This is a genomic window from Enterobacter sp. E14S (assembly GCF_055666685.1).
The window spans coordinates 395,453-626,138 of the sequence record NZ_JBVODQ010000001.1 but is presented as its reverse complement, the minus strand read 5'-3'; the positions used below and the strand labels follow the sequence as shown (position 1 = coordinate 626,138).

197 protein-coding genes and 7 pseudogenes (2 of these 204 cut by a window edge) are annotated in these 230,686 nt (G+C 57.0%); 91 read left to right on the top strand and 113 right to left on the bottom strand.

Annotation, left to right across the window (positions count from 1 at the left end):
* Positions 1–61, top strand: the end of a protein-coding gene (locus tag ACZ6J2_RS02970; RefSeq protein ID WP_471724748.1) for a SmvA family efflux MFS transporter. It extends 1,427 nt beyond the left edge of the window; only the last 61 of its 1,488 coding nucleotides appear in the window; its start codon lies off the left edge, out of view; the stop codon is at positions 59–61.
* 77 nt (positions 62–138) lie between these two features.
* Positions 139–2,022, top strand: a complete 1,884-nt coding sequence (locus ACZ6J2_RS02965) for a potassium transporter Kup (RefSeq protein WP_471724747.1) — start codon at positions 139–141, stop codon at positions 2,020–2,022.
* 39 nt (positions 2,023–2,061) lie between these two features.
* On the opposite strand, the gene ACZ6J2_RS02960 is transcribed toward ACZ6J2_RS02965, so the two are convergent.
* The 7 genes from ACZ6J2_RS02960 to ACZ6J2_RS02930 are packed head-to-tail and all read right to left on the bottom strand — an operon-like array spanning position 2,062 to position 8,512.
* Positions 2,062–3,288 carry a Zn-dependent hydrolase gene (locus ACZ6J2_RS02960; protein ID WP_471724746.1) on the bottom strand — a complete coding sequence of 409 codons (1,227 nt, stop codon included), beginning with the start codon at positions 3,286–3,288 and terminating at the stop codon, positions 2,062–2,064.
* The gene (locus ACZ6J2_RS02955) at positions 3,285–3,767 is read right to left on the bottom strand and encodes an L-2-amino-thiazoline-4-carboxylic acid hydrolase (RefSeq protein ID WP_471724745.1); all 483 of its coding nucleotides are present in this window, start codon (positions 3,765–3,767) and stop codon (positions 3,285–3,287) included. The genes ACZ6J2_RS02960 and ACZ6J2_RS02955 overlap by 4 nt, the downstream gene beginning before the upstream one ends.
* Positions 3,768–3,785: 18 nt before the next feature.
* Positions 3,786–4,943 (bottom strand): branched-chain amino acid ABC transporter substrate-binding protein, encoded by a 1,158-nt coding sequence (locus ACZ6J2_RS02950; RefSeq protein WP_246946248.1) that lies wholly within the window; start codon positions 4,941–4,943, stop codon positions 3,786–3,788.
* A gap of 27 nt (positions 4,944–4,970) precedes the next feature.
* Positions 4,971–5,690, bottom strand: a complete 720-nt coding sequence (locus tag ACZ6J2_RS02945; RefSeq protein WP_471724744.1) for an ABC transporter ATP-binding protein — start codon at positions 5,688–5,690, stop codon at positions 4,971–4,973.
* Entirely contained in the window at positions 5,683–6,450 is a 768-nt protein-coding gene (locus tag ACZ6J2_RS02940) for an ABC transporter ATP-binding protein (protein ID WP_471724743.1), read from the bottom strand. Before ACZ6J2_RS02940 ends, ACZ6J2_RS02945 begins: the two co-directional genes overlap by 8 nt.
* Positions 6,447–7,553: a branched-chain amino acid ABC transporter permease gene (locus ACZ6J2_RS02935; RefSeq protein WP_471724742.1), complete on the bottom strand. Its 1,107-nt coding sequence runs from the start codon at positions 7,551–7,553 to the stop codon at positions 6,447–6,449. Before ACZ6J2_RS02935 ends, ACZ6J2_RS02940 begins: the two co-directional genes overlap by 4 nt.
* Before the next feature lie 8 nt (positions 7,554–7,561).
* Positions 7,562–8,512 (bottom strand): branched-chain amino acid ABC transporter permease, encoded by a 951-nt coding sequence (locus ACZ6J2_RS02930; protein ID WP_471724741.1) that lies wholly within the window; start codon positions 8,510–8,512, stop codon positions 7,562–7,564.
* 170 nt (positions 8,513–8,682) lie between these two features.
* Here ACZ6J2_RS02930 and ACZ6J2_RS02925 point away from each other — a divergent pair, with 170 nt between their 5' ends.
* Complete coding sequence (locus tag ACZ6J2_RS02925) at positions 8,683–9,627, top strand: LysR substrate-binding domain-containing protein (protein ID WP_471724740.1); 945 nt, start codon at positions 8,683–8,685, stop codon at positions 9,625–9,627.
* A gap of 55 nt (positions 9,628–9,682) precedes the next feature.
* On the opposite strand, the gene ACZ6J2_RS02920 is transcribed toward ACZ6J2_RS02925, so the two are convergent.
* Together ACZ6J2_RS02920 and yddG are read right to left on the bottom strand one after the other, a co-directional pair.
* On the bottom strand, positions 9,683–10,792 hold the full coding sequence (locus ACZ6J2_RS02920; RefSeq protein ID WP_033145646.1) for a porin OmpC: 1,110 nt from the start codon (positions 10,790–10,792) through the stop codon (positions 9,683–9,685).
* 629 nt (positions 10,793–11,421) lie between these two features.
* Positions 11,422–12,300, bottom strand: coding sequence for an aromatic amino acid DMT transporter YddG (gene yddG, locus ACZ6J2_RS02915; RefSeq protein ID WP_181595055.1), 879 nt, complete (start codon positions 12,298–12,300; stop codon positions 11,422–11,424).
* Between the two features lie 221 nt (positions 12,301–12,521).
* Here yddG and fdnG point away from each other — a divergent pair, with 221 nt between their 5' ends.
* The 3 genes from fdnG to fdnI are packed head-to-tail and all read left to right on the top strand — an operon-like array spanning position 12,522 to position 17,114.
* A complete protein-coding gene (gene fdnG, locus ACZ6J2_RS02910) occupies positions 12,522–15,569 on the top strand; it encodes a formate dehydrogenase-N subunit alpha (protein ID WP_471725060.1) in 3,048 nt (1,015 codons plus the stop codon).
* An 11-nt stretch (positions 15,570–15,580) separates the two neighbouring features.
* Positions 15,581–16,465, top strand: a complete 885-nt coding sequence (gene fdxH, locus ACZ6J2_RS02905) for a formate dehydrogenase subunit beta (RefSeq protein ID WP_045888248.1) — start codon at positions 15,581–15,583, stop codon at positions 16,463–16,465.
* Positions 16,458–17,114 (top strand): formate dehydrogenase-N subunit gamma, encoded by a 657-nt coding sequence (gene fdnI / locus ACZ6J2_RS02900; RefSeq protein WP_471724738.1) that lies wholly within the window; start codon positions 16,458–16,460, stop codon positions 17,112–17,114. The genes fdxH and fdnI overlap by 8 nt, the downstream gene beginning before the upstream one ends.
* Before the next feature lie 71 nt (positions 17,115–17,185).
* On the opposite strand, the gene ACZ6J2_RS02895 is transcribed toward fdnI, so the two are convergent.
* The 3 genes from ACZ6J2_RS02895 to ppk2 all read right to left on the bottom strand — a co-directional run bounded on the left by ACZ6J2_RS02895 (position 17,186) and on the right by ppk2 (position 18,617).
* On the bottom strand, positions 17,186–17,509 hold the full coding sequence (locus ACZ6J2_RS02895) for a CcdB family protein (RefSeq protein WP_471724737.1): 324 nt from the start codon (positions 17,507–17,509) through the stop codon (positions 17,186–17,188).
* Positions 17,509–17,697: a hypothetical protein gene (locus tag ACZ6J2_RS02890; RefSeq protein WP_471724736.1), complete on the bottom strand. Its 189-nt coding sequence runs from the start codon at positions 17,695–17,697 to the stop codon at positions 17,509–17,511. Before ACZ6J2_RS02890 ends, ACZ6J2_RS02895 begins: the two co-directional genes overlap by 1 nt.
* Before the next feature lie 101 nt (positions 17,698–17,798).
* Entirely contained in the window at positions 17,799–18,617 is an 819-nt protein-coding gene (gene ppk2, locus ACZ6J2_RS02885) for a polyphosphate kinase 2 (RefSeq protein WP_033145639.1), read from the bottom strand.
* Between the two features lie 261 nt (positions 18,618–18,878).
* Between ppk2 and ACZ6J2_RS02880 the strand changes: the two genes are divergently transcribed.
* The gene (locus tag ACZ6J2_RS02880; protein WP_072210780.1) at positions 18,879–19,247 is read left to right on the top strand and encodes a hypothetical protein; all 369 of its coding nucleotides are present in this window, start codon (positions 18,879–18,881) and stop codon (positions 19,245–19,247) included.
* The gene (locus tag ACZ6J2_RS02875) at positions 19,247–19,744 is read left to right on the top strand and encodes a YqhG/Tai3 family protein (protein ID WP_058840966.1); all 498 of its coding nucleotides are present in this window, start codon (positions 19,247–19,249) and stop codon (positions 19,742–19,744) included. Before ACZ6J2_RS02880 ends, ACZ6J2_RS02875 begins: the two co-directional genes overlap by 1 nt.
* Positions 19,745–19,981: 237 nt before the next feature.
* Here ACZ6J2_RS02875 and ACZ6J2_RS02870 read toward each other — a convergent pair whose 3' ends face one another.
* Positions 19,982–20,188: a hypothetical protein gene (locus tag ACZ6J2_RS02870; RefSeq protein WP_048981268.1), complete on the bottom strand. Its 207-nt coding sequence runs from the start codon at positions 20,186–20,188 to the stop codon at positions 19,982–19,984.
* Positions 20,189–20,657: 469 nt separating this feature from the next.
* On the opposite strand from ACZ6J2_RS02870, the gene araJ reads away from it, so the two are divergent.
* On the top strand, positions 20,658–21,833 hold the full coding sequence (araJ, locus tag ACZ6J2_RS02865; RefSeq protein WP_087822639.1) for an MFS transporter AraJ: 1,176 nt from the start codon (positions 20,658–20,660) through the stop codon (positions 21,831–21,833).
* Positions 21,834–21,839: 6 nt separating this feature from the next.
* On the opposite strand, the gene ACZ6J2_RS02860 is transcribed toward araJ, so the two are convergent.
* From ACZ6J2_RS02860 to ACZ6J2_RS02795, 14 genes are all read right to left on the bottom strand, one after another.
* Positions 21,840–22,931 carry an alkylhydroperoxidase domain protein gene (locus tag ACZ6J2_RS02860; RefSeq protein ID WP_471724735.1) on the bottom strand — a complete coding sequence of 364 codons (1,092 nt, stop codon included), beginning with the start codon at positions 22,929–22,931 and terminating at the stop codon, positions 21,840–21,842.
* Between the two features lie 10 nt (positions 22,932–22,941).
* Complete coding sequence (locus ACZ6J2_RS02855) at positions 22,942–23,931, bottom strand: putative FMN-dependent luciferase-like monooxygenase (RefSeq protein WP_471724734.1); 990 nt, start codon at positions 23,929–23,931, stop codon at positions 22,942–22,944.
* The gene (locus ACZ6J2_RS02850; RefSeq protein ID WP_471724733.1) at positions 23,928–25,535 is read right to left on the bottom strand and encodes a dipeptide ABC transporter ATP-binding protein; all 1,608 of its coding nucleotides are present in this window, start codon (positions 25,533–25,535) and stop codon (positions 23,928–23,930) included. Before ACZ6J2_RS02850 ends, ACZ6J2_RS02855 begins: the two co-directional genes overlap by 4 nt.
* Entirely contained in the window at positions 25,535–26,383 is an 849-nt protein-coding gene (locus tag ACZ6J2_RS02845) for an ABC transporter permease (protein WP_471724732.1), read from the bottom strand. The genes ACZ6J2_RS02850 and ACZ6J2_RS02845 overlap by 1 nt, the downstream gene beginning before the upstream one ends.
* Entirely contained in the window at positions 26,380–27,324 is a 945-nt protein-coding gene (locus ACZ6J2_RS02840; protein WP_024909556.1) for an ABC transporter permease, read from the bottom strand. The genes ACZ6J2_RS02845 and ACZ6J2_RS02840 overlap by 4 nt, the downstream gene beginning before the upstream one ends.
* A 10-nt stretch (positions 27,325–27,334) precedes the next feature.
* The gene (locus ACZ6J2_RS02835; RefSeq protein WP_471724731.1) at positions 27,335–28,954 is read right to left on the bottom strand and encodes a TIGR04028 family ABC transporter substrate-binding protein; all 1,620 of its coding nucleotides are present in this window, start codon (positions 28,952–28,954) and stop codon (positions 27,335–27,337) included.
* Positions 28,955–29,104: 150 nt separating this feature from the next.
* Positions 29,105–30,115, bottom strand: a complete 1,011-nt coding sequence (adhP, locus tag ACZ6J2_RS02830; RefSeq protein ID WP_471724730.1) for an alcohol dehydrogenase AdhP — start codon at positions 30,113–30,115, stop codon at positions 29,105–29,107.
* Between the two features lie 196 nt (positions 30,116–30,311).
* Positions 30,312–32,024 carry an ABC-F family ATP-binding cassette domain-containing protein gene (locus tag ACZ6J2_RS02825; RefSeq protein ID WP_471724729.1) on the bottom strand — a complete coding sequence of 571 codons (1,713 nt, stop codon included), beginning with the start codon at positions 32,022–32,024 and terminating at the stop codon, positions 30,312–30,314.
* 523 nt (positions 32,025–32,547) lie between these two features.
* The gene (locus tag ACZ6J2_RS02820; RefSeq protein ID WP_471724728.1) at positions 32,548–33,030 is read right to left on the bottom strand and encodes a DUF2778 domain-containing protein; all 483 of its coding nucleotides are present in this window, start codon (positions 33,028–33,030) and stop codon (positions 32,548–32,550) included.
* On the bottom strand, positions 33,027–33,512 hold the full coding sequence (locus ACZ6J2_RS02815; protein WP_471724727.1) for an Hcp family type VI secretion system effector: 486 nt from the start codon (positions 33,510–33,512) through the stop codon (positions 33,027–33,029). The genes ACZ6J2_RS02820 and ACZ6J2_RS02815 overlap by 4 nt, the downstream gene beginning before the upstream one ends.
* A gap of 248 nt (positions 33,513–33,760) precedes the next feature.
* The gene (locus ACZ6J2_RS02810; protein WP_471724726.1) at positions 33,761–35,458 is read right to left on the bottom strand and encodes an NAD-dependent malic enzyme; all 1,698 of its coding nucleotides are present in this window, start codon (positions 35,456–35,458) and stop codon (positions 33,761–33,763) included.
* A gap of 176 nt (positions 35,459–35,634) precedes the next feature.
* Complete coding sequence (gene sra / locus ACZ6J2_RS02805; RefSeq protein WP_008501714.1) at positions 35,635–35,772, bottom strand: stationary-phase-induced ribosome-associated protein; 138 nt, start codon at positions 35,770–35,772, stop codon at positions 35,635–35,637.
* Between the two features lie 95 nt (positions 35,773–35,867).
* The gene (gene bdm / locus ACZ6J2_RS02800) at positions 35,868–36,083 is read right to left on the bottom strand and encodes a biofilm-dependent modulation protein (protein WP_013096534.1); all 216 of its coding nucleotides are present in this window, start codon (positions 36,081–36,083) and stop codon (positions 35,868–35,870) included.
* Between the two features lie 232 nt (positions 36,084–36,315).
* A complete protein-coding gene (locus tag ACZ6J2_RS02795; protein ID WP_471724724.1) occupies positions 36,316–37,167 on the bottom strand; it encodes a Vmh family MBL fold metallo-hydrolase in 852 nt (283 codons plus the stop codon).
* Positions 37,168–37,277: 110 nt separating this feature from the next.
* On the opposite strand from ACZ6J2_RS02795, the gene ACZ6J2_RS02790 reads away from it, so the two are divergent.
* The gene (locus ACZ6J2_RS02790) at positions 37,278–38,153 is read left to right on the top strand and encodes a LysR family transcriptional regulator (RefSeq protein ID WP_471724723.1); all 876 of its coding nucleotides are present in this window, start codon (positions 37,278–37,280) and stop codon (positions 38,151–38,153) included.
* 7 nt (positions 38,154–38,160) lie between these two features.
* Here the strand turns inward: ACZ6J2_RS02790 and ACZ6J2_RS02785 are convergent, their stop codons facing one another.
* On the bottom strand, positions 38,161–39,120 hold the full coding sequence (locus tag ACZ6J2_RS02785; protein ID WP_447753479.1) for a hypothetical protein: 960 nt from the start codon (positions 39,118–39,120) through the stop codon (positions 38,161–38,163).
* 115 nt (positions 39,121–39,235) lie between these two features.
* Between ACZ6J2_RS02785 and ACZ6J2_RS02780 the strand changes: the two genes are divergently transcribed.
* The gene (locus ACZ6J2_RS02780; protein WP_023311893.1) at positions 39,236–39,664 is read left to right on the top strand and encodes an OsmC family protein; all 429 of its coding nucleotides are present in this window, start codon (positions 39,236–39,238) and stop codon (positions 39,662–39,664) included.
* Positions 39,665–39,687: 23 nt separating this feature from the next.
* Here the strand turns inward: ACZ6J2_RS02780 and ACZ6J2_RS02775 are convergent, their stop codons facing one another.
* Positions 39,688–40,593, bottom strand: a complete 906-nt coding sequence (locus ACZ6J2_RS02775; protein WP_471724722.1) for a LysR family transcriptional regulator — start codon at positions 40,591–40,593, stop codon at positions 39,688–39,690.
* 133 nt (positions 40,594–40,726) lie between these two features.
* Here ACZ6J2_RS02775 and ACZ6J2_RS02770 point away from each other — a divergent pair, with 133 nt between their 5' ends.
* Positions 40,727–41,476: an SDR family NAD(P)-dependent oxidoreductase gene (locus tag ACZ6J2_RS02770; RefSeq protein WP_047647659.1), complete on the top strand. Its 750-nt coding sequence runs from the start codon at positions 40,727–40,729 to the stop codon at positions 41,474–41,476.
* Here the strand turns inward: ACZ6J2_RS02770 and ACZ6J2_RS02765 are convergent.
* The 7 genes from ACZ6J2_RS02765 to ACZ6J2_RS02735 are packed head-to-tail and all read right to left on the bottom strand — an operon-like array spanning position 41,473 to position 48,307.
* On the bottom strand, positions 41,473–42,402 hold the full coding sequence (locus tag ACZ6J2_RS02765) for an oligopeptide/dipeptide ABC transporter ATP-binding protein (protein ID WP_471724721.1): 930 nt from the start codon (positions 42,400–42,402) through the stop codon (positions 41,473–41,475). The genes ACZ6J2_RS02770 and ACZ6J2_RS02765 overlap by 4 nt on opposite strands.
* Entirely contained in the window at positions 42,395–43,381 is a 987-nt protein-coding gene (locus ACZ6J2_RS02760) for an ABC transporter ATP-binding protein (protein ID WP_471724720.1), read from the bottom strand. The genes ACZ6J2_RS02765 and ACZ6J2_RS02760 overlap by 8 nt, the downstream gene beginning before the upstream one ends.
* Complete coding sequence (gene ddpC / locus ACZ6J2_RS02755; protein WP_262769880.1) at positions 43,381–44,274, bottom strand: D,D-dipeptide ABC transporter permease; 894 nt, start codon at positions 44,272–44,274, stop codon at positions 43,381–43,383. Before ddpC ends, ACZ6J2_RS02760 begins: the two co-directional genes overlap by 1 nt.
* Positions 44,271–45,293 carry an ABC transporter permease gene (locus ACZ6J2_RS02750; RefSeq protein ID WP_471724719.1) on the bottom strand — a complete coding sequence of 341 codons (1,023 nt, stop codon included), beginning with the start codon at positions 45,291–45,293 and terminating at the stop codon, positions 44,271–44,273. Before ACZ6J2_RS02750 ends, ddpC begins: the two co-directional genes overlap by 4 nt.
* 23 nt (positions 45,294–45,316) lie before the next feature.
* Complete coding sequence (locus ACZ6J2_RS02745; RefSeq protein WP_471724718.1) at positions 45,317–46,849, bottom strand: ABC transporter substrate-binding protein; 1,533 nt, start codon at positions 46,847–46,849, stop codon at positions 45,317–45,319.
* Between the two features lie 15 nt (positions 46,850–46,864).
* Complete coding sequence (ddpX, locus tag ACZ6J2_RS02740; RefSeq protein WP_471724717.1) at positions 46,865–47,440, bottom strand: D-alanyl-D-alanine dipeptidase; 576 nt, start codon at positions 47,438–47,440, stop codon at positions 46,865–46,867.
* Positions 47,441–47,452: 12 nt separating this feature from the next.
* Entirely contained in the window at positions 47,453–48,307 is an 855-nt protein-coding gene (locus tag ACZ6J2_RS02735) for a MurR/RpiR family transcriptional regulator (protein ID WP_029740906.1), read from the bottom strand.
* Positions 48,308–48,573: 266 nt separating this feature from the next.
* On the opposite strand from ACZ6J2_RS02735, the pseudogene ACZ6J2_RS02730 reads away from it, so the two are divergent.
* The 15 genes and pseudogenes from ACZ6J2_RS02730 to dsbG all read left to right on the top strand — a co-directional run bounded on the left by ACZ6J2_RS02730 (position 48,574) and on the right by dsbG (position 66,416).
* Positions 48,574–50,054 (top strand): annotated as a pseudogene (locus ACZ6J2_RS02730) (alpha/beta hydrolase).
* Between the two features lie 96 nt (positions 50,055–50,150).
* A complete protein-coding gene (locus ACZ6J2_RS02725; RefSeq protein WP_471724716.1) occupies positions 50,151–51,362 on the top strand; it encodes a diguanylate phosphodiesterase in 1,212 nt (403 codons plus the stop codon).
* Between the two features lie 88 nt (positions 51,363–51,450).
* Positions 51,451–52,341 carry an aminoimidazole riboside kinase gene (locus tag ACZ6J2_RS02720; RefSeq protein WP_471724715.1) on the top strand — a complete coding sequence of 297 codons (891 nt, stop codon included), beginning with the start codon at positions 51,451–51,453 and terminating at the stop codon, positions 52,339–52,341.
* 173 nt (positions 52,342–52,514) lie between these two features.
* The gene (locus ACZ6J2_RS02715) at positions 52,515–54,032 is read left to right on the top strand and encodes a carbohydrate porin (protein ID WP_471724714.1); all 1,518 of its coding nucleotides are present in this window, start codon (positions 52,515–52,517) and stop codon (positions 54,030–54,032) included.
* 66 nt (positions 54,033–54,098) lie between these two features.
* The gene (locus ACZ6J2_RS02710; protein ID WP_048974816.1) at positions 54,099–55,469 is read left to right on the top strand and encodes a sucrose-specific PTS transporter subunit IIBC; all 1,371 of its coding nucleotides are present in this window, start codon (positions 54,099–54,101) and stop codon (positions 55,467–55,469) included.
* The gene (locus tag ACZ6J2_RS02705) at positions 55,469–56,875 is read left to right on the top strand and encodes a sucrose-6-phosphate hydrolase (RefSeq protein ID WP_471724713.1); all 1,407 of its coding nucleotides are present in this window, start codon (positions 55,469–55,471) and stop codon (positions 56,873–56,875) included. Before ACZ6J2_RS02710 ends, ACZ6J2_RS02705 begins: the two co-directional genes overlap by 1 nt.
* Before the next feature lie 28 nt (positions 56,876–56,903).
* On the top strand, positions 56,904–57,920 hold the full coding sequence (locus ACZ6J2_RS02700; protein WP_193139316.1) for a LacI family DNA-binding transcriptional regulator: 1,017 nt from the start codon (positions 56,904–56,906) through the stop codon (positions 57,918–57,920).
* A gap of 89 nt (positions 57,921–58,009) precedes the next feature.
* Entirely contained in the window at positions 58,010–59,560 is a 1,551-nt protein-coding gene (locus ACZ6J2_RS02695; protein ID WP_471724712.1) for a methyl-accepting chemotaxis protein, read from the top strand.
* Positions 59,561–60,070: 510 nt separating this feature from the next.
* Positions 60,071–60,811 carry a toll/interleukin-1 receptor domain-containing protein gene (locus ACZ6J2_RS02690; protein WP_471724711.1) on the top strand — a complete coding sequence of 247 codons (741 nt, stop codon included), beginning with the start codon at positions 60,071–60,073 and terminating at the stop codon, positions 60,809–60,811.
* A gap of 669 nt (positions 60,812–61,480) precedes the next feature.
* Positions 61,481–61,900, top strand: coding sequence for a hypothetical protein (locus ACZ6J2_RS02685; protein WP_048223304.1), 420 nt, complete (start codon positions 61,481–61,483; stop codon positions 61,898–61,900).
* 5 nt (positions 61,901–61,905) lie between these two features.
* Positions 61,906–62,466: an RNA polymerase sigma factor gene (locus tag ACZ6J2_RS02680; protein ID WP_471725059.1), complete on the top strand. Its 561-nt coding sequence runs from the start codon at positions 61,906–61,908 to the stop codon at positions 62,464–62,466.
* Positions 62,467–62,553: 87 nt separating this feature from the next.
* Positions 62,554–62,925, top strand: a complete 372-nt coding sequence (locus ACZ6J2_RS02675; protein ID WP_471724710.1) for a hypothetical protein — start codon at positions 62,554–62,556, stop codon at positions 62,923–62,925.
* Positions 62,926–62,972: 47 nt separating this feature from the next.
* A complete protein-coding gene (locus tag ACZ6J2_RS02670; protein ID WP_471724709.1) occupies positions 62,973–64,997 on the top strand; it encodes a protein-disulfide reductase DsbD family protein in 2,025 nt (674 codons plus the stop codon).
* Positions 64,998–65,004: 7 nt separating this feature from the next.
* Positions 65,005–65,616: a DsbA family protein gene (locus ACZ6J2_RS02665; RefSeq protein WP_033145606.1), complete on the top strand. Its 612-nt coding sequence runs from the start codon at positions 65,005–65,007 to the stop codon at positions 65,614–65,616.
* 41 nt (positions 65,617–65,657) lie between these two features.
* A complete protein-coding gene (gene dsbG / locus ACZ6J2_RS02660) occupies positions 65,658–66,416 on the top strand; it encodes a thiol:disulfide interchange protein DsbG (protein ID WP_047060912.1) in 759 nt (252 codons plus the stop codon).
* Positions 66,417–66,454: 38 nt separating this feature from the next.
* Here dsbG and ACZ6J2_RS02655 read toward each other — a convergent pair whose 3' ends face one another.
* From ACZ6J2_RS02655 to ACZ6J2_RS02615, 9 genes are all read right to left on the bottom strand, one after another.
* A complete protein-coding gene (locus tag ACZ6J2_RS02655) occupies positions 66,455–67,747 on the bottom strand; it encodes a glycoside hydrolase family 10-like protein (protein WP_471724708.1) in 1,293 nt (430 codons plus the stop codon).
* Between the two features lie 7 nt (positions 67,748–67,754).
* On the bottom strand, positions 67,755–68,042 hold the full coding sequence (locus ACZ6J2_RS02650; RefSeq protein WP_471724707.1) for a VF530 family protein: 288 nt from the start codon (positions 68,040–68,042) through the stop codon (positions 67,755–67,757).
* A gap of 93 nt (positions 68,043–68,135) precedes the next feature.
* A complete protein-coding gene (locus ACZ6J2_RS02645; RefSeq protein ID WP_471724706.1) occupies positions 68,136–70,307 on the bottom strand; it encodes a glycoside hydrolase family 2 protein in 2,172 nt (723 codons plus the stop codon).
* A complete protein-coding gene (locus tag ACZ6J2_RS02640) occupies positions 70,304–72,970 on the bottom strand; it encodes a hybrid sensor histidine kinase/response regulator (protein ID WP_471724704.1) in 2,667 nt (888 codons plus the stop codon). Before ACZ6J2_RS02640 ends, ACZ6J2_RS02645 begins: the two co-directional genes overlap by 4 nt.
* An 11-nt stretch (positions 72,971–72,981) precedes the next feature.
* Positions 72,982–73,407 carry a globin family protein gene (locus ACZ6J2_RS02635; protein WP_048701779.1) on the bottom strand — a complete coding sequence of 142 codons (426 nt, stop codon included), beginning with the start codon at positions 73,405–73,407 and terminating at the stop codon, positions 72,982–72,984.
* Positions 73,404–74,798, bottom strand: a complete 1,395-nt coding sequence (locus tag ACZ6J2_RS02630) for a DUF3131 domain-containing protein (protein ID WP_471724702.1) — start codon at positions 74,796–74,798, stop codon at positions 73,404–73,406. Before ACZ6J2_RS02630 ends, ACZ6J2_RS02635 begins: the two co-directional genes overlap by 4 nt.
* Positions 74,783–76,330 (bottom strand): DUF3131 domain-containing protein, encoded by a 1,548-nt coding sequence (locus ACZ6J2_RS02625; protein ID WP_471724701.1) that lies wholly within the window; start codon positions 76,328–76,330, stop codon positions 74,783–74,785. The genes ACZ6J2_RS02630 and ACZ6J2_RS02625 overlap by 16 nt, the downstream gene beginning before the upstream one ends.
* On the bottom strand, positions 76,327–77,658 hold the full coding sequence (locus ACZ6J2_RS02620) for a DUF3131 domain-containing protein (RefSeq protein ID WP_471724700.1): 1,332 nt from the start codon (positions 77,656–77,658) through the stop codon (positions 76,327–76,329). The genes ACZ6J2_RS02625 and ACZ6J2_RS02620 overlap by 4 nt, the downstream gene beginning before the upstream one ends.
* Complete coding sequence (locus ACZ6J2_RS02615) at positions 77,655–79,472, bottom strand: glycosyltransferase family 2 protein (protein ID WP_063439426.1); 1,818 nt, start codon at positions 79,470–79,472, stop codon at positions 77,655–77,657. The genes ACZ6J2_RS02620 and ACZ6J2_RS02615 overlap by 4 nt, the downstream gene beginning before the upstream one ends.
* 280 nt (positions 79,473–79,752) lie before the next feature.
* Between ACZ6J2_RS02615 and opgC the strand changes: the two genes are divergently transcribed.
* From opgC to ACZ6J2_RS02590, 5 genes are read left to right on the top strand one after another with little or no spacing between them, the layout of a single operon-like run.
* The gene (gene opgC / locus ACZ6J2_RS02610; protein WP_471724699.1) at positions 79,753–80,970 is read left to right on the top strand and encodes an OpgC domain-containing protein; all 1,218 of its coding nucleotides are present in this window, start codon (positions 79,753–79,755) and stop codon (positions 80,968–80,970) included.
* An 11-nt stretch (positions 80,971–80,981) separates the two neighbouring features.
* Complete coding sequence (locus tag ACZ6J2_RS02605) at positions 80,982–81,881, top strand: hypothetical protein (protein ID WP_471724698.1); 900 nt, start codon at positions 80,982–80,984, stop codon at positions 81,879–81,881.
* Between the two features lie 9 nt (positions 81,882–81,890).
* Positions 81,891–83,105, top strand: coding sequence for a PP2C family protein-serine/threonine phosphatase (locus tag ACZ6J2_RS02600; protein WP_471724697.1), 1,215 nt, complete (start codon positions 81,891–81,893; stop codon positions 83,103–83,105).
* Positions 83,095–83,433, top strand: a complete 339-nt coding sequence (locus ACZ6J2_RS02595) for an STAS domain-containing protein (RefSeq protein ID WP_048974795.1) — start codon at positions 83,095–83,097, stop codon at positions 83,431–83,433. Before ACZ6J2_RS02600 ends, ACZ6J2_RS02595 begins: the two co-directional genes overlap by 11 nt.
* Complete coding sequence (locus ACZ6J2_RS02590) at positions 83,434–83,859, top strand: ATP-binding protein (RefSeq protein ID WP_471724696.1); 426 nt, start codon at positions 83,434–83,436, stop codon at positions 83,857–83,859.
* Positions 83,860–83,885: 26 nt separating this feature from the next.
* On the opposite strand, the gene ACZ6J2_RS02585 is transcribed toward ACZ6J2_RS02590, so the two are convergent.
* Positions 83,886–85,373, bottom strand: coding sequence for a UbiD family decarboxylase (locus tag ACZ6J2_RS02585; protein ID WP_471724695.1), 1,488 nt, complete (start codon positions 85,371–85,373; stop codon positions 83,886–83,888).
* Between the two features lie 110 nt (positions 85,374–85,483).
* Between ACZ6J2_RS02585 and ACZ6J2_RS02580 the strand changes: the two genes are divergently transcribed.
* The gene (locus ACZ6J2_RS02580) at positions 85,484–86,368 is read left to right on the top strand and encodes a LysR substrate-binding domain-containing protein (RefSeq protein WP_033145589.1); all 885 of its coding nucleotides are present in this window, start codon (positions 85,484–85,486) and stop codon (positions 86,366–86,368) included.
* Here ACZ6J2_RS02580 and ACZ6J2_RS02575 read toward each other — a convergent pair.
* From ACZ6J2_RS02575 to ACZ6J2_RS02560, 4 genes are all read right to left on the bottom strand, one after another.
* Positions 86,359–87,270 (bottom strand): LysR family transcriptional regulator, encoded by a 912-nt coding sequence (locus ACZ6J2_RS02575; protein WP_471724694.1) that lies wholly within the window; start codon positions 87,268–87,270, stop codon positions 86,359–86,361. The two genes, ACZ6J2_RS02580 and ACZ6J2_RS02575, sit on opposite strands and share 10 nt — an antisense overlap.
* 1 nt (position 87,271) lies before the next feature.
* Positions 87,272–88,258 carry an MBL fold metallo-hydrolase gene (locus ACZ6J2_RS02570; protein ID WP_085841724.1) on the bottom strand — a complete coding sequence of 329 codons (987 nt, stop codon included), beginning with the start codon at positions 88,256–88,258 and terminating at the stop codon, positions 87,272–87,274.
* Positions 88,259–88,399: 141 nt separating this feature from the next.
* Positions 88,400–89,149, bottom strand: coding sequence for a 5'-nucleotidase, lipoprotein e(P4) family (locus tag ACZ6J2_RS02565; protein ID WP_471725058.1), 750 nt, complete (start codon positions 89,147–89,149; stop codon positions 88,400–88,402).
* A gap of 86 nt (positions 89,150–89,235) precedes the next feature.
* On the bottom strand, positions 89,236–89,763 hold the full coding sequence (locus tag ACZ6J2_RS02560) for a GNAT family N-acetyltransferase (protein WP_471724693.1): 528 nt from the start codon (positions 89,761–89,763) through the stop codon (positions 89,236–89,238).
* A 132-nt stretch (positions 89,764–89,895) separates the two neighbouring features.
* On the opposite strand from ACZ6J2_RS02560, the gene treZ reads away from it, so the two are divergent.
* Genes treZ through glgX form a run of 3 tightly spaced genes read left to right on the top strand, consistent with a single transcriptional unit; the run spans position 89,896 to position 96,239 of the window.
* Entirely contained in the window at positions 89,896–91,683 is a 1,788-nt protein-coding gene (treZ, locus tag ACZ6J2_RS02555) for a malto-oligosyltrehalose trehalohydrolase (RefSeq protein WP_471724692.1), read from the top strand.
* Positions 91,680–94,148, top strand: coding sequence for a malto-oligosyltrehalose synthase (treY, locus tag ACZ6J2_RS02550; RefSeq protein WP_471724691.1), 2,469 nt, complete (start codon positions 91,680–91,682; stop codon positions 94,146–94,148). The genes treZ and treY overlap by 4 nt, the downstream gene beginning before the upstream one ends.
* A gap of 15 nt (positions 94,149–94,163) precedes the next feature.
* Positions 94,164–96,239 (top strand): glycogen debranching protein GlgX, encoded by a 2,076-nt coding sequence (glgX, locus tag ACZ6J2_RS02545; protein ID WP_471724690.1) that lies wholly within the window; start codon positions 94,164–94,166, stop codon positions 96,237–96,239.
* 2 nt (positions 96,240–96,241) lie between these two features.
* Here glgX and ACZ6J2_RS02540 read toward each other — a convergent pair whose 3' ends face one another.
* Entirely contained in the window at positions 96,242–96,787 is a 546-nt protein-coding gene (locus tag ACZ6J2_RS02540) for a winged helix DNA-binding protein (RefSeq protein ID WP_039262429.1), read from the bottom strand.
* A 199-nt stretch (positions 96,788–96,986) separates the two neighbouring features.
* On the opposite strand from ACZ6J2_RS02540, the gene ACZ6J2_RS02535 reads away from it, so the two are divergent.
* Genes ACZ6J2_RS02535 through ACZ6J2_RS02525 form a run of 3 tightly spaced genes read left to right on the top strand, consistent with a single transcriptional unit; the run spans position 96,987 to position 99,697 of the window.
* Entirely contained in the window at positions 96,987–97,709 is a 723-nt protein-coding gene (locus ACZ6J2_RS02535) for a DUF969 domain-containing protein (RefSeq protein ID WP_033145580.1), read from the top strand.
* Positions 97,706–98,692, top strand: a complete 987-nt coding sequence (locus ACZ6J2_RS02530; RefSeq protein WP_471724689.1) for a DUF979 domain-containing protein — start codon at positions 97,706–97,708, stop codon at positions 98,690–98,692. The genes ACZ6J2_RS02535 and ACZ6J2_RS02530 overlap by 4 nt, the downstream gene beginning before the upstream one ends.
* Positions 98,693–98,701: 9 nt before the next feature.
* Complete coding sequence (locus ACZ6J2_RS02525) at positions 98,702–99,697, top strand: DUF2891 domain-containing protein (protein ID WP_471724688.1); 996 nt, start codon at positions 98,702–98,704, stop codon at positions 99,695–99,697.
* A 100-nt stretch (positions 99,698–99,797) separates the two neighbouring features.
* On the opposite strand, the gene ACZ6J2_RS02520 is transcribed toward ACZ6J2_RS02525, so the two are convergent.
* Both ACZ6J2_RS02520 and ACZ6J2_RS02515 read right to left on the bottom strand, forming a co-directional pair.
* A complete protein-coding gene (locus ACZ6J2_RS02520; protein ID WP_471724687.1) occupies positions 99,798–103,211 on the bottom strand; it encodes an inverse autotransporter beta domain-containing protein in 3,414 nt (1,137 codons plus the stop codon).
* 299 nt (positions 103,212–103,510) lie between these two features.
* Positions 103,511–103,930, bottom strand: a pseudogene (locus ACZ6J2_RS02515) (LysR family transcriptional regulator); the annotation flags it as partial.
* A gap of 265 nt (positions 103,931–104,195) precedes the next feature.
* Here ACZ6J2_RS02515 and ACZ6J2_RS02510 point away from each other — a divergent pair.
* Entirely contained in the window at positions 104,196–104,639 is a 444-nt protein-coding gene (locus ACZ6J2_RS02510; protein WP_047653315.1) for a PACE efflux transporter, read from the top strand.
* A gap of 224 nt (positions 104,640–104,863) precedes the next feature.
* Entirely contained in the window at positions 104,864–105,235 is a 372-nt protein-coding gene (locus ACZ6J2_RS02505) for a VOC family protein (protein ID WP_409244772.1), read from the top strand.
* 12 nt (positions 105,236–105,247) lie between these two features.
* Here ACZ6J2_RS02505 and ACZ6J2_RS02500 read toward each other — a convergent pair whose 3' ends face one another.
* Positions 105,248–106,015: a DeoR/GlpR family DNA-binding transcription regulator gene (locus ACZ6J2_RS02500; RefSeq protein WP_471725057.1), complete on the bottom strand. Its 768-nt coding sequence runs from the start codon at positions 106,013–106,015 to the stop codon at positions 105,248–105,250.
* 86 nt (positions 106,016–106,101) lie between these two features.
* On the opposite strand from ACZ6J2_RS02500, the gene ACZ6J2_RS02495 reads away from it, so the two are divergent.
* Complete coding sequence (locus ACZ6J2_RS02495) at positions 106,102–106,686, top strand: GDP-mannose pyrophosphatase (protein ID WP_471724686.1); 585 nt, start codon at positions 106,102–106,104, stop codon at positions 106,684–106,686.
* 302 nt (positions 106,687–106,988) lie between these two features.
* Entirely contained in the window at positions 106,989–107,681 is a 693-nt protein-coding gene (locus ACZ6J2_RS02490) for a helix-turn-helix transcriptional regulator (RefSeq protein ID WP_023311808.1), read from the top strand.
* 14 nt (positions 107,682–107,695) lie between these two features.
* Here ACZ6J2_RS02490 and ACZ6J2_RS02485 read toward each other — a convergent pair whose 3' ends face one another.
* Positions 107,696–108,334, bottom strand: coding sequence for an acyl-homoserine-lactone synthase (locus tag ACZ6J2_RS02485; RefSeq protein WP_048974759.1), 639 nt, complete (start codon positions 108,332–108,334; stop codon positions 107,696–107,698).
* Between the two features lie 383 nt (positions 108,335–108,717).
* Between ACZ6J2_RS02485 and tam the strand changes: the two genes are divergently transcribed.
* Positions 108,718–109,476 carry a trans-aconitate 2-methyltransferase gene (gene tam, locus ACZ6J2_RS02480; RefSeq protein ID WP_471724684.1) on the top strand — a complete coding sequence of 253 codons (759 nt, stop codon included), beginning with the start codon at positions 108,718–108,720 and terminating at the stop codon, positions 109,474–109,476.
* Positions 109,477–109,480: 4 nt separating this feature from the next.
* Here the strand turns inward: tam and ACZ6J2_RS02475 are convergent, their stop codons facing one another.
* The 6 genes from ACZ6J2_RS02475 to ACZ6J2_RS02450 all read right to left on the bottom strand — a co-directional run bounded on the left by ACZ6J2_RS02475 (position 109,481) and on the right by ACZ6J2_RS02450 (position 114,951).
* Entirely contained in the window at positions 109,481–110,671 is a 1,191-nt protein-coding gene (locus ACZ6J2_RS02475) for a cytochrome c biogenesis protein/redoxin (RefSeq protein WP_471724683.1), read from the bottom strand.
* A gap of 135 nt (positions 110,672–110,806) precedes the next feature.
* Positions 110,807–112,105 (bottom strand): ATP-binding protein, encoded by a 1,299-nt coding sequence (locus tag ACZ6J2_RS02470; RefSeq protein WP_471724681.1) that lies wholly within the window; start codon positions 112,103–112,105, stop codon positions 110,807–110,809.
* Positions 112,102–112,842: a response regulator gene (locus ACZ6J2_RS02465; protein ID WP_033145553.1), complete on the bottom strand. Its 741-nt coding sequence runs from the start codon at positions 112,840–112,842 to the stop codon at positions 112,102–112,104. The genes ACZ6J2_RS02470 and ACZ6J2_RS02465 overlap by 4 nt, the downstream gene beginning before the upstream one ends.
* A gap of 44 nt (positions 112,843–112,886) precedes the next feature.
* Positions 112,887–113,882, bottom strand: a complete 996-nt coding sequence (locus ACZ6J2_RS02460; protein ID WP_219939641.1) for an alpha/beta fold hydrolase — start codon at positions 113,880–113,882, stop codon at positions 112,887–112,889.
* 145 nt (positions 113,883–114,027) lie between these two features.
* Positions 114,028–114,468, bottom strand: a complete 441-nt coding sequence (locus tag ACZ6J2_RS02455) for a GNAT family N-acetyltransferase (protein ID WP_096151538.1) — start codon at positions 114,466–114,468, stop codon at positions 114,028–114,030.
* A gap of 12 nt (positions 114,469–114,480) precedes the next feature.
* The gene (locus tag ACZ6J2_RS02450) at positions 114,481–114,951 is read right to left on the bottom strand and encodes a GNAT family N-acetyltransferase (protein ID WP_471724680.1); all 471 of its coding nucleotides are present in this window, start codon (positions 114,949–114,951) and stop codon (positions 114,481–114,483) included.
* Between the two features lie 117 nt (positions 114,952–115,068).
* Between ACZ6J2_RS02450 and ACZ6J2_RS02445 the strand changes: the two genes are divergently transcribed.
* On the top strand, positions 115,069–115,617 hold the full coding sequence (locus ACZ6J2_RS02445) for a GNAT family N-acetyltransferase (protein ID WP_471724678.1): 549 nt from the start codon (positions 115,069–115,071) through the stop codon (positions 115,615–115,617).
* On the opposite strand, the gene ACZ6J2_RS02440 is transcribed toward ACZ6J2_RS02445, so the two are convergent.
* The 9 genes from ACZ6J2_RS02440 to sad form a co-directional block, all read right to left on the bottom strand.
* On the bottom strand, positions 115,605–116,519 hold the full coding sequence (locus ACZ6J2_RS02440) for a bestrophin family protein (protein ID WP_368525270.1): 915 nt from the start codon (positions 116,517–116,519) through the stop codon (positions 115,605–115,607). The two genes, ACZ6J2_RS02445 and ACZ6J2_RS02440, sit on opposite strands and share 13 nt — an antisense overlap.
* Before the next feature lie 200 nt (positions 116,520–116,719).
* On the bottom strand, positions 116,720–118,171 hold the full coding sequence (locus tag ACZ6J2_RS02435) for a tagaturonate reductase (protein ID WP_471724677.1): 1,452 nt from the start codon (positions 118,169–118,171) through the stop codon (positions 116,720–116,722).
* Between the two features lie 117 nt (positions 118,172–118,288).
* On the bottom strand, positions 118,289–118,816 hold the full coding sequence (locus tag ACZ6J2_RS02430) for a GNAT family N-acetyltransferase (RefSeq protein ID WP_471724676.1): 528 nt from the start codon (positions 118,814–118,816) through the stop codon (positions 118,289–118,291).
* Positions 118,817–118,898: 82 nt separating this feature from the next.
* Positions 118,899–119,864: a sensor domain-containing diguanylate cyclase gene (locus ACZ6J2_RS02425; protein WP_023311795.1), complete on the bottom strand. Its 966-nt coding sequence runs from the start codon at positions 119,862–119,864 to the stop codon at positions 118,899–118,901.
* A 119-nt stretch (positions 119,865–119,983) separates the two neighbouring features.
* Positions 119,984–121,423 carry a sensor domain-containing diguanylate cyclase gene (locus tag ACZ6J2_RS02420; RefSeq protein ID WP_471724675.1) on the bottom strand — a complete coding sequence of 480 codons (1,440 nt, stop codon included), beginning with the start codon at positions 121,421–121,423 and terminating at the stop codon, positions 119,984–119,986.
* 113 nt (positions 121,424–121,536) lie between these two features.
* Complete coding sequence (locus tag ACZ6J2_RS02415; RefSeq protein WP_471724674.1) at positions 121,537–121,893, bottom strand: DUF4186 domain-containing protein; 357 nt, start codon at positions 121,891–121,893, stop codon at positions 121,537–121,539.
* The gene (gene glsB, locus ACZ6J2_RS02410; protein WP_471724673.1) at positions 121,893–122,819 is read right to left on the bottom strand and encodes a glutaminase B; all 927 of its coding nucleotides are present in this window, start codon (positions 122,817–122,819) and stop codon (positions 121,893–121,895) included. Before glsB ends, ACZ6J2_RS02415 begins: the two co-directional genes overlap by 1 nt.
* A gap of 62 nt (positions 122,820–122,881) precedes the next feature.
* On the bottom strand, positions 122,882–124,471 hold the full coding sequence (locus tag ACZ6J2_RS02405) for a methyl-accepting chemotaxis protein (RefSeq protein WP_471724672.1): 1,590 nt from the start codon (positions 124,469–124,471) through the stop codon (positions 122,882–122,884).
* A 122-nt stretch (positions 124,472–124,593) separates the two neighbouring features.
* Complete coding sequence (gene sad, locus ACZ6J2_RS02400; RefSeq protein WP_471724671.1) at positions 124,594–125,982, bottom strand: succinate-semialdehyde dehydrogenase; 1,389 nt, start codon at positions 125,980–125,982, stop codon at positions 124,594–124,596.
* A 98-nt stretch (positions 125,983–126,080) separates the two neighbouring features.
* Between sad and ptrR the strand changes: the two genes are divergently transcribed.
* Positions 126,081–126,959 carry a putrescine utilization regulator PtrR gene (gene ptrR / locus ACZ6J2_RS02395; RefSeq protein ID WP_048974740.1) on the top strand — a complete coding sequence of 293 codons (879 nt, stop codon included), beginning with the start codon at positions 126,081–126,083 and terminating at the stop codon, positions 126,957–126,959.
* Here ptrR and ACZ6J2_RS02390 read toward each other — a convergent pair.
* The 3 genes from ACZ6J2_RS02390 to ACZ6J2_RS02380 form a co-directional block, all read right to left on the bottom strand.
* Positions 126,913–127,395 carry a GNAT family N-acetyltransferase gene (locus ACZ6J2_RS02390; protein WP_471724670.1) on the bottom strand — a complete coding sequence of 161 codons (483 nt, stop codon included), beginning with the start codon at positions 127,393–127,395 and terminating at the stop codon, positions 126,913–126,915. The genes ptrR and ACZ6J2_RS02390 overlap by 47 nt on opposite strands.
* A gap of 84 nt (positions 127,396–127,479) precedes the next feature.
* Positions 127,480–128,271, bottom strand: coding sequence for a PhzF family phenazine biosynthesis protein (locus ACZ6J2_RS02385; protein WP_168979449.1), 792 nt, complete (start codon positions 128,269–128,271; stop codon positions 127,480–127,482).
* A gap of 27 nt (positions 128,272–128,298) precedes the next feature.
* Positions 128,299–129,087 (bottom strand): PhzF family phenazine biosynthesis protein, encoded by a 789-nt coding sequence (locus tag ACZ6J2_RS02380; protein ID WP_471724669.1) that lies wholly within the window; start codon positions 129,085–129,087, stop codon positions 128,299–128,301.
* A 177-nt stretch (positions 129,088–129,264) separates the two neighbouring features.
* Here ACZ6J2_RS02380 and ACZ6J2_RS02375 point away from each other — a divergent pair, with 177 nt between their 5' ends.
* Positions 129,265–130,461, top strand: coding sequence for a sugar transporter (locus ACZ6J2_RS02375; protein WP_471724668.1), 1,197 nt, complete (start codon positions 129,265–129,267; stop codon positions 130,459–130,461).
* Positions 130,462–130,504: 43 nt separating this feature from the next.
* Here the strand turns inward: ACZ6J2_RS02375 and ACZ6J2_RS02370 are convergent, their stop codons facing one another.
* Positions 130,505–131,170, bottom strand: a complete 666-nt coding sequence (locus tag ACZ6J2_RS02370; protein WP_109844177.1) for a MarC family NAAT transporter — start codon at positions 131,168–131,170, stop codon at positions 130,505–130,507.
* Positions 131,171–131,425: 255 nt separating this feature from the next.
* On the opposite strand from ACZ6J2_RS02370, the gene marR reads away from it, so the two are divergent.
* From marR to marB, 3 genes are read left to right on the top strand one after another with little or no spacing between them, the layout of a single operon-like run.
* Positions 131,426–131,860 (top strand): multiple antibiotic resistance transcriptional regulator MarR, encoded by a 435-nt coding sequence (gene marR, locus ACZ6J2_RS02365; protein ID WP_008502236.1) that lies wholly within the window; start codon positions 131,426–131,428, stop codon positions 131,858–131,860.
* Positions 131,861–131,882: 22 nt separating this feature from the next.
* Positions 131,883–132,263, top strand: a complete 381-nt coding sequence (gene marA, locus ACZ6J2_RS02360; RefSeq protein ID WP_008502237.1) for an MDR efflux pump AcrAB transcriptional activator MarA — start codon at positions 131,883–131,885, stop codon at positions 132,261–132,263.
* 33 nt (positions 132,264–132,296) lie between these two features.
* Positions 132,297–132,515: a multiple antibiotic resistance protein MarB gene (gene marB, locus ACZ6J2_RS02355; RefSeq protein WP_029741246.1), complete on the top strand. Its 219-nt coding sequence runs from the start codon at positions 132,297–132,299 to the stop codon at positions 132,513–132,515.
* Between the two features lie 32 nt (positions 132,516–132,547).
* Here the strand turns inward: marB and eamA are convergent, their stop codons facing one another.
* Entirely contained in the window at positions 132,548–133,453 is a 906-nt protein-coding gene (gene eamA, locus ACZ6J2_RS02350) for an O-acetylserine/cysteine exporter (protein ID WP_167819203.1), read from the bottom strand.
* Positions 133,454–133,646: 193 nt separating this feature from the next.
* On the opposite strand from eamA, the gene ydeE reads away from it, so the two are divergent.
* Positions 133,647–134,840, top strand: coding sequence for an efflux MFS transporter YdeE (ydeE, locus tag ACZ6J2_RS02345; RefSeq protein WP_045888380.1), 1,194 nt, complete (start codon positions 133,647–133,649; stop codon positions 134,838–134,840).
* A 46-nt stretch (positions 134,841–134,886) separates the two neighbouring features.
* Here ydeE and zinT read toward each other — a convergent pair whose 3' ends face one another.
* From zinT to ACZ6J2_RS02305, 8 genes and pseudogenes are all read right to left on the bottom strand, one after another.
* Positions 134,887–135,528: a metal-binding protein ZinT gene (gene zinT / locus ACZ6J2_RS02340; RefSeq protein WP_045888408.1), complete on the bottom strand. Its 642-nt coding sequence runs from the start codon at positions 135,526–135,528 to the stop codon at positions 134,887–134,889.
* Between the two features lie 52 nt (positions 135,529–135,580).
* On the bottom strand, positions 135,581–136,279 hold the full coding sequence (gene urtE / locus ACZ6J2_RS02335) for an urea ABC transporter ATP-binding subunit UrtE (protein WP_471725055.1): 699 nt from the start codon (positions 136,277–136,279) through the stop codon (positions 135,581–135,583).
* Positions 136,280–136,288: 9 nt separating this feature from the next.
* Positions 136,289–137,086: an urea ABC transporter ATP-binding protein UrtD gene (gene urtD / locus ACZ6J2_RS02330; protein WP_023311769.1), complete on the bottom strand. Its 798-nt coding sequence runs from the start codon at positions 137,084–137,086 to the stop codon at positions 136,289–136,291.
* Positions 137,086–138,158 (bottom strand): annotated as a pseudogene (gene urtC, locus ACZ6J2_RS02325) (urea ABC transporter permease subunit UrtC). Before urtC ends, urtD begins: the two are co-directional and overlap by 1 nt.
* Positions 138,158–139,732, bottom strand: a complete 1,575-nt coding sequence (urtB, locus tag ACZ6J2_RS02320; RefSeq protein WP_471724667.1) for an urea ABC transporter permease subunit UrtB — start codon at positions 139,730–139,732, stop codon at positions 138,158–138,160. The pseudogene urtC and the gene urtB overlap by 1 nt, the downstream one beginning before the upstream one ends.
* Before the next feature lie 22 nt (positions 139,733–139,754).
* A complete protein-coding gene (gene urtA, locus ACZ6J2_RS02315; RefSeq protein WP_014883816.1) occupies positions 139,755–141,026 on the bottom strand; it encodes an urea ABC transporter substrate-binding protein in 1,272 nt (423 codons plus the stop codon).
* A gap of 203 nt (positions 141,027–141,229) precedes the next feature.
* Positions 141,230–142,333 carry a cobalamin-independent methionine synthase II family protein gene (locus ACZ6J2_RS02310; RefSeq protein ID WP_471724666.1) on the bottom strand — a complete coding sequence of 368 codons (1,104 nt, stop codon included), beginning with the start codon at positions 142,331–142,333 and terminating at the stop codon, positions 141,230–141,232.
* Between the two features lie 156 nt (positions 142,334–142,489).
* Complete coding sequence (locus ACZ6J2_RS02305) at positions 142,490–142,903, bottom strand: rhodanese-like domain-containing protein (RefSeq protein ID WP_471724665.1); 414 nt, start codon at positions 142,901–142,903, stop codon at positions 142,490–142,492.
* A 73-nt stretch (positions 142,904–142,976) separates the two neighbouring features.
* Here ACZ6J2_RS02305 and ftrA point away from each other — a divergent pair, with 73 nt between their 5' ends.
* A complete protein-coding gene (gene ftrA, locus ACZ6J2_RS02300; protein WP_167819207.1) occupies positions 142,977–143,984 on the top strand; it encodes a transcriptional regulator FtrA in 1,008 nt (335 codons plus the stop codon).
* Positions 143,985–144,024: 40 nt separating this feature from the next.
* On the top strand, positions 144,025–144,561 hold the full coding sequence (locus tag ACZ6J2_RS02295; RefSeq protein WP_471724664.1) for a dihydrofolate reductase family protein: 537 nt from the start codon (positions 144,025–144,027) through the stop codon (positions 144,559–144,561).
* Positions 144,562–144,725: 164 nt separating this feature from the next.
* Here the strand turns inward: ACZ6J2_RS02295 and ACZ6J2_RS02290 are convergent, their stop codons facing one another.
* Positions 144,726–145,046 (bottom strand): hypothetical protein, encoded by a 321-nt coding sequence (locus tag ACZ6J2_RS02290; protein ID WP_252055225.1) that lies wholly within the window; start codon positions 145,044–145,046, stop codon positions 144,726–144,728.
* Between the two features lie 285 nt (positions 145,047–145,331).
* Between ACZ6J2_RS02290 and ACZ6J2_RS02285 the strand changes: the two genes are divergently transcribed.
* Positions 145,332–145,562: a DUF2554 family protein gene (locus ACZ6J2_RS02285; RefSeq protein WP_039262502.1), complete on the top strand. Its 231-nt coding sequence runs from the start codon at positions 145,332–145,334 to the stop codon at positions 145,560–145,562.
* Here the strand turns inward: ACZ6J2_RS02285 and ACZ6J2_RS02280 are convergent, their stop codons facing one another.
* Together ACZ6J2_RS02280 and ACZ6J2_RS02275 are read right to left on the bottom strand one after the other, a co-directional pair.
* On the bottom strand, positions 145,563–147,527 hold the full coding sequence (locus ACZ6J2_RS02280; protein ID WP_471724663.1) for a peptidase U32 family protein: 1,965 nt from the start codon (positions 147,525–147,527) through the stop codon (positions 145,563–145,565).
* 80 nt (positions 147,528–147,607) lie between these two features.
* Positions 147,608–148,135, bottom strand: a complete 528-nt coding sequence (locus ACZ6J2_RS02275; RefSeq protein ID WP_471724661.1) for a helix-turn-helix domain-containing protein — start codon at positions 148,133–148,135, stop codon at positions 147,608–147,610.
* A gap of 92 nt (positions 148,136–148,227) precedes the next feature.
* Between ACZ6J2_RS02275 and ACZ6J2_RS02270 the strand changes: the two genes are divergently transcribed.
* Positions 148,228–149,394 carry a benzoate/H(+) symporter BenE family transporter gene (locus ACZ6J2_RS02270; RefSeq protein WP_471724660.1) on the top strand — a complete coding sequence of 389 codons (1,167 nt, stop codon included), beginning with the start codon at positions 148,228–148,230 and terminating at the stop codon, positions 149,392–149,394.
* Here the strand turns inward: ACZ6J2_RS02270 and ACZ6J2_RS02265 are convergent.
* Positions 149,374–150,246, bottom strand: a complete 873-nt coding sequence (locus ACZ6J2_RS02265) for a helix-turn-helix transcriptional regulator (RefSeq protein WP_032657103.1) — start codon at positions 150,244–150,246, stop codon at positions 149,374–149,376. The two genes, ACZ6J2_RS02270 and ACZ6J2_RS02265, sit on opposite strands and share 21 nt — an antisense overlap.
* 173 nt (positions 150,247–150,419) lie before the next feature.
* Between ACZ6J2_RS02265 and ACZ6J2_RS02260 the strand changes: the two genes are divergently transcribed.
* Positions 150,420–151,316, top strand: a complete 897-nt coding sequence (locus ACZ6J2_RS02260; RefSeq protein WP_471724659.1) for a DMT family transporter — start codon at positions 150,420–150,422, stop codon at positions 151,314–151,316.
* A 34-nt stretch (positions 151,317–151,350) separates the two neighbouring features.
* Here ACZ6J2_RS02260 and ACZ6J2_RS02255 read toward each other — a convergent pair whose 3' ends face one another.
* On the bottom strand, positions 151,351–152,025 hold the full coding sequence (locus ACZ6J2_RS02255) for a DUF3313 domain-containing protein (RefSeq protein ID WP_033145514.1): 675 nt from the start codon (positions 152,023–152,025) through the stop codon (positions 151,351–151,353).
* A 135-nt stretch (positions 152,026–152,160) separates the two neighbouring features.
* Entirely contained in the window at positions 152,161–153,756 is a 1,596-nt protein-coding gene (locus ACZ6J2_RS02250) for an ABC transporter substrate-binding protein (protein ID WP_471725053.1), read from the bottom strand.
* A 111-nt stretch (positions 153,757–153,867) separates the two neighbouring features.
* On the opposite strand from ACZ6J2_RS02250, the gene pepT reads away from it, so the two are divergent.
* Positions 153,868–155,097 carry a peptidase T gene (pepT, locus tag ACZ6J2_RS02245; RefSeq protein ID WP_249576073.1) on the top strand — a complete coding sequence of 410 codons (1,230 nt, stop codon included), beginning with the start codon at positions 153,868–153,870 and terminating at the stop codon, positions 155,095–155,097.
* Here pepT and tehB read toward each other — a convergent pair.
* Positions 155,094–155,687: a tellurite resistance methyltransferase TehB gene (tehB, locus tag ACZ6J2_RS02240; protein ID WP_127730828.1), complete on the bottom strand. Its 594-nt coding sequence runs from the start codon at positions 155,685–155,687 to the stop codon at positions 155,094–155,096. The two genes, pepT and tehB, sit on opposite strands and share 4 nt — an antisense overlap.
* A 133-nt stretch (positions 155,688–155,820) precedes the next feature.
* Here tehB and ydcK point away from each other — a divergent pair, with 133 nt between their 5' ends.
* Complete coding sequence (gene ydcK, locus ACZ6J2_RS02235) at positions 155,821–156,801, top strand: YdcK family protein (RefSeq protein WP_471724658.1); 981 nt, start codon at positions 155,821–155,823, stop codon at positions 156,799–156,801.
* Here ydcK and rimL read toward each other — a convergent pair.
* The 4 genes and pseudogenes from rimL to ACZ6J2_RS02215 all read right to left on the bottom strand — a co-directional run bounded on the left by rimL (position 156,796) and on the right by ACZ6J2_RS02215 (position 161,354).
* The gene (gene rimL / locus ACZ6J2_RS02230) at positions 156,796–157,344 is read right to left on the bottom strand and encodes a 50S ribosomal protein L7/L12-serine acetyltransferase (RefSeq protein WP_471724657.1); all 549 of its coding nucleotides are present in this window, start codon (positions 157,342–157,344) and stop codon (positions 156,796–156,798) included. The two genes, ydcK and rimL, sit on opposite strands and share 6 nt — an antisense overlap.
* 45 nt (positions 157,345–157,389) lie before the next feature.
* A complete protein-coding gene (locus ACZ6J2_RS02225) occupies positions 157,390–159,045 on the bottom strand; it encodes a glucan biosynthesis protein (RefSeq protein ID WP_471724656.1) in 1,656 nt (551 codons plus the stop codon).
* A 356-nt stretch (positions 159,046–159,401) separates the two neighbouring features.
* Entirely contained in the window at positions 159,402–160,175 is a 774-nt protein-coding gene (locus tag ACZ6J2_RS02220) for a transporter substrate-binding domain-containing protein (RefSeq protein WP_025756391.1), read from the bottom strand.
* Positions 160,176–160,185: 10 nt separating this feature from the next.
* Positions 160,186–161,354 (bottom strand): annotated as a pseudogene (locus tag ACZ6J2_RS02215) (methionine aminotransferase).
* A gap of 115 nt (positions 161,355–161,469) precedes the next feature.
* On the opposite strand from ACZ6J2_RS02215, the gene ACZ6J2_RS02210 reads away from it, so the two are divergent.
* Positions 161,470–162,312, top strand: a complete 843-nt coding sequence (locus ACZ6J2_RS02210; protein ID WP_033145505.1) for a LysR family transcriptional regulator — start codon at positions 161,470–161,472, stop codon at positions 162,310–162,312.
* Here ACZ6J2_RS02210 and ACZ6J2_RS02205 read toward each other — a convergent pair.
* Together ACZ6J2_RS02205 and hglS are read right to left on the bottom strand one after the other, a co-directional pair.
* Positions 162,299–163,804, bottom strand: a complete 1,506-nt coding sequence (locus ACZ6J2_RS02205; RefSeq protein ID WP_471724655.1) for a carboxylesterase/lipase family protein — start codon at positions 163,802–163,804, stop codon at positions 162,299–162,301. The genes ACZ6J2_RS02210 and ACZ6J2_RS02205 overlap by 14 nt on opposite strands.
* A 43-nt stretch (positions 163,805–163,847) precedes the next feature.
* The gene (hglS, locus tag ACZ6J2_RS02200) at positions 163,848–165,191 is read right to left on the bottom strand and encodes a 2-oxoadipate dioxygenase/decarboxylase HglS (RefSeq protein WP_033145503.1); all 1,344 of its coding nucleotides are present in this window, start codon (positions 165,189–165,191) and stop codon (positions 163,848–163,850) included.
* Between the two features lie 529 nt (positions 165,192–165,720).
* On the opposite strand from hglS, the gene ACZ6J2_RS02195 reads away from it, so the two are divergent.
* The 8 genes from ACZ6J2_RS02195 (at position 165,721) to ACZ6J2_RS02160 (ending at position 172,258) form a co-directional block, all read left to right on the top strand.
* A complete protein-coding gene (locus ACZ6J2_RS02195) occupies positions 165,721–165,906 on the top strand; it encodes a con-10 family general stress protein (RefSeq protein WP_004150795.1) in 186 nt (61 codons plus the stop codon).
* Positions 165,907–166,000: 94 nt separating this feature from the next.
* The gene (locus ACZ6J2_RS02190; RefSeq protein ID WP_008502272.1) at positions 166,001–166,495 is read left to right on the top strand and encodes a YciE/YciF ferroxidase family protein; all 495 of its coding nucleotides are present in this window, start codon (positions 166,001–166,003) and stop codon (positions 166,493–166,495) included.
* Between the two features lie 23 nt (positions 166,496–166,518).
* Positions 166,519–166,722, top strand: coding sequence for a hypothetical protein (locus ACZ6J2_RS02185; RefSeq protein ID WP_008502273.1), 204 nt, complete (start codon positions 166,519–166,521; stop codon positions 166,720–166,722).
* Between the two features lie 25 nt (positions 166,723–166,747).
* Positions 166,748–167,254, top strand: coding sequence for a ferritin-like domain-containing protein (locus tag ACZ6J2_RS02180; protein WP_014831871.1), 507 nt, complete (start codon positions 166,748–166,750; stop codon positions 167,252–167,254).
* Between the two features lie 15 nt (positions 167,255–167,269).
* Positions 167,270–168,142, top strand: a complete 873-nt coding sequence (locus ACZ6J2_RS02175) for a manganese catalase family protein (protein ID WP_008502274.1) — start codon at positions 167,270–167,272, stop codon at positions 168,140–168,142.
* A 68-nt stretch (positions 168,143–168,210) separates the two neighbouring features.
* The gene (locus tag ACZ6J2_RS02170) at positions 168,211–169,614 is read left to right on the top strand and encodes a cytochrome ubiquinol oxidase subunit I (RefSeq protein WP_471724654.1); all 1,404 of its coding nucleotides are present in this window, start codon (positions 168,211–168,213) and stop codon (positions 169,612–169,614) included.
* Positions 169,614–170,624, top strand: coding sequence for a cytochrome d ubiquinol oxidase subunit II (gene cydB / locus ACZ6J2_RS02165; RefSeq protein WP_471724653.1), 1,011 nt, complete (start codon positions 169,614–169,616; stop codon positions 170,622–170,624). Before ACZ6J2_RS02170 ends, cydB begins: the two co-directional genes overlap by 1 nt.
* A gap of 8 nt (positions 170,625–170,632) precedes the next feature.
* Complete coding sequence (locus ACZ6J2_RS02160; protein ID WP_471724652.1) at positions 170,633–172,258, top strand: alpha-amylase family protein; 1,626 nt, start codon at positions 170,633–170,635, stop codon at positions 172,256–172,258.
* Here ACZ6J2_RS02160 and ACZ6J2_RS02155 read toward each other — a convergent pair whose 3' ends face one another.
* Genes ACZ6J2_RS02155 through ACZ6J2_RS02140 form a run of 4 tightly spaced genes read right to left on the bottom strand, consistent with a single transcriptional unit; the run spans position 172,259 to position 174,752 of the window.
* On the bottom strand, positions 172,259–173,245 hold the full coding sequence (locus tag ACZ6J2_RS02155) for an SDR family oxidoreductase (RefSeq protein WP_023311673.1): 987 nt from the start codon (positions 173,243–173,245) through the stop codon (positions 172,259–172,261).
* Between the two features lie 17 nt (positions 173,246–173,262).
* The gene (locus ACZ6J2_RS02150; protein WP_471724651.1) at positions 173,263–173,781 is read right to left on the bottom strand and encodes a 2-oxo-tetronate isomerase; all 519 of its coding nucleotides are present in this window, start codon (positions 173,779–173,781) and stop codon (positions 173,263–173,265) included.
* 11 nt (positions 173,782–173,792) lie between these two features.
* Positions 173,793–174,239 carry a DUF421 domain-containing protein gene (locus ACZ6J2_RS02145; protein WP_059445522.1) on the bottom strand — a complete coding sequence of 149 codons (447 nt, stop codon included), beginning with the start codon at positions 174,237–174,239 and terminating at the stop codon, positions 173,793–173,795.
* Between the two features lie 9 nt (positions 174,240–174,248).
* Positions 174,249–174,752, bottom strand: coding sequence for a hypothetical protein (locus ACZ6J2_RS02140; RefSeq protein WP_471724650.1), 504 nt, complete (start codon positions 174,750–174,752; stop codon positions 174,249–174,251).
* Between the two features lie 138 nt (positions 174,753–174,890).
* Between ACZ6J2_RS02140 and ACZ6J2_RS02135 the strand changes: the two genes are divergently transcribed.
* From ACZ6J2_RS02135 to ACZ6J2_RS02120, 4 genes are all read left to right on the top strand, one after another.
* Complete coding sequence (locus ACZ6J2_RS02135; RefSeq protein WP_471724649.1) at positions 174,891–175,280, top strand: YdeI family stress tolerance OB fold protein; 390 nt, start codon at positions 174,891–174,893, stop codon at positions 175,278–175,280.
* A 64-nt stretch (positions 175,281–175,344) separates the two neighbouring features.
* Complete coding sequence (locus ACZ6J2_RS02130; protein ID WP_471724648.1) at positions 175,345–176,229, top strand: SDR family oxidoreductase; 885 nt, start codon at positions 175,345–175,347, stop codon at positions 176,227–176,229.
* 181 nt (positions 176,230–176,410) lie between these two features.
* On the top strand, positions 176,411–177,334 hold the full coding sequence (locus tag ACZ6J2_RS02125) for a LysR substrate-binding domain-containing protein (RefSeq protein ID WP_471724647.1): 924 nt from the start codon (positions 176,411–176,413) through the stop codon (positions 177,332–177,334).
* Positions 177,335–178,045: 711 nt separating this feature from the next.
* Positions 178,046–180,427 (top strand): glucose/quinate/shikimate family membrane-bound PQQ-dependent dehydrogenase, encoded by a 2,382-nt coding sequence (locus ACZ6J2_RS02120; protein ID WP_471724646.1) that lies wholly within the window; start codon positions 178,046–178,048, stop codon positions 180,425–180,427.
* 47 nt (positions 180,428–180,474) lie between these two features.
* Here ACZ6J2_RS02120 and ACZ6J2_RS02115 read toward each other — a convergent pair whose 3' ends face one another.
* The 3 genes from ACZ6J2_RS02115 to ACZ6J2_RS02105 all read right to left on the bottom strand — a co-directional run bounded on the left by ACZ6J2_RS02115 (position 180,475) and on the right by ACZ6J2_RS02105 (position 183,752).
* Positions 180,475–182,166 carry a methyl-accepting chemotaxis protein gene (locus ACZ6J2_RS02115; RefSeq protein ID WP_471724645.1) on the bottom strand — a complete coding sequence of 564 codons (1,692 nt, stop codon included), beginning with the start codon at positions 182,164–182,166 and terminating at the stop codon, positions 180,475–180,477.
* A 160-nt stretch (positions 182,167–182,326) separates the two neighbouring features.
* Positions 182,327–183,445, bottom strand: a complete 1,119-nt coding sequence (locus ACZ6J2_RS02110; protein WP_033146534.1) for an S-(hydroxymethyl)glutathione dehydrogenase/class III alcohol dehydrogenase — start codon at positions 183,443–183,445, stop codon at positions 182,327–182,329.
* A gap of 31 nt (positions 183,446–183,476) precedes the next feature.
* Complete coding sequence (locus ACZ6J2_RS02105) at positions 183,477–183,752, bottom strand: metal/formaldehyde-sensitive transcriptional repressor (protein WP_003857256.1); 276 nt, start codon at positions 183,750–183,752, stop codon at positions 183,477–183,479.
* Between the two features lie 229 nt (positions 183,753–183,981).
* On the opposite strand from ACZ6J2_RS02105, the pseudogene ACZ6J2_RS02100 reads away from it, so the two are divergent.
* The 3 genes and pseudogenes from ACZ6J2_RS02100 to ACZ6J2_RS02090 all read left to right on the top strand — a co-directional run bounded on the left by ACZ6J2_RS02100 (position 183,982) and on the right by ACZ6J2_RS02090 (position 185,606).
* Positions 183,982–184,265, top strand: a pseudogene (locus tag ACZ6J2_RS02100) (hypothetical protein).
* The gene (locus tag ACZ6J2_RS02095) at positions 184,265–184,768 is read left to right on the top strand and encodes a YqhG/Tai3 family protein (RefSeq protein WP_047061850.1); all 504 of its coding nucleotides are present in this window, start codon (positions 184,265–184,267) and stop codon (positions 184,766–184,768) included. Before ACZ6J2_RS02100 ends, ACZ6J2_RS02095 begins: the two are co-directional and overlap by 1 nt.
* Before the next feature lie 247 nt (positions 184,769–185,015).
* Positions 185,016–185,606 (top strand): LysE family translocator, encoded by a 591-nt coding sequence (locus ACZ6J2_RS02090; protein ID WP_471724644.1) that lies wholly within the window; start codon positions 185,016–185,018, stop codon positions 185,604–185,606.
* Positions 185,607–185,611: 5 nt separating this feature from the next.
* On the opposite strand, the gene ACZ6J2_RS02085 is transcribed toward ACZ6J2_RS02090, so the two are convergent.
* Entirely contained in the window at positions 185,612–186,505 is an 894-nt protein-coding gene (locus ACZ6J2_RS02085; RefSeq protein ID WP_039262538.1) for a LysR family transcriptional regulator, read from the bottom strand.
* Positions 186,506–186,720: 215 nt separating this feature from the next.
* Here ACZ6J2_RS02085 and ACZ6J2_RS02080 point away from each other — a divergent pair, with 215 nt between their 5' ends.
* The 5 genes from ACZ6J2_RS02080 to ACZ6J2_RS02060 are packed head-to-tail and all read left to right on the top strand — an operon-like array spanning position 186,721 to position 189,764.
* The gene (locus tag ACZ6J2_RS02080; protein WP_471724643.1) at positions 186,721–187,527 is read left to right on the top strand and encodes a MipA/OmpV family protein; all 807 of its coding nucleotides are present in this window, start codon (positions 186,721–186,723) and stop codon (positions 187,525–187,527) included.
* Between the two features lie 10 nt (positions 187,528–187,537).
* Positions 187,538–188,653 carry a serine hydrolase domain-containing protein gene (locus tag ACZ6J2_RS02075; protein WP_471724642.1) on the top strand — a complete coding sequence of 372 codons (1,116 nt, stop codon included), beginning with the start codon at positions 187,538–187,540 and terminating at the stop codon, positions 188,651–188,653.
* The gene (locus tag ACZ6J2_RS02070) at positions 188,640–188,987 is read left to right on the top strand and encodes a hypothetical protein (RefSeq protein WP_471724641.1); all 348 of its coding nucleotides are present in this window, start codon (positions 188,640–188,642) and stop codon (positions 188,985–188,987) included. The genes ACZ6J2_RS02075 and ACZ6J2_RS02070 overlap by 14 nt, the downstream gene beginning before the upstream one ends.
* Before the next feature lie 25 nt (positions 188,988–189,012).
* Positions 189,013–189,546, top strand: coding sequence for a DUF2975 domain-containing protein (locus tag ACZ6J2_RS02065; RefSeq protein WP_471724640.1), 534 nt, complete (start codon positions 189,013–189,015; stop codon positions 189,544–189,546).
* Between the two features lie 2 nt (positions 189,547–189,548).
* On the top strand, positions 189,549–189,764 hold the full coding sequence (locus tag ACZ6J2_RS02060) for a helix-turn-helix domain-containing protein (RefSeq protein WP_024908393.1): 216 nt from the start codon (positions 189,549–189,551) through the stop codon (positions 189,762–189,764).
* Here ACZ6J2_RS02060 and ACZ6J2_RS02055 read toward each other — a convergent pair.
* Positions 189,719–190,681 (bottom strand): LysR family transcriptional regulator, encoded by a 963-nt coding sequence (locus ACZ6J2_RS02055; protein WP_471724639.1) that lies wholly within the window; start codon positions 190,679–190,681, stop codon positions 189,719–189,721. The genes ACZ6J2_RS02060 and ACZ6J2_RS02055 overlap by 46 nt on opposite strands.
* Positions 190,682–190,759: 78 nt before the next feature.
* Here ACZ6J2_RS02055 and ACZ6J2_RS02050 point away from each other — a divergent pair, with 78 nt between their 5' ends.
* From ACZ6J2_RS02050 to ACZ6J2_RS02040, 3 genes are all read left to right on the top strand, one after another.
* The gene (locus ACZ6J2_RS02050; protein ID WP_471724638.1) at positions 190,760–191,236 is read left to right on the top strand and encodes a GNAT family N-acetyltransferase; all 477 of its coding nucleotides are present in this window, start codon (positions 190,760–190,762) and stop codon (positions 191,234–191,236) included.
* A gap of 124 nt (positions 191,237–191,360) precedes the next feature.
* Entirely contained in the window at positions 191,361–192,029 is a 669-nt protein-coding gene (locus ACZ6J2_RS02045; protein WP_045142955.1) for an epoxyqueuosine reductase QueH, read from the top strand.
* 119 nt (positions 192,030–192,148) lie between these two features.
* Positions 192,149–192,421 (top strand): ElaB/YgaM/YqjD family protein, encoded by a 273-nt coding sequence (locus ACZ6J2_RS02040; protein WP_048977815.1) that lies wholly within the window; start codon positions 192,149–192,151, stop codon positions 192,419–192,421.
* 29 nt (positions 192,422–192,450) lie between these two features.
* Here the strand turns inward: ACZ6J2_RS02040 and ACZ6J2_RS02035 are convergent, their stop codons facing one another.
* Positions 192,451–193,914, bottom strand: a complete 1,464-nt coding sequence (locus tag ACZ6J2_RS02035) for an EAL domain-containing protein (RefSeq protein ID WP_471724637.1) — start codon at positions 193,912–193,914, stop codon at positions 192,451–192,453.
* 276 nt (positions 193,915–194,190) lie between these two features.
* Between ACZ6J2_RS02035 and ACZ6J2_RS02030 the strand changes: the two genes are divergently transcribed.
* Entirely contained in the window at positions 194,191–195,075 is an 885-nt protein-coding gene (locus tag ACZ6J2_RS02030; protein ID WP_121931470.1) for a helix-turn-helix domain-containing protein, read from the top strand.
* Between the two features lie 35 nt (positions 195,076–195,110).
* Here the strand turns inward: ACZ6J2_RS02030 and ACZ6J2_RS02025 are convergent, their stop codons facing one another.
* The 4 genes from ACZ6J2_RS02025 to ACZ6J2_RS02010 all read right to left on the bottom strand — a co-directional run bounded on the left by ACZ6J2_RS02025 (position 195,111) and on the right by ACZ6J2_RS02010 (position 218,104).
* On the bottom strand, positions 195,111–196,286 hold the full coding sequence (locus ACZ6J2_RS02025; protein ID WP_126787146.1) for an HlyD family type I secretion periplasmic adaptor subunit: 1,176 nt from the start codon (positions 196,284–196,286) through the stop codon (positions 195,111–195,113).
* Complete coding sequence (locus tag ACZ6J2_RS02020; protein WP_471724636.1) at positions 196,283–198,463, bottom strand: type I secretion system permease/ATPase; 2,181 nt, start codon at positions 198,461–198,463, stop codon at positions 196,283–196,285. The genes ACZ6J2_RS02025 and ACZ6J2_RS02020 overlap by 4 nt, the downstream gene beginning before the upstream one ends.
* A gap of 176 nt (positions 198,464–198,639) precedes the next feature.
* Positions 198,640–216,636 carry an Ig-like domain-containing protein gene (locus ACZ6J2_RS02015; protein WP_471725051.1) on the bottom strand — a complete coding sequence of 5,999 codons (17,997 nt, stop codon included), beginning with the start codon at positions 216,634–216,636 and terminating at the stop codon, positions 198,640–198,642.
* Between the two features lie 130 nt (positions 216,637–216,766).
* Entirely contained in the window at positions 216,767–218,104 is a 1,338-nt protein-coding gene (locus ACZ6J2_RS02010) for a TolC family outer membrane protein (RefSeq protein ID WP_193139224.1), read from the bottom strand.
* A 739-nt stretch (positions 218,105–218,843) separates the two neighbouring features.
* Between ACZ6J2_RS02010 and ACZ6J2_RS02005 the strand changes: the two genes are divergently transcribed.
* A complete protein-coding gene (locus ACZ6J2_RS02005) occupies positions 218,844–219,587 on the top strand; it encodes a DeoR/GlpR family DNA-binding transcription regulator (RefSeq protein WP_033145477.1) in 744 nt (247 codons plus the stop codon).
* A 13-nt stretch (positions 219,588–219,600) separates the two neighbouring features.
* A complete protein-coding gene (locus ACZ6J2_RS02000) occupies positions 219,601–220,668 on the top strand; it encodes an oxidoreductase (protein WP_471724635.1) in 1,068 nt (355 codons plus the stop codon).
* A gap of 44 nt (positions 220,669–220,712) precedes the next feature.
* Here the strand turns inward: ACZ6J2_RS02000 and cybB are convergent, their stop codons facing one another.
* A complete protein-coding gene (cybB, locus tag ACZ6J2_RS01995) occupies positions 220,713–221,243 on the bottom strand; it encodes a cytochrome b561 (RefSeq protein ID WP_023311642.1) in 531 nt (176 codons plus the stop codon).
* A 189-nt stretch (positions 221,244–221,432) separates the two neighbouring features.
* Here cybB and gap point away from each other — a divergent pair.
* A pseudogene (gene gap / locus ACZ6J2_RS01990) lies at positions 221,433–222,434 on the top strand (type I glyceraldehyde-3-phosphate dehydrogenase).
* Between the two features lie 409 nt (positions 222,435–222,843).
* Here the strand turns inward: gap and ACZ6J2_RS01985 are convergent.
* Positions 222,844–223,644 (bottom strand): YdcF family protein, encoded by an 801-nt coding sequence (locus ACZ6J2_RS01985; protein ID WP_471724634.1) that lies wholly within the window; start codon positions 223,642–223,644, stop codon positions 222,844–222,846.
* A 202-nt stretch (positions 223,645–223,846) separates the two neighbouring features.
* Here ACZ6J2_RS01985 and ACZ6J2_RS01980 point away from each other — a divergent pair, with 202 nt between their 5' ends.
* The 5 genes and pseudogenes from ACZ6J2_RS01980 to ACZ6J2_RS01960 all read left to right on the top strand — a co-directional run.
* Positions 223,847–225,499: an MFS transporter gene (locus ACZ6J2_RS01980; protein ID WP_039262556.1), complete on the top strand. Its 1,653-nt coding sequence runs from the start codon at positions 223,847–223,849 to the stop codon at positions 225,497–225,499.
* A 22-nt stretch (positions 225,500–225,521) separates the two neighbouring features.
* Positions 225,522–226,604: an HlyD family secretion protein gene (locus ACZ6J2_RS01975; protein WP_471724633.1), complete on the top strand. Its 1,083-nt coding sequence runs from the start codon at positions 225,522–225,524 to the stop codon at positions 226,602–226,604.
* Positions 226,601–227,980, top strand: a complete 1,380-nt coding sequence (locus ACZ6J2_RS01970) for an efflux transporter outer membrane subunit (protein WP_471724632.1) — start codon at positions 226,601–226,603, stop codon at positions 227,978–227,980. Before ACZ6J2_RS01975 ends, ACZ6J2_RS01970 begins: the two co-directional genes overlap by 4 nt.
* 1,180 nt (positions 227,981–229,160) lie before the next feature.
* A complete protein-coding gene (locus ACZ6J2_RS01965) occupies positions 229,161–229,553 on the top strand; it encodes a fimbrial protein (RefSeq protein ID WP_471724631.1) in 393 nt (130 codons plus the stop codon).
* Positions 229,554–230,343: 790 nt separating this feature from the next.
* Positions 230,344–230,571 (top strand): annotated as a pseudogene (locus tag ACZ6J2_RS01960) (O-methyltransferase); the annotation flags it as partial.
* A 63-nt stretch (positions 230,572–230,634) separates the two neighbouring features.
* Here ACZ6J2_RS01960 and hrpA read toward each other — a convergent pair.
* Positions 230,635–230,686, bottom strand: the final stretch of a protein-coding gene (gene hrpA, locus ACZ6J2_RS01955; RefSeq protein ID WP_471724630.1) for an ATP-dependent RNA helicase HrpA. It continues 3,851 nt past the right edge of the window; only the last 52 of its 3,903 coding nucleotides appear in the window; its start codon lies off the right edge, out of view; it ends in the stop codon at positions 230,635–230,637.

Genomic DNA, 230,686 nt, shown 5'->3' with positions numbered 1-230,686 from the left:
AATGCTGCTGTTGCTGGCAGTGGGGATCTGGTTCAGCCTGGCGAAGGTCGAGCCGCAGTAATACAGGGCGCGCGGTTGGCGCGGGTGGGGCAGATGGGCTATGTTTTTTAAAGGATTATCTGACTCTCGCTGGAAAATATGCTCCCTCGCCACAGCAGTGAACCGTCCCAACCGCTCTCCCGGTTAACCCTGCTTGCAGGGGGCGCGCTGGGCGTCGTTTTTGGTGATATCGGCACCAGTCCGCTTTATACCTTCCGCACGGTGCTGTCGCTCTCTGAGCATGACCCTACGCCCGGCGTCATACTGGGCCTGCTCTCCCTGATTACCTGGACACTCATCCTGGTAACGTCCATAAAATATGCCGCCTTCGCCATGCGAATTGATAATCATGGCGAGGGGGGCATCATGGCCTTAATGTCGCTTCTGGTGGAGAAAGGCAAAGGCGCGCGCTGGGTTATTTTTTCCGCCCTGATCGGTGCCGCTTTAATTTACGGTGACGGCGCGATAACCCCGGCAATCTCCGTGCTTTCCGCTCTGGAAGGGCTGGAGATGGTCATTCCGGAGTCTCAGCCGTACATATTACCCCTGACGGTGGCGGTGTTGCTGGCGCTGTTCCTGATCCAGCCTTTTGGTACCGCCCGCATAGGGAAGATTTTTGGCCCGGTGATGGCGCTGTGGTTTCTGGCGATTGCGGCCCTGGGCGTGCGGGGGATCGTTCAGCACCCCTCGGTATTGCTGGCCCTCAATCCTGCGTACGGCATCGCGTTTTTGTTTTCGAACGGGTACACCAGTTTCCTGGTCCTGGGCGGCGTATTTCTCTGCGTGACGGGGGCCGAGGCGCTGTATGCCGACATGGGGCATTTTGGTAAAAAGTCCATCTGGCTTGCCTGGTACGGCATCGTCTTTCCTTCGCTGCTGCTCAACTATGCTGGCCAGTCAGCGCTGATTCTGGCCGGTGCCGACAGCAAACAAAACCTTTTCTATACGCTCTGTCCGCCGGTGCTGCAGGTTCCGCTCATCATTCTTGCCGCGCTGGCGACGATCATCGCCAGTCAGGCGATTATCACCGGCGCTTTTTCCATGACGCGCCAGGCCATTCAGCTTGGCTGGTTACCCCGATTGCGCATCAAGCAGACGGCGGCGGAAAGCTACGGCCAGATTTATATCGGGATAATCAACTGGCTGCTGATGGGGGTGACCATCGGGCTGGTGGTGTTCTTTAAATCCTCCGATAAGCTCGCCGCCGCGTACGGCATTGCCGTGTCGTTAACCATGCTGATGACCACGGGGCTGCTGTTTGTGGCGATGCGTGAAGTGTGGCGCTGGAGCCTGGCCAGCAGCGCGGTGATTGCCCTCTGTTTCCTGGTGATTGATGCCACCTTCTTGTTTGCCAATCTGATTAAGGTCCTGGAGGGCGGCTATATTCCGCTGCTGATGGCCGCCGCTATTTGTACGGTGATGCTGATCTGGCACCGCGGCGTTAAGGCGGTATCCGCATCGGTGGGCGAGAAGGGCGTCAGCGTTGATGCGTTCTTTGCCCAGCTTCAGCAAAAGACGGTGCCCAGAGTCGCGGGCTCCGCCGTCTTTTTGACCCGGACACAGAACAATATTCCGCCGGTCATGCGCTGGCACGTCGCGCGAAACCGGGCGCTACAGCAGGATGTGTTGTCGCTTACCATTGATATTCTGAATGTGCCCTACGTGGGGGAAGAACAACGCATCAGGGTAGTGCAGCGCGCGCCGGGCTACTGGCACGGCGTGGCGCAGTATGGCTTTATGGAACACCCGGACATCCCGCGTTTGCTGCAGGGTGTCAGCGAGATTAACGCGCTTTTCGCCACGGATGACGCCACCTGGTATGTCGGACATGAAACCATTGTGGCAGGCGAAGGTGGGGCAGGAATGGCGGCCTGGCAACGGCACATCTTTGCGTTCATGAAGCGCAACTGCACGCACGTCATCAACCACTATCACCTTCCCAGCGATCGGGTTGTCGAAATCAGCCGACGCGTTGCCGTGTAGATTCTGGCGAAAGCAGAGGTCCTCTGCTTTCGCACAGTTTTATCTCTCAAGGGACGCGGACAGGACGCTATGCAATAACACATTCGCCCCTTTCGCCGCCCATTCTGGCAGGATCCTTTCCGCTTCGTTATGGCTGATGCCTTTCACGCAGGGGATAAAGATCATGCTGGCGGGCGCAATTTTGCTGACATAGCAGGCGTCGTGTCCCGCCCCGGAGACCATCGGTTTCGACGAATAGCCCAGTTCCGCCACGGCCTTCTCCGAACGCGCCAGGCATTCGGCATCAAACGCGATGGGCGCGTAGTCAAAAATGCGCTCTACGGCAGCCGCGACGCCGCGCAGGCTGAGGCTTTCAGCCACCTTATGCAGCGCCGCTTCCATGGCTTCCAGCGCCTGCTGCATAGGATGGCGAAACTCAACACTGCATTCCACGCGGGACGGCACAACGTTGCGCGAGTTTGGCGTAACCTTCGCCATACCGATCGTCGCGCGTCCGTCAGGCGCATGCCGGTAGCCAATCTCTTCCACCTTCAGCGCCAGCTCGGCGAAGGCGGTCAGCGCGTCGCGGCGGCTGTGCATCGGCGTCGTGCCCGCGTGGGCGGCGAATCCGTCCAGCGTCAGGGTAAACCAGCGCTGGCCCATTGCCGCGCGGACTAACCCGATCTCGATGGCTTCATCTTCCAGGATCGGGCCCTGTTCGATGTGCAGTTCGTAGCAGGCGTGAACGGGAAAGGCGCGGGTAGGGGCTTCACCCCGGTAGCCAATGCTCTCCAGCGCTTCGCCCACGGTGATGCCATCGTTATCCGCGCGGGCATGCGCGTACGCTTCGCTAAACTGTCCCGTCCAGACCCCTGAAGAGAGCATGGCTGGCGCAAAGCGCGCGCCTTCTTCGTTGGTCCAGTTCACCAGCACAATATCGCGCTCCGTCTCAACGCGATGGTCATTGAGAGTGCGCAGCAGCTCCAGCCCGGCCAGCACGCCGTAAACCCCGTCGTAATTACCGCCCAGCGGCTGGGTATCCACATGTGAACCCGTCATGACCGGGGCAAGCTGCGGGTTTTTCCCCGCGCGACGGATAAACATATTGCCCATGCTGTCGACGTCGCAGGTGAAACCCGCATCCAGCGCCCAGTCGCGCAGCAGGTTACGCGCAATACGATCTTCCTCGCTCAGCGCCAGACGGGTCACGCCGCCGGCGGGCGTGCCGCCGATCTGCGCCATCATCTCAAGCGTTGACCACAGCCGTTCGGCGTTGATGCGGATCATGTCTTGTCCTTACTGCTGCGGTAGCGAAAATCACAGCACGAATCGCCCTGCATGATGGTAGTCGTGCGGGTCAGCTTCACGTCAGGCGCATAGCCAACGATGAATTTTTCATCGCGCGCGCAGGAGAGCAGATGACCAATCTCGCCCAGCCCCATTTCGTGATACATCTCCGCGTAGCGGCAGCGGGTCACGTTGTAGTTGTACTGCTGGTCGTCAGCGTCGATCACCTTCACGTCCAGGGCGTTATCTTTCTCCCACAGATACTGCAGGGCGATGAAGCTCTTGACGTCCGCGCCGTTGGGTTCTTTGCTGGCAAACGCTTTGCCAGCGTCAATCGCGGCCTGCTCAATGGCCTCGCCAATCACCGCCTGGGCGCGGGTTTTCCCTATCTCGCGCACCAGGATTTCATAAATTGGCTTTATAATTTCTGCTTCAATTTTGCGGCGGGCGAGAATGCCCAGCTCGTTATTATCACTCATCACATTGCCCTCGCTGCGTTACTTCGCTTTTGCGCCACCCAGCACGGTCTGCGGCTGCCATTTGCCGTCGACAACTTTGTAAACGGTGAAGGACGGCGATTTCAGGTTACCTTCTTTATCAAACGCGATCTGTCCGGTGACGCCGGAGTAGCTGATGGCGCGCAGGGCGGGCAGATAGTCGGACGGCTCAACGGAGTCTGCTTTTTCCATAGCCGCAACCAGCACGCGGGTGGCGTCATAGGCGAACGGGGCGTGCAGTTCGATATGGGTGTGGTAGCGCGACTGATAAGCCTGCTCGAACGCTTTACCGCCCGGCATCTGGTCAACGGGCAGACCCGGCTCCAGCGCGACCACGCCTTCGCCTTCTTTCTGCGCCAGCTGCAGGAACGTCTGGCTGACAAATCCGCCTGCGCCCATCAGGGTGGCGTTCATGCCCAGCTGTTTGATACGACGCGCCAGCGGTGCGGCCTGGCTGTCGACGCCGCCGAAGAAGATCAGATCGGCGTTTTTACTGCGGATGGCGGTCAGCACGGCGCTGAAATCCACCGTTTTGTCATCAACGTACTGACGATCGACAACCTTCACGCCCTGCGCTTCAAGCGATTTAATAAACTGGTCCGCCAGACCCTGACCAAAGGCGGTGCGGTCGTCGATCACCGCAATGCGTTTGGCTTTCAGCGTATTAACCGCGTACTGGCCGGCTAGCTGACCGCCGTCGTCGTCGTGGCCCATCACGCGGAAGCTGGTATCAAAACCCTGTTTGGTATAGGCGTGACCGGTCGCGACCGGTGCCACCTGTGCGATGCCCGCGTCGTGATAAACGCGTGCGGCAGGAATGCTGGTACCGGTGTTCCAGTGGCCGACGACGCCCGCCACGCCGCTATCCACCAGACGCTGCGCCACGGCCACGGCGGTACGCGGGTCGGACTGATCGTCTTCGGACTGCAGTTTGAAGGTCACCGCTTTGCCGCCGATGGTCGGGTGCTGCTTGTTAATGTCGTCAATGGCCAGCTGCGCGCCGTTCTCCAGATCCTTACCGATACGGGCAGACGGGCCGGTGAGCGGGCCTGCCAGACCGATAACCACGGTTTCACCGTCGGCGGCCCAGGCTCCGGTAGAGGCAAAGCTGCCGAGGAGGATAGCGGCGCTGAGCGCACTGATTTTTACTGTTTTCATTGTTTTCCCTGATGTTGGCTGGTGTTGTTAAACGGGCATTTCGCCCAAATAAATCTGCGCAATCTGGTCGTCATTGAGCAGGGCTTTCGACTCGCCATGATGGACGATGCTGCCGCTGTCCATCACCCACGCGCTGTCGGTGACTTCCAGCGCGAGACGGGCGTTTTGTTCGATGAGCAGCAGGGCAACGCCGCGCTCGCGCAGGCCAGCAATGACGGCAAAAATGTTTTCTACCATCTTCGGGGCGAGGCCCATCGAGGGTTCGTCGAGGATCAGCAGGCGCGGGCGGCTGAGCAGGGCGCGGTTAAGGGCCAGCAGCTGTTGTTCTCCGCCGGACAGCAGGCCAGCGAGCTGATGCTGGCGTTCTCCCAGGCGCGGGAAGCGCTCGAAGATCTCGTTCATCTCGCGCTTAACGGTGACAGTGTCACGCCTGAGCCAGGCGCCCATCTGCAGGTTTTCCAGCACCGTCATTCGGGAGAAGATCCCCCGGCCTTCCGGGACCATCACCAGTCCGTCACGGAGCAGGGTTTCGGACCTGTGCTTACGCACCGCTTTACCGTTGAATTCAATACGGCCGCTAAAGCTTTCCAGCCCGGTAATGGCGCGCACGGTGGAGCTTTTCCCCGCGCCGTTAGCGCCGATCAGCGTAGCCTGTTCGCCCTCGTGCAGGGTAAAAGAGACATCGCGTACGGCCTGAATGCCACCGTAATGCACGTCCACACGTTCCACCTTCAGTAATTCAGACATGGGCGTTGCCTCCAAGCCAGGCGGCGATCACTGCCGGGTCGCGACGCACGCTCTCCGGCGTGCCGCTGGCGAGCGTTTTGCCGTAATCAAGCACCGTCAGGCGATCGCAGATGCCCATCACCAGCTTGACGTCATGTTCAATCATCAGCAGGGTTTTGCCGTCGTCGCGAAGGCGGATAAGCAGCTCGCCGAGCGCCACTTTTTCCGCTGCGTTCATTCCGGCGGCGGGTTCGTCCAGCGCCAGCAGCAGCGGATCCGTTGCCAGCGCGCGGGCAATCTCCAGACGGCGCTGATGGCCATACGCCAGATCGCAGGCGCGGTAGTGGGCGAACTTCGCAATGCCGGTGTACTCCAGCCAGTGCCAGGCCAGCTCCCGGGTCTGTTTCTCTTCTTCGCGAGCGCGTTTGTGGCGGCTCAGCGCGGCCCACAGGCCGTTGCGGGTGCGCACGTGGCGGCCCACCATCACGTTTTCCAGCACCGACATGTCGTTAAAGAGGCGCACGTTCTGGAAGGTGCGCGCGATCCCGGCGGCGGTGACTTTCTCAATGTGCTTTGGGAAATAGGGCTTATCTGCAATGGAAAATTCACCGCTGTCCGCCGGATAAAGCCCGGTGATCAGGTTAAAACAGGTGGTTTTTCCCGCCCCGTTAGGACCAATCAGGCCGTAGATCTCGCCCTTGTTCACGCCGATCGAAACGTCATCCACGGCGGTAAGCCCGCCGAAGCGTTTGGACATGTTGCGTACGGTTAACAGACTCATGTATTCACCTCCTTGTGGCGTACCGGCCAGATCCCGGCAGGACGCACCAGCATGACCAGCACCAGCGCCAGGCCGTAGAACAGCTGACGCAGCACTTCCGGGTCAATCAGTACCGTACCGAACAGCGCCTGCTGAACCGGGGCTGCCTGACTGCGCAGCAGTTCCGGCAGGGCGGTAAGCAGTATCGCGCCGAGGATCACGCCCGGAATGTGTCCCATCCCGCCCAGCACCACCATCGCCAGCACGGCAATGGATTCCTGTAACGTGAAGGATTCCGGGGAGACAAAGCCCTGGAACGCGCCGAACAGGGCACCCGCCACGCCGCCAAAAGAGGCGCCCATCGCAAAGGCCACCAGCTTATAGTTACGCACGTTGATGCCCATCGCGCGGGCCACATCCTCATCTTCACGGATGGCGTGCCAGGCGCGGCCAATACGGGAATGCTGCAGGCGCAGGCAGACAAAAATAATCGCCACAATCACCAGCATCAGCAGGTAGTACCACAGCCACAGGGCGGGCACTTTGAAACCAAACCAGTGGTATACGCCGCTGAACTTCAGGCCGAACAGATTCAGCGTATCCACCCCGCTAATGCCCTTTGCACCGTTGGTGATGTTCACCGGACGGTCGAGGTTGCGCATCAGGATGCGGATGATTTCGCCAAAGCCGAGGGTCACTATCGCCAGATAGTCCCCGCGCAGCTTCAGCGTGGGAGCACCCAGTAAAATGCCGCAGACCGCAGCGACGAGCGCCGCCAGCGGAATAATCAGCAGATATGAGGTGTGCAGCCCGTCCGGGAACCAGACGTTGAGGATCGGGAAAACCTCCAGCAGGTGTGGGGAGGCCATCAGCGCGGCGAGATAGGCCCCGACCGCGTAAAAGGCGATAAACCCCATATCCAGCAGGCCGGTATAGCCCACCACAATGTTAAGCCCCAGCGCCAGCATGATGTAGAGCAGGGCGAAGTCGATAACGCGCACCCAGTAGTTGCCGCCAAGCTGCGTGGCCACCACGGGAGCAACCAGCAGCGCGAGGCAGAACAGGACCATGCCTGACCAGAATTTGCGCGTCGCCGCCGGGGTTTGTAGTTGAAGCGTTGTCATTGTTTCCCTCACGCCCTGTGCGCTACGCGCTCGCCCAGCAGGCCTGCCGGACGGAAGACCAGCACCAGAATCAGAACCATGAAGGCAAAAACGTCCTGATAGTTGCTGCCAAAGACGCCGTGGGTCAGTTCACCCAGGTAACCTGCGCCCAGCGCTTCGATAATGCCGAGCAGGATCCCGCCAATCATGGCGCCACGAATGTTGCCAATGCCCCCCAGCACGGCGGCGGTAAAGGCTTTGATGCCGGGCAAAAAGCCCATCGAGAAGCTGGCGTTGCCGTAGTTGCTGGCCATCATGACGCCTGACAGCGCGGCAAATACGCCGCCAACGGCGAACGTCAGGGTAATAATGGCATTGGGGTTCACCCCCATCAGCGTGGCAACGCGCGGGTTTTCCGCCACGGCACGCATGCCGCGGCCCAGGCGGGTGTATTCCACCAGCAGCCACAGCCCGGTCATCACCGCAAGCGCCAGCGCCACGGTAACAATGCCGGTGACGGTCACAATGGCCGGGGGATGCAGTTCGCTTCCGGACGTCACGGCGATCGGCTCCATGGGCAGGATCTGCGGGAACATCAGCGGGTTGCGCGTCCAGATAATCATCGCCACGGTTTGCAGCAGGACCGAGACGCCGATACCTGAGATCAGCGGCGCCAGGCGCGGGGCGTTGCGCAGTCGGCGGTAGGCAAAGCGCTCCACGGCCATTGCCAGCAGGGCGCAAACGGCCATGGCAATCACCAGGGCAACGCCAAGCTGCAACAGCAGCGGCATGTGCGGAAAGGTGGCGTTCAGGGCGTTAATGGCGGAAAGCGTGGTGAGCGCGCCGACCATCAGAATATCGCCGTGAGCAAAGTTAATAATGCGCAAGATGCCATACACCATGGTATAGCCCAGCGCGATCAGCGCGTAAATGCTTCCCAGCATCACACCGTTGATCAGTTGTTGTATGAGTGTATCCAACGTTTGTACCCGCAAAGTGCTCTTTCTGCGGCTACCATCCGATAAATGAATTAAATTGTAAAATACACATATATTATTTCTTATGATAAACCGCTATTGCTTTATCTTCATGATTTGTATAAAGATAATGTAATCTCGCTTCCGGTTAAAAAGCCTAAAGAAATCAACATATGAATAAAACAGAACAGTCGGCGGGTTTGTCCGCGTATGCAGACAGTCGCCTGGCAAACGATCCGCCGCTTCGGGCAGTCCGTGCCTTTGAGGCCATCGCCCGGCTGGGCAGCGTCACGCTGGCCGCGCAGGAGCTGGATATCTCCCCGTCGGCAGTCAGTCATCAGCTCAAGGTGCTCGAAGGGTATCTGCAAATGCCGCTGACGGAGCGACAGGGGCGCAGGCTGGTGCTGAGCCAGCACGGACGGGAATATTACCGCTCGATCCGTGCGGCGTTTAACGTGCTGCGCCAGGCAACGGAGCATCTGGCCGGGCAGGCGCAAACGCGTCAGGTCACCATCAGCCTGATCCCGCTTTTCGGCATGGGGTGGTTTATCCCGCGTCTGCCTGATTTTATGCGTGCTAATCCGCAGACCGAGATCAACGTAGTGTATGCCAACCACCGTAACTATCTGAGCGATGCGTCGGATATGTCGATTCGTTTTGGTAACGGCCAGTGGGCGGGCTATCAGAGCGAAAAGCTGATTTCCGGACAGATGGTGCCGGTGTGCAGCCGCGCGTTTTTGCGCATTCATGGCCATATCGACACGCCTGAGCAACTGCTGCAAATGCCGCTGCTGCATGATGAAGAGCGCACCACGTGGCCGCAGTGGTTTCTGCTGCAGGGGGTAAAACGAGCTCTGCGGCGCAGCGGCCCCCTGTTTGAAGACGGGCTGTTAACGCTGGCGGGCGTGCAGGCCGGGCTGGGCTGTGCGCTGATGCGCGAGCCGCTGATCGCGCCTTATCTTGAGAGCGGCGAGCTGGTGAAGATATTTGACTTACCCATCGATGACGGGCGCGACTATCACCTCTGCGTGCGTTCGGATTCGGAGATGACCGAGGACGGTAAGTTGCTGCAAAACTGGCTGCGTCGGGCGGCGAGCGGGGAGCCGTCAGCCGGGTAAAAGTGACGGATAAAAAAAAGCCAGCTTATTCAGCTGGCTTTTGTACAGACAAGATTTAGAACTGGTAGGTCAGACCCAGCGCAACGATGTTGTCGGTACCGATGCCTGCCTGGCGAGTGAACTGGTTGTCGTCGAGCAGGTTGATTTTGTAATCCACGTAGGTGGACATGTTTTTGTTAAAATAGTAGGTCGTGCCAACATCGATGTATTTAACCAGATCCTGGTCACCGAAGTTTTCGATGTCTTTACCTTTGGACTGCAGGTAAGCGATGGATGGGCGCAGGCCAAAGTCGAACTGATACTGAGCCACAACTTCGAAGTTTTGCGCCTTGTTTGCAAAACCGTAGATGTCGCTGCGATTACCGTTAGAGGTACCGAAGCGGGTTGCGTTATAGGTCTGAGAGTACTGTGCAGCAAGGTAAATGTTGTTCGCGTCGTATTTCACGCCACCGCTGTACACTTCAGCGCGGTCGCCTTCACCGTATACGCCAGCCGCATTCTGGTCAGCGGTACGACGTGAAGAGGACATTGCGCCACCCACGCTGAAGCCTTCACCCAGATCGTAAGTCAGGGACGCGCCGTAACCGTCGCCGTTCTGGTTCAGAAGGCTGCGACCGCTGGTGTTTTCACCGCTTACGCTGCCGTTTTTACCCTGGTACTGCAGAGCAAAGTTCAGGCCGTCAACCAGACCAAAGAAGTCCTGGTTACGGTAGGTCGCAACGCCGTTTGCACGAGACTGCAGGAAGTTGTCGGCACCGTATGTGTCGCCGCCGAATTCTGGCAGAACGTCGGTCCAGGAGGTCACGTCGTAAATTACGCCGTAGTTACGACCGTAATCAAAGGAGCCTGCTTCAGCAAACTTCAGACCTGCAAACGCCACACGGGTCCAGGACTGGTTGTCGCCTTCGTCTTTATTACCCTGAATCTGGTATTCCCACTGGCCGTAGCCGGACAGCTGGTCGTTAACCTGGGTTTCGCCCTTGAAGCCGATACGCATGTAGGTTTTATCGCCATCTGCGCCAGCGTCATCAGAGAAATAGTGCAGACCTGTTACTTTACCGTACAGATCCAGCTTGTTACCGTCTTTGTTGTAAATTTCGGCAGCGTTAACAACGCCTGCTGCCAGCATGGAAGTGACTGCCACTGCAACTAATTTAAGTTTCATCTTAAATGTTCCTTATAATTTTTTTGAGTATTTCCTGAACCACTGTGAACGATTTCTAAACGAGGCTGCTCGTCAATGGCATGCTATTTTTAAAAATCTCGTAGTCTTATTTCAATAATAAGTTTCAAAATATTAGAGATAATTTCAATTAGTGTGATCTCGATCGTGCAAAAAGGCGATTATTCAAACAATGCGATCGAGTTTCATACGATTAATAATTATGTGTTCTGCGGGACTATTGCTATCGCTATAATTTCTGCGTGTTTTAGTCTATTACGTTAGATTTCGGTATTATCGATGCTTTGAGGGGGTTGTTATTACTGTTTTGACTTAATAACAGTAGGTTAGGGGTAGATCACGACGTATATTGCGAATATTGCCATGAACACGTCAGAAATGAATTATTGCACTTAATGCTATCCATGACGTTAATATTCGCAGTTAATTAATTCCATAGTGTTGTCAGTTTTTGTCAATTATCTTTTCTGCCGTTTACAGAAGGCGGCAAATATAAACCGAATTTAAACGGAAATGCGATAATTATGATAAATATTCTGAGGAGCGATCACACTTTAAATTTATGTTAATTATGTTGCCGGACTGAAATTCGCCCGGCCGTTAGAGAAGCATTATTTTCTTGTTGCGTACCAGCAGAGCAACGACCCGGCGCAGACCATCAGCGCGCCTTGCCAGAACGAGAATGAGAGGGGCGAACTCAGCACTGCGGCGGCAAGCGCGGCGGAGAGGACAGGGGTAAAATAGGATACGGCAGCGAGTACCGTGACGTTACCGTGAAGGATGCCAATATTCCATGCGGCGTAACCAAACCCAAGCGCAATACCGCACATGACGAGTTTCACTACCACCGGAATCGTGAACACCATCTCGGGCTGATCGCTCAGGAAATATTTCACCCACAGGCTCAGCGCGGTCAGCAAAACAAACAGGGTAATGCCGTTTTGTCCTTTCGCAAATTTGCTGGTGACCGTGCAGTAGGCGGCCCAGATAAATGCCCCGGCAAACGCCAGCGCGTAGCTCAGCGGGCTGGAAACGATATTGCGGGTTATTTCATCGAGATGTAAACCCTGTTCACCGCCCAATACCCAGCATACGCCCAGCAATGAGACGGCTAAGCCGGGGATCACCCACAGGGTCGATTTCTGCCCGTTGAACAAGATGGCAAACACAATGGTCAGGCTCGGCCAAAGGTAATTGACCATGCCCACTTCAATAGCCTGCGATCGCGTTGCGGCATAGCCCAGCGACAGCGCCAGGCATATTTCGTAGCTGACAAATAAAACGCTGCCGGCAATAAGATAGCGGGGTGAAAACCGCCTGATATCGGGAAATCCTACCGTCACCAGACACAGTAATCCGCTGAGGGTGTAAATCATCGCCGCACCGCCTACCGGGCCCAGCCCCTCACTCACGCTGCGAATAAGGCCGACCATGGTGCTCCACAACAGTATTGCCGCCAGCCCAATAAGCGTTGCTCTCTTTCTGTCCATTACGTAGCCATTGCAATAAAAATCAGAGGAAAAATGTATCGCATTCAACCTGACGCTGTCGCCAATTATTCTCTTAAACCGTTAATCAAAAAGGAGTATTTAAAGGTTCCGGGGGTGACTATTAAGGGGGTGAAGGGAGATGACCTTGATTTGACGCAAAAAAAACAGGGGCTTTGCTGTTAGTTTGCGGCGCGAAGTCTTATATGAAAACGAGGACAACAATGGACGTCAGCCGCAGACAATTTTTTAAAATCTGCGCGGGCGGTATGGCCGGAACAACGGCAGCCATGCTGGGATTTGCTCCCAAAATGGCGCTGGCTCAGGCACGCAACTATAAGCTGCTGCGCGCAAAAGAGATCCGTAACACCTGCACATACTGCTCCGTAGGTTGTGGGCTTTTGATGTATAGCCTGGGCGATGGCGCGAAGAACGCCAGAGAAGCGATTTACCATATTGAAGGGGATCCGGATCATCCGGTGAGCCGCGGGGCGCTTTGCCCGAAAGGGGCGGGGCTGCTGGACTACGTTCACAGCGAAAACCGCCTGCGCTACCCGGAATACCGCGCGCCGGGTTCCGACAAGTGGCAGCGTATCTCCTGGGATGAGGCCTTCTCCCGTATTGCCAAATTAATGAAAGCCGACCGCGACGCCAACTTTATTGAAAAGAACGCCCAGGGCGTAACGGTTAACCGCTGGCTTTCCACCGGGATGCTGTGCGCGTCTGCGGCGAGTAATGAAACCGGCATGCTGACGCAAAAATTTGTGCGCTCTCTCGGCATGCTGGCGGTAGACAACCAGGCGCGCGTCTGACACGGACCAACGGTAGCAAGTCTTGCTCCAACATTTGGTCGCGGTGCGATGACCAACCACTGGGTTGATATCAAAAACGCTAACGTCGTGGTGGTGATGGGCGGTAACGCCGCGGAAGCCCATCCGGTGGGGTTCCGCTGGGCGATGGAAGCGAAAGATAACAACGATGCGACGCTTATCGTCGTTGATCCGCGCTTTACGCGTACGGCATCGGTGGCCGATATCTATGCGCCGATCCGCTCCGGTACGGACATTACGTTCCTGTCCGGCGTGCTGCTGTACCTGATCGAAAACAACAAAATTAACGCGGAATACGTTAAGCACTACACCAACGCGAACCTGCTGGTGCGGGATGATTTTGCCTTCGATGACGGGCTGTTTAGCGGCTATGACGCCGAAAAACGCCAGTACGATAAAACGTCCTGGAACTATCAGTTCGATGAAAACGGCTATGCGCTGCGTGATGAAACCCTGACGCACCCGCGCTGCGTGTGGAACCTGCTGAAGCAGCACGTTTCTCGCTATACGCCGGAGGTGGTGGAAAACATCTGCGGCACGCCGAAAGCGGACTTCCTGAAGGTGTGTGAAGTGCTGGCCTCCACCAGCGCCGCCGACAGAACCACGACGTTCCTGTACGCGCTGGGCTGGACGCAGCACACCGTCGGCGCGCAGAACATCCGCACCATGGCGATGATCCAGCTGCTGCTCGGCAACATGGGCATGGCGGGGGGCGGCGTAAACGCGCTGCGCGGGCACTCTAACATTCAGGGCTTAACCGATCTCGGTCTGCTCTCCACCAGCCTGCCGGGCTACCTGACGCTGCCGTCGGAAAAGCAGGCGGATCTGCAAACGTATCTTGAGGCCAATACGCCGAAAGCGACGCTGCCGGACCAGGTGAACTACTGGAGCAACTATCCGAAGTTCTACGTCAGCCTGATGAAATCCTTCTACGGCGACGCGGCGCAGAAGGAGAACGACTGGGGCTTTGAGTGGTTGCCGAAGTGGGACCAGGCGTACGACGTCATCAAGTATTTCAACATGATGGATAAGGGCGACGTCACGGGGTATATCTGCCAGGGCTTTAACCCGGTGGCCTCTTTCCCGGACAAAAATAAAGTCGTTCGCAGCCTGAGCAAGCTGAAGTACATGGTGGTTATCGATCCGCTGGTGACCGAAACGTCCACCTTCTGGCAGAACCACGGGGAATCGAACGATGTCGATCCGGCGTCGATTCAGACCGAAGTGTTCCGCCTGCCGTCCACCTGCTTTGCGGAAGAGGACGGTTCGATTGCCAACTCCGGCCGCTGGCTGCAGTGGCACTGGAAAGGCCAGGATGCGCCGGGCGAAGCGCGTAACGACGGCGAGATCCTGGCCGGGATTTACCATCGCCTGCGCGAAATGTACCGCACCGAAGGCGGCAAGGGCGCTGAGCCGCTGCTGAAGATGGGCTGGAGCTACAAGCAGCCTGACCATCCTGAGTCAGAGGAAGTCGCCAAAGAGAACAACGGCGTGGCGCTGGCGGATCTCTATGACGCCAGCGGCAACCTGGTGGCGAAGAAAGGCCAGCTGCTGAACAGCTTCGCGCTGCTGCGCGATGACGGCACGACGGCATCGTCCTGCTGGATCTACACCGGCAGCTGGACGGAGCAGGGCAACCAGATGGCCAACCGCGATAACGCCGACCCGTCGGGCCTTGGCAATACGCTGGGCTGGGCATGGGCGTGGCCGCTGAACCGTCGCGTGCTGTACAACCGCGCGTCTGCGGACGTAAACGGCAAGCCGTGGGATCCGAAACGCATGCTGATCCAGTGGAACGGGGCGAAGTGGGCGGGGAACGATATCCCGGACTACAACACCGCCGCGCCGGGCAGCAACACCGGGCCATTCATCATGCAGCCGGAAGGGCTGGGACGCCTGTTTGCCCTCAACAAGCTGGCGGAAGGGCCGTTCCCGGAACACTACGAGCCGATGGAAACGCCGCTGGGCACCAACCCGCTGCATCCGAACGTGGTCTCCAGCCCGGTGGTGCGTATCTACGAAGACGACGTCCTGCGCTTAGGTAAAAAGGACAAGTTCCCGTACGTAGGGACGACCTATCGCCTGACCGAGCATTTCCACACCTGGACCAAGCACGCGCGGCTTAACGCCATCGCGCAGCCGGAACAGTTTGTGGAGATCAGCGAGACGCTGGCGAAGGCGAAAGGCATCGCCAACGGCGACCGCGTGAAGGTGAGCAGCAAGCGCGGCTTTATTCGCGCGGTGGCGGTGGTGACCCGTCGTCTCCAAAGCCTGAACGTGCACGGACAGCAGGTAGAAACCGTCGGGATCCCGCTGCACTGGGGCTTTGAGGGCGTGGCGCAGAAAGGCTACATCGCCAACACCCTGACGCCAAACGTCGGCGATTCCAACTCGCAAACGCCGGAGTACAAGGCGTTTCTGGTCAACATCGAGAAAGCGTAAGGAGCGATTCAATGGCGATGGAAACACAAGACGTTATCAAACGCTCCGCGACAAACCCGATTACCCCCGCGCCCCGCGCGCGGGACTACAAGGCAGAGGTCGCCAAGCTTATCGACGTCTCCTCCTGCGTGGGCTGTAAGGCCTGCCAGGTGGCCTGCTCGGAGTGGAACGATATCCGCGACGAGGTGGGGCACTGCGTGGGGGTCTACGACAATCCGGCGGATCTGAGCGCCAAATCCTGGACGGTAATGCGCTTTAGCGAAACCGACCAGAACGGCAGGCTGGAATGGCTCATCCGTAAAGACGGCTGTATGCACTGTGAAGATCCGGGCTGCCTGAAGGCGTGCCCGTCTGCCGGCGCAATTATCCAGTACGCCAACGGTATCGTCGACTTCCAGCAGGACAACTGCATCGGCTGCGGGTACTGCATCGCGGGCTGTCCGTTTAATATCCCGCGCCTCAATAAAGAGGATAACCGGGTATACAAATGCACCCTGTGCGTGGACCGCGTCAGCGTCGGGCAGGAGCCTGCGTGCGTGAAAACCTGTCCGACAGGGGCGATCCACTTCGGCACCAAAAAAGAGATGCTGGACGTGGCGCAACAGCGCGTGGATAAGCTGAAAGCGCGCGGCTACGAGAATGCGGGCATTTATAACCCGCAGGGCGTGGGCGGTACGCACGTGATGTATGTGCTGCACCATAACGACCAGCCGGAGCTGTACCACAACCTGCCGAAGGATCCGGCGATCGATACCTCCATCAACCTCTGGAAAGGGGCGCTTAAGCCGCTCTCGGCGGCGGGCTTTATCGCCACCTTTGCCGGGCTGATTTATCACTACATCGGTATCGGGCCAAACAAAGAGGTGGATGAGGACGAGGAGGAGCATCATGAGTAAGTCGAAAACGATCGTGCGCACGAAGTTTGTTGACCGCGCCTGTCACTGGACGGTGGTGATCTGCTTCTTCCTGGTGGCGGTATCGGGGATTTCGTTCTTCTTCCCGACGCTGCAGTGGCTGACCGAAACCTTCGGCACGCCGCAGATGGGGCGCATTTTGCATCCGTTCTTCGGCGTGCTGATTTTCGTGGTGCTGATGTTTATGTTCGTGCGCTTTGTCCATCACAACATCCCGGACAAGCAGGATATCCCGTGGGTGAAAGGGATCGTCGAAGTCCTGAAGGGCAACGAACATAAGGTCGCGAAGGTGGGGAAATACAACGCCGGGCAGAAGATGATGTTCTGGACCATCATGAGCATGATTTTTGTGCTGCTGGTGACCGGCGTGATTATCTGGCGTCCGTATTTTGCGCACTATTTCCCGATTCAGGTGATTCGCTACGCGCTGCTGCTCCACGCCACCTCGGCCATCATTCTCATCCACGCCATCCTGATCCATATGTATATGGCGTTCTGGGTAAAGGGATCGATTAAAGGGATGATTGAAGGGAAGGTGAGCCGCCGCTGGGCGCAGAAACACCACCCGCGCTGGTATCGTGATGTGGAACGACTGGAAGCGAAACGGGAAAGCACGCAAGGAATGAAGTAAGACCTGCGCCGTCGGCTTTGCCCGGCGGCGCTGCGCTTGTGCAGACAGGGCAAATGCCTGACCGGCTGGCGTCATGTGTTAGTCAATAAACGATCAACTGCCGCTATAACGTCATGACGTGCGTTGCGTAAATTACAAACAAAGTCTTTAGGATTTATTTTGTTATTGTTAAGGTTGGTTATCATTGGCGAATGAATCAGAAATGTTTCAAAATCGATATTTACGCCTGGAGCCAGATGGCTCTGCCATAACGGTGATTTATTATTTCTCGCGAGCGGCACAATGACGCGCGTGGCAAGATCATCATAACAATCATCCTGAATAAGCATATAATAGGGAAGCTTATCCCGGGTGGGCGCAGATGTATTTCGGAAAACATTAAATTGTCTCAGCATTAAAGCACCCTGAAAAACTCATCATCAGTAATGGTTCCATGTTTTTCGACAAACTCATTCATTGAGCGAATAAATGAACGATCCGCTTCTGATGGCTGACGCGGGTCAGCGGAGTCTGGTGCGGTGTTGCTCGACGGTTTTGTCGATTTGGTGCGTTGGGAGGGGGTGTGCTCTGCTGGGTATGTCATAGTATCTCCTTTGTTGGTGCGGTCATTATCAACCGCAGCCAACAAAAAACAATACCGTATCCCCTGGTAATCTACATTCTGCGAGGCGTATTCCAGTAATTTCAGAACCGCTCCTCCACATACCGGAACGGATATTTTGTGGGTTTGACTTTGCCGATTTTACGTTTCGGTAAATCCACTTTTTCGACGTGAATTTCTTTATAGGGAATTTGGGTGAGCAGGTGCGAAATAATATTCAGGCGCACGCGTTTTTTATCTTCTGAACGCGCTACAAACCACGGCGCCCAGGCGGTATCTGTCGCTTCAAACATGGCGTCGCGCGCGAGGGTATACTCGTCCCACAGGTTAAAGGATTTAATATCCATCGGCGACAGCTTCCAGATCTTACGCCCATCGTTAATACGGTCGCGCAGGCGGCGCTCCTGCTCTTTAGGCGTGACCTCCAGCCAGTACTTCAGCAGGATAATCCCGGCATCCACCATCGCTTTTTCCATCACCGGCGCACCATCAAGAAACTTCTCAACCTGCTCGGGGGTGCAGAATCCCATTACCCGCTCGACACCCGCGCGGTTGTACCAGCTTCGGTCGAAAATGACGATCTCCCCGGCGGCAGGCAGATGGGGAACATAACGCTGAAAATAGAGCTGGGTTTTCTCTTTCTCGGTGGGTGCAGGGAGGGCAACAACGCGAAACACGCGAGGGCTGACGCGCTCGGTGATCGCTTTAATGGTGCCGCCTTTACCCGCTCCGTCGCGTCCTTCAAAAACAATACACACTTTTAGCCCTTTGGCGACGACCCACTGCTGGAGCTTAACCAGTTCAACGTGGAGGCGACGTAGCTCTTGTTCATACTCTTTGGTCTTTAACGGAGCATTCTTTACGACATCAACAGCGACACTGGTTTTCTTTTTGCTTCCCATGATGGTCATCCTCAGATTGTCCGGCGCGGAAAAAAGCGAGGCCGCACTATGAAGTGTAATCCACCTGATATTATACGTATTGTTTTTAGGTAATTAATTTAGCAACACTTTTTCAAGCAGTTACTTAGGTATTAACGAAGGTGCTTAGCACCCGTTCCCCTTTTAGAACGTCACGGATGCGAAAAATCAGCACGTTTAATCCCACACGCTAAATGTGGTTAGCGTGATAATTTCGTTCTTATTTACTTAAAGGAACTAAGAATGAGTTGGAATAAAGAAGCTGCTGTTTCACACCTCCGATCACGCGCTCTCGGTCGTTCACATAACGAATGTGCAACGTTTACCAGGGAAGCAATAAAAGCAGGTGGCGTCAGGCTGGAGAGAACGCTAAACGCAAAAGATTACGGGCCATCATTACTGCGAGCGGGATTTCATGAAGTTCCGCCGGGTTCTACATTATTAAGTGGCGATGTTGCTGTCATTCAACCCTATCAGGGCGGAAACTCAAGCGGACATATGACAATGTATGACGGCACACAGTGGATTTCCGATTTCCGACAACACGGCATGTACCCTGGACCGGGGTATCGCGCGGCTCAACCGTCTTTCAAAATTTACAGGAAGAATTGATGCGAGCTGCAATGGTGTTGTTTGCGTGTCTGCTTTCCGCATGTACTGTTAAGCCCGATATCAGCGCTTCAGACCGCGTCCGAGCTTTCTACGCAGCATATCTACCGACCCTTACCAGTAGTGACAGAGAATTCCCACTATCGGAAATGAGCGAATATGTCTCTGCAGACACGCTCAAGAGACTGGACGATATAGAGTCGATACCCGAACAAGATTTACTTGGCTCTGATTACTTCGCTTACGCGCAGGATTATGACCCGTCGTGGATATCGGCGCTCACTGTCGGTACCTCGAAACCCCTTTTGGGTGGTGAGGTAATGCCAGTTTGGATTGGTAAGGAAAACGGCGGGAAGTTAGAACTGGAAGTTTTCGTTCGGCGTGAGGCTGATAAATGGAAGATATACAGGGTTCGTGATGTAAGCGATAACTATGAACATCCAATATTTAACTCGGGTGCAATAACTCGCGTGAAGTCTGCTGCTGAAAGCGGCCTGTAAAGAATAAACCTCACAAGCCCTGGCAGCTGCCGGGGCTTTTTATTGCGCGCGTACCAGGTGTACGGAGCGCGCCCGGTCGTGCTTTCGGCACATCCAGTTAAGGCCCACCATTAGCAATTTAAACAAGCAGATAGAGAGATGTCTCATGTAATAAAATAGCGGTGTATTAAATGTAAAAGGACGAGTTTTTCTTACGAATCCCCTCGTCCCTTTGCTTCAATTAAGCTTTACTTTGCTTCACTTGGGAAAAAACTGCTCCAACATTTTCGCTAGATCTGGCTTTCCTAACGAATTTAACTCGCTAAGTAAGTTATCGCGGCAATCTTGGGTGAGTTTTGTAGCAATCAAGCCAATAAGTAATTTGATTGCAGTAATTTCTCCGTTAACGTCGTCAAAGGTTTTAGTGCTTGTGTTTAGCTTAATATTCACATCATGATGCGGCATAAAAAAAATTCCTTATCAAGAGGTTATCAGCCATTCCTCTTTGCTGATTGCACCCATGTTGCTGCATGGGTGAGCTGAGGCTTGATGGTAACTAAGCACGCTAATAATAACCTTGATCATAATGCGGATTTTCAATGTAAGTGACCTTATAGTGCGTCCTACGGGACGCATTCATTAAGACCGCTGACAGGTTTTTTGCTTAACGAACAATCACGAGCAACCAATTTTCAATGCTGGCGCTATTACACGCGTTAAATCGGCGGCAGAAAGCGAACTGTAAAAGCTCAACCATAAATCCTTTGAAGCCCTGACACCAGTCGGGGCTTTTTGTTTGCCATTCCCGCCGCGTAGCAATGGGAGAAAACTCGTGAATTAATGGATTAACCTGCCAGCCATCGGATTTGAACTGGCTCACCATACAGGATTATTCAATAATGTCCGTCGCGTGTGATTAACCCGTGGTTGAAGTATGAAAAAGACAATTTTTTCGTTGGCGCTTGGCACATTTGGCCTGGGAATGGCCGAATTTGGCATTATGGGCGTGTTAACCGAGCTGGCACATGACACCGGTATTTCGATTCCCTCCGCCGGGAATATGATCTCGTTTTATGCGTTCGGCGTGGTGATTGGCGCCCCGATTGTGGCGCTGTTCTCAGGCAAGTTTTCGTTAAAGACCACGCTGCTGTTTCTGGTGGCGATGTCCGCTGTCGGCAATGCCCTGTTCACGTTTTCCACGTCCTATTTCTGGCTGGCGGTGGGGCGGCTGATTTCCGGCTTTCCGCACGGGGCTATTTTTGGCGTCGGGGCGATTATCCTGTCTAAAATTGCGCCTCCGGGTAAGGTGACGGTCGCGGTGGCTGGGATGATCGCCGGCATGACCGTGGCCAACCTGATGGGCGTTCCGCTGGGGACCTGGCTCGGTCATCAGTTCAGCTGGCGTTATACCTTTTTTCTGATTGCCGTGTTCGATGCGCTGGTGATCCTTTCGGTTCTGCTCTGGGTGCCGGACATCCGCGACACATCAGAAATCAAATTGACCGAGCAGTTCCACTTTCTGAAAAAACCAGAACCCTGGCTGATCTTTGCCGCCACCATGTTTGGCAACGCCGGGGTGTTCGCGTGGTTCAGCTTCGTTAAGCCGTTTATGGTCAACGTCTCCGGTTATTCAGAAGGGATGATGACGGCCATCATGATGCTGATGGGGCTTGGCATGGTGTTGGGCAATTTGTTGAGCGGTAAACTCTCGGGGCGTTTTAGCCCGCTGCGCATTGCGGCTACCACCGACATGGTGATTGTCGCCTCGCTGCTGCTGCTTTTCGCCTTTGGTGAACTGAAAACGGCCTCGCTGGTCATGGGCTTTATCTGCTGTGCCGGGCTGTTCGCGCTCTCTGCGCCGCTACAAATTCTGCTTCTGCAAAATGCGAAGGGCGGTGAGATGCTGGGGGCGGCAGGGGGACAGATGGCGTTTAATCTCGGCAGTGCGATTGGCGCGTACTTTGGCGGAATGACGATCGTCCTCGGCTTTAGCTGGCGTTACGTCACGCTGCCGGCGGCAATACTCTCTTTCTCGGCCATGAGTGCACTGCTGATCTACGGCCACCTGCGGGCCAGACGGGCTCAGGCTAACGCTCGCGCGCTAGCCTGACAGGTTTCAGGCAAGCCAGGGCTCACCCAGGGTTAGCATCAGGCGGTTGGCCCAGGCGAAGAACGCGGCGGACTGCACCAGATCGAGCTGCGCTAAGGTATCCAGCCCCTCTTTTTCCAGCGCGGCAAGGTGCAGCGGCGTGGCGGCAGGCGGCGTGACCGACAGCGCCGCCGCAAAATCGATTTCCGCCTGCCAGCGTGCGGATTGCCCCTCGCTCAGGGACCGCCCCGGCCGCACGGCCAGCAGGGCCTCTACCGCCGCGTCATCCTTTGACAGCTGGCTGGCTTTACGCGCATGGACAGATGCGCAGTAAATGCAGCCGTTGATTTTACTGGCGACCGTTGCGGCCAGCTCGCGCTCGGCGCGCGGTAATCCCCCCGATGTATAAAAAATGCCTTTATCCGTTAACGTGCGCTGTTCAAGCACCGGCAGGTTGCGCGCCAGCAGGCGGAAGTACTCGGAATCGGTATGGCCAAATTTCGCCAGGATGGCAACCTCATCGTCACTGAAATCCGCCAGCGGTTTGGCCGCTATCCACGGTTCCCATCCCAGCTCCTGCTGGGTGAACGCGACGGGGGCCGCCTTTCCGGTGACCGTTGTTGCGGTCGTGTGCCAGACGCCTGCCGCCACCGGCGCATCGCTTTTGGCGACGGGCCTGTCATTCAGCAGCCGCAGCCCGGTGATGAGTCGGCTCTGGAAGCTCACAAACGCAATAAGCTGCGCCAGGGTAACAATGCCTTCCTTGCTCCATCCCGCCTGGGTCAGCGCCCTTAACGCTGCGGGCGTCGCTTCGACGGGGGAGAACGTCAGCAGCCGCGCGAAATTCAGCGCCGGCGTCAGGCGTTCTGAGGTGGGATCGGCCAGGCCAAACCCCGCATAGTGCGCGGCCAGCGCCTCCGCGCTGTGCCATCTGGCGACTTTTGCCGCCACGGCGAAGCGCTCGTCGAGTGCAAAATCAGCATTCTGCTGGCTAAAGAGAATTTCGTAGCTGCCCTGCGCGTGGCGCGTGGCGGCATCACGCGTGGCGCGCGCCTCTGCCAGAGGGGAACCGGGTTTAATTTCCGCCAGCTCGGCGAGAATGTCGTGACTTAATGACATAGGTGTCTCCTCAAAGGATGTGGGGGGCAATATGTTCGGCGATCAGTTCGATAGAGCGCAGCGTGTCGCGATGGATGGGCTCGACCGAATGGACCTGGAATGAGATGTCCGTGGCGCGCCGGAGAACGGAATCGGCCTGCAGCGAACGCAGCACCGTCTCGGGCGAACCGATGTGGGCGTCGAACTGGCGACGAAAATCTGTGACGGTGTCACCTTTAACCGCGTGTCCGGCAGCGCGATGCTGCTGTGCCTGTTTCGTGAGGCCCGGCGTCGCAACCTTCAGCGCATAGTCATCGCTGTCGGCGACGAACGCGGTACGTGAGGCAAGAATGCGCGGTGCGATGCCCGCAGGCAGCGCCTCAAGGTAGGCATCCACAATCGGGTTCTGGATCTCGTCGAGCGTTAAATCCAGCCGGTCTGCCGGGCGCGGCTGCGTGCGGGAGAGCATTAAACCGTGTCCGGCCCGGGCGGCGCGAACGGCTCCGTCAACAGAGAAGGTGGCAATCCAGATACGGTCGGCAAGCTGTGGCGCAGGCGGGTAAAGGTGGTTATCCGGATGGGTAAGCGAATCCCCGCGCCAGGCGCTCTGGATCACATGCAAATGGTCAGCAAAGGCCGCGCCGCGCTCCTCGAACGTCAGGCCGAACGGCAGAAATGAGGTCGGTGTGCCGCCCGAACCAAAACCGACCTCAAGACGGCCATCGGCGAGTAAATCGAGCACGGCGGCATCTTCCGCGACGCGCAGCGGGTTTTCCATCGGCAGGGTGATGATGGCCGTGCCCAGACGGATGGTTTCGGTATGCGCGGCTACGTGCGCCAGAAACAATAGCGGCGACGGCAGGCCGCCTTCACTTTCGTGGAAGTGGTGCTGGGCAATCCAGGCGCTGTCAAAACCGTGGCGTTCGGCGTGGCGGATCTGTTCAGTTGCCAGACGATAGCGCTCCTTCGGCGCAGCGTCGTCAAGCAGGCGGGTGAAAAATCCCAGGCGTTTTCGCGTCATGCGAACTCCTCCGTAGCGGGTGAAAAATGGGGAATGGCGTCAATCAGCTCGCGGGTATAGTCGTTCTGCGGCGACGCGAATAAGGTTCCGACGTCGCCCTGTTCGACCACCTGCCCGCCGCGCAGCACCGTGACGCTGTGGGCGATCCGGCGGACGGTTGACAGATCGTGCGTGATAAAGAGGTAGGTCAGTCCCAGCTGCTGCTGCAGCTGCTGAAGCAGAGCCAGGATCTGCGCCTGCACGGTGACGTCCAGCGCGGAGGTGGCTTCGTCCAGCACAAGAATGGTCGGCTCCAGGATCAGCGCCCGGGCGATGGCAACGCGCTGGCGCTGTCCGCCCGAAAGCTCCCGGGCGGTGCGGGTCAGGAGTTCGACGGGCAGGGCAACCCGCTGCGCCACGGTCTCCACCCGGAGCTTTCGCTCCGCCTTACCGAGGCGAGAAAAGTTCTTCAGGGGCTCTTCGATGATGTCAAACAGCGTCTGACGCGGATCGAGAGAGGCAAACGGGTTCTGGTAGACAAACTGGATCTTCTGGCGCAGCTGACGGCGGGCCTCGCGGCTGAGTGCGGTGGCATCAATATCATCAATGATGACCTGTCCGCTGTCGGCCTGTTCAAAACCCAGCAAAATACGGGCGAGGGTGGTTTTCCCGGAGCCGGATTCACCGACCAGCGCATGCGTGCTGCCGCGCCTGACGTCAAACGTCACCCGATCCAGCGCCTGAAGCTGATGACCTTTGCCCAGGGAGAATTGCTTGCTGATGGCGTGGGCGCGAATGGCCGGGGACGCGAGCGGGCGACCGGCTACCGGGGCGATGGTCAGGCGCTGGCCCTGGAGATCGCTCAACAGCTGGCGGGTATAGGCGTGCTGCGGCGTGCGGACGATATCGCCGGTGTTCCCCTGTTCCTGAACCTCGCCATCGCGAAACACCAGCAGCCTGTCCGCGCGCTGTGCGGCCAGCGCCAGATCGTGGGTGACAAACAGAACGGCGGTACCCGATTCCTGGCGCAGGATATCCAGCAGATCGAGAATACGTTTTTGCACCGTCACGTCCAGCGCGCTGGTGGGCTCATCGGCAATGATGACGTCCGGACGCAGCGCTATCGCGATGGCAATCAACACGCGCTGTTTCATTCCGCCGGAGAGCTGGTGCGGATACTGCTTCATGCGCTGTTCGGGGTGGCTCAGGCCGACCTTTGTCAGCAGGGCAAGCACCAGCTCGTCGCGTTGGGCGCGAGTTACCTTCTGGTGCAGCTGAATAATTTCCCCGACCTGACCACCGATCGTCTTCACCGGGTTGAGCGAATTGCCCGGATCCTGCGGTACCAGGCTAATTCGCGCGCCGCGAAGGGTATCGAGACGCTTCGCGGACCATCGGCTAATCTCCTCGCCGTTGAGCGAGATTTTTCCCGCATCGCGCCGGGCGTTATCGGCCAGCAGGCCAATGATCGCCTGCGCCGTGGTCGTCTTGCCGGATCCGGATTCGCCGACGAACGCCAGCATTTCCCCTCGTCCGAGCGTGAAGCTGACGTTATGCACCACCTCTCGCCACTGGCGAGCGGTACGGTAGCTAATCGTCAAATTTTCCACTGAGAGAACGGTCATTAGCGACCTCCGCTGAACTGTTGGCTGATACGGTTGGTGGCCAGCACCACGGCGATGACGACGACGCCGGGGAAGGTGGTGAGCCACCAGGCGGTAGAGAGATAGTTACGGCCTTCGGCAATCAGTAAGCCCCATTCCGGCACCGGCGGCGGGGTGCCGTAGCCGAGAAAGCTCAGCGTGGAGAGCGCCAGGATGGCCTGACCAAACTGCAGCGTGGCAAAGGCGAGGACGGCGGTTAACGCGTTGGGCAGGATGTGTCGCCACAGCACGGCGAAAAACGTCCCGCCGCTGCCAAACGCCGCTTCGACGTAATCCGTATGGCGGATGCGCACCACTTCACCGCGCGCGAGGCGGGCGAAGCTGGCAATGGAGGCCACGCCGACGGCAATGGCGGCGTTAACGGTGCCAAACCCGAGCAGAATAATAACCGTCAGCGAGAGCAGCAGAGACGGAATGGACAACAGCACGTCGACGAATCGCATCAGGAAAGACTCGACGCGTCCGGCGAACGCTCCGGCGATGACCCCCAGACCTGTGCCGACCACCAGCCCCATTGTGACGGCAGCCAGCGCCGCGCTCAGGGAGTGTGACGCGCCATAAACGATACGCGTATAAACATCGCGGCCAAGCTGATCTGTTCCAAGCCAGTGACCCGCCTGCGGTGCCAGGCGCTGTGCCCCGGCGATGCCCTCAATCGGGCTGTAGTGGGTTAACAGGCCGGGCGCTACGGCGGCAAAAGCGGCGAGAATAATCACCCCCCATGCCAGCCACAGTCCCGGCTGCCATTCCACTCCCTGCCAGGCAGGAACGCGTTTTCGCGCGGCGGCCGCGTAATCGACCAGGCTCATGAAGCACCTCCGGTAACGGTTTGCAGACGGGGATCCAGCAGCGGCATCAGCAGATCCACCAGCAGATTGATCAGGACAAAACCGAGGGCGGAAATCATGACCACCGCCTGAAGCACGGCGATATCCTGATTATTCACCGCCTGCTGGGTCAGCTGCCCGAGCCCGCTGCGGCCAAAAACGGTTTCGGTGATCAGCGCCCCGGCAATCAGCTCGCCCAGCAGCAGCCCGGCAATGTTCAGGACAGGCAGCAGGGCGTTGCCGGTCACGTGACGCCACAGGACGGCGGTTTCACTCAGCCCTTTGGCACGGGCGACGGCGACAAACGGCTGCGTCGCCACCTGGTCCAGACTGCGCATCAGAATTTGCGCCAACGGGGCGGAGATCGGGATCGCAACGGTCACGATCGGCAGGATCAGCCCCTGCAGCGGCGTCGGGTTAATCACCGGGATCAGCCGCAGCTGAAAAGAAAAAAGCTGGATGAGGGCAATCCCCAGCCAGAACGTCGGTAAGGAGATAAACAGGACCGGCAGAGACTGAAGGGTATTGCTCAACCAGCGCAGACCCGGCAGACGCGATGCAAAGGCCAGCGCAAAGGCCAGCAGGACCGCGAGTACAAACGCGGGCAGGGCGAGGCTCAGGGTATCCGGCAGATTGCTGGCAATCAGCTCGCTGACCGGCACGCCGGCCTGTAGCGAATAGCCGAAATCCCCGCGCAGCATCGCCAGCAGCGTGTGGCCGTATTGCTGCCACAGCGGGCTGTCCGCGCCGTAGGCCACGCGCATCTCCTCGATTTGCGCCGGGCTTAAGCCCAGGTCCGGGTTCTGAAATTTAATCAGCACCGCGTCGCCCGGCAGCACCTGGAGCAACACGAACGAGAGGGTAAAGGCGGCCCACAGTACCAGCAGCCCGTGCCCAAAGCGTTGAAGAAGTGCGTGGCGCATCGTCAGCTCCTCAGTGTTTCTCAATCCACGCGCCGTAGAACGACGGGCGGCCTACCGCTTCAAAATTGACGCCTTTCAGCCACGGCGCACCGGCAAAGACCTGCGGCTCCTCGAAAATCGGAATGACGTAGGCGTTATCCAGAAGGTAGCGCTGCGCGTCTCCCGTCAGCTGCAGGCGTTTTTGCGGGTCGACCTCAGCCGAAATGTTCACCAGCAGTTCATTCAGCCTGTCGTCACGGAAGTTTTTGACCTTGTCGCTGGATCCGCCTTTTTGCAGCAGCGCGTCGCGGTTAGCCGGGTAGAACATGCTTTTCACCACGTCAGGATCGGCGCGGCCTACTTCGGAGACGGTTAACGGGGTTTTCAGCGGGTCAAGGTTATCCAGCGTGCGGCTGCCTGCGTCACCGGCTTTGACGCTCAGCGCCACGCCCACCTGGCGCCACTGCTGGGCAACCAGCTGCAGCACCTCTTTATTTTGCGGCTGCGGCAGGGATTCATACACCGTCAGCGCCAGCCGCTGGCCGTCTTTGGCGCGGATCCCGTCGCTGCCCGCTTTCCAGCCCGCCTCGTCCAGCAGCCGGTTGGCTTTAGCCGGGTCAAAGGTCAATTTGTCGCTGAGATCGACAAAGCCGGCGGCGGAATCGGCAATCACCGACTTCGCCTGCGGATAGTTGGCCGAGAAGAGCGTCTCGACCACCTGTTTTGCATTGGTGGCATGCAGCAGCGCCTGGCGGACGCGAATATCAGAGACCAGCGGGTTATCCGGGCGGAAGCTAATACTGTCGTTCACCCCGCGGGTCGGGGCGGCGTAGATTTTATAGCCCCGATCGGTCGCCTGCTTTTCGTCATACGCCTGTACCTGGCGAATAAAGTCGGCCTGACCCGCCAGCAGAGCGCCGACGCGCACGCTGTCTTCCTGGGTCACGATAAACTTGATGCCGTCCAGATTGGCCGGCCCCTGCTGCGCCAGGTTTTTCGGCCCCCACTGGTAGTCTTTACGCGCTTCCAGCGTCACTTCGCGACCCAGCTTCTCGTCTTTCACCACAAACGGGCCCGAGCCAATGATATGCCGGGCGTCACCCAGCTCTTCAAAGTTGCGCTTCAGCGTGCTGAGCGAAACCAGGCCCGAGCCAATCGTGGCGGTGCCCTGCAGGAACCCCGGCGACGGTTTTTTGAAGTAGAACTTCACGGTCAGCGGGTCGATGACTTCGCTGCGATCGTAGTTATTGATCACTTCTGACACCGGAAGACGCTGCGCTTTGTTGCCTAAGCCGTAGGTATCAAAGTTCTTCGCTACGGCGTTGGCGTCCAGCGGCGTGCCGTCGGAGAAGGTGATGCCGGGACGCAGCTTAAAGGTGTATTCGGTTTTATCGGCGTTGGTGGTCCAGCTTTCGGCTACCCAGGGCTCCACCTGTAACGTTTTCGGGTTCTGCCACGTCAGTTTGTCGGTGATCTGGTTCAGAATGCCGCCGTTCGGGTAGAAGCCGCCGGCAGGCGGGTAAAGGTTGGTATGCGCCTGTTGCTCCAGATAAATCAGCGTTCCGCCTTTGACGGGCGCATCTGCTGCCCACGCTGCGGTGGTCGTCAGAATCAGCGCCGTCAGCAGCGGCAGACGAAATGGGGTTTGCATGGTGAATTCCTTTGTTATCTTCTTGTTAGCGTCGGATTCATCATCGGGCGCGGGGGAAAACAAGGGAACAAAGGAATTAAGATAAGGATTGCCGGAAAATGGCTATAAAAAAACCGCCCCTGTCAGGAGCGGTAATTGAACGGTGGGTGATTATGAACGCAGGTCAATCACCATACGGCCACGGATCTGGCCCTGTTCCATCTCTTTAAAGATGGCGTTGATGTCCTCGATAGGACGCATCGTGACTTTCGGCACGACCTTGCCTTCAGCGGCGAACTGGAACGCTTCCTGCAGATCCTGACGGGTGCCAACCAGCGAACCCACCACCTGAATACCGTCCAGCACCAGGCGCGGAATATCCAGGCTCATCGCTTCCGGCGGCAGGCCAACCGCGACCACGCGGCCACCGGCACGTACGGCATCTACCGCCGAGTTGAAGGCGGCTTTTGCGACGGCAGTGACGACTGCAGCATGCGCGCCGCCGGTTTTCTCCTGCACAATTTTAGCGGCATCTTCGCTGCGGGAGTTGATGGTGAGATCCGCACCCATGCTGGCCGCCAGCTTCAGCTGTTCGTCGTTAACGTCAAGGGCGATGACTTTGGCGTTAAAGACGTTTTTGGCGTACTGCAGCGCGAGGTTGCCCAGACCGCCCAGACCGTAAATCGCAATCCACTGGCCTGGTTTGATTTCGGACACCTTCACCGCTTTGTAGGTGGTGACCCCGGCGCAGGTGATGCTGCTGGCCGCCGCCGAATCCAGACCGTCTGGCACTTTTACCGCGTAATCCGCGGTGACGATGCACTCTTCCGCCATGCCGCCGTCAACGGAGTAACCGGCGTTTTTCACGTCACGGCACAGGGTTTCGTTGCCGGTATTACAGTATTCACAGTGGCCACAGCCTTCAAAAAACCAGGCCACGCTTGCGCGGTCGCCGACTTTCAGCGACTTCACGCCGGGGCCGACTTCTTTTACGATACCAATCCCTTCGTGGCCCAGGATAACCCCGGTTTTATCGCCAAAATCACCGTTCTTTACGTGGAGGTCGGTATGGCATACGCCACAGCACTCCATCTTCAGCAGGGCTTCTCCGTGCTTTAGCGGGCGTAAGGTTTTTTCGGTGATATTGACCTGATGATCCTGAGTGACAACAGCAGCCTTCATGTGTATCTCCTTGTTCATGATGAGTATCTGCATAGCAGGTGTAATACCCCTCAAGGATTAGTGGTTTGGCGCTGTAATGCAAGGCAACGGCAACATAATGTCATTATTTAATCCATTTTCAGAATAAGAATACGGCGTTCCTCTAATAATTTAGGGGGAAAATACTGGCCCGACGAGAGACTCGCCGGGCGCAGACTTACAGTTGTGCCTCTATCTCCTCAATCTCTTTACGCCATTGCGCCTGCAGCTGCGGCTTTTGATGCTTCGGCTTACGCGCCAGATCGTCTTCCAGCAGCGCTTCCAGCGCGACCAGCCGTTCGAGCAGATCGTCATACGGCGAGGGTTGAACCGTCGCCGCGTCGATGGCGGGCGCGGTGGATGTCGCCAGCCCCGCGCTTTCACGCAGGCGCTCAAACACCGCTTCTGCATCGTGCCACTCGCTCAGCTTTCCCTCTTCAATCAGCCAGAAACGGTTGCAGCTTTGGCTAATTAACTGACGGTCGTGGCTGACCAGCAGAACGCCGCCTTCAAACTGCTGGAGGGTTTGCGCCAGCGCCTCTTTGCCTTCCATGTCGAGGTGGTTGGTCGGCTCATCCAGCATCAGCAGGCTATAGCGGGCAAGCGTCAGGCCAACGAACAGCAGGCGCGAGCGTTCGCCGCCGCTGAGCGTGCTGACCGTTTGCCCGTGACGTGCCCACGGGAAACCCGCGCTTATCAGCGCCATTTTGCGGTTCTGCGGATCCGGTGCGAAAGGCTCCAGCGCGTCGAGCAGCGTGGCGTCATCCGGCAGCTGATTCAGCGTTTGATCGTAATAGCCTGGCGAGACGCGCGGATGGATTTTCAACCCGCTGTCTGCGGACTCATCAGCAAACTGTTGCCAGATAAGCCTCATCAGCGACGATTTGCCGCAGCCGTTACGACCGACAATCGCCACGCGATCGCCGCTTTTTAGCCGCGCCATTTCGATGTTAAACAGCGGCGGTAGCCCGGGCGCAGGCGGGACGCTGAGGTTTTCCATCTCCAGCAAACGGTCGGCCCGCAGCGCGTCGCCGCGCAGGGTTAACGTCCACGGGCTGCCTGCCGTGAGCGCCGTCTGGCTCTCCTTCAGCCGTTCGACCTGTTTTTCCATCTGTTTGGCTTTGCGGGCAAGATCTTCGTTGTCGTAAACCTTGCCCCAGGTCGCCAGCCGCTTCGCGCTGGCGGTTACGCGGTCGATCTCCTTTTGCTCCGCCTTGTGGCGCTGCGCGTCGCTTTCATCCTTTGCTTCTAGCGCCTTGCGGGCGTCCGTGCAGGGAAGGGCGAAGTAGTGCAGCGTTTTATCGCGCAGGATCCAGCTGCCGTTAGTGACGGCATCCAGCAGCTGTCGGTCGTGCGAGACCAGCACGAAGCTGCCTGACCAGTTCTGCAGAAAGTGTTCCAGCCAGAGCATGGTCGGCAAATCAAGGTGGTTGCTGGGTTCATCGAGCAGGAGCAGATCCGGCTCATGAATCAGCGCCCGCGCCAGCAGCAGGCGGGTGTGCTGCCCGCCGCTCAGCGTGGCGGATTGCAGCGCCATATCCTGCGGCGTGAAGCCCATGCCTGCCAGCAGCGTTTCGGCTTTCCAGCGCAGGCTATCGCGCTCGGCTAAAGGCAGCTGTGCGAGTACGGCATCCAGCATGGTAAGCGGGAAAATGGCGTCCGGGAGATGTTGCTCCACGCGCGCCATCAGGCAGTGCCCGGCCAGCGCGACCGTTCCGGCGGCGGGGGAGTCAGTGCCGTCCAGCACCTTCAGCAGCGTGCTTTTGCCGCAGCCGTTGTCGCCCAGCAGGCCAATGCGGTCGCCTTTTTTCAGCGTAAAGGAGAGTGAGTCGAAGAGCGTGCCAAACGCCGTATCAACGCGTAAAGATTGTGCAGTGAGTAAAGTGCTCATTGTTGCTTACCCAAGAGTTACAGGCATGTTTATGCCTCGTCAAACATCGCTGACGATAACTCAGTAAGCCCGAGAGAAGGGATTTCAGGGGTTGGTGTCTTCGCTCAAGCAGAAGTTATCGCAGCACGATACCGATAACGCTTGAGCTGGTGCGATCACCAAATGTATGTGAAACATTGAAAATTTCACGATACAGCATAATTGGCCTCCTTATATGTTATGAGTTTGTAGGTGACTATCACTATACAACGTTTTCCTGCATATACCAAACAGAGGGGCAGCAGTGCTGCCCAGAATTATTTTTTCCGTATAAGAACATACAGGGCTAGTGTGAGAACTGACGCAATGAATGCGGAAACACCTAAAAAAAGGTACAGAACGAAATCCATGATCAATTCGTCGCCATATATTTTAAAATGCTCCGCAAAAGAGTACTGCGCTTCCGGTGGAATAACTTTATATAGTGTGAGTAGTGAAAGAAACACTGCCGTACACCATAGCAGTGCCAGTAGTATCACCTTCATTAATAAACCTGCACAACGCCATGAGCAATCATATAGTTTCCCAGTTGTTGCCCTCCCGTTCGTAGCAAGGCTGATGCCAGAACCTTAAAATCGCCCTGACTGTAAAGCGTGATACATCCCTTACTTAATCCAGATGGTCCGATAGGGTGCAATCTGAATTCTCCTCGCCTTATACCGTTCACAAAAGTCTCATCATTTATCAATCCGTCATCGCGATATAAAGCAAACCACTCGCTCCGATTGGAACCCGTGAAAAATGCATTTACACTGTCCTTTGTTTGAGTATACCAACCACCTAATCCACGTAATAGTATGTAATATCGGCCCGGAGGGAGAGGGCCTATGTCGGGTAGAGACGCGCTTTCGGGACGATTTGTTGCATTGCCATTCCCCGAAAATGCTGGGAAAAAACCCACTCCGGGCACAGACAGTGTTGCGTACTTACCGCCGTTGAGGTGGAAATAGCATTGCAGGAGATTCATGAACGGTCATTCCATGAATCAGCGAAGATGATGTTACCGTCACAATGCCGCCACGTGATTTTCTCATAACGTAGGGAAATATTTTCAAGATGGTTATGTTTTTCCATCGCTGGATTTTTTACGTCATGCATTACCGGGCATATTGAGACAACTTTAACGTTCTCCAGGTACATGTTGAAGTATTCGACTTCCTGACCCGCGTCGTCGATCTTGTACCACTTAAACTCGGCACTTTTCAGCGTTTGGCCTTTTGCCACGGCCTTGTATAAGTAAGGGCTAGAACTGTCAAACTCCTTTTCAAATACCAGCGCACTATGAACGCGCGTACCCGTTATTTTTCCTGTCATGTTATCTGTTGGCAGATGCAGCCCATGACCGAACCCTAATATCTCGATACTTCCCTCGCGATCTTGTACATCAACAGCGCCTTTGATATCTGCGCCGCCGTCATCTTTAAGCCAAAGGTAAGCCGGAATTGCCATTTCAAAACTCCTTTTTCAATTAATGAATTTAGTGATGCGGAACGTTACTCAACCTTTAAAAGAAACTGTTTATTAGGCAAAAAATGTTATGCAAAATATTTATATTTCAATGAGATATGAATTATTGTCGGAGTATTGATTTTTTAAATAAAGGTCAGGGGAATACTGTAGAAGCGGCAAAGAGAATAAAGGGAGGAGGGTGTTGACATTCCCTCTCCCTTTTGAGGAGAGGAAACGGTCGTAGCGGATTAAATCGAGGTACGACGATAGCTGCGGTATTCAGGCTTCCAGAAGTTGTCGTCGATGGCCTGCTGCAGCGCGTCGGCAGAGGTTTTCACCGCCACGCCCTGCTGCTGCGCCATTTTACCTACCGCAAACGCGATAGCGCGCGACACCTTGTGAATGTCTTTCAGCTCCGGCAGCACCAGCCCTTCACCGTTGGTGACCAGCGGCGAGTAGCCCGCGAGGGTTTCGCTCGCCGACATCAGCATCTCATCGGTAATGCGGGACGCGCCGGAAGCGATCACGCCCAGCCCAATACCCGGGAAGATGTATGAGTTGTTGCACTGGGCGATCGGATAGGTTTTATCCTTCCACACCACCGGGTCGAACGGGCTGCCGGTCGCGACCAGCGCGTTACCTTCGGTCCAGGCGATGATGTCCTGCGGCGTCGCTTCCACGCGGGAGGTCGGGTTGGAAAGCGGCATCACGATAGGGCGCTCGCAGTGCTTGTGCATCTCGCGAATGATCTCTTCGGTGAAGAGGCCGGTTTGCCCGGAAACGCCGATCAGAATATCTGGCTTCACGTTGCGCACCACGTCCAGCAGGGAAAGGACTTCGTTGTCGGTATCCCAGTTTTTCAGGTTATCGCGCTTCTGCACCAGCTTGTTCTGGAACGGCAGCAGGTTCGGCATAGCGTCGGTCAGCAGGCCGAAACGGTCAACCATAAAGACGCGGGAGCGGGCCAGCTCTTCGCTTAAGCCTTCGCGCTGCGTCTGGGCGATGATCTGCTCGGCGATGCCACAGCCCGCAGAGCCTGCGCCCAGGAAGACGATTTTCTGGTAGCTCAGCTGGCTGCCGGCTGCGCGGCTGGCGGCGATAAGCGTACCTACGGTCACGGCTGCGGTGCCCTGGATGTCGTCGTTAAAGGAGCAGATTTCATCGCGATAGCGGTTCAGCAGCGGCATCGCGTTTTTCTGCGCGAAGTCTTCAAACTGCAGCAGAACGTCCGGCCAGCGGTGTTTCACGGCCTGGATGAAGTCGTCGACAAACTGATAATACTCGTCGTCGGTAATGCGCGGATGGCGCCAGCCCATATAGAGCGGATCGTTGAGCAACTGCTGGTTGTTGGTCCCGACGTCCAGCACCACCGGCAGGGTATACGCCGGGCTGATGCCGCCGCAGGCGGTGTAGAGAGAGAGTTTACCGATTGGGATCCCCATCCCGCCAATGCCCTGGTCGCCGAGGCCGAGAATACGTTCGCCGTCGGTCACCACAATCACTTTGATATTGTGGTTCGGCACGTTCTGCAGAATATCGTCCATGTTGTGGCGGTTCTGATAGGAGATGAATACCCCGCGTGAACGACGGTAGATCTCTGAGAAACGCTCGCAGGCCGCACCCACCGTCGGGGTGTAGATCACCGGCATCATCTCTTCGAGATGGTTCTGCACCAGGCGATAGAAGAGGGTTTCATTGGTGTCCTGAATGTTGCGCAGGTAGATGTGCTTGTCGATTTCGGTTTTGAAACCCTGATACTGGATCCACGCGCGCTCCGCCTGTTCTTCAATGGTTTCAACCACTTCGGGCAGTAAACCCAGCAGGTTAAAGCTGCTGCGCTCTTCCATGCTGAAGGCGCTGCCTTTGTTGAGCAGGGGGAATTCGAGTAAAACCGGTCCGGCGTATGGGATGTATAAGGAACGATGTTTTTTCAGTTTGTTGTCCATGTCACTCACTCTTTTTATGAAGATCCGTCCCTGACACTGCTGTTTGTCATCTTTCTGGCCTGTGCGATGGGGTGCGGTCAGGCGGTATTATAAAGGAGCTAAATATTAATTACCGCAACACATAAACAAAAACACCATCGGGATTACCGATGGTGTTCTGGATCTCAGTCTGGAACTTACTTGCCGGCGTGGCGTTTTCTGCCGGTGGCGTGCGTGACCTGCGTTTCGTGGTCGCCTTCAATCACCACTTTACGCTGATTTGAAAGCTTGTAGTTCAGTCCCAGAATATGGCGTGCCTGACGGTTCGATTTCATGTTAACTCCTCAATCCTGTTGATAGTTTTAAGGACCAGTTTGCTTACGCAAACGAAATGTAACCCCTTAGGTTGCAGATCCAGCTTAGCAGGTTTTTACAAGGGTGCGTTTTGCCCGCTGACGACGTAGTTAATAGTCTGCTGGTAGATGTCACTGAGGATGTCATTATCCGTGGATTCCACCCATTTGGTCAGTTCCATCAAAATGTCATCTTCAGTCACAGCACCGTGCTCGGCGTGAAGACCCTGCGCAATCGCGTTAACGAGTTCAGGTTGTGCTGCTGCGGTATTAGCCGGGTAATAAGTAAACATGCTGCCTCCGTGTCGTTGTCTGTTTAATGGTACGGCTCGCAAAAAATTTAATTCATAAACAGAATGGCAAATATTTTCCCGGTTGTGGTTCAGATTCATCTTAGAAATAAAAATGACATAAGTGCATGCTTTTATGCACTTTTAAAAGGTGTGGCTATATCGACGGGTAACGGCGGGGATATTTTGGCGGGGCTCCTGCTATCGCGGAAATATAGCAGGAGCCGTTTTTAAATTACCACTTCATTTCGCCAGTATTCACTTTGGCGCTTAATTCCAGCGAGCTTTCATCCGCCAGGCCCGGATACTGTTTTTTCAGGGTATTGATAACGCCTGCGGAATCTTTATGCGCGGCTAAAGCCTTTTCAAAGCGCTGCAGATAGTCGCGGGTAAACTCAATCGCGCCAGTGCCCGCTGGTGGGGTGCCCAGATAGTGGCCCGGGATTACGCGCTCAGGTTTATGCGCGGCCATATTCTCCAGCGTTTCCTGCCACTGCTTGCGGCTTTCCGGCGTCTGGGTGTCTGCCGTCCAGACGTGAATACCCCAGGCTACCCCGGTGCCGCCGAGGATCGTTTTTGCTGACGGGATCCACACATAGGCCGCGTAGCTGTCTGGCTGCTCGATATCGACCTTTTCCCCGTCAACCATGAACGTGGTGGAGGCAAGCACCTGCGGGACAACCAGCTCCGTTGGTGCGCCGTCCTTCATCTGCGGCCCCCAGAAGGCGAGCTTGGCATCTTTGGTGGCTTTAATATGGTCAACCACATGCTGCGTGGCCACCACTTTGGCATTCGGGAAGGCTTTGACCAGCGGCTGCAGGCCAAAATAGAAATCCGGATCGCCGGAGGTGATCACAATCTTATTCAGGGTTTTACCGCTGCGGCGGATTTTTTCTACCAGCGCTTCGCCATCCTTCACGCTGAACTGCGCGTCAAACAGCACCGCCTCTTTCGGGCCGGAAACCAGCGTGGAGGAGACCGGGAAAATGCCTTTTTCCTGCGGGTTATAGGTATCAATGGTTAACGGCGCGGCAAAAATCGCCGGCGTGAAAAGGGTGGAAAGCAGGGCAAGGTGAGTGAATTTCATGCTGTTGTCTCAGTTGTTCAGGAATGTGTCTATTGTACGGATATTCGCATTTGCCAGAATTCCTGAAACAAGACATGCTTAGTTTCATAAATCGAGCAAATGGAGCTTTTATGGATCGCGTTATCGCCGCTCAGGTCTACAACCGGATATGCGAGCTGGGCAGTTTGAGCGCGGCGGCCCGCGCGTTGGGCATTTCCCGACCGATGGTGAGCCGCTATCTTGAACAAATGGAGAAGTGGGCGGGAACGCGGCTGGTAAACCGCTCCACGCGCAAGCTGACGCTGACCGCGGCAGGGGAAAAGGTGCTGCAAAAAACGCGGACGCTCTCGCAGATTTCGCAGGAAATCGAGGGCCAGTCGGAGAAAGATCTGCCGTCCGGAACGCTGCGGGTGGCCTGCGCCCATTTTACCGCCATGCACCTGATTGCGCCGGTCCTGCCCGGTCTGCTCTTGCGCTACCCGCAGCTGCGCATCGAGCTGGACGTGAATAACCACCCGGTCAGCCTGGTGGGAGAGCGCATTGACGTCGCCGTGCGCATTACCGACAACCCCGAACCCGGCATGATTGCCCGCCGGCTGGGGGAGTGTCGCTCGGTGCTTTGCGCCTCGCCGGAGTACCTGGCACAGCACGGTATCCCCGTCAGCCCTGAAGAATTAGCGCAGCATAACTGTCTGCACTACAGCTTTTTCGCCGGGCAGTCCTGGCACTTTCTGACGCCGGAAGGGGAAAGCCTGAGCGTGGCCGTCAGCGGCAACCTGAGCGCCAGCATCTCTTCGCTGTTGATGGACGCAGCGATCAAGCACTGCGGTATCGCCATGCTGCCGGAGCGCGAAGCGTCTGCCGCGCTGGAACAGGGATTGCTGGTGCCGGTGCTGGAGGCGCTTGAGCCGAAAGCGCTTGCTATCCATGGCATTTATCAGTCCCGGGAATACCAGCCTGCCGCGCTGCGCGTGTTCCTTGACGAACTGTCGCGCTACCTGGCATAAGAAGGGATTACTTCGCCTTTAGCCAGGGAGACGTCGTGCTCCAGAAAATAATATCGGCACCGAGATAACTTTCGCCGAAGCGGACAAATTCCGCTTTGGTGAACGGTTTTCCGGTCTGAGGATCCTTATAGGTCAGGGTCGGCTCCTGAACCGCCATGGCGATGAGCGGCAGCGTCTGTTTATTTTTATGGAAGAAGGGATAGGCATTCTTCATGTGTGCCTTGCGGTTGGGAACAATGTCCGGCCCACCCAGGCCGATGTTGTTGGCGCTGGCATACGCAAACAGACGCCCCATGTAGTTGTGGTCGTTATCCCATTCGCACGGCCAGAAGTTCACGTACTGCACCACGTGTGATTTCTGAAAAGCCTTTCGCGCAAAGGCCAGGTTTTCCATTTCACCCGCGAAATAGCCGTCGCAGGTAAACCCGACGGGCGGATTTTTTTCGTCGAGATCAATGGCGGTTTCAGGCAGGTTTACCCCATACACCTCGCCATCAAAGCGTTTCGCGAGGGCGGCCAGCAGTGCCTGGTAGCGCTGGCGCACGGCGGGATCCCACTGACGTGCCACCCATCCTGAACCGACCGGCTTGCCTTCGCCGGGATTATCGAACTGCGGCGCAATCCCGCCACCGTACTGCGTGTCGTGCATCAGATAGTCCGGAACGTAGCGGGCGTCCGGCTCAAAGAAACGATCCTGGATTTGAATAAAGAGTTTTTTTCCGGCGGCCTTAACGCGCGCCAGATCCTGCTCAATCCGCGAGAAGTCATAGCTGTCCTTCTCGGGTTCCAGCAGGCGCCAGTTGTAAACGATCTGCACGCCGCCGATATCGCTTCGCGCAACGAGCGGAAACGCCGCGTCGAGATCGCCGGAGCTGGTATAGATAAAATTCTCCGGCGTTTTTGCCAGTGAAGAGAGCGACAGAGCCAGCGTGGTGACGGCAACGGCCATCCTGATTTTTAGCGCCATAGTATTATCCTTTTTGTCGGTACAGCAGGCGAAAGTCCTGGAATTGTCTGTGTTCCAGGGAGGGGCAGATGCGTAGTCTATACTTAACCCTTTGTAAGCCAAAAGGAGAGCAAGAATGACTATTCATAAGCACGGTTCGGCACACTGGTCTGGCGACATTAAGCGCGGAAAAGGAACGGTTTCCACCGAGAGCGGCGTTCTCAATCAGCAGCCTTATGGTTTCAATACCCGCTTTGAGGGTGAAAAGGGGACTAACCCCGAAGAGCTGATTGGCGCGGCACATGCGGCCTGCTTCTCAATGGCGCTGTCGCTGATGCTCGGGGAAGCGGGCTATACCGCCGATTCCATTGATACCACCGCGGACGTCTCTCTGGATAAAACCGACGGCGGCTTTGCCATCACTAAGGTTGCCCTGAAAAGCAAGGTGACCGTTCCCGGCATCGCCCCACAGCAGTTCGACGGCATTATTCAGAAAGCAAAAGCGGGCTGTCCGGTCTCGCAGCTCCTGAAAGCTGAGATTACGCTGGACTATAAGCTTAACTAAGCCCCAGCCGGGTTCGCGCCCGGCTACCCCTTCAGCGCGGCGGGGAACACCTCCGCCAGCCAGGCGATAAAAACCTTCAGCCTGTGCGTCAAATGCCGGTTCTGCGGGTAAACCACATGAAACGGATAGGCGGCAGGGCGCCAGTCGCCCAGGATCGCCGCCAGCGTTCCCGCCTGCAAATACGCCTTTGCCGAATACTCAAAGGTTTGAACGATCCCCAGCCCCGCCGCGGCAGCCGCCAGATGGGCATTACTTTCATTGACGCCGAGATAGTGCGGAATGTTGATTTCCAGCGCCTCGCCGTTCTGCCGGAAGCGAAACGGAAACGGCCGTCCGGTGACGGGCGAGAGATAGCTAATCAGCTTGTGGCCGTTGCGCAGCTCCTGCGGATAGGCCGGAACGCCGTGATTTTTCAGATAACCCGGCGTCGCGCAGGTGACCATTTCGGCGTTACCGAGATGACGGGCGATGAGGGTCGAGTCGTCCAGCGGCCCGCCGCGGATCACGCAGTCTACGTTACCGCTGATGAGATCGACCGGCCGGTCGGCCACGCCAAGGTCGATGCGGATCTCCGGGTAGCGCTGCATAAATTCCGGAAGCAGGGGGATGAGCACGTCCCGGGCGGTGGATCCTCCCACGTCAACCCGCAAATGCCCTTTTGGCGTCGCGCGGGAAACGCGAAACGAGGTGTCGATATCTTCGATATCTATCAAGACCCTGAGCGCTTTTTCATAGTATTCCGTCCCTTCAGGCGTCGCGACCACCCGGCGAGTGGTGCGGTGCAGAAGGCGTATCTCCAGGTGCGACTCTAGCGATTTAACCAGCTTGCTCAGCGTGGCGATCGGCATATTCAGCGAGTCCGCCGCGCGGGTAAAGCTGCCGGATTCCACGACCCGCGTAAAGGCGCGCATCGCCATGAGCTGGTCCATGATGACCTCTGATTATTTCTGTATGTGAATAGTCATTTTCATTTTTGCCCATTTTTCACTAATGCCGCAAGGGCTAAAGTTTGTTCAACGCGAGCGAAAGCGCGCACCGCAAACCCAACAAAAGGTAAATGACATGAACACGACTCTCTCAGGAAAAATCGCACTGGTCACCGGCGGCAGCACCGGTATTGGTCTTGCCACGGCGCAGGAGCTGGCGGCGCAGGGCGCGAAGGTGTACATCACCGGGCGTCGTCAGGCCGAACTGGACGCCGCGGTAGCAGAGATTGCTTCTGACGCCGTGGGTATTCGCGCTGACGTCTCAAAGCTTGCCGATCTGGATGAGGTTTATGCCCGGATAGCCAAAGATGAAGGCCGTCTTGATATCCTGTTCGCCAATGCCGGTGGCGGCGATATGCTGCCGCTGGGCGCGATCACCGAAGAGCAGTTTGACCGTATTTTCGGCACCAACGTCCGCGGGGTGCTGTTTACGGTGCAGAAGGCGCTGCCGCTGCTCTCCGCCGGATCGTCGATTATTCTGACCGGCTCGACGGTGTCCATTAAAGGGACGGCCAACTTCAGCGTCTACAGCGCCAGCAAGGCCGCCGTGCGCAACTTTGCCCGCTCCTGGGCGCTGGATTTGCAGGGCCGCGGGATCCGCGTCAACGTGGTGAGCCCGGGCCCGATCAAAACGCCAGGTCTCGGCGATCTGGTGCCGGAAGAACACCGTCAGGGGCTGTACGACGCGCTGGCCGCGCAGGTACCGCTGGGGCGCTTAGGCGCGCCGGGCGAGGTGGGTAAAGCGGTGGCGTTTCTGGCCTCCGACGCGGCCAGCTTTATTAACGCCATCGAGCTGTTTGTGGACGGCGGGATGGCCCAAATCTAATCCAGACTGCGCCAGCATCGGACGTTATGGCCCTCGCGTGAGGGCTGTAACGGTTGGGGACGCTCACACCCCTGCGTTGCCATCGGACAACGGTCGCGGAAAAAACAGCCTTCGGGCAGATGACGGTTGCCGGGAAGCTCCGTTTTGCGTAAGGCCAGATTTTCATCCAGCGGTTCACCGGTGCGGGGAACCGAGTCGAGCAACAGACGGGTATAGGGATGGCGCGGCTCGCCAAGCACCTGCGCGGCGCCGCCCAGCTCCACAATCTGCCCGAGGTACATCACCGCCACCCGGTCGCTCATGTGTCTGACTACCGAAACGTTATGCGAAATTAACACGTAGGTCAGATTACGCTGCTGCTGCAGGTTCACCAGCAGGTTGAGGATTTGCGCCTGCACGGAGATATCCAGCGCGCTGGTGGGTTCATCAAGCACGATAATATCGGGATCGGACGAGAGCGCCCGGGCGATGGCGATGCGCTGGCGCTGGCCGCCGGAGAAGGCGTGCGGAAGCCTGTCGAGGTATTCCGGGCGAATGCCCACCTGCAGCACCAGATCCTCCGCCAGCTGACGGCGCTCGCGCTCGCTGCTGCGTTTTTGCACCCACACCGGCTCGGTGATGATGCGCCAGACCGGCAATCGCGGATCGAGCGAGGAGAGCGGATCCTGAAACACCATCTGCATGCCGCCCGCGTGGTGCGCCCGCTGGCACGCGCCTGTGCTGGGCTTAAGCATGCCCATCAGCAGCTGGGCCAGCGTGCTTTTCCCGCAGCCGGATTCCCCGACGATACCCAGCGTTTCTCCCCGACGGATCTGCAGATCGAGCCCGTTGAGGGCATGGACCTGTTCCGTTACGCGCCCCAGCCAGTTTTTGCGCGCCGCAAAGTTCACGTGCACGCTATCCAGTTCCAGCAGTACATCAGACATGGTGTTTCTCCCGTTGTGGATACCAGCAGGCAGCCTGTTGGCCTTCTGCGCCATTGGGCTGTAAGCGCGGCGTTTCGCTGCATTTCGCTCCGACGGCAAAGCAGCGCTCGCGGAAGGCGCAACCCTGCGGAAGCTGGCTGAGGTTGGGCACCGTGCCGGGGATGGCGGGAAGCAGGTCGCGCGGCTGGCCGTTTTCCGGCGCGCACCGCAGAAGGCCGATGGAGTAGGGATGCACGGGTCGGTGGATCAGCGTTTGCGTGGCACCGCTCTCGATCACGCTCCCGGCATACATCACGTACATTCTGTCGCAGAGCTGCGACACCACGGCCATATCGTGGCTGATAAACAGCACCGAGGTACCGCTGGCCCGCGCCTTATGCTTCAGCAATCGCAGCACCTGGAGCTGGACGGTAACGTCCAGCGCGGTGGTCGGTTCGTCGGCGATGATCAGCTCCGGCTCGCAGGAGAAGGCAAGGGCGATCATCACCCGCTGACGCATGCCGCCGGAGAGTTCAAACGGATAACGCTCCATGACCTGCTTCGCGTCCGGGATTTGCATCTCTTCCAGCAGGGTAATCGCCTTCTGCTGCGCCTCGCGCCGCGAAAGCGGCTGATGCTGGCGGATCACCTCCACCATCTGTTTGCCAATCCGCCGCGTCGGGTTGAGGGCGGTCATGGGCTCCTGAAAAATCATCGCCACTCGTGCACCGCGCCACTGGCGAAGCTGCTTCTCGGACGCCGTCAGGACGTTTTCACCGAGTAACTTCACCTGACCGTGATGAATGCGGTAGCTTCCTTCCGGCAGCAGCCGCATGGCGAGCATGGCGGTCACGGATTTGCCCGACCCCGACTCGCCCACCACGCCGACAATTTCGCCCCTGCCGATCTCCAGCGAGACGTGGTTCAGCGCGTGGACCTCTCCGCGAAAAATCGGGAAGCTCAGGTGCAGGTCCTCAATACGTAATACCGGTTCGGTCATTACTGTTTTCCTCCCGATTTCGGATCCAGCAGATCGCGGATACCGTCGCCAAACAGGTTAAAGCCCACGGCGGTAATCAAAATCGCCGCACCGGGAAAGGCGCAGTACCACCACTGGTCCAGCACGTAGTTACGGCCAACGGCCACCATCGCCCCCCATTCGGCGGTGGGCTGCTGCGCGCCCAGGCCGATAAACCCCAGCGTGGCGGCCATCAGAATGGCGCTGCCGATGTCCAGCGAAGCCTGCACAATCAGCGGCGGCAGGGCGTTGCGCAGGATATGCCAGCGGATCAAATGCCAGCGGGACGCGCCAAACGTGCGGGCGGCCTGAACGTAGGTAAACTGGCGCACCACCAGGGTTTGCCCGCGCGCCAGGCGGACGTAAAACGGGATGCGGACAATCGCAATCGCCAGCATGGCGTTGAACAGGCTCGGACCGAGCGCGGCGGCCAGCGCCATGGTCAGCACCAGGGAGGGAATGGAGAGCATGATGTCCATCACCCGCATGATGATGGCGTCGCCGCGCCCGCCCAGTACGCCGGACAAACAGCCCAGCAGTGAGCCTATGCCGCCCGCAATCGCCACCACCGCCAGCCCGGCGGTAATCGACTGCTGGCTGCCCGTCAGCACGCGGCTGAACAGGTCGCGTCCCACCTCATCGGTACCAAACCAGTGTTGCGCAGAAGGCGCCTGCAGGCGGGCGGTCAGATCCAGCGCGTTCGGTTCATGCGGCACAATCCACGGTGAGGCCACCATCAGAAAGAGCATCGCAATCATAATGACGCCGCCAACGATCGTGAGCGGGCTTTGACGCAGCATCCAGAACAGCTTTGCCCAGTTGATGCGTTGTCCGGCGGTTTTAGCCGGGACGGGCGTTTCCTGCGTTAACATCATTCGGCACCTCCGCGCCCGATTCGCGGGTCAATCCACAGGTAAAGCAGATCGACCACCAGATTAACCAGCACGTAGGCCAGCGAAACGACGACGGCAAAGCCCATCACGGCAGGGAAATCGAGCGCCTGAATGGACGTCACCACCCAGGCGCCCATGCCCGGCCAGGCAAAGACGGTTTCGGTCAGCACGGCGCCGTAAAGCAGATCGCCCAGCGCCAGCCCGAGCACGGTAATGGACGGGATCATCGCATTCGGCAGGGCGTAGCGCAGGACGATGTACCAGCCGGGCAGGCCGCTGGCGCGCGCGGTGCGGATGTAGTCCTCGCTGAGCTGCTCCAGCATCGCCGAACGAACCTGGCGCGCCACGATCCCCAGGTGAACAAACGCCAGCGTCAGCGAGGGTAAAATCAGGTGCTGAAGCGCGTTGAAAAAGACCTCACCGTTGCCCTCCAGCAGCGCGTCCAGCAGATAAAACCCGGTGACGTGCGTCGGCGGATCGAGCCAGTCGTCCAGCCTGCCGCCGCCCGGGAGGATCTGCAGGTGCCCGTAGAACAGCACGATGACGCCCAGCCCAAGCCAGAAGGCCGGCGTGGAGATCCCGGTCATCGCCATTAAACGCACCAGGTGATCCAGCCAGCGGTTGCGGTACACCGCCGATAAAATCCCCAGCGGCACGCCGATGACCAGCGCCAGCAGCAGAGAACAAAAGGCCAGCTCCAGCGTGGCGGGGAAAAAGGCCTTCAGGTCTTCCGCGACCGGGCGTCCGGTGCGGATGGACGTGCCTAAATCACCGTGCGCCAGAGCGTCCACGTAGCGGCCAAACTGCACATACAGGGGCTGGTCCAGCCCTAACTGCAGGCGGATGTTCTGCACGATTTCGTCGCTGGCGCGGTCGCCGGCCAGCAGACGAGCCGGATCGCCGGGGATCAGGTGTGAAATAATAAAGGTGATAATACAGACACCGGCCACCACCAGGATTAACCCCCAGCAGCGCTGGCGCACTATGCTCCAGAACGTCATACGCTTTCCCCCGGCGAGAACCGTTATTTGCTCATGGTGGCGATGTTGAACACCTGCTCGAGCATCGGATTAAAGGTGAAGCCTTTGACCTCTTTGTTCATCGCCAGCTGGTAGTTTTTCTGGAACAGATAAACGTAGGCCGCCTCGTCGATAACCACCTTTTGCGCCTGCTGGTAATCTTTGGTGCGTTCCGCCTGGTCGGTGGTTTTCAGCGCGGCCTGCAGCAGCGAATCAACCTCTTTGTTCTCATAGAACGAGCGGTTGCCCGGCAGCCCTTTTTTGTCCGATTCGAACCAGTAGTTCATGAACATGTACGGGTCGGCAAAGTCCGGGCTCCAGTTGCCGATGGCAATGTCGTAATCGCCTTTTCCGACGCGGTCGCGCATGGTGGCGTTGGCCAGTTTTTCCAGCTTGACGCTAATGCCGATCTTGCCGAGGCTGGCCTGAGTGGAGAGGGCGATAGGCTCCCAGTTCGGATCGTTGTCCGAGTAGAGGAAGGTCAGGCTGGCGGGTTTGTCTTTTACCTTCTCCAGCGCCGCTTTGGCTTTGGCCTCGTCGAAGCTGTACTGCATTGCCGTGGCGTCAAAGCCCCACATGCCTTCCGGGATCGGGCCGCGCATCTGCTTGCCGTTGCCGCTCAGAATGCCTTTCACCATCCCCTGGTAATCCGTCGCCCAGGAGATGGCCCGGCGTAAATCCACCTGATTGAGCGGCGCTTTGCTGTTGTTGAGATAGAGGTAAGTCACGCGCAGGGACGGGTATTCCGCGACGGCGACTTTACCTTCCTGCTTCAGGGCCGCAAGCTGATCGACCGGCAGGGAGTCGGCAATGTCCAGATCGCCGCGGGAAAGCTGCAGTCGGCGCGAGGCGCTCTCACCGATAATTTTCACCGATACGCGCTTAAAGTGCGGCTTTTCACCCTGCCAGTGGGGGTTAGGCACCAGGATCAGCTGCTGGCCTTTCTGCCAGCTTTTCAGCATAAACGGCCCGGAACCGGCGGTGTTTTGCGCCAGAAAACCGCGCGCATCGTCCGCCGCGTTGGCCTTCAGCACCGCCGGGTTAATGATGGACGCCCCGTCGTTTGCCAGCGTGTAGAGGAAAGGCGCGAAGGGCTGGCTGAGGGTGAACTTCACCGTATGGTCATCGACGGCATCAACTTTCAGATCTTTCGGGAAGGCTTCAGACGGCCCCTGGCCGAGCTTCAGCAGGCGCTCAAAGGAGAGCTTTACCGCCTCGGCGGTGACCGGCGTGCCGTCGGAGAATTTCGCGTTATCCGCCAGGGTAAAGGTCCACTCTTTCTGGTCTTCAGACGCCTTCCAGCCCGTCGACAGATCGCCTTCCACCTCGGTAGAGCCTGGCTTGTACTTGACCAGACGCTGGTAGGACGGATAGGTGACGGTCCAGTCGTTGTTATCAATGGTGATGGCAGGATCGAGCGTTTGCGGGTCGGCGGCTTTACCGATCGCCAGCATATCTTTCGGGACGGCAGCCAGCGCCAGCGGTGCGCTCAGGGCCAGCGTGGCGGCGATCAGCGTCGAGAGAAGCGATGTTTTCATGGCAGTGCTCCAGGTTTAGAGAGAAGTGTGCGTCAGGGGAAAACAGGCAAAACGGTCGTCAAGCAGCGGGTAGCTGGCGGCGTTCGGCAGTTCGAAGTGCCACCATTCGCTGCTGATACCCACAAAACCACCGCCGAACATGATGGCGTTCAACAGCAGACGGTTGCGCTGGGCGTGCGGCGGCACGGAGGGGTGATACGGATGCGAGCGGTCGTGCATTTCGTCAAAACCGGCCCCCATATCCAGCACGGCGTTATATTCATCCATCAGGGTGACGTCGATGGCCGTACCGCGGCTGTGATTGGAGCCAATCGCCACGTCGACCACGTATTCCGGGTTAGGGCAGGCATCCCACAGCTGAGCCTGCGCCTGCTGCGGCCGATAGGCGTCGTACACCACCAGCTTCAGCCCGGCCAGCGAGGCAATGCTGATGGCTTTTGCCAGCGCGGTGGCCGCGTCGGTATGCAGCAGGCACAGCGACTCCTGATAGATCGGGCGGCCGGTGATGTTGTCGGCGGTGGCGTACTTCAGATCGATATGCAGCGTGGGAAACGTCTTCGCCACATCAATCAGTTCACTCTCTTCGGGCATAGCTCCGCTCCTTTAGCGTTCGAATTGACCAAACTCTTGTTGTAATTGCCGGTTTACCGCCAGACGCGCCGGGAGCGCATCACCCAGCGCTTCCACCACGCCCGACAGCAGCAGGTTGAACAGACAGCTCACGGGGGCAAGTGAATCCCAGAAGTGACCGGTATCGGTTTTCACCTGCAGTAAATCCATCGGGTAATCCCGCGCCCACGGGCACCAGATGTCGGTGATTAAGGCCAGCGGAATGCCTTTCTCGCTGGCGACGCGGCAGTACTGACGGGCCATCGCAGAGTAGGTGCGCGTGTCGGTCAGCACGACGTACGGGTGCGAAAACCCCGAGTTGAGGGATTCCACCCAGCTGCCGGAAGCGCCCTCCGAATAGCTCACGCGCGGGCGGAGGTACTCGAGGTGGCTGAAGAAGGCGTTGGCAATCCCGCGCGTGGACTGGATCCCCAGCACAAACACCGCGTCGGCGTGGGCGAGGTTGTGCACCACCTGACGGAAGGCGTCCGTTTGCGCCAGCTGGTACACCTGCGTGATGGCATCCACTTCCAGCGACAGGGCATGCTGAAGGCGGCTGGACAGGGGGCGCTGCTGCTGCCACGAGTCCAGCCGCTCGTTCATGCCCCAGGGCTGATACGGATCGCGCAGGCTCTTTTTGGCATCTTCCAGGTTGCGATACCCCAGCTTGCGCAGGAAGCGTCCGACGGTAATTCCGCTGGTCCCGCTTGCCTGACCGATGCTCTCCGCCGTTTCAAACGGGATTTGCGCGGCGTGCGCCAGCAGCCAGCTTCCGACCCGCTTTTCGCTGGGCGTGAGCTGGCTGAACGTTGCTTCGATACGGCTCAACATCTCAGGTTTCGTCGTCATACCGCCTCGCTGTTAACAGGCTGTCAAAGGCCGAATTTTTGTTACCGGGTTAACAATGCATGACGCGTGCCATGTTCACAGGACGGGTGTAACCCGCTGTGCAGTAAACTTCATGCAATATTTGCTTAACCAATGATCAACATTTGTGCATCGTAGTTCACTTTTGGTGCACTGTCTGACGCGGCAGGTATGAATTTGGTGAATACGTCAGTCCGTTCACATTTTTGATAAGATAGATGTACTGTGAATATAAAAGGGATCCCGGCATGGCAAATCTGCCCTGGCGAGTCAGCGTGCGCCTGATGGCGCTTGCAAAGAAAATAGGGATGGTCGTCGGGATCGTACTGGTCGTCCTGCTGGCGGTGCGGGTCTATCTCTCGCAGCAGGGACCGGAACTGCACCTCTGGCATACCTGGCGGGCCGATGAGATGTCAGTGCGCGAGATGGATAACGCCGATTTTGCCCGGTATATCGCCCGAGAAAACGCCATTTTCGCCGATCTTGAAAATGCGGTGACGGCGAAAACAGAGGGCGAGGAACGCACGCCGTTAAACCGCTATTATCGCCAGAGCCTGGTATGGCCGGGACAGTTTACGCCCGATGCCAACCGCTCCTTTGTGCTGATGCCTGCCGGAAAGCCGCGCGCGCGGTGGTGCTGCTGCACGGTCTGACGGACTCGCCCTACAGCGTCCGACGCCTTGCCGTGAACTATCAACAGCACGGCTTTGTGGCCGTGGTCCCGCGCCTGCCCGGGCACGGCACCGCGCCCGGCGCGCTGACGGACGTTGACTGGGAGATGTGGCTCGCGGCGACGCGTCTTGCGGTGCGGGAAGCCACGCGTCTGGCGGGCGAGGCTGCGCCTCTGCATCTGGTGGGCTACTCCAACGGCGGGGCGCTGGCGATGAAATATGCCCTCGATGCGCTGGACGCGCCTTCGCTGCGTAAACCGCAGCAGGTGATACTGCTCTCACCGATGATCGGCGTGACGGCCTTTGCGCGCTTTGCCGGTTTCGCCGGGTTACCGGCGCTGCTGCCGGCGTTTGCCAAAGCGGCGTGGCTGAATATCTCTCCGGAATATAACCCGTACAAATATAACTCGTTCCCGGTGAACGCCGCCCGCCAGTCATGGCTTCTGACGAAGGCCCTGCAGGAGCAAATCGGCCGCGAGGCGCGGGAGAACAGGCTGGCGAATTTGCCGCCGATCCTGGGGTTCCAGTCGGTCATGGATTCCACGGTCAGCACCCGCGCGGTGGTGACCGGCCTGTTTGACCAGCTTCCGGCAAACGGCAGCGAGCTGGTGGTGTTTGATATCAATCAGGCAGCCAGCTTCCGTCCGCTGTTCAAACCGTCGTCGTGGACGGCAACTTCGGCGCTGCTGCCGGTTGCGCAGAGGCGTTACGGTGTCACGATTATTACCAATGCCAGCGAGCACAGCGTCTCGACGGTGGCGAAAATCACTCCGGCAGGCAGCACCCGGGAGACGGTCGTGCCGCTTGCGCAGGCCTGGCCGCAGGATGTCTATTCCCTGTCGCATATTGCGGTGCCGTTCCCGCCGGATGACGATCTCTATGGCCGTGAGCCTGGGGTGAAAAACCGCTACGGCATCAGCCTGGGGACCATTGCGCTCTGGGGCGAAACCTCCGTGTTGAGTGTCGGGAAAGAGGCGCTGATGCGGGTCACCTCGAACCCGTTTTACGACTATATGCAGGAGAGGATTGACAGCCGAATTGGCAACGGGGAAAAGTAACGTTCCCCCTGTGGTGTGAATATGTTAGGTCGCATTGATTAAGTATGTTAAATAGTAGCTTCAAGGCACCTCTCTTTCTCATCGGAACCCATTTTTGTGCTGACGACTCTGATCTACCAAAGCCAGTTGAATTTATCCTGTCAGCCCTCCGCGCTGAGGGAGCTGGTGGAGCGCGCCCGGATCCGCAATGCCAATCTGAATATCACCGGGGTTCTGCTTGCAAAAGGCAGTGACGTGCTGCAAATACTCGAAGGGTCGGAAGAGAGCGTGCTTAAGCTGTTCCATAAAATCCGTGACGACAAGCGGCACAGTGGAGTGGTAGAGCTGATGCGGGACTATGGCCCGCGCAGACGCTTTGAAAACGTCGGTATGCTGCTGTTCGATCTGCAGACGCAGTCACCGAAAGAGGTGCTGCAGTCGGTTCTGAATTACAGCAAGCTGGACAGCTATCTCACATCCGATGACCGGGTGTTCAAATTTATCCAGACGTTTATCACGGGCAAACGTCCGGCCCTGTCGGGTACACGCTACGTACCTGAAAAATGGACGCTTTCACCCGAGGCGTTGCCCTTTGGCGAACACCTGGGTCTGATGGCCAACCAAACCTGTCAGTTTGCGCTCCAGCCCATCGTTGAGCCCTCGGAAGGGAAGATCAGTTCGCTTGAAGCCCTTATTCGCGGCAACGAAGGCGGCAGCCCGGAGCATTTCTTCAGCGCCCTCGACCCGGACAAAATCTACGAAGTCGATCTCCAGACGAAAGCGTATGCCTTCGCGCTGGCCGAAAAGCTGGGGATTGGCAGCCATAAGATTGCGGTAAACCTGCTGCCGATGTCGCTGGTGAATGTCCCCAACGCCGTGGAATTTCTGGTCAGCGAGATAAAAAAACATGGCCTTCAGCCGGAGCAGGTAGTCATTGAAGTGACGGAAAACGAGATGATCTCCGGCTTCAACCAGTTTAATAGCGCCATTAAGCAGCTTCGCGGTGAGGGGATTGGCCTGGCGATCGATGATTTCGGTTCCGGCTATGCCGGTCTTTCGCTGCTGACTCGCTTCCAGCCGGACAAAATTAAGATCGACCGGGAGATAGTCAGCGATATCCACCTCAGCGGCCCGAAGCAGGCGATTGTGCGCTCCATCGTCAGCTGTTGCTCCGATCTCGAAATTACCCTTGTGGCCGAAGGGATCGAGAAGATAGAGGAGTGGTGCTGGCTCGAGTCTGCCGGGATCCGGCGTTTCCAGGGCTTTCTGTTTGCCCGCCCGCAGCTTAATGGCGTCGGTAATATTCACTGGCCGCATCTGGTGCGTTAGCCAATTTTCCTCCCGCGTTATTTCCCCTTCATCCTGCCTGTGCTTAAATAGCTAAAACGGTTTAACATGGTTTAGCTAAGAGGATCACATGAAAAAAATCTGGGTACTTGGCGATGCGGTGGTGGATTTGCTGCCCGATGGAGAAGGCAGATTGCTGCAGTGTCCCGGCGGCGCACCGGCAAACGTTGCGGTCGGTATTGCCCGGCTGGGCGGCCAGAGCGCCTTTATCGGCAGGGTTGGCGACGATCCCTTCGGGCGCTTTATGGCGAAAACTCTTGCTGACGAAAAGGTCGACGTGAAGTTTTTGCGCCTTGACCCGGCGCACCGCACCTCAACGGTGGTGGTCGATCTGGATCACCATGGCGAACGCTCGTTTACCTTTATGGTGCGCCCGAGCGCCGATCTGTTTCTCGAATCCGCCGATCTGCCGACGTTCAGCGCCGGAGAGTGGCTTCACGTCTGTTCCATCGCATTAAGCGCAGAGCCGAGCCGTTCTGCGACGTTTGAGGCGATGGCCGCCATTCGCGAGGCGGGCGGTTACGTCAGCTTCGACCCCAATATTCGCCCGGATCTCTGGCCGGATGAGAACGAGCTGCGTCGCTGCCTGGAACAGGCCCTGCAGAGCGCCGACGTGGTGAAACTCTCCGTCGAAGAGCTGGCGTTTTTAACCGGAAATGTAGAGGTTAACGTCGGTCTGAACGCGCTGATGGCGCGCTGTCCGGCGCGTCTGGTGCTGGTCACCCAGGGAAAAGAGGGGGTGATCGCCTGGCATGACGGCGCCTTGGAGCACTATCCGGCAACGCCCGTTGAGTGCGTCGATACCACCGGCGCGGGCGATGCCTTCGTCGCCGGACTGCTCTACGGGCTGGCCGCCGGGCAGGATCTGACGCCGGTCATCGCCTTAGCCCAGCGCTGCGGCGCTTTAGCCACCACGGCCAAAGGGGCAATGACCGCATTGCCTTGGCAGCACGATCTGTAATTCCTTCCTTCACTGGCCGCCATTCGGCGGCCTGAATTGTCGCCTCGATCACACTTACTAAAACGGTTTAGCAAAAAAGATTGCCGATCCAAAATTCAGAGGTTTAGTATCAGCAACCTAAACCGGTTTAGCAATTTAGCACGTTTAATGACTTCTTTTAGGGATGCGACAAAATGTATAAAAAACGCAGACTTGCCGTGATGATAGGCATGCTGGCCGGAAGTACCTCTGTTTTTGCCCAGACGGATATGGCAAGTATCGAAGCGCGTCTTGCCGCGATGGAGCAGCGCCTCCAGGCTGCGGAAACGCGTGCGCAGGTGGCTGAAAAACGCGCCACCGATGCGGAACAAAAAACGCAGCAGCTGGTTGCCGCGCAGCAGCAGACGCAAACGACAGCCCAGGCGGTGGCGCAGCGCACTACCGCGCTGGAGAAGAAGGCGGATCAAAGCAGCGGGTTTGAGTTCCACGGCTACGCCCGTTCGGGCCTTCTGATGAACGATGCGGCCTCCAGCAGCAAAAGCGGTCCTTATCTGACCCCGGCCGGTGAAACCGGCGGCGCGGTAGGGCGTCTGGGTAACGAAGCCGACACCTACGTCGAGCTGAACCTGGAGCACAAGCAAACTCTGGATAACGGGGCCACCACGCGCTTCAAAGCGATGCTGGCCGACGGTCAGAGAACCTATAACGACTGGTCAGCCGATACCAGCGATCTCAATATTCGCCAGGCCTTCGCGGAGCTGGGCAACCTGCCTGATTTTACCGGCGCGCTGAAGGGCAGCACCTTCTGGGCGGGTAAACGCTTCGACCGCGACAACTTTGATATTCACTGGCTGGACTCCGACGTGGTGTTCCTGGCCGGTACCGGCGGCGGCGTCTACGACGTGAAATGGAACGATTCGCTGCGCAGCAACTTCTCCATTTACGGCCGCAACTTCGGCAGCGTGGAGCAGACCGACAATAACGTTCAGAACTATATTCTCAGCATGAACCACTTCGCCGGACCGTTCCAGCTGATGGTGAGCGGCCTGCGTGCGAAGGATAACGACGACCGTAAAGACACCAACGGCGATCTCATCAAAACCGACGCCGCCAATACCGGCGTTCATGCACTGGTCGGGTTGCACAACGAGAGCTTCTACGGCCTGCGGGAAGGGACAGCCAAAACGGCGCTGCTGTACGGTCACGGGCTGGGTGCGGAAGTGAAAAGCATCGGTTCCGACGGCGCGCTGCTGTCTGAGGCGGATACCTGGCGCTTCGCAAGTTACGGTGTCACGCCGATCGGCGGCGGCTGGAGCGTTGCTCCCGCCGTACTGGCGCAGAGCAGTAAAGATCGCTACGTCAAGGGCGATAGCTATGAGTGGGTGACGCTTAACACCCGCCTGATTAAAGAGGTGACGCAGAACTTCGCCCTGGCGTTTGAGGGAAGCTATCAGTACATGGATTTAAATCCGGAAGGCTATAAGGATCGCAACGCCGTCAACGGCAGTTTCTACAAGCTGACCTTTGCGCCGACGTTAAAAGCGAGCAAAATCGGCGATTTCTTCAGCCGTCCGGAGCTGCGCCTGTTTGCCACCTGGATGGACTGGAGCAGCAAACTGGATCATTACGCCAGCGATGATGCCTTTGGCAGCAGCGGCTTCAACGCCGGCGGGGAATGGAACTTTGGGGTCCAGATGGAAACCTGGTTTTAACCCATCACGCTCCCGCCCGGCGGGAGCGTTTCGCACATCATAAAAAGAAGTCAGGCAGAGGTATCTATGGATTTTAATCAAATCGCCCGCGAGCTTATTCCGCTGCTCGGTGGCAAGGAAAATATCGCCAGCGCGGCGCACTGCGCAACGCGTCTTCGTCTGGTGCTGGTCGATGACGCGCTTGCCGATCAGCAGGCGATCGGCAAGGTCGACGGCGTAAAAGGCTGTTTTCGTAACGCCGGACAGATGCAGGTGATTTTTGGCACGGGCGTGGTCAATAAGGTCTACGCCGCGTTTATTCAGGCGGCGGGGATTAGCGAATCCAGTAAATCGGAGGCCGCGGACCTGGCGGCGCGCAAGCTGAACCCGTTCCAGCGCATTGCCCGTTTGCTTTCCAACATCTTTGTCCCGATCATTCCCGCGATTGTGGCATCCGGCCTGCTGATGGGCCTGCTCGGCATGGTGAAAACCTACGGCTGGGTCAATGCGGATAACGCCATCTACATCATGCTGGACATGTGCAGCTCCGCGGCGTTTATCATTCTGCCTATTCTGATCGGCTTTACCGCCGCGCGGGAATTTGGCGGTAACCCGTATCTCGGCGCGACGCTGGGCGGCATTCTGACCCACCCGGCGCTGACCAACGCCTGGGGCGTGGCGTCCGGCTTCCACACCATGAACTTCTTCGGCCTTGAGATTGCGATGATTGGCTATCAGGGCACGGTGTTCCCGGTGCTGCTGGCCGTCTGGTTTATGAGCATCGTGGAGAAAAACCTGCGCCGCGCGATCCCGGACGCGTTAGATCTGATCCTGACGCCGTTCCTCACCGTCGTTATCTCCGGCTTTATCGCCTTGCTGATTATCGGCCCGGCGGGGCGCGCGCTGGGCGACGGCATCTCCTTTATCCTGAGCACGTTAATTGAACACGCGGGCTGGCTGGCCGGGCTGCTGTTCGGCGGGCTTTACTCGGTGATTGTGATCACCGGTATTCACCACAGCTTCCACGCGATCGAAGCCGGGCTGCTGGGCAACCCGTCGATTGGCGTTAACTTCCTGCTGCCGATTTGGGCCATGGCGAACGTGGCGCAGGGCGGCGCCTGTCTGGCGGTTTGGTTCAAAACCAAAGATGCCAAAATCAAAGCCATTACCTTACCGTCTGCGTTCTCTGCGATGCTGGGCATCACCGAAGCGGCCATTTTTGGTATTAACCTGCGCTTTGTTAAGCCGTTTATCGCCGCGCTGATCGGCGGCGCGGTGGGCGGGGCCTGGGTGGTGTCTGTTCATGTTTATATGACCGCCGTTGGGTTGACCGCTATTCCGGGCATGGCCATCGTGCAGGCCAGCTCGCTGCTCAACTATATTATCGGTATGGTGATTGCCTTCGGCGTGGCGTTTACCGTCTCACTGCTGCTGAAATATAAAACGGACTCTGAATAATGACGTTACCTTCCCGCTGGCCTGCGATCCTGCAGGCCGTTATGAAAGGTCAGCCGCGGGCGCTGGCGGATAGCCACTATCCGCAGTGGCACCCCGCGCCGGTGACGGGGCTGATGAACGATCCCAACGGGTTTATCTGGTTTGCCGGCCGCTACCACCTGTTCTATCAGTGGAACCCGCTGGACTGCGAGCATCGGTTTAAATGCTGGGGGCACTGGAGCTCAGCGGACCTGGTGCACTGGCAGCACGAGCCGCTGGCGCTGATGCCGGATGAAGCGTATGACCGCAACGGCTGCTACTCCGGTAGCGCCGTGGATAACGATGGCGTTTTAACCCTGTGCTATACCGGCAACGTCAAGTTCGATGACGGCAGCCGCACGGCCTGGCAGTGCCTCGCCGTGGAACAGCCGGACGGAACCTTTAAGAAGCTGGGGCCGGTGCTGGCGCTGCCGGAAGGCTACACCGGCCACGTGCGCGACCCGAAGGTGTGGCAGCACGACGGGGAGTGGTACATGGTGCTCGGCGCGCAGGATCTGCAAAAGCGGGGCAAGGTACTGCTGTTTAAGTCAGCCGATTTGCACGCCTGGGCGTCCTGCGGGGAAATCGCCGGTCACGGGGTTAACGGCCTGACGGATGCGGGGTATATGTGGGAGTGTCCGGACCTGTTCGCCCTCGACGGAACGCACATCCTGATTAGCTGTCCGCAGGGGCTGGCGCGCGAGCCGCATCGCTATCTCAACACCTATCCGGCGACCTGGATGAGCGGGGCGTTTGACTATGCAAACGCCGCGTTCGATCACGGCGATCTGCACGAGCTGGACGCGGGCTTTGAGTTTTACGCTCCGCAAACGACGCTGGCGGAAGACGGTCGACGCATTCTGATCGGCTGGATGGGCGTACCTGACGGGGAAGAGATGCTTCAGCCAACCCGGGCGCACGGCTGGATGCATCAGATGACCTGTCCGCGCGAATTACGCTATCGCGACGGCAGGCTCTGGCAGACCCCGGCGCGCGAGCTGGCGGCGCTGCGTGAAGATGAGCAGCGCTGGCAGGGGCGCGCCAGCGAGGCGCCGGACCTGGACGCGACGCGCCTGGAGTTTGAGCTGGGCGCATCGCAGGTGAATGTCGATTTTGGCGGCGCGCTGCGTCTCAGGGTCAATGAGCAGGGCATACGTCTTGAACGCGCGAGCCTGAAAACCGGTGAAACGCTGACCCGCTACTGGCAGGGCGACGTCACTCATTTACGCGTTCTCTGCGACCGCTCCAGCGTTGAAATCTTCATCAATCACGGTGAAGGGGTGATGAGCAGCCGCTATTTTCCTGACCATCCGGCCCGGCTGCGATTCGAAGGTGCGTCCGATATCACATTACGCTACTGGTCGCTGCGCGCCTGCATGATAGAATGAGGGTTTTGGCAGCCGGATCTAAGTCGTTGTGAGAAAAACAAAACGCGTCACCATTAAAGACATCGCGGAGCTGGCGGGTGTGTCAAAAGCTACCGCCAGCCTGGTCCTGAACGGGCGCAGCAAAGAGCTTCGCGTGGCGGAAGAGACGCGCGAGCGCGTGCTGGCAATTGCAAAAGAGCACCACTATCAGCCCAGCATTCACGCCCGGTCGCTGCGCGATAACCGCAGCCACACCGTTGGTCTGGTGGTTCCGGAGATCACCAACTACGGTTTTGCCGTGTTTTCTCACGAGCTGGAAACGCTGTGCCGCGAGGCGGGGGTTCAGCTGCTGATCTCCTGCAGCGATGAAAACCCGGGGCAGGAGACGGTGGTGGTGAACAACATGGTGGCGCGTCAGGTGGACGGGCTGATTGTGGCCTCCAGCATGCTTAACGATGCGGACTACCACAAGCTGAGCGAGCAGCTGCCCGTTGTCCTGTTTGACCGCCACATCAACGACAGCGCGCTGCCGCTGGTGATCACCGACTCCATTACCCCGACGGCGGAACTGGTGGCCGACATTGCGCGCCAGCATCCTGATGAATTCTATTTTCTCGGCGGCCAGCCGCGCCTTTCTCCGACGCGCGATCGTCTGGAAGGGTTTAAGCAAGGTCTGCGAGAGGCCGGCGTGGAGCTGCGTCCCGAGTGGATCATTCACGGCAACTATCACCCGAGCTCCGGTTACGAGATGTTTGCTGAACTCTGCGCCCGTCTGGGGCGTCCGCCGAAAGCGCTGTTCGCCGCCGCCTGCGGGCTGCTGGAAGGGGTGCTGCGCTATATGGGCCAGCACAACCTGTTGCAAAGTGATATCAGGTTAGCCAGTTTTGACGATCATTATCTCTACGATTCGCTGACGATCCCGGTGGATACCATTCGTCAGGATAACCGCCAGCTGGCGTGGCATTGCTTTGATTTGATTAGCAAATTGATCGAAGGGGAGACGCCGCAGCCGTTGCAGCGCAAGCTCAATGCCACCCTGCAGCGACGCTATAAGTCAGCGAAATAGCCCGGTTCGATACTTCAATAACTTTAATTAATTTAAGTTTTGGAATGGCCGATAACCATAAGGAATAATTCTCCTTGAGGTATTGGTTTATGTCGTTGAAAAAGTCGTCCCTGATCGTCCTGTTCTCGCTGCTTTTCTTCTTTGTTGTCAGCACCGTCACCAGCGTTGGCCTCATCATAAAAAGTAATAATTCGCTGGATAACGTCAACAAAGAGATCCAGGTTGTGCTGTCCATTATTGACCCCATCAACCACAGCCGTACGCTGCGCGTGCGGGTGATGGAGTATGTGAAGATGGTGGAAGCGGGCAACTCGGCGGACGGGGCTGCAAAGCTAACCGCCGTGAAGGAGGCGCTGACCAAAGCGGACCACGCCTTTGCGGCCTTTATGGCTTCGCCGCGTCTGACGGATGAAGCACCGCTGGTCACTGCCTATCAGGACGCCTGGCAAAATTACCGCAACCAGGGGCTGGCGCCGCTGATCGATGCCGCCGAGGCGCACGATGTGACCAAATTTAACGCGCTGATCCCGGAAGTCTCCCGTCTTGACCGTCAGTACGAGATCGTTCTCGACCAGGTCCTTTCCGTCCACCAGAAATACGCCAAAAGCCTGAATGAAGATGCGAGCAGCAATTTCGTCTCTGGCCTGGCGATCATTGCCGCTATCGCCAGCCTGTTTGTGGTGGTGATTGTCGCCGTCAGCCTGCTGATGAAGCGCTTTGTCTTTGCGCCAGTTAACCTGGCGCGCGAGCACTGCAGCCAGATTGCGGCAGGCAAGCTGGACGTTCCTGTGCCGGTGAAGGGGAGTTCAGGCAACGAAATCGACCATCTGATGGGCTCGATGGAGCAGATGCGTCAGGCTCTGCTGGCGACCATCGCCCAGGTGCGCGATGCGAGCCATACCGTAACGCACGCGGCGCAGGAGATTGCCTCCGGGAATATCGACCTGGCGTCACGCACCGAGCAGCAGGCTTCCGCCTTAACCCAGACGGCGGCCAGCATGGAAGAGCTGAGCGCGACGGTGGCGAACAATACCGATAACGTTTACCAGGCCGGAAAACTGGTGCAGGACGCGGTGAAAAATGCCCACACCGGTGAAGCGGTGACCCGTGAAGTCATCGACACGATGAATACCATCGCGGCGAACTCAAAGCGCATCGAAGACATTACCAGCGTGATTAACAGCATCGCCTTCCAGACCAACATTCTGGCGCTGAACGCGGCGGTTGAAGCGGCGCGCGCCGGCACGCAGGGACGCGGCTTTGCGGTGGTGGCCAGCGAAGTGCGCACCCTGGCGCAGAAAAGCGCCGTGGCGGCTAAGGACATCGAAAGCCTGATTGCGCAGTCGGTCTCCAGCGTGAAAAACGGTGCGGAGCTGGTCAGCCGCTCGGGGGAGGTGATTGACTCGATTATTTCATCGGTGAATAAAGTGAATACGCTGATGGAGCAGATCTCCGTCGCCTCCGAAGAGCAGAGCCGCGGGATCAGCCAGGTCGGCCAGGCGGTGACCGAGATGGATGGCGTGACCCAGCAGAACGCCGCGCTGGTGCAGCAGTCCGCCGCGGCAGCGGCATCCCTGGAAGAGCAGGCGCAGCAGCTTTCGCGGAGTATTTCGAGTTTTAGGTTGCCGGTGCAGGCTTGATAGATGGTGGGAGGCTCCCTAGGGGGCCTTTTTGTAACTGGTATATCTAGAAAGCTGCGCTGGATCACATTGCATGTTTTTATTCTGCCGCATCGACATTTGAACGAAGCGAATCATTACTATTCTTTGACAACAACAAAGAGTAGTCATAGTGCACAAACATTAATAGCAGTGGCGTGTTTGTCGCTACCGAAGTTCTTGCGTTGTTCTTCCTATAGCAAGGTTCGGTTGCACAAGCATCACAACACACAACACACAACACACAACAACATTAGGTTAACAATAAGTGCAGCGGTTCAGATAAATTGCAATTTCTGTATGGGGTCGTAATATTTACTTTAATTATCAATGACTAATATTATTTTATTCATCTTGTTGCATAATCTTGTGTTTAGGTTTTACAATCATTAGATTGATAAAAATTTATAAGTCTTTAAATACATATTTTTCTTAGGTGTCAGACTGTGATATTAGTCTGATAGAATGTTGGAAAATGCAAAAGGAAAAGCAATGTCGTCGCCCAAAGTATTCGTTTCTTATTCGCACGATACACAAGAACATAAAAAATGGGTTCTGGATCTAGCTACTCGACTTCGAAATAATGGAGTTGATGCTATTCTTGATCAGTGGGATTTAAAACCTGGAGGTGATCTTACCCATTTTATGGAGAGAGGTTTACGTTCCGCTGACCGTATCCTTATGGTTTGCACTGATAAATATGTTGAAAAAGCAAATTCGGGTGCTGGAGGGGTGGGATACGAAAAAATGATCGTCACTGCTGATTTATTGAAGGCGATAGACTCAGAAAAAGTCATTCCACTAATAAGGCAAAGTGGAAGTCACGATGTTCCAACTTTTTTAAGGACAAAAATATTCTTAGATTTTTCGCTTCCAGACCAATATGAATTTTCTTTTGATGAACTTATCAGGACATTACATAATGCCCCTTTATATGAAAAGCCTCCAATATCAAACAATCCCTTTGCACCTGTTTCGATGACTACCCCTAACCGTACAGGTGATGGGGTTCTTGAAATAATGAAACAAATTATTCCAATGTATGAGGGGCATACCCAAGATTATATTAGATATGATCTTTTGGTCACACACTCGACTATTTCTCGCATTATGTTGGATGTATATATCGAAGAAGCGAAGTCATTAGGGCTACTTACTCAAGATTCTGACAATGATGTTAGACTTACAGCGAAAGGAAAGCATTATGCAGTAATTAATAAACTCGTGGGCTAAATTGTTGAATGCTTAAAGGTAAAACATTTTTCTCGGCTTTACATTCAGTTGTTTAATTGAATTGGCCCTGCAACTGCGGGGCTTTGTAGTTTACATTATTAATATATGGGTTTAAAATAACCGTATTCATCCAGTTGACTTTTTATAAAATTATATGCGTGATCTTTCTTCGTGTTTATATGCTGTTTTATTTAACCTTGAATATCATTTTTATTATCATTGATCATGTTTGAGAAAGGGGCAACATCGAAAATGGGAAAGCGCAAGAGTGCTCTGGTTTATGTCCTGACCGTCATTATATTTTTGCTTATTATTCCTGAGATCATTTTGCGTGTATGCACGTCCGAGCAACTTGGCCGTATCAGCGACTTCACCAGTTTAGGTGGCTTGTTAAATCCACTATTGTCCTTGCTCATCTTCCTGGCAGTGTTGTCAATCATACTGGCAGTGTTGTCAATCATACTGGCCGTAATTGCTATCGCACTGGTTAAGCGAATTCTTCGTACGAGATGATTTGCCTGCAAGCGACTCATAGCGCCCGCCAGCCGTTATCGCTATGAGTCCAAAATCGTCAGCCCAAAAATTTTTATTACCCCAGCAATATTTCCCTCCCTCATCCGTCTACCTCATCACAAGCCATAATCAGTTACTGTAAACGAGGTAAACACCATGAGAGATTTTGAACTGCACGGCAGAGGTCACGGGCGCGGATTCGGTCGCCACCGTATGGGCAAGGGCTTAGTCATCGGCGCGGTAATTTTCATCGTGCTTGGCCTGCTGGTGATGACCCTGTGGAACGCCTTGCTCCCGGCCATCCTCGGCGTTAAGGCCATTGGATTCTGGCAGGCGCTGGGCATTCTGGTGCTGAGCCGCATTCTGTTTGGCGGGTTAGGTTTCCGTCCGGGGATGTTTGGCGCGCACCGCCGCATGCACGAGCGCTGGATGAACATGACGCCCGAGCAGCGTGAGGCGTTTATTCAGCAGCGCCGTGAAGGGTTTGGTCGCCACGGTCGCGGCCACTGCGGCTGGCACGGCCATCGTGACGATAAGCGCGACGACGCCACGCCAAAAGCGCCGGACGCAGAGTGAGCGAGATGAAAGCCGGGGAGGCGGGCGGATCCATGCTGGTGTCGGCGCTCAACGCCTGCCGCGCCCGGCTGACAGCCTTCATTCGCGGGCGGACATCCGTTCGCGATGATGCCGACGACATTTTGCAGGAAGTGACCTATCAGCTGATGAAAGTGGAGCAGCCGGTCGAAAACGTCGCCGCCTGGCTGTTCCGCGCGGCGCGTAACGAGATGACCGACCGGGCGCGTAAAAAGCGCGAGGTGTCGCTCTCCGGCTATTTTACGGGCGAAGACGAAGAGGGGTTCCCGGAGGACGAGCTGGCCGAAACCCTGTTTGGCGTGCCGCACACGCCGGAAGAGGAGTACCTCAAAACGCTGCTGTGGGAAGAGCTGGGGCAGGCGCTGTCTGAACTTCCGCCGCCGCAGCGCGAGGCGTTTGAAAAGACCGAACTCCACGGCTACAGCATTAAAATGCTGGCAGAGGAGACCGGCGCCAGCGAACAGGCGCTGTTATCCCGCAAGCACAAGGCGGTGCTGTTTCTGCGCACGCGGCTGCGGGACGTCTACGACGCGCTGACGGGCGAATAGCGGTGACAGACAAAACCTTACACTTCCGGCACTTGTAGATTCATCACTATCGTTTATGATCGGGGCGTCTTGTTACTCTGGAACGTTATGCGCAACCGTCAGCTCCTCGGAAAATGGCTTTTGATCGTCACCTGTCTCGCGATGGCGCTTTGCCTCGTGCAGCGCGCGGTGTACCTCAACCATTTTTTACAGGGACTGGATCCGCAGATTTCATTGAGTGCAGATGCCCCGGCTCAAAGCAGCACCACTGAACAGCCCGGCCCGTCGCCCTGTCAGCTGGGCGCACACTCGCTGCTTTGCGCCCAGCCGCTGTTCTTCGACGGCGCGCTGCCGGCCATTATCATCTTCTTCGCGCTGCTGCAGCTGCTTACGCAGGGGCGGGTATTGGCTCCCGCGGAACAGCCCGTTCAGGCGCCGCCTCCCCGAATACACCTTAAAAACTGCGTTTTCCGTGAATGAAAATCATCGTCCTCACACGATAATTTTCACTGTTCACGGAGTAAAACATGGTTAACCTCTTCAGGGGATTCGTCTTCCTGTGGCTGTCCTGCATCGGCATTGTCCATGCGGCAGACACCGGCTGGCTGGTTTCCCCACAAAACGATCACGCCCGCATCCGCTTTCAGGCGGAGAGGGAACAAACGCACGTTAAAGGCCTGCTCACCGTTGAGCTAAAGCCCGGCTGGAAGACCTACTGGCGATCGCCGGGCGAGGGCGGCGTCGCGCCAAAAATCAGCTGGCCGGAAGGCGTGACGGATAGCTGGTCCTGGCCGGTCCCGTCGCGCTTCGATATCTCCGGCATGACCACGCAGGGCTATCACGACAAGGTCACTATCCCGATTACGCTCGAGGGGGTGAAGGGCGACACGCTCGACGGGACGCTCACGCTCTCGACGTGCAGTAACGTCTGTCTGCTGACGGACTACCCGCTGCACCTCGATTTTACCCAGCCGGTAGATGAGGGCTTCAGCAGCGAGTTCGAGCAGGCGATGCGCGCCGTGCCCGGTACGTCAGGCGTATCCACGGATCTTGCCGCCTGGCTCGCTGGCGACAGGCTGGTGATTACCGTCACGACGGACGGGAGGTGGGATAATCCGGGGATCTACTTTGACCCGCTGGAGGGTGACATTCTTCCCGGCGAGCCGGTCATCAAACACGACGGCAATACCCTTCGGGTGACGGTACCCGTGACCGACGAATGGGGAGACAAGCCCGCCTCGCTGGAAGGCAAGAGGCTGTCGTTTGTGCTGACCAGTGGCGGTCACGCGCAGCAAACCACCATGACCGTTGGCGCGACGCCCGCAGCGTCCTCCGCGCCTGAAGGGACGGGTAAAATGGTGCTCTTTGCGCTGCTGGGCGGGCTGATCCTCAACCTGATGCCCTGCGTGCTGCCGGTCATGGGGATGAAGCTTAACAGCATCCTGCAGGCGGGTTCGGACAGGCGCGCGATCAGGCTGCGCTTTCTGGCCACCAGCGCCGGGATCCTCACCTCCTTTATGCTGCTGGCGGGGATGGTGACCGCGCTTAAGCTGGCCGGGGCGTCGCTGGGGTGGGGCATTCAGTTCCAGAACCCATGGTTTATTGGCCTGATGGTCGCCGTCACCTTCCTGTTTGCGCTGAACCTGTTTGGCGCGTTTGAGATGCTGCTGCCTTCCGCCGCCACGGGACGGCTGGCGACGGCAGGAGGATCCGGGATTGGCGGCAGCTTTTGCGAAGGGATGTTCGCCACGCTGCTTGCCACGCCGTGCTCCGCGCCGTTCCTCGGTACGGCGGTCGCCTTTGCCCTTGGCGCGCCGCTGCACTCCCTGTGGCTGATCTTCCTGATGCTCGGCGTGGGCATGAGCCTGCCGTGGCTGTTTGTCGCCCTGGTGCCGAAAACGGCCATGCTGCTGCCGAAACCCGGCCGCTGGATGAACACGCTAAAAGTCGTTCTGGGCCTGATGATGCTCGCCTCCAGCCTCTGGCTGGCAACATTGTTGAGCGTGCATCTGGGCGAGGCGGTCAGCCAGATTGTGATGCTGGTGCTTATCGCCGTCGCGCTGGCGCTGTTCGCGCTGAAGGGGCAAAAATCCTCACCGCTGTTCTGGCTCGTGGTGATCGCGCTGTCGGCGTTTGGTGGGTATCAGGCGCGCGGGCTGCTTAACGCGCCGCCTGCCGCTCCGGCACAAAATGCTGCTCAGACCATCCCGTGGCAACCGCTCAGCGAGGAGGCCATCCAGCAGGCGCTGGCGCAGGGAAAACGCGTGTTCGTGGATATCTCGGCGGACTGGTGCGTGACCTGCAAAGTTAACGAGCATCGGGTGCTGAATCAGCCGGACGTTATTGCCGCGCTGCGCCAGCCGGACGTGGTGGCCCTGCGCGGAGACTGGAGCCAGCCGTCCGCGTTTATCGCCGATTTTCTGGCGAAGCGAAACCGTTACGCCATTCCGTTTAACGCAGCGTATGGCCCCGGTCTGCCTGAGGGCGAAATCCTCTCGCCGCTGCTGGACAAGCGCACTCTGATCGCCACCCTGAATAACGCAAAAGGCTAAACGCATTATGAAAAAACTCCTTATTACGCTTCTGCTCCTGCTGGCGCCGGTTCAGGTGTTCGCTGCCCAGCCGCTGACGCCGGACCAGGAGCAGCGTGCGCAGAAGATGGTGTATGATTTTCTGTTTAACGATCCAAACTCCCCGCGCATCGGTGCGAAAAACCCAAAGCTCACCCTGGTGGTGTTTACCGACTACAACTGTCCGTACTGTAAAAAATTCGATCCGTACCTGGAGAAGATCGTCGAAAAACACCCGGACGTGGCGGTAGTCTTTAAGTTTTTACCTTTCCGCTCGGAAAGTTCGCTGACCGCCGCGCGCGATGCGTTAACGCTCTGGCGTCAGGAGCCCGGGCAGTTTATGAAGCTTAACCACACTCTGATGGCGAAGAAGGGCTACCACGATGACGCCAGCATTCAGGAGGCGCAGAAGCGGGCGGGCGTGAGCGTCGCGACGCCGGACGAGGAGAGCCTGATGACGATCAAGCGCAGCCTGATCGTCGCGGAAAAAATGGGGATCCAGGGCACGCCCGCCACGCTCATCGGCGAGGGATTGCTGCCCGGCTGGGTGCCGTTTGAACAGTTCGACGAAATGGTCAGTGACGCACTGAAAAACCGCTAACCTGAAGGGGGCGGAATGCCCCCGACAAACCGGAGAGGGAAATGAAAAAATTACTGTTACTTTCAGCGCTGACGGCGTCAGGGCTGGCGCAGGCGGCTGAAGCCATACCGGACGTGGTGAAGCACTTCAGCGAGCAGCAGAACATTAAAATTATCAAGAAGCTGGATGCGCCCGGCGGCGCACCGGCCTGGCTGGGGCAGTATCAGGACATGGGCGTGACGCTCTTTTTAACGCCGGACGGCAAGCACGTCATCTCAGGCTATCTGTACGATGACAAAGGAAAAAACCTCAGCGAGGGCTATTTCCAGAAAGAGATCTACGCCCCGATGGGCCGTGAGATGTGGAAGAACCTCAACGCGGCGCATCCCCTGAAGGAAGGGGCGGATAACGCCCCGCGTAAGGTCTTTGTCTTCGCCGATCCGTTCTGTCCGTACTGCAAGCAGTTCTGGGCCGAAGCGCAGCCGTGGGTGAAGGCGGGCAAGGTGCAGCTCAACACGCTGCTGGTGGCGTTTCTCAACCCCAACAGCGGACGTAACGCCTCGGCGATTCTGAATGCGAAAGATCCGGTTTCGGCCTGGCGCGAATACGAGCTTTCAGGTGGCAAAAAATTACCGAAGCCAGAGGGCGAGGCTTCCCGCGAAACGGTAGCGATCCTGCAGAAGCACCAGACGCTGATGGACAGCCTGGGCGCTAACGCCACGCCGGCCATTTACTATCTGAATGCGGAAAATGAGCTGCAGCAGGTGGTCGGTATGCCGGATGCGCAGCAGCTTGAGGCGATGTTCGGGCCGAAGCCGTAAAAAAACAGGCAGAAACGGGGCGTTTCTGCTGATGGCATTTAGCTTCCCCAGCGTCCTTTCAGGTAGTTCACCGCCTGCTGGGTCTGCGGCTGGTTCAGGTAATCTTCCCGGAACAGGATGGTGCCGTTGACGTTGGGCAGCGAATCGTTGAGATCGAGCTGCTTTTTCAGCTCCGGCACGCCGCCCTGAACCGTCCAGTCCGGCTCGTTTCTCGACGGCTCGCCCACCTTGTAGAACGCAATGCCGATATACAGGCGAGTGTGGGTCGGCTTCACGACGTCGGCCCACCATTTGGTCAGCACGTCGTAGCGCGCGGCGTCCCGGGAGAAGGGCCAGTAAATCTGCGGAGCGATATAGTCCAGCAGGCCCTGCTGAACCCACTGACGCGTATCGGCGTAGGATTCATCGTAGGCCGCGGCGCCGCGGGTGTCCGAGCCTGCCGGGTCAAACGAACGGTTACGCCACACGCCCGCCGGGCTGACGCCAAACTCAACGTCGGGCCTGGTCTGCTTAATCGCGCGGGAAACCTGGACGATCAGCTGATGCGTGTTGTGTCTACGCCAGTCAGCCTTTGAGGCAAATCCCTGCCCGTACTGCCGCCAGGTCTGCGAGTCATTGAGCGCTGATCCTGGTGATTCGGCGTAAAAGTAATCATCGAACTGCACGCCGTCTACCGCGTAGTTTGCCACCACTTCGGTCACCACTTTGGTTATCCAGTCGCGCACTTCCGGAATACCGGGGTCGAGCACAAAACGGTCGCCCGAGATGCGCACCCACTCAGGGTGCTGGACATAGACGCTGGACGGGGTCTGATAGGCGGTCCGGTTCAGGGCGGCGATGGTGGACGGTTTGGTGTTGGTCGACACGCGGTAGGGGTTGAACCAGGCATGCACCTTCATGCCGCGCTTGTGCGCTTCATCCAGCATAAACTGCAGCGGATCGTATCCCGGATACTCGCCGATGTTGCCCGTCAGCATATCCGACCACGGCAAAATTTTTGATGACCAGAGGGCCGTGCTGTCCGGCTTCACCTGGAAAAACACCGTGTTAATGCCGAGGCGCTTGAGGTTGTCGAGCTTGCTTGTCAGCGCCTGCTTTTGCATCGCGATGCGCTGGTCCGCGCTGCGGCCGTTCACCGAGGCTACCGGCGGCCAGTCGAGACGAGAGACGGTTGCCAGCCAGATCCCGCGCATCGGCTCGTTTGCCTGCTGCGTCGGTTTGCTCGCGGTGGGAAGAGGGGTAACCAGTGATTTCGGCGGTTTGGAGGAGCAGCTCACAAGTAAAAGCGCGCAGGCAGCCAGCGCACCAATCCGTTTTACGTGTCGCGTCATTTGCGTATTAGCTCTTGATAATCCGACTGTTGGCCCAGGGATTAAAGGCGGGCGCCGCCTGTTCTGTGCTTACCTCATCGTGGAGGGAGTCCAGATACAGGGCTTCGACTTCCGCGCGCGCCCACGGGGTGCGGCGCAGAAATTTCAGGCTCGATTTAACGCTGGGATCTTTTCTGAAACAGTTAATTTTGATTCGGTCGCCCAGCTCGCTCCAGCCGTATTTTGCCACCAGGGCATTGACCATCATCTCCAGCGTTACGCCATGCAAAGGATCTTTGGAAATATGTGCAGTCATAGGTGTCCGGATGTCTCAATGTTTGTGGGGGCAGGGTTTCCGGTGAAAGGGTACAAGAAAGCAGGGGAAGCGGCAATTTTCCTTTTCCCTCGCTCATTTTATGACGGACTCCGTGCGCTGATTTTCACCAACTCTTTTTCCCGCCTTGTTTTCAATCGTAAACCCGATCGATACCTCATCCTGACCCACGGGCGTGGCCGTCAGCGTTTTGACCATCGTTCCCGAATCTGCGGGGATCGTCATCGTCATCATGCCCTTTGCCAGCACCTTATCGCGCTGGGTGATACGCCATGACAGACGGCACTCGCTGCACGGTTTCCAGGCGTCGTTGATGGCCCAGAGACGCACGGTCGCCGCCGTGCCGGATTTCCACTGCGGGGTGACCGGTTCAATAGAAGGCAGAACCGGCTGGTATGCGCGTTTTAACGCGTAAAAACCGGCTTTAGGCTTACGGAGATAGTCCACCACGCCCCAGTTGATGGAGGGCCAGGTCTCGACAAACATAAAGTGGAAAAGGGCCGTCACCGGCTGGTAGCGCTGTCGGCGGTAGCTCTCGGCAGCCGTGGCGACGAGCCGCGCCTGATACGCCTGGGTATTGCGGATCATTTCCTGAATGTTGTTTCCGCGCGGGATACCGGCAAATTTAAACGTCTGAAAGGGCTGGAAGTTATGATATTTCCAGACGCTCCAGCCGGGATCGTCAGCAGCGGTGGTTTTTGGCCAGAGATGCGCAGCCGGGATGATGGTTTTTAGCGTGGACAAGCGGGGCAGCGCCTGCGCACCAAACTCGGTGATGATCCCCGTTTTGGCCGGCGTCAGCAGGTCACGTACGCTACCGAAATACCAGCCCGCCCAGTAGTGCTCCTCAACGGCGGAAAAGCGATGCACGATGCGGGAGGTATCTTCGGCAAGCGTATCCGCTACCCGCTGCGTGAGCTCGCGGTTGAGGTTTTTGTTCCAGTCCGGGAAGCGTTTTTCCATCCACGGCGAATTCCAGGGCGGTTCGTTATGGCCTCCCCAGACGATGATGGCAGGTGAGTTGCCAAACTGTTCGATCATCTCCCGCGTCTGTCGTACCGCATTTTTGGTAAAGGCGTCGCTGCTGTCGTAGCCCCACTGCAGCGGAACATCCTGCCAGATCATCATGCCCATTTCATCGGCAACGTCATACAGCGCGCGCCCGGCAACGTGTCCGTGCACGCGAATGGCGTTCGCATTCATGGCTTCTGCCAGACGAAGATCGCGACGATATTTTTCTCGCGTCATGGTGCCGAGCCAGGGAGAACCGATGTAATTGCTGCCCTTAACAAAAAGGCGCCTGTCGTTAATGAGCCAGCCTTTGTTGTCTGGCTGCTCAACGATCTTGCGCAGTCCGGTGCGGGTGACCGCCGTATCCATTAACCCTTTTTCATCCCGTAATGAGACGCGAACCGTGTACAGATAGGGTTTCCCGGTGCCGACCGGCCACCACAGTTTTGCCGCAGGCATGGGCAGCGTAACACGCGCGGAATGGGCGCCGTTTTTCAGGGTAACCGGAAAGTCTGCCTGGAATCGCTTGCCGCTGAAATTGGCGGGTGTGGCGGTGAGCCGCGCGGTTGCCGGGCCCTGACCGAGCGCGCGATAGCGAATCTCAGCCTTCAGTGCAGGGCTTTTCAGCCCCTGCGACCAGTCAGGCCGAAGGATGATTTCATCCAGGGTGGCGCCCCGGCTCAGATGCAGCCTGACCGGTGCCCAAATGCCGCCAGAGTTGGCGTCCTGTCCTTCCGGCGACCAGGCGCCGCCGGGGCGCGTGTCATGCTGATTAAGAATCCCCTTCATGACCGTTTTATGCAGCGGCCAGACCTTGTGCGGATCTTCGTAGGGGCTATCCACCCGAACCACTAATTGGTTGTGACGTTGTAACGCGGCGCTGGCGTCCAGCGAAAAGCGCTGAAAATAGCCCTCGTGCTTGCCCAGCGGCTGGCCGTTTAGCGTCACCTCGGCAAGGTAATCGACGCCGTCAAACACCAGGGTGCTCATCACGTCGGGCGGTTGAAGGGGCAGCGTAAATGCGTGCTTATACCACAGCGCGCCCTGACGATCGTACCCCGCGCTGTACCAGTTGGCAGGGACCTTCAGCCCGCGCCAGCCTGACGCGGGAGGAGGCGTGCCGTCGTTGGCATCCTGAACCCGCCAGGTGCCAGCAAGTGACCAGCTGACCGGCATCGGGTTCGCCGCCAGCGGTGGAATAAACAGCGCAAAGAGCAGCGCGCAGCTACGGGTCATGGTTCGTTTACCCCTCGCGCGTTGAGCCACGCCATCAGGCGCTGCGATTCCATTTGAAGACGCTCGTTTAGCGTCGCAAGCTGTTGCCTGTCCTGCGCGTGCGCCTCGTTCTCCAGCGCCTGCAGCTGACGGGCGAGCAGCCCGAAATCCAGCGTGACGGCTTCTCCGCGAAGCTTGTGGGCCGCGCGGCGCAGCGCTTCGCGGTCATCGTCGTCGATAGCCCGGGCGATCGCTCTTATGGCCTCCTCCAGCCCTTCGCCAAACAGGGCCAGCAGCTCCTGAACCAGGGCAGGGTCGTCAGCGCACTGTTTCAGCAGGCGCGCTTCGTCAGGAAAAACGGGGGAATCATCATGATGCTCGAGCACGCGAGCTATCTCCTCAGCGAGACGCTCCTGGCTGATGGGCTTGGCAATGTAGCCGTCGAAGCCCATGTTAAGACAGCGCTCCTTATCCCCCTGCATGGCGTGTGCGGTCATGGCGACGGCGGGCTGAGCCGGTCCAGGCCGGGAGCGTTCCTCCTCGCGAAGCAGGCGAATGGCGGTCTCCCCGTCCATCTCGGGCATCTGAAGATCGATCAGCAAAACGTCCCACACGCCCGTGCGCCAGCGTTCAAGCAGCGCGACGCCGTTGTCGACGATCTGACAGGTATGACCGAGGCGCTCCAGCAGGCGCGCGGCGACCTTCTGATTGACCAGATTATCTTCAGCCAGCAGGATCCGCAGCCCCGTAGCGCCCGGGGCGGCGACGGGGGCGGGCGCGGTTTCCCCCACGGTCTTCGGCGCACGTTCAAACGCCGCGGCAATCGCCTGATGCAGCTCGTCCTGAGCAATAGGCTTATGCAGATAGTTTTTGATGCCGATCCGCTTCAGCATATTGATATCAAAATGTCGGCTCATGGAGCTCAGCATGATGATATGGCTTTCAGAAATCTGCGGCAGAACCGAAAGCTCAAGGGCCAGAGACACGCCGTCCATATCCGGCATCTGCGCATCCAGCAGGATCAGCGGCCAGGCACTCGCTTTAACCCGGTTGATGGCCTCGCTGGCGTTGTTGACGCAGGTGGGTTTTAGCCCCATCTGGCTCAGCATGGCGGCCAGCAGACGAAGGTTGGTTTCGTTGTCATCCACCACCAGCACGGGTTCCCCGTTAAAGCGCTGGCTGCGCGGGCGTTCCTCAGGGATAAGACACTGTGTTGAAAGCGGCAGAACGAACGAAAATTCGCTGCCTTTCCCCGGCTCGCTGGTGACCGTCAACTCGCCGCCCATCGCCGCAACCAGTCGCGAAGAGATGGTTAGCCCGAGCCCCGTGCCGCCGTAGCGGCGGGTGGTTGAGTTATCCGCCTGGCTGAAGGCTTCAAAAATGGCCTTTTGCTTATCAGCCGGGATACCAATACCGCTGTCGCGCACCCGAAAACGCCAGTGATTCGGGTCATCTCCGGATTCAACAATCAGGATAACTTCTCCCTGGTGCGTAAATTTCAGCGCATTACCCAACAGATTGGTCAGAACTTGACGCAGCCGGGCACCATCGACCAGCAGCACGTCGGGAACGTCGGGTGCAATATCAACCAGAAGCTCGATGCCTTTTTCGCTTGCGCCCGGCATATGCGGGCGAATAAGCGACTGGATGAAGGGGCGGACAGGGACAGGTTCCGCCTCCAGCTCCACTTTGCCAGCTTCAATACGGGAAAAGTCGAGAATATCGTTGATGATATGCAGCAAAGACTGGGCAGAACTCATCACCAGCGTCAGGTAATCGCGCTGATCGGCGTTGAGAGTTGTGTCAAGGCACAGCTGGGTCATGCCAATAATGCCGTTCATCGGGGTGCGGATTTCATGACTCATGTTCGCCAGGAACGCGCTTTTCGCCTCATTGGCTTTTTGTGCCTCAAGGGCCGAGGCGAACGCCTGAATTTCAGCCTCTTTGCGCCGCGTAATATCCTGCAGCGTGCCAATAACGCGCTCGGCGTTTCCCTCAATGGAGAGTGTGACCACCTGGCCTGACAGCAGCATCCAGCGCAGTCCTTCGGTAGGATGATGTACGCGAATTTCACATTCAAAGACCGGACGATGATCCTGCTTCGAAGCGTGCAGCGCCTTGCGCAGCGCTGCACGATCGTCCACGTGGACCTGATTGAGCAGAAAACGAACCGGATATCGCCACTGTGTGCGCGACTGACCCAGCATGGCAAGCAGCGTGTCGTTAACCTGTAACGCGTCGCCGGAAACCTGCCAGTCCCAGATCCCAATATGAATGGATTCCGCCGTCAGCAGAAAATCGTCATGCAGCTGGTGACGCGCGCGCTGCGCCTCATCCAGCTCCGTAATATCGCTGTGCAGGCTGACAATTCCGCCGTCCGCCAGGCGCTGATGCTGGACGAAGATCCGCCGCTGGCCAACTTGCCGCACCTCACAGTGTTTATCCTGCCGACAGTTGCGCACGACCGACTCGCGCAGCGTCTGGCGCAGGCCGGGGTCGACGTTGTAAACAGCATCGATAAAGCGTTCCGCGAGCGCTTCAAGCGTTGTGCCCGCCTTCAGCCACGGGGTGATGACCGGATAAAAAAGGGCCACGTTGTGATTCCAGGCCTGCAGGCGCTCATCGCAGTCATAAATCATGACGGCGGCCGGCAGCGCGTTAAGATCGTACGTGAACGAACTCATCGTGATCCTCCCTACTCGCGGTAGTGCAGTTCTGCCTGTCGGCGCAGGTATTCCAGCCCGGGCGCGATAGCCATCGCCCAGGCCGTCAGGATCTCATCGTCGCACTGCGGGTCGCGCTCGCTCACCGCGTTCAACATCGCTTCGCGCCAGAGCGCGAAAAATCGTGGGGGAAGGTGCAGTCCGTCGTCGTTTTGCTCCCGCGCCAGACGCTCGAGAAAATCAGGGACGATCAGGGCGCCGTCGACCGCAAGCATGGCGAAGAAACTTTTAAACAGGGTTTGCTGACCCTCTCGATCCGGCAGGCGAGAAAAATGCTGCTCCGTCTCGGGTGACATATGGACGAAGGCGTCATAGAACGTCTGAAAAAACGCTGTTTTGTCATTATCCGGAAAGACGCGGTTCAGACTGGATTCAAACAGATCGCGGTAAAACTTCACGGCGTCCTCCTTACGGCGTTTTCGCCCGGCAGACAGTGCCCGACTGGCGTATATTCCTCTGCCACACGGCGCGTAAAGTAGCTCTCTTTCTTAGACCGGCGGGCGTCAAACAACGGCCCGGCGTTGTGCTTAAAGAAAAGGGCTTCCAGAACCGTGGCATTGGTAGAAAGGGTCAGGGAGGCGTTGGTATCGCCCGTGGCTTCAAGGCGGCCTTCGTACCAGCCTTTCTGCGGGTCGTTAAGGTGCTCGGTGACCGACATCAGCACGTCGGTGTAAGGGGTGTCCCACAAGGCCCACAGCGCAAAGACCGCTTTTGTCGACACCTGCGCGAAGCGGGTGTAATCCCGGCCATCATCGCCAACAGAGTTCCAGGCATAGCCATTTCCCCAGACCGTATCCTGTATATGCCAGGGTGCCTGAGGGAGTGAAAAATCCGCTCTGGCCGTCAGGATCTTATCGGTCTCCCAGCGGGTCTTCTGGCTTAGCCAGACGTTTTCCGCCTGCTTGCGCAGGCGCTTTTGCAGATCGGCCGCAACGCCTTCCGGCTCCCAGCCAAACTCCAGGCCCGGCAGCATATAGGGAAGGGTGGTTATCAGGGAGGGCTGCCACGTGGTGCGCGGATCGCGGGCGTCCACGGCAAGGCGCCGCTTGGCGATGATGACGTGGTGCGTCGGTGGCGTAAACGCTTTATCCGGGGAAAATCCCCACAGATGAAACGCCGTCGCGGCATATTCGCTTTCGCCCAGACGCAGTTCTTCCCGGACCACCGGCTGGCCGTTTTGGAGGGAAGAGGACCACAGTTCGCCTGCACCATCGATGACCGGGCAGAAGTTCCAGCGCAGAATGATTTTATCCAGATACTCGCTGTACTGCGGCTCCCGCACAGCGGTGAGGCGCAGGGCGAGCATCAGGCGAGCCATGTCTCGTGCGGACCAGCCATTTTTAGCGGGCTTGCCGCTAAAGTCGATCGGCGCCGCCGTCTGGCTGGAATAGAGCCGTCCTGGCGTTCGGGTCTCGGTCAGCATCAGGCGGTTGAGAGTGCCCATCAGCCGCGTCAGGCGGGCGTCATACTCGGCCTCATCAATCAGTCCCAGCTCTTTTGCCGCCAGCAGGGCGATAAGCGTATCGCCCATTTGCCAGAGCGTGACGCGGGGCTGTTTGTCGCTCCCGTTGACCAGTCCGGTTTGCGGCTGGGTATTGTTGACGAAATAGCGCCAGGCGATCGCCGCCCATTTCTGTTCCTCCGGCGTCAGGGCAGCGATACGCGCGCTGGAGTGCCAGCCGCCATTGATGAGCCAGCGCCAGCCAGCCCCCTGATGGCCAAACAGCGTAAAGATGACCACACCTGCGAGGAGTAATCCCGCGAGCCCTCTGGCTATGGTTTTAAGCATTGCGCAGTCACCGGAGGCAGTTTAACCGGCTCGTCCGCGCTGCATGACGCGCACTGACAGGCCTGGCAGGCGGGTTTGGTGCGCTGCGTGACGCCGGTCCGGTCGCACCAGCTTTTTACGGCCGGCGTGCTGGCAAGGAACGGGCGGCTGCGCAGGGCGTTGTTCTCTTCAAACTGATCGAGCAGCTTTTGATCCCACAGCGACGGCGCAAAATCCTTGCTTTTCGGGTTGTCGGTGTTGAAGGCCAGCAGTTTTCCCTCTTTTTTGAACAGCAGGGCCTCCAGCATGATGCCGTTATTGTTCGCGGTGAACTCCTTGATCGGCCCGTCGCCGTTTTCATACAGCCCTTCGTAGTAGCCTTTTCCCTCTTCGTTGGCATTCTCAATGGTGTTCAGCAGGCGGTCGGTATAAGGCGAATTCCACAGGACCCACATTCCCAGCGCCGCCTTCAGTGAAATGGCGGCAGCGTTAGGGACGAACTGGCCCTTGTCGGTGATGGTGTTCCAGTTGTATCCGTCGCTGAAGACGGTGTCATAGACGAAGTATGGCGCTTTATCGAGCTGGTGCTCAGAGCGCGCGGTGAGGACGCCGGTGATGGTATAGCGGTTCTCCTGAGCCTGATAAACGCGATCGGCAAAGTTTTTCATCCACGTCAGGGAGTAGTCGCGCGGGGCGTTATCCCGGTCGGTCGGCTTATCGAAGCCGAACTCCAGACCGTAGAGCAGGTAGGATTCCGTCACCACGTAGTTATGCTGAGACGTGTTGCGCGGATCGCGTGAATCATACGGAACCAGCACGCAGTAAATCTCGGCCAGCTCGTACGGCTGCGGACGGCTGGCTTTACAGGTATTGAACCCCCACAGCTGAAAACCTGCCGCGCCGTACTCTTCATAGCCCAGGCGGCCTTCCTGAACATACTTCGGCTGGCCGTTCTCCAGATAGGCTCCGTACAGCGTGCCGCAGGGGTCGATCGCGTGGCTGAAATCCCAGCCGAGCACCACGTTATCAATGCTGTTGCCGTATTCCGGGTAACGCTCTTTGATGATTTTCAGCCAGACCAGCATTCGCCCGATATCCAGGGCCGAGAAGCCAATTTCGCCGGGCTTGTTGGTGTAGTCCACCTTCTGGCCGCTGATGGTGTTATAGGCTTTGTTGGGCAGCTCGTTGCGGAACAGCACCAGGGTGTTAAGCGTGGCGAGAAATTTCAGCATCCGGCGATCGAACTCTGCTTTATCTATGATCCCCAGCTCGCGGGCTGCCGTCATGGCGGCGATATAGGAGGCGCTGTCCCACATGGTGGTGGAAGGATATTTGTTGACCGCATTCACCAGGCCCGTCGTGGGCTGATAGTTGGAGACGAAATACTGCCAGGCGTTTTTCGCAATGGTCATCTCTCGGGCCGTCAGCTCGCCGCTGCGCGGGGCGTAGCCTGACGCAGGCAGCCCGGTTTCCGCGCGCGCGGTCGAGAGCGCCAGCCAGCAGATCGTTATTCCCGTAAGCAGGTGGAAAAGGATCGGGGATCTTGGCTTCATGGCGTTGCTCCTGCGGGAGTGGATGAATGAGTGGCTGTGGAGAAGCAGGCCAGACAAAGCATCTGGCCGTGCGCGATATACGACAGACTTTCCAGCACGATGGCGTTGGTGTCGGCGTCCACGACGCTATTAACGCTGTTATTAAGATTGAAGCCGCGTTGCCAGCCTTTACCCGGCACCAGAAGCGGCAGAACCTGCTGGCGCAGCGCCTCGCTCCAGCCATTGCGGAACAGGGCATACCAGGCAAACGCGGTGCGGGTAGAGGCGATCGCCACCTTCTCCGGCACCTCTTCGCGCAGAGCGCGCGCCTGAACTGGCTGCCTGTTTGGCAGATCGGTAACGTAATCCGGTGCCGGTTCAGCATAATCCGTGCTGATGGGAGGTTTTGGTGAACGCAGGCCGTGGCGCCGCTGCTGGATCTGCATAATCCGCCACGCAATTTCAGCGCTCTGCGCGTCAAAACCCAGTTCGAGTCCGGTTAGCAGATAGGGCAGACTGATCAGGGAGGTCTGCTTGCCCCAGGGCGTGCGCAGGCCTTCATCAGGAACCATGATCCCATCCAGGTCGATCATCTTTTGCCCTTCGGGCGGATTGGTGACCGCCAGTCCCGCCGCACTGTCAATCAAGCGCAGCGTATGGCTGGCATAGAGCCGGTAGCCAAAGCTGTCTCGCTGCTCGTCGGCAGCCAGCGTCCAGTGATGGAGCGGTACCGCCGCCTGGCTTTGGGTGCTGTTTTCCATCAGCGCGCCGGTGCGCCAGACGCTAAACAGATCGCGGATAGCGGCCGCGTGCTGAGGATAGCGCCACAGAATGGTCTGCAGCGCCGTCAGCAGGCGGCTCAGGCCTATTGAGGAGGCGTCGGGTTTCCCCAGAATTTTGAGTGTGTCCGCATGGTAATACGCGGCAGGGAGGCCTTGTTCATTGAGCGGCAGCTGCCCCAGCGTAAACAGGGCCGCGCTGACCCTCTCGTCAAACTCATCGGTGGAAATGATATTGAGCTGCTCTGCGGCGGCGGTCGCAAACAGGTAGCTCCCTACGCTCCAGAGGCTCAGCCAGGGCTCACCGTCGCTGGCGTTCGCCAGGCCATTTGGCTGGGTATTGTTCACATAGTATTGCCAGGCTACCCGCGCCCAGATGGCCTCGTCATAGGTCAGCTCGCGTTTTGCGGGCAGCGGAGGGAAGTCTTTACTGAGCGCGATGCCGCCGCTGCTCTCCACGCGCGAAGGCATTTGTTTCTCAACCCATACCACAATGGCAAAGCCGAGCAGGAACCCCAGCAGAATAGTGAGATAACTGCGCGCGGAAAGCAGGGCATCACGTATTCTCATTGGGTGACCTCATCGTCTTCGGCTGGCGTCCACATGGCTGCGAATATCAGCGGCAGCATGGCGGCGATGTTCACTCCTCCCCAGAAAATATTGATGACGTAACCGGAAGGATCGTCGACCTGGCCGCGTGCAACCTGAATCCCTCCCCAGACAAGCCCTGCGAGGGTCAGCACCACGATGGCAATCTGCGGCTTCACCAGATAGAGAAAACGGCCCGTCTGCCGCTCTTTTGGCGTGACGTGAAATTTGATCTGCTCGCCCCGCAGCACCGTATTGAGCGCGCGCAGGTTCATGGAAAAGAAGGAGAGGTAAGAGGCCCTGCCGTCCCAGGCCGAAATCCCCCATGTCCCGAACATAAAGGCCAGCTCGGAGAAAATAAAAAAGGGGAGAAAGTGGAGATAGAACGGCGTCGACCAGGCCGATACCGGCGGAATGCCGGTGAACAGATAGATAATGGGCGAGATCAAAAATACCGTGTTCCACACGCAGGCCATATAGGACCAGAAGGTCGTGGCATACATCAGCGTCTGGGGGAGTGAAAGCCTGAAGCGACGACGGCTGAAGATGTTGTCATGGAATAAAATATCCAGCGAGCCGGCGGCGTACTTAAAGCGCTGGATCATCCAGGTCAGCATATCCTGCGGAGAGAGCATCTTCGACTCAACGCGCGGGTGCATGACCGAACGCCAGCGTCTTGCGGCGTCACCGTGCAGCAGCACCGAGGTGTAAATATCTTCGGAGACGTGGAATTTATAGGGCGTTAACTCAGTGTCAAATGCCACGTGCGGGCGCATCGCCTCCTGGAGCGCGCTCCGCGTTTCGTCATCGCGAATGTCGCGGGTATGGCGATGGATCTCCTCTTCGACGGACCAGACGTAGCTTCTCAGCGCGGCCTGCATAACCGCCTCGCGACGGTGGATGGACGCCGCGCCGCAGCAGAACGCCGCGTTCGCCCAGTTGCGCCGCCGCAGGATCACGTCATAGAACATGCGCGGATCGTTAAAAAACGGGTCGCGGCCAACCGTGACCGGGCCGACACACTTTTGAATCAGCCAGCCCAGGCCATAGCCCACTTTTCCCGCTTTCCGCTGGCCCCAGCGCGACAAACTTTCGCCTTCCGGGAGATCGAAGAACCACTGCGGCGTCTGCACCCAGGCCACGTCCGGGTCGCGGAAATAGCCCAGCGTATGGCTGAGAAGGGTGGGAAATACCCGGGTATCGGCGTCGCAGATGACAAGAAAATCGCCGTCGGTTTGCTCAAGACCATTGCGCAGATTACCGGCCTTAAATCCGATGTTGGTCTGGCGACTGATGTAATTGACGCCTTCCTCATCGCAAACGGCTTTCATCTCCGGGCGACGGCCGTCATCGAGGACGTGGATCCGGTAGTCAATCGGGTACGGGTAATCCATCTTGAGGGCGTCGCGAATGGACAGCCTCACCAGCTCGGTGTCTTCGGAATAGGTGGCAATGAACAGATCCACCTTAACGGGACGGGGTTCTACGGCCTCCTCCGGTGCCAGGCAGTCGTTAATCTCGCTCGGAGGCGGACTCTGGGGAGGATCCTGTTCTTTCCACAAGTTGATGGTAAACAGCACGGTTCCTATCCACGCCAGGGTTTCGGCAAGTACCAGCGGTATGGCGTACCATAAGGCGTCCGTATTCAGGGAAGCGGTCCAGCGCCAGTAAATATAATTTGCGCCCAGAATAAGCGCCGCGACCGCTAACACCTGCCAGGTCATCATTACCCAGCGCGGCGTTTTTAACGGTTCCGGAGGTCGACGATGTTCAAAACGGGAAAAATAAAAATCCATAGTTCCGGCGTTCCTGATTCCGTGAAAATGCAGACCCATTCTGCTGCGCAGGCAGTTGCCCAAAAGCGAAAGAAAATAGCGATTAAACAAGATTTAAGATAAGTGTAGAACGCCGAATAAAAGTGTCCAGCGCCGTTTTTATTAACATGTAGCAGCAGTTAATTCGGGTTTAATTCTGCTTAATACACCTCATCTGCCGGCGATAAATTGCAGTTACTATTCCTTTAGTCTATCTACTTTATTTAGACCTTGATTTTCGTTTTCAGGCAAAGGACACCCTATGAGCCATGTTGCGCCGCCGATCGCGCAAGCAGATATAGTGAAATCAACATCATGGCGGTATGCCATTGCAGGTGCCCGGGACCTGAGAATTGACTTTATGCGCGGCATTGCTCTCGTCATGATGGTCGTGGCGCATACGGAGGTTATGTCGGTATTTAATATATTCTCCTGGGAGCGTTTTGGATTAACCACAGGTGCAGAAGGTTTTGTCATTCTCTCGGGATTTATGTTGGGGATGTTGAATCGCGCTCGTCTGCAAAAAGTCGTATTACTCACGGTTTCGTGGGGGCTTTATCTCAGAGCGTGGAAAATATATCGTGTAAATATCATTATCATAGTGTCGTTTATTCTCCTGGCATATATCCCGCATATTAATCTTTTCGAGGTCACTCATTTTACCGACCGCTTTTCGGGTGAAAGCTGGTCGCTTTATCCGGTCACGCCGCAAATAAAAGAGACCTGGTTTAACATTATCCTCTATTTGCAGATTGGCCCTCATCAGACCCAAATTCTGGGGCTGTATATCTTTTTGCTGCTCTTCAGCCCACTATTTTTGGGGATGCTACAGAAGGGTAACGTCTGGTGGCTGCTGGGGGCGTCTCTGCTGGTATACGGCCTGTGGCAGCGGTGGCCGCTCCGGCTGACGCCGTCGGAGTTCGAATTTGCCTTTCCGCTGCTGGCCTGGCAATTCATCTTTGTTCTGGGCATGGCCAGCGGCTGGTATAAAGCCGAACTGATCTCTTTCGCACGCACGCCTGCAGGTAAAGTGGTGGTGGTTGCGCTGGTGACAGTGGCGCTCATTCTGGGGTTCATAGCACAGAACCATACCAACCCGTTTATGCCCCCCGCGCTGCTGATGCATGTGATTCCGCCTGACAGCTTCAACACCTTTTATCACACCTGGGCGGCGAAAAATGGGCTGGGCCCGGTGCGGGTATTGAACGATATCGCCCTGATGGTTACCGTCTATCTGGTGCTGACATACTGCTGGACGCCGCTCAACCGCCTGCTGGGATGGTTTCTTATTCCGTTAGGCCAGCACTCGCTTTATACCTTCATTTTGCATGTGTACGTGGTGCTGCTGGTGAGTCAGTTCATCACCTTCGATTTGTGGCGTCATGCCTGGATAGAAAATACGTTAGTGCATGCTGCGGCACTGGGCATTTTGTGGCTCATGGCAAAATACAACGTCGCAGCACGCTGGATACCTAACTAAGGATGGCGGTTATGCGCGAAAAATGGCTCCTGGCGGGCGTCTTACTCGCTGCAATACCCGCGGCGGGTGCGGCGCAAAGCAGTGAGAAAGAGACGTTGCGCGATAAGAACGGCGAGCCCGTTCAGGCAGGCGTATTTACCAGCCGGTGGGGGCGCCTGTTCTCAGGAAATGACAAGAAATTTTCAGGCGCCCTGAGCTTTAGTTCTGGACTGAAAGAGCAGATGGTGAGCGTGCCCAACAGCTCGGACAGCGCCGCCCAGGCGAAAAAAATTAACCAGACGCTGAATCTTAGCCTGCAGTATTCCCCCTACAGCTTCTGGTTTGCCAACATCACCTCCCGGTTGCCGGTCAGAGATACCACCCGCTATACCGCCGATTTTCGCTACAGCTTCGGCTATGACGATTGGCATGCCAATACGTTCAGCCTGGTCTACGGTAACTACGGCGATAACCACTTCTGGACGTCGGGTAGCCGGAGACACACCTATTTCGAACAGGGAGCTTTTACGCTGGCCTACAAGTTTTCGCTACCGAAACCGGTTGAAAACACGCTCCTGATTAATAAAGGCGACTCTATCATTTGCCAGGTCGGGTACAGCTGGGTTCCGCGCTACTACGACCTCAGCAGCGATGACATCCGCAAAAATAAAAATGTTATGCTCGGCGGCTGCGGCTATACCTTCAAACAACATTTCTTCGTTCGCGCAACGGCATTCTGGTTCCCGGACAGCAGCCAGCAGCAGCCCTGGAACGGCGATTACAGCTACAGCTTTGGCTATGCGGGCTATACGCCGGGTTCGTTCTCCATCCAGTACGCAAACTATGCCGGGACGCGCTATCCGGGGCACGGCAACGGTAACGCAAAATTCAGGGAAGGGACCGTGAGCCTCATCTGGTTCTTACCGCTATAGGAGGGATGCATGTCAGCGCTGCACGTGTTAATCGTTGAAGATTCGCTGATTTATCGTCGGTTACTCTCCCGAATGCTCGCCCAGTGGGGGTATATCGTGAGCGAGGCGGAAAATGGCGTCGCCGCGCTGGAAATATTGTCCAGCCAGCCGATCAGCATGGTGATAAGCGACTGGGAGATGCCGGAAATGGACGGGCTTACGCTCTGTCAGACGATCCGCAGCCGTCAGTTTGGCCACTATGTGTATATCATTCTGCTCACGGCCCGCGAGAATGCCGGAGATTTAACGCAGGGTTTTGATGCCGGGGCGGATGATTTTTTAAGCAAACCCGTCGAACAGGCTGAGTTACGGGCGCGGCTCCATGCCGGGGTACGTATTTTGACGCTGGAAGCGACCCTTGCGGCGCATAATAAGCGCCTGAGTGAAGCGTTACGCCAGATTGAACAGGATCTTGAGCTGGCGGCGCGCGTTCAGCACTCGGTGCTGCCTTCACACCGCCTGCGCTTCGGGGACTACTTTTCCGACTGGCTTTTCTTACCGTCTGCCTGGGTATCGGGCGATGTCTTCAATATTTTTCCTCTGGACTCTCATCTGGGGTTCTATTGCGTTGACGTGTCCGGTCACGGCGTGGGGGCCGCGATGATGTCCCTGGCCGTGGCGCGTCAGTTCCTGCACGGCCGGGTGGTGGACCGTTTTTTGTTTACCGTAGAGGGCGGAATTCAGTCGCCTGCCGAGGTCGTCAGAATACTGAACAGCCGCTTTTGCAGTGAAGAAAACGACATCACCAGCTATTTCACCATCATCTACGGCGTGATCGACCCCGTTAGTGGTCAGGGACTGTTGTGTCAGGCGGGGCATCCTACTCCCGTGATTGTCAACGCAGAGAGTGCCGTCACTTACGTTGGTGAGGGTGGACCGCCTGTCGGACTGATGCCCGACCTGAGCTGGGAGGACGTCGCTTTTACCCTCAATCCAGGGGATCGCTTATGCTTATTCAGTGACGGCATCACGGAGTGTGAGAACAGCGATGGCGAGCAGTTTGGCCCGCAACGTCTGGAACGCTGGCTTCATGAGCATGCCCATCTGCCGGTTGACGAGCTCCTGCCGCGGTTCGGCCAACACCTGACCGGCTGGCGCAATGCAAATAGACATGAACCGACCGCCTTAACCGATGACGTTTCACTGTTAGCGATTGAGCGTCAGGGAGAACAGAATGATTATTAACACTGAACGATTACCGCATGCCAACATTCTTACGCCAGCGGTCCGGCGGCTGGATGCGTCCATTGCCGCGACGTTTAAGGCTACTGTCACGGAAGAAATTGGCAGCGATCGTAAAGCCTTAATTGTCGATTTTAGCAAAGTGGACTTTATCGACAGCAGCGGGCTGGGAATGCTGGTGTCGTTGTTTAAGCTGATGAACGGGAAAGGCGAAATGGCGCTGTGCTCCCTGAATCCCGGGATCATGAACATGTTCACCCTGACCCGAATGGATCGCATCTTCCGCATCTATCCGGATAAAAACAGCGCGCTTGCGCAGCTGGGGCAGTAGATGCAGACGCCGGAGTATGCGGAATTTCCGGCGGAGCTCGGCTCCCTGACGCCGCTTGCTGGCTGGCTGGGAGACCGTCTGAGCGCGCTTGCCGTTGACGATGAGTGGCGTTTCGCGCTCGATCTGGCCGTCTGTGAAGTGGCGACGAATATCATCCGGCACGCGCTGCATGAGGATGCCTCACGCGCATTTAGCGTAGAGTTCGACATCCGGGACCATAATGTCCGCGTTGTTTTTACCGACGCGGGCGATGCATTCCCGCTGGAGCGGCTTGAGGCCGCCCGACGAGACCGCTTCTGCGAAATCTCGCCGCTGCTGGAGAGCGGCAGGGGACTGATGCTCATTTTGCTGAGCGTCGATCGTTTCTCGGTGGAGCGAAAGGCGGATAAAAATATTGCCACGCTTGAAAAGAAAATCAGCGTATGACCTGCGGGCCATACGCCCAAACTTCCCTATTTCTTATCAGCGAACAGCTCCGGCGCCCACGGACGCGGATCCACCTCCATAAACGGCGCGCGCTCGAAGCGGTCCTTCAGCGCCCACGGCACCGTGCAGTCGAAGATGGTCTTGCAGGAGATGCCGTTTGCGCGAATTGAGGTGCTGTAATCCGGCGACTGGGACGGATCCAGCTGGTGGCCGCGGATCCCCGGAATATTGGTGATGCTGACATCGCCCTGCATGCGGGTGGTCATCGCCCACAGGATGTCGTCGCTGTCGAAAATATCCACGTCTTCGTCGACAAGAATGATGTTCTTCAGCTCCGAATAGGTGGCTAAGGCAATGAGCGCCGCCTGGCCCTGACGGCCTTCGTCTGACGGCTGGCGTTTTTTCACCTGCAGGATCCCGAGGAATTTACCGCCGCCCGCGGTATGCGCATAGACGTTTTGCAGGAAGCCCGGAATCGCCTCTTCAACGGCATTGCGGATGCTGGCTTCCGTCGGTAAACCGGCCAGGGTGGTATGCTCTTCTCCCGGTCCCACCAGCGTTTGCAGGATCGCGTGGTTTCGCATGGTCACCGCTTTCACTTTGATCACCGGCAGGGACGGGTTCGCCTCGCCGCAGTAGCCCGGGAACTCCGGCATCGCGTGGCCGGTATTGGTGTGCTGATCTTCTCTTACGCGCACGCCCGGAAGCAGTTCGCCCTCGATGATGATTTCCGCCCGCGCGATCGCTTTCTCTTTTACCGCCACGCCCTGCACCAGTTCGACCGGCTGCTGGCGCAGCGCCCCGGCGACGCCCAGCTCGTTGTAGCCAAACGGCGTGGTGGGCGCCTCAAAGCACGCGCCGATACAGATGGCAGGATCGAGCCCCATATTGATCGTCACCGGCAGCGGTTTTCCGGCCTCTTCCGCCTTTTTGCGGAAGACTTCGATATGCCGACCGGCGGCAAGGAACATAGAAAGCTCGTCGCGCTCCTGAACGCAGAGGCGGTGGATGGTGACATCCGTCAGCGAGCTGTCTTCCGGATCGCTCGCCAGCACCAGCCCCAGACAGAAGAACGGGCCCGCATCAATCGGCGTGTTTGTGGGGGCCGGAAGCAGCTTGCGCAGGTCGAAGTCAGGGTCGTCTGCGTAGAAAACCTGTTCCTGGCAGGGCGCCTGCGAGGCCGGAACCACAACCGGCGCAACCGGCTTTTTCACCGCCTGGCCGACGTGTTTTGCCAGCTCCGAGGGCTCGCAGCCCAGAAGCAGCGCCGCGCGCTCGCGGCTGGCGTGCATGCCCACCAGGATGCGGGAGCCCGGATAGCCCTTCACGCTGTTGAACATCATGGCCGGGCCCGTACGGGTGGGACGTTTTACCGTGCCGCCCGCGCCGATATGGCGGTAGACTCCCGCCAGCTCCGCGTTGGGATCGACCGGATAATCGGTTTCAAGATACTGCCCTTCGTGGCGCTGAAGCAGGGCGATGGCGCTGCGGAGATCGTTGATCGGGTTTTCCATATTTTCCTCCCTCGTTTGAATACCTCCATTTTTATGGCAATGACCAATAGCATCAATTGCATCATTACTGCTAAATTGATAAGTAAATTCATATCAAAAGGAGGCGTTCCGTGCAGTTTCGTCAGATGCGCCATTTCATCGTGGTGGCTGAAGAGCTCCATATGCACCGGGCCGCTGAGCGTCTGAACATGGCGCAACCGGCCCTGAGCCAGCAGATAAAGGCGCTGGAAGAACGTTTAGGCGTCACGCTCTTTAGCCGGGCGAACCGCCGCTTAACCCTGACGCCCGCGGGTGAAGCGTTTCTGGTGAAAGCCAGGCTCGCCATTTCCCTCACCGAGCAGGCGGTTCTGGACGCCAGGCAAACGGCAAGGGGCGAGCAGGGGGTATTAAACCTGGGGTGCGTGTCGAGCGCGATGTTCGACGGCAGGCTGCCCGCCGCGTTGCGCCAGATGCACACGCGCTGGCCGGCCATTACCATGTCGCTGGTGACGGGAAACGTGCAGACGCTCTACGCGGCCGTGCAGAGCAACCAGCTCGATGTGGCCATTATCCGGGCGCCGCTGCCGTCGCTGCCTGACGATCTGCAAAGCCGCCCGTTCACGTCAGAGAAAACGGTACTTGCGCTGTATCGTCAGCACCCGCTGGCGGGATCTTCCGCGCTGACGCTTTCGTCAGTGAAGGACGAAAAATGGATCTCCCTGCGCGACCCGGAGGGAATGGGGCTGGAACAGTACTTTTATGACGCCTGCAGCGGGGCGGGCTTTCAGCCGGACGTGGTGCAAAACGCGACCGACGTGCCCACGGTGATAAGCCTGGTCTCGGCGGGGTTTGGGCTGGCGCTGCTGCCCGCCTCGGCAAAGGCGGTGAGCGTTGAGAACGTGGTTTACGTGGACATCCTCGACCGGCTCCGTGAAAGCGAGCTGACGCTGGTTTGCCACCGGATTATTCGCTCAGAAGTGCTTAAAAAATTCCTGATTACCCTCGATCACACCTGACGCCCGGCGGCCTGCAGCAGCTGCTCGCGCAGCCAGGCATTTGCCGGATCCTGGCTGTTTTTCGGGTGCCAGTACATGTAGATGGTAATCGGCTGGAGCGGCAGCGGCGGCGCAAAGAGATCCAGCGTGCCGGCAAACTGTTTCAGCATCCGTTCCGGGAGGGTGCACACCAGGTCGGTACCGGCAACAAGCGCAGGCGCCATGGCGTAGCTCTGCGTGGACATCGCGACGTGCCGCTGGTAGCCCAGCCCGGCCAGGGTTTGATCGACAAAGCCGGTAAACGGATCTCCCGCCGATGACACCACCAGATGAGAAAGCGCGCAGTAGCTTTCCAGGTCTAACGCTCCGGTACCGCGCGGATGGCCTTTACGCTGGGCGGTGGCAAACGCATCGTCGAGCAGTTTGCGCCTCACCCAGCCGTCATGGGCGCCCGCGCTCACGCCGATGTAGATATCTACATCACCGTTTTCAAGCTGCTGCGGCAGTTCGGACATCTGTGGCAGGGCGAAGCGCAGGCGAATACCTGGAGCTTCGGTACCCACCTGGTTAAGCAGCCCGGTGCCCAGCATCAGCGCCGGGTTTTCGTGTAGGCCGATAACAAAGGTCCGGGTGCTGGTCTGGGCATCAAACGTGGAAGGAGAAAACATCGCGCTGATGCCGCGCAGCACGCTCTCTACCTGCGGCTTAAGCGCTTCCGCTCGCGGCGTGGGCAGCACCCCACGTCCATGTGGGGAAGGAATAAACAGCGGTTCGCCAAACAGCGTTCGCAGACGCGCGAGACGGGCGGACAGCGCGGGCTGGCTGATGCCAAGCCGCGCGGCCGCATGGGTGATATTCCTGTCCTGAAGCAGGGCGTCCAGGGTCAGGATCAGGTCTATGTCCATGCCAGAGAGGGGCGTCATTTTATTTCGCGCTGCCGGCGTCCCGGTTGGTATAGGTCACAGGGACCCAGGCATAGCCGCCGTTTTCGCCTTTGGTGACATACCCGATACCCGGGAACGGCAGATGGGGCGCGGCGACCAGGTCTTTATTTTTCACAAAGTCCGCAAACGCGTGTTCGCGCACGCTTGCCGCTTTGTTCTGATCTTCATCGTAGGTAATGGTCACGTCAGGCTGCGGGAACTGAACCGCCGCGGCATGAATGATGTCGCCGACAAAGGTGATCTTCTCGCCGTTGCTTGTCAGCGTGTAGAAGGCTGAACCCGGCGTATGGCCGGGATGAACCGTGCCGGTCAGCCCAGGGAGAATCTCAGATGTGCCGCTAAACGGCACCACTTTACCGGCGTCAAGATAGGGTTTTAAGGTCTTCTGCGCGACGTCAAAGTAGTTCTTGCCGTAGCCGGTTTTTTTCTGATTCTCGTCGTTAAAGAAAAAGTCGACGTCCGGTTTGCCAACGAAAACGCGCGCGTTGCTGAACACCACCTTGCCGTCTTTCACCAGGCCGCCCGCGTGATCGGAGTGGGCGTGGGTCAGCAGGACTTCAGTAATGTCCTCGGGTTTAATCCCCTGGGTGGCGAGGCTCTCAATCAGACGTCCGCCGTTGCCGGGGCCAAAGAGCTGGCCTGAGCCCGTATCCACCAGAATTTTATGTCCGGGCATCGCAATCAGGAACGCGTTGATGGACACTTCAGGCGGGTTGGTCTGGAAATTTTTCGCGAGCAGCGCATCGATTTTTTGCGGCGTTGTCCGGCGCAGCAGCTTGTGCAGATCCTGCGCGACGGTCCCGTCCGTAAACGAGGTCACCAGAACGTCGCCGACCTGAACGCTGTATCCGCCCGCCGGTTGTTTAACGACATGCTGGGGCGTCTCCGCCGCCGCCTGCAGCGCAGGGTAGAAAAGCAATGAACTGGAAATAAGCGTAGAAAGAGCAAGTTTTTTCACGGTAAGCATACGAGTCTCCTTTGAAAGCGCTCATCTTACTTCTTCGTAAAATTATAAGAACCTGCCCAGAAATGATAGGACCTATAAACGCAGTGGATAGCACAGCGCAGAAGCCGGGTGGCGATGCTGCCTTTCCCGGCTCGTAACACGTTATTTTTTCAGCGGCGCGTTCCAGCTGTCCGGCGTGGCTTTGGACCAGGAGCCATAAGCGGCATTAGGCAGCACAATCCAGTCGTTTCCGAAGTGTTCCGCGCTGGCCTCAACCAGCTCACGCTGCTGTTCGCTCGGCTTTTTATTTTTAAACTGCACGGCGAAATCCGGCAGGCTGTCGCCAAACAGCATCACGATCTGCTGCTTTTTGAGGATGCTCTGGCGACGCTCTTCCTTGCTTACCGTGTCCAGAAGCACGCTTTCATCGGACACCTGCGGAAGTCCCAGGGCTTTTAACGTCCTGAGCGTATCGGCTTTATTTTCCTGCATGCGGTCCGAGACATAATAGATACGGACCTTGCTTTGATTCACATGGTCAAGAAACGCCTTCGCTCCCGGAATTAAGCCGGGTTTTCCCTGTTTCTCCCAGTCGCTCCAGGTGTCCCATTTGGTAAAGTCGTGACACTGCTCCGTGTCGCGCACCAGCAGAGGGGTGTTATCCAGTACCGTTTCATCCAGGTCCATTACCACGGCGTAATTTTCAGGCGTTTTCAGATCTTTTAACTTTTCGTTGAAACGCTCGGTGGCAAACCGATACGTCTGTAGCTGAAGAGCCATAATCTCTGCCGATTTCTGCTGATAGCGCAGCGCCATTTCGTACGCTTTGGGTTCACACAGATCGCCCCCGGCGGCCGTCGCCGCTGCCGTTGCACTCAAAACAGGTAATGCCAGCAGTAATGCCTTAGCCATTGAATTCACACTTTTTTCCTCAACACCCTGGTTAAAATCCCGAAAGCGTAATGAAATTCAATGACAGAAATATGAAGGCCGCGCCGTTAGACCAGCATGTAATACCAGAACAGGGCGATCTCGTCCTTTTCCGGTAAGGCGTTGTAGAGAAAACGATCGTATCCGCCCAGGGTGAACCCGTAGTTACGGTAGAACAGACAGGCAGAGACGTTCACATTTTGTGTTTCAAGCCGTAATCCCGGCGCGTTTACGCTGCGGGCCCAGACGTGCGCGGCGGCCATTAATTTTTGCGCGGCGCCGGTTCTGCGTTTCGTGCGCTCCACGGCAATGTAATCCACCGAGATAAACTTATTCCAGCCGATCGACGCGGTAATAAATCCCGCAATTTCCCCGTCATCCGTTTCGGCAATAAGAAAGATGGCGTCCGGATTAACGCAGTGGTTTTCAAGGGTTTGGATATCGAGCTCGTAGGTTTTAATCCAGGGCTCGGTGACGGCTTCGATATGCAAATCACAGTGAAGAAAGGGTTCTCGCGCAATGTGGGTAATGGTGAAAGAAAAGTCACAGCATTCAAGACGTGCGAGGTCAGTATTTAATCCTTTTCGAATCTGCATAATTTTCCCAGTAGTGAGTTATTTCATAAAGAATAGACGAAGCGGTTAAATTCGCTGGGCTAACACACTTTTGATCCTGAACTAAGCTTGTACTTCGTTCCGCATAAAATGTGGGTCATTCGAGGACAATGAATGGAATTCAGGACATTTCAAAAGCAGTGGGGTGCTGAGTTTATTTCCGATGACGTTGTTCGTTTTCGCGTCTGGGCAGAAGGACAGAAAGAACTTACGCTACGTCTGGCGGCCGCCGACGTGCCGATGACGGCAGCTGGCGACGGCTGGTTTCAGGCAGACGTACCCGGCGTCACGCACGGTGCAGAATATCAGTTTGTTCTTCAGGACGGCATGACGGTGCCCGATCCCGCCTCCCGCGCGCAAAAGGGCGACGTTAACGGCCCCTCCGTCGTAATCGATCCCCGACGCTTTCAGCCGCTCAACCGGGACTGGGCAGGGCGGCCGTGGGAAGAGACGGTCATTTACGAACTGCACGTCGGCACGTTTACCCCGGAGGGCACCTTCCAGGCGGCCATCGACAAGCTGCCGTATCTGGTAGAGCTCGGTATTACCCAGCTTGAAGTGATGCCCGTCTCCCAGTTTGGCGGAACGCGCGGCTGGGGGTATGACGGCGTGCTGCTGTACGCCCCGCACTCTGCCTACGGCACGCCGGAGGATTTCCACGCGTTGATCGACGCCGCGCACGGGCTGGGGCTTTCCGTGGTGCTGGATATCGTGCTCAACCACTTCGGCCCGGAGGGGAACTATCTGCCTCTGCTGTCGCCCGCGTTTTTCGATGCGGATCGGATGACGCCGTGGGGTAACGGCATCGCTTACGAGCGGGAGCCGGTGAGGCAGTACATCACCGATGCGCCGCTCTACTGGCTGACGGAGTATCGCCTGGACGGGCTGCGCTTTGATGCCATTGACCAGATTAAAGACACCTCGGAGACGCACATTCTGGAGGAGATTGCCGCAAAAATCCGCGAGGCGATCCCGCACCGTTACGTTCACCTGACCACGGAAGACAGCCGCAACGTGATTTTCCTGCATCCGCGCGATGAACAGGGCAATACGCCGCTGTTCACCGCCGAGTGGAATGATGACTTCCACAACGCTGCCCACGTGTTTGCCACCGGCGAGACCCACGCGTATTACCAGGATTTTGCCTTTGAGCCGGAGAAAAAGATCGCCCGGGCGCTGGCGGAAGGCTTTGTTTACCAGGGCGAGATTTCGCTGCAAACCGGCGAATCCCGCGGAGTGGAGTGCCAGACGCAGCCGCCGCAGTTCTTCGTCGATTTTATTCAGAACCACGATCAGACCGGGAATCGCGCCCAGGGCGAGCGTCTTATCACCCTGGCGGGGGCCGATAAGACGCGGGTGCTCCTTGCCGCGCTGCTGCTTTCCCCCCATATCCCCCTGCTGTTTATGGGCGAGGAGTTTGGTGAAACGCACCCGTTCCTGTTCTTCACCGATTTTCACGGCGATCTGGCAAAGGCGGTGCGGGAAGGGCGCGCGAAAGAGTTTACCGGCCATGCCGGGCACGATGAAACCGTCCCGGATCCGAATGACGTGAACACCTTCATCCGTTCAAAACTCGACTGGAATAAGATTGCCACCGACGAAGGCAAAACGTGGCTGCGCTTCACGCGCCACCTGCTGACGCTGCGTCATCGCCATATCGTTCCGCTTCTGCGTCACGGCGGCGCCGTTCATGGCAAGGTAATCAAGACCGCGCCCGGCATGGTGGCGGTGAGCTGGCATTTCCCGTCGGGGACGCTCTCTCTGGCGCTGAATATTGGTAATAAGCCCGTCGCGCTGCCCGATCTCGCGGGTGAGACGCGCTTTGCCTGGCCGGAAGTCACTGACGTTTTACCGCCGAACGGTATTGTCGTTCGCTTTGCTGATGGAGAAGCATCGTTATGATCCCTTCCGCCACGTACCGTATTCAGTTCCGTAATGGCATGACCTTCGACCGCGTTGCGGCGCTGGTGCCTTACCTGAAAGATCTCGGCATCAGCCACCTCTACGCCTCGCCCGTATTTACCGCCACAGCGGGTTCCACCCACGGCTATGACGTGACCAACCCGAATGAAATTGACCCCGCAATCGGCGGACGAGACGGTTTCGACCGCATGGCCGCGGCGCTTAAGCAGGCTGGCATGGGGCTGATTCTGGACATTGTCCCGAACCATATGTCCACCTCGCTGGAAAACGCCTGGTGGCGGGACGTGATTGAATACGGCCAGCAGAGCCGCTATTTCCGCTATTTCGATATCGACGGGTCGCGCCCGCTTACGCTGCCGTTCCTCGGCGACACCTTTGAGGCGGAGCTGGAGAAGGGGGCCATCACTCTAAAACGTGACCCTGTCACGAACAAGGCCGCGCTGGTTTACTATGACGCCGAGTATCCGCTCAACCCCGGCACGTACAGCGAGGAGAAAAGTATTGCTGAACTACATGAAGCGCAAAGCTGGCGGCTGATGTCCTGGCGGGAAGCGCCGAAGCAGCTCTCGTGGCGGCGCTTCTTCGAGATCACCGGGCTGGTCGGCGTTCGGGTTGAAGACGACGCGGTTTTCGACGATTCGCACCGGCTGATCCTTGAGCTGGTTCACGCCGGCGTGGTGGACGGCCTGCGCATCGACCACGTCGACGGCCTGGCCGATCCGCTGGGGTATCTGCAGCGCCTGCGGGAGAAAACCGGGCCCGACTGCTACATCACGGTTGAAAAAATCCTCGCTAAGGGAGAACAGCTCCCCGCCGACTGGCCGGTATCCGGCACCACCGGCTACGAGTTTATCGCCTCGCTGGCGGAAGTGCTGGTCGACGACGATAACCTGTCGCGCCTGGAGACCATCCACGACGAAACGCTGGGGATAACGGTCGATCGCCACGCGGAACTGCGCGATGCCAAGGGCCTGATGACCGATCGCAATTTTGAGGGTGAATTCACTACGCTGCTTAATCTTGCTGACGATCTGGCCCGCCGCAATGAGGTTGCGCTGCCGCGCGAGGAGATCCGCCACGCGCTGCGCGAGCTGCTTATCGCCTTTCCGGTCTACCGCACCTACGGCACCCGGGAGGGATTAACCCCGCCTGACGTGGCGCTGCTTAACCGCGTGGTCGCCAGCGTGGAGACGTCTGAAGCGGCGCTGAGCCTGCTTGTGCGCATTCTTACCGGCGACCTGCCGGAAGATTGCCGCGAGTCCGCCGCGCTGTTCAGAACCCGCTTCCAGCAGCTTACCGGGCCGCTGATGGCGAAGTCCGTTGAAGACACGCTGTTCTTCCGTCACAACCTCGAGCTGGCGCTCAATGAAGTGGGCGCCGACCCGACGCCGCGCGCGTTTTCATTATCCCGCTTCCACCAGGAGATGCGCATTCGTCTCGCCCGTCAGCCCGACGCGCTGCTGGGCACCTCCACGCACGATACCAAGCGCGGGGAAGACGCCCGGGCGCGACTCTACACCCTGACGGAAGCGCCGGAACGCTGGGGTGAGAACCTGGCCCGCTGGCGACAGATGAACCAGACCCAGGTGCGTTTTCTGAATGACGGCACCGCGCCGAACGCCGCCGATACCTGGATGATCTATCAGGCGTTGGCGGGCGTCTGGCCCGCCACGCTGTCTCCGGACGACGCTGAAGGGCTTGCATCACTGGAAGCGCGTTTTATCGGTTTCCTTGAGAAAGCGCTGCGCGAGGCAAAACAGCGCACCGACTGGATCGACAGCAACGAGAGCTATGAGAGCGTGGTGTTGAGCTACGCGCGGCATCTGCTTTCGCCGGACAACGCGCTGTTCCTGCAGGATTTTAGCGAGGCGATGCAGCCCTTTATCCGGGCCGGGCTGATGAACAGCCTCAGCCAGACGGTAATCAAGCTGACGGCTCCCGGCGTGCCGGATATCTATCAGGGCAGCGAGGCGCTCAACTTTAGCCTGGTCGACCCGGATAACCGGCGGGAGCCGGATTTCAACGCGCTGGTGCACAACCTCAGCGCGGCGGATGCCTCGGTGTTTGACAACCCGGCCTGCTGGCGAGACGGGCGCGTTAAGCAGTTCGTCACCGCCACGCTGCTGCGGCTTCGACCACACTACGACGCGCTTTTCCGCTACGGCGACTGGCTGCCGCTTAAGGTCTCCGGCGAGCGCGAGGAGAACCTGATTGTCTATGCCCGCGTTAAGGACGACGAGGCGCTGATTGTTGCCGTGCCGCGTCTGGTTTTTGATGTCACCGATAATCATCAGCTGTGGGTCAATACCACGGTGGCGATACCCGACGAACTGGCCGGGAAACGCTATCGGGATCTGTTCAGCGGTGAGAGCCGCATTCTGCAAGAGACGCTGGATTTAACGTCAGAAAAGGGATGTGTACTGGTTCTGCTTACCTGCGAATAATCGTGGAGAACGAAAATGGCAAAGGATACTACGTTTGAAATTCGGGCCGGTCATGGCCAGCAGCTGGGGGCGAATTATGACGGGAAGGGCGTCAACTTCGCGCTGTTCTCCGCTCACGCCGAGCGGGTGGAGCTCTGTCTGTTTGACCCGTCCGGGAAAAACGAAATCGCCCGGCTGGAGCTGCCGGAATATACCCATGAGGTCTGGCACGGCTATGTGCCGGACCTGAAGCCCGGCGCGCTGTACGGCTATCGCGTCTACGGCCCTTACGATCCGGAAAACGGTCACCGCTTTAACCCGCACAAGCTGCTTATCGACCCTTACGCCCGCGAACTGGTGGGCGATATCGACTGGAACGACGCCCATTTCGGCTATGAGCTGGGGAATGATGAACTGGATCTCAGCTTTGACACGCGCGACAGCGCGCCGTTCACGCCGAAGTGCAAGGTCATCGACCCGAACGCCTTTGACTGGCAGGACAACAGCCGGCCCAACGTGCCCTGGCCGCATACCGTCGTCTATGAGAGCCACGTGAAGGGCTTTACCCAGATGAACCCGGCCATTCCGCCGGAGCTGCGCGGCACGTTTGAGGGGATGGGACATAAAGCCTCGGTCGACTACATCAAGAGTCTTGGCATCACCTCGGTGGAGCTGCTGCCGGTGCACTGGTTCCCCGACGACCAGCACCTGCTCGACCGCGGCCTGAAGAACTTCTGGGGCTATAACACCCTCGGCTTTTTTGCTCCGGCGTCGCGCTACTACGGCCCGGCGGGGATTCAGGGCTTTCGCGACATGGTGCGCGCGTATCACGATGCGGGCATCGAGGTGATTCTGGACGTGGTGTACAACCACACGGCGGAAGGTAATGAGCTTGGCCCCACGCTCTCGTTTAAGGGGATCGATAACTACAGCTATTACCGCACCCTGCCGGACCAGCACCGGTACTACATCAACGACACCGGGACGGGAAACACGGTCAATACCTCACATCCGCGCGTGCTGCAGATGGTGATGGATTCGCTGCGCTACTGGGCGGAATCGATGCATATTGACGGTTTTCGTTTCGACCTGGGGACGATACTGGGCCGCGAGCCGGAAGGGTTTGATCCGCGCGGCGGTTTCTTCGACGCCATATCGCAGGATCCGGTGTTATCGAGACTCAAGCTGATTGGTGAACCCTGGGATATCGGACCCGGCGGGTATCAGGTCGGCGGTTTCCCGCCGGGCTGGGGTGAGTGGAACGATAAATACCGCGATACCGTACGCGAGTACTGGAAGGGCGATAACGTCTCCACCGACTTTGCCGCACGCCTGCTGGGCTCCGGGGATCTGTACGATCTGCGCGGGCGTCGTCCGTGGGCCAGCGTTAACTTCATCACCGCTCACGACGGCTTTACGCTGAATGACCTGGTGTCGTACAACGAGAAGCACAACGCCGACAACGGCGAGGACAATAACGACGGGCATAACGATAATCGCTCGTACAACTATGGCGAAGAAGGGCCGACGGAGAACCCGGATATTATTGCCACCCGCGAACGGCAGAAGCGTAATTTCCTGACCACGCTGCTGTTTTCGCACGGCACGCCGATGCTGCTGGCCGGGGACGAGTTTGGCCGCACGCAGAAGGGCAACAACAACGGTTACTGTCAGGACAGCGAGATCTCGTGGATCGACTGGAACGGAATAACCGAAAACGACGCTGCGCTGCGCGAGTTTACCCGACGGCTTATTGCCCTTCGCGCGCAACAGCCGCTGCTGCGCCGTGAAAGCTGGCGCGACGGGCTGGAGATCCACTGGTTCAATGCCGGAGGCGGCCCGCAGCAGGCCGAGCAGTGGGATGAAGGCTCGACGCTCGGCGTCTCCATCAGCAGGCCGGATCTCAGGCAGGAGGACGGCATCTGGCACGACGTGCTGATGCTGTTCAACCCGTTTGAAGGGACCGTGCCGTTCCAGATCCCGCAGTTTGGCGAAGGGGGATGGGTGCTGGAGCTGTCTACGGCAGATGGCGCTGCTACCGGGACAGCGTTCACCGACACCGTAGAGTACGAACTGGCCGGACGCAGTATTACCCTGTTCAGACGTCCTTAGCCCTAGAGTGATGCCGCCGCGCGGGCGGCGGTGTCATACAGGGAGGAGATCGTGCGCAACAGCTGAGCGGTTTCGCCAATCGACTTCCCGGCAATGCCGCTCTCCGCGTGGATTGCGATCAGACACGCCTCCCGCACGTCCCGGTACTTCATACACAACGCTTTCCCTTCCTCGGTAGTCGAGAAAAAGAGCTCTTTTCCCGCTTTCTCGCTCGTCACGTAGCCCGCTTTGACCAGCTTTTTCAGGGCGTAGGTCACCACGTGGGTATCTTCCACGTTAAGAACGAAACAGATATCGGCCAGCTTTTTCTTGCGGTCGCGGTGGTTTACGTGATGCAGCAGCGAGACGTCAAATGCGCCCATATCGGGCTCGCCGGCTGCGGTCATGCAGCGCACCATCCATTTATTGAACGCGTTGCTGGTCATGATCAGCGCGTACTCCAGCTCTGACAGTTCCGCGCAGCGCTCGGACACCAGATGGCGGGACGAGACGATCCGGCCGTCGTTGATATCGTCGTGAGGGGGTGTAGCACTCTTTTCCGAGGTCATAACGTTCCTTAGCCAGAAATGTAAACTCATCGATAAAATAAGAACATTTTATTGATAATTTGTTTACATGTTTTTGAGGTTCAGATATAGCTTTTTAGCGCAGGTTTTCCGAAACCTGTCGGAAAACACAACATCGCTCGCCGCAAAATAAAAAAATAGCCGTCGGCGCGCAACGCTCACTTTGGATAGGGTAAACGTTATGGACGGTACTACGCTGCTGCCGCTGATCGGGATACCGATCGTGGTTATTGGTTTTGCACTGCGCTTCAACCCGCTGCTGGTGGTCGTGGTGGCGGGGCTGGCTACGGGTCTGCTGGTCGGGATGGATTTCGGGATGCTGCTGGAGACCTTTGGCGAAAAGTTCGTGAATAGCCGCTCGCTGGCGACCTTCATTCTGATCCTGCCCGTGATTGGTCTGCTGGAATATTACGGGCTCAAGGAGCGTGCCCAGGCATGGGTGGCGAAGATCGCCAGCGCGACCTCGGCGCGCATTCTGATGCTTTACTTCGTGGCGCGTGAAGGCACGGCCGCGCTGGGGCTGATGTCGCTTGGCGGTCATGCCCAGACGGTGCGTCCGCTGCTGGCGCCGATGGCCGAAGGAGCGGCGCTGAACGAATACGGCGAGCTGCCGCAGCACATCCGCGACAAAATCAAAGCCCATGCCGCCGCGTGCGACAACATTGCGGTCTTCTTTGGGGAAGATATCTTCATTGCCTTTGGCGCGGTGCTGCTGATCGACGCGTTCCTGAAAGAGAATGGCATTCAGGGCATCGAACCGCTGCATATTGGCCTTTGGGCCATCCCAACCGCCATTGCGGCATTAGTTATTCATATGACGCGCCTGCTGCGCCTGGATGCCAGCATCCGTCGCGACGTCATGGCCTGGCGCGCGGAGCAGGGCACTCAGGGGGCCGCGCAATGATGACGCTTATCACCATTAACCGCGTGTACTACCTGATCGGCTTCGTCGTGATGCTGCTGGTTGTGATGACCCTGCGCGATCGCGCCAATCCGAAGCGTTTTACCACCGCGCTGTTCTGGTTCTTATTCGGCGGGATCTTCCTGTTCGGTGACCTGATGGTGCAGGAGCTGGGTAAATCGCTGGCGTACCGGATCGTCGGCGGCGGCGTTATCGCTATCGCGCTGCTGGCGGGTTTTGGTCTTGTCGGAAAAGGGCACTATAAAATGTCCACCGAAGACGAACGTCTCGCGTCGTCAAACCGCCTTAAAAACTGGCTGTTTCTGCCCGCGCTAATGATCCCGGTGGTGACGGTTATCGGGACGCTGTTCCTGAAGGGCGTGTCGATTGGCGGCGTTTATCTTCTCGACCAGAAGCAGCTCACCCTGGCGGCGCTGTGCGTGGCCTGCGTCGCGGCGATCCTCACCGGATGGTGGCTGACTAAAGGCACGCCGCTGCACGCCATTCGTCAGTCTCGTCGTCTTGTCGATACCATCGGCTGGGCGGTGATCCTGCCGCAGATGCTGGCCATGCTCGGCGGCGTGTTTGTGGCGGCCAATACCGGTGATTCGGTGCAGAAGGTGGTGAGCCTGTTCGTTAACCCGGATAACCGCTTTATGCTGGTGGTGATTTACTGTGTGGGGATGGCGCTGTTTACCATGATCATGGGGAATGCGTTTGCCGCCTTCCCGGTGCTTAGCGCGGGGATCGCTTTGCCGTTTCTGATCAACGTGCATCACGGCAACCCGGCGCCGCTGCTGGCGATTGGCATGTACGCGGGCTACTGCGGCACGCTGATGACGCCGATGGCCGCGAACTTCAATATCGTTCCCGCCGCGCTGCTGGAGCTGAAAGACAAATATCAGGTGATCAAGATCCAGATCCCGACCGCGTTAACCCTGCTGGTGGTGAACGTGTTCCTCATGTTTTTCCTCGTGTTTCGCTAAGGAGCTGTTATGGAATTAACGCAACATCAGGCTGACGCGTTTGCCCGCATGCCTTTGACCTATTTGCGCCAGGAATACCCGAACCACATCATGCACCTGCTGAATGATGATGGTGACGTTCTGCCGCCGCGCGAACTGCACCCCATTTTCTACGGCTGTTTCGACTGGCACTCGGCGGTGCACGGCTACTGGCTGCTGCTGCGCTGCGTGCGTCTCTATCCGGCGCTGCCGAGCCGTGACGCGATCGTCGCGCTTGTCGACGAGCACCTGACGGAAGAGAACGTGGCGAAGGAGCTGGCCTATTTCACCGCGCCGTTCCGCGCCTCGTTTGAGCGCCCGTATGGCTACGGCTGGCTGCTGGCGCTGGCCCAGGAGCTAAAGCAGTCGGCGCTGCCGCAGGCCGCAGGCTGGTATCGGACGCTTGAGCCGTTAACCCAGGATATTCGTAACCGGCTGGTGGATTACCTCAGCAAGCTCACCTATCCGATCCGCGTCGGGACGCACTACAACACGGCGTTTGCCCTCGCGCTGGCGCTCGATTACGCGCGAGCCGTGGAGGATAGTGCGCTTGAGCAGGCGATTGTCACGGCGGCGGAGCGGTTTTATCTCGCCGACACGCGCTATCCTGCCCACTACGAACCCGGCGGTGATGAGTATGTTTCCGGCGCGCTGACGGAAGCGCTGCTGATGAGCAAGGTGCAGAAAGACTTCCCGGCCTGGTTTGACGCGTTTCTCCCGGAGGTGGGCACCATTGCGGCGCTGATGAACCCGGCGGAAGTGAGCGATCGTACCGACCCGAAAATCGCCCATCTCGACGGATTAAACCTCAGCCGCGCGTGGTGTATGAAGCATATTGCCAAAGCGCTTCCCGCAAACCATCCGGCGCAGCAGGCGCTGCGCGAGGCGGTGGCGAAACATCTGACGGCAAGCGTAGAGCACGTGGTGGGCAGCCACTACAGCGGCGGGCACTGGCTGGCGAGCTTTGCGCTGCTGGCGCTGGAGTAAACGAACGGCGTCTAGCAGGAAAAATATTACACGCCTAATATAATAAAAAAAACGTTGTGCCGTAAGGGTACGGCACAACGTTTAGATTGTCTGGCTTATATTATTTCACACAGACATATAAGGTACCCGCAATTTCATTAGTTGTACCAACTGCAGTAGCCGCTGAATGGAAGTCACCTGATACTGTTCCCCATGAACCAGACAGTAAGTACCAGTTGTTTCCGTATTCGCCCGATACCGCCATCTGGGCAAAATCACCGTTATTCGCTGCAAAATCTTGCAGGTCCGTAAGGGTCGTCGTTGTACCTCCGCCATGAGTAGCACAGTAATTTTTGGCCGTGCTTTCAGTTGTCGTCGAATAGTCGGTATACATGGTCCAGTAATATTTACCACCGGTCCGCATAACTGCTCGCACCGTCACATTCGCAGTTTTAGTTCCAGCGATAGCTGATGCCGTTACTGCAGCAGTATCGTTGGCGGTTGCGACAAGCTCTGCTGAAAGATCGATAGTTGCGTTACCACTGTCATTCGTAGAAGACGATGTCCCACTTAAATCACCCTTAGTGGTGCTCCAGGTCACCGGATAATTTGCTAAAATATTACCGTTAGCATCTTTAACAACCGCAGTCAGTGTCGATTTTTCTGCGCCAGTCCCGGTAATTTTTGCAATTGACGGTGTTACGCTGATTACCGTTGCGGTGGTGACATCACCAATCAAGGTAACCGCTGCGGCAGGTTGAGATGCACCATTAACTGTTGCATTCACCGTTGCATCGCCCGCTTTAGTCCCTTTCAGCGTTATCGTCGCTTTACCATCAGCACCGGTATTGCTGGTTGCTCCAGACAGAGTGCCCAGATTTGTTGTCCAACTGACTGCAATGTTCGGTACCGCATTACCGTTGGCATCTTTAACCAGCGCTGTGTAAGTGGCGACATCGGTATCGTTAGCCACCACGCTGGTTTTATCTACCGTTAAATCCCCTGAGCCAATTGAGGCCGTCGTGGTATCGGCAGTGAAGGTCACATTACTGGCGTTGACAGGCGTGCCGTTAACGGCCGCGGTAACCTGTGCATTACCGGCAACGGTACTTTTAAGCGTGATGGTTGCCTTGCCGTCCGTGCCCGAAGTGCTGGTCGCGCCAGACAGCGTCCCGAGGTTGGTGGTCCAGCTGACGCTTATGCCCGGAACTGGGTTACCGCTTGCGTCCTTCACGATTGCCGTATAGGTAGCTAACTCCGTATTGTTGGCCACAAGGGAGGTTTTATCGACGCTCAGATCGCCGCTGTTGAGAGTGGCGCTGCCGGTATCCGCACTGAAGTTGACCACGGGAGCGTTTACAGAGCCGGAGGTGCCCACCTGAGCGGTGACCTGTGCCGCTTCTACCGCCGTGTTTTTCAGCGTGATGGTCGCTACGCCATTAGTATTGGTCGTGCTGCTTGTCCCGGAGAGAACGCCTTTATCGGTGCCCCATGTTACGGTCATATTGGGTACCGGGTTCCCGTTAGCATCTTTTACTAAAGCACTAAAGGTTGCCGCATCGTTGCCGTTAGCAATGACGGTCGTTTTATCAACCGTAATACCACCTTCGCTGTTAATCGCGGCAGTCGCTGGGTCCGCAACAAAGTGTGAATCGACGGAGCCTGTATTACCGTTGGCGAGCGTGGCGGTGACCTTCACCGTTTCAGCAATTTTATTGACGTATGCCACGGACACTACGCCTTTATCATCCGTTACCGCCTTCAGCGCGGAGCCCGCCGCCACGGTCGCCGAACCGCTGAGAGAGAAGGTGACAGGGACATTTGCCAGGATGTTACCTGCAGCATCCGTGATGGTGGCCGTCACGGTATTGATTGCAGTGTTGTTAGCGACGCTGTTATCAGTGGTCACGATCATGGCGTCAGACGCGATGCGCCCGGTGCTGCTATCCGCCTGCTGGGAAATGGTGACTTCCGGTAAAGCGGTATCGTTGAAGGTTGAGACGACGGTGACGGTGCCCACGCGCGTTCCGGCAGTGACAAGTGCCTGATACACGCCCGGAGATGTCTCTTCAACCGCTGAAATGGTCGCATCTTTTGTCGGCAAATTCGCCGCGGAGGCGGCAACGGTCTGGTTTTCCTTTACGGATACTGACAAGGATTTTGCCATGCCCGGTACCGGGTTACCGTCGGTATCCACAAGATGAATATCAATGGTAGAGGTGCTCTTACCGTCAGCTGGCAACGTGGTAGGAGATGCCGTTACAGAGGAGGAGTCAACGCTCACGTCACCCGCCTCAACCAGGATGTCTGTAGTGGCGCTGCCGCTGTTGCCTTTGGTGTCGTAAGCCACTCCGGCAATGCGGTACGTATTGCTTCCCGATGCCTGGTAAGCAGGCAGGGTGACGTTCAGGCTATTGTCACCGACCTGAGTGATACTGCCGCCTGCGGCTATGAGGGCTGGCGCGTCCCAGTCGATGCGCTGGAGCGTATTTTTAGTTTCTACGGAGAAGTTCAGGGCGACGGTTCCACGGCTTTTGCCCGTCGTTTTTTCCGGCAGCTTCAGCGTCACAGTCTCCTGTTTGCGGTAATCAAGAACGATGTTGTTGTTACGTTCTACGAGATCGTAGCGGGTACCGGCCAGCGTGCGGGAGGCCCCGACGAGATCCGGATCGAGCTGTTTATTCCAGGACTCACCCAGACGGTAGTTGAGTTCCAGGGAGAGCTGAGAATCATTCTGCCCGTCTTTACCCGCGCGGTGCTGGGCGCCAATGGTAAACAGCGGAACAGGGGTATAGGTAATACCGCCGGTAAAGGCCCACGGATCTTTCTGACGGTTATCTTTGCCAAACAGGGCAACTTCATCACCCTGGTATTGCTCATACATCAGCTTTGCGCCCAACTGCGGATAGGCCGGTAACCAGCCCTCAGCCCGAAGATCGTAACCGTTGGCAGGGCGTTCATCGTAATCGGCGAAGTCGCGGGACTGATGCCAGTCGCTCAGGCGGAAATAACCGTTCGCCGACAGCTTGAGAAAATCGCGCCAGGCTTCTGCACCCAGGCCGAGACGGCGGTTATCGCCGGTGAAGTCATTGTCATAAAAGGTATTGACGCCAAGCATCCAGTCACCCGCAAAGTGGCGGGCACCTAAACCGACGTTACCGGTATTACGATCGTCCTGGTGACGGAAACCAAGCTGGGTGAAGTAAATAGTTGATTTGTTGTCGTACAGAGGAACCAGCAGGTCAGCTTCACTACCGTTAGTATTAAATTTATCGTCAAGATTAAGCTGTACGCGTGCGGTACCAAACTGGCTCAACCACCCCTCGACGCTATTATTTAGCGCATCGGTGGCAGCAGAGCGTGCCAGACCTGCTGCCGCTCCGCCAGAATCGCGTTGCGACAGTGCTGAGCCGACTGCGGCGAGAGAACTCGCATTATCATCGAAGATCGACGGGTTATTATTCCCCGACTGATACAATTTGGTTTCATCGTCTTTTACCGCAGCCTGAACCAGCGGGCTATAAGCAAAACACAAAGGGAGACGAGAGGGAAGTCAGAATTTTTAACGTAATGATTTATCACTTGCTGGAAGTGCGACAGGAACTTCCTGACCATCACATATGATTTAACATAATATACATTATGCGCACCAATGTGGAGCCATGTGAAATCTGGCGTTTTGTGGGCATCCTTGTGGTTGCTGAAGACCTCTGAGTGTGTCTTCTCAAGTGCTGCTATCGTCACGCTGATCATCTCACAGTGCATGGCTTACCGTTTTGCCCTGTTGATATAATCCTGTAAACCCTCAGCAAGAAAATCAAAAACCGTTTTGCAGGCCTGACTGTGGCGTAAATCCTCATGCATCACCAGCCAGATTTGCGGATATGCATCCTTTATCTGTGCAATCACGGGAGGCAGAACCTCCGTGCCGATGATTTCACTGGCGGCGACGCGCACCAGGCCCCGCAACCCGGTTGCGCTGGAGCTGAAACTGGCAGCCGACCGCTCAATCATCATGGCCGTATTTTCCATCGCCTGCGCATGGCCCTTCAGCTCAACGGCTGCATCCGTGGCCTGTAATCCTGTCTGCGAACGGATAAATAAAACAAGCCCCAGGGCTGATTCAAGTGCCGCAATGTGGCGTCCGGCGGTTGGCTGGGTAATGGCAAGCCAGCGTGCGGCCCCTGACAGAGACCCTTCCTTCATCACGGCCAAAAAGGTGCGATACCATTCCCACGGGATATTTAGCGTCATACAAAAATGCATACCTGCTGGCTTATATTATGCAATTACATTTAGCCCGTGCGGCCCTTAAGATGTCAAATCTCTGGGAGCAGACAATAGAGATGGATAATTCAAAACTGATCGCCTTTTTAGGCCATGAACCGCAGACCCCTCTTACCGAGGCCGTGCGTTCTACACTAGCGGGCCTGGGCTGTATTTAACATAACCTGCAGTTTAGAAAGGGTTGAAAAATGTCTGATATACTTCAGCTTTTGATAAACACAGTCGTAAGCAAATGGAAATTGAATTAAATAAAAGTGTTAAAGAGAGAGTTTTCCATGCTGTCATTTTTGAAGTGACGGCCAACGTTATCATCGCGCTGTCACTCGCCTGGCTGATGAACGTGTCGGTACTTCAGTCAGGCTCGTTGTCCGTGATATCTGCACTTACCGCAACGGTCTGGAATTTTATTTTTAATAAGCTCTTTGATTCCCTGCAGAAAAAACATCAGTTTCAACGTACATTTCTCGTTCGCGCAATCCATGCGGTTGGTTTTGAAACGGGACTTATCATCTCCTTAATCCCTGTGGCAATGGTTATGCTGAACCTGACCGTGACGGAGGCATTTTTTGTTGAGATTGGCCTGGTGCTGTTTTTCCTGCCCTATACGATGCTGTTTAACTGGCTTTACGACTACCTGCGCTGGACGTTCGTTGGACGGAAGCGTTCGGCGTTATAGCTAAGTGGAATAAGGTAAAAAATGAATACAACCCGCGGGACAACAGAACCGGATTGGTCTATTTTTCCAGCTCAAACCCTGACGTTTTAAATATGCCATTTTTCCGCTTCGGCATCGGAAAAGACTGCATAAATTGATGACTGTCACATTGACACGTTCTTTCGTATGGTCGCCCCACTCTCCTTCTATACTGGTTATTTCTCCATCTCATAAAGGAAGGAACCATGTTCGATCATGTGAAATTCGGCGTCAGTGATTATGAAAAAAGTAAAACCTTCTTCCTCCATGCGCTTAAGCCGCTTGGTGTAGAACTCATCGATGAAGGCACGCCAGACTACGGTGTCGAAATGAGTTCAGGCGATGTTTCGCTCTGTCTTTTTCAGACAAATGAAAAACCTGCCCTTTTGCATCTGGCGTTTGTGGCCAACACGCGCCAGCAGGTCGATGCGTTTTACCATGCCGCCCTGCGCGCCGGTGGGCGTGATAACGGCGGGCCGGGGCTGAGGTCATATGGTGAAAATTACTATGCCGCGTTTGTCATCTCGCCCGATGGCCACAATATTGAGGCGGTGTGCCATGCGCCGGAGGGCGTGTAGCACAAGGCTTTTTCAGTCACTCTCTGAGGTCAACACGACGGATACCCCTTTTTCCGATACCGCGCGGATCCAGTCCCGATCGGTATTGTCTTCTACGACGATGGTGTTCACCGATGACACATCGCCAATCACAAACGAAGACGCTGTGTTGACCTTTTCCGGAGAAGCCAGCACGACCGTCTCCGCGGCTCTGCCGGAAAATGCGCGTTTGATGCACGCTTCTTCGAAATCGCCGGTTGTCAGCCCCGCCTCAGGATGGATCCCGGTCACGCCCATAAAGAAAAGATCTGCATGAATATTTTCGATGCCTTCGATGGCCGCAGCGCCGACCGCAACAATGGAGTGCTTATACAAGCGACCGCCGATCAGAATCACCTCGATGGACGGATGATCCACGAGCCCCAGGGCGATGCTCGGGCTGTGCGTAACCACCGTGATGCGCAGGTCTGGAGGGAAAAACGTAATCAGCTCCGATGTTGTCGTGCCACCGTCAACGATCACCACCTGCCCTGATGAAATCAGCTGTGCCCCTTTCCGGGCGACCCTCTTTTTTGCATCCATCTTCACGGATTGCCGTTCGGAAAATGGCGCAATAGCAGAAGATGACGGCAGAGCGCCGCCGTGAACCCGCTGTAAACGCCCTTCTGCCGCCAGCTCGCGTAAATCACGCCGAATGGTGTCTTCAGAGACGTCAAAGAGCATGCTGAGTGCTTTTGACTGGACCTGACCTTCGGCGCCGAGCTTTTCGAGGATCAATTGTTTTCGCTGACTGGTGAGCATCATGAATTCCTGATGTTGCATGTTTTATCTTGAAAGTGCACGGTAATGCTGTTTATGATAATTACTCTACGTAAGGAGGAACAAACGTGCAATCAAAACGTGCAGATGTGCGCATCATTGACAGTGAAATCCTGTCAGATAACTGGTACAACCTTAAAAAATACACCTTCGACCTGCAGCGCCGTGACGGCGAATGGCAAAGGCAGCAACGGGAGGTCTACGACCGTGGCAACGGCGCGACTATTCTTCTCTACAACCGTGAGAAAAAAACGGTGATCCTGACGCGCCAGTTCCGCTTCCCTGTCTTTATCAACGGCCATGAGGACGATTTAATCGAAGCTGCGGCGGGACTGCTGGACAACATGGATCCCGAAAGCCGCATAAAAGCTGAAGCGGAAGAAGAGACAGGATTTCACGTTTCGAGGGTGCAGAAAATCTTTGAAGCCTATATGAGCCCGGGCTCCGTCACGGAAAAACTCTATTTTTATCTTGCCGAGTATCAGCCGAAAGATAGAACCGGCGCAGGCGGCGGGATCAAGGCTGAGGGAGAAGATATCGACGTGCTGGAAATGACGCTCGAAGAGGCATTACGCGGCATAGAAACAGGCAAGATTGTCGACGGTAAAACCATCATGCTGCTTTATCATATTGCTCTTAAAGGCATTATGTAGACTGCTGGTTAAAATCCTGATTTTGAATCTGGGTCGGTACGCTTGTCCATTACTCAAATGTAAAGCGGAAAACCTCCTAAATTTTGCAGCCTACTATATTTAGTGAACTATTTCGGGATTTCACAAAATCTTCAAAAATTCGCCGAGTCATCTGCATTTACCAGTAGAAATGCCACACGCTGGCCAGGCTACCAGTTGAGGTAGCCTGTCTTATCTGTTGGCTGGATTAAAATGCGACTCGCTACAGATAACGAAGCATATTATACTTGCTCCTCCATTCGAACAGGAGGCAAGCAACTCACGTGAAGGATACATATTACAACGACATAGCGATCAATACGCTAATTCAGAGTGAGCTGGACGCGTTTTTTGAGGATTTCAAAGGGATCGTCTTCGCCTACGCCATTATGAACAAGAAAGATCCTTCCCAGATGCGGATAATCAATAACAGCCCCGAGTGGTTTGATATCTACCTCGACAGGAAATACCAGTTCATTGACCCTGTTATCATTCGGGCTTTGCGCTGTGTTGAAGATTTTTTCTGGGAAAGTGATGTCATTCTGTCGGATGGTTATAACCTGACGCGCATTTTCAACGAAAGCGTCCAGTATGATATCTACCAGGGACAGACTTTTCCTCTGCATGACTATCTGAATAATCTTGTCGTCTTATCCGTCATCAGTCCTAAGCATTCTGGTATTGATATAGAAAAATATCGGCCACAATTTCTAAGCTTCCTTGTTCAACTGCATCAGAAGACACTCAATCTGTATAGCCAGCATCAACAGAAAAAGAATGTTTTTCTGTCTCCACGTGAGCGACAAATCCTTAAATGGGTCAGCGCCGGGAAAACCTACGCAGAAATTTCTGTTATTTTGTCTATTGCTGAACGCACCGTTAAGTTCCATATGGGAAATGTAATGAAAAAGCTCGGTGTGAATAATGCCAGACACGCAATAAAGCTTGGAACAGAACTACGCTTACTGGACGACTGAGCCTCATCCACGGGTTATAAGTGGCGTAAATGCTCCAGCATTTCGCGAAGCCAGTGACTGGATTTGTCTTTGCTAATAATGTCTTCAATAATGCTGGTGCTGGCAGGCATATAAATATAGTAAATAACCTCCCCTTTTTCAGAAACACCGCGTTGAATAACTTCAACTTTCCAGTTCGCATGGCGAAATATGGCATACATACCGCGACTGGCGACTGCGTACATTCCATGGTATTTTTGCTTTATGCAATACATATTCATCGCAAGAAACAATGCCTTACTGGCGGGCACGCCCTGCAGACTTGCGGAGTCTCGTGTTTCTTTATCTAAAAATAAACGGCTAATTTCACAGCAGGGAACATCTGCCGGGAAAATAATGGCTTCGTCAAAATAATTATGAAAGATTTCGCTTATCATCGTCGGATGCGTCGAGTTAATGAATCGCGCGCCGCATAACAACTGCCCCTCGTACATACCCAGCAAGTATGTCGTGTTTGGGTTGTCAAACTGATCCTTTTCCATATCTTCAACGCATTCAACTTTCCAGTCGAGTCGGTCCCGAAAGGTTTTTCTCCTGAGTCGAAAAAGTTCGCGGGCTAATGCTGACGGTAAATCATCGTAATCATGCAAAAAAAACTCAATAACAGAATTCATTGCTCTTATTCCTGATAATAACACCTGAAACTATTATCCCCTGTCTTTTAGGACAGCTTTCATTGTGCATGGTATTCCTTATACTTAAAAAGTACCCGGCCACTAAGTCCTCGTGAAACTCAGTGGCCAGGAGGTCAAAGACCTACGAAACACCAGGGATATATCCATTCATGATTATCTAATATTTATAGTTTCGGGTACAGAGCGTAAGAAGCACTTAGCCGATAAAATATTAAAAAACGATAATCATAAAATAATTACAATTGAAGTATTGCCCCTTAAGAATTTAAGGGGTAATATTTCCTTTTCCTATTTTTTCTCCTATTATCTCTGTTCTTACTGCTGTGCTACTCTTGCAGAAGCATGCTAAACGGAGAACCAAAATGGCCGACTGGAATCCCTCTCTTTATCTGCAGTACGGCGCGGAAAGAACGCGTCCTGCCGCTGAACTGCTCGCCAGAATTCCTCTGGATGAGGTCTCCACCATCGCTGATTTAGGCTGCGGGCCGGGAAACAGCACCGCGCTCTTGAAGCATCGCTGGCCTTCGGCGCTCATTACCGGGGTCGACAACTCCCCTGCAATGCTCGAGGAAGCAAGAGCCGCATTGCCTGACTGCCATTTTGTTGAGGCCGATATCCTCCAGTACAAGCCTGGCCAGCCGCTGAGCCTGATTTATGCCAACGCTTCGCTGCAATGGGTTCCTGACCATTACGATCTCCTGCCTCATCTCGTTTCTTTACTCACGCTTAACGGCGTATTAGCAATCCAGATGCCTGATAACTGGCTTGAACCTACTCATGTGGCGATGCGTGAAGTGGCGCTGGAACAAGACTACCCTGACCGCGGCCGCGAACCTCTCCCGGGTGTGCATGCCTACTACGATATCTTGTCCGAGGCGGGCTGTGACGTGGATATCTGGCGGACAACCTATTTCCATAAAATGAGCTCGCACCAGGCCATAATTGACTGGGTAAGCGCCACCGGCTTGCGCCCGTGGCTCCAGGAACTGAATGAGAGCGAGCAGAAACGTTTCCTGAAACGCTACCATGAACTGCTGGAAGAGCAGTATCCGCTCCAGGAAAATGGGCAGATACTGCTCGCTTTTCCGCGGCTGTTTATCGTGGCGCAACGCCAGCCCTGACGGGTTATGACCGGGCTTCTTTCAGCAGCTGCTGAATGACCTTTTCCTGCTGCGCATAATCTCCTTCGCCAAAGGCGGTATAGCGTAGCTGGCCTTTGGCATCGAAATAGTAATGCGCTGGCCAGTACTGGTTCCCGAAAGCGTTCCAGATTTGATAGTTATTATCCGTCACCACCCGGTACGGCAGCTGCCATTTATTTACCGCGTTTTTCACCGAGGCGAGCGGTTTTTCCCAGGGATATTCCGGCGTGTGAACCCCAATCACGACCAGCCCCTGCGACTGATACTTCGTGGCCCAGTCCCGCACGTGCGGGAGCGTATGCTGACAGTTAATGCAATCCCACGTCCAGAAATCAATCAACACCACCTTCCCTCGCAAGGATTCAGACGTGACGGGGTCACCGTTAATCCACCCTGTCCCCCCGCTTAATGAAGGCAGCTGGCTGCTGGGCTCTGTCATCACGACCGGCCGGAGCTTCACCGGCGCGGCTGTGGGTCTCGCCAGCGTCAAAAGTGTTGTCTCCAGACGATCCGCAACGCCGTTTGCTCCTTTCAGAAGCGAAGTCATTCCTGTCGCGTTAAATACGACTGCCGCCAGCATCGCCACGCCAGCCCCCTGCCGCAGCCTTTCCATCAGCGCCGATTTTGCTCTTAACGGCGCCATCAGCGTGCGGCCGCCGAAAACGAGCAGGCTCAGCATCAGCGCGCATCCGCTGCCGTAGGCCGCCAGCAGCGCGCCCGTCGTAATGGCCGAATGGCCCGCGATATTAATGCTGAAAATGGCGCCCAGTATGGGACCGGCGCAGGGAGACCAGAGCAGCCCCACCGCGAGCCCTGCCAGAAAAGCCGATGCCATACCGCGCGTTTGCCCGCTTCGGGTGTTCAGGACATTTCCCGCGCTGACGGCCGGACCCGCAATACGCTGGGCGAATGACGGAAAAATTAAGGCCAGCGCGGCCGTGGCCAGAATGAAGAGAGCGATCCAGCGCCCGACGATGGTTGCCTCTGCGATCCACTCGCTGGCGACGGTGACGGCCATCGCCACCAGGGTAAACATCACGATCATTCCCGCCAGCAGGGCCAGAATGTGTCGTCGCTGTCCCTGAAAACCGGCGAACAGGAGCGGAATAACCGGGAGCGTACATGGACTGAGCAGGCTTATCATCCCGCCCAGAAAAGCGATTACCAGAAACATAGACACCTCACAATACAAGTCCTGCGACGCTGCAGTGAGGCTATTTCATCGTGCGGATGTGTTCAGGATATGTGTAAAAACGCAGGTTTTGTCTGGCTCTGTATCACCCGGGCCGGGAGATACAAAGCCGTACAATTAACGGCGCGGTAGCGTAATGGAGACATCCAGTCCGCCTCCGGCCCGGTTCGTCAGGTTGAGCTTTCCTTCCAGCTGAGCGGTGAGCTGCGCGGCAATCGCCAGTCCGAGTCCTGTTCCGCCGGTATCGCGGTTGCGCGATGTTTCCACCCGGTAAAACGGCTGTAATACCGCCTCAAGTTCGTCATCGGGTATTCCCGGTCCGCCGTCAGTGATGTGAATCACCACCTCTTCGAAAGACGAATTATCAATGGCAATAACGGCATACTCACCGAACTTAAGAGCGTTATCCAGCAGGTTGGTCATCACCCGACGAAGCGCCTGTGGACGCGTAACGATCGGTAAGCGAGTATCGTTTGCCTGAAGCTGCACGTTTTTACCGATGTCCTGATAATCGCAGGCGATGCTGTTGACCCAGGCGTTCAGCTCCAGCTTCAGCGGGGTCTCTTCCAGGGATTCTGATGACCGGGCATACGCAATGCCCTCGCGAACAAGACGCGTCATGCTATCGAGATCGTTCAGGAGCTTGTCGCGAAGCTCAGGTTCCCCTGCCATCTCGACGCGCAGCTTCATGCGGGTAATCGGCGTCTGAAGATCGTGAGAAATGGACGCCAGGATCTGCGCACGCTCCCGGAGATAAGACTGAATGCGCGCCTGCATCGCGTTGAAGGCATGCGCTGCACGCTGCACCTCCAGCGGCCCTTTCTCCGTCATTGGCGTGCTGGCCGCCGGATCCAGCGAATCCACCGCGCGGGTAAATTGTGAAAAAGGCCGCACCACCTGCCGCACGGCAATCCAGGCGCACGCAGCCAGCAACAGCAGCTGCAGGATCAGCACTACGGGCAGCCAGCTGGCGACCGGCGGCATGCGTGGGATCAGGTCAATGGTCAGCGGCGCGCCGTCGCGTAACGTCAGATGCGCCTGGATGTGTGAAACGGCACCGGGAACGGCGGTGAAGCTGAGCGGGTACTGTGTCGCAAGCGTCGCTTTTAAGGTTCGGATGGCGTCCTGCGAACGCTTATCCGTCGGCGCGTTGCCGGGCTCTCCCGGCCCCAGAATATAGCGATAGTTGCCCCGTTCGAGGCGCGGAAGCCAGGCCGCGCGCTCGCTGGCCGGTAAGCGGTCTAAAATGGCGACGCTGGTTGCGACGTCGTTTTCCAGATTACCGAGCATCACCGTTCTGGCGCTGTGCATTCGTTCAATCATGACCAGCGTCAGGCTCAGGGCGTTGGCCAGCAGCAGGCCGGACAGCACGACGAGCAGCAGGCGGGCCAGCAGCGAGCGTGGCCAGAGCGTCATTCGTTAGCCTCTTTGATGGTGACCGGCATGGTAAAAACGTATCCCTCGCTGCGCACGGTCTTGATATAGGCGGGCGTGCGGGCATCTTCATTCAGGCGCTGGCGGACCCGGCTAACCAGCAGATCGATAGAACGTTCAAACAGCTCGGCGTCTCGCCCCTGCGTCAGGTTGAGCAGCTGATCGCGGGTCAACACCCGCTGAGGATGGTCAAGGAAAACGCGCAGCAGGCGATACTCCGCCCCGCTGAGCGCCACGATCACCCCTTCCGGATCGATTAAGTGACGGGCAACGGTATCGAGCTGCCATTCACCGAACATCACCAGCCGCCCGGCTTCTGTCACCTGCAAATTGGGCGGCATCGTGCGAAAGCGTCGTAAAATCGCTTTGATACGCGCCAGCAGTTCGCGGGCGACAAACGGCTTCACCACGTAGTCATCCGCGCCCATCTCCAGACCCAGGATCCTGTCCGTCTCCTCGTTGCGGGCCGTCAGCATCAGAATGGGCAGATCTTTATATTTCCCGACACGTAGCTCTCGACATAACGTAAGCCCGTCGTCGCCAGGCATCATGACATCCAGCACAACCAGGTCGATATGCTGTTTATCCAGCACGACGCGCATCTCTTTGCCGTTGGCCGCGCCCGTCGCGCGATAGCCAGACTTAACGAGATAATCGACAATCAGTTCACGAATATCCCTGTCGTCATCGACGACAAGGATATGATCAATATGCTCCACCGAAATCTCCAGACCGAAGGGTAACGTACTGAAAATAGCACATTTCAGAGCTTGTCCGCGTCAACGACGGCCTTGACGAAATCCTGCGGATCTTCCTGAGGCGGATTGTGCCCCACGTTTGCCCCGAAGGTGCGGTGCTCATATTTACCGGTAAATTTACCCGCGTAGGCCTGCGGTGCTGGATGCGGCGCACCGTTGTTCCCGCCTTCGATGGTGATCGTTGGAACGGTGATATTCGGCAGCGTAGCGAGTTTTTGCTCGTAGCTGTCGTATTTGCGCTCACCTTTTTCCAGCCCTAAACGCCAGCGATAGTTGCTGAGCGTCACCGCGACGTGATCCGGGTTATCGAGAGATTTGGCGCTGGCGTTGAAGACAGCATCGCTAAATTTCCAGTCAGGCGAGGCCTGAGACCAGATCAAACGGGCGAAGTCATGCGTGTTTTTGGCATAGCCTTCCGCACCGCGCGCGGTAGCGAAATAGAACTGATACCACCACTGCTGTTCCGCTTTTGGCGGCAGCGGCTGTTTGCCAATCTGCTGGCTGCTGATGAGATACCCGCTCACCGACACCAGTGACTTAACGCGCTCTGGCCACAGCGCCGCAACGATATCCGCCGTACGAGCGCCCCAGTCATATCCTGCAAATACCGCCTGCTTAATATTCAGGGCATCCATCAGGTTCACAATATCCTTCGCCATGGCTGAAGGCTGGCCGTTGCGTGGCGTTTTGGCTGACAGGAAGCGCGTGGTGCCGTAGCCGCGCAGAGAAGGCACAATCACCCGATAGCCTTTTGCCGCCAGCGCGGGGGCGACGTCGGCGTAGCTGTGAATATCGTAAGGCCAGCCGTGCAGTAAAATAACCGGCTGGCCGTTTTTCGGGCCGATGTCGACATAACCGACATTCAGATCGCCGGCGTTAATTTGCTGCGGATGATCAAAGGCTGCCGCGAAATTTGTGCCGGTGACTTCAGCCTGACAGGACATCACGGTGCCAAGAGAAACAGTCAGTGCGAGAGTTGAGTACGCGAGTTTGCTAAACATGTTGGTATCTCCGGTTGAGTACAGTTCACGGGGATATAACAACACGGCAATGTATAGCGGATATGTGCGAAAGCGGGTTTATTGCAAGCCTGTGTATGTATCAGCGACGCAGATACAGTGTGATACAAACCCAGGCCTTGTCGCCTTAAAGGGTGATGCGATAGCGGACGTAATCGTCGGCTTGACCGTATTTGTCATAAAGTTTGCGCGCCGGGTTGTTCTCCCGGGTGACCCAGTACAGTTTTGACCACCCTTCGCGCTTGCCTTCCTCAATCAGAGCATCAATAAGCGCCTTACCGGCTCCCACCCCGCGTTCGTCGGCATCAACAAACAGATCTTCCAGGTAGCAAACGGGGGCCGTTGACCAGGTTCCTTCGTGCAGAATGCACATCGCGAAACCGATGACCTTTTCATCCGTTTCTACCACGCGGCAAAACATCGAGGAATGCGCTGAGAGCGCCCTTTCCCATGTCGATGCGGTGACGGATTCCTCGAGGTAACAATCATAAAAATGGGTATAGCCATCCCACAGCGGTCGCCATTGGGAATAATCGTCTTCACGTAGAGGTCTTACCGTGACAGCCATGTGTTCCTCACATTACAAGTCGATCGCCATTTCAAAACAGCGTAAATCAGCTCCCTCCATACGCGAGTGATGATAGTTTTCGCGCAGCGTGACAAACCCCAGCTTCTGATAAAACGACTGGGCGTTAGGAGTTGCATCCAGCCTCAGACGGGTTATGCCCCGGCTACGGGCTTCATTTTTGAGCGCCTCGATAATCCGGGTCGCCATGCCTTTACCGAATGCCGCGGGCAAGGTGAATATCGCCTCCAGACAGTGGGTATCCAGATCCAGATAGCCGGTCGCCGCAACGCCGCCCGTTTCATCTTCCACCACGTAAAAAGGGTATTCAATGACCATCTGCCGATAGTGTTCGGGCATGAGATCCGGCGTCCAGCGCGCAATGACGTCGGCGTCGTAACTGGTTTTACAGCCGTGACGAATCGCCTGATTGCGAATATTCCAGAGTATTTCGGCTTCCTGCGGGTTGGCCCGTCTTAATGCCATGCTGACCTCTGCAATTGTTAGTAGTATGGGAAAAGTGCTCGCTGGGATAGAGTGCCGTTAAGATGAAAATACCAGAACGCAAACAAAAGCATAACGCTTAAATATGGAGATCCGCGGATGACGATACCGACGCTCACGACAGAACGCTTACTGCTACAACCGCTGGTTGCTGAAGATGCGGCCCAGATACAAAAGCTTTATCCGCGTTGGGAGATTGTCCGCTATATGGTCTCTTCCGTGCCCTGGCCCTACCCGGATAACGGCGCGGAAAACTATGTCAAAAACGTGGCGCTGCCGGATATGGCGAAAGGGATCGCCTGGTTCTGGAGCATCCGTCGTCGCGAGGTGCCGGATGAGTTGATGGGTATTATCTGTTTGTATGACGTTGAAGATAACAACCGAGGATTCTGGTTGGCCCCGGAGTTTCAGGGCCAGGAATACATGCGAGAGGCCAGCATTGCCGCGACGGATTACTGGTTCAATACCCTAAACAAAAACGTATTACGCGCCCCGAAAGCCGCCGCCAACAGCCGCTCACGGCGTATTTCAGACAGTAGCGGCATGCGGCTTATCAGAACGGAACAAAAAGCCTACGTCAGCGGCATGCTGGATTCTGAACTGTGGGAAATCACCCGCGACGAGTGGAACGCCCGTCAGGTCAGCTGATAATGCTTATCCGGCATCAGCCTTTCCGGAATGTTATCTTCATCGTTCATCTGCAGCAGATCGCGTTCCATCATGTTGCAGATGGCGTCCAGCGGCAGATCGTTATCTTCTGTGCCGAACGGGTCTTCCAGCTCTTCTGCCAGGGTGTCCAGCGAGATAAAGGTGTAGGAGATCAGCGCCGAGACAAACGGCGTCATGTAGTGCAGATCTACAACCAGCGCGAAAGGCAGCATGATGCAGAACAGATAGACCGTTCGGTGCAAAATCAGCGTATAGGCAAACGGCACCGGCGTAGTCGCAATGCGTTCGCAGCCGGAGAGGACGATGGACATATCGTTCAGACGGTTGTTCAGGCTGTGGAACAGGATGTCTGAAAGCTGCCCGTTACGCCGCCGCACGGCCAGCCACTCCCCCATGATCAGTAAAATACGGTTCGCCGGCGAGTTGGCGCTCATCACGTGACGCAAATCGTCCGGAGCAAGATAGCGAGAGAGCTGTTCGGCGTTCAGGTCCCGGCGCAGGGTCATGCGCAGGCAGTTGGCAAAAGCAATCTGCAGGCGGACAAATTCCCCCAGGTGCTTATCGTCAGGCAAGGTGTTTTTCACCTCGCGAAACAGCGAGCGTGCCGCTATCATCAGCTGCCCCCAAAGCAGGCGAGCCTCAACGTAGCGCGAATAACAGGCGTTGTTTCTGAAACCGAGAAAGATAGCGATCGCCACGCCGAGAATGCTAAATGGCGCCACGGTAAATTTGATGCCCAGCGAGGTATACCACGGCAGCATCAGGATAACGGCGATTGAAAGCAGGAAGTTGAGCAGCAGTCGGGTGTAAATTTTGGGAAGTACCGAACCGTGCCAGACAAAAATCAGTTGTAGCCAGTGCTGTTTAGGACGAACAATCATAGTGAGTTTCAGGAAGGAAAAGAGCGTGGCTATTAAACGTGATCTCCCTCACGGTTGCAAGCATGTTAACGGGACATTGAATTTTATGACCTGCTTAGCGATAACCGCACGGTGCTGCATGCGGTTTTAAAAAAAGAGCACATAGTATGTTGTAACTAAATTAAGATGTAATTAAACCCGGCCGAAACCGGGTAACGTCATTAGCAAAGGGGTTTCACCGCTGCGCGCATTCCCTTCAGGAGAATCGCGTCAAGATCCAGGGTGACCTGGTCGACAAGCCCGGAGACCTGCGTGAGATCCAGTTCCCAGTGCTCGCTCACGCTCAGTACGGACTGCACCAGCTCACGGGTGCTCAACTGCTGGTCGCGGTGCTGCGCCCAGAGCTGCTGATAACGTTCCAGCCAGAAAGCATCATCCTGCACCGGATAGTTCTCCCCGTTACGCTCCCCGCGATAAAACGCTATCAGTGCAGCCAGCGCGAACGTCAGACGTGCAGGCAATTGTCCGCTTGCGTTCTGCCCTGCCAGCAGCTGCGGCAGAATGCGGGTGCGGTATTTGGTCATGCCGTTAAGCGCAATGGAAAGCAGCTGGTGTCTGATATAAGGGTTGCGAAAACGCCCTGTTACCGCGCTGGCGAATGATTCCAGCTCGTCACGCGGCAGATCGAGGACCGGAATGATCTCCTGATAAATCGCTTTTTCGACAAACGCGCAGATCTCTGCATCGTTCATCGCCTCGCCTACCGTCTCTAACCCAGCCTGGAATGCCACCGGCACCAGCGCCGTATGCGCGCCGTTCAGGATAGCGACTTTGCGCTCTTTGTACGGCCTGATGTCGTCGACAATCAGCACATTCAACGGGTACTTATCCAGACGGAGTTCCTGCGCAAGAGATGCCGGCCCCTGGATAACGAACAGATAGAAATGTTCAGCGGTGTCGAGGAACCCATCGTGATAACCCAGCTCAGCCTCCAGCGTGGCCGCTTCGTCGCGCGGGTAACCGGTCACGATACGGTCAACCAGCGTCGAGCAGAAGCTGTTGGCCTCGTTAAGCCACTGGATAAAGGCTGCAGGCAGCGCCCACTCCCGGGCATAGCGCAGAACGAGTTCACGCAGCGCATCGCCGTTGTAGTCAATCAGCTCGCACGGAATAATGATCCAGCCTTTATCCGCTGCACCGTTGAAGCGGCTATAACGCTCAAACAGCAGTCGCGTCAGCTTCGCCGGGTAGCTCACCGCAGGGGCATCGTCGAATCGGTCACCCGCGTGGTAGCTGATACCCGCTTCGGTTGTGTTCGAGAAAACAAAGCGCATGTCCGGATTGTGCGCCAGTTTCAGGAACGCATCATACTGGCCGTAGACGTCGATCTCCCGGTTAACCGAGCGGATAAGACGGCTCTCACTCACCGCTTCACCCTGCCCGTTCAGGCCGCGAATGATTGTGGTATAGAGACCATCCTGAGTGTTCAGCGACGGCGGGAAGTCGCTCTGAATAGGACGGACGATAACCACACCGGCGTTAAGATCGGTATGTTCATTTAGCAGGTCAATTTGCCAGTCGACAAACGCACGCAGGAAGTTGCCTTCGCCAAACTGAATAATGCGTTCCGGGTATTGAGCTCCGGGAAAATCACGACGGTTGAGCGTGTTCACATGAGGGTTCCTTTATGATTAGTCATACAGCCTGATAAGATTGGTACGATAACTTATCAAAACTTAACGACCAGAAACCCTGTTTTGATCAATCCACGGCGTAGTTGTACAAAATAATCATAAGAACTTATAGAACACGGACGTGGCCGTCATGGCGCCGTCCGGCATCAGGGCATAGCGCGGGATCTCCCCCACCTTTTGCCAGCCGGCACGCTGGTAGAACGTCTCGGCGCCGCTGCCGGTGGAGGTATCGAGCACCAGAACCGAAATATCTCTGGCCCGCGCCTCCGCTTCAAGCGCTTCCATCAATGCCATCGCGGCACCTTTGCGGCGCGCTTTCTCGTGAACCAGCAGCTTCGCCACATCGGCGCGATGCGGTTGGTTTTCCGGCTGGTCTGTGATCAGCTGCACCGTTCCGATGACGCCTTCCTGCGGGTCGATACAGGCCAGCACCAGACGCTCGTTGCGCCCTACGCTTTCAGCGATGCCGCGCCAGAACGAACGAGCCTTATCCAGACTAAAGGGAAGCATAAAGCTGACGGATGCCCCGCCGCTCACACAGTTTTCGAGGATCCCGGCCAGCGCATCAAGATGGGTGAGAATTTCGTCTCGGGTGAGGTTTTTGATTTGCAGTGAGGTATTCATTGTTTTTCCTTACGTTGAATACCGTCACTGTGCATTTAACATCTTCTTAACGCAAACGGTTCGGACATACGCTTTTGTTATGTTACCGGGCTCGCTGGCGCTGCTGTTTCATGGCATACATCTTTTCATCGGCATCTTTTAACCACTGCTGCAGGTCGTTGCCGTTATGATCGAATTCACTGAGCCCCCACGAGAAATGGAGCGACCAGGGATGTAGCTTGCGGGCGTTATAGTTTTCTACCTGCTCGGCAAGATACTGCATGGCAATCCAGGCGCCCTGCTCATCCGTATCCGCGAACAGCACGGCGAACTCGTCCCCGCCAAAACGCACCAGCAGATCCGCTTCACGGAAAGAGGCGCGCATCAGCTGCGCCATCGCTTTCAGCGCCTTATCCCCCTCTTCATGACCAAAGCGATCGTTAATTTCCTTAAAGCGATCCAAATCCAGCCAGCCGAGCGTGAGCGGCTCAGCGCGACGCCGGGCAACGGAAAGCGTGAACCGCACGAGCTGATTAAAGCCCCGACGGTTGAATAGCCCGGTTAATTCATCCGTGGTCGCCGCGCTGATGGCAGCAAATTCATCCTCTGCCAGCGCGCCAAGGTCCCCCAGCACGGCGAGGTCGGCGGCAGAAAACTCGCGGGGAGCGTAATCAATCAGGCACAGCGAGCCAACGCTTGCGCCGTCGCGCAGGCGCAGCGGGAAACCCGCGTAAAAACGCACGCGAGGCTCACCGGCCACCAGCGGGTTATCCGCAAAGCGATCGTCCTGAAGCATATCCCCCACCACCAGCGGCGCTTCGGTGAGGATCGTATGCCCGCAAAATGAGATATTGCGCGGAACGCTGCCGGGCGCCTGACCGTCAGCCGACTTCACGATTAGCGAATGCTCATCAATGAGATTGACCATCGCCAGCGGCACCTGGAAGAAGCGTTTTGCCAGACGCGTTAAGCGGTCAAACGCCGGGGAACTGTCGATCTCAAGCAGACCTGATTCTCGTAGCGAGTTGAGTCTGTCTGTTTCATTTTCAGGGGTTGCAGGTGCTTTCATAATGTCTCCTGACGTAAAGCGTTACTAAAAGCGTAGCTTAAACAGAGACATTGTCAGTGTTCTGACATCCTGTTAAGCCGCTTACTATTCACGTCAATGCCTTATGACGATTAACGCAGCTATGTTTCACTCCCGGAGGACGCGGCAATTTGCTCGTCCGCAACCCGGGCGCTGGTACGGTTTCGACCCGCTTTTTTGGAACGATAGAGATGATCGTCCGCTTCGGCCATAAGCTTGTTGAAGACCTCGGTCAGCTGCCAGGACTCAGCCTTTCCGCTGCCGAGGCCAATGCTGACCGTCAGATAGAGCGTCTGGTGGCGCCATGTAAAAGGATGACCGGCAACGGTGGATCGGATACGTTCAGCCAGTTCAAAACCATGCTGCGCGTCGCCTGAATTGACCACCACGGCGAACTCTTCCCCGCCCATGCGCGCCACCATGCCGTCTTCGCCGACGACCTGCTGAACCTGTCGGGCAAACGACGCCAGCACGCGATCTCCGCACTCGTGGCCGTAGTTATCATTAATGCTCTTGAAATAATCAATATCCAGCAGCATGACTGTCAGAAAACGCGTGTGCCGGTACGTCTCTTCATGCTTTAACGCCTCATAAAGCCCGGAACGCGAGTAGACGTGCGTTAAAAAGTCATAATCCGCCCTCAGTGAAACCTGGCGGATCAGGGAATTAATCGCCGCCATGCTGACGGATACCATCACCGGGCAGATCGCCATCGTTGCGATCCCCAGCCGGGCTGAAAACATCATTGGCGTCGTAAACGGCGTCGCCACGGCGATATTAATAATCGAGTTGGCGACCAGAATGATTTCAGTGGCCCCGGTGATAAACGTCAGCAGACAGGTGGCGGGCAATGAGTAACGAACCGCACACCAGATAAGCGCAGGCAGAGGAAACGAGAGGCTCCCCGCTCCGCCAATCACCACCGACGCGACCACCGAGACGATCAGCGCCATCACCGGCAGCAGCTGCTCCAGACGGAGCCTGAGCTCACGCCCGGGCATACGTAACGTGAGCATACAGGGCACAACAAGCACGCCGGTTGAGAACTGCTCGCTAAACCAGTCGGCAAACAGCGGCCAGAAGGTATGACTGTCAATCCCGACCGACCCTACCGCGCCGAGCAAGGCGCAAAGCAGCGCGGCAATCAGACAGTAGTTAAACAGGCGCAGTGCGTTAAGCGGATCGGGGGTTTTCTTCATCAGCCGCTTGTCGCGCTGAACCAGCACGGCGACGACGACGATAAAGATCATGTTTGACAGGTTGATCACCACGGAGGCCATACCCCAGTTGGTCGTTACCGCGTCGTACAACAGCATCGCGACATAACATACCGCGTAGTAATGCAGGCGATTCAGGTAAACATAGCGGGCAAAAATCCCTGCCATGACGCCATTCAGCGGCCAGAACAGCGACAGGGCCTCAACGAGCCGTAATTCCGCGCCCACAAAATAGAATAAGGTGGTGAGGATGAAGATCGTCGCTGCATTTCGCAGCGGCGTATCAACCTGGAACGGCCTGAAAGCGGTAAGAGCAGAACGCATTAAATATCATTCCATATGAAAGCTTATGGCAATTATTGCGGTCGTCAGCATGATCGGGACTAACTTGGGATGCATCTATAACACAAATAACACAGGAGCATAACTCGTCAAATTTAGGCGTTCATCTGCAGCACCAGCCAGTGGTGGATAACGCTGACGATATAATTTTGTTGCTGCGCCGTGAGCGTTACGCCCTGTGGAATGTTATGCCATTTTGCCAGACAGCCACGACAACAGGTGGCGGTGGCATGCTGGGCGATAAACACCGGGTGACCGCGCATGGGCGTCTGCTTACCGTCGTTGGCGGGGTGTGCGGGCGCAAGGCGCTTTTCGACAAAATCCGCGGCGTGCCGATCAATGGTTTCGGGGCCTTTGTCCCAGCAGTACTGTCGTTCCTTATCGCCTAAGCGAAAGCGCGAGCGAAATGTCGATCGCGCCAGGCGGGAAAAGAGAGGCTCCAGATCGGACATCAGTATACGGAACGTCCCAGGCGCTGGGTCAGTTTCTCCAGAACCGCCACGCCGGCAAGGGAATTTCCCGTTTCATCCAGTTCCGGGCTCCAGACGGCTATCGCCATTTCATGCGGCACAATCGCCACGACCCCGCCGCCAACGCCCGATTTAGCCGGAAGCCCAACGCGCCAGGCAAACTCACCGGCGTTTTGATACATCCCGCTGGTGGCCATCAGCGCGTTAACCTGCCGGGCCTGAAGCGAAGAAACCACCTCCTGATCGAGATGCGGCGCGTGCCCCTGGTGCGCAAGGAACAGGAACGTCTGGGCCAGCTCAACGCAGCTCATTTTCAGGGCGCAGTAATGGAAGTAGTTTTGCAGCACGGTCGCCACGTCGTTGTGGAAATTACCGAAGGATTTCATCAGCCATGCGATAGCCGCGTTACGGGCGGAGTGTTCAAACTCCGAGCGTGCCACCACTGCATCATAGGCAATATCGTCAACGCCCGAGAGCTGGCGAACAATCTCCAGCATTCGCTGGCGCGGTGCGCTGAGGCGACTTTGCAGCATATCGCAGACCACCAGCGCCCCGGCATTGATAAAGGGATTCCGCGGTTTACCCTGCTCAATCTCGAGCTGAAGCAGCGAGTTGAAAGGCTGGCCGGAAGGATCTTTACCGACACGCTGCCAGATCTCTTCTTCTTCATACTGACGCATCGCCGCAACCAGACTCAGCACTTTCGAAATGGACTGAATGGAAAAACGCTCAGTCGCATCGCCTGCCTGGTATCGCTGTCCGTCGATGGTACAGATAGCAATCCCCAGCTTATTCCCGCTCACCGAGGCAAGGGCCGGAATATAGTCGGCAACCTTCCCCTTTCCAATTAACGGACGAACCTGCGCCAGAATCTCGTCCAACATCTCATTATGGATGACCGCAGCCACACTTTGCTCCTTGCCCTCAGGCTAAAACGGGCTGCGAGTATAACAGAGGCTTATGTATTGCGTCAGGCGCTAAGACGAAAACGCGAAACGGCCTGCAATAAAAGATCGGATTGCTTTTGCAGCCGCTCAGAGGCATCCGAGGCGTCTGAGACCAGCAGGTCCGTCTGCCGGGAGACCTGATTCAGCGCCTGAAGCTGGCGCGTCATCTGGTGAATACTGTCTCCCTGGCTGAGCGTGGCGGTTGAGATCTCATTAAGCAAACTGCTTAAATTGCCCACCAGACCGGTGACCTGCTGCAGATTCTCTTCCATCAGGGTAACGGCGCGGGAACCGTCTTCAATCCCCTGCAGCGAGCGGTTGATGAGCTCCTGAATGGTCTGCGTCGAGTGGCTGCTTTTTCTGGCCAAAAGCCCGACTTCCCGCGCGACGACGGCAAAGCCGCGCCCCTGGTTTCCGGCATGGGCCGCCTCGATAGCGGCGTTCAGCGCCAGGATGTTGGTCTGAAACGCCACGCTGTCGATCATCGCCACGATCCCGCGCATCTCAGAAGATCGGTCGACGATCGCCTGCATGGACGCATTCACGGTAGACATCATCCGGTCGCCCCCCACGGCGGCCTGACGCGCTTCATCGGCCCGCGAGCTGGCAAGCCTGGCATAGCCGGTATTCCCTTCCACATGGCTTTCCAGCGCCGCGATATGCGCCGTTACATCCTCAAGCTCTTTCGCCTGGCGCGCTGACTGCTGATACAGCTTCTGGTTACCCTGCGCAAGGGAGTCAATGTTCTCCACCATCGTTGCGGTGGCATGGCTGACCTGCGTCACCAGCTGCTGCAGACCGTTCTGCATCGTCGCAATACTGTCGCTAAGCTGACCTATCTCCCGGTTGAAGCGCATGACCTTCGGCGGCGTGCCGGAGAGATCCCCTGCCGCCAGCCGGTTAATATGCGCAATCAACCGACGCAGCGGCGTAATCACCCATCTGGACATGCCGAACCAGACGACAGCCGCGATGGCAAGCAGCAGCACCGGCGCAAACAGGAACAACGTTTGCAGGCCGGAGAGCTGCGCCATTAGGCTCTGACGCCCCTGCATGGCCTGCTTCTCGCTTGCCTGCTGATAGCGCGCATAGTTGTCGTTAAAATCAGACTGAAACGCCTGAGCCGGTACGGCAAAAAACGCGTCGATCGTGTTGGTCTTGAGAAGCCCTTCAGCCTGCTCGTTGATCGCGCCGTAGAAAAGCTGATAGCTGTTCACCAGGGCATCGTCTTTCGGCGGATTCAGCGCCAGCCAGGCCTTCCACGCCTGCTGAGAAACCGCCAGCGCCTTTTGCGCATCGTCCATCAGGCTGTGCCAGCTTCCGTCGGAGCCGGTCTCTTTATCCTGCATAAACCAGACGCCGGACCGGTTAAGCAGGTCGCTTGCCGCCAGCAGGGAAACGCGGGCCAGATCCAGCTTGCTCTGCTGCTGCCAGGCCAGCAGGTTTTGCTGCTCGTTGCGCTGGGCGTCGTTCAGGGAGGCGTTAAGCAGAAATGAGGAGGAGAGCTGCAGCGCGGAGAAAAGGCCAATAATGCAAAAGATACTCGTCAGCAGGCCAAAGTGACGAGGGGTGAGACGCTGCGCAATACGGCGAAAAATTTGCGTTAGGTTCATAATTATCTTCATTAACAATGCGTTAGACGCGAGCGAGTCTACGAAATGAAAATGACAGAACCATTGCAGATAAATGACAACGGCCCTCGTGATGAGGGCCGAAATCACAGGCGGGCGATAAATTACACGCGATCCTTCCAGACCGTCTGCACGTTGCAGAACTCGTGCAGCCCAAAGTGGGAAAGCTCGCGACCAAAGCCGCTTTTCTTCACGCCGCCGAAGGCCACGCGCGCGTCGCTGGCGCTAAAGCCGTTGATAAACACCCCGCCACACTCCAGTTCGCGGGAGAATCTATCCGCAAGCGCTGCGTCAGCGGTAAAGACGGTGGCGGACAGGCCAAAGTCGCTGTCGTTGGCAAGCGCCAGAGCGTGCTCCGCGTCTTTTGCGACAGTCACGGCCGCGACCGGACCAAACAGTTCCTGGCGGAACGCCGTCATCGACGGGGTGACGTTGGTCAGCACGGTTGGCGCGTAGTAATTGCCCTCTCCGCTGATTTTCTCTCCGCCCAGCAGCAGCGTTGCCCCTTCGGCCAGGGTGGCCTGCACCTGCTGATGCAGCTCATCGCGCAGGTCATAACGCGCCATCGGGCCCAGGTAGTTCTCTTCTGCTTCCGGCGCGCCCATCTTTAACGCGGCGACAGCGTCGACGAAGCGGCGGGTAAAGGTATCTGCAATCCCCGCTTCCACAATGAAGCGTTTGGCCGCCGCGCACACCTGCCCGGTATTCTGGTAGCGACCCGCCACCGCCGCCTTCACTGCTAGATCCAGGTCGGCATCGTTAAGGACGATAAACGGGTCGGAGCCGCCCAGCTCAAGAACGCATTTTTTCAGCGCGGCTCCTGCCTGCGCGCCAATGGCCGCACCGGCACGCACGCTGCCGGTGACGGTCACCGCGGCAATACGGCGATCGCTAATCGCCTGGCTTACGCCGTCATTGGTGGCGTTCACCCAGCCGAATACGCCTTCAGGGAAACCGGCATCCGCAAAGATCTGCCCAATAAGTTCCGCAGAGCCGAGCACGTTTGGCGCATGCTTAAGCAGATAGCTGTTACCTGCCAGCAGAATGGGCACCGCGCCGCGCAGCACCTGCCAGAGCGGGAAGTTCCAGGGCATTACCGCGAGAATCGGCCCCAGCGGACGGTATTCGATAAGAGCGTTGTGGTTTTCCACCAGCGTGGATTCCGCACGCAGCATCGCCGGGCCATGCTCGGCATACCAGTCGCACAGACCGGCGGATTTTGCCACTTCCGCCCGCGCCTGCAGGATGGGTTTCCCCATTTCACGGGAGATGGTCTGCGCCATCTCTTCTGCGCGGTTTCGCAGCGCTGCGCCGAGATCCCGCAGCTTCTGCGCCCGATGGGACACGCTTTCGCGTCGCCACTGGCGATACCCCGCATCAGACTGAGCAATCGCGCGTTCAACCTCTTCCGCCGTCGCCCAGGCGAAGGCACCGAGGGTTTCCCCCGTTGCCGGGTTAACAGAGAGGGCATGTGTAGCAGATGAATATTTCATGATGTTCTCCACGCATTTCGGTTGATTCATTGTGGCTCACTCTGCTATTTCTTAAAAATGAATAATACTAACCACCTTATTCACGAAACGAGAATGCCATGGACTTAACCCAGCTTGAAATGTTTAACGCCGTCGCGTTGACGGGCAGCATCACCCAGGCGGCGCAGAAGGTGCATCGCGTGCCGTCTAACCTGACGACCCGCATCCGCCAGCTGGAAGCCGATCTTGGCGTTGAGCTGTTTATTCGTGAGAACCAGCGTTTGCGCTTATCCCCCGCCGGGCATAACTTCCTGCGCTACAGCAGGCAGATCCTCGCCCTGGTGGATGAGGCGCGCATGGTCGTCGCGGGTGATGAGCCGCAGGGGTTATTTGCCCTCGGCGCGCTGGAAAGCACCGCCGCGGTGCGCATTCCCGAAACGCTGGCGCAGTTTAACCAGCGCTATCCGCGCATCCAGTTTGCCCTATCTACCGGGCCATCCGGGACGATGATTGATGGCGTACTGGAGGGAACCCTCAGCGCCGCCTTCGTCGACGGGCCTCTGTCGCACCCGGAGCTGGAGGGCATGCCGGTCTACCGGGAAGAGATGATGCTGGTCACGCCTGCCGGGCACGCCGAGGTCGCCCGCGCCGCGCAGGTCAGCGGCAGCGACGTTTACGCCTTTCGCGCAAACTGCTCGTACCGTCGACATCTGGAAAGCTGGTTTCATGCGGACAGAGCCACCCCCGGCCGCATTCATGAGATGGAGTCCTATCACGGCATGCTCGCCTGCGTCATTGCGGGCGCGGGCATCGCGCTGATGCCGCGCTCGATGCTGGAGAGTATGCCGGGACATCATCAGGTTGAAGCCTGGCCGCTGGCGGAAAACTGGCGCTGGCTCACTACCTGGCTGGTGTGGCGGCGCGGGGCGATGACCCGCCAGCTGGAAGCTTTTATAGCGCTGCTAAACGAACGTCTTCAACCAGCGCCTTCTCCATAAACAGGCTGAGCGGATCGTCAGCGTACGGGGCAAACGCCGGACGCAAATCATATCCGCACTGCTCGTACAGGCGAATCGCGGCGCGCTGTTTGATGCCCGTCTCCAGCCTTACCGTGTGGCAATGGCGGCTCAGGGCCTCATCTTCCAGGGCGGCCAGCAGCGTCTCGCCGAGATGCTGCCCGCGATGGGCCGGATCGATATAGACCCGCTTCATCTCCCCCGTTCCGTCGCCGTTGAGCACGATGGCTCCGCAGCCTACGGCGTGCAGCTGCTGGTCACGAATGACCATCAGGATCAGCGAGGTTTCAGGCAGCGCAGACAGGTCGAGCAGATGGTTGCTTTCGGCGGGATAGAGTTCGCTCTGATAGCGGTCAAGCGCCGCGATCAGCGTGAGAATGTCCGGATGACGTGCAGATTCAGAGGTAATGGAATACATGGCAGGCTCCTTGCTGTTTTTATATCAACATAGCTCAGGCCTGCCGGGGTGGTTCATAGTATTAACTTATAGCGCGTCACTCAGCTAGCGCAGGAAGATTCGCCCTTTCAGATACAGGGTCGCCTGGCCGCCAATCAGCACGCGGTCGCCCTTCAGCTCGCAGCGCAGATCCCCACCACGGTATGACACCTGGCGAGCATTGAGTGACGTTTTGCCCAGCTTTTCGCTCCAGTAAGGGATCAGCATGCTGTGGGCGGATCCGGTGACCGGATCTTCCGGCACCCCTTCGCCCGGACAGAAGAAGCGGCTGACGAAGTCATATTCTTCTCCCGGCGCCGTCACGCAAACCATTTTATCCAGCGGAAGCATGGCCCCAATATCCGGCGTTAACGCTTCAACCTGCTGCTGGCTCTCCAGCACCACCATGTAATCGCGTCCGACGCGCACCTCTTTTGCCGCCGTGATGCCCAGCGCGCTAAACAGCACCTCAGGTGGGTTTTCGACGACTTCCGTCGACCACGCGGGGAAGTTCAGCGTCAGCCAGTCGCCGCTGCGTTTGACGGTCAGCTCGCCCACGAAGCGCGTGGTGAAGGTGATTTCGGTATGCGGATAATCAAGGTATTCGAAAATGACGTGCGATGCGGCAAGCGTAGCGTGACCGCACAGGTTAATTTCATCCAGCGTGGTGAACCAGCGCAGCTCAAACCCGCCGTCGGTGCGCACGAAAAAGGCCGTCTCAGACTGGTTATGCTGCTGCGCCATTTTGAGCAGCGTTTCGTCCGGCAGCCACTCTTCCAGAGGACATACCGCTGCGGCGTTGCCGCCAAAGGTTTTATCGCTGAAGGCATCCACCAGATAAAAATCAATTTCCTGCATTGTCTCTTCCTCTCTTGTTATGGGTTTTTAGCGCAGAAAAACTGTGCCTTTCAGATAAAGCGTGGCCTGTCCGCTCATCAGCACGCGCGAACCTTTCAGCTCACAGCGCACATCTCCGCCGCGCGCTGAAACCTGACGGGCGAACATCGTGGTTTTGCCCAGCTTTTCGCTCCAGTAAGGGATCAGCATGGTGTGCGCGGAGCCGGTGACCGGGTCTTCCGGGACGGAAACGCCCGGTGAGAAAAAGCGGCTGACAAAATCATACTCCCCCTCACCGCGCGCCGTAACGCTCACCTTATGCTCGCCTGGCGTCATCGCCGAGAAGCGCGGCGCAAGCGCTTCAACCTGCTGGCGATTCTCCAGAACGATCAGCCAGGCGCGCCCTTTACGGGCTTCAACGTAGCGGCTAATACCCAGCGCCGAGAGCATCTCCGGCGGGGGTGTCTCTTCATGGGTTGGACATGCCGGGAAGTCCAGCGTCATCCACTCCCCCTCCCGGCTGACCGTCAGGCGGCCAGAGGCGGTTTCAAAGTGGATCCGCGAATCCGGGTAATCCAGCTCGGTAAACAGCACGTGCGCGGCCGCAAGCGTAGCGTGGCCGCAGAGATTGACTTCGGTAAGCGTGGTAAACCAGCGTAGCTCAATGCCCCCTTTACTGCAGACGAAAAAAGCCGTTTCCGACTGGTTATGCTGCTGCGCCATTTTCAGCAAGGTCTCATCGGGTAACCATTCCTTGAGCGGGCAAACGGCGGCCGGATTGCCGCCAAACGAGGTATCGCTGAACGCATCTACCAGATAAAAATCAATCTCCTGCATTGTCTTACCGCCTGTTTTTATTGTGTTGTTCTTTTATATTCAATGAAAACGGTGTTCCCGGCTACCGCTTTCATAAGGTAAATATTGAGATCTGCGTCACATAATGGTTGAGTTTTCGCCGTTCGACGTTTTAAGATCGTCCCCTCTTCTTTTCAGCAACGAATCTCCGACATCCCTATGACAACGAACACAGTTTCCCGCAGGGTTGCGTGGCTACGCGTGGTCACGCTGGCCATTGCCGCGTTTATTTTTAACACCACAGAATTTGTTCCGGTTGGGCTGTTGTCTGACATCGCTGAAAGTTTCCAGATGGAAACGGCGCAGGTGGGCATTATGTTGACTATCTACGCCTGGGTTGTGGCGCTGATGTCCTTGCCGTTTATGCTGCTGACCAGCCAGATGGAGCGGCGCAGGCTGCTGATCGGCCTGTTTTTGCTGTTCATCGCCAGCCATGTCCTGTCGTTTATGGCATGGAATTTTACGGTGCTGGTCATTAGCCGCATCGGCATTGCCTTTGCCCATGCGGTGTTCTGGTCGATCACCGCGTCGCTGGCTATTCGACTCGCCCCAGCGGGTAAACGCGCCCAGGCGCTGAGCCTGATTGCCACCGGTACCGCACTGGCGATGGTGCTGGGTCTGCCGATTGGCCGCATCGTAGGGCAATACTTCGGCTGGCGTACGACGTTCTTCGCCATTGGTATGGGCGCGCTGGTTACGCTGGTATGCCTGATTAAGCTGCTCCCCGCGCTGCCGAGCGAGCATTCCGGCTCGCTGAAAAGCCTGCCGCTGCTGATGCGTCGCCCGGCGCTGCTGGGTATCTACCTGCTTACCGTTATTGTGGTGACGGCCCATTACACGGCGTACAGCTACATTGAACCCTTTGTGCAGGTGGTGGCGGGCTTTAGCGCAAACTTTGCCACCGTCCTGCTGTTGATCCTCGGCGGAGCGGGCATTATTGGCAGCGTGCTGTTCGGTAAGCTGGGTAACCGGCACGCCTCGACGCTGGTGAGCTGCGCTATCGGTCTGCTGCTGGCCTGCCTGCTGCTGCTGATGCCTGCCGCAGGCAGTGAAAGCCATCTGGCGATCCTCAGCCTGTTCTGGGGCGTGGCGATCATGATTATTGGTCTGGGCATGCAGGTGAAGGTCCTGGCCCTGGCGCCGGATGCAACGGACGTCGCCATGTCGCTGTTCTCAGGGATTTTCAATCTGGGGATTGGCGCGGGCGCGCTGGTGGGAAATCAGGTAATACTGCACGTATCGATGTCGGCGATTGGCTATCTGGGCGCCATTCCGGCCCTGGTGGCGCTGGTCTGGTCAGTGCTCATCTTCCGTAAATGGCCGGTGGCGCTGGAGGAAAAGGGTCAGCACGGGTAAGCCTTCTTGCCGGGCGGCGGCTTCGCCTTACCCGGCAATCACATCAATGATAGGTCTTAATAATTTCCAGCACGCCGTTAATAATAAACTGCACGCCCATACAGACCAGCAGGAAGCCCATCAGACGGGAAATCGCCTCGATACCGCCCTTGCCTACCCAGCGCATAATGGCACCAGAACTGCGCAGCGACGCCCACACGATAACCCCGATAATCGCAAAAATCAGCGGTGGCGCAACCGTCAGCACCCAGTCCGGGAAGGTTGCGCTGTCACGCACCGTTGAGGCGGAGCTGATGATCATCGCGATCGTACCCGGCCCCGCCGTGCTCGGCATGGCAATCGGCACAAAGGCGATATTCGCAGTCGGTTCGGTTTCCAGCTCTTCCGATTTGCTGGCCGCTTCCGGCGACTCGTGCGCTTTTTGCGCCGGGAACAGCATGCGGAAACCGATAAAGGCCACAATCAGCCCCCCGGCGATACGCAGGCCGGGGATGGAAATCCCGAAGGTGTTCATCACCACCTGCCCGGCATAGTAAGCCACCATCATGATGGCAAACACATACACCGAGGCCATCATCGACTGATGGTTGCGCTCGGCGCTGTTCATATTCCCTGCCAGCCCGAGGAACAGCGCCACCGTCGTTAACGGGTTAGCCAACGGCAGCAAGACCACCAGCCCAAGGCTGATTGCTTTTATTAAATCCAACATAGTGCGTTGTTGTCCTTATCCATATTTAACACAGCAATTATAGGGTGAAAGTGTGACATTGAGCCATGGGTGCAACGCAACGATTATTTCCGTCCAGGAAAGATAACTGACAGTTATCTATATGATTTGAAAGACCTCAAAAAAAGTTCATGAAACGTTTTAGCAATTCGTGGCATCGGCTGACTCATTCAGTTGACTTATACTTGCCTGAGCAATAATATCTGCCGTGACTAACTACTTGCCAGGGCAACCATTGTGAAAAGCACCAGTGATATCTTTAACGACGTTGTTCCGCTGGGTCGTCTTATTCATATGGTAAATCAGAAAAAAGATCGCCTGCTCAATGACTACCTGTCACCGCTGGATATCACCGCAACACAGTTCAAAGTGCTGTGTTCCATTCGCTGCGAAGTGTGTATCACGCCGGTTGAGCTGAAAAAGGTGCTCTCTGTCGATCTGGGTGCGTTAACCCGCATGCTCGATCGTCTCGTCTGCAAAGGATGGATAGAACGAAGCCCTAACCCGAATGACAAACGCGGCGTACTGGTGAAGCTAACCAGCGATGGCGCGGCCATGTGCGAGCAATGTCATCAATTAGTAGGACAAACACTGCATCAGGAACTAACAAAAAACTTAACGGCAGATGAAGTGGCAACCCTTGAGCTTCTGCTGAAGAAAATCCTGCCGTAAACAGAAAAAAAGAGGTATGACGATGTCCAGACGCAATACTGACGCTATCACCATTCATAGCATTTTGGACTGGATCGAAGATAACCTGGAATCGCCGCTCTCCCTTGAAAAAGTGTCTGAGCGTTCAGGTTACTCCAAATGGCACCTGCAACGGATGTTCAAAAAAGAGACCGGTCATTCATTAGGTCAATACATTCGCAGCCGCAAGCTGACGGAAATTGCCCAGAAACTGAAAGAAAGCAATGAGCCGATCCTTTATCTGGCGGAGCGTTACGGATTTGAATCGCAACAAACCCTGACGCGTACGTTCAAGAACTATTTTGACGTGCCGCCTCATAAGTACCGAATCACCAGCGTGCCGGGCGAATCCCGCTACCTGTATCCGTTAAAACACTGTAGTTAATCATCGCCTGTAACAGACGTAACCGAGGAAATTATGAAAGTTACCGCCTCCGCCGCCCTCGCCTTGCTGGTGCTGTTCTCCAGCCAGACCTTCGCGGAGCAAACCCCTCGTGCAACGCAGCAAAATAATCCTGATACGATGATTTTGCCGTCAGCACATGACCAGTCGCCCTATGATTTCAACCATATGGGTGCTGGTAGCGACAAATCCGACGAATTAGGCGTGCCTTATTATAATCAGCACGGCCTCTGATTCGTTTTTGCCCCGCAGACGCGGGGCTTTTTTTATGCCTTTTCGCTTACCCGCGTCGCCCGACGAACCCGCAGACCAAACACGTTAATGTACAGCCCGGCCATGATCAGCACGGCGCCAAACAGCTGCAGCGCGCTCAGCGTTTCATCCAGCAAGAGTGCCGCACTGGCAAGCCCCACCACCGGCACCAGCAGGGATAACGGCGCCACGCGCCAGGTTTCATAACGCCCCAGCAGCGATCCCCAAATCCCGTAGCCCACAATGGTGGCGACAAAAGCCAGATAGACAAGAGAAAGGATTGTGGTCAGGTCGATTTCGACCAGACTGTTCAGCATCACATCCGGACCATCCAGAATAAACGACGCCGCCAGAAACGGGATTATCGGGATCAGCGCGCTCCAGACAACCAGGGACATCACCGCCGGGCGCGCCTCGTGCTGCATAATCAGCTTGTTGAAGATATTCCCGCAGGCCCAGCTCAGCCCCGCCGCCAGCGTCAGCATAAAGCCGAGCAGCGCCACATCCTGGCCGTTCAGGCTGGCTTCAATGAGCACCAGCACGCCGAACACCGCCAGCGTAATGCCCGCCAGCTGTTTGCCCTGTAAACGTTCGCCAAACACGAAGGCGCCGAGAATAATGGTAAAGAACGCCTGCGCCTGCAGCACCAGCGAGGCCAGACCGGCCGGCATCCCGAACTTGATGGCGCAAAAGAGAAACGCGAACTGGCCAAAGCTGATGGTCAGACCGTAGCCCAGCAGCAGTTTAAAGGGGATCTTTGGACGCGCCACAAAGAAGATGGCCGGGAATGCGACCAGCAGAAAACGCAAACCGGCCAGCATCAGCGGCGGCATGTTGTGCAACCCCAGCTTGATGACCACGAAATTGAGCCCCCATACTACGACCACCAGCAACGCCAGCAGCCCGTCTTTACGCGTCATACCCTGCCCCTGAATTATTAATTATTTGTTAACAGTTCAAGTTAACAGAAAAAAGCGCGCGGCGAGAAGATCATTAATTCTGGCAGTCAGGCGAAGCACTTACGGATAAATTGGGCGCTATACAAGCCCCTTATGTCGTGATACTCCTTTTAGGACACAACATAAAAAGCATAAGCAACTGTCGGGCAGGAATATGAAACCATCTCTCAGGCGCTCAACCGCAGCGCTGCTGGCGTCGTCATTGTTATTAACCATTGGTCGGGGAGCAACGCTGCCGTTCATGACCATTTATCTCACGCGCGTCTACAGCATGAGCGTCGAGAATATTGGTTATGCCCTGACGATTGCGCTGACAATCGGCGTGGTGTTCAGCCTGGGATTTGGCATTCTGGCCGATAAGTTTGATAAAAAGCGCTACATGCTGATTGCGATCGTGGCTTTTATCGCGGGGTTTGTCGCGATCCCGCTGGTCGATAACGTCACGCTTGTGGTGCTGTTCTTTGCGCTGATCAACTGCGCCTATTCCGTCTTTTCAACGGTGCTGAAGGCCTGGTTCTCCGACGTGCTCACCGCAAGCCAGAAAGCGCGCGTCTTCTCGCTTAACTACAGCTTTCTGAACATTGGCTGGACGATCGGGCCGCCGATTGGCACCCTGCTGGTGATGTACAGCCTGCAGCTGCCGTTCTGGCTGGCAGCCTTCTGCGCCGCGCTGCCGCTCGGATTCATCCATTTCTTCGTGCAGAAAAGCGTTACGCTGGATATCGCCGAGGAGAAGATGCCCTGGCAGCCGTCGGTGCTGCTGAAAGACCGCGCGCTGTTCTGGTATACGCTCTCTGGCCTGCTGGCGTCATACGTCGGCGGATCGTTCGCGACCTGCATTTCGCAATACGTTCTGGCCGCGCATGCAGACAGTAATTTCGCCGAAAAGGTGGTCGCCGTGGTATTGCCCGTCAACGCCGCCGTGGTGGTGACGCTGCAATATGCGCTGGGCCGCAAGATCTCTGCCAGCAATATTCGCCCGCTGATGACCCTCGCCACCCTGTTTTTTATCGTGGGGCTGGGTGGCTTTATGCTCTCCGGGGAAAACCTGGTTTACTGGGGCATCGCTGCCGCCATCTTTACCCTGGGTGAGATTATCTATGCACCGGGCGAATACATGCTGATCGACAACATTGCCCCGCCGGGGATGAAGGCGAGCTATTTTTCCGCGCAGGCGCTGGGCTGGCTCGGCGCGGCGGCAAACCCGATGATCACCGGTATTATCCTGACCAACCTGCCGCACTGGTCGCTATTTGTCATCATGATGGTTGCCATCGTCATGGCGTGGCTGATGATTTTGCGTGGGATGAGCGTGAAGGCGTGGTGTGAAACGCCCAACGTGGCGTAGCGCTTCCAGGCCGGGTGAGGCGTAGCCGCCACCCGGCAATAAAGCATCAGTGGTGCAGCATTTCCTCTACCACCTGCTCTTTGTACATCTCATTCGGATAATAGGTCGGCCAGTTATCCATCTCTTTCAGCAGCGCCTCGTGGGAGGTGTTGCCCATGAAAATGTGGAAGTGCGAAGAGGCCTTCGGGGCGATGGTGTGGTCGCTGAACTGAACAAACTTCGGAGCCTTGCTGCCGGCATCCTTACACTCAAACAGGTAGCGAACGCCTTTTTTGCCCGATGCGTAGGTCAGTATTTTGTAGCCGCTGTAATCATACTGACAGCGGCTGACCGCTTTGCCCTTATGAAATTCCATCACGTTGTTTTCGATGCCGATAGCATCCACGTCCGTCGCATATCCCTTGCGGTAGTACGCTTTCACCTCGTCAAAGGTTTTGCTTTTGTCTTTCTGCGCTTTCTGTTTAAACACCGGATCCAGCGAACCGTCCAGCAGGAACGGATAGACCGACTGCCAGGTCCCGTCCCAGTCTGACAGCGCTCTGTCCTTCACGTCCTTATCCTCAAACACGCCGTTCGCCGCCCTCTGTTCCGCTTCGGTCATCTGATGGCCGTGCGAGTGAGCAAACAGCTGGCCGCTGACCAGCAGCGCCCCCAGAGTCATGGCAAATTTCCCAAAATGTGCAGCCAAGATAACACCCTCATTCCGTTTTATAAGAATGCGGATGTTATATTATAACATTTTAAATCGCAACCAATCCGCGAACGCCCTCCTGCTCCATGTTTTCACCCCGGCCGCGCTGAATAATGGTGCCGCGCGACATCAGCAGATAGCTGTCGGCCAGCTCGGCGGCAAAGTCGTAAAACTGTTCGACAAGCAGGATCGCCATGTCGCCTCGGTTCGCCAGGGTGCGGATCACCTGGCCAATCTCTTTAATCACCGATGGCTGTATGCCTTCGGTCGGCTCATCCAGAATCAACAGCTGCGGACGGCTCGCCAGCGCGCGACCAATCGCCAGCTGCTGCTGCTGTCCACCGGAGAGATCGCCCCCGCGGCGGTGCTTCATCTCTTTAAGCACCGGAAACAGCTGCCAGATCTCATCCGGAACCTGCTTCGCCTCGCGGGCGGAAAAACGCGACAGCCCGAGCAGAAGATTCTCTTCCACGGTCAGGCGCGGGAAAATCTCGCGGCCCTGCGGGACGTACGCCACGCCAGAGTGCACCCGCAGGTGCGGTTTGCTGTGGGTGATCTTTTTACCCTGCCAGATGACCTCCCCGGTTTTCGCCGGGATCAGCCCCATCAGACACTTCAGCAGCGTGGTTTTCCCGACGCCGTTGCGCCCCAGCAGACAGGTGACCTCTCCGGTTGCGGCCTCAAAACTCACGCCGCGCAGGATATGGCTGCCGCCGTAATACTGATTCAGTTCGTTAACCTGTAACATCATCGCTCCTTAGCGCCCCAGATAGACCTCAATCACCTGCTCGTTAGCCTGCACCTCGCGAAGCGAACCTTCCGCCAGCACGCGTCCCTGATGCAGCACCGTCACGTGGTCGGCGATGGTCTCAACAAAGCCCATATCGTGCTCCACCACCATCAGGGAGTGCTTACCCGCCAGCGTTTTGAACAGCTCGGCGGTGTATTCCGTTTCCGCGTCGGTCATCCCGGCGGCCGGTTCATCCAGCAGCAGCAGGTGCGGGTCCTGCACCAGAAGCATACCGATTTCCAGAAACTGTTTTTGCCCGTGAGAAAGCAGCCCGGCGCGGCGGTCGCGCTCGCTGCTAAGGCGCAGCAAAACCAGCATCTCATCGATGCGGTCGCGCTGTTCACCGTTGAGTTTTGCCCGCAGGCTCGCCCAGACGGATTTATCGGTTTTCATAGCGATCTCCAGGTTTTCCCACACCGTCAGGGCTTCAAAAACCGTGGGCTTCTGGAATTTACGCCCGATCCCCTGGCGGGCAATGGCCGCAGGCTCCAGCGCGGTCAGGTCGATGGACTGATCGTAAATCGCCCTGCCGCTCTTTGGCCGCGTTTTGCCGGTGATGACGTCCATCAGCGTGGTTTTACCGGCGCCGTTGGGGCCAATCACGCAGCGCAGCTCGCCCACGCCGATATTCAGCGACAGATCGGTCAGGGCCTGAAACCCGTCAAAATTGACGTTAATGGCCTCAAGCTGCAGCACCGGGTCGGTCTGTTCACGGTAACGATCGCCGGGCAACTGGCGGGTAAATAACCCTTCGGCTGGCTGCATTATTTCTCTCCCTTTCGAAACAGACCGTAGACGCCGCGCGGTAAAAACAGCGTGACGGCGATGAAAATCAGCCCCAGAAACAGCTGCCAGTATTCCGGCATCGCGACGGTGAAGAAGCTCTTCGCCCCGTTCACCAGCGCCGCGCCAATCACCGGACCGACCAGCGTGCCGCGCCCGCCCAGCGCCACCCAGATTGCCGCCTCTATCGAGTTGGTCGGCGACATTTCACCGGGGTTGATAATGCCCACCTGCGGGACGTACAGCGCCCCCGCCAGGCCGCACAGCACGGCGGAGAGCGTCCATACCAGCAGCTTGAACCCGCGCGATCGTAGCCGCAAAACGTCAGGCGGTTTTCGGCGTCGCGAACGGCGGTCAGGATGCGGCCAAACTTGCTCTTCGCCAGCGCAAATCCGGTGCCTAACGCCAGAAGCAGCAACAGCACGGTCGCCAGAAACAGCGCGATGCGGGTGGTCGTTTCAGTTACCGAAAACCCGAGTAGCGTGGTGAAGCCGGTAAAGCCGTTATTGCCGCCAAAACCGGTTTCGTTGCGAAAGAACAGCAGCATCCCGGCATAGGTCAGCGCCTGGGTCATAATCGAGAAATAGACCCCTTTGATCTTTGAGCGGAAGGCGAACCACCCGAACACCAGCGCCAGCAGGCCCGGTACCATCACAATCAGCACCAGCGCCCAGGCAAAATGCTGGGTTCCCCACCAGAACCACGGCAGTTCGTTCCAGGAGAGAAACGACATAAACGCAGGAAGACCGTCACCCGCAGCCTGGCGCATCAGGTACATGCCCATCGCGTAGCCGCCCAGAGCGAAGAAGATACCGTGCCCAAGAGAGAGCATCCCGGCGTAGCCCCACACCAGATCCAGCGCCACCGCAACGATGGCATAGCAGAGGATCTTGCCAATCAGCGTCAGCATCCAGGTCGACAGCGCCAGCGGATGCGTCGCAGGCAGTAAGGCGAAAAACGGTAATATCAGCAGACACACCACCAGCAGACTACCTGCAAGTTGCGTTGTGCGCGGCGCTTTGCGCGCCAGCGTTAAGGTCAGCGGCTGGCTCATCAGTCAATCACCCTCCCTTTCAGCGCAAACAGCCCCTGAGGGCGTTTTTGAATAAACAGCACGATCGCCACCAGAATAACGATCTTGCCCAGCACCGCCCCCATCTGCGGTTCAAGAATTTTATTGAAGATACCCAGACCAAACGCCGCGGCCACGCTACCTGCCAGCTGGCCTACGCCACCGAGAACGACCACGAGGAAGGAGTCAATAATGTAGCCCTGGCCCAGCTCCGGCCCGACGTTACCGAGCTGCGACAGCGCCACGCCGCCTAACCCGGCAATTCCTGAACCAAGCCCAAACGCCAGCATATCGACGCGGCCTGTCGGTACCCCGCAGCAGGCGGCCATGCTGCGGTTCTGCGTCACCGCGCGCACATTGAGCCCCAGACGGGTTTTATTCAGAATGAGCCAGGTAAAGAACAGCACCAGCAGCACGAAGCCCAGCACCACAATGCGGTTCCACGGCAGCGTCAGGTTGGCAAAAACCTGCACCCCGCCGGACAGCCATGCCGGGTTGGCCACCTCCAGGTTCTGGGCGCCAAAGGTCATGCGCACCAGCTGGATGAGCATCAGGCTAATCCCCCACGTTGCCAGCAGCGTTTCCAGCGGACGACCGTACAAATGGCGGATCACGGTGCGCTCCAGCACCATCCCGATGCCCGCCGTCAGGCAGAACGCGACCGGAAGCGCGATAACGGGATAGAGCGCCAGCCACTGGGGCGCAAGCCCGGCCATTGCCTGCTGCACCATCCAGGTGGCATACGCCCCCAGCATCAGCATCTCGCCGTGCGCCATATTGATGACGCCCAGCAGGCCGTAGGTGATGGCAAGCCCCAGCGCCGCCAGCAGCAGCACCGACCCCAGGGAAAGCCCCATAAACGCCTGGCCCAGCAGATCGCCCCACATCAGTCGATGCTGGATCTGGCTCAGACTCTCCTGCGCGGCGGCGCGCACGCTGGCGTCCGGCTCGGTCTGCGCCTGAGTGAACGGGGTGAGTCTGGACTGAACGTCCGGATCGTCGGACTGTCCTAATAACTCGACGGCCTTGCGGCGCACCTCTGCCTGCGGGCTGGCCAGCTGGAGATTCGCCACCGCCAGTAAAAGCGCCTGGCGCGCCACCGCGTCCGTTTCATCGCTTATCCGCTTTTCCAGAAAAGCGAGCATTCCGGGCTGGGCATCCCGCTGAAGCTGACGAGCTGCCGCCCGCCTTTCGGTGACACTGTCACTCACCAGCTGATGCGTAGCGATGGCCGTGGCGGCCAGCACGCGCAGCCGGTTGGTCAAACGAACGGCTTTGGCTGCCCCTTCGGCCGACTTAGCGTCACCGAGCGAGACCATTTGTCCGCTGCGCTGCGCAAAGGCGTGCTTTTGACTGTCGGCATAGAGGTTTTCTTTTTGCAGTGCTTTCAGCAGCGGCAGCCGCGCTGCGTCCGGCGCTTCGGCCCACTGCGTCAGCAACTCCGCCTGCTGGCTGCGGCTGGCGGCAACAAAACGATCGGCATCCGATGCCTGCGCCATCCCTGGCAGCAGTCCGGAAAGCCATACAAGAGCGATGAACATGCGCATGGCGTTCATGACGTTTCTCCCTGGCGATGGCTTAGTTGCTGGCGGTTTTCATCGGCTGATCGGGCTTTTTATCGTTTCCGGCGATGAACGGGCTCCACGGCTGGGCGCGTACCGGCTGCTCCGTCTGCCACACCACGTTAAACTGACCGTTGCCTTCGATTTCACCGATCATGACCGGCTTATGCAGATGGTGGTTGGTGGCATCCATGGTGAGCGTAAAGCCTGACGGCGCCTTAAAGGACTGGCCGGCCATCGCCGCACGCACTTTATCCACGTCGGTTGTGCCCGCTTTTTCCACCGCCTGCGCCCACATATGGATCCCCACGTAAGTCGCTTCCATCGGGTCGTTGGTCACCACGGTATCGGCGTTCGGCAGCTTGTGCGCTTTGGCATAGGCTTTGTAATCCGCGACGAAGGCCTGGTTGGTCGGGTTATCCACGGATTCAAAGTAGTTCCACGCCGCGAGGTTGCCGACCAGCGGTTTGGTGTCGATCCCGCGCAGCTCTTCTTCGCCCACGGAGAACGCCACCACCGGCACGTCGGTCGCCTTCAGCCCCTGGTTAGCCAGCTCTTTGTAGAACGGTACGTTGGAATCGCCGTTGATGGTCGACACCACGGCGGTTTTGCCGCCCGCGGAGAATTTCTTGATGTTGGCGACGATGGTCTGGTAGTCGCTGTGACCGAACGGGGTGTAAACCTCCTCGATGTCCTTATCCTCCACCCCTTTCGAATGCAGGAACGCGCGCAGGATCTTGTTGGTGGTGCGCGGGTAAACATAGTCAGTGCCCAGCAGGAAGAAGCGCTTCGCCGCGCCGCCATCTTCGCTCATCAGGTATTCCACCGCCGGGATGGCCTGCTGGTTCGGTGCGGCGCCGGTATAGAAGACGTTTGGCGACATCTCTTCGCCTTCATACTGCACCGGATAAAACAGCAGACCGTTCAGCTCCTCGAAGACCGGCAGCACGGATTTGCGCGATACCGACGTCCAGCAGCCGAATACCACCGCCACTTTATCCTGACTTAACAGCTGGCGCGCCTTCTCGGCAAACAGCGGCCAGTTTGAGGCGGGATCCACCACCACCGGCTCCAGTTTTTTACCCAGCACGCCGCCTTTGGCGTTGATCTCGTCGATGGTCATCAGCGCGACGTCTTTCAGCGGCGTTTCGGAGATGGCCATGGTGCCGGAAAGAGAATGCATGATCCCCACTTTGATGGTATCGGCCGCCTGCACGCCAAAACTCATTCCCATCGCCACGACGGATGCGGATAACGCAAAGGCTTTTAATAAGGTACGACGCTGCATACTTTCACTCCTGAAAAAGAACGCTGTGCGAAAACGTCCGTTACGGCGTGGACGCGGAAAATAAAGATGTCAGCGAAGCAGGAGCAAAAAGGATGCCAGAATGGAGGAAGCGCTATTGCAGGCGGTGGAACGCAGGATGTAAAGAGAACGACTCAGAATGGTACAGCGCTGCACTTTTATAATGCAGCGCTGAGGTGGAAGTTTTACCAGACTTCGCTGGCGATCTGTGTGACCAGACGGACTTTGTCCCACTGCTGGGTTTCGCTCAGGCTGTTGCCCTCTTCGGTAGAGGCAAAGCCGCACTGCGGGCTGAGGCAAATTTGCTCTTTTGCCACGTATTTCGCCGCCTCTTCCAGACGGGCTTTAATCCCCTCCGGGTTCTCCAGCTCGCCGTTTTTCGTGGTGATCAGGCCCAGCACCACCTGCTGCTTGCCCGGGCGAATGAAGCGCAATGGCGCGAAATCCCCGCTGCGGTCGTTGTCGTATTCAAGGAAGAACGCGTCAACGTTGACCGTCCCGAACAGCACTTCCGCCACCGGCTCATAGCCGCCTTCGGAAATCCAGGTTGAACGGAAGTTACCGCGGCAGACGTGCAGGCCGATGGTCAGATCGTCCGGCTTGCCTTCCAGCGCCTTGTTCAGGACGCGGGCATAGATACGTGCCAGCTCATCGGCATCATCACCGCGCTCGCGGATCTGGCGGCGCTGATCGTCCGAACAGAGATAGGCCCAGACGGTATCGTCCAGCTGAAGGTAACGGCAGCCCGCGTCGTAAAATGCGCGGATGGCGTCGCGCCAGGTGGTCGCCAGATCGTCGAAATAGTCGTTCAGATCCGGGTACACCATCGCATCGATGTCTTTACGCCCGCCGCGGAAATGGAGCACGCTCGGGCTGGGAATGGTCATCTTCGGCTGAGCATTGCCGCTGATGCTTTTCAGGTAGCGGAAATCTTCGAGCATCGGATGGTCGCCAAAGCCCAGCTTGCCGGTCACGCGCACGCCGTGGGCTTTGGTTTGTACCCCGTTGAACTGAATGCCCTGCTGTGAATCGTAACGCTCAACGCCCTGCAGACCGTCAAAGAAGTCGAAGTGCCACCAGGCACGGCGAAATTCACCGTCGGTAACCACATGCAGGCCGCACGCGCACTGCTGCTCAACGACGTGGCGAATGGCATCGTCTTCCACCGCGCGAAGCTGTCCGGCGTCAATTTCGCCGCTGGCGAACTTCAGGCGAGCCTCTTTGATGGCATCCGGGCGTAAAAAACTGCCGACTACATCGGCGCGGTACGGGGCGTGCTGTCGTTGCATGGAAATCTCCTCAGTCTGCCGGCGATAATTGCCAGCAGTGATAATTCATCATTTGAATCTTTAGACTTCTGGATGTCTAAATGTCCAAAAAAGATGTCATACCTGTCCTGTTCCGGCAAACGAGAAAATTTCACGGCTGTTGAAAAAAATTCATCTTCACAGCGCGACGGCGGTTTCGCTGCTGGCAAAGGCGAACTTTTCATCCTCCCATCCGGCGATCCCCCCGAGCATGATTTTGACCGGCAGCCCGAGACGCGCCAGCTTCAGCGCGGCTCTGTCCGCGCCGTTACAGTGCGGCCCTGCGCAGTAAACGACGAACAGCGTGCCTTCAGGCCATTCGGCCATGCGCTCGGCGGTCATCTGGCTCCGCGGCAGGTGCAGTGCGCCCGGCACGTGACGGCGGGCAAACTGCTCCGGGCTGCCCACCACGTGCAGCAGCACGAAGTCCTGCTCATTATTGGCGATGGCGTGATGCACATCCGCGCAGTCGGTTTCAACGCTCAGGCGGCGCAGAAAATGGGTAACGGCTTCCTGCGGCTCGGCAGCCGGAAATTCAGTAACATAGCTCATGATCCTTCCTCATCTATGGCGTTTGTGTTAACACTACTCTATCCACAAATTCAGCCCGTGAATGCGTTCGCTTATGCCAGAAAACAGCAAAAAGATGACAAACTTAAGACAAATTGCCCGCCCGCAGGTGGTCGTGCTGGCGTATGACGGTCTGTGTACCTTTGAGTTTGGCGTAGCGGTGGAGATCTTCGGCCTGCCGCGTCCCGAGCTGGGCGATGAATGGTATCGTTTTGCGGTGGCGAGCGTGGACAGCGGTGAACTTCGGGCAACAGGCGGGATCCGCATCGTTACCGATGGTGATTTAAGCCTGCTTGCGTCTGCGGACCTGATTGTGGTTCCCGGCTGGCGGGGGCTGGATTCACCGGTTCCGGACGCGCTCTGCGAGGCACTACGCCAGGCCAGCGCGCGAGGATGCCGGCTGCTCTCAATCTGTTCGGGGGTGTTTGTGCTGGCCGCTACGGGGCTGCTGAACGGCCGCAAAGCCACAACCCACTGGCGCTACATTGACGCGCTTAAAGCCCGTTATCCTGACATCGACGTGGTTGAGGATGTGCTCTACCAGGACGAAGGCGATATTCTGACGTCTGCGGGCAGCGCGGCGGGAATCGATCTCTGTCTGCACGTTGTGCGGCGGGATTATGGCATGGAAACCGCCAACAGCGTGGCGCGTCGGCTGGTCATTCCCCCTCACCGGGATGGTTCACAGCCACAACAGCTGAGCCGCCCGGTAGCCCAGCTGCGGGAAAGCCAGCGTCTCGGCCAGCTGTTTGACTTTCTGCACACGCATCTTATCGAGGCGCACAGCGTCGACTCCCTGGCGCGTCGGGTCGGAATGAGCCAGCGCACCTTCCTTCGTCGCTTCGAGGCGGCAACGGGGACGACGCCCGCGCGCTGGTTAATCAATGAACGCCTGCTGAGAGCAAAAGATTATCTGGAAAGCAGTCGGTTAAGCATCGACAGCATCGCTGAACAGACCGGGTTTGGTCAGGCATCAACACTGCGTCATCATTTTCGCCAGCAGTTCGCGCTTTCCCCGGCTCAGTATCGCAAACAATTTTCACGTCCGGGTACTGCCCGCTGAGGCGTTATTTTTATGGCTACACTGGCACACGGAGCACCTGATGGTCACTACACACGTTTTTATCGCGGTTAGTCTTGATGGCTACATCGCCCGACAGAATGACGATATCGACTGGCTGCTGCAGCGCGATGATCCCACAGAAGATCATGGCTATGAGGCGTTCATCGTGGACAAAGAGTGGATCGTGATGGGCCGGGGTAGCTACGAGAAGGTACTGACCTTTGACGCATGGCCTTATGAACGGCCCGTGCTGGTGCTCTCCCGACAGCTGGCCGGTACGCCCGTGCCGGAGGCGCTGAAGGGAAAAGTGCAGTTCTCTTGCCGCACGCCAAAGGAGGTGCTGGACGATCTCGCTGCGCAGAACGTTCATCGGGTCTATCTCGATGGCGGACAGGTGATCCAGTCGTTCCTGCGCGAAGGGCTGGTGGCCGATATGGTGATCACGACCGTTCCTGTCCTGCTCGGAGCGGGAAAACCGCTGTTCGGAACCCTTCCTCAGGATATCGATTTAACGCTTGTATCAAGCCGCAGTTTCCCTTCGGGTCTGGTGCAGTCACATTATCGGCTGATGCCATAAAACCATCGCGACGGCCTGCGCAAAAAAAAACCGCCAATAACTGGCGGTAAATGCTTGCATGGATAGATTTGTGTTTTGGTCTCTACGTTCCGACACTCCGTGGCCGGGCTGCGGATCCCTTACAACCTAACACCTGTTGTCTTAACGAACGCTAAACAACCTTATTAACCTGCATGGGTATTGATCTGCAAATAACGCATAAGCCCCTGCTCAGCGCTCTGTTTTGCGTCGTCATTAAGGGCTTCAAGATAAAAGGAGCGAGCGACACCATAAGGTGCTTTTTCAGAGGGATACACCGCAAACTGGAATGTTTTTCCTCTTGCCTGATGAGTACAATCTAATTCCCAGCGTCGATCGTTTATTTTTTTGCTGGAGCAGGCAACTCCACCATAATCGCTGGTTAAATAGGAACCCACGCGAATTTCCGCAGAACGAATATATTCTGGTTCGTCATTACCTGCATAACGAATCCCTGCAGCGGCCACAACAGCAACCGCCAGAAGCGCAAGCGCTATTATTTTTTCATTTATAAATGACCTGTTCCTTAGCCCAAGATATCTATTATATAAGATTAATCCTTAATGCAAATATCCAATTGTGGTCCAGAAATGGAGCTTTACAAACATTCAGATGAATTTTAAGAAATGTCTTAACCGCTATTCCGAAACCACATTATTTGACATTTACTTTGCGCTAATTTTAATTTTTGAATAATAACCCTAAAAAATAATCGACATGATTATCCCGCATTCTTTTTTAGCGGTGAATCCATGATTAAAAAAGGGTTATCTTTCGTCATGCTTATCTGTGCGCTGTTTTCCGGCCAGCTTATGGCCGGGCACAAAGGACACGAATATTTATGGGTCAAGAATGTGGCGCATCAGCTTCGTCATGAAGCCGACAGCGATGAGTTGCGAAGCGCTGCGGAAGAGTCGGCGGAGGGTTTGCGCGAACACCACCTGTGGCAGAAGTCGCGCAAACCGGACACGCACGTTCGATAATTAGCTGCCCTTGCGTTTCGGCAGCGTTTTCATCAGATCGTCCGGACTGACGGACGCCACGATGCTGCCGGGCTGCGGCATTTTGAAGATGTGGTTTTTCATCTTACCAATCACATGCATTTCGCAAGGACGGCAGTCGAACTTGAGGGTCAGAACCTCATCGCCGTTTACCAGCTGCATGGGGGTGGCCTTCCAGCTCTTAATGTTCCCTTTCGCCTGCTTAGGACACAGGTTAAACGCAAAGCGCAGGCAGTGCTTGGTGATCATCACCGGCACATCGCCCTTCTCTTCATGCGCTTCATAGGCTGCGTCGATCAGCTGCACGCCGTGGCGATGATAGAATTCACGCGCTTTATGGTTGTAGACGTTGGCGAGGAAGGATAAATGGGTGTCCGGGTAGACTGGCGCAGGTACGGTTTCCGCTTTACGGCTTCCGCGCGGATACTGCGCCAGGCGCGCGGCATCCAGCATCTCTGCCGTTTCACGGCGGAACTGGTTAAGCAGGCTGTTTGGCACGAACAGCGCGTCCGGCAGCGCCACGTCGATCGCGCGCGCGTAGTAGATCGTCTGGCCCAGCTTCGCCACGCCGTCCTTAAGGCTGTTAAGCGCTTTTTCGGCGTTGTTTGCTACCTCGAAATGACCATCGAGCGTATGCGTCACGCTGATGCCGTCTTCACAGGTCATGGTCAGAATCAGCTGCTCTTCCCAGCCGCCCAGCTCAATATCCACGGCGATACGGCGCTCGCTGGAGGTTTTAAGCAGCGCCTGCTGCCAGTTATGATCCAGGTTACGGTTAAGGGCCGCGTTCGGCCGCGCCTTGTAGAGATCGGCGGGCATTTCATTCGGCCAGACGCGGTAGCGGTTCTCGCCGGTTTTCTCGACCGTATTGGCACGGAAGCCTACGACCTCACGCTTAATCATCACGTTAAGGCCATCGCCGTTCGCCAGCGGTTCCGTCACTTCGACATCAAGGTGATCCTTCGCCACTTTCAGCACTTCACCCACCGGTAAACCGATGAACTTCGGTGAGTCAAACGCGCCGATATCCCCTTTACGGGCATTCACAAAATAGTCCGTGCTGCCGCGGTGGAACGTTTTGTCCGTCGACGGAATAAAGAAATGCTCGGTGCGGCCGGCCGACGCGCGCGCCAGGTCGCCGCGATCGTCGATGATGGCGTCGAGCATCTGGCGATAGTGCGCGGTGATGTTCTTTACGTAGCTCATATCTTTGTAGCGCCCTTCAATCTTGAAGGAACGCACGCCCGCGTCGATCAGCGCGCCCAGGTTAGCCGTCTGATCGTTATCCTTCATGGAGAGCAGGTGTTTTTCGAACGCCACGACGCGGCCCCGATCGTCTTTCAGGGTATACGGCAGACGGCAGGCCTGAGAGCAGTCGCCGCGGTTGGCGCTGCGGCCGGTCTGGGCGTGGGAAATGTTGCACTGGCCGGAATAGGCCACGCACAGCGCGCCGTGGATAAAGAATTCAATCGTCGCGTCTGTCGCCTGGTGAATATCGCGGATCTGATTCAGGTTCAGCTCGCGCGCCAGAACGATCTGTGAAAAGCCGACGTCGGAGAGAAACTTCGCCTTCTCGACCGTGCGGATATCGCACTGGGTACTGGCGTGCAGTTCAATGGGCGGAATATCCAGCTCAAGCACGCCCATGTCCTGAACGATCAGGGCATCAACCCCGGCCTGGTAGAGATCGGTAATCAGACGTTGCGCAGGCTCAAGCTCATCATCATGCAGAATGGTGTTCAGGGTCACGAACACTTTCGCCCCGAAGCGGTGGGCGAACGGCACCAGTTCAGCAATATCGCTCAGGCTGTTGCTGGCGTTATGGCGGGCACCGAAGCCAGGGCCGCCAATGTAGACGGCATCAGCACCATGAAGGATCGCTTCACGGGCAATGGCGGCGTCGCGGGCCGGGCTTAAAAGTTCAAGATGATGGGATTGCAGGCGCATACTTCGTCGTTATCCGTTATGGTCAAAATGGCGGCTATTGTAGTCAGAAGTATGCGTGAGCGAAACAGTTTTGCGTAGCGTCAGCGGGGATAATGAATCAGGGAGTGAAAATGCACCGTCCGGTCGCTGCTGTTGCGGTAGGCGTGCGGTTTATCGCCGGCGAAACGGACGCCCGAATCGGCAGAAATCGTCTGCCAGGTGCCCTCAATCTTCATATCCAGCTCGCCGCTGACCACCACCACATGTTCAATCACCCCGGCCTCGTGCGGCGTGGATTCACTCAGCGCGCCGGGTGCCAGGGTAATGGAGAAATAATCAAACCCGAGCGTCTCGTCCCACGGAAAGAGCGGTTTGACCACCATCGCCTGCTGCTGCGGGTCAAACACCGCCTGCCGGTCCGCCTCTGGCGTGATGAACGCGGAAAACGGCACGTTCAGCCCGGTGGCTATTTTCCACAGCGTCGACACCGTCGGGCTGGATTCATTGCGCTCGATTTGCCCCAGCATCGCTTTTGACACGCCGGTCTCGTCCGCGAGCTTCGATAAACTCCAGCCGCGCGCCTGGCGCAGCGTTTTCAGCGTTGTTGCAAGGTGTAGTGTGATGTCCATAGTCCCTCCTGATGGCGATCAGCATACCACTTGTACGCTATAGCGCACAGTGTTACCTTATATCGGACGTTATAACGCACAACGGAGTTTTCATGCGCCCTTCCTCTCACCTTGTTCCAGTCGCCCTGGCTGGATTTGTCGCCGTACTGGTCGGTTACGCCAGCTCGGCCGCCATCATCTGGCAGGCTGCCGCGGCGGCTGGTGCCAGCGCACAGCAGATCGCAGGCTGGATGACCGCGCTGGGGATCGGGATGGGGGTCAGCACGCTGGCGCTTTCCTGGTGGTACAAAGCGCCGGTGCTAACCGCCTGGTCGACGCCCGGCGCGGCGCTGCTCGCCACCAGTCTGCACGGCGTGACGCTGTCGGAAACGATCGGCGTGTTCATCTTTGCTAACGCGCTCATTTTACTTTGCGGCATCACCGGGCTCTTCGCCCGTCTGATGAGGCTGATCCCCCATTCGCTTGCCGCCGCCATGCTGGCAGGCGTGTTGCTGCAGTTTGGCCTGCACGCGTTTGCGCACCTTGAGGGTCACTTTCTGCTGTGCGGCAGCATGATTGCGGCGTGGCTGATCGCAAAAGCGCTGGCACCGCGCTACGCCATCGTGGTCACGCTGCTGGTCGGCGGTATCGTGGCATGGGCGGGCGGTGACGTTGTCACTGATAAGCTCACGCTCTCGCTTGTGATGCCCGAGATTATTGCGCCCACGTTCACCTTCACCAGCCTGGTGAGTATTGGCGTGCCCTTCTTCCTGGTGACTATGGCCTCACAAAACGCGCCGGGGTTCGCCACGATGAAGGCTTCCGGTTACCCGCTGGCGGTCTCGCCGCTCATCATCGTTACGGGAGCGCTGGCGCTGCTGTTTTCCCCTTTTGGCGTCTTTTCTATCTGTATCGCGGCCATTACTGCCGCTATTTGTCAAAGCCCGGATGCGCATCCGGATGCCGATAAACGCTGGCTGGCGGCCATCGCAGCCGGAGGATTTTATCTGCTGGCGGGGATTTTCGGCGGTTCGATTACCGGGCTGATGGCCGCTCTGCCGCTCAGCTGGATCCAGACGCTCGCCGGTCTGGCGCTGCTGGGCACCATCAGCGGGAGTTTATATCAGGCACTGAGCCACGAGGCGGAGCGCGACGCGGCCATCGTCACGTTCCTGATGACCGCGAGCGGCGTCACGATCCTCGGGATCGGTTCGGCATTCTGGGGGCTGGTGCTGGGCGGCGTGTGCTATGCGCTGTTTTCACGCGCTCGCCGCGCGTAGCTGCGAAGGCGTCATGCCCGTCGCGCTGCGAAAGCGGTTGCTGAAGTGGCTGGCGGAGTTAAACCCACAGGCAAGGGCGATGTCAGTTAGCGGCGTCGCCGTGTTCTGCACAAGGGCCTTCGCTTTTTCCATTCGTCTCTGCATCACATACTGATGCGGCGCCAGCCCCGTCGACTGGCGGAACATGCGGGCAAAATGGTATTCGCTGAGGGCGGCCTGCGCCGCCAGTTCAGCCAGCGTCAGAGGTTGCCCGAGGTTCTCTTCGATAAAGGCCAGCACGTTACGCAGCACGAATGGCGATAGCCCGCCGGTGACGACCGGCAGCTTCCACTGAACGTTTGAGTAGTTTTGCAGCAAATGGGTCAGGAGCAGCGTAGAGGCCGTGCTCAGGGTGAGCTGATTGGCGTGCTGCTGCCAGTCGCAGCCGAGCAAAAACTGGCGATACAGCGCGGTGATCTTCGGATCGCTACCAAAAATGCGCTCGTCGAGCGTCAGCGAAAGCGGGCGCTTGTCCCAGATCTTTTCCCCCACGTCGCGCAGGTGTTCATCGGTGCAGTAGAGGTGCACAAACGACAGGTCATCACGGATATCCCACGTCGATTCGCTCTCTTTTGGCATCAAACAGAAGCGGTCCGGCCCCCCGCCGTTCTTCCAGCCGCCCGGCGTTTTTTGGTAGCTTTCGTAGCCATCCGCTACGTACAGGCTAAGGGTATGGTGGTTACTTTTTACCGTAATCGTATCGTGCTTGTTGTACCACGCTGCCAGCTGAATGCCCGAATTCAGCGAGACGGTTTCCCGCAGGACCGCATTCTGTTGGCAAAGCGTTTCAAAGGTATCGTAAGCGTGAGACATGACCGTAAGCGCGTGATTGACTGGAATATCAGTCTAAGAAGAGTTGTCTCCCGTTGCCAGCCCCCGGGAAAGAAAAAAGCGCAAGATTTTGCAAGTCGACCGCAAGCCGGTGAAAGCCCCTGACCGATCTCGGCGCCATACTGCGGGCTTCCGTGGTTTGAGAAGAGAAAAATATGAACGCATTATTATACGGACTGGTGGTGGTCATCTGGGGAACCACCTGGATTGCGATTTTCCTGCAGCAGGGTCCCGTAGCGGCGCCCGTCTCTATTTTCTGGCGTTTCGCCGTCGCCAGCCTCACGATGATGGTGGTGTTAATCGCCCTGCGCCGCTTGCGCAAGCTGGCGCTGCGGGATCACCTTTTTTGTATCCTCCAGGGATGCTGCGTTTTCTGCTTTAACTTCTGGTGTTTTTACGCCGCAGCCTCGCACATCAACACCGGGCTGGAATCGGTGATCTTCTCCATGGCCGTGCTCTATAACGCCATTAACAGCTTTATTTTCTTCGGGCAGCGCCCGCCCGCGCGTTTCTGGACGGCGGCGGCACTGGGCCTGACTGGGATCGTCACCCTCTTCTGGGACGATCTGCTGGCCAGCGGCTGGAGCGCGTCGCTCCTGACCGGGATTGGTCTTTCCGCGCTCGGCACCTACGGCTTCTCGCTGGGCAACATGATCAGCATGCGTCACCAGCGCAGAGGACTTGAAACCATGACCACCAACGCCTGGGCGATGCTCTACGGTACGCTGGTGATGGGCTGCATTGCCCTGTTCAGAGGCGACAGCTTCGCGCCAGAGTGGACCGTTAGCTACATTGGCGCGCTGCTCTATCTGGCTGTATTTGGTTCGGTGATTGCCTTTGGCGCCTACTTCACGCTGGTGGGGCGCATTGGTCCGGGCAAAGCGGCCTACAGTACGCTGCTCTTCCCGCTGGTGGCGCTGTCCATCTCTACGGTGTATGAAGGCTACGTCTGGCATATCAACGGTATCGTGGGGTTATTGCTGATTCTGGGGGGAAATATGGTGATGTTTACCAAACCAGAAACCTGGTTCAGACGCTTACGAATGGCGTAAATAAAAAGGCCTGCATTACGCAGGCCGTTTTATTTTATTTCGCGGTCTTTTTCACATCAAACATGGTGGCGTCCGTCGCCATGTCATCAACTACCTGCTTCAGCGTCGCAAAGGTCATCGGCGTACTTTCGTTGTTCAGATCTTTACCTTCGCCTTTACGCACCACCTTCATGACCGGTTTGTTGGTGGCCGCATCGATCAGTTCGCCTTCAAAGAAGAGATGCGTATCCATGGTGCGATGCCCGGTTGCCATCTGCGTACCTGCTACCACCAGCGCGACCGGCACCACTTCATAGAACTGCAGACCTTCTTTCTGCGAACTCACCCCGGTAATTGCACCGCGGAAAATCAGGCTGTGTTTACCCGGCGTGGTCACAACTGGCTTACGGGTACCAATAGCGGTTTTCATTTTGTTATTGGTGTAATTCAACAGCTCATCAAGCGTTTTTTGACCAATTTGAGTGGTCGGTTTAGGCGCAGGATAATAAGTAATCGGCGTCCAGAGAATACTGTCGTAATTAGCTTCGTTATAAGAAGGATCAACCCAACGCAACGTTGGTTTACCCGTCGCAGACGTCGTCTGCTGCAAGCCTGAATAGTCTTTTAAAAAGCCAGAATATTGTTCGGGAGCCGCGACTTTTGAAGAACAGCCCGCCAACGCCAACAGACCAGTAAGCACTGCAACTTTAAAAAAAGTTTGAGTACGCATGATAGTTTTCCATGTTATCTGCAAGTATGCATTTGAAGTTATAGCAAAAGACCGGCGGGTTTGTTGTGACAAAAAATGATGCGGAGAGCACAAATTGCGAAATGACTGCCCGGAAGCGTGCCGGGCAGTGAAAAATTACTGATTTATATCCAGTTGCCAGAACAGATGTTTGCCAAACGGGTCAATTTCATAGCCCGTCACCTCCTTGCGCACCGGTTCGAAAATGGTTGAATGCGCAATCATCACCGCCGGCATTTGATCATGCATCATTTGCTGAGCCTCTTTATACAACGCCACGCGTTTATCGCGATCGGTGGTTGATTTTGCTTCCACAATAATGTTATCGAAGGGCTTATAGCACCATTTCGCCGAATTTGAGCCACCGTTTGCCGAGGTACAGGTAAATAGCGGACCAAAGAAGTTGTCGGGATCGCCCGTTGCGGTCGTCCAGCCCATCAGCGCGGCCTGGTGTTCCCCGCCCTTCACGCGCTTAAGGTATTCGCCCCACTCGTAGGTGACGATTTTGGTCTGTACGCCGATTTTCGCCCAGTCGGCCTGAATCATCTCCGCCATGCGTTTCGCATTCGGATTATACGGACGCTGCACCGGCATCGCCCACAGGTCGACGCTCACGCCGTTGGCAAAACCGGCCTCTTTCAGCAGCGCTTTCGCCTTTTCAGGATCGTAATCGTAATCCTTAAGCTCGCTGTCTGCGCTCCAGACGCCCGGCGGCAGCAGGTTCTTTGCAGCGGTGCCGGTGCCGTGGAAAACCGCATCAATAATGGCCGGTTTATTGATGGCCATCGCCAGCGCCTGACGGACTTTTACGTTATCCAGCGGCGGCTTTTGGGTATTGAACGCCAGAAAACCGGTATTCAGTCCGGCTTTGCTCATCAGGTTGATGTCTTTGTTCGCCTTCATGCGCGGCAGGTCCGCCGGGTTCGGGAACGGCATCACCTGGCATTCGTTCTTCTCAATTTTGGCAAACCGCACGGAGGCATCCGGGGTGATGCTAAACACCAGCCGATCCAGCTTCGATTTCCCCTGCCAGTAGTCGGCAAACGCCGTAAACAGGATCCGCGAATCCTTCTGATACTGCGCCAGCTTAAACGGCCCGGTACCTATAGGCTCCATATCCACCTTTTCCGGCGTGCCCGCTTTGAGCATCGCGTCGGCATATTCCGCGGACAGGATCGAGGCAAAATACCATGCCAGATCGGCGACAAACGGCGCTTCCGGGTGCGCCAGGGTAAAGCGCACGGTGTGGTCATCAACTTTATCAATGCCGGTAATCAGGCTGCCAAACTCCAGACTTTCGAAGTTGGAATAGCTGCCGTTAGAGACGTTGTGATACGGATGATTCACGTCTTTCTGGCGCATAAACGAGAAAATCACGTCGTCGGCGTTAAAGTCGCGGGTCGGCGTGAAGGATTTATTGCTCTGGAATTTAACGCCCTTACGCAGATGGAAAGTATAAACCTTGCCGTCGTCGCTCACCTCCCAGCGCTCCGCCAGGCTTGGCACCAGCTCCGTGGTGCCGGGTTTGAAATCGACCAGCCGGTTATAGACCGGTACGGCGCTGGCGTCCACGCTGGTTCCCGAGGTGTATAGCTGAGGATTAAAGTTTTCCGGCGATCCCTCGGAGCAATACACCAGCGTTTTCGCGGCGACGGTGGAACTGACCGTGAGTGCAGCAAGCGCCAGCGTTATAGTTGTGAGTTTGCTTTTCATCATTTATTCCTGTCTTTTTAATTCGACGGCTAATTAATTCTTTTGCCATTTCATAAATAACATTAAAGTGATGTGGCAAACACCCGAAAAATAAATAAGGAACAAATCACTATGGGCTCGCCGCTTTCCAGACAATTAACGCACCGTTTTTTCCGCTATCTCGCGATCACCAGCCAGAGCGATCCCAAAGTCAAAACCCTGCCCTCAACGCCGGGCCAGCATGACATGGCGCGCGAGCTGGCGCAGGAGCTGGCACAGCTGGGGTTAGACGACATTGTGATTGATGAATTCGCCACGGTGACGGCGGTAAAAAAAGGCAACGTGCCCGGTGCGCCGCGCATCGGCTTTATTACCCATATTGATACGGTCGACGTGGGACTTTCACCGGATATTCATCCACAAATATTAACATTTACCGGTGAAGATCTCTGTCTGAATAAAGAGAAAGACATCTGGCTGCGGGTTAACGAGCACCCTGAAATTCTGGCTTATCCGAATGAGGAGATTATTTTCAGCGACGGAACCAGCGTATTGGGCGCGGATAATAAATCGGCGGTCACGGTCGTCATGACGGTGCTGGAAAACCTCACGGCGGAGCATCGGCATGGGGATATCGTCGTGGCGTTTGTGCCTGACGAAGAGATCGGCCTGAACGGTGCCAAGGCGCTGGATCTTAAGCGCTTCGACGTCGACTTTGCCTGGACCATCGACTGCTGCGAGCTGGGTGAAATTGTTTACGAGAATTTTAATGCGGCCGCCGCGGAGATCCGCTTTACCGGCGTGACGGCGCACCCGATGTCCGCCAAAGGCGTGCTGGTGAATCCCCTGCTGATGGCGACTGATTACATCAGCCATTTTGACCGCCAGCAAACGCCGGAGTGCACCGAGGGACGTGAAGGCTATATCTGGTTTAACGGCATTCAGGCCGGACAGAACGAGGCCGTTCTTAAGGCCAATATCCGCGACTTTGACAAGGACAGCTTTGCCGCGCGCAAGCAGCAGATTGCCGACGTGGCCGCACTGATTGCCGCCCAATATCCGACGGCCAGAGTGGACTATCGCATTGAAGATACTTACAGCAATATCAGCAATGCGATTGGTGAAGACCGGCGCGCTATCGATCTGATGTTCGAGGCGATGGAATCGCTCGGCATCACGCCGAAACCGACGCCGATGCGCGGCGGCACCGACGGCGCGGCGCTCTCGGCAAAAGGGCTACTCACGCCGAACTTCTTCACCGGGGCGCATAACTTCCACTCGAAGTTTGAATTCCTGCCGCTGTCGTCGTTCGAAGCGTCTTACAATACGGCCCTGCAGATCTGCCTGCTGGCCGCCCGTTAAGCGGGCTTGCGCGCCAGCATCGTGGCAAAGCGCAGCCTGATGCGGTTACCGTTTTCATCGGTGCGGTGCAGTTCGCCAACGTCTTCGTTGTATTTGAGCAACTCCCAGCCTTCATAGTAGTTGCTCAGCTCACCGCTCCTGAACGCAAACGGGAAGCCGACGGTGCACGGGTAATCCACCGTGTCCATCGCGGCAACAATCAGGTTGTAGCCGCCAGGCCTGGTGCAGCGCTGCATATTAGCGATAAGACCCGGGATGGTTTTTGCCTCCAGGAACATCAGCACCACGGTGGAGAGAATAAAATCGTACTCGCCGTCAAAACTCAGGTTGTTGAGATCTTTAATCGCCGCGTGGAGGTTATCGATCCCTTCTTCCGCCTTAATGCGCTCGATATTATCGATGCTCATCGGGTTCTTGTCCCACGCGGTGACATCGTGGCCGTTAGCTGCAAGATAGAGGCTGTTACGGCCGTTGCCGCAGCCCAGATCCAGCGTTTTACCGGGCTTCACAATCTCCGCGCTGTACAGCACTTCTGAATGGGTACGGGTTAAGCCATATTTCTCTGTGAAGTAATTCTCATCGACAGTCATTGTTTTCCTGCGTTCTCATAAAGTGAAAGTGCATCCTGGATGCTATTTTAAGGCGTTTACCGTCTGGTTGCCAGCCGCTCGAAAATCGAAAAATTTGCTACGTTTAGTTAAGACGCTTATCAGAGAAATAAAGATGAACAAATATCGCCTCAGCGACGAGACCCGACTCTGGCAATGGAAAAATGGCGAAACCACCCACGCCACCACGCTGCGGCAGATTATCGCCACGGCGGACTTTAACGACGTGACAGTCGGCACGAGAGGCGGCTGGATTGACGATGAGCGCGCCCTCGCGCAGGACGGCGACTGTTGGATCTACGACGAAAACAGCGTGGTGTTCGCCGGTGCAACCGTGTCCGGCAACGCGCGTCTTACCCTGCCGTGCATCGTTAGTCACGATGCGCATATCAGCGGCAGCTGCTGGCTGGACGCGGCAGAAGTCAGCCACGGCGCGCGTATAAGTGACAACGTCACTATTCAGCACTCCTGCGTAAGGGGCGAGTGCCATCTCTACGGCGACGCCCGCATCCTGCACAATAGCGTTATTATTGCCGCCAAAGGGCTAACGCCGGACCATGACCAGATCCTGCAAATCTACGATAAGGCGACCGTCAGCCAGTCGCGCATTGTGCACCAGGCGCAAATCTACGGCGAAGCGATGGTGAATTTTGCCTTTGTTGAGCACCGCGCCGAAATATTCGATAGCGCCATCCTCGAAGGTAACGACTTAAATAACGTCTGGGTCTGCGACTGCGCAAAGGTCTATGGTAACGCCCGCGTGATTGCCGGTTTTGACGAGGATGCCATTCCGACGGTGCGCTACAGCTCTCAGATTGCGGAGAATGCCGTGGTGGAAGGAAACTGCGTCATCAAGCACCACGTTCTGATTGGCGGTCAGGCCTGGCTGCGCGGCGGGCCGATCATGCTGGATGATAAGGTGGTGATTCAGGGACGCGCGCGGATAAGCGGAGATGTGCTCATCGAGCACCGAGTTGAAATCACCGATGATGCGGTCATCGAAGCGTTTAACGGGGAGAGCATTCACCTGCGAGGCGAAAAAGTGATTAACGGCAACCAGCGCATCACCCGCACCCCGCTGCTGGGGGCGCTATAGGGTAGCGGTCTTCCCGTAGATATTCACATCGTCAAAGCGGCCATTCAGGTATTCCGCTTCCCGCAGGCACCCTTCCAGCGTAAAACCGTTGCGCACGGCAACGCTGTTGCTGTGCTGATTCGCCACCCGACACTTAATCACAAAACGGCGGATCTCCCCGCGTTCGACGTAGTAGCGCATAAACGCCTGCAGTGACCGGGAAAGAATGCCCTGCCCCTGATGGCCTTCATCCAGCCAGTAGCCGATGTACCCGGCTTTGTTGGCAGGCTCAATCGTATTGAACGACAGCACGCCGACCAGTTCATCACTCTTGAATATCAAAAACATTTTTGCGTAGCCGCGCTGGTGCAGCATCTGGTTACTTTGCACGTTGCGGCGGGTATCGTCCTCGCTGCCCACGTGCTGCGCCCAGTCAAAGGCGGTTTGCAAAAAGGCTTTGTTTTTGACGACGAGATTATGCAGATCGGCGGTGTAGCGCTCTTCGACGGCGCGAAGCTCGAGAGCGTCAGATACCGGGATAATTTCGGATTTTGCTGCGGTCATTGCCCCTCACCCTAACCCTCTCCCGGAGGGAGAGGGAATCGATCGTTAACGCATTATCCGGTCGTCAACGTAATTACGTTTATCCGGCGCCGGTGGGAAATACTGGTACAGCCAGGTTTCGCTGATGGCATCGCCCTGGCAGCGCAGGAACAGGCGCATATCCACCGGCTCCGTCGAATCCGAGGTTGGGTACCAGTCAAACAGGATGCGATAGCCGTCAAACGGCTCAACGTAGAGGATCTCAACCTGCTTCGCTTCACCGCTGGAGAGCGTAATCACCGGCTCGATGCCTTTTGGCGCAGCGGCCTTCAGGTCGCCACCGACGAAGTCGATAGCAAAGCGACGGGCCCACACTTTCGGGTAATTTTCGCCCGGTGCCCAGCCTTCCGGGAAGCCGCCCATGCCGGTACGGGTGGCGAAGACGTTGGCCAGCGGAGAACGCACTGGCGGCATTGTGCTCCAGTACAGACGATATTTAAAGTCCAGCTCGTCGCCCGCTTTCACCGCTTTTTCCGGCTGCCAGAAGCAGACCACGTTATCCAGCGTTTCGCCGGTGGTCGGGATCTCCATCAGGCCAACCGCGCCTTTACCCCAGTCGTTACGCGGTTCAACCCACAGGCTCGGGCGTTTGTTATACCAGCCCATCACGTCCTGATAGTGCGAGAAATCGCGATCGAGCTGCAGCAGGCCGAACCCCTTCGGGTTTTTGTCCATATAGGCGTTAAACTGCAGCTTCTGCGGGTTGTTCAGCGGACGGCAGATCCACTCCCCGTTGCCGCGCCACATTGCCAGGCGGTCGGAGTCATGAATTTGCGGGTGAATAGTGTCACACATGCGGCGTTCGTTATTGCCGCAGCTGAACATGCTGGTCATCGGCGCGATTCCGAGCTGCTTGATGTCCTTCCGCGCGTAGAGATGGTTTTCCACCTCCATAATCACCTGGCTCTTCTCGCAGTGGATAACGAATTTATAGGCGCCGGTGATGCTCGGGCTGTCCAGCAGCGTATAGACGGTAAAGGTCGTGTCGCCGGGCTTGACGGTTTCAAACCAGAAGGCGGTAAAGTCCGGGAACTCTTCCGGCGTGTCGGTAAAGGTATCGACCGCCAGACCGCGCGCGGAAAGGCCGTACTGGTAGGTGTCATCTACCGCGCGGAAGTAGCTCGCACCCAGGAAGGAGACGATATCGCGACGCGCCAGTTCAGGGGCCTTAAAGGCGCGGAAGCCCGCAAAGCCGAGATCGCTTTGCCCTTCGAGCTGTTTGGTATCCACGCCCGTTTCACCGTAGCTGAACAGCTCCGGACGGAAGTGGATCTCGCGCGCCATAGAGGTCGACTGGTCCAGCGAGAACATCCGCACGCGGCGGCGGAACCCCATCCCCATGTGGAAGAACTGCACGTCCAGCTGACGCCCTTCAATGTTGTTCCACAGTGACTGCTTTTCATCGTAGCGGATGGCGTTGTACGCCTGCGGCGTCATGGTTGCCAGCGTGTCCGGCAGCGGACGCGGCGCGCCACCCCACGGGGTTTTCGCCAGGTCATGCGCCATGGATTGCAGTACGGAGAAGTCGAAACGACGGCTCTGTCCGTCAGCAATGTCAGAGTCGGCAGCGTATGCCGCTTTGGAAAACAGGGAAGCAAGGCCAGATGTGCCGCTCAGGGCTGCCACTGCCAGCGAGCCTTTTAGAAAACGTCTGCGATTCATGCCTGGAAAAACGTCCTTATGGTCGTGTGAATGTGTTTCGCGCTCGGCGAAATGACGGCAAGAAAGAACGCACAGCCTAAACAAAAATGGTTAAGAATCCAATTGTTGGCCGGTGATTATATGAACAAAGTGAGAAATATTTTCTGTCGACCAGAACGGCCCGAAAGTGGTGTAAAAAACAGTAAATACACAAAATCATTCATGCTGGATCAAGGCGGCAAGTCTGAGAATCCCCAGGAGCTTACTTAAGTAAGTGACTGGGGTGAACAGACGTAGCCAACGCAGAGGCAGCTTGAAGGATGAAGTGTATTAAAAATGCCCCGGCGCGACATCGTTCGCCGGGGCTAATGAGGCGGTTATTTTACGCTGACATCGATACCCGGGAAGTACTTATCAGCGAGTTTAGCGATCGTGCCGTCGGCACGTACTTTATCGATCGCGGCATCAAGCTGCTTTTTGGTGGCCTCGTCGCCCTTACGCAACCCAAAACCGATCCCACTGCCGAGGATAGTGTCGTCAGACACCGGTTTGCCGATGAAGCCAAACCCTTTCCCCTGCGGCTTGCTGAGGAAACCTGCCTGCCCGGCCGCGGACATGACCAGCGAGGCGTCGATACGGCCATTCAGCAGATCGCCCCATGCCATATTCTGATCTTTATAAGACACCACGGTGACACCCTGCTTTTCCCAGTGCTCTTTGGCATAGGTTTCCTGGATGGATCCCTGCAGCACGCCGATGGTTTTGCCCTTCAGCCCTTCTGGAGTTGCCTCAACCGCCGTGCCGGCCTTGCCGACCAGCTGCGACGGAATACGGTAGATCGGCTGGGTAAAATCAATGCTCTTGCGGCGCTGCTCGGTGATGTTCATCGCCGAGTTGATGGCGTCAAATTTCTTCGCCACCAGGCCTGGGATCAGCGCATCAAAGGAGGTTTCAACCCAGCTGCACTTCAGCGCTGCCGCTTTGCAGATGGCATTCCCCAGCTCAACGTCAAACCCTTCCAGTTCGCCCGCCGCATTGCGGCTCTCAAACGGCGGATATTCCGCTTCCAGACCGTAACGCAGCTCGGTGGCCGCGAATGAAGAAAAAGTACATAGCAATCCCATGCCGACAACTAACGCGCGTAATTTCATCTCATACTCCTCAGCGTGGTTTAACCCGACACAGGGCCTGGGCACCTGCCCGTAACGTCGCCTCATCTTTCGCAAAAGAGAGACGAATCAATTTATTATCCGTACCGTCCGCATAAAACGCCGACAGCGGAATGGTGGCAACACCGTACTCAACGATCAGCCGTTTCACCAGCTCGCTGTCCCGCTCGTCGCTGAACCGGCTGTAGTCCGCCAGCATAAAGAACGATCCGGCGCTCGGCAGCAGGGTAAACGGCGAATCGGCCAGCAGGCTGTGCAGCAGATCGCGCTTGCGCTGGTAAAACGCCGACAGCGACAGCCAGGTTTGCGGGTCGACCATATGCTCAGCAAACGCGTGCTGCATTGGCGTATCGGCAGAAAACATTAAAAATTGATGCACTTTACAAATCTCGTCCATCAGTACCGCCGGTGCAACACAGTAACCCACGCGCCACCCGGTGACGTGATAGGTTTTTCCGAAAGAGGAAATAATTACGCTGCGCTCCGCCAGCTGCGGGTGCGTGGCCATCCCGTGGTGCGGCTCGCCGTCAAAAACGACGTGTTCGTACACTTCGTCAGACAAAATAATGATGTCGGTATTGCGCGTAAGCGCGCCAGCTGCTGCAGGTCACTGGCGGAGAAGACCTGACCGCTCGGGTTGTGCGGCGTGTTGATGATGATCATGCGCGTGCGCGGGGTGATCGCAGCGCGAACCTCATCCCAGTTGACGGCAAAATCCGGCACGGTGAGCTTGATGGCAATCGGGGTTGCCCCCTGCAGACGGACAATCGGCGCGTAGCTGTCAAAGGACGGCTCAAAGTAGATCACCTCATCGCCCGGATGCACCAGCCCGCTTATTGCCGAATAGAGCCCTTCGCTGGCGCTGGCGGTCACCAGCACCTCGCTGGCAGGGTCGTACTGCGTGCCGTAGAGCGTGGCAATTTTATCGGCAATACGTTCCTTGAGCGGCTGCAGACCGGTCATTGACGCATACTGGTTATGCCCCGCCTCCATTGCGCGGGTGACGCCCGCAATCAGCTTCGGGTCGCAGGAAAAATTCGGTGCGCCCTGAGAAAGGTTAATCGCGTTATGCTGCGCCGAGAGCTGGCCGATAACGGTAAAAATGGTGGTTCCCACATCCGGCAGTTTGGAGCGCGTTTGCACAGGCGTTTGTAAAGTCATCCTCTTTCCCTTCTCATGGACATTGCATAACTATTCAAACAACATCTGTGCTGTCGGGACAATCGAATTGTTGTCATAATAGCCATGAGAAAAATGCATAGCTGAGGTGTTCTCTATGTCACGCCGTTCGCTCCCCCTTAATGCCATCGACGCATTTTTAGTCACCGCGCGTCACCTCAATCTTACCCATGCCGCGGCGGAACTGTGTCTGACGCAGGGGGCCGTGAGCCGTAAGATTGCCTCCCTTGAGGCGTGGTTTGGCTTTCCGCTATTTGAGCGCCACGCGCGCGGGCTGCGCCTCTCACCGCAGGGCAGCGCCCTGCTTCCGGAGCTGCAGTCCGCTTTCGAGCAGCTGCTGTCCGTGGCCGACCAGGCCCGCAGCCAGCACACGGTGATCCGTCTGAAGGCCCCCACCTGCGCCATGCGCTGGCTGGTGCCGCGCCTGCTGGAGGTGGAGCGCGAGCATCCGGATCTGCAGATCGCGCTGACCACCACCACCGATCACAACGTCAATTTCAAAACTGAATCTTACGACGCGGCCATTGTGTTCGGCACGCACATGAGCGCAGGCGATCTGCTGTTCGAAGAGGCGCTCACCCCGGTGTTCAGCCCGGTGCGGGCGGGTGCTGCGCTGGGTTCGCTGACGTTTCTGCACCCGACAAGGGATAAGACGGACTGGTCGCTGTGGCTGACGAAACAGGAAGGTCCGGGCTTTGCCATGCACAAAAATCAACACTTCGATACGATGGATCTCGCCATTACGGCCGCCATTCAGGGGCTCGGCGTCGCCATCGCCGACGAAACGCTGGTGGCAGAAGATATTCACGCTGGAAGGCTGGTACGGCCCTATGAGACAAGCATAAAAACCGGCGCAAGCTACCGGCTGGTGCTGCGCGAAACGCCAGGCGAGGAAAATGGACTGGCGGCGTTTCGCGCCTGTTTGCTTAATCGAGGCTGACGTGGTGCTTCATCACCCGCTTGAAGAGGCTCATGCGGGCGCGCATAAAGCGGTTTTCAAGCCTGAAAGCTGCATGTTTATTCACGCCAATGCGTAACAGAACGTCCCGCCCTTTACGGCACGCGGGCCAGTGCGTCGGCCCGGGCAGGATGTCGCGACGACCCGCGTCACGCGCAAAGCTCACCCAGTAATCCGCCACCTGGGCAGCAAACTGCAGATCTCGCTCATTGACGTACTGTCGTGAAGGCTCCACCTGACCGAGCGTATCGAAGACGTAGGGAACTTCGTTGCCGTGCCAGGCGCCGTTGATGTACGTGCCATGTTCCGCCTCTGCGACATAGTCAAACCAGTAACGCCAGCACAACCCACCGACGCGCTGCTGGGCCTGCATCACCACGTAGCCCATCGTGGTAAACGCCATGTCGCGACACACCTGCCTGCCCAGCTCTTCATCGCCTTTGACGCCAGGATAGAGCAGCTTAATCAGCCCCAGTCCGAAGCGGCGCTCCCGGCGAAGCTTCTGAATTTGTCCGGCGAGATCGATGCCAAACACCGCCATCACGCTGGCTTCATCGCTGTTGGAGCCAATCATTACCGGCACCGGATGCTGACGGGCAGCGAAAAAGACGTCCAGCATGGCTTCCGGCAGAACACAATCTCCAGCGATAGGCGCCGGGGCGACGTTCAGCGGCGCGGTGAGCGGCCAGAACGCCTCGGGCGGAATGGCGCGCAGCTGCCCGGCGGTCGCATTTTCCAGCCCGAAATGGGCGGCCAGCGCTTCCCCTTTTTGCAGCGCCTGCTCGCGCGGCGTGTCCGGCAAGGTGTATCCGCTTTGCACAATCGCCTTGTGGAATAATCCTGCTGCCAGCGGAGAGGCCAGCAGCGAGAGCACGCTGCGCGCGCCAGCGGATTCGCCAAACAGGGTCACATTGGCGGGATCGCCGCCAAACCCGGCGATGTTCTCCCGCACCCATTCGAGCGCGGCGATCTGATCCAGCAGGGCAAAATTATGCACCGCGCGCCCTTCCTCGCCTTCCAGCGCGGGATGGGCGAAAAAGCCGAGATGGCCGAGACGGTAGTTAATCGTGACCACAACCACGCCGCGCGTGGCCAGCCCTTTGCCGTTATACGGCGGTAAGCCACCAGCACCAATCGTAAACCCGCCTCCGTGCAGCCAGACCATAACCGGAAGCGGCCCGGCCCGCTCTGCGGGAGACCAGACGTTAAGGTAGAGGCAATCTTCGGAAAACTGGCCCGGATCGCCGCCGCCGAGCTCGTGACAATACTCGCTGCTTTGCCAGCTTGAGGGCGAGAATGCCGTGGCCTCGCGCAGCCCATCCCAGCGTTCAGGCGGCCGGGGCGAGCGCCAGCGCCACTCCCCCACGGGCGGCGCGGCGTAGGGAATACCGCACCAGACGTGGACGTTTTCGTCGGTTAAACCAGACAGTGCGCCCTGGCGCGTTTCAACCACAGGGGCGGAAGGATTTTGCATAACGACCTTTATTTTTCCATCACACCCCAGCAGAGTAACGATTTCAGAGCAAACCGCAACGCTGTTTGCTGCGCGTTTCAGCCTCCTGGTAGAGCGTAAACTCGTCATACACCGGGCATCCCAGCGCGTCTTCAAACGCATCGCGGCTGGCGTTACCGTGGCTGCGGGCCTGGGTTTCGTTCCCGAGGTTGGACTGGAAAATCCCCGCGGCGCTGACCGGGAGGAAATCTTCGTAGGTGATCGGCTGGGCAACCACCCATCCGCGCTCGATCAGCGGCTGCGGATCGTCTCCCGGACGAAACGCATGCCGATGCGCTTCCCCGGCTGGCGTCAGGCGGTAGCGGAAATAAGCCAGCTCCTGACGGCGCATGAGCATTTCGCTGTCCGGGAAGGCGCTAAAGATCTCCCGCAGATGCAGCTGATGGGTCAGGTTATCTTTTCCGGTACCGGCCTGAGCGAGGAGGCTATCGTACAGTTCACGGCCTTTCGGGGTCAGCGCCACGCCGCGCTGTTCAATCTCACCGAAGCGCGCGGTGTGGGTGCCTTTATGTTCACCGGCAAACAGGACCGGCTCTTCCAGCGCCTTGAAGCTGGTTTGACGCAATAAGACGGGCACCTCGCGACGCGGCGGACCTTCGATCAGAATTTTTGGCTCGATACCGTACTTCGGCATCAGCTCCTGCACCCGGTCAATGTCCAGCGTGCGCGGCGTGAGGTGGTTAATATGGCAGCCCGGGAAGCAGACCACGTCGGCAATCAGACGGTGCTCGTTGTGCAGCGCCAGATAGGTTTCCTGATCGACCGTCGCATGGCGGTGCCAGCGGAAGGTTTCTAACGCTTCCTGCACAAACTCATGGGCCTGTGCGTCAGTAAACTGCCCTTCCGACTCGTGGAGGTCGATCAGTTCCAGGCAGCGCGGGGTGAAGATGTTGCGGTGAGACAGGATCTCCGCGGCCCGCTCGCGCAGCGCGACGTTTTCAATCAGCTCAAGACGCAACAGCGAGGTAAAGATACGAAACGGATTACGGCACAGCGCCGCATCCTCTATCGGACGAAACGCCGTTGAGTGGACGGGCACCCCCGCCTGAGAGAGATCGTAATAGCTGACCGGGTACATGCCCATAATGGCAAACATACGGCGCAGGGTTGAAAGTTCCTGTGCCGTGCCGACGCGGATCGCCCCGTGACGCTCCACGTTCAGGCGCGCAAGCTCATCGGCGTTAGCCAGTTGTTCATGTAATAGTGGATTATTTTCCAGAACCGCCAGGTTTACGTCCGCAACCAGTTCAAGCAAGGTGCCGTACTGCGGAACTTCCTGCTGGTACATCGCCGACATAGCCTGCGAAAAGTGTTCCCGAATGTCATCAGCCGTGATGGTGTTCGCCATGATGTCATGCCTCCAGTGAATATTACCTGGAGTGTAGAGAAACCCGTTCCTTCCGGGGGGAAGAATTTCTGAATTGTGATCTTAAGACGACAGTGGTCAAACCGTGTGCTATCAGGCCCCTGAACAGCGCCGAACGGAACCGCCCTTTCAGCCTGAACGCTTTTATCCAGGATTTTCCTTATAATTATTTAGGGTTCCGCTTTCTATCTATAAAGGAGTATTTTTTGGCTCTCTTCTGAGTGCAAATTAACCAATTCGAGTACGCCATTATTTTTATCCTCTTCTTTCAAATTTTTAGCTCGAAGTTAGGATTAATCTGAATGGTTGTTTACAAGTCCTTCCTGTCTATCCATATTTCCTTTTTAAGCGAAGCGCAAATTTACAAATATTTAAAAATAACGCAACCGCAAATAGAAAAACGCATTTGACGGATGACGCACAGCGACTAGAGTTATTACTCGAACGACGAGTGATACGGAATATTTTCGTATCGTACTGACATAACCAATATATGAATATGAGGTTTAATATGGCAGAGCATCGTGGTGGTTCCGGTAATTTCGCTGAAGACCGTGAAAAAGCATCAGAAGCTGGACGTAAAGGTGGCCAGCATAGCGGTGGGAACTTTAAAAACGATCCGCAACGCGCATCTGAAGCGGGTAAGAAAGGAGGACAGAACAGTCACGGCGGAGGCCGTAAATCTGATAACTCCTGATCTTATTTAATACTCTTTTAATAAAACCAGAGAGCATGCTGCGGGCTGAAAAGCTCGCAGTACCCTTTCTTTATTTTACCGGAGCGTAATTATTATGAATATGAAAAGCGTCGAGGATGTCTTTATTCATCTTCTCTCGGATACCTACAGCGCAGAAAAGCAGCTTACCCGTGCGTTAAGCAAACTTGCCCGCGCCGCCTCCAGCGAGAAGCTGAGCGCCGCTTTTACCGCACACCTTGAGGAGACGCAGGGTCAGATCGAACGTATCGACCAGATCGTCGAGCAGGAAGACGGTATCAAGCTTAAGCGCATGAAGTGCGTGGCGATGGAAGGCTTAATTGAAGAAGCCAACGAAGTCATCGAAAGCACGGAAAAAAATGAAGTACGTGATGCCGCACTTATTGCCGCCGCGCAAAAAGTCGAGCATTACGAAATTGCCAGCTACGGTACCCTTGCAACACTAGCTGAACAACTGGGCTATAAAAAAGCCGTTAAGCTTCTTGCCGAAACGCTGGAAGAAGAAAAAGAGACTGACCTTAAACTCACCGACCTGGCCGTAGGAAATATTAACCAAAAAGCGCAGAAATGACGCAATAATACAGGTTAAATAAAATGAGCATCAGTCCCAGGACAATTAAACGGTGCCATTTAGCGGCAGCCATAATATGGTTCATTCTCGCCATTCCTTCCGTGATTTGGTGGAAGAACAGCGTGCTATGGGTCATTATCATCAGCATTTACGCCAATATTGTCGGCCATTTATCTGGCTACAGTGCCGCGCGTGCCGATCAGGCTGCTGAAAGTGAGACCAAATAAGCGAACCCCTAATGAGGATACAATGATGAATCACGTAGAACACTACCATGACTGGCTACGCGATGCCCATGCGATGGAAAAGCAAGCCGAATCTATGCTGGAATCCATGGCCAGCCGTATCGATAATTATCCTGATGTTCGCGCCAGAATTGAGCAGCATATTAATGAGACAAAACGGCAAATTACATTGCTGGAAGAAATCCTCGACCGTAATGATATTTCTCGTTCGGTTTTAAAAGATTCGATGAGCAAAATGGCGGCGCTCGGCCAGTCCATCGGCGGCATGTTCCCGTCGGATGAGATCGTGAAGGGTTCGATTAGCGGCTATGTTTTCGAACAGTTTGAAATAGCCTGTTATACCTCCCTGCTCGCGGCGGCTAAGAAAGCAGGCGACACGGCCTCGGTGCCTGCCATCGAGACGATTCTGGCGGAAGAACGCGAAATGGCCGACTGGCTAATTCGCCATATTCCGCAGACCACGGAACAGTTCCTGCTGCGTTCAGACGCATCGGGCGTCGAAGCAAAAAAATAATCCGGGAGAATCGCCATGTTCCGACACGTCAAACAGCTGCAATACACGGTTCGCGTTGCCGAACCGAACCCTGGCCTCGCCAACCTTTTACTGGAACAGTTCGGTGGGCCTCAGGGCGAACTGGCTGCCGCCTGCCGGTACTTTACGCAAGGATTGAGCGATGACGATCCGGGCCGTAAAGATATGCTGATGGATATCGCGACCGAGGAGCTAAGCCACCTCGAAATCATCGGTACCCTGGTCGGCATGCTGAATAAAGGTGCCAAAGGCGCGCTGGCGGAAGGGGTGGAAAACGAGGCCGAGCTGTATCGGTCCATGACCGAAAACGGCAATGACAGCCACATCACCTCCCTGCTCTACGGTGGCGGCACCCCGCTCACTAACTCGGCGGGCGTGCCCTGGACGGCGGCCTATGTCGATACCATCGGCGAGCCAACGGCCGACCTGCGCTCAAACGTGGCAGCCGAGGCCAGAGCGAAAATCATCTATGAACGGCTGATCAACGTGACCGACGATCCCGGCGTAAAGGATGCCCTGGCTTTTCTGATGACGCGCGAGGCGGCGCACCAGCTCTCCTTTGAGAAGGCGCTGCAGTCCATCCGTAATAATTTCCCACCGGGAAAATTGCCGCCAATCGAGGAATTCACTAACAAGTACTACAATATGTCTGAAGGTGGAGAGGTTCGCGGAAGCTGGAACAGCGATAAACATTTCGATTACGTTGAGTCCCCCCAGCCTGCGGTTGACGGCGGCGATGGCAGCGCAAGCGTCACGCTCACGACCGAACAGGCAACCCTGGTCAAGGCGATGTCTGCCCGCACGAAGTCCGATCCACATTCTGACCCGCTGACCGGTGCCGAGCTGGGTGCCGGTAAGACTAAACCGTAATCGGTTTTGCCGGGCAGCCATAAACTGCCCGGCAATTCTCGTGCCCCATCGTTTCAGAGGTACGGACCATGTTCGAACTCGACGCGTTCCATCTGGCCAGAATTCAGTTCGCTTTTACCGTCTCGTTTCATATCCTTTTTCCTGCGATCACCATCGGCCTCGCCAGCTATCTGGTGGTGCTGGAGGGCATGTGGCTGCGCACCAAAAACGACGTCTGGCGATCGTTGTACCATTTCTGGCTCAAGATATTTGCCGTTAACTTCGGGATGGGTGTCGTTTCCGGCCTGGTCATGGCGTACCAGTTTGGCACCAACTGGAGCGGGTTCTCACAGTTCGCGGGCAGTATTACCGGCCCTCTTCTGACCTATGAAGTGTTAACCGCCTTCTTCCTTGAAGCCGGTTTCCTTGGCGTCATGATGTTCGGCTGGAATAAGGTCGGCCCGGGCCTGCATTTCTTTTCGACCTGCATGGTGGCGCTCGGCACGCTGATGTCGACCTTCTGGATCCTCGCGTCCAACAGCTGGATGCATACGCCGCAGGGCTTCACTATCGAGAACGGACAGGTTATCCCGCAGGACTGGCTGGCGATCGTCTTTAATCCCTCTTTCCCTTACCGCCTGATTCATATGGCTATCGCCGCGTTTCTGAGCAGCGCGCTGTTTGTTGGCGCGTCGGGCGCATGGCACCTGCTGCGCGGTAACGATACCCCCGCCGTCCGCACCATGTTTTCCATGGCGATGTGGATGGCGCTGCTGGTCGCCCCCATCCAGGCGGTCGTAGGCGATATGCACGGCCTGAACACGCTTGAGCATCAGCCGGCCAAAATTGCCGCCATTGAGGGACACTGGGAAAATCCGCCGGGCGAGGCCACCCCACTTCTGCTGTTTGGCCTGCCGGATATGGAGGAGGAGCGCACCAAATACGGTCTGGAGATCCCCGCGCTTGGCAGCCTTATCCTGACCCACAGTCTGGATAAGCAGGTCCCGGCGCTCAAGGATTTTCCGAAAGAAGATCGCCCTAATTCGACCATCGTCTTCTGGTCGTTCCGCGTCATGGTCGGGATGGGGCTGCTGATGATTACCCTCGGGCTGATTAGCGTCTGGCTGCGCTATCGTCATCGACTTTTCCACTCTCGCCCGTTCCACTGGTTTGCCCTCTGCATGGGGCCTGCCGGGCTGCTGGCGCTGCTCGCCGGCTGGGTGACCACAGAGGTGGGCCGCCAGCCGTGGGTGGTCTACGGCTATCTGCGCACCATCGACGCGGTATCGCTGCACAGCACCCTGCAGATGAGCATCAGCCTGCTGGCGTTCTTCGTCGTTTACTCGTCGGTGTTTGGGGTGGGCTATGTTTACCTCATCCGGCTGATTAAAAAAGGACCGCAGCCTGTCGATACGCTGACGTCAAACACCTCGGGCACACCCGCCCGTCCGCTGTCTGCCGCTGAGTCTGTTCCTGAACAGGAGAGAACCTGATGGGCGTCGATATCTCAGTTATCTGGTTTGCCATCATCGTCTTTGCCACGCTGATGTACATCATTATGGATGGCTTTGATTTAGGCATCGGCCTGCTGTTTAACTTCGTGGGCGATGCGAAGGAGCGCGATGTGATGGTCAACAGCGTGGCGCCGGTCTGGGACGGCAACGAGACCTGGCTGGTGCTCGGCGGCGCGGGCCTGTTCGGCGCGTTTCCGCTGGCCTATGCGGTCATTATTGATGCGCTCACCATTCCCCTCACCGCGATGCTGATCGGCCTCATCTTTCGCGGCGTCGCCTTTGAGTTCCGCTTCAAAGCCACGCCGTCGCACCGCAAATTCTGGGACTACTCCTTTGCCGGCGGCTCTCTGCTCGCCACCTTCAGCCAGGGCGTGGTGGTGGGCGCCGTGATTAACGGCTTCGACGTTGAGGGGCGGCGTTTCGTCGGCTCGGCGCTTGACTGGCTCACCCCCTTTAACCTCTTCTGCGGTATCGGGCTGGTTGTGGCCTACACGCTGCTGGGCACCACCTGGCTCATTATGAAAAGTGAAGGCGCGCTGCAGGCCCGCATGCGCGATCTGACCCGCCACGTGCTGCTGGCGCTGATGGTCGTCATCGCCGTGGTGAGCATCTGGACGCCGCTCGGCTGGCAGTACGTGGCCGACCGCTGGTTTACCCTGCCCAACTTCTTCTGGTTCCTGCCGGTTCCGCTGCTGGTCGGGCTTTTCAGCGTGCTGATCTGGCGCCTCACCCGCAACCCGGCCAGCCACTCCCGCCCCTTCCTGCTGACGCTTGGGCTTATTTTCCTCGGGTTTAGCGGGCTCGGCATCAGCCTCTGGCCGAACATTATTCCGCCGCGCATCACCCTGTGGGAAGCCGCGGCCCCGCCAGCAAGCCAGCTGTTTATGCTGGTAGGCACGTTGCTGATTATTCCGGTAATCCTGGTGTACACCGCCTGGAGCTACTACGTCTTCCGGGGCAAAGTGTCGGATACTGAAGGCTATCACTGAGGAACGCTATGACGGACTGGCATACACGAGCCATTATTTATCAGATTGATACCGCGCTATTTTATGATTTGAACGGCGATGGCTGCGGGGACATCGCCGGGATCGCGGCCAAGCTGCGCTATATACGCCGCATGGGGGCGACGGTCATCTGGATCACCCCGTTTTACCTCACGCCCTTTCTCGATGAAGGCTACGACGTCAGCGACCACCTCCAGGTGGATCCCCGCTTCGGAAAGCTGGCCGATATCATCGCCTTTATCGAACAGGCCCGCGAGCTGGGCATGCAGGTCATTATCGAGCTGCTGATCCAGCACACGTCGGACGCGCATCCCTGGTTCCAGCAGGCCCGCCGCAACCCGGCGTCACCCTATCGTGATTACTACCTCTGGTCGGATAACGACGAGGACGATACGCCCCCCATGTTTCCCGGCGTGGAAAAGAGCATCTGGACCTGGGACGACGAGGCGGGACAATACTACCGGCATATGTTCTATCACCACGAGCCGGATCTGAACCTCACCTCGCCCGCAGTGCTTAAAGAGATTGAAAACATCATCCTCTTCTGGCTCAAGCTGGGCGTGTCGGGATTTCGCCTCGATGCCGCGTCCCACCTCACCACCCAGGCGGGAAATGGTGATGAAAAAAAGGGTCTGTGGATCCTGGAACATATGCGGCGTCTTATCGAAGAGCGCAATCCGGACGCGATCCTGCTGGGCGAAGTTGACGTAGACGTTGAGGCCTATAAAGACTACTTCGGCAATAACGACCGCCTGAATCTGGTGCTCAACTTCTGGCTCAACAAGTATTTCTACGTCAGCCTGGCCCGCAAAAGCGCCCGCCCGCTGCGCAATGCGGTGAAGAAGATGATCGTCCCGCCTGACTCCTGCTGTTTTGCCAACTGGCTGCGCAACCACGACGAGCTGGATCTGGAAGGCATCAGTCAGAAAGACAAACAGTTTGTCCTCGACACGTTCGCCCCTGATGAGGAGATGAACGTCTATCAGCGCGGGATCCGCCGCCGCCTGGCCCCGATGCTCAACGGCGATCGGAAGCGGCTGGCGTTCTGCCATGCGGTGCTGTTTTCCCTGCCGGGTGTCCCGGTGATGCGCTACGGCGACGAGATAGGCATGGGTGACGACCTGGATCTGGAGGAGCGTTATGCCGTCCGCACGCCGATGCAGTGGGCAGGTTCGCAAGGAGGCGGTTTCTCTGCAGCCGACCCGGAAAAATTTATCGCGCCGATTATCGACCATGGCCCTTACCGCTATCAGAAAGTCAACGTCTCCGATTCGCTGCTTCACCACAACTCGCTCCTGCACCGGATCATCGATATTGCCACTACCCGCTCGGAGTTCCCCGAAATTGCCGTTGCGCCCTTTCGCATTATCACAATCGATGATGACGCGGTGCTGGGGCTTTATTACGAGACCGACGAGCGCAGCATCCTGACCTTCGTTAACTTCAGTGACCAGCCGGTGCAGTTCACCGCAAAAGGGATCCGCAACGCCACCTGGACCGCCTGTCTCGAGGACAAGCGCTACGATGACGCGCTGATTTGCGGCAAAACCGTTCAGCTCAGTCTTGGCGGCTACGGCTATCGCTGGTTCTGGACGCACCGTAGCGCGCTGCGCTGACTACGGTTTCCGGCGGGTTATCAGACGCGTCAGCACTATTCCCGCCACCGCGAGGGCGCCCAGCGCCACCTTACCCGGCATGCCGGAGGTGACGGACGGCGCGCGGGTTTTCGCCTCGTCAGTAAAGCGGCCATGGATTTTATGCAGATCGTTAACCGGCTGGTCGAGATAGTCCCGACGATCCGGCGCGTTGAGATCGTCGGTCATCTGGCCTTCCCACGCTTTTTTCACCATCAGCCGGTCAAGAAAACCGGGGAAGAAAAATTGCCCGACGATGGACTGGATGGTGCTGCTGCCTACCCACAGCTCGCGCACCGGTTTTTGCGCCACCCTGAAGATGGCGCTGGCGGCCACCTCAGGCTCAAAGACCGGCGGCACCGGGCGCATCGCCCAGGCGAACTTATTCCTCGCCCATTCGAACTGCGGGGTATTGAGCCCCGGCATCTGGACCATCGAAAGCTGAACCCGGCTGTTCTCATGCATCAGCTCGGTACGCACCGCATCGGTAAACCCGCGGATCGCCGCTTTTGCACCGCAGTAGGCTGACTGCAGCGGAATGGAACGGTAGGCCAGCGCGGACCCCACCTGGATTATTACGCCCCTGTCGCGCGGAACCATTAGCTCGAGCGCGGCGCGAGTGCCGTTCACGTAGCCGAGGTACGTCACCTCAGTCACGCGCCGAAACTCGTCCGGCGTGAGGGTACGAAACGGTGCCAGGACGGCCCCCATGGCGTTGTTCACCCAGACATCAATCGCGCCGAGGCGATACTCAATTTCGTTAGCGGCATCCACCACCGCCTGGCTGTCGGCGACGTCCGCCTGCACGGCGTGGGCATTAACGCCAAAGCGCCGTAGCTCCTCCTGGGTCGAGTGCAGGCTGGCTTCATCGCGGGCGATGAGCCCCACGTCGTAACCCGCCTTTGCAAAGTGCAGCGCCGTGGCTTTTCCCACGCCCGCCGTCCCGCCAGTAATCACTATGACAGCCATAGAACCTCCACCTGAGTTTATCCGTTATTCCCGTCCGACAAGGTTGTCACCAGCTCAGCCAGCGAGTAATGCACCGCTTTTTCGACCACATCCTGACAGTCACCGGAGAAAAGCACGGTGCGGGTCTTCGTCTCGCCGCGTATGTTCCACGCGAAGCAGACCGTCCCCGCCGCCGTGCCGTCCTCGCCCCCTTCCGGGCCCGCGTAGCCGCTGATGGCGATGCTGATATCGGCCTGGGCGATGTCGCGGATACTGGCGGCCATTTCTGTTACCGTCTGCTCGCTCACGGCCGTAAACCGCTCAAGCGTCTCGGGACGCACGCCGAGGATCCGCGCTTTAGCTTCATCGCTGAACACGACAAGCCCAACATCATAAAATTCGGCGGTGTTTTCCTCTGCGCAAAGCGCCACCGAGAGCTTTCCGCCCGTGCAGGATTCCGCGGTGGTTAAGCGAAGCCCGAGATCGGTTAATTTGCTTGCCAGCTTTTTCGTCAGTTCACCCACGGTATTATTGCTGTCGTGAAAAAGATTGCTCATCTTGCCGCCTCTTATTTCTCGAAAGGAATGATTGAAATATGCCCATTACGCTCAAGTATGGCATATTTAATGTCGCTCATTTCCGTAATGCCATTATTTTGACGCGCTGACACCAGAATATCATCACAGGACACGTCGACTTTTTTTAGCTTATCCGCTAGCGGCACGCCGTTTTCAACCAGAATTACCGGCGTACCATCCAGAATATTCTCCACCGGCGAAAAATACTTCTTCATTAGTCCGAAAATAATATCTACTACCACCAGCGTGGTAATGGTAATCATCGCACCGGTAACGGAAAAATCCTGTCCGAGAAGCGCCTGCTGCGTGGCTTCACTAATTATCAAGAGCAGAATGAGATCGAAACTGGTCATCTGCAGCAGCGCGCGACGCCCGGCCACTTTAAATACCACCACCAGAAACAAATAAATAGCCAGCGCGCGAAAGACCATATCCATATCAGCCTCCTAGGGGTAAATAAATTGCCAGATGTTAATTTCCGGCTCGCTGTTGACGCGGATGACGGTGTTCCATTTACCGGCTCTGGAAGGTGTCGTGAAGAGTAACACGGAGAAGCTGTCTGTTTTTTTCAGATTGTTATAGACAAAAAAGAGGGTCTTCCCGCGGCTGAACATAGCGTCCGGCTGCGGCCAGACGCTGCCGGGCTCATACGCATCGCTGCTCTCGCTGGTCATACTAAGGACATACTTCCCCTCGCTCTGCACCGGAAACGCGAGCGCCATCCGCGTCTCTGTCTCCCGTCGTCCAAAGCGTTCATAGTCTATGGTCAATGATTTAGCGGAATTCGTTTTGACCGTGTCGCTGACGATTCCGCTGGAAAACAGACCGGCAATCGCCGCGACGATAATACCCAGCAGAACAATAAAACCCACCTGACGAAACGCGTATTCAAACGTCAGCAAACGGTAACTCTCATCTATCCCGGGTAACTTTTCATTTTCACGCTTCATGGCCATCGTCACCGTTTCGCTTATTATCCGATAATTTTGATTTCTAACGCGAATGTTTTTAGGACTTATCACATTTGCCACATAAAGGAATAGCAACAATACTTAATAAGTCAAGACACGCAAAATGAAGGATATCGGATGAAATTATCACTTATTTCCGCTTTATTGTTATTTCTGGTTCCGGCCGCATGGGCAGATAATAACGGGGGTTTACAAAAAGGCGAAGCGCCGCCGCCTCCCCACGCGCTTGATAGCGGATATCGCGGTACCGACGACGCGCGTATTATGACCATCAAGCAGGCAAAAGAATTGCATGATGGCGCGACAATTTCATTACGCGGTAATCTTATTGACGGTAGCGGCGATAAGTTTGTATTTCAGGATAAAACCGGAAAAATCGACGTTATTATTCCCCAGGCAGTCTTCGACGGCAGAACGGTAAAACCCGACCAGATGATTAGTATCAACGGTTCGCTTGATAAAAAATCATCTCCTGCCGTCGTCCGTGTCGATCGTTTGCAGAAATAATTCAGCGAAGCGTTAACGCTGCAGTTATCCATCAAATCTCACCCCTTGGCTTAAGGAGTCAGCTATGAGTGATACTAAACAACGTACGAACGCTTACCCGCAACCCCCGTTCCCGGAACAGCCGCAAACGCCGCCGGGACTGGCATCAGAAATGCAGCCCGTACCCGACCACGGGGAACAAAGCTATAAAGGGCATGGCCGCCTGGCCGGCAAAAAAGCGCTGATTACCGGCGGAGACTCCGGCATTGGTCGCGCGGTCGCTATCGCCTATGCTCGTGAAGGCGCTGACGTTGCCATTAACTACCTGCCTGAAGAGGAAAAAGACGCCTCTGAGGTCATCGACCTGATTGAAGCCGAAGGTCGCAAGGCTATCGCGCTGCCGGGGGACGTCCGGGACGAAACCTTCTGTCAGAATCTGGTCGAAGAAGCCGTGTCGAAACTGGGCGGGCTGGACATTCTGGTCAACAACGCCGGCCGTCAGCAGTTCCGTGAATCGCTTGAAGAACTGACCACGGAAGATTTTGACGCAACGTTTAAAACCAACGTTTACGCTCCGTTCTGGATCACCAAGGCGGCGCTGCGCCACCTGAAAGCGTCGTCCGTTATCATTAATACCTCCTCCGTTCAGGCGGTGAAGCCCAGCCCCGTGCTGCTGGACTACGCCCAGACGAAAGCCTGTCTGGCGGTATTCACCAAATCCTTAGCCAAACAGCTGGGTCCGAAAGGCATTCGCGTCAACGCGGTTGCTCCTGGCCCTTACTGGACGGTACTGCAGTCCAGCGGCGGGCAGCCGATGGAAAAAGTGAAGGAGTTCGGCGGCGACACCCCGCTGGGACGTCCGGGCCAGCCCGTCGAGATTGCCCCGCTGTACGTCACGCTGGCCTCGGATGAATGTTCATTTACGTCCGGCCAGGTGTGGTGTTCCGATGGCGGTGACGGCGTGATCTAAACCGGTAAACGATACCCCTCCGCAATGAGCAATAAATGAACAAGGATGTTCGCTTTTATTCCCCCGCCAAAAAACATGTTGTAACTCAAACAGATCAAATGTTAAAAATATTTTGCTATCAGGTTATCAAAATTAAACAACTTAACTTGTCACCCGCATCGCTCTGTTTTTAACATCGCCTATGGAAAAAAATGGTCTGTTCAGTCAGCGCATACGCTTGCGCCATTTGCATACATTTGTGGCCGTCGCTCAACAGGGAACGCTGGGGCGTGCGGCTGAAACTCTCAACCTGAGCCAGCCTGCGCTCTCAAAAACCCTCAACGAGCTGGAACAGCTGACCGGCGCCCGTCTTTTTGACCGCGGCCGGCTGGGGGCGCAGCTTACCATCGTGGGCGAACAGTTCCTCACGCACGCCGTGAAAGTGCTGGATGCGCTCAATACCGCAGGCCAGTCCCTGCACCGAAAAGAAGAGCAATCCAGTGAGGTGGTGCGCGTGGGTGCTTTGCCTACCGCGGCGCTGGGCATCCTTCCGCCCGTTATCGGCCAGTTCCACAAGCAGCAGCGGCATACCACGATTCAGGTTGCCACCATGAATAACACCATGCTGCTCGCGGGGCTGAAATCGGGCGAACTGGATCTCGGAATCGGTCGCATGTCCGACCCTGAGCTGATGGGCGGCCTCAACTATGAACTGCTGTTCCTGGAGTCCCTGAAGCTGGTGGTTCGTCCCAATCACCCCCTGCTGCAGGACACGGTCACGTTAAGCCGCGTGATGGAGTGGCCGGTAGTGGTTTGCCCTAAAGGGACCGTTCCCCGCCAGACCGCCGAAACCTTGCTGCAAATGCAGGGGTGTACGCTGCCCTCAGGATGTATCGAAACGCTGTCGGCCTCGCTTTCGCGGCAGCTTACGCTGGATTATGACTACGTCTGGTTCGTCCCCTCCGGTGCGGTGAAAGATGATTTACGTCAGGGAACGCTGATCGCCCTGCCGATTACCTCCCCCGGCCCCGGTGAACCTATCGGCATTTTGACCCGCGTAGACTCGCCGCTTTCAACGGGCGCGCAGACGCTGCTGAGCGCTATCCGTAAATCCATGCCGGTCTGACACTTTTCTCCCTTCACCCTAACCCTTTCTGAAAGGCTGAGGGTTCGCCATAAAATAATGCATGCACAGACGGCCCCCTCTCCCTGGAGGGAGAGGGCTGGGGTGAGGGGGGAACATACGGCTCTGGTGGTCATTCCGTTCACTTTATATTCTTTGCTACTCTGTAACGACATGGCCTGTGAACGTGCCAGGGTGGCTCAATCGCCACCACCCTGGCGACCCGGGCTCCCGGCGGTAAATCGCCGCTTCGCGGTCCCTTCGGCTTATTCCTTCCGGCTTATCGGGGACGGGCGGAGGTAACATCCCTGTAAAGCCCGCCCTCTCGGCGCATCCCTGCGCCTCGCCCCGGCCGGAAGGCAAACGCCTCAGCGATTTACAGCCGGACCAGGGCGTCGCTATAAGCCATTCATTTTCCTAAAGCAACATTCATCGCTTCATGTAGAGAAATTACAGGGGGATCCTGCAGCCCCGATAGGGCGAGCAAGCTGTTCCATCCGACCTCATTTCCTGCGCCCTAATCAATTAATGCGGAATAATCCATTAACAATTGCGTAAAACAATTTAACAGTTTTATCATAGCGCCGAATTCACCAAATGGTTCGCAAATCATTTTTCAACACCGAATTCACCCGTATTAATCATTCTTCCCTCCGTATTTATTACCCAACTGGTACACACCCAGCACGACGGGGGGATCTTAAGGAGACAGAAATGGCATTTGGCAGCGCGCCACGTGGGATACCGCGTATCCTGCAGTGGCTCCTTGCCGGACTGATGTTGCTCATCGGTCTGGCAGTCGGCGGGCTGGGCTTTAAGCTCGTCACCGTAGGCGGAAGTGGATACTTCCTGATAATGGGCGTGGTGATGGTGATTGCCGCGATCCTGATTTTCCTCAATCGCAGCAGCGGGATCCTGCTTTACGGCATCGCGTTTATTGCCTCGCTGTTCTGGGCGGTAGGCGATGCGGGCTGGGATTTCTGGCCGCTCTTCTCTCGCCTGTTTACCTTTACCGTACTGGCCTTCCTCTGCGCCATCGTCTGGCCTTTCCTGCGCGCGGCGAACCACAGCGCCGCGAACAAGGCGCCCGCTTTTGGCGTCGCGGCCGTGCTCGCGGTGGCAATGCTGGTGAGCCTGGGCTGGATGTTTAAGCCACAAACCCTCGTGGCCGCGAACGAGCCCGTTCCGGTGAAACCCGTCGCACCCGGTGAGCAGCAAAAGAACTGGGAGCACTGGGGCAATACCACCCACGGCGACCGTTTCGCCGCGCTGGACCAGATTAACAAGCAAAACGTCCGCGATCTGAAAGTCGCCTGGGTTGCGCACACCGGCGATATTCCACAGAGCAACGGCTCCGGCGCGGAAGATCAGAACACGCCATTGCAGATTGGCGACACGCTGTACGTCTGTACCCCGTACAGTAAAGTGCTGGCGCTGGACGTGGATTCCGGCAAAGAAAAATGGCGCTACGATTCCAAAGCCACGGCGCCTAACTGGCAGCGCTGCCGCGGTCTGGGCTATTTTGAAGACCATTCCAGCGTGACAACGTCACAGACAGAGACACAGCCTGCGGCATGCCCTCGCCGCCTGTTCCTGCCGACCACCGACGCCCGCCTGATTGCCATCAACGCGGATGACGGCAAGGTCTGCGAAGACTTCGGCGACCATGGCACCGTGGATCTGAGCGTCGGCATGGGCGAAATCAAGCCCGGGTATTATCAGCAGACCTCTACGCCGCTGGTCGCAGGCAATGTTGTCGTCGTCGGCGGTCGCGTCGCGGATAACTTCTCCACCGGCGAACCGCCGGGCGTGGTGCGCGCCTACGACGTGCACACCGGTAAGCTGGCGTGGGCGTGGGATCCGGGTAATCCGAACCTGACCGGCCTGCCGCCGGAAGGCCAAACCTACACGCGCGGCACGCCGAACGTCTGGTCAGCGATGTCCTACGACGCTAAGCTGAACCTGATCTACCTGCCAACCGGCAACGCCACCCCGGACTTCTGGGCGGGCGAACGTACCGCGCTGGACGATAAGTACAGTTCCTCCATCGTCGCCGTCGACGCGACCACCGGTCAGATGCGCTGGCATTTCCAGACAACCCACCACGACCTGTGGGACTTTGACCTGCCTTCCCAGCCGCTGCTGTACGACCTGCCCGACGGTAAGGGCGGTACCACGCCCGTGCTGGTGCAGACCAGCAAGCAGGGCATGATCTTCATGCTTAACCGCGAAACCGGCAAGCCGGTGGCGAAGGTAGAAGAACGTCCCGTTCCGGCGGGTAACGTTGAGGGTGAACGCTACTCTCCGACCCAGCCGTATTCCGTTGGCATGCCGATGATTGGCAACCAGACGCTGACCGAATCCGACATGTGGGGGGCGACGCCTGTCGACCTGCTGCTGTGCCGCATTCAGTTTAAAGAGATGCGTCATCAGGGCGTCTTCACCCCGCCGGGTCTCGACCGTTCCCTGCAGTTCCCTGGCTCTCTCGGCGGGATGAACTGGGGCAGCGTCTCCGTTGACCCGAACAACAGCCTGATGTTCGTCAACGATATGCGCCTGGGCCTGGCAAACTACATGGTGCCGCGCGCTAACGTGGCGAAAAACGCCAGCGGCATCGAGATGGGCATCGTACCGATGGACGGCACCCCGTTCGGCGCGATGCGCGAACGCTTCCTGTCACCGCTGGGCATTCCGTGCCAGAAGCCGCCGTTTGGCACCATGTCTGCCGTTGACCTGAAAACCGGCAAGCTGGTGTGGCAGGTCCCTGTCGGCACGGTGGAAGATACCGGGCCGCTGGGCATTCGCATGCACATGCCAATCCCGATCGGTATGCCAACGCTTGGCGCATCGCTCTCCACCCAGTCCGGTCTGCTGTTCTTCGCCGGCACGCAGGATTTCTACCTGCGCGCGTTTGATACCGCCACCGGGAAAGAGATCTGGAAAGACCGTCTGCCGGTCGGCAGCCAGTCCGGCCCGATGACCTATGTGTCGCCGAAAACCGGCAAGCAGTACATCATCATCAACGCCGGAGGCGCTCGCCAGTCACCGGATCGCGGTGATTACGTTATCGCGTACGCATTACCCGATAAGCAATAAGATGTGAAAAAGGGACCGAAAGGTCCCTTTTTTTGCCCGGTGACGACTCAGAACGTCTCCCAGTTATCCCCGGAAACCGTCGTCGCCGGACGCAGCGGTGCGTTCTTCGCCACTGGCGCAGACGTCACCGCGCGGCCCGACTTTGCACCACTCAGACGAAACGCCCCGACCGCCTCGGTCAGACGCGCGCCCTGTTCTTCCAGAGACGCAGCTGCGGCGGAGGCTTCTTCCACCAGCGAGGCGTTCTGCTGGGTCACTTTATCCATCTCAGAAATCGCCTGGCTCACCTGCACAATACCGCGACTCTGCTCATCGGACGCGGCGGCAATCTCCAGCATGATGTCGGTCACGCGTTTAACCGCTTCGACGATTTCATTCATGGTGTTACCGGCAGCCACAACCTCACCGGAGCCCTGGTCGATCAGCGAGACCGATTCGTTAATCAGGCTTTCGATCTCTTTTGCGGCATTCGCACTGCGGCTTGCAAGGGTTCGGACTTCGCTTGCCACCACGGCAAACCCGCGCCCCTGCTCGCCCGCCCGCGCCGCTTCTACCGCCGCGTTAAGCGCCAGGATATTGGTCTGGAACGCAATGCTGTTGATAACAGCAGTGATCTCAGAGATCTTTTTCGAACTGGTGGAGATATTGCCCATGGTTTTGACCACGCCGGAGACCATCTGGCCGCCGCGGCTGGCTTTCCCGGAGGCATCTTCCGCCAGCTTGCTGGCATGATGGGCGTTATCAGCGTTCTGTTTCACCGTCGCGGTGAGTTGTTCCATGCTTGCGGCGGTTTGCTCAATGGCGGCGGCCTGCTGTTCGGTACGCGAAGAGAGATCGGTGTTACCGGCAGAAATCTCGCTGGTGCCGCGGTAGATCTCCTCCGCCCCCTGACGTACGGTGCCCACCGTGTTTTCAAGCGAGTGCTGCATGGTTTGCAGATCGCGCGTCAGGCGGCCAATTTCGCTGCGCCCGGCCACGTCGTCCGGCATCGTCAGGTCGCCTTTGGCGATATTCTCGATACGTTTCGCTGCACGCTGCAAAGGATTGATTACCGTGCGGCGCAGCACGACAAAGGTCATCGCCGTCAGCACCAGCGCCAGCGCAAACGCGCCCACCATAAACATCAGGCCCAGCTGCGTGCGGCTGTGCGCCTGCGCCGTCAGCGCATTGGCGCGGTCGGTACGGATCTTAATCGCCTTCAGCAGAACGGCGTTGTAAGCGTCATCCAGCGGACGCGCCGTTTCATTTTCGTGGTTGATGATCGCCTCGAACATGCCGTTTTTGGCAAATTTGACCATCGGCTGCAGGCCCGCGATATAGGCGTCGTAGCGTGCCTTCAGGTCCGCATCCAGCGCTTCGTCCGCCGGGCTACGCACGGAACGATTCATATAGGCGGTAAAGCTCTCCTGGGACTGCTTAATTCGTGTTTCCGCCTCGCGGATGTTCTGCTTCATGGCCTCCATCTCCGCGATACGGCTTGCCGCCCCGGCGTGGATCATATTGATACGCGCGGTACGAAGATGGTTTGAGCTGTTCGACAGCCCCATACGCACCTGAATTTCGGACGTGACATCCTGCTGATCGTTATCGGCCTGCAGCAGGAAATACCCCGCCAGACCCGAGCTCAAGGCAAACAGAAGAATAATGCCACCGAGAATGGAGGAAAACAGCGGAACCAGCCTGATGTGATGCAAGAAGCTCAGCTTGCGCTGCGCCTGCATCGAAGTAGTGTTGTCCATGACCGTCGACTCTCTTGTAGGTAAGATGCGTAAAAATATGCGTGTTAAATAGTCATCGGCACGGTGGGGATTTAGATTACGGCTAAAAACGCCGCACTGGTCACACTTTAGAGAAGATTATTAAAGAAACGCCAGCGGCGAAAAACCGCTGGCAGAAGAGTTACTTGTCGCCGAAATGAATGACGGTACGGATGGATTTTCCTTCGTGCATCAGATCGAACGCGTCGTTGATCTGCTCCAGCGGCAAGCGGTGGGTAATGAACGGATCGAGCTGAATCTTGCCGACCATAGCATCCTCAACCATACCCGGAAGCTGGGTACGGCCCTTCACGCCGCCAAACGCGGAACCGCGCCATACGCGACCGGTGACCAGCTGGAACGGACGGGTTTTAATCTCCTGGCCCGCGCCGGCCACGCCAATGATGATGCTCTCGCCCCAGCCTTTGTGGCAGCATTCGAGTGCGGAACGCATCACGTTCACGTTGCCGATACATTCGAAGCTGAAGTCAACGCCGCCGTCGGTCATCTCAACAATGACGTCCTGAATCGGTTTTTCGTGATCTTTCGGGTTAACGAAATCGGTCGCGCCCATTTCACCCGCCAGCCTGAATTTCTCCGGGTTGGTGTCGACCGCGATGATACGACCGGCTTTCGCCTGCACCGCGCCCTGAATCACCGCCAGACCAATGCCGCCGAGACCGAACACCGCTACGGTGTCGCCCTCTTTGACTTTTGCCGTGTTATGCACCGCGCCAATGCCGGTGGTCACGCCGCAGCCCAGCAGGCAGACTTTATCCAGCGGCGCCTGCGGGTTTACCTTCGCCAGCGAGATCTCCGCACAAACGGTATATTCGCTGAAGGTGCTGGTGCCCATGTAGTGATAAACGGGCTCGCCGTTATAGGAGAAACGGGTGGTACCGTCCGGCATCAGCCCTTTCCCCTGAGTGGCGCGAACCGCCTGGCAGAGGTTAGTTTTACCGGATTTACAGAACTTACACTCGCCGCACTCCGCGGTGTACAGAGGGATAACGTGATCGCCAGGCTTCAGGCTGGTCACGCCCTCGCCCACTTCCACCACAATCCCGCCGCCTTCATGACCCAGCACCGCCGGGAAGACGCCTTCCGGATCGTCACCGGAGAGGGTAAACGCATCGGTATGGCACACGCCGGTATGGGTGATTTTGATCAGCACTTCGCCTTTTTTCGGCGGTGCTACGTCGATTTCAACGATTTTCAGCGGCTGGCCGGGACCAAATGCAACTGCTGCGCGAGATTTCATCATGTCTTCCCTTTTTGTCAGGTGTGTGGGTTTATTTTAGATAAGAGCGCAGCAAATGGCCGACTTCCGCCATGCGTACGGCTCGCTGATCCGGCGTGGTTTCCCCCGTCACCAGCTCATCTTTGAGGTGAATTTCAACCATTTCGCCCATCAGGCCATTGGCAGCCCCGCGCACGGCGGCGATTTGCTGCAGGATGGCCAGACAGGGGTCGCCCGACTCCAGCGCGCGTTCAAGGGCATCAACCTGGCCCCGAATGCGGCGGACGCGAGTAAGAATACGTTTTTTGTCTTCGGGTGAATGCGGCATACGCTCTCCTGATACTATAGGGGGGTATGGTATTTTACTTACCTGGCGATGTAAACCTTCTATTTCCGTTGCAAAATCAGCGTATCTACCGCATATCATCAAGCAAGAGAATGAAACCTAAAAATATATAACCATATGAAATATATAATTTTTTAATAACATTATTTGCCTAACCGAATTGAAGATCCCGTTGTTTAGTGACGATTTCATATACAACAGGAGTTAACACATGGCATGGAACAAACACGCTGCGGCCCTGCATGCACGCCAGAGTGCCGGCATTTCATCGCAAAAACGCTGTGGTGAATTTACTCGCAAGGCAATACGAGCAGGTGGCGTGGATATTGGAAATGCACCCAATGCAAAAGACTATGGCAGGGAGAAAATCCGGTAGGTCACATGGCGATTTATGACGGTACAACCTGGTACTCTGATTTCAGACAAAGAGATATGTGGGGTGGTCCGGGATATCGCTCCGCACGCCCTGCTTACAAAATTTACAGGAAAAGCTGATGCGTAACGTTCTTTTGATGTGCCTGTTACTGACAGGATGTGCAACACAGATGGATACGCCGGAAAAACGCACTCATGACTTTTATACGTTTTACCTCACGGCTTTCGTTACAGACAGCAAAGAAGATAATCTCGATTCCCCAAAAATGCGTGAGTATATCGCGCGAGACACGCTCTTCCGACTGCAGAGAATTTTCTCTCTCTATGAGCAGGAAATTATCGGTTCCGACTATTTTACCTATACGCAAGACTATGCCGCGGAGTGGATCCCTGACCTAAGCGTAAGCAACGCGATAAACTCTGCGTCCGGAAAACTTGTTAACGTCGAGCTGGGTGTGGGTCATGAGCAGAAGCTGCAGTTAAACGTGTATCTGCGCAATGAAGACGGTAAGTGGAAAATATATCGCGTCACCGATGCGAGCCATCATTTTGAACAGTATATTTTTGACGACAGGGCGATTGCTGCCGCACAACGATATGCCGCAAGTATAACGTCGCCCTAATCTCTCCTTTCTTGTGCCATGCCAGGGCGTATGTCCTGGCATTTGTGTTTTCATAATTTACCCGGCATTGACGAGCCCTTACTAGCACCCCGGCTGCGCGATCAAACCAAAACATCAAACACACCTTTAGATAAAAGCCACTTACTCTGACGAGCGTTCCCGGGTAGCCTTCTGAAACACGAAAACAGAGTGGTGAATTAAACATCACAATGATTGTTCTGTAGATAAACCAACCCACGGAGATAAAATGCTGTTACTTTCTACAATGTTTATATTTTCACTGACGCTTTCATTTTCTCCTGGCCCCGTTAATATGGTGGTTATATCGTCTGGTGCCGTTCACGGTTTTAGAAAGACCTTCTCATTTGTCTCCGGTGCAACGATAGGGTTTACGTTATTACTTATCTTTATATGTTTCGGCTTTTACGCTGCAATAGAAAAATATCCAGTGTTTTTCCGGTATCTTAATATTGCCGGTTCTTTAATTATATTGTATCTGGGCTATAAGATAGCGTCGTCCCGGCCCGATATGTCATTAACAAAAACGGATTCACCCGGTTTTGTTCAGGGTTTTGTCATGCAGTGGATCAACCCGAAAGCATGGACCGCGTGCGCCTCTGGGGCAGCGATGTTTTCCGAACCCTCTACCCCTGTGACAGCTCTCGTCTTTATCACGGTCTATTTTTTAGTCTGTTACCTGTCGCTTTCTGCATGGGCATTGATGGGAGAAAAAGTATCGGTTCTTCTCAGGAGCACACGGCAGCTCCGTACGTTTAACGTGTTGATGGGCGGGTTGTTATTTATTACGGCGTGTTACATGCTCTTTTTAACGTTTTAAACCCGTTATAACGTGTGATACTCAATTGCGTTATAAATATCATTAATCAATTTGTAGGCAATACTGCTGGTCGACATATTAGAAGGCCATACGGCATAGACTTTCAGCGGTTCCAATGACCAGTCAGGAAGTATTTCCTGCATTTCTCCGCGCTTAACATCCTCTTCGCTTAAATAGCGAGGAGGTGCTGCAAGACCAATTTGTTGTCTGGCAAGGGCATAAGCGGCTTCGACATTATCTACATACACCGTGGGCGTATACGTCACGACAGCCGCTTCCCCATTTTTATGTCGGAATTCCCGGTTATTCTGCCTCATATTGAGTCCAATCCATGGCAGTTTCGCCAGGTCATCAGGATGCGTAATCGTCGGGTAATGGCTGAGCAATTCCCGGGACGCAACTACCTGGCGCGGCAGCACAAAAAGATGGCGCGCTTTAAGAGAGCTGTCCGGAAGTTCGCCGATTCGAAATGCCACATCGATACCGTCGGCAATAATATCTCTGCGCGTATCGCTGTAAGAGATATTCAGTAAAATGCCCGGATGACGTTTTATAAAATCGGCCAGATGGCGGGTAAACGCACTCTTCAGAAAAACGGCAGGAAGAGAAATAGTCAGCTTATTGGCCGTTGAGATTGAACGCTGCTTAAATTCAATGACCCCCTGCTCATACAGCGCCAGCATCGATTTGGCCGTTTCCAGCAAATTGGCGCCATCGTGAGTCAGAGAGAGTTTGCGGGTGTTTCTGTACAGCAACGCGCAGCCAAGATTTTTTTCCAGCTTTGATAAATGGGCGCTTGCCGTTGCAGTTGTAAGCCCTAACGCTTCTGCCCCACCTGAAATGGATCCTGCCTCAGCAATCTTTGCAAACACTATCAGATAACGGATGTCATCAATCATTTATCGTCCTGTTGCGACGGCGTTCCTGCGAACTACGCGTTTAATCATAGAGTTACGATATCGTACTTTCCTTCCCGGTCGCATCTCATTTTATCGTGAGCGCTTGAACAATCCTACCAATTTTAGTGTAAAACAACAAATGTTTATTGTTTTACGATAAACACCAGGCTAGCCTGCACGCACTTCAACTTACCCTTTGCCAGGAGATGTATCGAATGAAAAGAAGTCTGCTGTATGGCGTTTCGCTCGCGGGGATCGCGCTTTGCGCCCCCTTACGCAGTGCGGAGCTGTCCGGTTACGCGGGACTGGGCGTCGCGGTCAGCCCCGTTTATTCGGGATCGCAGCATTACGCGCCCGGGCCGCTACTTAAAGGCGGCCTGAGTCTGAAGAGTAAAGACTATGGGCAGTGGGATCTCTCTACGGAAGGTCTTGCATGGACATACAGCCCCGACTCCCCGTTTGCCGTGAGCCTGCTGCTGGCCTCTGATGAGGGGCGAAAAGAGACAGTTAACTATCCCTTCTCCGCCCGAAAAAACCGCGACCTGCAGGGAATGGGCGATATGTCCGACATGCTGATGGCTGGCGCGGAGATGCGTTATCAACGCGAGGACTGGACGATATGGCTGCGCGTGTTAAGCGCAACGCAAAAACACCGGTACGGTGGCGAGACGCAGCAGCTGGCGAGGACCGTGAACAGCGGCGTAAAGTCCACCCTCTGGCGCGGGCAGGACGTCGAATTTTCGGTCGCAGGTGACATCACCTGGGCGAACAGCGGCTATCAGCAGCGCCATTATGGCGTCACCGCGAGCCAGTCTCAGCGCACCGGGCTTGATGCCTATTCCCCATCATCGGGTTTACAGGAAGCTGGTGTCGATAGCGAACTGGTCTGGCACATCAGCGAAAATCTCGCGGCTGGGGTGACCGGTCGCGCAGCCTGTCTGCTTGATGAAGCGGGTCAGAGCCCGCTGGTGAAAAGCCGCATACAGTACACCCTGTCATCCATGATCCAGTACGAGTTCTGAGGCGAAAACCATGAATAAACGGTATATGTACAGCCGCAGGCGACTCTTAGCCGCAGGGGTGGTTTTTGTATCGCTGATTGCCGCAGGCATCTACCTGCAGCCGGGCGTAAGCACGCCGTCCCCGCGCCAGACGGGAGATGCAACCATAGTCTCGTTCCTGACGCCATTACTCAGCGGTGCGCGAGGCAGCGTTGCCGTCGCATTCATTACGCCGAAAGGCGTGCAGTACGCTCTGTGGGACAGCGATTTTACGAAACAGTATGAAATCGCCAGCCTGACCAAAACCATGACGAGCAGCCTGCTGATTGAGGCGCAGCGACGCGGCGAAGCGGCGCCACAAACCCGCGTCGGTGAACTTATTCCGGAGATAGCGGGCCCGGCGAGCGATATTACCCTGGCGCAGCTGGCTTCGCACCGTTCCGGCCTGCCGCCGCTGGCGACGTCGTTACCCGAGAAAGTTCAGGTCATTAAAAGCATCATCCTGCGTGACAATTTCTGGAACTTCGATGAGGAGACATTAATAGAGATGGTGAATAAAGCCAGCGTCGAACGCCCGGCTGAATTTGACTATTCCAACACCGGCTACGCGCTGCTGGGACTGGCGCTGGCGCGTGCATCGCATCAATCCTTTGCTCATCTCCTGCAAAAGCGAATTTTCGCTCAGGCGCATATGACAGACTCCGTCGTCGCCAGCGATACGACGCCCGCCTCTTTCGCATTCAGCCGCGGTCGGTCCGCTTCCGGCCTGAGCGAAGCGCCGTGGGTTATGCACGCGTTTGCCCCTGCCGCAGGCGTGCGTTCAACCATTGTCGACATGGCCCATTACGCTCGGTCGCTGCTGGAAGGAAAGCTCGCATGGAGCGACGCAATGACGCCGCAGTTTGCAACTGACGATCCCGACTCACGCGTGGGCTATGGCTGGTTCACCACGCGCATTCAGGGGCGCGATATCACCTGGCATGATGGTGAATCGTCAGGGTTCGCTTCCGCTATTGCCTTCGACCGACAGCGTAAAAGCGCCGTGGTGATCCTCTCCGACACCGCGTGGCCGGTGGTTGTCCCGACCATACGGCTTCTGTTAGCCCAGCCATCTCAGGCAGCAGAGACGCATCATGAACTGGATTGATATTCTCTGGGCGATACTGACCTTCGTATCGGCCCTGCTGTTTGCGTGCGGAGCCTGGGCCACGCGGTATAAACTTCGGCTGGTGAACACAATGCTGACCGTCGGAATCATTCTCTATAGCATGGAGATGATGCAGACCATCACCCATCTGAACAGTTCAGGTTACTTTTTCAGAATGCTCACCTGGGTGATTCAGGCCTCTTATCTCGCCATTAGCGTGTATCACGTGTGGCCAAAACCGTGGATGAAACGCGGCGCTAACTGTCTGAACGGCGGCAAGATTGCCATCGCGCTGATGCTTATGTCATGCTTGAGCATGCTGGTTTTAAAATAATATGAAATATTCAGGAAGGTTCGACGTGAATGGTGCGAGAGATAAACTCAGTCTGGTGCTCATCGCAGGGGTGCTGCCGCTCTTTCTCATCCTGGTATTAATCACCCCTCTGTGGATCTATTTCACCGGCGAGTCGTTTTTTATTTCCACTCTCCTAAAGCTCGCTGAGGTTCAGAATGACGATCTGGCGGTTTCGACGGTTTCGCCGCTCCGCCAGATCCTCCTGCTGGCGATCCTTTATCTCCCGGCGGGTCTGTTTGCCTTTGCTGTCTGGCAGGGAATGAGCGTCACGCGACAGGTTCGTCAAAAGCAGATCCTCTCCCGGACCCTGGCAAACAGCGTTCGCAAGATTGCCATCGCGATGATAAGCCTTGGGATCGCACTGCCGGTCTGCCGCTTTTTGATCCCGCTGACGATCGCGTGGCCGGGACATTACTACCAGGTCACCCTTTTGCTTGGAGATTTTGTTCTGTTATTAACAGGCGGTTTGCTGCTGGTAACGTTTCACTCCCTGGTCGAAGGCATCAAAGCGGAAGAAGAAAATAAGGAGTTCATCTAATTATGGCTGTCGTGGTTCATCTGGACAAAATGCTGGTAGAGAAGAAAATGACGTCCAGAGCACTGGCAGCCTTTGTGGGGATCACGGAGCAAAACCTGTCGCTGCTCAAGTCCGGCAAGGTGAAAGGGATACGTTTTGATACGCTGGCGAAAATTTGCGAGGCGCTGCAGTGTCAACCCGGCGACATCCTTTCCTGGGAGCCGGACAGCCCGGAATGACGCGCCTGCGCCAGCGTTTGCAACTCCTCCTTAAGCCAGCGGGTCGCCCCCCGCTGGCCGCTGCGTTTATGCGAGTAAATTTTCACTTCAAACGTGCGTATCGAAAACGGTAAAAGAAAAATCCTCAGGTCCGCTGCCGCAACCAGCTTCTCAGCGGCAAAACGGGGGATTGCCATCAGCAGGTCGCTTTCGGCAACGATAAACGGCGCGCTCAGCATCGACGGCGTTTTGATCGCGATTTGTCGTGTATAGCCCAGTTGTTCGAGCCGCACGTCCAGAACGCCCTGCTTCTCATTCCATGGCGTCACCACCAGGTGTCGGGCCGCAAGATACTCCTCCAGCGTGAGACGCGTCCGCCGCGCGTTGCCGATGACCACATACTCATCTTCAAACCAGTCGATCTCTTCCAGATCCGGGTGCCGGATATCATCCTGAGTGCTGAAACCCAGCGCGAGATCCACTTCGCCCGCCAGCAGTTCCGTCAGCGCCGGGCTGTGCGGCAGATAGCGCAATTCGAAACGCAAACCCGGGGCAGCAAGCTGCAGTTTGTGCATCAGCGCCGGGAAAATGCACAGCGCGGTAAAGTCCGTAATCCCAATTTGTAAGCTTTCGGTACTGCTGGCCGGGTCAAACTCCGGCTGCGGGGTCAGCTCATGATTGAGGAACGACAATGCGGAAGCAATGGAAGGCGCAAGCTGAGTGGCATACACGCTGGGGGACATGCGATGCCCTTCGCGAAAAAAGAGCGGGTCATTAAGGGTGATGCGCAAACGCGACAGCGCATGGCTCAGTGCAGATGTGCTCATCGCCAGCTCGTCAGCGGCCAGCCGAACGGAACGATGGCGGTAAATCGCGTCGAAAACGGGCAGCAGGTTTAAATCAAGACGCCTCAGTACCGGATGCATAATATTCATCATTTGTTGATTTCATTGCACTTAATTCTTCGGACAATACTCCGTATGCTTAACGCCATCAATCGAAACACAGGAAAAACAATGAGCATTACCATTCGTCAGGCCCGCCCCGAAGATGCAGCGGCAATATACGCCATGATCTACGAGCTGGCGGTGTATGAAAAAGCGCCGGAAGAAGTGGTTACCACGCCGGAGGAAATCCGCGAAACGCTCTTTGGCGCAGGCACAAAAACCGAAGCGTTGATCGCGGAGTGTGACGGCAAGACTGCCGGCTATGCCGTGTTCTTCACCAGCTATTCGACCTGGCTCGGACGCAACGGGATTTATATGGAAGACCTGTACGTATCCCCGGAATATCGCGGTAAAGGCGCGGGAAGAGCGCTATTGAAACATATCGCGCAGCTCGCGGTAAAACGGCAGTGCGGCCGCCTTGAATGGAGCGTGCTGGACTGGAACCAGCCTGCGATTGATTTTTACCTGAGCATAGGCGCGCTGCCGCAGTCCGAATGGGTTCGCTATCGTCTTGATGGCGACGCGCTGCTGAGTTTTGCCGAATAGCAACACGTGGTACCCGAGATGATCCCGCCCCGCGGGGTCGCTCTGTCCTGCCTTGATCCCGCCTCAACAGATTCGGAATTTATGCTACCCTTCCATAAATTTCATAAACATATTGCAGAACGCCATGACGACAGCCCCTTTTATCCGCCCACAACTTTCCCTGCCAGACGGTGCCGACAGGCTGCTGTTGCACTCCTGCTGCGCCCCCTGCTCGGGTGAAGTGATGGAGGCTATCCAGGCTTCGGGGATTGACTACACGATTTTCTTCTACAACCCCAATATCCATCCACAAAAGGAATACCTCATTCGGAAGGAGGAGAATATTCGCTTTGCGGAAAAACACGGCGTGCCGTTTGTTGATGCCGATTACGACACCGATAACTGGTTTGAGCGCGCGAAAGGCATGGAATGGGAACCCGAGCGTGGCGTCCGCTGCACCATGTGCTTCGATATGCGTTTCGAGCGTACGGCGCTCTATGCGGCAGAAAATGGATTCCGCGTCATCAGCAGCTCGCTCGGGATCTCACGCTGGAAAAACATGCAGCAGATAAATGACTGCGGCCAGCGTGCTGCCGCGCGCTATCCGGGTATGGTTTACTGGGACTATAACTGGCGTAAACAGGGCGGCTCCTCTCGCATGATTGAGATCAGCAAGCGGGAGCAGTTTTACCAGCAGGAGTACTGCGGGTGCGTTTATTCGCTCAGGGACAGTAACCTGCATCGTAAGTCTCAGGGCCGCCCGCTGATTCGCATAGGGAAACTGTATTACGGTCAGGATGACAATGAGAAATAAGGGGTTCCCGGTATAGAGATATATCCGAAAACACCCCTTATATGTACCGAATTTGACCTTACGTCTCCCATATCCACAAAGAGCGGCTATCCTTTAATAATCAACAAAAGGAGGCAAAAATGTCTGATTTCGGTACTGATAAAAACACCCAATTTGCTGAAGATAAAGCTAAAAATAAATTTGATGAGCTGGCAGGCTCGGCGCAGCAGCAGTTTGGCGAATTCGTTGATTCACCAAAGCATCAGGTAAAAGGTGCGGCCAGAAAATATGCCGCGCAGGCCAGCGATGCCGTTTCCGACGTCACTGAAGCTGTCAGAAATAATCCCCTCACCGGCCTCGTCGCAGCGGGTGCGGTCGGTATTGTTCTCGGCCTGTTGCTGGGTCGAAAATAATAAAAGGCCCTTCGGGGCTTTATTTTTTCTTAGCTAAACATTCTGACCATGCGATCTAACTCCTCCTCTTTCACGGCTCGCGATAAATAATACCCCTGAAAATTTTTGACGCCCAGCGCGACTAATTTTTCAAACTTTTCTTCACTATCAACCCCCTCGGCAATACAGTCCGTTCCGGTCATGTCGCTATAAATCTGTATCGCTTTAATCAGGTTATAGTCATTGTCGTTTGCCACAAAATGCTCAACGATGTCGCGATCCAGCTTGAGTCCATCAAAATGCACCTGCCGCACCGGGAACATGGTTTGATGGTTAGAGAAGCAGTCATCCAGAAATAATCGACACCCCGTATTACGCAAATGCCGCATGGTTTCAGGGATCCTTTTGTCCTTCGTCACGTCAATATCTTCAGCAAATTCAAAGACCAGCTTTTCGGCCCACTGCGGCTTGAGCAGCATGTCGATAGCTTTCTTTGCCATATCAGGCAATGCATTTCCGGAAGCCAGACGAGGCGGAATATTTACAGAAAAATAGTATTTACCGTTATATTTATTAATCCCGGACACGGCGGCATGGATGACTAACGCCGTTATTTTCAACCATATCTCATGATTTGAAATATCCGTGAGAAAACTGGCCGGCTTGACAATTTTACCGTTTTTATTCCAGCGGATCAGTATCTCAAAGCCTACGCCTTTTTTGTGACGATCGGTAATGATCTGATAAGCGGGGAAGATCTCTTTTTTATATAATGCATTAAAAATTTCTGATTCTTTATCCGTAAAATCCGTATGTTGGCTCCGCCGCTTAATACGTCTTTCCGCGCTGAAATTGTGCGAATCGTTTAGCCACCGCTTAATTAAGCGTAATTTCAGCACGCCTTCCTTACGATGGGTATAAACCGTTTTATTAGAAAGCCCCATTTCGTCGCACATTTCTTTTACGGACATGCCGCGGTAGAAATTTAATAAAACGTCAATTTCTCTTTTTGTTAGCCACCTTACGGTTTCTTGCGAAGAATTATCCTTGTAGCGATCGCGTAATACGTACGAACGATCTTTAAAAACATGATGGTGTGTATGAATACAGGTTATGACATCTGAAACGCGGGCCAGTCGAATCAATGATAATTGATAACTATTATTTAAAAGAGTGCCCAGGGTGCGATATAGCCAGCTATCCGGCAGGTCGCCATACAGGGTGACGCGTCGAATAACGGGAAGTGCATTGAGTACAGACGCCAGTCTCTTCAGGCTCTCCAGGAGGCTGACGATACCTTTTCCGAGAAACACCACAATATGAGCACTCTGATTTATAAGGATATTTTCAAGATCCTGTTGGGATACCTCATCCCCCTCAAAGTGCAGATGCGAAGCCTGTATTCCGTACTGGCTTAGGATCAGACGATATCCCTGGAACGTAAAACCGCAGGCTGAAATGACAAATTTTTGTTCATCGCACGCCACATTTCTGTGAGAAATTTTGTGGGTCATAAACTGCTCCTGGGCACTGAGGCGCCATTTCCATTTGTGAATACGTAAAATTTAACGCACCTGTTATAAACATTAATTTTACAGTACCGCCTCAGGGTAAGAAACAGTTATCCGCTGAACTCACAGGAACATCTTTGCGTTAATCACCGTCGTTTAAATGTACTTTTCTTTGCAAATAACAACGGCAAATATCTTATTCTCAGGGTATAATGAAAATTCCGAAAAAGAAGAGTGGACACTTCATCTATCGGCTCATTCAAATACGAGAAAAATGCTATGGATAATCACATCTCATCCAGGGCCTTGCTACATCGAAGGGATGTTATAAAGAACAATCCGCGATTCGGTGAGGCAATATTAGAGCACTACACAATTAATGACACCATATACAAAAAACAACCTTTGTTCTACAAGACAATGCTGCAGGAATCACGGTTTAACATTATTCTCTCCATGTGTTGTTTTATTTTTGGAAATCAGGCCGAGTCAGTTTCAGAGATTAAAGAGCTATGCTCTCGCTATAAAATAGCCAGCCCCAACAGCGTGATTGCGATCATTACGATACTGAGAACCACCGGGCGCATCAGGACCTGGCGCTGCACGGATGACCGACGCAAAACGAGAATCGCGCCAACCGAAAAAGGACTCAATGAACTTAAGCGTTATATGTCCGGCGCTTTTTTGCCCGTCAGCATTCTTTATCCGGCATTTAATATTAATGTTAACCTGCTGGATAATGATATTTTGAGAAACAACTTTTTCCGCCGCGCGGCTGAATATCTTTTCCGGGGATTAACGTTCAGAAAGGTGTTACCTGAGGTGGGATTATTTATCGATAAAGATGGCGGCCGTATGATTATGCTTTATATCTATCTGCAGGCCATGAAAAATAAATCCGCTCATGGTGCGGTCATTGACTATTCAGCCAGCACGCTCGCAAAGGAATTTTTTGTTTCACGCATCCACGTCAACCGAATTATCAAATCGGCACAAGAGGCGGGTTATCTTAAAGATCGTGGTGATGGTCGGATGTCGATATACCCGGCGTTTATCGACCTTGTCGAAAATTATGCAGGTTTATATTTTGCGTATGTTACGCATTACATCAACGTTGTGCCTAAAGAGCGACGCCACGCTCACAGCGTGACGTCAACCGTATAATCCAGCAGGCGTTCGGAGCTCCGAACGCCATTCCCCTATCGTTCCCGCAGCGCCTCTTTTGCCTTGTTCAGCGGTTTCAGCAGATAATCCAGAATGGTTTTGCTGCCGGTTTTAATATCAACGGTGGCAATCATGCCCGGAAAGACCGGAAATTCCTGCCCCTGCTTATTGGTCAGATGGTTACTGTCGGTACGAATATAAACGCGATAGTAATAGACATCCCTTTTCACCTCATCCTGCAGGGTGTCCGGCGAAATCATGGTCACTTCCCCTTCCAGCCCGCCGTAAATGGAGTAGTCATAGGCCGTAATTTTCACCAGCGCTTTCTGGCCGGGATGGATAAACGCCACATCGCGCGGCGAGATTTTCGCTTCGACCACCATCTGATCGTCAAGCGGGACAAGGCTCATCAGCTTGCCGTTCGGCGGGATAACGCCTCCCACGGTCGTGACGTCAATATCCTTCACGATCCCGCGAACCGGGGCATTAAAGGTCAGCCGGGTCAGGGAGTCCTCACGCCCTTTCATCACCGAACGCTGGGCCTCAATCTCCGCATTGGCTTTTGCCAGCTCTTCACGGGCGCGAACGTAATACTGGTTTTTCATCTCGGTGATTTTATTCTCAAGCTCATTTTTTTGACGCTCAAGACGTAACACCTCAACCTTGCTGGCAGCTCCCTGGGTCACCAGAGGACGGGTTAACGACAGCTCGCGCTGCACCAGCTCGGCGCCCTGACGCAAGCCGGCCAGCCCTTTTTCGAGACTTTCACGACGGGACTGGTAGAGCGCCGTTTCCTGTTTGACCAGCTCAACGTCGTCATCCAGCTCGTCCGGAAACGCGAGCGCCGTGTCGTTCACCTCGGCCTTCAGGCGCGCAGCGGTCGCCAGCGCCGCATTCAGGCGAGACTCGCTCTCCAGCACGCTCGACTCGGTTTTTGTCCGGTCTAACTGCGCGAGCTGCTGGCCGCGTTCCACGATGTCGCCTTCGCGCACCATCAGGCTGTGAATGATGCCGCCTTCCAGAGACTGGATGACCTGCTCATGCGAAGACGGTATGACCTTGCCGCTGCCGGTCGTCACTTCATCCAGATGGAACAGGCTTGCCCAGGCGATAAACACCGCCAGCAGCGCGAACAGGGACCATGCCACCAGCGACGAGCGCGGCAGGCGCGGCTCCTTCAGTCGGCTATTGAAACGAGAGAAATCATTCATGCCGCGCCCTCCTCTGCAACCGCCGCTGGCTTCATGGTCACCGTACGCTGCGCGGCTTTCTGCGGCGCCATACCGTGCTGGTGCAGGATTGCATCGCGCGGGCCGTCCATCACCACCTTGCCGTTTTCCAGCACGATGATGCGGTCGACCAGGTCCAGGATCGGCAGGCGATGCGTCGCCACGACCAGCGTCCGGCGTTTACCCAGCCATTTGTGAAGATGCTGAATAAACTGCTTCTCGCTCATTTCGTCCAGCCAGGCGGTAGGCTCATCCAGCAGCAGAATATTCGGCGAGGTAATCAGGGCTCGCGCCAGCAGCAGCGCCTGACGCTGTCCGCCGGAGAGGCCCGTTCCGCCCTCGTTGATGATGGTGTTCAGCCCCATTTTCTGCTTGCGCACAAACTCCAGCGCGCCGCTGTTAACCAGCGCCTGATGTATCTCATCGTCGGTGGCTAACGGGTTCCCCATCAGGATGTTGTCCCGCACGGAGCCAAAGAACAGACGGGCCTGCTGGCTGAGCAGCTGCATGTCACGGCGCACGTCGGCCGGGTCCAGATGATTGAGGGCAATATCGTCGAGCAGGATGCTGCCCTGCTGCGGCTCCTGCATGCCCGCCAGAAGCTGTAACAGCGTGCTTTTACCGGAGCCGTTGCGCCCGAGCACCGCCACGCGCTCTCCGGCGCGGATCTGCAGCTTGCTGATGTTGAGCACGGTGAGTTTCTCTTCCTCGTCGTAATAAAACCCTACGTCCTCAAGCGCATAGTCGCCGCGCAGGTGGGCCTTGTGCACCTTCTTGCCGTGCTGCGGATCGTCAATCGGGCGCTGCATCAGGTCGTCCAGCCCCTTGCGGGCCACTTTTGCCGACTGCCAGCGCGACAGCACGCCTGAGATCTGCGACAGCGGCGCGATGGTGCGCGACGCCAGAATCGAGGTTCCCACCAGCGCACCGGTAGTCATGTCGCCGCTGATGACCAGGTAACAGCCCACCAGCAGTACCACCGCGTAGACGATGGACTGCACCTCCTGAGTCCAGGTGAGCAGCAGGCCCGTCAGCCAGCGCTGCTTCATGCCGACGCTGGCGGCAACGTCGTTGGTATTATTCCACTGGTTCTGGAAACGCTGTTCGGCGCGCATCAGCTTGATGTCTTCAATGCCCTGCACCGCCTCCACCAGCGTGGCGTTACGGATGGCGGATTCCCGCATCCCTTCGCTGGAGAGTTTCCCCAGCGGGCGCTGCACCAGCAGGCCGGGGATAAGCAGCAGCGGCACGGCGAGCAGGACCACCAGCACCAGCGGTCCGCCAATCATCCACAGAATAAAGACGAACAGCAGGAAGAACGGCAGGTCGGAAATCGCCGCAATGGTGGTCGAGGTGATGAGCTCGCGCACCGACTCCAGCTCGCGGATCTGCGCAATAAACGATCCGGTTGATTTGGAGCGTGCGCCGTTTTTAATCCGCAGCGCGTGGGCAAACACGCGTTCAGAGATACGCAGGTCGGCGCGCTTCCCCACCACGTCGGAAATATGCACGCGCAGCATGCGCATGATGAATTCGAACGCGATGGCGATCATCACGCCGCCAAACAGCACCCACAGCGTGGCTTCCGACTGCGACGGTACCACCCTGTCGTACACCTGCATGGAGAAAACCATGCCGGAGAGCGCAAGCACGTTGGCAACCAGCGCCACCAGCATAATATCGCTATAGCGTCGCCAGTCCTTCAGCGCCAGCTGCCAGAACCAGTTTTTCTCATAGGGTTTGATGTAGTCGTCCACGCGGGCATCCGGCGTGGATTCGAGCGGGCGCAACACCATCAGTCCTTTTAACCGCGCCCCGAGCTCGTCACGCGTCAGCGTGGTCTCCAGCCCCGCGTCGCCGCTAAACTGCAGGCTGACGTTGCCTTCGCTGTCCATGCGGTTAATGACCGCGATTTGTCCGCCGGTGAATTCCGCCAGCAGCGGAAGGCGCCACGGATCGAGGGATACCGCTTCAGCCGCCACCATACGCATCCCCAGCCCAAGCTGGCGCGCCATCTCCTCCAGCACCAGCTGGCGCGGAGACTGGCTTTCATGGTTAATCGTTACCCGAACATGCTCCGCTGAGAAATCCAGCCGGTAGTGCTTCGCGATGATGAGCATGCCCTGCAGCCAGGGTTCGTACTGTGGATGTGTCTTCATAATGCTACGTCCTGTCCAGAGCGGTAATTTCGCACTGAAATGATACCTTTACGGAATGATTAAAAATCGAACACTCTCTAAACGAGCCCGCAAAATAATCATGTGAAATATAGGGTTATCGCTATTCATGTAAAGAAACGCAAAAGGCCGCGGGGATCGCTCCCCGCGGCGTTGGTTTACGCAATTAACAGCTGATGGTTTGCCAGCAGCGTTGCCAGATCCGTCTGCACGCCGTTCAGGGTCACCAGCGTGGTTGGCGAGAACTGACCGCCCGTACCGTCCAGGTCAACCTGGATCTCGGTATTGCTGCCGTTCTGCACCACGCGGATGTAATCGCTGATGTTGCCCGCGCTGCTGTCCAGCGTGGCCACGCCGTTCACGTAGCTCGCCGAGCCCGTGCCGGTATAGCCGCTGCCGGAGAGCAGATCGCGCAGGTCAATGCGATCCGTGTCCGCGGTCCCTTCCCAGGTGCCGACCGTAAAGCCGTTCACCACGTCGTGGCCGTTACCGCCCGTTGCATCCGAGGCGTTGATCAGCTTGTAGAGCAACGTATCGTGACCGCCGCTGCCGATGTTGAAGGTGTCGTTCCCGCCGCGGCCTTCGAACTGGTTATCACCGCTGTTGCCGGTAATGACGTCGTCGAAGTTCGAGCCGTTAATTCCCTCAATGTTGAGCAGTCGTGACGTACCAAACCCGGTGTCCTGCGCGGTAGAAAGGCGCAAATCCACGGTCACACCGGAGGTCGCATTGCGGTAATCCACCACGTCCATCCCGCCGGTGTTGCTCCAGGTGTCGTAGTCGGAATGGGTATTCCAGCCGCCGGAGCCGTTGTAGGTATAGGTGCCGTTCTCTGCGATAAAGGTGTCGTTATACCCGGTCCCGGTTATGGTCCCGCTGTGGCCGCCGGTGGCGGCTTCGGCCGTCAGGACGTAGCCCTCTTTGCCGTTGCCCGCTTCAAGACCGCTCCAGGTGACGTTATCCGACACGCCGTTGGTGATCTTCAGGATTTCGGCCGAATAGGTTTCATTCGGATCCAGCCCGTAGAAGCTCACCAGCGCAGAAGTATCGTTCGACCCGATACCGGACTGGGCGTTGATGATCTGCGAGGCCACCAGCACGCCCGCGGCGTTGTACAGATTGACCGTGTTGCCGTAGTAGGCGTTGATGCCCTCGCTGTCGACAATGTGCAGGTGCATCGCGGTGCCGTCAGCAATGGTTTTGCTGTTTTGCACCAGCACCACCTTGCCGTTCTGCTGAGAGACCAGCAGATCCTGCGCGCCGTCCCAGTTGTAGTCCACCGCCGCCACGCCGGTCGCGTAGGCAATACCGGAAGCCAGCTGGCTGGAGGTCCAGGTGGAACCGTAACCGTTATTGGTGAACAGCGTTGCCGTCTGCGAGCCGCCGTAAGTGCTGAGCTTGATGATGTCCATCTGCCCGTCGCCGTTCCAGTCCACCGCCACCGACAGATACCCCGCCGTGGCGTTAGAGGCTTCCACCGCGCTCTTGGTGGCAGAGAGCTTACCGGTACCGTCGTTGTAGTAGATCACCCCGCCGTTGTTGTTGTAGCTGCTGCCCAGGTACAGATCCATGTAGCCATCGCCGTTGAAGTCCGCCCACGTCATGGACGCCGCCGTGGTGGTATTCGAGGCGTTGGCCACAAACACGTTGGTCAGGTTCTGACCGATAGAGAGCGTGCCGTTACCGTTGTTGTTGATCACGGTTAACGAGTACGCGCCGCTGCGGTTGGTGTGCTGAACGATATCCACCGTGCCGTCGTTGTTCAGGTCGACGCCGGAGATTTCACGCCCGGAATCGAACTGGCCGTAGAAACCGCCTTCGCCACCGGTGCCGTCCGGCGACAGAACGCCGTTGTTGTTCACCAGGTAGGTCAGTGAGTCCATGCCGGCATCGCCGTACGCCAGATCCAGATAGCCATCGCCGGTTTTATCGTAGGCAATCACGCCGCCGTACCAGATGGTGGTGCCCATCGCCAGCTGGCTGGCGTTATAGGTGCTGCCATCGTAGGTCCACATCACCTGCGTTGACCCGGCGTAGGTATTTTCCGTCGCGAAGATATCCTGCGTGCCGTTACGGTCAAAGTCGGCGGCGGTCTGGCTCACCACGTAGTAGCCGCGGGTGTTGGTCAGCGTATTTCCGGCATAGGTCGAGCTATCGCTGCTGGAGTATGACTGGCCGTTAGCAATGATATTCCACAGACCGCTGCTGTTCATGCCGAGGGTCATGGTGGAGTTGTTGCTGTTCCCCGCCGTGGTTGCCCAGTCGGTATTCACCGAGGTGGTATCAATCACCAGGCTGCCGGTCGCCGTACCGGTGGTATTACCGTTACCCGCGCTGCTCTTCACCTGCGCCGTCACGCTGTAGCTCGACACGCTCAGCGCATCGCCGTCCGGGATCTGCAGATACCAGGTGTTGTGGTCCGGATCGACCACCACCGCGCCGCCGGTCTGGGAGGTGTAGATCTTTCCGTTCACCGTTACCACCAGGTATTCACCGTTCACCAGGTCAGCGGAAACGGTCCCGCTGACAATCGGCGTGGTGTCCGACGTGGTCTGCGCGGTGATCGCCGCCGTGGTGGTCGGGATGCTGGTATCGACGTTCAGCACAAAGCCGTCCGATTCCGTGTAGTTACCGGCCCTGTCGGTAACGCGCACAATGTAGGTGTGGTTGCCGTCGCTGAGGCCGTTGTCCTGGAAGGACCAGCTTGCGCTGCCGTTCATGGTCACCTGGCCGAGCAGGACCCCGTCACGATAGAGCTGCACAATTTCACCGTCGTCCGGGGCACGGTTAAGCGTACCGTTAATCAGCGGGGAGTTATCGTCCGTCGCTACCGCACTGCCAAAGGTGCCCTGACGCTCGCCTTCGCCGTCGGTATAGCTCACTACCGTGCCTACGGTGGTTGGCGGCGTGGTGTCCACCGTCACCACCTGAGAGGCGGTTGAGCCGACGTTGCCCGCCTGGTCGATAATCCGCACCTGGTAGGTGTAGTCTCCGTCAGGCAGATCGCGGGTATCGGTGTAGCTCCAGCGCTGGTTGGTGACCGTGGTATCGAGCCAGGTATTTCCGCCGTCCAGGCTTATCTGTACGCGCTCGTCGTTTGCCAGCGCGCTGCCCAGCGAGCCGTTGATGGTCAGCGTGGTGTCCATGGTGATGAAATCACTCCCGGACTGGCCGGTATCTTCGCTGATGCTGTCGATGGTGACGCCGTACTGCGGCGCCTGCGTATCCACCGTCACCGCCTGCGAGGTGGTTGCCCCGACGTTCCCCGCCTGGTCAACGACCCGCACCTGATAGTTATGGCTACCGTCGGTCAGGGTACGGGTGTCGCTGTAGCTCCACTGCGTACCGCTGACGGTGGCGTACACCCAGGTGCTGCCGCCGTCCATGCTCACCTGCACGAATTCACCCGCGCCAAGCTCTGCGCCGAGCGTTCCGTGCAGCGTGTACGAGGTCGAACTGGTCAGGAAGTCGTTATTGTCGAAGCCGGTATCCACGGTGATGTTATCCACGGTCACCGTAATCGCCGCATCCGGGGCGACCGTATCGACGGTCACCTGCTGATGGGCGCTGGCCCCCACGTTGCCCGCCGCATCCACCACGCGAACGTAGTAGTCATAGGTCTGGTTACCCAGCGTGCGGCTATCGACGTAGTACCAGCTGTTGCCGGTGACAATCACGTTCTGCCAGGTGACGCCGCCGTCGATGCTGATCTGGGCATATTCGCCGTCGGCCAGCGTCGCGCCGAGCGAGCCGTGCAGCGTCAGGGACGTATCGTTGGTGATAAAGTCGCTGCTGCTCAGGCCGGTATCGTCGCTGATGCTGTCGATGGCGATGGTTTTGCTCGCGTCCGGCGCAACCGTATCAATAGTCACCACCTGGCTGGCGGTGGCGCTGATATTGCCCGCGTCGTCAATCACGCGCAGCTGGTAGTTGTAATCCCCGTCGGCCAGCGTGCGGCCATCGACATAGGTCCAGCTCAGGCCGCTGACGCTGACGTCGATCCAGGTGACGCCGCCGTCGAGGCTGATCTGCGCGTGGTCGCCGCTGCCCAGCGCCGCGCCGAGCGTCCCTTTCAGGCTGATCTGGCTGTCGCTGGTGATAAAGTCGCTGCCGGACAGGCCCGTGTCCTGGGTGATGGAATCCACCGTAATCGCCGCCGCCGCAGGCTTCGTCTGATCGATCACCACGTCCTGGCTGTCCGTCGCCCCCACGTTGCCCGCGTTATCGATAACGCGCACCTGGTACTGATACGTACCGTCCGTCAGGGTGCGGCCATCGGTGTAGCGCCAGGTGGTGCCGGTCACGGTCAGGTCAATCCAGGTGGTGCCGCCGTCAAGGCTGATCTGCGCCTTCTCGTTATTGCCGAGCTGCGCGGTCAGCGAGCCGTTGACCACGACCTGGCTATCGTTGGTGATGAAATCCGTCGCGCTCAGGCCGGTGTCGTTTTGCAGCGAATCAATCGTAATTCCCATCGATGGCGCGGTGAGATCCACGGTCACGGTGTGGTTATCGCTGCCGCTGTTGCCGATGGTGTTGCTGACCTGCGCGTTAATGACGTACGAACCGCCGTCCGCCAGCGCGGCCACGTCTGCGCTGCCCACCGTATAGCTCCAGCTGCCGTCATTCTGGACGGTCGCCGTGTAGGTTTTACCGTTCAGCGTGATGGTCACCGTCTGGCCCGCCGGGGCGTCGGTGGTGCCGCTGACAACCAGCGGCGTGCCGTGCTCGGCGGCGTTGACGATATCGTCCTGCGCAAAGGTGTTAATGGTGATGGTTGGGACATCGCCGTTCAGCGTCACGTCGTGCGTTGCGCTGCCCGGGTTGCCCGCCCTGTCGCTTACCGAAGCGGTGATGGTGTAATCCCCGTCGCTCAGGCCGAGGAAATCACGGCCCGGCACGAAGACCGACCAGGATCCGTCCGCCCCGACGGTCGCCTGATAGCTGTGCCCGTTGAAGGAAACGGTCACCGTCTGGCCCTGTTCCGCCGTGGTGGTGCCGCTGATGGTCTGGCCCGCCAGCTGCTCCGCGTTGTTGACGATATCGTCATCGGCCACGGTGCTGATGGTCACGGTTGGCGCGACGGTATCGACCGTTAAGGTGTGCGTGGTCTGGCCGTTATTACCCGCTTTATCGTTGACCGAGGCGGTCACCGTCAGCGCGCCCTGGCTCAGCGCGGCCAGATCGGCTGCCGGAACATCCAGCGTCCACGTCCCGTCGTTCGCGACGGTGGCAGTGTAGGTTTTGCCGCCCAGCGTCACGGTGACGGTCTGGCCCGCCTCCGCGCTGGAAGATCCGTGCACGGTCAGCGGCTGCTGCGCTTCAAGCGCGTTCAGCATGTCGTCACCCGACAGCGTCGCAATGCTCACGACCGGCGCGGTGGTATCCACGCTGATGCCGTGCGTCGCCGACGCGCTGTTGCCCGCGCTGTCCTGCGCCGACACGGACACCTGATAGCTCGCGCCATCGGCCAGCGCGCCCACGTCGGCGGCCGGAACGGTGGTCGTCCAGCTGCCGTCGCTCTGGATGGTGGCCGTATAGCTCTTGCCATTCAGCGTCACGGTGACCTGCGTCCCGCTGGCGAGCTGGGCGCTGGAGCCGTTAATCACCAGGGACGAACCGGCTTCCGCCGCGTTGATGACGTCGTCACCGCTAACGGAGTTCACCGTCAGCGCCACGGAGGCGGTGTTCACCACCACATCGTGGGTTTGGGTGCTGCTGTTGCCCGCGCTGTCGGTAATCGTCGCGCTGAGGGTCACGGTGCCGTCGTTCAGCGCGGAAATCACGCTGGCCGGAACGCCCACGCTCCAGTTACCGCTGGCGTCAACGGTGGTGGTGTACTGGTTCGAACCGATGGTGATGACCACCTTATCGCCGACGCTCGCGCCGGTTGCGCTGCCGCTGACAATCTGCGCCTGCCCGTGCTCCACGCTGTTGATGACGTCATCGCCCGCGACGACGTTAAAGCTGACGGTCGGCGGCGTGGTATCAAGCGTAATCGCTTTGCCCGCGCTGCCCGGGTTACCCGCGGCGTCGCTCACGCTGACCTGCACGGAGTAGCCGTTATCCGCCAGTGCGGACAGGTCGGCGCCCGGCACGTTCACGTTCCAGAGGCCGCCCTGCTGCACCTGCGCGGTATAGCTCTTACCGCCCAGCGTCACGGTGACAGTCTGACCGACTTCCGCCGTGGTGGTGCCGGAAATGGCCACGCCCGCAGCCGCTTCGCTGGCGTTAATCACGTTATCGCCTGCGACCGTATCGATGCTCACGGTTGGCGCGGTGGCGTCCACGCTGTACTCGCGGCCCGCCGAGGCGCTGTTGCCGTGCGCGTTGGTGACGTTCACCTGCACGCTGGCGTCGCCGTCTTTAAGGCCCGCGAGATCCGCAGACGGCACGGTGGCCGTCCAGTTACCGTCGGCATCGACCTTCGCGGTGTACGTCTTGCCGCCGAAGGTGATGGTAACGGTCTGGTTTTCCTCCACGTTCGAGGTGCTGCCGGACAGCACCAGATCCGCGCCCTTCTCCGCCGCGTTAATCACGTCGTCGGTGGCAATCGCATCGATGCTGATAGCCACTGCTGACAGATCGACGGTCACATCGTGGCTGATGGTCACCGGGTTGCCCGCCGCGCTCTGGCCTGCAGCGGTCACGGTGACCGTGCCTGCTGCCAGGGCTCCGACGTCCGCCGCCGGGATCGCCGCGCTCCAGGTGCCGTCTGCCAGCACGGAGGCCGCATAGGTTTTGCCGTTGACGGTCACGGTGAGCGTGGTGCCTGCCGCCAGCCCGTCGCTGGAGCCGGTAACGATCAGGTTCTGCCCGTGCTCGATGCTGTTGATCACATCGTCGCCAGCCACGGTATCAATGCGCAGACCCGGCAGGCTGGCGTCTATAACGATTTCGCGCTCGCCCGCGCCGGTGTTGCCGTGGCCGTTGGTGACGGATGCTGACACGGTCAAATCACCGTTGCCCAGCGCCGTCAGGACGGATTCCGGCACGTTCACGGACCAGGTGAGATCGCTCTGAACCGTTGCGGTGTAGCTGTTGCCGCCGATGGTCACGGTTACCGTATTGCCCGCTTCCGCGTTCGCTACCTTACCGCTGATGGTCTGGCCCGCGGCCACTTCCGCTGCGTTGATGACGTTATCGCCCGCCACGGTATTGATGGTGACGGTCGGCAGCGCGGTGTCGACCAGCAGGTTCGCCGTGTTGCTCACGCTGTTGCCCACGCCGTTGGTGGCGGTCGCGTTCAGGGTGTAATTGGCCTGGCCGAGACCGGCCAGATCCGCTGCCGGAACCGTCAGGCTCCAGGTGCCGTCTACCGCCGTGGTGGCCGCGTAGTTTTTACCGTTCAGGGTCACGGTCACCACGGTGCCTTCCGCGAGGTTGGCGCTGGTGCCGCTGACGCTCAGGTCCTGACCTTTCTCCACCGCGTTCAGCACGTTGTCGCCGCTGATAGCGTTGAACGCCACGGATGGCAGGCCGGTATCGACGATCACGTTATGGCTGCCGGTGCCGGTGTTGCCCGCCGCGTCGGTGACTGACGCAGTCACGGTCACGGTGCCGTCGCTGAGGCCGGAAATGACGCTGGCCGGGACGCCCACGCTCCAGTTACCCGCCGCGTCCAGCACGGTGGTGTAGGTCTGGCCGCCGATCGTGACGGTGACCTTATCGCCCGCTGCCGCGCCGGTGGCGGTGCCGCTGATGATGTGCGCCTGGCTGTGTTCTGCGAGGTTAATGACGTCATCGCCCGCCACGGTGTTGATGGTTACCGCAGGAACGGTCACGTCGACCGTCAGATTGCGATCCGCCGACGCCGGGTTGCCCGCCTTGTCGCTGACGCTCGCCGTCACGGTGACGCTGCCGTCGCCGAGCGATGCCAGATCCGCCGCCGGAACGTTCAGCGTCCAGCTGCCGTCCGCGCCTGCGGTTGTGGTGTAGTCTTTGCCGTTCAGCGTCACGATCACGGTCTGGCCCGCTTCGGCGGTGGTAGTGCCGGACACGGTCAGATCGGACTGCGCTTCTGCGGCGTTCAGAATATCGTCAGCCGCAAGGGCATGAATGGTCACGGACGGCGCGGTCGCATCGACGCTGTACTCGCGGCCCGCCGAGGCGCTGTTGCCGTTGACGTTGGTGACGCTCACCTGCACGCTGGCGTCGCCATCCTTAAGGTGTGCCAGATCCGCAGACGGCACGGTGTAGGTCCAGTTACCGCTGTCGTCCACGGTAGTTGTGTAGATTTTGCCGTTCAGGCTGATGGTCACGGTCTGCCCGGCTTCCACGTTGGTGGTCGCACCGGACAGCACCAGATCCGCGCCCTTCTCCGCCGCGTTAATCACGTCGTCGGTGGCGATGGCGTTGATGCTGATGGCAACGGTCGCCAGATCAACCGTCACGTCGTGGCTGACGGTAATCGGGTTGCCCGCAGAGCTGTCGCCGGTCACGCTGATTTTGACGGTGCCTTCCGGCCACGCGCTCACGTCGGTGGACGGGATCGCCGCGCTCCAGGTGCCGTCCGCCAGCACGGTTGCCGCATAGGTTTTACCGTTGACGGTGACGGTCAGCGCCGTGCCTGCCGCCAGCCCGTCGCTGGAGCCGGTGACGATCAGGTTCTGCGCGTGTTCGATGGTGTTGACCACGTCATCACCCGCGACGGTGTCGACGCGCAGGCCCGGCAGGTTAGCGTCGATAGCGATTTCGCGCTCGCCGGTGCCGGTGTTGCCGTGGCCGTTGGTGACGGTCGCCGTTACGCTCAGGCTGCCGTTGCCCAGCGCGGTCAGCACGTCAGACGGCACGTTCACGGACCAGGTGAGATCGTTCTGCACCGTTGCGGTGTAGCTGTTGCCGCCAAGGGTGACGGTGACGGTATTGCCCGCTTCGGCGTTCGCCACGGTGCCGCTCAGGGTCTGGCCTGCCGCCACTTCCGCCGCGTTGATGACGTTATCGCCCGCCACGGTATTGATGGTGACGGTCGGCAGCGCGGTGTCCACCAGCAGGTTCGCTGTGTTGCTCACGCTGTTGCCCACGCCGTTGGTGGCGGTCGCGTTCAGGGTGTAATTGGCCTGGCCGAGACCGGCCAGATCCGCTGCCGGAACCGTCAGGCTCCAGGTGCCGTCTGCCGCCGTGGTGGCCGCGTAGTTTTTACCGTTCAGGGTCACGGTCACCACGGTGCCTTCCGCGAGGTTGGCGCTGGTGCCGCTGACGCTCAGATCCTGACCTTTTTCAACGGCGTTCAGTACGTTGTCATCGCTGATGGCGTTGAAGGCCACCGATGGCAGACCGGTATCGACGGTCACGTTATGCGTGCCGGTGCCGGTGTTGCCCGCCGCGTCGGTGACTGACGCCGTGACGGTTACGGTGCCGTCGCTGAGGCCGGAAATCACGCTGGCCGGTACGCCCACGCTCCAGTTCCCCGCCGCGTCCAGCACGGTGGTGTAGGTCTGGCCGCCGATGGTGACGGTGACCTTATCGCCCGCTGCCGCGCCGGTGGCGGTGCCGCTGATGATTTGCGCCTGGCCGTGTTCTGCGAGGTTAATAACATCGTCGCCCGCCACGGTATTGATGGTCACCGCAGGCGCGGTGATATCTACCGCCAGGTTGTGATCCACGGACGCCGGGTTACCCGCTTTATCGCTGACCGATGCGGTGACGGTCACGCTGCCGTCGGTGAATCCAGCCAGATCCGCCGCCGGGACGTTCAGCGTCCAGCTGCCGTCCGCACTGACGGTTGTGGTGTAGTCTTTGCCGTTCAGCGATACGGTGACCGTCTGGCCCGCTTCGGCGGTGGTGGTGCCGGATACGGTCAGATCGCTCTTCGCTTCAGCGGCATTCAGAATATCGTCGGTCGCCAGGGTATTAATAGTCACGGACGGCGCGGTCGCATCCACGCTGTACTCGCGGCCCGCCGAGGCGCTGTTGCCGTTCACGTTGGTCACGCTCACCTGCACGCTGGCGTCGCCGTCTTTCAGACCCGCCAGATCCGCAGACGGCACGGTTGCTGTCCATTTTCCGTCGGCGTCCACCGTGGCGGTGTAGTTCTTGCCGCCAAAGGTAATGGTAACGGTCTGGTTTGCTTCCACGTTCGAGGTGGTGCCGGAGAGCACCAGGTCCGCGCCCTTCTCGGCCGCGTTAATCACGTCATCGGTGGCGATGGCGTCAATGCTGATGGCAACGCTCGCCAGATCCACCGTCACATCGTGGCTGATGGAAACCGGGTTACCGGCGCTGCTCTGGCCCGCAACGGTCACGGTAACCGTGCCTGCGGCCAGTGCACCCACGTCCGCAGCCGGGATCGCTGCGCTCCAGGTGCCGTCCGCCAGCACGGTCGCCGGATAGGTTTTGCCGTTTACGGTCACGGTCAGCGCCGCGCCCGCCGCCAGCCCGTCGCTGGTGCCGGTGATAATCAGGTTTTGAGTACGTTCGATGCTGTTGATCACATCGTCACCCGCCACGGTATCCACGCGCAGGCCCGGCAGGTTAGCGTCTATCACGATTTCGCGCTCGCCCGTTCCGCTATTGCCCACCCCGTTCGTGACGCTGGCTGACACCGTCAAATCGCCGTTACCCAGCGCGGTCAGCACGTCGGACGGCACGTTCACGGACCAGGTGAGATCGCTCTGCACCGTTGCGGTGTAGCTGTTACCGCCAATCGTCACGGTCACGGTGTTGCCCGCTTCGGCATTCACCACCTTACCGCTGATGGTCTGCCCGGCTGCCAGCTCCGCCGCGTTAATGACGTCGTCACCCGCAATGGTGTTGACAATCACGCCCGGCAGAACGGATTCCACGTTCACGGTGTGCGACGTGCTGGTATTGTTGCCGACGCTGTCCGTTGCTGAGGCGGTGACGGTATAAAGCGCCTCGCCCAGCTGACCGACCTCGTTCGCCGGAACGGTAGTCGTCCATTTTCCGTTATTGTCCACCTGCGCGCTGTACGCTTTGCCGTTCAGCATCACGGTCACCACCGCGCCTGCTGCCAGGCCGGAAGCCGTACCGGAGATCGTCAGATCCTGGGTTTTCTCGGCGTTGTTGATCGCATCGTCACCGGAAACGGTGTCAATGGTCAGCACCGGCGCGGTCAGGTTCACCTCCACGCCGTGCGTGGCGCTGTTGCTGTTGCCCGCTTTATCGGTCAGCGCCGCGGTGATGGTGTAATCCCCTGCGGCCAGGGCGGTTACGTCTGCCGCAGGCACGCCCACGCTCCAGTTGCCTGAGGCATCCAGGGTGGCGGTGTACGATTTGCCGTTGAGCGTGACGGTGACCACATCACCGGCCGCCGCACCGGTCACGGAACCCGTGACAATCAGTGCCTGCGCATGCTCGGCGCTGTTGATCACGTCGTCGTCGGAAACGGTGTGGATGGTCAGCTGCGGAACGGTGGTATCGACCAGCACGTCGCGATCCGCAGAGGCCGGGTTGCCCGCCTTATCAGACACGGCGGCGCTGATGGTGTAGTTGCCGTCGGCAATACCGCTCAGGTCCGCGGACGGCACGGTCACGCTCCAGCTGCCGTTTGCCTGCACGGCGGTGGTGTAGTCCACGCCGTTCAGCGTCACGGTGACGGTCTGGCCCGCTTCGGCGTTGGTCACGCCGTTAACAACCAGATCCTGCTGCGCCTCGGCAGCATTGATGATGTTGTTGTCGCTGACGATCTCGATAGACACCGTCGGCGCGGTCGCGTCCACGCTGTACTCGCGGCCTGCCGACGCGCTGTTGCCGTTGACGTTGGTCACGCTCACCTGCACGCTGGCATCGCCGTCTTTCAGGCTGCCCAAATCAGCAGACGGTACGGTCGCCGTCCAGTTGCCGCTGGCATCCACCGTCGCGGTGTACGACTTGCCGCCGAAGGTGATGGTGACGGTCTGGTTTTCTTCCACGTTGGTGGTCGAGCCGGACAGCACCAGGTCCGCGCCTTTCTCCGCCGCGTTGATCACGTCGTCGGTGGCGACGGCGTTGATGCTGATGGCAACGGTGGCCAGATCCACCTTCACGTCATGGCTGATGGAAACCGGATTGCCCGCCGCGCTCTGGCCGTCCACGGTCACGGTGACCGTGCCCGCATTCAGCGCGCTGACGTCTGCCGCCGGAATGGCCGCCGTCCAGGTGCCGTCCGCCAGCACGGTTGCGGCGTAGGTTTTACCGTTGACGGTCACCGTTAACGCCGCGCCCGTTGCCAGGCCTTCGCTGGAGCCGGTGATAATCAGGTTCTGCGCATGCTCAATGCTGTTGATCACATCGTCGCCCGCCACGGTATCGACGCGCAGGCCCGGCAGGTTGGCATCAATGGTAATGTCGCGCTCGCCGGAGCCGGTGTTGCCGTGGCCGTTGGTGACGCTGACTGATACCGTCAGATCGCCGTTACCGATGGCGGTTAAGACCGTGGACGGCACGTTGACCGACCAGCTCAGATCGTCCTGAACCGTCGCGGTATACGTATTGCCGCCAGCTGAAATAGTGACAGTGTCACCGCTCGCCGCGCCGCTCACTTTGCCGCTCAGGGTCTGCCCGGCAGCCACTTCCGCTGCGTTAATGACATCGTCCGTGGCGACAGGGTTGATGGTGACCTGCGGCAGCGCGCTGTCGACCAGCACGCTGTGGCCGGTGCTCGCACTATTGCCTGCGGCGTCGGTTACGCTCGCCGTCACGACGTAGCTTGCTTCGCCCAGCGCAGAAACGTTTGCCGCCGGAACGGTGATGCTCCAGCTGCCGCTGGCGTCGGTGGTGGCCGTATAGCCGACTCCGTTCAGGGTCACCGTAATGGTGGTTCCTTCCGGCTGGTTGCTGGTGCCGGATACCAGCAGATCCTGGCCTTTCTCGGTCGCGTTGATCACGTCGTCAACCGCCAGGGTATTGATGGCCACCACCGGCGCGGTCAGGGAGACGTCAAACTCGTGCGTCGAGGTGGTGCTGTTACCGGCTTTATCGGTGAGGGTCGCTGAGATCGTCTGGCCGCCGTTTGCCAGCGCGCCCACGTCCGTCGCCGGAACGCCCACGCTCCAGCTGCCGGACGCATCCAGCATGGCGGTGTAGTCTTTCCCGTTCAGGGTCACGGTAATCACGTCGCCCGCCTGCGCGCCCGTCACCTTGCCGGAGACGATCAGCGCCTGGCCGTGCTCGGCAATATTGATGACGTCGTCGCCCGCAACGATATTGAATGAAATCTGCGGTACGGTGGTGTCGACCAGCACCGAGGAGCCCGCGCTGGCCGGGTTGCCTGCCTTATCGGACACGGTCGCCGTTACCGCCGCGCTGCCGTCGGTGATGCCTGCCATGTCCGCCGCCGGAACGTCGAGCGTCCAGCTGCCGTCCGCCTGCACCTGCGCAGTGTACTGATTACCGTTGAAGGTCACGGTGACCGTCTGGCCCGCTTCGGCAGTAGAGGTGCCGCTCAGGGTCAGATCCTGCGCCGCCTCCGCCGCGTTCAGCATATTGTCACTGCTGATGGTGTTGATGGTCACCGTCGGCGCGGTGGTATCGACGCTGAATTCCTGCGCCGAAGACGCCGCGTTGCCGTTCACGTTGGTAACGTTGACCTGCACGCTGGCGTCGCCGTCTTTCAGGCCGCTCAGATCGGCAGACGGAACGGTCCAGGTCCAGTCGCCGTTGGCATCCACCGTGGTGGTATAGGTTTTACCCGCGAAGGTGATGGTTACGGTCTGACCCGCTTCCACGTTGGAGGTGGTGCCGGAAAGCACCAGGTCCTGGCCTTTTTCCGCCGCGTTGAGCACGTTATCGTCGGTCACGCTGCTGATGGTGATGGCGACAGGCGCGAGATCGACGTCCACGACGGTGCCGATGGTCACCGGGTTGCCGGAGGCATCTTTTGCGCTGGCGCTGATGGTGAGCGAACCGTCAGCCCACTGGGACACATCGGCCGCCGGTACCGCCGCCTGCCAGGTGCCGTCCGCCAGTACCGTTGCCGAATAGGTTTTGCCGTTGATGGTCACGGTCACGGTGCTGCCCGCCGCCAGATCGGTGCTGGTACCGGACACAATCAGGTTCTGAGCGTGTTCAATCACGTTAATCACGTCGTCACCCGCCACGGTATCAATACGCAGTCCCGGGAGCCGGGCGTCGATGGTGAAGTCGTGAGAAGAAGATCCGGTATTGCCGTGCGCGTTGGTCACGCTGGCGGAGACGGTGAGGTCGCCGTTGCCGAGCGCGGTTAACTGGCTCTCGCTTAACGGCAGGCTCCAGGTCAGATCGTCCTGCACGGTAGCGGTGTACATCTGGCCGCCAAGGATAATAGTGACAGTGTCACCTGCCGCCGCGTTCGTCACCTTACCGGTCAGGGTTTGCCCTGCCGCCACTTCCGCTGCGTTAACGATATTGTCGCCCGCCAGGGTGTCGATCGTTACTACCGGCAGCGAGCTGTCCACCAGCACATCGTGCGAGGTTGAGGCGCTGTTGCCTGCGCTATCCGTGACGCTCGCCGTCACGGTGTAATGGGCTTCTCCCAGCACGCTGACGGCCGAGGCCGGTACGGTCACGCTCCAGTTTCCGCTGGCGTCGGTGCTGGCGGTGTACTGAATGCCGTTCAGGGTCACCGTAATGGTCGTGCCTTCCGGCTGGTTGCTGGTGCCGGAGAGAAGCAGATCTTCGCCCTTCTCGGTCGCGTTGATCACGTCGTCCGCCGCCAGCGTGTTGATACCGATGACAGGCGTCACGGTATTCACCACCACATCCAGCGAACTGCTTCCGGTATTACCGGACCTGTCGGTCACGGAGACGTCGATGGTCCAGGTGCCGTCAGTCAGCCCCTGCACGACGGACGCCGGCAGGCCAAGGCTCCAGTTCCCCGCCGCATCCACCACGGTGGTGTAATCAACGCTGTTAACGGTGATGGTGACCAGGTCGCCCGCTGCCGCACCGGTGACGGAGCCGCTCAGGATCTGCGCCTGTGAATGGGCTAGCTGGTTAACGGTGTTGGTGTCGGTGACAAAGTCGTTAATGGTCACCTGCGGTACGGTGGCGTCCACCAGACCCACGCGATCGGCGCTGCTGGCGTTGCCCGCCACGTCGCTCACGGTGGCCGTCACGGTCACAATGCCGTCCGCCAGGGCACCCACGTCAGCCGCAGGCACGCTCAGCTGCCAGGTACCGTCCGCCTGGACCGTGGTCTGATACATTTTGCCGTTCAGCGTCACGGTGACCGTCTGGCCCGGTTCCGCACTGCTGCTGCCGCTTAACAGTAAATCCTGCTGCACTTCAGCGGCATTGATGATGTTGTCGGCGGTCAGGTTATCGAGCGTAATCGCCGGAGGCTGCGTATCCACCGTGACCACGCGCGCGGCGTCGGCGCTGTTGCCGCTGACGTTAGTGACGCTGACGCTCACCTGCGCGCGTCCGTCGATCAGGGTTTCCATCGCGCTGGCCGGTACGGTCAGGCTCCAGGAGCCGTCCTGCTGCACCTGCGCGGTGAAGGTCTGGTCAGCGAATTTCACCACCACGGTCTGCCCCGCTTCCACGCCCTGCGTCTGGCCGGAAAGGGTTAAATCACCGCCTTTTTCTGCCGCATTCAGAAGGTCGTCGCCGGAGACGGTATCAATGGTGACCGCCACGGCGTTCAGATCGAGTTCAATCGGATGTTCAGCCGCAACGGGATTGCCCCAGGCATCTACCGCGCTGACGCTAACCGTCATGCCGCCCGCCGTCCAGGCCTGCAGGTCCGCCGCCGGAACGCCAATCTGCCAGCTGCCGCTGGCGTTAACCGCGGTAACGTACTCTACGTTGTTGATGGTGACGACAATCTGCGTGCCCGCGGCCAGATGGGTGCTGGAGCCGGTGACGCTCAGATCCTGCTGCTGTTCGATGGCGTTGATCACGTCATCGCCGGAAATGGTGTTCACGCGCAGGCCCGGCAGCTCCGCGTTGATATTGATATCCCGCTCGCCGGTGCCGGTATTGCCGTGCGCGTTAGTGACGGACGCGGTGAAGGTTAAATCCCCGTCGCCGAACGCCTGAAGATCCGCTGACGGGATTTTCACGCTCCAGGTCAGATCGCTGCCAACCGTTGCGGTGTAGCTCTTGCCGCCTGCGGTGATGGAGACGGTATCGCCCGCCGCCGCGCCGGTGACGCGACCGCTGAGGGTTTGATCGGCGCCCGCTTCGGCGTTATTGACCAGATTGTCGCCCGCAAACGTATTGATAATGACCTGCGGAAGAACGGTATCCACCAGTAGATTAGCCTCGGCAGAACCGCTGTTACCCACGCTGTCGGTCCCGCTGACGCTGACGGTATAAAGCGTGTTCGCCAGATTCAGGACGTCGGAAACCGGCACCTGGACCGCCCAGATACCGTTTTCTACGGTGGCCTGATAGCTGACGTTGTTCAGCGTCACGGTGACGGTGGAGCTGTCCGGCAGGTTGCTGGTGCCGGTCAGGCTCAGCGGCTGCATCGCCTCCTGGGCATTCAGGACGTTATCCTTGCTGATGGCGTCAATCGTAAATTCCGGCGGGTGTCCGCTCAGCGTAATGCCGTGCGTGGCGCTGCCGGTGTTGCCTGCCGCGTCAGTGACAGAAACCGAAAGCGTGTGGTTGCCTTCACCCAGCGCGCCCAGCACGGACGCGGGAACGCCGACGCTCCAGCTGCCGTCCGCCAGCACCACGCCGGTGAAGGTCTGCCCGCCAAGGGTCACGGTGACCACATCGCCCGCGGCGGCACCGCTCGCCAGGCCGGAAATAATGTGCGCCTGGCCCTGCTCGCTGATATTGAGGATATCGTCGCCCGCCACGGTATGGATGGTGATGACCGGTGCGGCGGTATCCACCGTGAAATCTGCCGTCACGGACGAGCCGTTGCCCGCTTTGTCGCTCACGTTAACCGTCAGGGTGTGATGACCCTCACTCAGCGCCTGCACGTCGTTCACATCAAGCGTGACGGACCAGGTGCCGTCGCTGCCCACCGTGGCGTTATAGTTTTTACCGTTCAGCGTGACCGTGACGATCTGACCGGCTTCCGCATTCGTTTTACCGGTCAGGGTCAGCGGCTGGTTGTGCTCAGCCGCATTAATGATGTTGTCCTGCGCGAGGGTATCGACAGAGAGGGTTGGCGCGGTGGTATCCACCCCAATCGTCTGGCTTCCGCTGACGGTGTTACCCGCCGCGTCTTTACCGCTCACGTTAACCGTCCAGGTACCGTCGCCCAGCGCCTGCGCGTCCGCTGCAGGCACGTTAACACTCCACGCGCCGTCTGCCCCGACTTCAGCCGCGTAGGTTTTGCCGTTCAGCGTCACGGTGAGTGCGGTACCCTGCGCCAGGTTTTTGCTGGCACCGGAAAGCGTAAAGCCCGCGGATTGTTCGCTGGCGTTCAGCACGTTATCGCCCGCCGTGGTGGCCAGCGTAATGGCGGCATCGGCGGTAGAGACCGTCACGGTGATACTGCCCGCAGAGGTGGTTTTACTGCCGTCGATCTGCACGACGGACCAGGTGTGTTCCCCGTCCGTCTGGGTCGGTAATATTACCGTCCAGGTGCCGTCTTTACCGACCATGGCGCTGGCAATGGTGCTGCCGCTGCTGTCTTTGATCTGGATGGTCGCGCCCGGCTGACCGGTGCCGCTAAAGGTTGGGTTGCTGTCGTCCGTGATCTCGTTTGCGCTCAGCACGCCCTGCTTGTCACCCGCTTTATCCGACAGCAAGAAGGTCGGCGTGGCGCTTTCAACTTCTTTTGTATTATCAATGACTTTTGTTTTCGTTTCTCCGTCACCGCCGTTTGCCAGCAGTGCCCCGATGGCACCGCCGCCTAACGCAGCTCCCGCAATCCAGCCCCACGGCGCGTCGCTTAAAACACTTTCCTGCTCGAGGAAAGGTTGAATGCTGCTAATCGGTGTAGCCTGCGCGGTTAACTCGGTCACCGCAGCGCCTGACGCTTCCCCGGCATCGGCAAAAGAAATATGCGTCAGTTCCTGACGGTCGTTGAACACCAGCTCTGACTGATTATGCGTTTCTGGATCTTCGACAAAATAGTTATTGCAGCGAATAACGCTGCCATCTTTCATATAAATGAGGAGATCTTTACCCTGGCGGACATAACGCGCCACATCCTGAGCAGAGCCCTGGATTTCAATCACGCTCGGCGATGAAATAGAGACCGACAGATTTCCTTCGCCGGTTAATTTGGTTTTCTCCGCCGTTTTGCGAATGATGACATCAACAACTTTCATGTTACTCATATTCTTCTCCTTGCAGGTGTACGGATTCCTGTGGATATGTCCACCAGACGGATGTAGCTATCCCTGGGAAAAAACACCCATTATTTTCAGTCTTACTTTGCGCAACACTGCGCGTCTTTTATTAACTCAAGTCGGGTAATTTTGCGGCAGCGTTTTTCTCTATTCCAATAAGCGGCATTAAATTATCAACCGCGGAAGCATAATTAATTGCCGAACTCCAGCCGTCATACTCGGCGATTATTTTCGCTGAGGTGGCCTGCCAGACATCCTGCTCAACGCTGAGCAGATCGTTAATGCTCCGCTTGCTCAGGGTGTATTCATTTTTATAAACATCGCGGGCCCGCAGAGCATTTTCCAGCTGCTGCTTCCCCGCCTCCATTCGTCCCCGTGCGCCGGTCCAGTCAGCCTGCGCGACGGAGGCCTTTTGCAGGACATCGAAACGCGCCTGATCGACCTGAGAGGAGGCCATGGCCCGTGCGCCTTCCGCCTGCCGAACGCGCGCGGAAACCGCGCCCCCCTGATACAGCGGCGCGTCGATATTGAGCTGTATCTGGTCGTCCCAGTAGGAACGGTTGTCCGATTCATAACGGGTGCGCCCCCCCTTCAGGCTTAACGTAGGCCAGTGCTGGGACTTCGCCGTTTCCACGCCATACTGAGCCGAGCGTTCCATGTTCTGCGCGGCCATCACCGCCGGTATCAGGGAATAATCGATGCGGTTGAGCGAGTCCGGCTCCACGGCAAGATTCGCGGGCACCGGCGAATAGGCCTCTGCCTGCATTCCGGTTAATACCGCAAGCCTGGCGCGCGCGCTGTTTAAGGCGGCGTGATACTGCGCGACCGTCGCCTGCATGCCGGCAATGCGCGTGCGGGTCTGAAGCTCATCGGAGGTGGAACTCACCCCCGCGTCTGCGCGCAGCTTTGCCAGCTGCTCGACGTTTTTGAGCGCCTGAACGTTATCTTTTGCCGCCTGCAGCAGATCGGAATAGCGTTTGACCTCCACATAGCTCAGCGCCGTTTTTTCAGCCACGTCAGAAAGCGTGCCCATCAGCTGATAGCGGTAGCTATCGCGCTGGGCGGAGGACTGGCTAATGCTGTTATTGGTCTTGCCAAAATCGTACAGCAACTGCGTCAGGCTCAGCCCCCAGGCGGCTGAATTCTTCAGCGACCCGCTGGAATCGGTGGTCTGGCTGTGCCCCGTACTTCCGTTCAATGATATTTGCGGCATCCAGCCGCTGCGCGCTTCATCTATTTGTGCCTGGCCAATACCTAATTGCGCGGCCTGCTGGCTAATTGACGGATCGCGATCGATCGCAAAAAGAATACTTTCTTTTAAGGTTGTGGTTGCCACCGGGGCAATACCCACCTGATTACTATTGGCGAAAGCCGTATTTATGGCTAATGAAATGAATGCCAGTGCTGCTGTAAATCGGCGTAACATAGGCTTTCGTAATATCGTCATGTTATCTCCCTGACTCTGAGTGATACTCAAGCAAATACCCAAAAAGAGGTACAGATAATTAGACAAATATCTTATTTAGCTACCTTGCTGAATTTCAGGTAATACTCCCCATACCCATTTCCATCGGAGATGAGATCTGCCTGCGTCTTATTTCAATTAAGAATTTACTTATTTCTTAAACTGGTTAGCAGCATAACAAAATGTGTTATAGCCCACTACAGCCACAATGTTAATGCGGTGTTACAAGCAAGAAAAAATATGGGGTTTCTGGACAAAACTCTAAAAGTATCCTTTCAGATGAAACATATAAACCCTCTGTTATCTAAGGAAAATTCTTAATTCCCTCCGTGCACATTTTTGCGTTAATTTCAGCGCGAGTCAGACACAAAGATTTTCAAAGAAGTGTCAGTTTACGTAGCCAAAGGGATATATTTAAAATTAAAAACTTTTAAAAAACTAATTAAAGCAATTAAACCCTGAATAATTCCTATTAAACAGCATTTAACACCACCCAAAGGCGATGCACTGGTTACATAACCCAAATTGTTAAATAAAACATAACAATAACATCGTAATTAACATTCAAAACGGCTTACTTATACCTGCTTAATAAAATTTTAATAATCACCTATGTGAATCATCACGCCGCCGCACATCGTCCTGAGGACATTCCCCTTCTCTCTGCGTCAAAATGCTGTATTATGCAAACTATTGCGACATTTTGCAGGAATGTACTCCCATGCACAAAACCGCTCGTCAACGCTACGTCCTGGATATCCTCAGCGAGCAAGGCCAGGCAAGCATCACCGACCTGGCTGAAAAGCTGCAGGTTTCGGCAGATACCATCCGTCGGGATCTGACCGACCTGGAAAACCAGGGCCTTGCGCAGAAGAACCACGGCGGTGCCATCGCGCTCAACCTCTCCGCCATGAACCGTCAGGGCCGCAACACGCTGCTGCCGGAGACCAAACAGCGCCTGGGTAAACAGGTCGCACAGCAGGTTCCACCGGGCTCCACCCTGTTTCTGGATGCCGGAAGCACGGTGATGGCCGTCGCCACCTTTCTTCAGGGGCCGCTCACCGTTATTACTCCCTCGCTGGATATCGCCCAGCATTTTAGCGACCGGGAAGACATTGAGCTGATCCTGCTCGGCGGGAAATGGGACCACAAACAGCGACTGTTTGCCGGCAGCGCCACGCTGTCTTTGCTGTCCCGTTATCGGGCAGATATCGCCATTCTTGGGGCATGCGCCATTCATGCCGAACTCGGTTTGAGCGCCGGTAAAGAAGCGGATGCCGAGGTGAAACGCGCGATGCTCGACGCAAGCCATGCGCACTGGATTGTCGCCGACCACCTGAAAATTAACCGCTGCGAGCCGTATCTGGTGTCCGGGTTATCCAGCATTCAACAACTCTTTTTAGATCGTCCCTGGCCTGAGCTTGGGGACCATAGCGCACTTCAGGTTACGGTGTGCGCGAATTAACGTGGAGAAGGTCATGAGTAAAGTTCAAACAATCAACATTGCGCTGATCGGGTATGGATTTGTCGGTAAAACCTTCCATGCCCCGCTGATCCAGTCGGTGGACGGGATTAAGCTGGCCGTGGTCTCTTCTCGTGATGAAGAGAAGGTTAAACGCGATCTGCCGGATGTACAGGTAGTAGCGACACCGGAAGAGGCCATTCAGCATCCTGATATCGATCTGGTGGTGATTGCCTCCCCCAACGCCACGCACGCCCCGCTGGCGACGCTGGCCCTGAACTCGGGTAAACACGTGGTCGTCGATAAGCCTTTTACCCTCGACATGCAGGAAGCCCGCGACCTGATTGCGCTGGCGGATGAAAAGCAGCTGCTGCTCTCCGTCTTCCACAACCGCCGCTGGGACAGCGATTTCCTCGGCATTAAGCAGATTATTGAACAAGGCACGCTCGGCAAGGTTAAACACCTGGAATCGCACATCGACCGCTTCCGCCCGGAAGTGCGCGTGCGCTGGCGCGAGCAGAACGTCCCCGGGAGCGGCCTGTGGTTTGATCTGGGCCCTCACCTGATTGACCAGACGCTACAGCTCTTTGGCCTGCCGGAGTCGGTTCAGGGGAATATCGCGACGCTGCGCGACGGCGCAGAAATTAACGACTGGGCGCACGTGGTCTTAAACTACCCGGAGCATAAGGCCATTCTGCACGCCAGCATGCTGGTTGCTGGCGGTACGGCGCGCTTTACCGTCCACGGGGACAAGGGCAGCGTGGTGAAAGCCAGAATCGATCAGCAGGAAGCGCAGCTGCTCGCAGGAGTGATCCCCGGCAGTGAAACCTGGGGCGAAGACGGCGACAGCATGGTGTTCTTTGGGGCCGACGGCGCACCGCAGACGATCCCTACCCCGAAAGGCGATCAGCGCCAGTATTACGTCAACGTACGTGATGCGCTGCTCGGGAAAATCACCAATCCTGTCCACCCTGTTGAGGCACTGGCGGTCATGGCCGTGCTGGAAGCGGCGGTGAAGTCGTCGGAGACGGGGTCAACGCAGGCGCTGGCGTTAACTGCCGAAGAGCGTGCGCTGCTGGGTTAAAAAACAAGCCGGGTGGCGCTGCGCCACCCGGCAAGCGTTAAAGACTACGAACGCTTTTTCGGCATCATGCGCAGAAGAGTATTATCTTTCCAGAAATAGTGATGCATCAGCGCCGCCGCCGCGTGCAGGCCAATCACAAAGTAGCCCAGGTTCGCCAGCGTCTCGTGCCACTCTTTCAACATATCAACCAGGTCGAAATTGGACTCCGCCGCATGCGGCATCGCCAGGCCAAAAGCAAACCAGTCGCTGCCCCGGTTGTACATCATCACAATGCCAATCAGCGGCAGCGCAATAAACAGCAGATACACCACCAGGTGCCCCAGATGGGACATCCCCGTCACCATCGCTTTTGGCTTTGGCTGAATCGGCGGCGCGCGGAATTTCAGGCGAACCAGCAGACGCGTCACCATCAGCACCAGGATACTGATACCGCACGAGACGTGGATCATATTGATCGCTGGACGCGCGGTGCGCGGGAAGAAACCTTTGAACTCCATGGCGCAGTAGGCGACGATGATTAACAGAAACACCAGCCAGTGGATGCCGATTTGCAGGCTTGTATATTTAGTGCGCATGTGATTTCCCGATTAAAAACAGTTATCGCGCCAACATAATCTCCTTTCCTTAAAAATTCATTAACTTTTCTGTATGGTTTTTCAAATACTTCCTCCCGCATGAAGCATCTTCAATTGCCGCCCTGCCCGTGATGGTCTAAGCCTGGATGAGTTCAAACTGTCGCATCGACACGTCTACAGGAGAACACCATGAGTAAAATTGGCATTAACGGCTTTGGACGCATTGGGCGCCTTGTACTGCGTCGCCTTCTTGAAACCCAGGACAGCAATACCGTCGTCGCCATCAACGACCTCACCTCACCGAAAGTGCTGGCCTACCTGCTCAGGCATGACTCTAACTACGGTGGCTTCCCGTGGAGCGTCGATTTCACCGAGGATGCGCTGATTGTCGACGGTAAAACCATTGCGGTGTAGGCCGAAAAAGAGGCGAAGCACATTCCGTGGAAATCCGCAGGCGTGGATATCGTCGTGGAGTGCACCGGCTTTTATACCTCTGAAGAGAAATCACGGGCGCACCTGGACGCCGGCGCGAAGAAAGTGCTGATCTCAGCCCCTGCGGGTGAGATGAAAACCATCGTCTACAGCGTGAATGACGACACCATTGACGCCAGTGACACCATTATTTCCGTCGCATCCTGCACCACCAACTGCCTCGCTCCGCTGGCGAAAGCCCTGAACGATGCGTTTGAAATAAAAGTGGGCACCATGACCACCATTCATGCCTATACCGGTACGCAGGCGCTGGTGGATGGCCCGCGCGGAAAAGACCTTCGCGCCTCACGGGCGGCGGCAGAGAATATCATTCCCCACACTACCGGTGCGGCAAAGGCCATCGGTCTGGTGATCCCTGCGCTCAGCGGCAAGCTGAAGGGCCACGCGCAGCGCGTGCCGGTAAAAACGGGTTCGGTCACCGAGTTGGTGGCGATTCTGGGCAAGAAAGTGACCGTTGAGGAGATCAACGCCGCGCTGAAAAAGGCGACGCAGGGCAATAAATCCTTCGGGTATACCGACGAAGAGATTGTGTCGTCCGATGTGATTGGCTCGCATTACGGTTCGGTGTTCGACGCCACGCAGACGGAGGTGTCAGAAGCGGGAGAGCTGCAGCTGGTGAAAGCGGTAGCCTGGTATGACAACGAGTACGGTTTCGTGACGCAGCTGGTGCGGACGCTGGATAAGTTTGCGGCGCTGTGATTCTATGCCTTTATTCAGGGCTAATATGAGCAGTGAAGCATCCCCTCTCCCTGTGGGAGAGGGTTAGGGTGAGGGGAACATACGGGTGTGGTGGTCATTCCGTTCACTTTATGTTCCTTGCTACTCTTTAACGACATAACCGGTGAACGTGCCAGGGTGGCTCAATCGCCACCACCCTGGCAACCCGGGCTCCCGGCGGTAAATCGCCGCTTCGCGGTCCCCTCAGCTTATTCCTTCAGGCTATCGGGTCGGGCATGAGCCTGCATCCCTGCAGGCCACGCCCTCTCGGCGCATCCCTGCGCCTCGCCCCGGCCTTACGGAAACGCTTCGGCGATATACAGCCGGACCAGGACATTGCTGTAAGCCAAAGGTTATTCTGAAGCGGTTGTTATCGCTTCTGATTACACCCTTAAATCGAGCGCCTGGACAACGCATCCGCGAGGACCGGATCCTGCTGCAGCTGTTTCCACGCGGCAATCACCGCCTCAGGGAATTCAACGTGCGCGATAAAATCCCGCCCGGCCGGACCATAGCCGTTAACGTCATCGTACAAACGCGGCAGTTCCCCCAGAACCAGTGAAAGGTAGCGGTCAACGGGCCACAGTCCGCTATTGCCCGCGCTAAACTCCGCGCCCTCTTTGCCATTCTGCAGCGTTGGCGTAAACCCGGGATGGCTTATCCACTGCGGTGATACGGGCTCATCCCGACAAACGCGGGCAAACGTCGCCATCGTACGGCGCTGCATCGTCGGGTCCTGTACCACCAGCACCCGCCCGGTTGCTCGCTCATGCTGTTTTAGCATATTCCAGCTAAAACGCGCGTTCTCACCGCAGTTGGTTGATTGATCCTCAATCCACAGGCGCGCATCGGGGATCTGCCAGAACTCCCGCGCAATGTCGGCAAGAATGCTCGCTTCGGCCCGCCCTTCGACCTGTAAGGTGTGATAACGCGGATGACTGCCGATAGCTGAATATAAAAACGCGGTTGAATGGCCAATACCGCCGCTAATCAGGAGCGGGATTTCTCTCTGCGCGGCAATTCGACAGGCCGCCTCAATGGTCGGGATCACCGCATTCCCTGCCAGGATGACCGCATCGACGTCAGGGGGCTGGCGGTTGCCGCTCAGGTCGTCCTGCGCCAGCCATTCACCGACAGTATTGATGGCCGCCAGCGTGGCATCCGGCAGGATGGGAAAATGGGTCTGTTCCATGCTGAACTCCTTCTCTGTATCCCTTCAGGGTAGCGGCTTCAGATTCTCAACACAACGGCGACATCGGCCGCTCTTTTTCCTTAAACTTCCCTTCTACATTTGATTAACATGCGTAAATCATATTCACTTGAATTATCATTTGCGGCAGACGTAGAATCGCTAGCCCGCTAATTATTCAATTATTTCTAAGGTAAACGACGTTATGCGCCTGCCCGAACGCGACCCTTATGCTCCTCGCGAGTGGCAGCCACATGAGAAACCCGCCCTGCTGGGTTCGCCTTCCACACCCGAGCACAGTACGCCAAAACGCATTGCCTACGGCGTCGTTGGCCTGCTGGTGTGCCTGACGGGAGCGCTGGGAAATGCGGTGGTGACCGCCAACCTGCAAAACCTGCAGGGGACCTTCGGGGCCTGGTCGACCGAAATCGCCTGGCTGCCCGCGGTCTACGTCATGACCAACATCTCCATCAACCTGCTGCTGGTCAAGTTCCGCCAGCAGTACGGTCTGCGCGCGTTCACGGAAGGTTTTCTGGTGCTGTACGTGCTGGTGACCTTTTTCCACCTGTTCGTTAACGATCTCAGCTCGGCGCTGATGGTCCGCGCCGCGCACGGGATGGTAGCGGCCGCGCTCAGCTCGCTGGGAATTTACTATCAGATCCAGGCCTGGCCTGCGAAGCACCGCCTGAAGGCGCTCACCATCGGGATTACCGGGTCGTCGCTCGCCATCCCTCTGGCCCGCCTGTTTTCGACCGAACTGCTGCAGCTGGACGAGTGGCGCGGGCTCTATTTCTTCGAGCTGGGTCTGGCGCTGATCTCCCTGGCCTGCGTGATAGCCTTAAAACTGCCGCCGGGCGACAGGCGCAAGGTCTTTGAGAAGAAAGACTTTATCACCTTCTTTTTAATGGCCCCCGGAATGGCCCTGCTCTGCGCCGTGCTCTCGTTGGGCCGCCTTGACTGGTGGTTCGAGGCGCCGTGGATCGGCTGGTCGCTGGCGCTATCGCTGGTGCTGATTGTGGCCGCCATCGTCTTTGAACATAACCGCGCCAACCCGCTGCTGAACACCCGCTGGCTGTCGAGCGGCAGCATCGTCCGTCTGGGGCTCATCATGCTGCTGATCCGTATCGTGCTGGCAGAGCAAAACACCGGGGTCATCGGCTGGCTGCAGTACGTGGGGTTACAGAATGAGCAGATGACCCACCTGGCGTGGTCCATTTTCGCCGGGATCGTCTGCGGGATCGTCACCAGCTGTCTGACCATCAAGCCGACGAAACTTGCGTGGCCAATCATCACCTCTCTGGCGCTGATGATTGTTGCCTCGCTGCTGGACAGCCAGTCCAACAACCTGACCCGGCCGGACCAGCTGATGCTAAGCCAGTTTCTGCTGGGCTTCGGCAGCGCCTTCTTCCTGGCACCCGCCATGCTGGCCGCCATTGGCGGCGTGATCGCCGACCCGCGCAACCTGGTCAGCTTCTCGGTGATGTTCGGCATGAGTCAGAACCTCGGCGGCCTGCTGGGCTCCGCGATCCTCGGAACCTTCCAGACCTGGCGCGAGAAGTATCACTCCAGCCTGCTGGCGGACCAGCTCACCACGCTCAATCCGCTGGTCAACGAGCGTATCCAGCTTTACACCCAGATGTACCGGAGCCTGATTGGCGACAGTTCGCTGCTGGGAACGCAGGCGATAACGCAGCTGCAAACGGTGACGACGCTTGAGGCGAATATTCTGGCTTACAACGATACTTACCTGCTGACGGCGGGCATCGCTGCCGCCACGCTGGTCTGGATTTTATGGCGCTTGCTGCGCCTGCGCATTACTGCCCGTATGGCGCTTAAGAACGCCACCGGCAATAAATAATTGAAATATTTCTGGAGAGTTTATGAGTCAGCAGGATGCCGCCAAAGAGCAGGCCAACACCCGCAAAAATGTGCGCATTGTTTCCGTTTTCACCGCCGCTGCCATCGGTATTGTCGGCGTGCTGGTGATCCTTTACGCATGGCAGCTGCCGCCGTTCACCCGCCACGCGCAGTTTACCGACAACGCCTACGTGCGCGGTCAGACGACGTTCATCAGTCCTCAGGTGAATGGCTATATCACCGAGGTGAAGGTTCAGGACTTTGTTCAGGTTAAAAAAGGCGACCTGCTGCTGCAGATTGATGACCGTATCTATCGTCAGCGCGTGCATCAGGCCGAGGCACAGCTGGCGATGAAAATTGCCGCGCTCAATAACAACCTGCAGCAGCGTAAAAGCGCCGAAGCGACGATCGCCAAAAACGACGCGGCGCTGAAAAATGCCCGCGCCCAGAGCCTGAAAACCCAGGCGGATTTAAAGCGGGTGAAGGATTTGACGGCTGACGGATCGCTTTCCATTCGCGAACGCGACGCGGCGCTGGCCAGCGCGGCCCAGGGCAGCGCCGACATCGAGCAGGCCAAAGCCTCGCTTGAGATGTCGCGTCAGGATCTGCAGACGGTAATTGTGAACCGCGGCGCGCTGGAGGCGGATGTCGAAAATGCGAAAGCGGCGCTGGAGCTGGCGCAGATAGACCTGCAAAACACCCGCATCATCGCCCCGCGCGACGGCCAGCTCGGCCAGATTGCCGTGCGTCTCGGGGCGTACGTGACCGCCGGGACCCACCTCACCACCCTTGTGCCTCCGCAGCACTGGGTGATCGCCAATATCAAAGAGACGCAGCTCGCGGAGCTGCGCGTCGGCCAGCCGGTAAAATTCACCGTCGATGCCCTGAACAACAAAGCGTATAAGGGCCGCGTGGAGAGCATCTCGCCGGCAACCGGGGTTGAATTCAGCGCCATCACGCCTGACAACGCCACCGGCAACTTTGTCAAAATCGCCCAGCGTATTCCGGTGCGCATCGAGGTGCTCGGCAAGCCTGAGGAGTCCGCCCTGCTGCGTCCGGGCATGTCGGTACAGGTGACCATTGATACGCGGGAGGGCAAACAATGATCCTTCGCCCGATAGCCGCGCTGATGACGGCGGTCATGCTGGCCGGATGCCAGTCCGTTGACGTAAAACCGGCGCAGCCGACGCTGCACATCCCCACCCAGTGGCGTGCTGACGCCGGCCCTGCCAGCCCGGCGGAGCAGCTCTGGTGGCGCAATTTCCACGACAATAACCTCAACCGCTACGTGGATCGGGCGCTTAAAAACAACAGCGACGTGCTGATCGCCCGCGAACGAATTAACGAGTATCAGGCGCGGGCCTTTGCGGCCGACGGCAGCCTGTTTCCGTCGCTTGACGCGGGCGTAACGGGGACGCGCGCCCGTTCGCAATCCGCCGCGACCGGGCTGCCGGTCTACGGCACGCTGTACAGAGGCAGCCTGACGGCGAGATACGACGTGGATATCTGGGGCGTCAACCGCAGCGCAGCCAGTGCCGCCGAAGCCTCGCTGGAGGCGCAAAAAGCCGCCGCTGCCGCCGCGGATTTGACCGTCGCGTCTTCCGTTGCATCCGGGTATGTCACCCTGCTCTCGCTTGACGAGCAGCTGCGCGTGACCCAATCCACGCTGAAATCGCGCGAAGAGGCATTTAACCTCGCGAAACGTCAGTTTGAGACGGGCTACAGCTCGCGTCTGGAGCTGATGCAGTCGGATTCCGAACTCCGCTCAACGCGAGCGCAGGTTCCCGTGCTGCAGCATCAGATTGCACAGCAGGAGAACGCCCTCAGCCTGCTGCTGGGAAGCAATCCCGGTGCGGTAGCGCGCAGCGAAAGCTTTGAGACGCTAACGCCGCTGACGCTGCCGTCACAGCTGCCTTCTACGCTCCTGAACCGTCGGCCGGATATCGTTCAGGCCGAACGCCAGCTGGTTGCGGCTGACGCCTCGCTTGCCGCGTCGCGCGCCAGCCTGCTGCCGTCGATCAACCTGACCGCAACCGGATCGATACAGGATCGCACCCTGTCCGGCCTGCTGGACAACCCGCTTCAGCTCTGGAGCGCAGGCGGCAGTATTCTCGCCCCGCTGCTGAACCGCCAGGCGCTGAATGCGCAGGTGGATATTTCCCAGTCCCAGCGTAACCAGGCGCTGTACGCCTATGAAAAAACCGTGCGTAACGCGTTTGCCGAAGTGAACAACAGCCTTGATGCTATTACGCGCTATCAGGAACAGCTGACCGAGCTGCTTGCCCAGCAGGAGGTGGCGCAGGAGACGCTGCGCATTGCGCAGAACCGCAATCGCAACGGCTACTCCTCCTATCTGGACGTGCTGGACGCGCAGCGCACGCTGTACTCGGTTCAGACCAGCGTAGTGCAGGTGAAAAATAACCTGCTGCTGGCGCAGATCGATTTGTACAGGGCGCTGGGCGGCGGCTGGAAGAACGCGTGAACCCGGTTTGCGCGCGCTGATGCCCTCACCCCGGCCTTCTTCCGCGGGGGGAAAAGCCAAATTCATTGAAAAAACAGGAAAATTTAAATCAAAACGCCTTGTTTTCATTAAGTTTTTGAGGTTGTACAGGTAAATTTTGGTCATGAGATAATGTTCAGGAAATAATTTCTTTGAACTGGTTTTGAACTTTGAATCCGAATACCTATTCATAATTTATGCAAGGAACTGAATAATGAGCATCGTCTTTTCTTCAGGAGCACTCGATTAACTTACCCCAAAGATAAACCTTACATTGTCTATCATGCCAACGGGGAACGTGGCCTCGGGCATTCAGGATTGCGCATGTACCCTACAGGGATAAAGCACCAGGGTAAAATGAAGTTCGTTCCCACTTGTCTACCGTTTTTATACCCTATATTAGCCGCTTCCATTTGTGCCTTTTTTGATTGGGAAAGTGTTTTTGTGCAGTTTATTATTTGTAACTCAAATCTATAGTAAATACGCCCTTTACCTCGCCCATGCTTATGTTTTTCCGAGCTCTGATGTATTGCACACTTAAAGCAACCGTGTTATCTCCATTATACCCTGCGCAGCAGCGATATCATTTCCTATTTGCACATCATTATTATTAAAAAGTATCAGAGCCTACCGCGGCATTATTGTTCTCTGCACATTTGAGTGCAACAATAGCTTCCCTTTAAACATCCCAACTTTGACTTACTCTTATCGCCATATTTCTTTCAACATTAAAACCACATGAAACATACACATGCCAGTTTATTTTACGAACTTGTTAACCTATTGAATACAACATTGTATATGTTATCAATTTGTAATCGGTTGGACGTCCTGTCTATTTTTTCCTTTTCAGGACGATTATAGGCTGTACTGTTTATCTCTTCTGCTTTATTTTAATAAAAATATTATTTATTACATCCATTTGCAGCTGTACCCTGTGCGGCTTTTTTAGATATAAACATCCATGTTTCGTCGCAAGGCTGATTTGATAGGCTTACGCTTAAACTATACTCTCACAGCATGGTTGATTTCTTAGTAATCACCATGATTTCACATTATTTTCAGCCACTTAACAAAGTCCTGAAAAGGATGATTTTTATGTTCATGCTCAGATTACAATCACTGTATTATTAAATAATATTACTTTTGGTTATAATTAATCATGAAGCTACGCTCAGCAACTTTATCAATAGCCGCATCGTTCATCTTTTGTGTAACTGCACAAGCAAGCGACCCTGTTCAAATTACAGTCACAGGAAACATAGTTGCCAGTCCATGTACCGTATCGACTGCAAATGGAAGTCAAACTGTCAATCTCGGTGACGACTTACAGTCAGCTGATCTACAGAAAGCCGGGAGTGCTACGCCCTGGAAAAATTTTGTTATCCAACTGGATAACTGCCCTGACGGTACGACTACGGTAGATGCAACTTTTCATGGAACACCGGATGAATCCCTCCCTGAATATTATAAGAACTTGGGTAACGCAAAAAACCTTGCGATTCAATTAGACACTTCAGGAGGTGCATTTATGTTAATGATGGTTTTGTTTTGAGTTATAAAGTTGTTCATGGGTCTGTTACTTATAACATTGCTGCCAGAGCTTATTCCGAAAAAGGTGGTGTAACACCGGGTTCTATTTCATCCGTTATTACTATTGATTTTGCATATAGATAATTTTGAGGTGCCCGTGTCTGGAAGAATCATACCAGCACGGCTTTTCCCAATACTTCCCTAATGGTCAGTTGGTTATTCTCAGTCTGATAATTTTAAGTCGTTCTTTCTCTTTTCCATACTGCCTTTGCCACTCCTTAATTCCTGTATGTATCGCAGCACCGTACCCACTGTGTAGTGATGAAGGGGGCAAAGGGGGATCACGCCATAATCACTTGCTCGCCGTGCAGCTCCCGGACCTGTTCTTATGTGATGAATCCCGGAAAGGGTTTCCGGGTAGCCCTGCTTTCACACACAATACATCCCATTTGCGCCACGCGTTCCATGTATGCGCGTTTAGTCCTTATTGAATACGCGTGTCATTTGCTGAAAGTCCACTGGTAAACTTTTATTGGATGGTTGAGAACATAGTTAAAGTCTCCCGGTTCAGGCCATTTCACCGCCATCGTTTTTTTTTGCCAGCATGTTTCTGTTAGCGCATTTAAATGCTGCTATATGACTTGCGCCGTTGCTGTCTGAATCAGCTTAGATATAGAGATTTTAAACACCAGCGGGGACGGTGAACCTTTTCATGAAAGCCGTATTCAGTACCGACCATCACGCGCATCCTGATAGAGCCGTTTCTATCCCTTCTGCAATAGCTAGTATTGATGTGGTTTCAAAAAACCGACTTTCTGGAGTGGGCGCCGCACTACTCCCGCCCGGGCACGGTAATTATAGGCGATAACGTGGTGCGCGACGGGGAAGTGATTAACGGACAAAGCGACGACGCGCGCGTGCTGAGGGTACAGCGTTTTATCGAGATGATTGGCGATAACCCGCGCTTAACCGCCACCGCGCTTAAATCGGTGGGGGTTAAGGGATGGGATGGGTTTACGCTGACAATAGTGAACGGGTGAAAATTGTGCGGCCTGATGCCCTCACCCCGCCCCTCTCCCACAGGGAGAGGGAGAAACCGGGTTTTAAGCGGAAATCTGCTCCATCGCCTGCAGAATACGCTTATCCGAAATCGGA

Coding starts and splice junctions, on each gene's coding strand:
- ACZ6J2_RS02965 (WP_471724747.1), top strand. CDS start 139: ATGCTCCCTCGCCACAGCAGTGAACCGTCCCAACCGCTCTCCCGGTTA.
- ACZ6J2_RS02960 (WP_471724746.1), bottom strand. CDS start 3,288: ATGATCCGCATCAACGCCGAACGGCTGTGGTCAACGCTTGAGATGATG.
- ACZ6J2_RS02955 (WP_471724745.1), bottom strand. CDS start 3,767: ATGAGTGATAATAACGAGCTGGGCATTCTCGCCCGCCGCAAAATTGAA.
- ACZ6J2_RS02950 (WP_246946248.1), bottom strand. CDS start 4,943: ATGAAAACAGTAAAAATCAGTGCGCTCAGCGCCGCTATCCTCCTCGGC.
- ACZ6J2_RS02945 (WP_471724744.1), bottom strand. CDS start 5,690: ATGTCTGAATTACTGAAGGTGGAACGTGTGGACGTGCATTACGGTGGC.
- ACZ6J2_RS02940 (WP_471724743.1), bottom strand. CDS start 6,450: ATGAGTCTGTTAACCGTACGCAACATGTCCAAACGCTTCGGCGGGCTT.
- ACZ6J2_RS02935 (WP_471724742.1), bottom strand. CDS start 7,553: ATGACAACGCTTCAACTACAAACCCCGGCGGCGACGCGCAAATTCTGG.
- ACZ6J2_RS02925 (WP_471724740.1), top strand. CDS start 8,683: ATGAATAAAACAGAACAGTCGGCGGGTTTGTCCGCGTATGCAGACAGT.
- ACZ6J2_RS02920 (WP_033145646.1), bottom strand. CDS start 10,792: ATGAAACTTAAATTAGTTGCAGTGGCAGTCACTTCCATGCTGGCAGCA.
- yddG (WP_181595055.1), bottom strand. CDS start 12,300: ATGGACAGAAAGAGAGCAACGCTTATTGGGCTGGCGGCAATACTGTTG.
- fdxH (WP_045888248.1), top strand. CDS start 15,581: ATGGCGATGGAAACACAAGACGTTATCAAACGCTCCGCGACAAACCCG.
- fdnI (WP_471724738.1), top strand. CDS start 16,458: ATGAGTAAGTCGAAAACGATCGTGCGCACGAAGTTTGTTGACCGCGCC.
- ACZ6J2_RS02895 (WP_471724737.1), bottom strand. CDS start 17,509: ATGCTGAGACAATTTAATGTTTTCCGAAATACATCTGCGCCCACCCGG.
- ACZ6J2_RS02890 (WP_471724736.1), bottom strand. CDS start 17,697: ATGACATACCCAGCAGAGCACACCCCCTCCCAACGCACCAAATCGACA.
- ppk2 (WP_033145639.1), bottom strand. CDS start 18,617: ATGGGAAGCAAAAAGAAAACCAGTGTCGCTGTTGATGTCGTAAAGAAT.
- ACZ6J2_RS02880 (WP_072210780.1), top strand. CDS start 18,879: ATGAGTTGGAATAAAGAAGCTGCTGTTTCACACCTCCGATCACGCGCT.
- ACZ6J2_RS02875 (WP_058840966.1), top strand. CDS start 19,247: ATGCGAGCTGCAATGGTGTTGTTTGCGTGTCTGCTTTCCGCATGTACT.
- ACZ6J2_RS02870 (WP_048981268.1), bottom strand. CDS start 20,188: ATGCCGCATCATGATGTGAATATTAAGCTAAACACAAGCACTAAAACC.
- araJ (WP_087822639.1), top strand. CDS start 20,658: ATGAAAAAGACAATTTTTTCGTTGGCGCTTGGCACATTTGGCCTGGGA.
- ACZ6J2_RS02860 (WP_471724735.1), bottom strand. CDS start 22,931: ATGTCATTAAGTCACGACATTCTCGCCGAGCTGGCGGAAATTAAACCC.
- ACZ6J2_RS02855 (WP_471724734.1), bottom strand. CDS start 23,931: ATGACGCGAAAACGCCTGGGATTTTTCACCCGCCTGCTTGACGACGCT.
- ACZ6J2_RS02850 (WP_471724733.1), bottom strand. CDS start 25,535: ATGACCGTTCTCTCAGTGGAAAATTTGACGATTAGCTACCGTACCGCT.
- ACZ6J2_RS02845 (WP_471724732.1), bottom strand. CDS start 26,383: ATGAGCCTGGTCGATTACGCGGCCGCCGCGCGAAAACGCGTTCCTGCC.
- ACZ6J2_RS02840 (WP_024909556.1), bottom strand. CDS start 27,324: ATGCGCCACGCACTTCTTCAACGCTTTGGGCACGGGCTGCTGGTACTG.
- ACZ6J2_RS02835 (WP_471724731.1), bottom strand. CDS start 28,954: ATGCAAACCCCATTTCGTCTGCCGCTGCTGACGGCGCTGATTCTGACG.
- adhP (WP_471724730.1), bottom strand. CDS start 30,115: ATGAAGGCTGCTGTTGTCACTCAGGATCATCAGGTCAATATCACCGAA.
- ACZ6J2_RS02825 (WP_471724729.1), bottom strand. CDS start 32,024: ATGAGCACTTTACTCACTGCACAATCTTTACGCGTTGATACGGCGTTT.
- ACZ6J2_RS02820 (WP_471724728.1), bottom strand. CDS start 33,030: ATGAATCTCCTGCAATGCTATTTCCACCTCAACGGCGGTAAGTACGCA.
- ACZ6J2_RS02815 (WP_471724727.1), bottom strand. CDS start 33,512: ATGGCAATTCCGGCTTACCTTTGGCTTAAAGATGACGGCGGCGCAGAT.
- ACZ6J2_RS02810 (WP_471724726.1), bottom strand. CDS start 35,458: ATGGACAACAAACTGAAAAAACATCGTTCCTTATACATCCCATACGCC.
- sra (WP_008501714.1), bottom strand. CDS start 35,772: ATGAAATCGAACCGTCAGGCACGCCATATTCTGGGACTGAACTACAAG.
- bdm (WP_013096534.1), bottom strand. CDS start 36,083: ATGTTTACTTATTACCCGGCTAATACCGCAGCAGCACAACCTGAACTC.
- ACZ6J2_RS02795 (WP_471724724.1), bottom strand. CDS start 37,167: ATGAAATTCACTCACCTTGCCCTGCTTTCCACCCTTTTCACGCCGGCG.
- ACZ6J2_RS02790 (WP_471724723.1), top strand. CDS start 37,278: ATGGATCGCGTTATCGCCGCTCAGGTCTACAACCGGATATGCGAGCTG.
- ACZ6J2_RS02785 (WP_447753479.1), bottom strand. CDS start 39,120: ATGGCGCTAAAAATCAGGATGGCCGTTGCCGTCACCACGCTGGCTCTG.
- ACZ6J2_RS02780 (WP_023311893.1), top strand. CDS start 39,236: ATGACTATTCATAAGCACGGTTCGGCACACTGGTCTGGCGACATTAAG.
- ACZ6J2_RS02775 (WP_471724722.1), bottom strand. CDS start 40,593: ATGGACCAGCTCATGGCGATGCGCGCCTTTACGCGGGTCGTGGAATCC.
- ACZ6J2_RS02770 (WP_047647659.1), top strand. CDS start 40,727: ATGAACACGACTCTCTCAGGAAAAATCGCACTGGTCACCGGCGGCAGC.
- ACZ6J2_RS02765 (WP_471724721.1), bottom strand. CDS start 42,402: ATGTCTGATGTACTGCTGGAACTGGATAGCGTGCACGTGAACTTTGCG.
- ACZ6J2_RS02760 (WP_471724720.1), bottom strand. CDS start 43,381: ATGACCGAACCGGTATTACGTATTGAGGACCTGCACCTGAGCTTCCCG.
- ddpC (WP_262769880.1), bottom strand. CDS start 44,274: ATGATGTTAACGCAGGAAACGCCCGTCCCGGCTAAAACCGCCGGACAA.
- ACZ6J2_RS02750 (WP_471724719.1), bottom strand. CDS start 45,293: ATGACGTTCTGGAGCATAGTGCGCCAGCGCTGCTGGGGGTTAATCCTG.
- ACZ6J2_RS02745 (WP_471724718.1), bottom strand. CDS start 46,849: ATGAAAACATCGCTTCTCTCGACGCTGATCGCCGCCACGCTGGCCCTG.
- ddpX (WP_471724717.1), bottom strand. CDS start 47,440: ATGCCCGAAGAGAGTGAACTGATTGATGTGGCGAAGACGTTTCCCACG.
- ACZ6J2_RS02735 (WP_029740906.1), bottom strand. CDS start 48,307: ATGACGACGAAACCTGAGATGTTGAGCCGTATCGAAGCAACGTTCAGC.
- ACZ6J2_RS02720 (WP_471724715.1), top strand. CDS start 51,451: ATGAAAAAAATCTGGGTACTTGGCGATGCGGTGGTGGATTTGCTGCCC.
- ACZ6J2_RS02715 (WP_471724714.1), top strand. CDS start 52,515: ATGTATAAAAAACGCAGACTTGCCGTGATGATAGGCATGCTGGCCGGA.
- ACZ6J2_RS02710 (WP_048974816.1), top strand. CDS start 54,099: ATGGATTTTAATCAAATCGCCCGCGAGCTTATTCCGCTGCTCGGTGGC.
- ACZ6J2_RS02705 (WP_471724713.1), top strand. CDS start 55,469: ATGACGTTACCTTCCCGCTGGCCTGCGATCCTGCAGGCCGTTATGAAA.
- ACZ6J2_RS02695 (WP_471724712.1), top strand. CDS start 58,010: ATGTCGTTGAAAAAGTCGTCCCTGATCGTCCTGTTCTCGCTGCTTTTC.
- ACZ6J2_RS02690 (WP_471724711.1), top strand. CDS start 60,071: ATGTCGTCGCCCAAAGTATTCGTTTCTTATTCGCACGATACACAAGAA.
- ACZ6J2_RS02685 (WP_048223304.1), top strand. CDS start 61,481: ATGAGAGATTTTGAACTGCACGGCAGAGGTCACGGGCGCGGATTCGGT.
- ACZ6J2_RS02680 (WP_471725059.1), top strand. CDS start 61,906: ATGAAAGCCGGGGAGGCGGGCGGATCCATGCTGGTGTCGGCGCTCAAC.
- ACZ6J2_RS02675 (WP_471724710.1), top strand. CDS start 62,554: ATGCGCAACCGTCAGCTCCTCGGAAAATGGCTTTTGATCGTCACCTGT.
- ACZ6J2_RS02670 (WP_471724709.1), top strand. CDS start 62,973: ATGGTTAACCTCTTCAGGGGATTCGTCTTCCTGTGGCTGTCCTGCATC.
- ACZ6J2_RS02665 (WP_033145606.1), top strand. CDS start 65,005: ATGAAAAAACTCCTTATTACGCTTCTGCTCCTGCTGGCGCCGGTTCAG.
- dsbG (WP_047060912.1), top strand. CDS start 65,658: ATGAAAAAATTACTGTTACTTTCAGCGCTGACGGCGTCAGGGCTGGCG.
- ACZ6J2_RS02655 (WP_471724708.1), bottom strand. CDS start 67,747: ATGACGCGACACGTAAAACGGATTGGTGCGCTGGCTGCCTGCGCGCTT.
- ACZ6J2_RS02650 (WP_471724707.1), bottom strand. CDS start 68,042: ATGACTGCACATATTTCCAAAGATCCTTTGCATGGCGTAACGCTGGAG.
- ACZ6J2_RS02645 (WP_471724706.1), bottom strand. CDS start 70,307: ATGACCCGTAGCTGCGCGCTGCTCTTTGCGCTGTTTATTCCACCGCTG.
- ACZ6J2_RS02640 (WP_471724704.1), bottom strand. CDS start 72,970: ATGAGTTCGTTCACGTACGATCTTAACGCGCTGCCGGCCGCCGTCATG.
- ACZ6J2_RS02630 (WP_471724702.1), bottom strand. CDS start 74,798: ATGCTTAAAACCATAGCCAGAGGGCTCGCGGGATTACTCCTCGCAGGT.
- ACZ6J2_RS02625 (WP_471724701.1), bottom strand. CDS start 76,330: ATGAAGCCAAGATCCCCGATCCTTTTCCACCTGCTTACGGGAATAACG.
- ACZ6J2_RS02620 (WP_471724700.1), bottom strand. CDS start 77,658: ATGAGAATACGTGATGCCCTGCTTTCCGCGCGCAGTTATCTCACTATT.
- ACZ6J2_RS02615 (WP_063439426.1), bottom strand. CDS start 79,472: ATGGATTTTTATTTTTCCCGTTTTGAACATCGTCGACCTCCGGAACCG.
- opgC (WP_471724699.1), top strand. CDS start 79,753: ATGAGCCATGTTGCGCCGCCGATCGCGCAAGCAGATATAGTGAAATCA.
- ACZ6J2_RS02605 (WP_471724698.1), top strand. CDS start 80,982: ATGCGCGAAAAATGGCTCCTGGCGGGCGTCTTACTCGCTGCAATACCC.
- ACZ6J2_RS02600 (WP_471724697.1), top strand. CDS start 81,891: ATGTCAGCGCTGCACGTGTTAATCGTTGAAGATTCGCTGATTTATCGT.
- ACZ6J2_RS02595 (WP_048974795.1), top strand. CDS start 83,095: ATGATTATTAACACTGAACGATTACCGCATGCCAACATTCTTACGCCA.
- ACZ6J2_RS02590 (WP_471724696.1), top strand. CDS start 83,434: ATGCAGACGCCGGAGTATGCGGAATTTCCGGCGGAGCTCGGCTCCCTG.
- ACZ6J2_RS02585 (WP_471724695.1), bottom strand. CDS start 85,373: ATGGAAAACCCGATCAACGATCTCCGCAGCGCCATCGCCCTGCTTCAG.
- ACZ6J2_RS02575 (WP_471724694.1), bottom strand. CDS start 87,270: ATGACGCCCCTCTCTGGCATGGACATAGACCTGATCCTGACCCTGGAC.
- ACZ6J2_RS02570 (WP_085841724.1), bottom strand. CDS start 88,258: ATGCTTACCGTGAAAAAACTTGCTCTTTCTACGCTTATTTCCAGTTCA.
- ACZ6J2_RS02565 (WP_471725058.1), bottom strand. CDS start 89,149: ATGGCTAAGGCATTACTGCTGGCATTACCTGTTTTGAGTGCAACGGCA.
- ACZ6J2_RS02560 (WP_471724693.1), bottom strand. CDS start 89,763: ATGCAGATTCGAAAAGGATTAAATACTGACCTCGCACGTCTTGAATGC.
- treZ (WP_471724692.1), top strand. CDS start 89,896: ATGGAATTCAGGACATTTCAAAAGCAGTGGGGTGCTGAGTTTATTTCC.
- treY (WP_471724691.1), top strand. CDS start 91,680: ATGATCCCTTCCGCCACGTACCGTATTCAGTTCCGTAATGGCATGACC.
- glgX (WP_471724690.1), top strand. CDS start 94,164: ATGGCAAAGGATACTACGTTTGAAATTCGGGCCGGTCATGGCCAGCAG.
- ACZ6J2_RS02540 (WP_039262429.1), bottom strand. CDS start 96,787: ATGACCTCGGAAAAGAGTGCTACACCCCCTCACGACGATATCAACGAC.
- ACZ6J2_RS02535 (WP_033145580.1), top strand. CDS start 96,987: ATGGACGGTACTACGCTGCTGCCGCTGATCGGGATACCGATCGTGGTT.
- ACZ6J2_RS02530 (WP_471724689.1), top strand. CDS start 97,706: ATGATGACGCTTATCACCATTAACCGCGTGTACTACCTGATCGGCTTC.
- ACZ6J2_RS02525 (WP_471724688.1), top strand. CDS start 98,702: ATGGAATTAACGCAACATCAGGCTGACGCGTTTGCCCGCATGCCTTTG.
- ACZ6J2_RS02510 (WP_047653315.1), top strand. CDS start 104,196: ATGGAAATTGAATTAAATAAAAGTGTTAAAGAGAGAGTTTTCCATGCT.
- ACZ6J2_RS02505 (WP_409244772.1), top strand. CDS start 104,864: ATGTTCGATCATGTGAAATTCGGCGTCAGTGATTATGAAAAAAGTAAA.
- ACZ6J2_RS02500 (WP_471725057.1), bottom strand. CDS start 106,015: ATGCTCACCAGTCAGCGAAAACAATTGATCCTCGAAAAGCTCGGCGCC.
- ACZ6J2_RS02485 (WP_048974759.1), bottom strand. CDS start 108,334: ATGAATTCTGTTATTGAGTTTTTTTTGCATGATTACGATGATTTACCG.
- tam (WP_471724684.1), top strand. CDS start 108,718: ATGGCCGACTGGAATCCCTCTCTTTATCTGCAGTACGGCGCGGAAAGA.
- ACZ6J2_RS02475 (WP_471724683.1), bottom strand. CDS start 110,671: ATGTTTCTGGTAATCGCTTTTCTGGGCGGGATGATAAGCCTGCTCAGT.
- ACZ6J2_RS02470 (WP_471724681.1), bottom strand. CDS start 112,105: ATGACGCTCTGGCCACGCTCGCTGCTGGCCCGCCTGCTGCTCGTCGTG.
- ACZ6J2_RS02460 (WP_219939641.1), bottom strand. CDS start 113,882: ATGTTTAGCAAACTCGCGTACTCAACTCTCGCACTGACTGTTTCTCTT.
- ACZ6J2_RS02455 (WP_096151538.1), bottom strand. CDS start 114,468: ATGGCTGTCACGGTAAGACCTCTACGTGAAGACGATTATTCCCAATGG.
- ACZ6J2_RS02450 (WP_471724680.1), bottom strand. CDS start 114,951: ATGGCATTAAGACGGGCCAACCCGCAGGAAGCCGAAATACTCTGGAAT.
- ACZ6J2_RS02445 (WP_471724678.1), top strand. CDS start 115,069: ATGACGATACCGACGCTCACGACAGAACGCTTACTGCTACAACCGCTG.
- ACZ6J2_RS02440 (WP_368525270.1), bottom strand. CDS start 116,519: ATGATTGTTCGTCCTAAACAGCACTGGCTACAACTGATTTTTGTCTGG.
- ACZ6J2_RS02430 (WP_471724676.1), bottom strand. CDS start 118,816: ATGAATACCTCACTGCAAATCAAAAACCTCACCCGAGACGAAATTCTC.
- ACZ6J2_RS02425 (WP_023311795.1), bottom strand. CDS start 119,864: ATGAAAGCACCTGCAACCCCTGAAAATGAAACAGACAGACTCAACTCG.
- ACZ6J2_RS02420 (WP_471724675.1), bottom strand. CDS start 121,423: ATGCGTTCTGCTCTTACCGCTTTCAGGCCGTTCCAGGTTGATACGCCG.
- ACZ6J2_RS02415 (WP_471724674.1), bottom strand. CDS start 121,893: ATGTCCGATCTGGAGCCTCTCTTTTCCCGCCTGGCGCGATCGACATTT.
- ACZ6J2_RS02405 (WP_471724672.1), bottom strand. CDS start 124,471: ATGAACCTAACGCAAATTTTTCGCCGTATTGCGCAGCGTCTCACCCCT.
- sad (WP_471724671.1), bottom strand. CDS start 125,982: ATGAAATATTCATCTGCTACACATGCCCTCTCTGTTAACCCGGCAACG.
- ptrR (WP_048974740.1), top strand. CDS start 126,081: ATGGACTTAACCCAGCTTGAAATGTTTAACGCCGTCGCGTTGACGGGC.
- ACZ6J2_RS02390 (WP_471724670.1), bottom strand. CDS start 127,395: ATGTATTCCATTACCTCTGAATCTGCACGTCATCCGGACATTCTCACG.
- ACZ6J2_RS02385 (WP_168979449.1), bottom strand. CDS start 128,271: ATGCAGGAAATTGATTTTTATCTGGTGGATGCCTTCAGCGATAAAACC.
- ACZ6J2_RS02380 (WP_471724669.1), bottom strand. CDS start 129,087: ATGCAGGAGATTGATTTTTATCTGGTAGATGCGTTCAGCGATACCTCG.
- ACZ6J2_RS02375 (WP_471724668.1), top strand. CDS start 129,265: ATGACAACGAACACAGTTTCCCGCAGGGTTGCGTGGCTACGCGTGGTC.
- ACZ6J2_RS02370 (WP_109844177.1), bottom strand. CDS start 131,170: ATGTTGGATTTAATAAAAGCAATCAGCCTTGGGCTGGTGGTCTTGCTG.
- marA (WP_008502237.1), top strand. CDS start 131,883: ATGTCCAGACGCAATACTGACGCTATCACCATTCATAGCATTTTGGAC.
- marB (WP_029741246.1), top strand. CDS start 132,297: ATGAAAGTTACCGCCTCCGCCGCCCTCGCCTTGCTGGTGCTGTTCTCC.
- eamA (WP_167819203.1), bottom strand. CDS start 133,453: ATGACGCGTAAAGACGGGCTGCTGGCGTTGCTGGTGGTCGTAGTATGG.
- ydeE (WP_045888380.1), top strand. CDS start 133,647: ATGAAACCATCTCTCAGGCGCTCAACCGCAGCGCTGCTGGCGTCGTCA.
- urtE (WP_471725055.1), bottom strand. CDS start 136,279: ATGTTACAGGTTAACGAACTGAATCAGTATTACGGCGGCAGCCATATC.
- urtD (WP_023311769.1), bottom strand. CDS start 137,086: ATGCAGCCAGCCGAAGGGTTATTTACCCGCCAGTTGCCCGGCGATCGT.
- urtB (WP_471724667.1), bottom strand. CDS start 139,732: ATGAACGCCATGCGCATGTTCATCGCTCTTGTATGGCTTTCCGGACTG.
- urtA (WP_014883816.1), bottom strand. CDS start 141,026: ATGCAGCGTCGTACCTTATTAAAAGCCTTTGCGTTATCCGCATCCGTC.
- ACZ6J2_RS02310 (WP_471724666.1), bottom strand. CDS start 142,333: ATGCAACGACAGCACGCCCCGTACCGCGCCGATGTAGTCGGCAGTTTT.
- ACZ6J2_RS02305 (WP_471724665.1), bottom strand. CDS start 142,903: ATGAGCTATGTTACTGAATTTCCGGCTGCCGAGCCGCAGGAAGCCGTT.
- ftrA (WP_167819207.1), top strand. CDS start 142,977: ATGCCAGAAAACAGCAAAAAGATGACAAACTTAAGACAAATTGCCCGC.
- ACZ6J2_RS02295 (WP_471724664.1), top strand. CDS start 144,025: ATGGTCACTACACACGTTTTTATCGCGGTTAGTCTTGATGGCTACATC.
- ACZ6J2_RS02285 (WP_039262502.1), top strand. CDS start 145,332: ATGATTAAAAAAGGGTTATCTTTCGTCATGCTTATCTGTGCGCTGTTT.
- ACZ6J2_RS02280 (WP_471724663.1), bottom strand. CDS start 147,527: ATGCGCCTGCAATCCCATCATCTTGAACTTTTAAGCCCGGCCCGCGAC.
- ACZ6J2_RS02275 (WP_471724661.1), bottom strand. CDS start 148,135: ATGGACATCACACTACACCTTGCAACAACGCTGAAAACGCTGCGCCAG.
- ACZ6J2_RS02270 (WP_471724660.1), top strand. CDS start 148,228: ATGCGCCCTTCCTCTCACCTTGTTCCAGTCGCCCTGGCTGGATTTGTC.
- ACZ6J2_RS02265 (WP_032657103.1), bottom strand. CDS start 150,246: ATGTCTCACGCTTACGATACCTTTGAAACGCTTTGCCAACAGAATGCG.
- ACZ6J2_RS02260 (WP_471724659.1), top strand. CDS start 150,420: ATGAACGCATTATTATACGGACTGGTGGTGGTCATCTGGGGAACCACC.
- ACZ6J2_RS02255 (WP_033145514.1), bottom strand. CDS start 152,025: ATGCGTACTCAAACTTTTTTTAAAGTTGCAGTGCTTACTGGTCTGTTG.
- ACZ6J2_RS02250 (WP_471725053.1), bottom strand. CDS start 153,756: ATGAAAAGCAAACTCACAACTATAACGCTGGCGCTTGCTGCACTCACG.
- pepT (WP_249576073.1), top strand. CDS start 153,868: ATGGGCTCGCCGCTTTCCAGACAATTAACGCACCGTTTTTTCCGCTAT.
- tehB (WP_127730828.1), bottom strand. CDS start 155,687: ATGACTGTCGATGAGAATTACTTCACAGAGAAATATGGCTTAACCCGT.
- ydcK (WP_471724658.1), top strand. CDS start 155,821: ATGAACAAATATCGCCTCAGCGACGAGACCCGACTCTGGCAATGGAAA.
- rimL (WP_471724657.1), bottom strand. CDS start 157,344: ATGACCGCAGCAAAATCCGAAATTATCCCGGTATCTGACGCTCTCGAG.
- ACZ6J2_RS02225 (WP_471724656.1), bottom strand. CDS start 159,045: ATGAATCGCAGACGTTTTCTAAAAGGCTCGCTGGCAGTGGCAGCCCTG.
- ACZ6J2_RS02220 (WP_025756391.1), bottom strand. CDS start 160,175: ATGAAATTACGCGCGTTAGTTGTCGGCATGGGATTGCTATGTACTTTT.
- ACZ6J2_RS02210 (WP_033145505.1), top strand. CDS start 161,470: ATGTCACGCCGTTCGCTCCCCCTTAATGCCATCGACGCATTTTTAGTC.
- ACZ6J2_RS02205 (WP_471724655.1), bottom strand. CDS start 163,804: ATGCAAAATCCTTCCGCCCCTGTGGTTGAAACGCGCCAGGGCGCACTG.
- hglS (WP_033145503.1), bottom strand. CDS start 165,191: ATGGCGAACACCATCACGGCTGATGACATTCGGGAACACTTTTCGCAG.
- ACZ6J2_RS02195 (WP_004150795.1), top strand. CDS start 165,721: ATGGCAGAGCATCGTGGTGGTTCCGGTAATTTCGCTGAAGACCGTGAA.
- ACZ6J2_RS02190 (WP_008502272.1), top strand. CDS start 166,001: ATGAATATGAAAAGCGTCGAGGATGTCTTTATTCATCTTCTCTCGGAT.
- ACZ6J2_RS02185 (WP_008502273.1), top strand. CDS start 166,519: ATGAGCATCAGTCCCAGGACAATTAAACGGTGCCATTTAGCGGCAGCC.
- ACZ6J2_RS02180 (WP_014831871.1), top strand. CDS start 166,748: ATGAATCACGTAGAACACTACCATGACTGGCTACGCGATGCCCATGCG.
- ACZ6J2_RS02175 (WP_008502274.1), top strand. CDS start 167,270: ATGTTCCGACACGTCAAACAGCTGCAATACACGGTTCGCGTTGCCGAA.
- ACZ6J2_RS02170 (WP_471724654.1), top strand. CDS start 168,211: ATGTTCGAACTCGACGCGTTCCATCTGGCCAGAATTCAGTTCGCTTTT.
- cydB (WP_471724653.1), top strand. CDS start 169,614: ATGGGCGTCGATATCTCAGTTATCTGGTTTGCCATCATCGTCTTTGCC.
- ACZ6J2_RS02160 (WP_471724652.1), top strand. CDS start 170,633: ATGACGGACTGGCATACACGAGCCATTATTTATCAGATTGATACCGCG.
- ACZ6J2_RS02155 (WP_023311673.1), bottom strand. CDS start 173,245: ATGGCTGTCATAGTGATTACTGGCGGGACGGCGGGCGTGGGAAAAGCC.
- ACZ6J2_RS02150 (WP_471724651.1), bottom strand. CDS start 173,781: ATGAGCAATCTTTTTCACGACAGCAATAATACCGTGGGTGAACTGACG.
- ACZ6J2_RS02145 (WP_059445522.1), bottom strand. CDS start 174,239: ATGGATATGGTCTTTCGCGCGCTGGCTATTTATTTGTTTCTGGTGGTG.
- ACZ6J2_RS02140 (WP_471724650.1), bottom strand. CDS start 174,752: ATGAAGCGTGAAAATGAAAAGTTACCCGGGATAGATGAGAGTTACCGT.
- ACZ6J2_RS02135 (WP_471724649.1), top strand. CDS start 174,891: ATGAAATTATCACTTATTTCCGCTTTATTGTTATTTCTGGTTCCGGCC.
- ACZ6J2_RS02130 (WP_471724648.1), top strand. CDS start 175,345: ATGAGTGATACTAAACAACGTACGAACGCTTACCCGCAACCCCCGTTC.
- ACZ6J2_RS02125 (WP_471724647.1), top strand. CDS start 176,411: ATGGAAAAAAATGGTCTGTTCAGTCAGCGCATACGCTTGCGCCATTTG.
- ACZ6J2_RS02120 (WP_471724646.1), top strand. CDS start 178,046: ATGGCATTTGGCAGCGCGCCACGTGGGATACCGCGTATCCTGCAGTGG.
- ACZ6J2_RS02115 (WP_471724645.1), bottom strand. CDS start 182,166: ATGGACAACACTACTTCGATGCAGGCGCAGCGCAAGCTGAGCTTCTTG.
- ACZ6J2_RS02110 (WP_033146534.1), bottom strand. CDS start 183,445: ATGAAATCTCGCGCAGCAGTTGCATTTGGTCCCGGCCAGCCGCTGAAA.
- ACZ6J2_RS02105 (WP_003857256.1), bottom strand. CDS start 183,752: ATGCCGCATTCACCCGAAGACAAAAAACGTATTCTTACTCGCGTCCGC.
- ACZ6J2_RS02095 (WP_047061850.1), top strand. CDS start 184,265: ATGCGTAACGTTCTTTTGATGTGCCTGTTACTGACAGGATGTGCAACA.
- ACZ6J2_RS02090 (WP_471724644.1), top strand. CDS start 185,016: ATGCTGTTACTTTCTACAATGTTTATATTTTCACTGACGCTTTCATTT.
- ACZ6J2_RS02085 (WP_039262538.1), bottom strand. CDS start 186,505: ATGATTGATGACATCCGTTATCTGATAGTGTTTGCAAAGATTGCTGAG.
- ACZ6J2_RS02080 (WP_471724643.1), top strand. CDS start 186,721: ATGAAAAGAAGTCTGCTGTATGGCGTTTCGCTCGCGGGGATCGCGCTT.
- ACZ6J2_RS02075 (WP_471724642.1), top strand. CDS start 187,538: ATGAATAAACGGTATATGTACAGCCGCAGGCGACTCTTAGCCGCAGGG.
- ACZ6J2_RS02070 (WP_471724641.1), top strand. CDS start 188,640: ATGAACTGGATTGATATTCTCTGGGCGATACTGACCTTCGTATCGGCC.
- ACZ6J2_RS02060 (WP_024908393.1), top strand. CDS start 189,549: ATGGCTGTCGTGGTTCATCTGGACAAAATGCTGGTAGAGAAGAAAATG.
- ACZ6J2_RS02055 (WP_471724639.1), bottom strand. CDS start 190,681: ATGATGAATATTATGCATCCGGTACTGAGGCGTCTTGATTTAAACCTG.
- ACZ6J2_RS02050 (WP_471724638.1), top strand. CDS start 190,760: ATGAGCATTACCATTCGTCAGGCCCGCCCCGAAGATGCAGCGGCAATA.
- ACZ6J2_RS02045 (WP_045142955.1), top strand. CDS start 191,361: ATGACGACAGCCCCTTTTATCCGCCCACAACTTTCCCTGCCAGACGGT.
- ACZ6J2_RS02040 (WP_048977815.1), top strand. CDS start 192,149: ATGTCTGATTTCGGTACTGATAAAAACACCCAATTTGCTGAAGATAAA.
- ACZ6J2_RS02035 (WP_471724637.1), bottom strand. CDS start 193,914: ATGACCCACAAAATTTCTCACAGAAATGTGGCGTGCGATGAACAAAAA.
- ACZ6J2_RS02030 (WP_121931470.1), top strand. CDS start 194,191: ATGGATAATCACATCTCATCCAGGGCCTTGCTACATCGAAGGGATGTT.
- ACZ6J2_RS02025 (WP_126787146.1), bottom strand. CDS start 196,286: ATGAATGATTTCTCTCGTTTCAATAGCCGACTGAAGGAGCCGCGCCTG.
- ACZ6J2_RS02020 (WP_471724636.1), bottom strand. CDS start 198,463: ATGAAGACACATCCACAGTACGAACCCTGGCTGCAGGGCATGCTCATC.
- ACZ6J2_RS02015 (WP_471725051.1), bottom strand. CDS start 216,636: ATGAAAGTTGTTGATGTCATCATTCGCAAAACGGCGGAGAAAACCAAA.
- ACZ6J2_RS02010 (WP_193139224.1), bottom strand. CDS start 218,104: ATGACGATATTACGAAAGCCTATGTTACGCCGATTTACAGCAGCACTG.
- ACZ6J2_RS02005 (WP_033145477.1), top strand. CDS start 218,844: ATGCACAAAACCGCTCGTCAACGCTACGTCCTGGATATCCTCAGCGAG.
- ACZ6J2_RS02000 (WP_471724635.1), top strand. CDS start 219,601: ATGAGTAAAGTTCAAACAATCAACATTGCGCTGATCGGGTATGGATTT.
- cybB (WP_023311642.1), bottom strand. CDS start 221,243: ATGCGCACTAAATATACAAGCCTGCAAATCGGCATCCACTGGCTGGTG.
- ACZ6J2_RS01985 (WP_471724634.1), bottom strand. CDS start 223,644: ATGGAACAGACCCATTTTCCCATCCTGCCGGATGCCACGCTGGCGGCC.
- ACZ6J2_RS01980 (WP_039262556.1), top strand. CDS start 223,847: ATGCGCCTGCCCGAACGCGACCCTTATGCTCCTCGCGAGTGGCAGCCA.
- ACZ6J2_RS01975 (WP_471724633.1), top strand. CDS start 225,522: ATGAGTCAGCAGGATGCCGCCAAAGAGCAGGCCAACACCCGCAAAAAT.
- ACZ6J2_RS01970 (WP_471724632.1), top strand. CDS start 226,601: ATGATCCTTCGCCCGATAGCCGCGCTGATGACGGCGGTCATGCTGGCC.
- ACZ6J2_RS01965 (WP_471724631.1), top strand. CDS start 229,161: ATGAAGCTACGCTCAGCAACTTTATCAATAGCCGCATCGTTCATCTTT.